The organism is Glutamicibacter sp. NPDC087583 (assembly GCF_044743685.1).
Taxonomy (GTDB): Bacteria; Actinomycetota; Actinomycetes; order Actinomycetales; family Micrococcaceae; genus Glutamicibacter.
Genome location: NZ_JBIUWY010000004.1, coordinates 115,344 through 341,138, shown reverse-complemented (window position 1 = coordinate 341,138; position 225,795 = coordinate 115,344). Strand labels below are relative to the sequence as shown.

Sequence of the window (225,795 nt, the reverse complement as noted above, 5' to 3'; positions counted from 1 at the left end):
GCGTTGATCCGGGCAAAATCGGGGACGGGCACGTTATCCCCTCGCAAAGTCAGCATCGTGTAGTACTTGTCGTCGCTGATCAGCACGGATTCTTTCGAGGAAATCAATAATCGGGCTCCGGCCGATTCCAGCAGCTCTCGGATACTCTCTGCCGAAAGCACCGGGAGTTCTTCGCTGACGGTCGGGATAACCAGTTCAGCTGAGTGCTGGAGAACAATCTCTTGAAGCCGAGTGGGGTACTGCTGGTGACCGGCTGCTGGCACCTGGTGGAAGGCGTCGAGCAGCGGATCAGTTATTGGCACCATGTCAGCGCCGATGACGCTATGTCCTCGCGCGTGCAGCTGGCGCGCAAGCGAGCTTCCTGCTGGACCTCCGACCCCGGTGACTAGGATCTTCATTAGAAATCTCCCACTGTGGTTGATACGAGGCGCATTACTTCAAATCCTTCGGCCCGCTGCTGCTTGACCTGGTTGCCACGGAAAGTAGCCATGGACTCGATCCGCGCACGGGTCATATAGGGCTTGTTCCGCTGATCGGCATGTAGCTTGATGGCTTCGACCTTGACGTCGGTGTAGTTCTCGACGTCAACGAAGAAGCTTGGAGAGAAATCATTGCCCACCGAGGGGCTCTCGAAGCAGAGTATGGAGGGCAGTCGCCTCCCGGCGCGCATTACTGCACGGTGCACCGCCTCATGGTCTTGGTGGATATCAGTAGCAGAATGAGTCAGCACGACATCCGGTCCGAAAGCAGCGATTTCCTCCTCGATCGCTGCAACCATCAGGTTGGAATTCTCCGACAGCCGCGTATCGCAAAAGGACCGCACCGTATGGGACTGGGCACCCAGGTAACCGGCTCCGCGTCGGGCTTCTTGAATCCTGCGAGGAGCATGTCCGCCACTTTCACCCTGCGACATGACCACGATACGAACATCATGGCCGGCATCCACCAATTTCGCGATGGTCGCACCGCAAGCCAGCTCGACATCATCAGGATGTGCTCCGACTGCCAGGAAGCGTCTCGGACGGGTGTTGTTCTGAGGCCTTCGTTGCAGCGTCAACATGGACAGGCAGAAAATCAACAATGAGATGGCCATCATTATGGCCACGACTGCCCCGATGTCCGACTGCCCTTGGAAGAGAAGATGCCAGCAGGCCGCGGCTACGAACACCAAGTTGCCAGCAATCCAAGCAACAAGGATGGTCTTGTAGTGCGTAAAGTCACGCACCAGCCATCGTCGTCCCCGCTGGCTCAATGCACTGAAGATCGCGGTTATAGAGGCCACAATGCCGAAGATTGCGAGTGACATACTCATGACGTTCTCTTTCTATGGAGCGTTCAGAAGCGGATCCTTTGCGTTCTTGGCTCTGGTCCTCCTGATAGCGAAGAAAGCCGCATCCCCATGCTGCGCCCGGATTGCTGGGAGATTCCTAAAGCGCATGCTTTCATGCCATCAACGAGTGTCCATTCGATGGATCCATAGAGTTAGAGGGCGCCTGGGTTCACTTCGTGACGGCACTTTCGCAGGAAATCCGAAACTGCGTGTCGGCGAGCAAGCAATACCGATGGCAGTGAGAGCTACAACTGTTAGCTCACTAATGGTTTCAACCGAGGTCCTAGATTCTGGTGACTCATCGCTGCAGGTTCACAGTGCGGAGGGAACCAGACCGGCGAAGTTCAGATGAGAACACCGGGCGGAGAGGCCATCAGCAACGCACCAAATAATCCGGCCGGTTGAGTCAAGCTCAGGACGGTCTGAAACAGCTGCCCGTTTTTTGCACATCGTCCAGATACGCAAAACGCCCGACCGGAAAATTAATTCCAGTCGGGCGTATGCGCGAACTATCTGCAAGAGCCTAGACGATCGGTCCTACGACGATCGCAAGAGCCTGCTCCGCGAACAGTTCACAGCCTCATTCGAATCCTAGGCTTTAGCCATGTCGGCGGTTGCTGCGCCGAGAAATCAGCACACCAGCAGCTGCCAAAAGGAGTCCAGCGATCAACACGTACATCGCAGTGAAACCTGTGTCCGCAAGCTTGTCATCCTTTTCAGATGGCGGCGGAGCTTCGGCTGAGCCTTCAGCCGGAGCTGCCTTCTGAACGAGATCTTCCTCGGCTTCATCGGATTCAGTAAGTTCCGTAGGATCCACAGTCGGCTCAGTCGGGTCAACTGGCTCAGTCGGGTCAACAGTCGGTTCCGAAGGCTACCTCATCTGCTGTCCTCTAAACCGCGGTTCAAGGCCCCGGTCCGGCGCAGGTCCCCGAGCGCCGAAAGCACTTCAATCCGCGGTGCTGGGAGTTGACGGGTACCGCTTGCTGGACTCGGAGCCTCATCACGCTCGGCCGGACGCTGATCAGCTGGAGAACCGTTGGCATGCCGGCGCCAATGGGCATAGGTCTTGAGCCCGAAGGCAAGGAGCACAGCCATGAGGATTGCGCCGAAGACCAGCGACACCTGGACCACTTCGCCCAACGCCAGATCGTCGACTTCTTTGCTCATAATCGAAGCAGCAGTAATCGCGTTCATACCCATTTCCTGTATTCAGAGTGACGGCTGCTCTATCCCCATAGTGCTGACAGTCTATGAGCTGGGCAGCCCAATCCTTTAACGCCACATCCAATCGATACCTGTTTGTTATGCGCCAGGGAAATAGCCTGCGTACCACCGGTGAATACGCTGCGAATCTGCGGTAGCCAAAGCACGCCGGGGCTATCATTGCCCACGGCGCGGCAGAGCCCCCGTCCTGCGGACAGGGGCTCTGCGAGGTACCGGTTCCTAGCTCTCGCGGCGGATCAGCTGACCCGTTGGATTCTGGAAGTCCACGTCGGTCCCGGCAATGATGGACCGGCGGACTACGCCGTTCAGGGTCTTGCCCTGGTACGGGGAAATCGGGTTCTTGTGGTGCAGCTTCTGGACATCCACCTCGAAGGTGTCCTCCGGAGCGAAGACCGCGAAGTCCGCGTCCTTGCCTACCTCGATGCTGCCCTTGGCGCCCAGTCCGGCAAGCTTCGCGGGATTCAGGCCCATCCACTGCACGACCTGTTCCAGCTTCAGTCCGCGCTTCTTCGCCTCGCTCCAGATCAGCGGCAGCCCCAGCTGCAGCGACGCCACCCCGCCCCAAGCCACGCCGAAGTCGCCGTTCTCCACATCCTTGAGGTCAATGGTGGATGGGGAATGGTCCGAAACGACGCAGTCGATGATGCCTTCCTCCAGGCCCTTCCACAGCAGCTCGCGGTTGTCATTCTCGCGGATCGGAGGGCAGCATTTGAAGGCTGTGGCGCCGTCGGGGATTTCCTCGGCCAGCAAGGTCAGGTAGTGCGGGCAGGTTTCCACGGTGAGCAGCACGCCCTCGGCCTTCGCTTCGCGGATCATCTGGAGCGCATCCGAGCTGGACAGGTGCAGCACGTGGGCGCGCACTCCGGTGGTGCGGGCACGCTCGATCACCTGCGCGATGGCGGTGTTCTCGGCATCGCGCGGGCGCGAGTCCAGGAAGCCGGCGTACTTGCCGCCCACCGGCTGCGGGGAGTTGCCGATGATATCGGAGTCCTCGGCGTGCACGATCATCAGCGAGTCGAAGGAGGCCAGTTCGGCCATGTCCTCTTCCATCTCGCCTACACTCAGGGACGGGAACTCGTCGACTCCAGAATGCAGCAGGAAGCATTTGAAGCCGAAGACTCCAGCTTCGTGCAGCTCGCGCAGATCCTTCTTGTTGCCCGGGATGGCACCGCCCCAGAATCCGACGTTGACATAGGCGTTCTTGGAAGCGGCCGCGCGCTTGATTTCCAGCGCTTCGAGGTTCACCGTGGGCGGGATGGAGTTCAGCGGCATGTCCACGATGGTGGTCACCCCGCCGGCAGCGGCGGCCTTGGTCGCCGACTCGAACCCTTCCCATTCGGTGCGTCCTGGCTCGTTCACGTGCACATGGGTATCAACGAGTCCGGGCAGCAGGACCTCGTCGGAGGCCACCTCGATGACGCGCTCTGCGGCCAGTCCGGCACCCAATTCCTGCACGGCGACGATCTTTCCGTCGCGCACGCCGATCTCGCGCGGGCCAATGCCCTGCGCGGTCAGCACTTGCTGGCCGCGCAGCACCAGGTCATAGGTGGTTCCGGTGGCGGTGGGGGACGATGTGCGGCCAACAGCTTCGTTGATGCTCATGAGGTGTTCCTACTCGTTAATTGCTAGGTGTTCTTGGGGCTCGGCAGCTCTATGCCAAGTCTAGGTTGCTGTGGCGCGGGGCACACCCGTATTGGTGAACCGGTGCCCCGCGCCAAACTTTGCGGGTTGCAGGTCAGCGACGACTGCCCTTTCACGCACCCACGGTGGCCGAGGCAGCCATCGGCACCAACGCGGTTGGTGCATCGGCGGCGTCCAAAGCCAGGTCTTCGAATTCATTGACTGCATCCAGCTGCGCGCCCATGGCGATGTTGGTGACCTTTTCCAGGATCACTTCCACCACAACCGGCACCTGGTGCTCTTCGGCCAGCGCATTGGCCTGCGCGAATCCGGCAGCCAGCTGGCTCGGATCCTCGACGCGCACGGCCTTGCAGCCCAGGCCCTCGGCGACCTTCACATGGTCCACGCCGTAGCCGTTGGTTTCCGGGGAGTTGATGTTATCGAAGCCCAGGGACACGTGGTAATCCATCTCGAAGGCGCGCTGCGATTGGCGGATCAGTCCGAGGTAGGAGTTGTTGACCACCACGTGCACGTACGGCAGCTTGAACTGGGCGCCGACGGCCAGCTCCTCGATCATGAACTGGAAATCGTAGTCTCCGGAGAGGGCCACGACCTTTTCCCCCGGCTTGCCGCGCACGACGCCCAGGGCGGCCGGTCCGGTCCAGCCCAGCGGGCCGGCCTGTCCGGCGTTGATCCAGTTGCGCGGCTTGTAGACATGCAGCATCTGCGCGCCGGCGATCTGGCTGAGCCCGATGGTGGACACGTAGGTAGTGTCCTGGCCGAAGGCGGCGTTCATTTCCTGGTAGACGCGCTGCGGCTTGATCGGCACGTTCTCGAAGTTGGTCTTGCGGTGCCCGGTGGACTTGCGGGCGGTGGCCTCGTTGGCCCAGGCCGAGTAGTCCGGCAGGGTGCCGGCGGCCTTACGCTCGCGCACGACTTCCAGGATGGCCTCGATGGCGGCGCCGGCATCCGAGGTGATTCCCAGGTCCGGGGAGAACACCCGGCCGATCTGCGTGCCTTCGATATCCACGTGGATGAATTTGCGTCCGGCGCGGTAGGTGGCCAGATCCCCGGTGTGGCGGTTGGCCCAGCGGTTGCCCAGGCCCAGCACCATATCCGATTCCAGGAAGGTCTGGTTGCCGTACTTGGTGTGCGTCTGGATGCCGACCATGCCCGACTGCAGGCGGTGGTCATCCGGGATGGCGCCCCAGCCCATCAGGGTCGGGGAGACCGGGATGTCCAGTTCCTCGGCGAGTTCGACCAGCTGCGCGCTGGCGTTGGCGTTGATCACGCCGCCGCCGGCGATGATGATCGGCTTGCTTCCGGAGAGCAGCAGGTCCACGATCTTCTCGGCCTGGCCGCGCGTGGCCTTCGGCTTCTGGACCGGCAACGGCTCGTAGGCATCGATGTCGAAGTCGATTTCGGCCATCTGCACGTTGATCGGCAGGTCGATCAGGGCCGGGCCCGGGCGGCCCGAGCGCATGATCTGGAAGGCCTTGGCGAAGGTGCCCGGAACCAGTCCCGGCTCCAGCACGGTCGAGGCGTACTTGGTCACCGGCTTGGCGATGGACTCGATGTCCACGGCCTGGAAGTCCTCCTTGTGCAGCACATTGGTCGGGGCCTGCCCGGTGATGCACAGCATCGGGATGGAGTCGGCGATCGCGGCGTACAGGCCGGTGATCATGTCGGTGCCGGCAGGGCCGGAGGTGCCCAGGCACAGGCCGATCTTGCCGGTGGCCCGCGAGTAGCCGTCGGCGGCGTGGCTGGCACCCTCGACGTGGCGGTGCAGGGTGTGGCGGATGCCGCCGTGGGCCTTCATGGCCGAGTACAGCGGGTTGATCGCGGCTCCTGGCAGGCCGAACGCCTCGGTGGCGCCCTCCTTGGCCAGGATCTGGACGACGGCGTCGATTGCGCGCATCTTAGGCATGGGAATACGTCCTTTGGAACGAGAAGAAGAAAAGAAGGATACCTACGGCGGGAAGCCAAGGTGCATGAGTCACCACAACGCCGCTTCCTTGAGCACCAGCTAGCGGCGATGAACTGGAACAAAGCCCATTGCGCAGCGGATACGGTGCGTCGGGCCCCTGCCGTGTACCAGGGGCCCGGCGGCACCGGAGCGTAGCCGGTATTGCGCGGCCGCTAGCTGAAGAAGCGGGTTACCTAGTTGTCCCCGCCGTAGGAAGATTTAGCGGCGCTAGGCCGGGACCGGGGCCTCGATTTTGCCGGCCAGGCGCTGCACCCCGCGGAAGAGGCCCGAATGATCCAGCGCCCCGTCGCCGGAAGCCACGGTGGAGGTGACCAGCTGGGCGACCAGTGCGCCCAGTGGCAGCACGACACCGGCTTCGCGGGCTGCGGAGGTCACGATGCCCATGTCCTTGTTGTGCAGGGCCAAGCGGAAGCCCGGGGCGAATTCGCGGTCCAGGATCTTCTGGGCCTTCTGGTCAAGCACCTTGGAGCCGGCCAGGCCGCCGCCGAGGACCTTGATGGCCGCGTCGGTGTCCACGCCATAGGCTTCGAGGAAGAGTACCGCTTCGGACAGGGCCTGGATATTGGCCGCGACGATCAGCTGGTTGGCCGCCTTGACGGTCTGCCCGGAGCCCGAAGGACCCACCAGCACGATGGTCTTGCCCACGGCTTCGAGCACCGGCTTGGCCGCCTCGAAGTCAGCTGGCTCGCCGCCGGCCATAATGGACAGCACGCCCTCGATGGCGCCGGCCTCGCCGCCGGAGACCGGGGCATCGAGCGGGCGCAGTCCGGCGTCGCGGGCCGCGGCCGCAAGCTCGACGGCCACGTCGGGACGGATCGAGGAGTTGTCGATCCACAGCGCTCCGGCCTTCGCGTTGGCGAGGACGCCCTCTGCGCCGAGGGTGACGGCCTGGACATCCGGGGAATCCGGGACCATGGTGATGACCACGTCCGCATTGGCCACGGCTTGCGCGATGGAAGCGGCCTTGGTTCCGCCAGCGGCGGCCAGCTCATTGCCGGCCTTGTCGCTGCGGTTGTAGCCGGTGACGTGATAGCCGGCGTTGACCAGGTTCTTGGCCATCGGCAGGCCCATGATGCCCAGTCCGATGAAGGCGATGTTCTGCGACATGTGATTCTCCAAAAATTCTTGTGCGAAAAGGTGTTCTCTAGACTGCGGCGCTGCTGCTGGCGCTCTGGAGCCAGTCGAAGGCGGTGGCCGCTTCCTGCTTGTACTCCAGGGCGACGTTGCCGGTGTAGCCCAACTCGCGCGAGCGCTTGATCCAGTCCTGCAGCGGCAGGTCCCCGGTGCCCGGAGCTCCGCGGCCCGGCGCATCGGCGATCTGGATATGGCCGAAGTCCTTGGCATGCGCTTCAATGACGGCGGCGACGTCATCGCCGTTGACTGACAGGTGGTAGAAGTCGGCCAGCAGCGCGATGTTCCCTTCGCCCTGGGCCTTGACAGCCTCGACGACCGCAAGCGCCTGGGCCGCAGTTTTCAGCGGGTAGGCTTCCGTGCCGGAGACCGGCTCGATCAGCACAGTGCCGCCGACCTTGGCCACGCCCTGGGCCGCGGCCACCAGGTTCTCCAAGGCCAGCGCATCCTGGGCCGCCGGGTCGGCGCCCTCGATGCGGTTGCCATACAGGGCGTTGAAGGCCTTGCAGCTGGTAGCTTCGGCGATCGCTACTACCGCGTCGATGTTGTCCTTGAATTCGGACTCGCGCCCCAGCCATGAAACCAGTCCGCGGTCGCCTGCCGGCATATCTCCGGCGAAGAAGTTCAGCCCGTCCAGCTGGACGCCGGCGTTGGCCAGCGAGGCGAGAAATTCGTCGACCTGCTTGCCGGAGGGGGCGGCTTCGCCAAATGGCCACCAGAATTCGACGCTGTCGAAACCCGCCTGCTTGGCGGCATCCGCGCGCTGCAGCAGCGGCAACTCGGTGAGGAGGATCGAGCAGTTCAGAGTGTAGGACACTGGATTTCCCTTCAAGAACACCTTCCAAAGATTCCGCTTTATGGAAGTTAGCTTTTGCTTTATGAAAACTCTAGGACGAGACGCCAATCACTGTCAAGAAGGTTTTGGGACGAAGTGCCGATGCGTGCAGAGCCGCGCAGAAGAGCGCTGCAGTGGCATCAGGACAGGAATGGCGCCCGGTGCGCTCCTGATAAAAGCTGGCTCATCAGTGGATTCCGGGAACGGAATAAAAGGCTCCGGAATCCGGACAAAATACCATCTGGTGAAATTATCATTTTCTATTGCGGGAATGTGATCCAGTGCATACAGTGGTGGTTACTCACCTGGCACATATCTCGGAGTGACTTCCTAGCTCAGGAGCAGCCATGCTTTTTCCACCGTGCATCACGCACAGCGCACAGCGGCTTGCCGTTGCGCCGCGCCCGGCCATGCCGCTTCTCGGCTCGCCGGCCGAGTTCTACGTTAATTTCGGACAGCCGATCTACCCGTAAGCGGGCCCGCCTACCTGTCCTGCGTCCCCGCAGGCAGGCACGGGCCGTTCCCCTGAACGCTCCGCTTCCCCAGATCTGTCATCTTCCCCTGCCGCAGTGCGCCCGAATGCGCCTGCCCGGATGCATGACCCTTTGACAAGGATGTCCATCATGTCGCAAAAGACCCCTGAAATGGTGCCCGAGGCCGCACCGCAGGAAAACCGGCCCGCTATCGACCGGGCCAATCCCTTCGAGTTGAGCGCGTCGCTCTACAACCAGGACCTGGCACCAACCACCCGCTCCGGACGCACCTGGAGCTCTTACAGCATCTTCACCCTGTGGGCCAACGACGTGCACTCGCTGGGCAACTACACCTTCGCCATCGGGCTCTTCGCGCTGGGCATGAGTGGCTGGCAGATCCTCGGCGCGCTGGGCATCGGAGCGGTCCTGCTCTTCGCGCTGCTGAACTTCTCGGGGTTCATGGGCGAGAAAACCGGTGTCCCTTTCCCGGTGATGAGCCGCATCGCCTTCGGCATCAACGGCGCCCAGATTCCCGCGCTGCTGCGCGGGGCCGTGGCCATTGCCTGGTTCGGCATCCAGACCTACCTCGCCGCCCAGGTCCTCGCCGTCATGGTGATTGCCGTGGCCCCGGGGTCCGCAGCCCTGGAGCAGACCAGCTTCCTGGGACTGAACGCCCTGGGCTGGATCTGCTTCGTCGCCCTCTGGGCGGTGCAGCTGGTCATCGTCAGCTACGGCATGGAGATGATCCGCAAGTACGAGGCGTTCGCCGGCCCGGTCATCCTGGCCACCTTCCTGGGCCTGGCCATCTGGATGCTCTTCGAATCGGGTTTCAACGTCTCGATGAGCACCGGCGAATCGAAGACCGGCATCGAGATGTGGACCGCGATGTTCGGCGCGGCCGCGCTGTGGGTCTCGATCTACGGCACCTTCGTCCTGAACTTCTGCGACTTCACCCGTGGCGCATCCTCCAAGAAGGCGATCGTCAAGGGCAACTTCTTCGGCATCCCGCTGAACATGATGTTCTTCGGCGCCATCGTGGTGGTCCTGACCGGTACGCAGTTCTCCATCAACGGCCAGGTCATCACCTCGCCGTCGGATATTGTCGGCGCGATCCCGAACACCTTGCTGCTGCTGCTGGCCTCCGCCGCCCTGCTGGTGCTGACCATCGCGGTGAACCTGATGGCCAATTTCGTGGCACCGACCTACGCATTGACCAACCTGCTCCCGAAGAAGCTGAACTTCCGCACCGCCGCACTGATCTCCGGGGTCATCGGCCTGGTCATCCTGCCCTGGAACTTGTACAACTCCCCCGAGATCATCAACTACTTCCTCGGCGGCCTGGGCGCGCTGCTCGGCCCGCTGTTCGGCATCATCATGGCCGACTACTGGCTGATCCGCAAAGCCCGGATCAACGTCATGGACCTGTACCGCTCGGATGCCGAAGGCACCTACTACTTCACCCGCGGCGTGAACTACCGGGCTGTCGGCGCACTGGTGATCAGCTCGGTGATCGCACTGGTGCTGGCCTTCGTCCCTGCCCTGCACATTGTCGGTCCGTTTGCCTGGTTCCTGGGTTCGAGCGCCGGTGCCCTGGCCTACCTGGCCTTGGCCAAGCGCCAGCACGATCTGGCAGACATCGATGGCGAGCCGATCGCCGTGGCACCAACCCACTAGGAAAACTCATGCGCATTCTGATCCTGAACGTCAACACCACGCAATCCATGACCCGCGCCATCGGGGATTCCGCCCGGCAGGTCGCCTCGCCCGGTACCGAGATCATCGAGCTGACCCCGGATTTCGGGGCTGACTCCTGCGAAGGAAATTTCGAGAGCTACCTGGCGGCCATCGCCGTGATGGACAAGGTGGTCCGCTACACCGAGCCATTCGACGCGGTCATCCAAGCAGGCTACGGCGAGCACGGCCGCGAGGGCCTGCAGGAACTGCTGGATGTCCCGGTCGTGGACATTACCGAAGCCGCCGCCTCCACGGCGCAATTCCTCGGCCACAAGTATTCGGTGGTCACCACGCTGGACCGCACGGTGCCGCTGATCGAGGACCGGCTGAAACTGGCCGGCCTGACCGACCGGCTCGCCTCGGTGCGCGCCAGCGGGCTGGGCGTGCTGGAACTGGAATCCGATCCGCAGCGCGCGGTAGCGGCCATCGTCGAGCAATCCCGCCAGGCAGTGGAGCACGACAAGGCCGAAGTGATCTGCCTGGGCTGCGGCGGCATGGCCGAGCTGGAGGAACAGGTGCGGCTGGCCACCGGCGTGCCAATTGTTGATGGCGTGCGCGCAGCGGTGACCATCGCGGAGTCGCTGGTCCGCATGGGGCTGAGCACCTCCAAGGTGCGCACCTACGCTCCCCCGCGGCCCAAGACCGTGAACGGCTTTCCCATGACCCCGGCGGCCGTCGTTCCGGCGGGTCTCTGAATGCCAAGCCAAATGGCAGGCTCAGCCCAGCGCGCTCACAGTCAGCCGTCCTAGAGTTATAAGTACCTCATGAAGGTGCGAGTGATGACAAAAGGAAACCCCGGTGCTTCGGCACCGGGGTTTTCTTCTTGCCCTGCTCTCCATCGAGGACCGGATTGGCCTAGGAGAATTCAGGCACCTTCGGCAATGCCATGTTCTTCGAGAAGAACTCGGCCAGTTCCGCGCGGGCAGTCAACGGCAAGACCTGGGCGACATACGTGTCCGGGCGGACGACAACCAGGGCTCCGGGCCGGTCGATCTTGCGCTCCGTGAAGATATCCTGATGCGGGATCGCGGCATAGACCTTCTCCCAGTCGGTGATCTGGACCTGGCCCACCTTCGGCATTGCCCGCACCCGGTGCGATAGCGCCCAGCACGAGGGCCGGATCCACGGCAGACCAGCCGATATCGTGCAGCAGCATGGCCAGCAGCACGATATTGGCACCGGCTTCCGGGTGATGGCCCAGCAGCTGATGGGCCATGGACACCGAATACAGGGTGTGCGCATAATTGCTCCGGAACGCGAGAAGCTCCTTGGCGTCCTCCCACCGCTTGCCCGCGGGCAGAAGGCTCCGCATCCACTCAGTGGAAGCCGCAGAACTTTCATCCGCAGACGCAGAACAGCCCTGCCCCCGTTGCGGAGGCAGGGCTGCGGCTGCGCATTCCTAGACGATCGCTTCCACGATCGGCATGTTCCCGTTGTAGAAGTTCACGGTGGAGCGGCGTGCTGCATTATTGGCCACCACATGGGTGATCACTTCGGCGACGTTCTCGCGCGAGGTCTGCGATGCCTCGCCTTCAACGTCTGCTCCGTTCACCTTGCCTGCCTTGTCAGCCAGCACCACGCGCTGGCTGGCCGGTTCCAGGGTCAGCGCCCCCGGGCCCAGGATCGTGTAGTCCAGCTCCGTGCCGCGCAAGTACGCGTCGGCGTCGTGCTTGGCCTTGGCATAGGTGTAGAACGAGTTGGCCGGATCCAGGCTGTCCACATCCACCAGGGCGCGGCTGTAGGAGACCATCACGAAGCGGTCCACGCCGGCCTGCTTGGCGGCCTGCATGGAACGCACCGCGGCATCATAGTCCACGGCGCGGGTGCGATGCTCGTTGCCGCCACCGGCACCTGCGGAGAAGACGATGGCGCTTGCACCGGAAAAGGCCTGGGCCAACTGATCCACGCCAGCGCTTTCGATGTCGATGACTACTGGGGTGGCGCCCGTGGCGCTGATGTCGGCTGCATGCTCCGGGTTGCGGATCAGCGAGTTGACCGCGTAGCCGCGCCCAACCAGCTTGGGCGCTGCCAGCAGGGCAACCTTCCCATGTCCGCCAATGAGAACTACTCGATTTTCTTCAGCCATGAACTGCTCCTTCTGATCGATGCTCGTATTCGGCACAACAAGGCCTGCCACGAGCCTATTCCCGGCGAGCTTTGGCGACGACTTTCTGAGTGCCAGCTTGATAGCGGTCATTTCGGCTGGCAATGGGCGTACGCTCGGGTTCATAGAATTCGCACTCGACCCAGGATGAAGCTCATGAAGCAGAGAACCTTGAACTTGGAACTGAGCAATGACCAATTCGCGGACCTGGCCAATGCGCTGGAGGACCACCGGGACTATTTCAAGAAACGCGCCGATGAAGCAACACTCGGCTTCGGGCTCGACACCGGCTACTGGCAGTCCCGTGCTGCCGAAGTCGAAGAGCTGCTCCAACTAGTCCTCAGCTCCGCCAAGCACGATCAGCATTAGCCCCGCCCCTTCCCCACCCAAGGAGCCAGCATTTTGCCCGCTGGAATTTTCACCATTGGACATTCGGCACGATCCATCGAGGATTTCCTCGCACTGCTAACGCAGTACGGAGTCACGAATGTTGTGGATGTCCGCAAACTGGCCGGCTCCCGCAAATTCCCGCAGTTCAATGCGGATGCCTTGGAAGCCTCCTTGAGCACGGCAGGAATCAGCCTGCACCACGCGGAAGCGCTGACCGGCAGGCGTCCTGTGAGCCGAAGCGTCGATTTCGCAGTCAACGCATGGTGGACGAACCGCAGCTTCCATAATTACGCCGACCATGCCCTCGGGGACGATTTCCTGCAGGCGCTCCAGCGGTTGCAGGCGCGGGCCGCCGGCCAGAAGACGGCGATCATGTGCGCCGAAGCTGTATGGTGGCGTTGCCATCGCAGGATCATTGCTGATCATCTGCTGGCCCGCGGTGCCGAGGTATTCCACATCATCGATGGGCATCCGGCCAAACCTGCCGAGCTGAGCCCGGGCGCGGTGATCGACCAGCAGTCGCGGATCACCTACCCGGCAGCCTGATACCGGCGCGCAAAACGGGCATCAATGGCAGCATCTGCGCCAGGGCTCGGCTCATGCAATGAGCTGGAGGTGCAATTCATTACGCTGCCTGACGCAGCTTCCTCCATGCCTTCGGACACTAATTAAACAAGGCCGATGATCGTTATTTCTCCCTGAAATAGCCCAGTCAGCTGGGGCAAGCCTCATCAAGAGCCGCATTTACGGACGGTTCCAGCCTTGAATTCGCGCATTTGGGTGACCTAGCTAACATAAGAGCCGTTTGGCTTAATTCGCTCAGATAAGGCTAAGCTAATTATCAGATCACTCAATAGCGCAACCAACGCCGGTTGCTGTCCGAAGAAGGAATACATGTCCTCCATGAAGCTTCGCGCTGCCGTACTGCTGAGCATCGCCGCACTGTCACTGACCGCTTGCGGTTCCGCTACCGATACGGCAGCTGAGGCCAAGGCTGGCGACACCAAGACCGTCACCATCACCGACAATGAAGGTGAGAAGAAGATCGAGGTTCCCGCGAAGTCTGTCGTTGCCACGGATAACCGCACCTTCGAGACCCTGGATTCCTGGGGCATCAAGCTCACCGCAGGCGCTGTCTCGCTGATGCCGGATACCATCTCCTACACCAAGGACGAGAACATCCTGGACTTGGGCAGCCACAAGGAACCGAACCTGGAATCAGTTGTCACCGTCGACCCTGACCTGATCATCAACGGCCAGCGCTACACCCAGCACGCCGCGAAGTTCAAGGAACTGGCTCCGGAAGCCGCCATCATTTCGCTGGACCCACGCGAAGGCGAGCCATTTGACGCTGAGCTGGAACGCCAGGTCACCACCCTGGGCGAGATCTTCGGCAAGCAGGCCGAGGCCAAAAAGCTCGTTGAGGACTTCGAAGCCGCCGAGAAGCGCGTCACCGATGCCTACGACAAGGACCAGACCGTCATGGGCCTGATCGCCTCGGGCGGCGAGCTGGGCTACTCGGCTCCTACCACCGGCCGCACCGTCGGCCCGATGTTCGACTTCCTGGGCCTGACCCCGGCGCTGAAGCTCGACGAATCCTCCACCGACCACGAGGGCGACGACGTTTCGGTCGAAGCCATCGCCAAGTCCAACCCGGACTGGATCATCGTCATGGACCGCGACGCAGCGGTTGAAGCCGACGGTGCGGACTACCAGCCGGCAAAGGACCTGCTGGAGAAGTCCGAGGCGCTGCAGAATGTCACCGCCTCGAAGGAATCCCAGGTTGTCGTCATGCCTGCTGACACCTACACCAACGAGAGCATCCAGACCTACACCGAGTTCCTGAATACTTTCGCTGACGCGCTGGAAGCTGCCAAGTAGCATTCCGGACACCCCAGCCAGCTAGTGGCGAAGCCGTATTCCGGCTTCGCCACTAGAGCTGTTTTCCCACCACTTATTTCCACGGCGGCATAATGACAAGCACGACCTCCCCGGCCCGGACCAAGAGCAAGGTCCTTTCCGGAAAACTCGCATTGGGCATCCTCGCAGTGCTGGTGCTGCTGGCGTTCTCCCTGTTCACCGGCGTCTACGACATCTTCGGCAAGGACGACGGCGCGATGATGTTCGCCGTCACCCGCATTCCGCGCACCATTGCACTGGTACTGGCCGGAGCGGCCATGGCCATGAGCGGATTGGTGATGCAGCTGCTGACCCAGAACCGCTTCGTGGAGCCGACCACCACCGGCACCACCGAATGGGCGGGCCTGGGCCTACTGACCATGCTGGTACTCTTCCCCAGCGCGTCGCTGCTGGCCAAGATGAGCGTCGCGATTGTCTTCGCCTTCATCGGCACCATGATCTTCTTCCTGTTCTTGCAGCGCATTTCGCTCAAGGCCTCGCTGACCGTGCCGATCGTGGGCATCATGCTCGGTTCCGTGGTCGGCGCCTTCTCCACCTTCTTCGCGCTGTCCACCGACAAGCTGCAGTCCATGGGCATCTGGCTGGCTGGTTCCTTCACCTCTGTGATCCGCGGGCAGTACGAGGTGCTGTGGATCGTGGCCATCGTCGCCATTGCCATCTACATCGTGGCCGACCGCTTCACCGTAGCAGGGCTCGGCGAGGAAATCGCCACCAACGTCGGGCTGAATTACCGCCAGGTGATGCTGCTGGGCACCGCGCTGATCGCGGTCGCTACCGGCGTGGTCACCGTGGTCATCGGCAACCTGCCATTCCTCGGCCTGATCGTGCCGAATATCGTCTCGATGGTCCGCGGTGACGACCTGCGCAGCAACCTGCCCTGGGTCTGCCTGCTGGGCATCGCGATCACCACGGTGTGCGACCTGATCGGCCGCACCATCATCATGCCGTTCGAGGTCCCGGTCTCCCTGATCCTGGGCGTACTCGGCGCGGCCGTCTTCATCTTCCTGCTTCTGAGGCAGCGTAAAGTTGGCTAATCTCATGACTCATCCCGCTTTGGGCATCCACCACTCCGCCCGTTCTGCCGGGCCGCTGCCCACCAAGAAGGTCCGCAAGCGATACTGGATCACCCTGTCCATCATGATCGGGCTGGCCCTGTTCTTCGGGATCGGCCTGCTCGCCTGGGATAACCCCATGCCATTTGGCTCCGACGGATTCTGGATCATCGCCAAGCTGCGCGCCAGCAACATCCTGACCATGGTGATCGTGGCCGCCTGCCAGTCCATCGCCACGGTGGCTTTCCAAACGGTGACCAACAACCGCATCATCACCCCGTCGATCATGGGCTTCGAAGCCTTGTACCGGGTGGTGCAGACCGGTGCGATCTTCGTGCTGGGCGTTGCCGGGGTGACCTTCTTCACCGGAGTCAGCCAGTTCGTCCTGCAGGTGGCGATCATGGTGGGCCTCTCGGTGGCGCTGTACGGCTGGCTGCTTTCGGGCAAGCTGGGCAACATCCAGATCATGCTGCTGGTGGGCATCATCATCGGCACCGGGCTGGGCTCGATCTCGACCTTCATGCAGCGCCTGCTGACCCCGAGCGAATTCGATGTCCTCACCGCACGCCTGTTCGGCTCGATGGCCAACGCCGACATGAGCTACATGCCGGTGGCCATCCCGCTGGTGGCCATTGCCGGCGGCTACCTGGTGCTGTCCTCGAAGAAGATGAACATCCTGGCCTTGGGCAAGGAAACCACCATCAACCTGGGGATCAACCACCGCCGCGAGGTCATGAAGACCTTGTTCTTCGTATCGATTCTCATGGCGGTCACCACCGCACTGGTGGGCCCGCTGACCTTCCTCGGCTTCCTGGTGGCCACCTTGGCCTACCAGCTGGCGGACACCTACGACCACCGCTACATCTACCCGATGTCCTTCCTCATCGGCTTCGTGGTCCTGGCCGGCGCCTACTTCGTCATGAAGAACATCTTCTACGCAGAAGGCGTGGTCGGCATCATCATCGAAGCCGTCGGCGGCATTACATTCCTGATCTTCATCCTGCGAAAGGGCCGGCTGTGATTACCCTCAATTCCGTCAGCAAGAAGTACAGCTCCACGGTCTCCATCGGCCCGGTCAGCTTGGAAATCCCCACCGGCGGCATCACCGCCCTGGTAGGCCCGAACGGCGCCGGCAAGTCCACCATGCTCACCATGGTCGGGCGCCTGCTGGGCATCGACCAGGGTTCCATCGAGGTCTCCGGCTACGACGTATCCAAGACCAACTCGAAGGATCTGGCCAAGATCGTCTCGATCCTGCGCCAGGAAAACCACTTCGTGACCCGCCTGACCGTGCGCCAGCTGGTGGGCTTCGGCCGCTACCCGCACTCCAAGGGCCGGTTGACCCAGGCCGATGAAGAGATCATCTCGCGCTCCATCGACTTCCTGGACCTGGGCGAATTGGAAAGCCGCTACCTCGATGAGCTCTCCGGAGGCCAGCGCCAGCGCGCCTACGTGGCCATGGTCCTGGCCCAGGACACCGACACGGTGCTGCTCGATGAGCCGCTGAACAACCTAGACATGAAGCACTCGGTAGTGATGATGCAGCACCTGCAGCGCGCTGCCCGCGAGCTGAACCGCACCATCGTGATCGTGCTGCACGACATCAACTTCGCCGGCCACTACGCCGACTACATCTGCGCAATGAAGCAGGGCAAGGTCGTCGAGTTCGGCACCCCTGATGAAATCATGTGCGATGAGGTGTTGACCAAGGTCTTCGAAACCCCGGTAAAGGTCATCCCGGGCCCCAATGGCCCGCTGGCGGTTTACTACTAGGCAACGCCATGAACACCAAAAGTTGAGCCCCGTGAACGACAACTAGTTCATGGGGCTCAACTGCATCCATTCACCCGCACTGCGGGCCCTGCTTTTGCTATTGCTTGGACTTCCCCAGCGCATTGATCGCGTCAACCATCGTCACGCCCGGATGCTGACGGCGGTATTCCTTCACATCCCGGGGTGAGAGCCCCTGTGCATCGACGGTGATTTCCTGGGGCTTCGGACTGCCAGTCCAACCCCAAAGCATCAAGGTCCAGCTGCCTACGAGCAACCCCCAGGTAGGTTCCTCCGACAGCGCCATGAGCAGAATAGCGGCGGTTGCCAGCGCCAAAAGAACACTGGTGCGCGTTGATTTGCCCATGGGACCGCCTAGCTCGCTGGGGTGGTGCTGTTCCCTTCCAGCCTTTCAAAGAACACACCGGTGATCAAGGATCCATCCCTCATCCTTTAGCAGGAGGCCTGGGCCGTCCATTCCTCAGCCAACAGCGCGTAGCCCACGGAATCCATCCATTCACCGCTGCGATGCAGGCTGTCCTTGCGGCCATGGAATTCCTTGCGCATCCCCAAACGCTCCATCAGTCTCCATGATGGCTCATTGGCGGCAAAGCATTCGGCAGTAACCCTGCGCAGGCCAAGAGGGCCGAAGCACAGGCCCATGGCAGCGGCAACGGCTTCAGTGGCGTAGCCCTTGCCACCGAAGGAGGGATCGAAGCTCCAGCCGAGGTTGCCCTCAACGCCCTTGGCGCGCTGCTCAATTTCGCTTTGCCCCCAGCCATCCACGATATCCAGCATGACCGTGCCAATCAGCTGGGTCCCCTGCCCGGTGTCCAGTTCCACAGCCAGGTTCCTCAGCGGATAGTCCTTCGCGAAGAACAGCGAACGGAATTCTTCCACGGTTGCTGGGCCAGCGGTAATCCACTGGGTGACATCGGCAAGCTGCCGGTAGCGCCAGAGGTCTTCCACATCAGCCGAATTCACGCGACGCAGGGACAGGCGTTCAGTGCGTACCGGCCAGCTGATCTTTTTCAGCGCATCTTCCATTCCCCAAGCCTAGCCCTACGGTTTCCAGGCGGTCCTGGCCGCCACGTTCGCTCGACTGGGATCTGCCTGGTCTTGTCGATGATGGCCTTCGTAGCGGAGGGCGCCTTGCATGCCAAGCTGGATGATTCGCGCTGCACCTGGCCCCGCGCTGTCCTGGGCACTGCAGGTTCTCACCGGCATCATGCAGGCGTTGCGGCAGAAGGAAACGGGCGGGATCCATAAGGATCCCGCCCGTTCCCATTAGCCAGCGCCATCAGGCTGCAGGCAGTTCAGCGCATGCCCCTAGTCGCGTTTGCTGCTGACAAAACCCCAAATGACCAGGACCAGCAGCGAGCCGCCGATGGCCAGCAGCCAGGTGGACAATGACCAGAACTCGCTCACTCCGACACCGAAAACTGCCGAGCCAATCCAGCCTCCCAGCACCGCCCCGACCACGCCGAGCAGCAGCGTGGCAAGCCAGCCGCCTCCCTGCTTTCCGGGCTTGATTGCCTTCGCGATCGCACCGGCAACGAGGCCAAGGATGATCCAACCGATTATTCCCATGCATTCCTACTTCCCCAAGAGATGCGGCACGATGCCCGTGCCGTTAATGGCTATTTTTTGTTTTCCTGGGCCGGCTCAGATGAGCACGGCCTTATTCGAATCCTGCTTTTCCGGCTTCTGGAAGCTGAACGAGATGTGCTTGCGGGAGAAAGGCACCCCCAGCACCATTTCAAGGTCAGGTACCACGCGGCCATTGACCAGCTCGATCCCTCGATTCGCCGGAGCGTCGGCGCGCAGGGTGAATCGCGCATAAAGCACGGGTTCAGCTGCATTGCCGCCAATTCGAACGTTCGCATCCACGATTTCCGGTTGCGTTCGAGCGGCCGTTTCCGCGGCTTTGGCTATTACCGAAGTCTCGATCTCGCTGACTCCTTCGCTGCTCGATTCGTATCTGAATTCATGCGCCGATGGGCGGCGCGGAATGGCAGTGATCAGCACCGCCAGCGAGAGCACGATGCCGGCAATTCCGAGCGCGAGTCCCAGTGGCAGCAGGTACTGCTGATCGATCGGCAGGCTGCTGGCAATCCGGGCTTGGCCGAGGCCAGCGCCTTGGCCAAGCCCCCACCAGACTGCTGCGAGGCCCGAGGCACCGGCCGCCAGCAGGACCAAACCGAAGATCGCCAGAATAAGTCGTTGGCGCACCACATGCGTTCTGAACATTTCTAGTTTCCCCCTCGGCGTTGCACTGAGACCTTGACCTTGGGAGCGCGTTGCAATGGCAACCCGTCGATCACGCGCTGCGCCCGCGCCTGCGCGTTTTCCCGCACGCGCTGAACCGAGTGCGCTGGAGTCTGCACGGTAACCTGGACCAGGGCCGGGCTGGTTTTCACGCTCGCGCGGGTCACCGAATCGGTTCGCTCGACCTCATGCCCCACCAAGGTTGATATTCCACGGCATGAGATTGCCTGTTCCGACCCCGCTGAAGGATCATCGGTAGTCAGCAGGATGCTCTGCCGGGGCCCTGGAATGAGCGCGCTGAGCAACAGCAGCAGACCGAGCACCGCAAGAACCACCATGGCGATCACTGCCAGGTTGTCATTGAAGCGCAAGTTGCTGACCGCGTTAATGCCCTGCTGGGCAAAACCGGGCCATTGTCCGCTGGTCAAACGCAGCAGGCAGGATAGCGCCAGGAGAATGCTCGTGGCCAACACGACGATGAAGCTGATCATCAAGGCCATGGTGCGGGCACTGCGAACGTGCCAGAACCTGCTCATCGCAGCCTCCTGTTGCTAGTTCCTTCATCCGGCGTTGACATCCAGCTCACCCGTATATCGGTTTGCACCTGCTCAACGCCCAGATACTTGCGCAGATCAGCCGCAACCATGTTCCGCACGTCTTCGCAGGCTTGCTGGACATTGCTCGGATAGCTCAATCCAAGGTCCAAATCGACCACCACTGCACTTCCAAGCACCTCGGCCTTGGCCTTGGGCCGGCTGTCAAAATCCTTGTACTTGCCCAGCCCCAGGATCCCACCCGCGGCAGAGCCGACAACTGGCACCTTATAGGCTGCTTGGGCAGCGATTTTTGAATAGACGGCCGTGTTCACCGTGGTGCTTCCACGGCTAGAGGACAGCTCTGCCATCTGCTTCACCGCCGACGTTTGCTGAACACTTGACTGAGGTCAACCCTGTCCTGCAAAAGCCATCCGACTCCAGCGCCGATGATGGCGAAGAATGCCACCACCACGAACTGGGTGAATGATCCGAAGGCAATCAGCAATCCGGCTAGGCAGCCGATGGCCAAACCCCACTTGACGTGTAACATGTTCTGCTCCTTAGATGAGGACAGTTATTTCAGGCCATCGCGGGGCTCGGCGTCATCGTCATCGTCTTCTGGCAGGTGCACGTCGGTGACTTCGATGTTTACCTCGATAACTTCCAAGCCGGTGGCGCGTTCAACCTGGGCGATGATGTTCGAACGGATCTCGTTGGAGACCTCAACGATCGAGAACCCGTAGGAAACTACGATCGACACGTCGATGGCGGTCTGCTGCTCGCCCTTTTCGACGCTCACGCCTCCAGCCGCGTTGGCTTGGGCACCGGGGATGCGTTCGGCCAGCGAGTTGAAGGTCCGGCGGGCGGCGTTGCCCATGGCGTAGACGCCGGAAACTTCGCGGGTGGCGATGCTGGCGATCTTCTGGACAACACGGTCTTCGATGGTCGTCTTGCCCAGTTCGGTGTGCAGCGGACCGCGCAGCTCTTCGTGGACCGGCGTGTCATTTGCGGCCTTTGCCTTGGCCTGGCGTTCCAGCTCTTCGCCGGTTGGCTTGATGATTGGCCCTTGTGAATCGCGTTGCACCATGATGGTCTCCTCATTCATTGAACGGATATTTTTGTGCCTTACACTCATACAGACGAGAGCTACAGATTAATCCTCACACATTATGAGTGTGATATATATCACTTAAGGAGGGGTGTTTGGAACCGACCCGGTTGACCGTGCTTGTTGGTCGTTCAATGGAGGGGGACCCCGAGGCCTTCGGCGAACTCGTCACCGCGCTGACACCCGGCCTGCGCCAATACTGCAAGACTTTTTTCAGCAGCTGGCACGATGCGGAGGATGCCACCCAGGATGCCTGGATCCGCGCGTGGCAGTCATTGGGCTCGCTGCGCGAACGTGCCGCGTTCAAGACTTGGCTCTACCGCATGGCACGAAATATTTGTCTTGATCGCATCCGCCAGCGTGCCAATGACCAGCAAACCGTGGATGATGAAGTGCTAGAGCAAACCCCAGTCCCTGACCGTGAATTGCCAGAAAACGTCGCCGTGCAACGCGGCGAGATTGCCGATGCCTGGCAGATCATCAACGGATTGCCTTCGGCGCTTCGCCAGGCGTTCGTACTGGTCGCGCTCCAAGGCATGAGCTATAAGGAAGCGGCCCTGGTGACCAACGTTTCAGAATCAACTGTGCGAGGGCGACTCGCACGGGCACGCAATGCAATCAGCGAGGCGGTGTCATGAAAACCCTTCCCTGCGGACGTACTACCGAAGACGTTTTGCTGAACCTGGATGAACCTGCAGATCTGCACGAATTGCAGTGCCGGTGGTGCCACGCCGAACGGCAGCGGCTCAAGGACCAGAACGGATTCATCACCCAACTGCTGCACAGCTCGACCCCGGAGCACCAGCCTGAAGCATTCTCGCAGCGAATATTGGGCAAAATAGCCGAGCACTCGCCGTTCCAGCGGATGTGGGATGTGCAAGATGCGGGCACGGGACTGGCCAAACGCGTATCGTCCCTGGAATTAATCAAGGCGATTCGAGCGGCATTTTCCGAGTCGCCGACAGCGCAATTGAACTACACGGAGATCAAGGCGACTGACACGCAGATTCCCCACCTTAACTGGAGGGTGCAATGCCATGTCAGCATGGCTGGGGATAGTTCGGTCCAGGTTATCGAGCAGCAAGTCCTTGACTATGTTCGCTGTGCCATCAGCCCGTTGATCAGCTGGAGGGAACTGGTAGTTAATCTGGTCATTGAAGACCTGCACGGAGAAGCCATCGAGTCCATCACGCTTCGGGGCGAAAACTAGCTACGGCTTCCTTGCTCCCCTGTTCCATCGCTCCGCGGGCTTTTTCCACGCAGCACTGGCGAGCAAGCAAGCACCACAAGTCCCGCAATGGGGAACACCATCAGGGCCATGCTCAACCCGAAGTTCTCGGCAAGGAAACCAACTAGCGGTGGCGAGAACAAGAAGCCCAATCGCATGAGCCAGGAGACGATGCTCAGCCCAGTTCCCGGAGGCAGGCCGGGCAGCTTGTCGGCCTGGTCCATCACCGCCGGGACCAGGGTTGCCGAGCCGAATCCAGCCGCGGCAAATCCCAGCAGCGTGCCCGGAACCGTGGGGAAGAACAACGCCAGACCCATACCGATTGCTATTAGCGCTCCCCCGAACTGGGCCATGCCGCGCTGGCCAAAGCGGTTGACCATGCCATCGCCGAGAATTCGGCCAATGAACTGGGCCCCGACCAGAGCGATGAACCCGCTGGCCGCCAGCGCCGCTGGCGCCCCCAGCTGGCCAAGATACAGCGTGGACCATGAATTCCCGGCGTCTTCAACCATTACTCCGGCTACGGAGATCAAGACCAGGGCGCTCATCATCAGCAGCAGCCGTCCGCGGGATCCTGCGGGGGCCGCGGCCCGGGCAGTTCCGGGTGCAGGTGGTGCAACAGGTTCTATGACCGCCAGTTCGGCGGATCGAGGCAGGCAGAATTTCAGGGCAGTCAGTGCCACCGCGGCGAAGAGCACCATCGATATGCCCAAATGCACTGGCAATGCCAAGTTCATCTGGATCGCTCCGGCGGCCATCAAACCGCCGATCACCGCTCCGACAGACCACAATGCGTGGAAGGAATTCAGTATCGAACGCCCATAGCGCCGTTGCACCACCAGCCCGTGCGCGTTCTGCCCGACATCCGTAATCGAATCCATGGCGCCGCCCAGGGCAAAAGCCAGCACGACCAAGACCACGCCCGGCGCGCTGCCGGCGGCCAGCAAGGCAGCACCGGTAACTATCGTGCCCACGACGGCAACCTGCGCGGAACCAAAACGGCGCACCAGCGCACCTGCAGCCAACCCTGCAAGGATTGCCCCAACAGGCCATGCGGTGACCAGCAAGCCGTAGCCGGCGGTGTCCAATTCCAGTTCCCGCTTCAGCTCGGGAAGGCGCGGCGCCATATTGGCAAAGAGTGCTCCGTTTGTGAGGAACAGGGCCGCGACTGCAGCGCGGGCGCGGGAGTTGACGCTGGATTCGCTGGCTGCCATGGGGCCTTTCACTGCACGTGCATGCGGATTCTTCACGGGGAATGCTTCACTAGCATCCAGCGTCGAGAGTACCAGTGCACCTGCTGGCAAATCCCGAAACCGTGCCGAAAGGCCCGGGAATGGGTGTTTTGCGTCTGACCAGCTGCATCAGGATAGCGGCGAGCTGGCCATCCGCCGGTATTCGCGTTTCGGCTGCAACCTTGGAAGCCCAGCTGGTCCAGTAGCTGGATCGCCCCGTTCGCCAGATGCCCTGCCGCCGTGGAGCCTGCGCTCAGCGTGGCCATAGGCATTGTCAATATCGTAGAAACAACCTCAGCGAGGGTGCGAGTGATGATCGCAGAAGTTCCCGCCGGTTCCACCGGCGGGAACTTCTGGTTAATTCGCAACCGGAAAATCGGAGCTAGCCATCGAGCCAGCGCACTTCTCCGCTGTCCAGGTCGTAGACAGCTGCCACCACCCGGGTCCGCTTTTCTTGCACTGCCTCGCGAATGATGGCAGATCGCTCCAGTAGCTGCTCGGTGACGGCACGGGCATTGGCCTGCACCACTTGGTCCACCTCTTCGCTGCCCGAACCTTCAACTTTTGCCTTGCGTGCTACAGGAGCAATCTGTTCAGCGAAGTCGACCATCTCGCCGGGCAATTGCGGATTCTTGGCATCTTCTTCCATTGCCTTCAAGGTGCCCGCCACCGCACCACAGGCCGTATGGCCGAGGATCACCAGCAACGGGACCGAATAGGGACTGGAAACAGCGAATTCCATGCTGCCAACCAAGGTGTCATCGAGCACTCCGCCGGCGGTCCGGGTGACGAACAGGTCTCCGATCCCCTGGTCGAACAGGAGCTCGGGGGTCACGCGGGAATCCACGCAGCCGTGGATCAGGGCGAAGGGGTTCTGGTGCTCGGCCTGCTCGCTGCGCCGTTCGGTTGCTTGATTGGGGCGTTCTGGCATGCCGTCGGCGTAGCGCTGGTTCCCGGCGCGCAGTACCTGCAGCACTTCATCGGGGGTCTGCGGGGGTCCGGCGAGGTTTGCCCTGTCCGCGTCCGTGGCCTGCGGTGATGCGCAGGCTGCCAGTCCGGCCAGGGCAATGAGCCCGGAGGCACCGGCGAGCAGGCCGCGGCGCGACGGTCCGGCTGGGGTTGGGTTTTGGCGGTTGAGGAAACGTGGTTCAGGTTGCGGCATCATGCCTTCCAGTGGCGTCTGATCAGCTGCCCAGCAGAATTAACTAGAGCTTGACAGTAAATAACATCAAGCAGTCTAGTGTTTTGCATTTGATTCATAAATAGCAAACGTCATATTTCGGCCCCTTTTAACATGAGCGTTGCATGAGGTGCGGATGGCAGCGCCACTCGGTGTCCCCGTCCGCGGAAGACGGTGATTGACACCACACTTTTTCTTCGGTTGGATAGAAGCAGTCAATCGATTGATTGACTCTTGAGTCACAGGGTGGTGTCCATGGAACTGGGAAAGGTCCAGCAAGCAGCCGTAGCCTGCTTTGCCCAGCGCGGTTTCGCCGCCACCGGCATCCGCGAACTAGGCAGTGCCGTAGGACTGAACTCGGCGACCCTCTACCATTACGTCGGCGGCAAGGAAGACCTGCTGGTGGGCATCATGAACGACTGCCTGGCCGCCATGATCTCCGGTGCCGAGCAGGCGCTGGCCGGCAGCAAGGACCCGGTACGCCAGCTCGCGTTGCTCGTGGCCTTCCACGTGGGGTTCACCGCCACCAATCCCAGCACCGCACGTGTCACCGAATACGAGATGCGCGCGCTATCGGCCAAGGCCCGCGAGCAGATGCAGGAACTGCGCGACGCCTACGAGCAGCTCTTCGCCGACGCGCTTCAGGCCGGCGAGCGCCAGGGCAGCTTCAGCACCGTGGACCTGGGCATCGCCCGGTTGGCACTGATGGAAATGGGGACCGGTGTCTCGCACTGGTACCGCAAGGACGGCCGGCTCACACTGGCCCAAGTGCAGTTGAACTTCATTTCCCTGGCCATGCGCATCCTGGCCGTGCCCGACGAATTCCCGTTGCCTGCGCAGCAGCTGCCCGTACCCCGGGTGATCGCCAGCGAACCGACCAGCAAGGACTGACTTCGTGAAGACCCTCTCCTCCCACTTGAACCCCGAGCAGTTCGAGCGCAACGCCGCCGACCAGGCACCACTGCTGGCCGAACTGCACGAACGGCTCGAACGCGCTGCGCGCGGCGGCTCCGAGAAGTCCCGGCAGCGCCATGTGGATCGCGGCAAGCTGCTGCCCCGCGAACGCGTAGACGCGCTGCTGGACGACGGCTCGCCCTTCTTGGAAATCGCACCGCTGGCCGCCGAGGACATGTATGACGGCGCCAGCCCCGGCGCCGGAATGATCGCCGGCATCGGCCTGGTGCACGGCCGCCACGTGCTGGTCATCGCCAACGACGCCACCGTCAAGGGTGGCACCTACTTCCCGATGACGGTCAAGAAGCACCTGCGCGCCCAGGAAATCGCGCTGGAGAACAGCCTGCCCTGCATCTACCTGGTGGATTCGGGCGGGGCGTTCCTGCCCATGCAGGACGAGGTCTTCCCGGACCGCGAGCACTTCGGGCGCATCTTCTACAACCAGGCGCAGCTCTCCGCGAAGAAGATCCCGCAGCTGGCTGCGGTGCTCGGTTCCTGCACCGCCGGCGGCGCCTACGTTCCGGCAATGAGCGACGAGACGGTCATCGTGCGCAACCAGGGCACCATCTTCCTGGGCGGCCCGCCGCTGGTGAAGGCCGCCATCGGGGAGATCGTCACCGCCGAGGAGCTGGGCGGCGGCGACCTGCACGCCAAGACCTCGGGCGTGGTGGACCACCTGGCCGAGAACGACGAGCACGCGCTGATGATCATCCGCGATATCGTCTCCACCCTGCCGGCCAACCCGGCCCCCGCCTGGAGTATCGAAAGCCAGGTCGTCGAGCCGCTCTACCCGGGCAGTGAACTGGCCGGGGTGGTGCCGGTGGATGTCAACGCGCCCTACGACGTGCACGAGATCATTGCCCGCATCGTCGATGCCAGCGAGTTCCACGAATTCAAGGCCGACTACGGCACCACCCTGGTCACCGGCTTCGCGCAGATCCACGGGCACCGGGTAGGCATCATCGCCAACAACGGCGTGCTGTTCTCCGAGTCCGCGATGAAGGGCGCGCACTTCATCGAGCTGTGCGACCAGCGCGGCATCCCGCTGCTCTTCTTGCAGAACCTCGCCGGATTCATGGTGGGCCGCGACTACGAAGCGGACGGCATCGCCAAGCACGGGGCCAAGATGGTCACCGCCGTGGCCACCGCCCGGGTGCCCAAGCTGACGGTGGTCATCGGCGGCTCCTTCGGCGCCGGCAACTACTCGATGTGCGGCCGGGCCTACTCCCCGCGCTTCTTGTGGATGTGGCCGGCCGCGCGCATCTCGGTGATGGGCGGGGCCCAGGCCGCCTCGGTGCTCTCCACGGTCAAGCGCGACGGAATCGAGTCGGGCGGCGGCAACTGGAGCGCCGAGGAGGAGGAATCGTTCAAGGCCCCGATCCGCGAGCAGTACGAAACCCAGGGAAACCCCTACTATTCCACCGCCAGATTATGGGACGACGGGGTCATCGACCCGGCAGATACCCGCCGGGTGCTCGGCCTGGCCCTGGATGTCTGCGCCCGCCAGCCGCTGCCGGAGACCAGCTTCGGCCTCTTCCGGATGTAGTACGAGGAAAACACCATGACTACCAAGCTCTTTGACACTGTCCTGATCGCCAACCGCGGAGAGATCGCGGTGCGCATCATCCGCACCCTGCGGGCGCTGGGCATCGAATCGGTCGCCGTCTACTCCGATGCCGATGCCGGGGCGCTGCATGTGTCCGAAGCCGATCGCGCGGTGCGCATCGGCGCGGCTGCGGCCAATGAAAGCTACCTGGATATCGACGCGGTGATCGCCGCTTGCCGGCACACCGGTGCCCAGGCGGTGCACCCGGGCTACGGGTTCCTCTCCGAGAACGTGGACTTCGCCCGTGCGCTGGAGGCTGCCGGCATCACCTTCATCGGCCCGCCGGTGAACTCCATCAATCTCATGGGCGACAAGATCCGTTCCAAGAACCATGTCCTCTCCCACCAGGTGCCGGTGGTTCCCGGCATCGCCGAACCCGGCCTCGGCGATCAGCAGCTGCTCGCCGCTGCCGCGGACGTCGGCTTCCCGCTGCTGATCAAGCCTTCGGCCGGCGGCGGCGGCAAGGGCATGTTCGCCGTGGATTCCGCCGCAGAACTGCCCGAAGCGCTGGCCAGCGCCCGGCGCACCGCACGCAATGCTTTCGGCGATGACACCCTGTTCCTCGAGCGGCTGGTGCGCAATCCGCGGCATATCGAGGTGCAGATCCTGGCCGATGCGCATGGGAACACCGTGCACCTGGGCGAACGCGAATGCTCCTTGCAGCGCCGCCACCAGAAGGTCATCGAGGAAGCCCCGGCTCCGCTGTTCGAGAATCTGGAGCACGGCGCGGCGATCCGCGAGCGCATTGGCGCCGCCGCGGTGGCCGCTGCGCAATCGGTGGGCTACGTCGGCGCCGGAACTGTCGAGTTCCTGGTGAGCGACCAGAACCCCGACGAATTCTTCTTCATGGAAATGAATACCCGCTTGCAGGTGGAGCACCCGGTCACCGAGGAAGTCGTGCGGGTGAACGGCGCAAAGCTGGATCTGGTCCAGTGGCAGGTGCGCATCGCGGCCGGACAGCCACTGGACTTCACCCAGGACCAGGTGGCATTGGAAGGCCATGCCATCGAGGCCCGGCTCTACGCCGAAGACCCGTCCTCCGGCTTCCTGCCCTCGGTGGGCACCGTGCTGCACGTGCGCGAGCCGGAGAATGTCCGGGTGGATTCCTCTCTGCGCGACGGCCTGGAGATCAGCGCCCACTACGATCCGATGCTTTCCAAGCTCATCGCCTGGGGCCCGGATCGCACCGAGGCGCTGGCCCGCTTGGATAAGGCACTGGCCGGCACCGTGGTGCTGGGCGTGCTGACCAACAGCGAATACCTGCGGCTGCTGCTGGCCGACGAGGATGTGGCCGCCGGAGCCCTGGACACCAACCTGATCGAGCGGAAGATGGACCAGTTCGGCTTCCGCCAGGTCGGGTCCCGCGAACTGGCACTGGCAGCGCATCTGGAGGATCGGCGCATTCCAGCCGCGAATACCCCGTGGGGCCTGCGCGACGGATGGCGGGCCCAGCATCGCCGGGCCAGCATCGGGCACTTCGACGTCGAGGCCGCCGAGGGCAGGACCGCGTTGCTCAGGGACCCCGATTCGAGCCGGGTGCGCGTGGGCGCCGAAGAATTCACCGTGCGGCAGGAACCGGATGGAACACTGTCCGTCAACGGGCAGCGCACAGCACTACAGCATGCCTTCGCCGCAGATGGCACGCTGTGGCTGTGCGAGGAAGGCTGGACCGCGGCGGTGCGCAAGCTGCCCCGCGAAGAAGTCCTCGAACGCCAGCTGGCCACCATCGCCAAGCAATCCGGGACCTTCTCCCCGCATGTCCTCTCGCCCATGCCCGGCACCGTGATCAACGTGCAGGCGGCCGATGGCGATGCGGTCGCCGAAGGCCAGCTGCTGCTGAGCATCGAAGCGATGAAGATGGAGCACCAGCTCTTCTCCCCCGCGGACGGCATCGTGCGCATGACCGGGTTGAAGACCGGGGATCTGGTCAAGGCCAAGCAGGTCGTGGCCACCGTGGAAGCAGCGCAGCCAACCGAAGCACAGCATCAGGAGCAGGACGCATGAGCGAGCAAACCCACAAACGTGTCGAGCAGCGCGGCCTCTACTTCGATGAGCTGCAGCTGGGGGCCACCTACGTGCACAAGCCCGGGCGCACCCTGACCGAAGCGGATAACGTCGCGTTCACGACGATGACCATGAACAACCAGGGCCTGCACCTGGACGCGGCATGGGCTTCCACCCAGCCTTTCGGCAAGCCGCTGGTCAACTCCCTGCTCACCCTGAGCACCATGATTGGCCAGTCGGTAGGCCAGCTGACCGAGGGCACCATCGTGGGGCAGCTGGGCATCAATGACGTGCGCTTCCCGCACCCGATGTTCCACGGCGATACCCTCTACACCGAAACCGAGATCACCGCACTGCGCGAATCGAAGTCCCGCCCCGGGCAGGGCCTGGCGTCCATGACGCACACCGGCCGCAACCAGCACGGCGACATCGTGGCCACCGCAAACCGCACCTGCCTGATGTGGACCAGGCAAGCACACCAGGATTCGATGCAGGCCAAGGGAGGAAAAGCTGATGACTGAGTTCCTGATGGGCCCTTCCCTGCTGTTCTGCCCGGCCGACCGGCCCGAGCGCTACGCCAAGGCGGCACAGCGTGCCGATGCGGTCATCATCGATCTGGAAGACGCTGTGGCTGCCGGGAACAAGGACGCGGCCCGCCGCGCCTTGCTGGATACGCCGCTGGATCCCGCGCGGGTCATCGTGCGCGTGAACCCGGTCGATAGCGAGCACTTCGCCAAGGACCTGGCAGCGCTGGGGCAAACGGCCTACCGCACCGTGATGCTGCCCAAGTGCGAATCGGCGGCGCAGCCGGCCGCGCTGGCAGGCTACGACGTGCTGGCACTGTGCGAAACCGCCAAGGGCATCACCAATGCCTCGGACATTGCCGGGGCGCAGAATGTCGTCGCGCTGATGTGGGGCGCGGAAGACCTGATCGCCTCGCTCGGCGGCACATCTTCGCGGGGCGAGGATGGCAGCTACCGCGAGGTGGCACGGTTCGCGCGGTCGCAGGTGCTGCTGCATGCGGTGGCCCAAGGCAAGGCCGCAATTGATTCCGTGTACCTCGATATTCCAGATCTCGAAGGCCTGGGCGAGGAGTCCCGCGATGCCAAGGCCTCGGGATTCGCCGCGAAAGCCTCGATCCACCCGAACCAGATGCCGGTCATTCGCGAGGCGTTCGCACCGACCGAAGCAGAACGGGAACGTGCCCGGCGGATCCTCGACGCCGCGGAGGCGAATCCCGGAGTTTTCGCTTTCGAAGGGCAGATGGTCGATGAGCCGCTGCTGCGCCAGGCCCGGGCCACCTTGGGCAGATAAGCTGTTTCCTGCCATGGGCTACAGTGTGTAGCAATGACCGCCGACAGCTGGCCAACGGAGGTTCAAATGCCTGTCGTGAAGAAACCCGGAGCCGATACCCTGGTGTATTTCTGGTTTGCGGTGGGGTTGGCCGTGCTCGGCATGGTCATCCAGCAAATCGGCGCCGTCATGATGCTCAACGGCTCGCTGGAGCTGAACGTCCTTGAAGTGACCACGCTTCACCTGGTCGCCTGGGGCTGCTATGCCGGATCGGCCATCTTCACCATCGTGGTCATGCACAAGGCCCTGGCCATGCTGATTTATCTCGTGCACCATCGTCGTCCGCTGCCGCCACGCAGGATGCCGGTGATCCGCGATGCCCCGGTGACGGCCCAAACCGCCGAGGCAGCCGCAACAGGCCAAGCCTCCGCTGCCCCATCGTCCATGGCCGATCCGCTGGACCAGGACGAACCGCCTTCCGGGGCCAAGCTAAAAACCTTTCCGCGGCAGGCGCTGGGTGCGCCGGCCCCGCAGGACCGGCACCCTCGCAGCCGGCGCCAGAACCCCAGCAACGGCAACGACCCCGCATAGCGAATAAGCAGAGCCGATCAGGCGCAAAAACTGAGTCTGCCGCGCTTCGCCATGGACAGCTAATCCCGGCGAGGCAAGGCGCTCCACCTGTTTCGGACATCAATATTTGTTCTTCGCACGTCACGAACTCCAACGCCTGTTAGCGCCGGTGCAATGCTTAAAGCAACACCCAGAAGGAGCATGCGATTGAACTCCCCGAAGCCATTGCGGATCCATCGAGCCTGGCTGGTCGCCATCGTGACCACGCTGGCGCTAGTCGCCACGGCGGCGTTCCGCTCGACCACCGGCGCGTTCTTTGAACCACTTGAATCCGAATTCGGCTGGCTCCGCTCCCAGTTATCGACCGCGGTGACCATCAACCTGGTGGTCTACGGCCTGGCAGCTCCTTTCGCCGCGACTTTGCTGGAACGGTATTCCATGCGCAAGGTGGCTGCCATCGCTCTGGCATTGGTGGCCTCCGGAGCCGGATTGTCCGTGTTCATCAGCCAGATCTGGCAGTTGTGGGCGCTCTGGGGTGTGCTGGTTGGACTGGGCACCGGGGCGATGGCGTTGGTTTTCGGTTCTGTGGTTGCCAACCGCTGGTTCTGCGAACGGCGCGGCCTGGTGATGGGCATCTTCTCTGGCGCGAATGCCGCCGGCCAGCTGGTGTTCCTGCCAAGCATTGTGCTGATCATCGAGCAGTACTCATGGAGGGCCGCGGCTCTGGTTGTTGCGGTCTTCGCGGTGCTGATCATCCCGTTGCTGCGCTGGCCCTTCGCCAATTCCCCTGCCGAAGCCGGTGTACTGCCTTACGGCGGGGCCGGAGCTGCAGCCGCGCCGGCATCCGGAACGCAGCAGGGTTCGATGGCTGCCGCGACTCTCAAGGCCCTGTTCGCGGCCTCACGCTACTCGGCATTCTGGGTCTTGGCGATGACCTTCTGGATCTGCGGATGGTCTACCAACGGGCTGGTGCAGACGCACTTCATCCCTGCGGCGCACGACCATGGCATGCCGGCAACGACCGCTTCCGGGTTGCTGGCGCTGGTTGGCATTTTCGATATCCTCGGCACGGTGTTCTCCGGGTGGCTGACCGACCGTGTACGCCCGTGGCTGCTGCTTGCGGTGTACTACGCGTTGCGCGGACTGTCCCTGATGTTCCTGCACTCGCTGATGGGTCCAACCGTCGAGCCGCTGATGTGGATCTTCATTGTCTTCTACGGTTTGGACTGGGTGGCCACCGTGCCTCCTACCGTGGTGCTCTGCCGCCAGTACTTCGGTCCGGTTAGAGCCACCGTGGTCTTCGGCTGGGTCTTCGCCTTCCACATGATCGGCGCAGGCGCCGGCTCGCTGACCGCAGGGCTGTCGCGGGAAACCACCGGCAGCTACCTGGCCGCGTGGATTACCGCTGCGGTGCTGTGCCTTGCGGCAGCCGTCAGCCTGCTGTTCTTGCCGCGCATGCGCAAAGCCTACGAGCATCCTCAGCTCGAGAAAGTTGGGGTGTAGCCCGAATCAGCACCAGCAGCTCTCACGGCTTAACGGAAAACCTCGCAGAACAGATCATTGCTGATCGCTCTGCGAGGTTTTGCTTTTCGTGCTTAGACGAGCGCTACGTCCTTGGAAGGAACGTGGAGCTCCTTGTTGCCGTAGTGCACCGAGAAGAACCAGCCGATACCGGTCACGATATGGATCAGGGACAGGCCCACAGCGGTAGCGGCATCTGCTGCGTTCATGATCGGGAAAACGATCGAGACTACCGCGATGAGCAAGCCAGCCCACTGCGCGATCTTGCAAATGCCCTTGTTTGCCCGTCCGATCAGGAAGACCACCAGGCCGAAGAACAGAATCGGGATCAACGTGAACTGCAACAGGTGGTCAAAGGCGACAACATCAGTTGAATTAGGACCAATCCGGCGGGATGCCCCAGCGGCGCCAGACAGGAAGAAAATGATGACATTCAGGTAGCTGGTACCCAGCGCACCGATAATCACCTGAATGAAATTGAATGGGCTATTGGGTTGTCCCTGAGACGTCATGGCACTCCTAGAATTGTTGATAGTTCACAACTATTCTATTCCCGAGTGCCTGTGCCACGGCTCTCAGGAGCCCGTGAGAACCGCGACACTTAGCAGGGCTATAGGTTTTCCAGGGCCGCGATCTCGTTGAACTTCCTATTCGAGTAGTTCACCGCGATATACCAAGACGCTGCAACAACCAGGTGCATAATCGCCAGGGTCAGCGCGGTCCCCCAGTCCTCGGCGAAGAACCACTGCACCACCGCTGAGGTCAAGACGGCGGCAACGCCGACCCACTGGGCGATGCGGCAGAAGCCCGGCTTGGCCCAGCCGATCAAGAAGGTCAGGAAGCCGAGAATGAGAACGGGCAGGGCAGTGAATCGCACGATGTGGATGAAATCCAGGTTCCGGAATAAGCCGCCGGAGTACTCCATGGATGCGCCGATAACCCTGGCAACAAAATAGGCCAAGGCGCTAAGCGCCATGGCTCCGAAAGCCGCAATAACCACCTGGGCGAAATTGAACGGCATCTTGAATCTAGCGTCAGCCTGCATCGCGAATCATCCCCTTTTACAGCGAATTCGAGCTGGACCGGTATTTTCACTGTACGCGCATTCCCGCCCGTTGGACCCCGAACTCCGGAACATTCAAGATCGGGCCCCGCATTAGCCGATGGCGGTTTCCGCTGGCCTCCCGCGCCATGGCCCGGACCGCGACAGGGTGACGCCCCTCGGCAACACAAGCCGTTGCAGCCGCGGGCACCCTTCGTCGCTTCACTTGGCCATTTTCCGGTCCACAACCGGGAAACCGGAGTAGACTGGAATTGGATCTAACTTCCGTAGAAATGCCGTCATCGGAAGCACTTCCTACCGGCGTAGAGCTTTTGTGCCCTCCTCATTGCCGAGGACGGCGTTCAGATTAACGCAGCAGTGTTGAACCGGGATCTTTATCGAGGCGGCTCGAATTAACTGCCCGCTTCCTTGCGCTTCTCCCATTTGCCCGATAAGGGTTGCCCGCCAGGAACGAATCACAGTTTTGCTCCAGCAGCCCACAGACCGGTTCGGTCCGGTAGTGGCGAATCATGCAACCAGCACAGCCGGACAATACCTTTGAAGCCGACAGTGCAAAACGGCAGTACGCGCACAACTGCCGCGGTCCCCGCGATGCCCAACTCAAGAAATGGTACGGCGTTTCCCGTGGAACCGGCCTTGAACTGCAGCACCGAGGGCAGAGCACGGCAATAAAAACGACTATGCAGCAACGGAGGGAATGTCATGGACAAGCCGAACAGCTGTCCGAGGTGCTACAGAAATACCTTGGTTGAAACAGAAACCCGTCGATTCGTCGATGATCAAAACCAGCTCAAGAGATGGGACAACGAAGGCGGCCACGAAGCTGGCCAGCGCCAGGACATGCTGGTAACGATGCGTGAAGTGCTCTGGACCTGCACCTCATGCGGATGGCGCAAGGTTGCCTACAGTTCGCAAGAACCACTACAGGGACCAGAGCGCCGCGTGGACATCTTGCCTGCTACGGGCCAAGCAACCCTACGGCAAGCCTAGCTGAGCTGGCGCCAGGCGCTGCTGCCCACGGCAGAGCACCCTGGTCGCCGGCATGGAACGGACATGGAAAGGAAAAGCCATGATGGACTTCTCCCTCACTCTTGGCAAGAAGCACCAGCCGCTGAAGATAGGCCCGGTGCTCATGAACTCTCTGCCGGGAACTTTGCTCAGCGACAAGGCGCCCGGCGCGTACCGGGTTGCCACCGTTTTCAACCGCCAGCCCGCAGCCGAGGAAACAGAGTTCTTGACCAGCGATTTCATGCGCGGCCAACTCGATGCCGCCGGCTACCCTAATGCCGTTCTGAGCGCAGCTAACCGAAGATTGGAAATTTCCAACACCTCCCTGGAACAACTGCGTGACGGATTGGCAGCATTAATTGCCCGGGAGCTGGCTCTCGCCGGAAAGAAGTTCGAGGCTGATAGGGACGAAAGAAATTCCCAGTTCCACAAGGATATCGATGCGGAGTCACAGCGTTATGCAGCGGTGCAAAAGCTCGCGGAATCGGTAGCATTCAGCTCCGCGGAGATTCTCGAGCTCCATGGGCCCTGACCCTTCGGTAAATCCGGGTCCCAGCACCGGTACAGCTAGAGCGCCTGGACTGGCTGCACCGGCCCGGGCATTCGCAATAGGGCCGGAACAGCACTCGCGCCGCGCCTGCAACTCCTCTGGCCGCTACTGCCGCAGCCTCGATAAACCTGCGCCTGGCGAGCACCCGGAACTAGGCGCCGAGCACAAGGATGATCGCGCAAGCGCCTAGAGCCAGCAGCACCGCTGTTGTCAGCAGCACGGCGAGAACATCCGCGCTGACGCGTTCAGCCTTCACGCCTTGCGCCATTTTCCGGTACCGGGCACGCTGCGAGAGCAGAATCCCGAATGCCATCGAGGAAGATATCGCAATCAGCAGGATCACGGCCAGGCCATAGTGCGGAAGCCAGCGCAGGAAGACCGCGGAAACCACGAGAAATGAAACCATTGTCCGGTTCCACGCGAAGACGGTGCGCTCTGGCTGCAACCCCGGGTCGCTGATCTCGATGGGCTCTTTCATCACGAGCTGAGGGACCAGAAAATCATGGCGATCGCTGCCAGCGAGGCCACCACGGCACCGAATGCCAGCAGCGGGACAATGGCGGGAATCGGCAACGGCCTGCCGGTGCGCATGCTGCGTTCCACGCGGACCCAGCGCACGGCTGCACCGGCAGCAATCAGGATGCCGACGCCGATCACCAGCACCGCCAGCCAGGTGCGAACTGGCGACGGGAAGGCCTCTGCGGCGAAGGCCTCCAGCGCTGTGCCGCCCGCGAGGAAGGCTAGCGAAGTTCGAATCCAGGCCAAGAAGGTGCGCTCGTTGGCCAGCGTGAAGCGCGGGTCAGGCTCACTGCCCCGTGGCAATATCCAGCGTGAAAGCCGGCTGCGATCTTGCTCGGACATGACCCTCCTTGGTTTGCGTCGATGCTATGAGCATACCCAACCTATTATCGGCTAAACCTATTTAGTTGGTTGATAAAAACAGTTTTACGAATGTGATCCAGCGCATAAGAATTGAATGCAGCACTTGAACCAAAGAAAGGGCGCATTCCATGGCCTCCACCAATCTCAATCCCCACGTCGTTACGCTGGGCACCGCCGGCGGACCCCGCTGGTGGACCGGCGAGAACGCCGGCAAGCGGGCGGGAATTTCCACCGCTGTAGTCGTAGGCGAAAGCGTCTACCTGGTGGATGCCGGAACCGGCGTGGGCAACCAGCTGATGAAAGCCGGGTTCACCCCTGCGAACCTTCGCGGCATCTTCCTCACGCACTTGCACTCCGATCACACCATCGACCTGGCTTCGCTGGCCATCTTCGGAATGTTCACCCTGCCGGCCGGCAAGGCTCCGATTTCCATCATCGGCCCCGGCGACCGCGGCGCCCTGCCACCTGCCTCCCCGCGCGCAGTGACCGCCCCGCAGCCGGTCTTCGCGCAGAACCCGACCCCGGGCACTGCCTCGATGTTCGAGCATCTGATGCAGGCCTACGCCACGGACCTGAATGACCGCGTGATCGACGCCCTGCGCCCCTCCCCGCTGGACCACTTCATCGCCTCGGACATCGAGATTCCGGCCGGCACCGGGTACCACCCCAACGAGAACCCGACACCGAAGGGCTTCGCGCCGTTCGAGATCTACCGCGACGAGCTGGTCACGGTGACCGCAACACTGGTCAAGCACCCGCCGATCGCTCCGGCCTTCGCCTTCCGCTTCGATACCGCAGAAGGCTCGGTGACCATTTCCGGAGACACCGCGCCCTGCCAGAACCTGGTGGCCCTGGCCCGGGATACCGACCTGCTGCTTCATGAGGCCATCGACTTCGACTGGGTGCAACGCGCCTACGGTTCGGTTGGCACCTTGGAAGCCCAGGCTTCGATGGACCACCACCGCGCCTCGCACACCTCGCCGGAGCAGGCGATCGAGATCGCGCACCAGGCCGGGGCGAGCACCCTGGCCCTGCACCATCTGGTCCCCGGAACTACGCCTTTGCAGGTCTGGGAAGCCCACGCCGCGAAATTCTCCGGCAACTACCTAGTGCCCAACGATCTGGACACGATATCCTTTTCCCGCGTCAACAGTGAAATGGCGGCAGTACGATGAGCAGCACCCTGAATAATGGCAACGGCGTGGAGGCACAAGCGTTGGTTCCCTCGCTGAAATCCCCGCAGATGCGCCGGATCCTGGCTTCCAGCTTCATCGGCAGCGCAATCGAATTCTACGATTTCATCCTCTACGCCACGGCGGCCTCGCTGGTCTTCAACAAGGTCTTCTTCGTGGGCCTGACCCCGGGCGTAGCCATCTTCGCTTCCTTTGCCACCTTGGCCGTGGGCTATCTGGCCCGCCCGCTGGGCGGCATCGTGTTCGGCCACTTCGGTGACAAGATCGGCCGCAAGGGGGTGCTGATCACCTCGATGGCGATGATGGGCGGTGCCTCGACACTGATCGGCCTGCTTCCTCCCACCGCGCAGATCGGCATGCTGGCCCCGATCGCGCTGATCATCTTGCGCATCGTCCAGGGCCTGGCCGTGGGCGGCGAATGGGGCGGGGCCATGCTGATGGCACTGGAGCACGCGCCGAAGGAGCGCCGCGGCTTCGCGGCGAGCTTCGCGAACATGGGCGGCCCGGCCGGCGCCGTGATGGCCACGTTGGCAGTCTCGGCCGTCTCGCTCATGCCCAATGAGCAGTTCCTGGCCTGGGGCTGGCGCATTCCGTTCCTGATCAGCATCGCGCTGGTGGGCATCGGGCTGGTCATCCGGCTGAAGGTCACCGAGTCCCCGCTGTTCCTCGCGTTGGAAAACAAGGCAGAAGAGCGCAAGACCCCCTTCATGGAGGTCATCACCAAGTACCCGAAGTCCGTCATCCGCGGAACCCTGGTGGGCATGAGCTCCTACACGGTGCAGGGCCTGATGACCGTCTGGGCCATCTCCTACGTGGTCGAGGAAGTCGGCATGGACCGCACTGCGGTGCTGAACATCAAGGCCATTGGCGCCGCGTTGACCGTGGTGGGCATCTGGGTTTCATCGCGCTATTCAGACAAGCTGGGCCGCCGCCCGGTCATGATGGTCGGCATCCTCGCCGGCGCCGTGGCCGCCCTGCCGATCATGTGGATGCTGGAACTGGGCCAGCTGTGGCTCTTCGCCATCGCGCTGTTCGTGGCCAACGGCATCATCCAGGCCTTCATCTTCGGGCCGTTCGGCGCGTTCACCGCGGAGCTGTTCCCAACCCGCATCCGCTACACCGGCGCTTCGCTGGTCTACCAGCTCTCCTCCACCGTGGGCGCGGGTTTCACCCCGATGATCGTTGCAGGCCTGGTGCTGCTGGGCGGCGGATCGCTGTGGATCGCCGGAGCCGTTTGGGCCGCCGCGTTCATCGTCGCCGCCCTGGCCATGCGCGGCATCAAGGAAGGCCGCGACGCCGACCTCGAGGCCGAGGAAATGAGCCACTAGCCTCCCGACTGGCGAAAGCGCGGGGCCGGTTGGAACCTGCGGGTTCTAACCGGCCTTGCGCTCTTTCTCGGCTCCGGCTTCCTCGCAGAAATCCAAGAACGCGCGCAGCCGCAAGCTAGGGCGGTCCGAAGCGGTGTAGGCCACGCAGATATCGCTCACGCCAACCTCGCCCTCGATCTCCAATACCGACAGCGGCAAGCCGTCGTAGCTCAGGTTGACCGGCGGGCGCTGCACCAGAACGGTATAGCCCAAACCCCGAGCCACCATCCCGCGCACCGCCTCGAAGCTCTGCGAACTCCACCGCACCTTGGGGTCCAAGCCCGACATGCGAAGATTCACCAGCTGGTTATCGCGCACCGTGGGGATGTCCAGGGAGACGAAGTCGTCGTCGGCCAGTTCGCTCAAGGCGACGGAGGTGCGATCGGCCAGCCGGTGATTTCCTCCCACCAGCACATAGGGCCGGCCCGACATCACCGTACGCGAAGAGACCTGCGGCAGCAGGTGGCGGGTATGGGTGAGCACCGCATCCAGGTGGCCCTTGAGCATGCGCTCCTGCAGGTCGGCCCCGTCCCCCTCCACGAGGGTGACCTGCAAGTCCGGGTGCACATTGGTGAAGCGTTCGCAGATCACCGGGATCCAGAAAGCGGCCAGCGAGGAATAGCAGCCGATCACCAAAGGGCCGGAGAGCTTGGTCTGGCGTTCGACAATCTGGTCCTGCACTTCTTCGGCATGGCGCACCAGGGCCCGCGAGTCCAGCAGGAAGTCGGTGCCGACAGCCGTGAGCACCACGCCGCGGGCACGTCTGCGCACCAGCAGCTGCGAGCCGACGGCGCGTTCCAGCTCGTCCATGGACTGGGACATGGCTGCCTGGGAAATATGGCACTGCTCCGCTGCGGCGGAGATGGAGCCGAGTTCAGCGACGGCGACGAAGTACTGCAGCTGGCGCAGGGTGTAGTTGATCACCCGCCCAGTCTAGCCAGCGGGCAGCGGACCACTGCCAACTAGAAAATGTTATGAGGCGAATAATCTATTATTCCTTGACTACTTCATTGCCTCCGCGGATGATGGCATCAGCTTGCCGATGAAATAACCCGTCTACAGGAGACAGATGAAGCCAGTGATGAAGACCGGAATGCATGCAGTGGCGCTTGGAACTGCTGGCGGCCCGCTATTGAGGCCGGATCCAGGAACCGGTCACCGTCGCGGAATTTCTACCGCGATCGTTGTGGACGGCCACGCTTACTTGGTGGATTGCGGCCATGGCGTCGGTTTGGGCCTGGCTGAGATCGGGATTCACCCCACTGCCCTGCGCGGAATTTTCATTACCCATCAGCATTCAGACCACGTCATTGACCTGAATTCTGTCATGGTCCTGGGCGGCCTTGGGTTCCGCGGCACCGAGGGTCGGCAGGTTCCTGTTTTCGGACCGGGTGATCTAGGAGTGCTGCCCTCGATGCAGACAGCGGCCGAAGAGCCGGAAGCCATATTTCCGCAGTCGCCCACACCCGGGACCAACGCCATGGTCAACTTGCTGCTGCGCGCCCATGCGACAGATCTCAACGATCGCCGACGGGATTCGGCGGCACCTGATATTTCGGATATTTTCCATGGCGTAGATATCGAGATTCCCGCCAGCACAGGCTTCCACCCCAACCACAACAACCATCCGGACATGGAGCCTTTTGAAATATACGCTGATCGGCATGTAAAAATTAGCGCTATCCTGGTCCAGCACCAACCTATCGCTCCGGCATTCGCATTCCGCTTTGATTCGAGATATGGATCGGTCGTGGTTTCCGGCGATACAGCGCCAAGCGCAAATCTTGCGCGCCTGTCCCAAGGCTGCGACTTGCTGTTCCATGAAGCTATTGATCTGGAGGCCATCGCTCGTAGCTACCCGCATGCTTCATCCTCCGAACTGGAAGCGAGCATGGGACATCATCGGCGCGCGCACACCACCGCAGAAGACGCAGGTCGAATCGCCCAGCGGGCTGGAGCACGGAACTTGGCGCTGCATCATTTGGTTCCCGCTGGATCTGGAATGGAAGTTTGGCAGCGGGCTTCGAAACAGTTCTCTGGCGGCCTCTTCGTGCCCCGCGACTTGGATATCTTCCATATCGCAAGTGGCACGGTTACCCAGGTGCGCTAGGGCCAAGGCCGGCAGCTATCCGTCAGGCGACTGGAACGATGGTCGATCAATTGCCCCGGGCCGACGGCCTTGAGCCCAGCACCGGCAAAGGATGCTGGGCTCGCAAGACCAAGGAATCTACTTTGATGCACCAATCGCCCACACGCGCGGAAGCTCGGTGCCATTGACCGCCAGGTCGCCAATCAACCTCGCCTTGAACACCCAGGGGTTGTGGTTGCCGGCGGTACGGGCATTGCGCCAGTGCCGGTCCAGGTTCTTGGTAACGCTCGTGGCGCTGGCGGCCAGCGCATCGAAAGCGTGGGTGATTGCGTTGAGGACCAATGGCGTGAGCACCACCTGCGCCTGGGCGCTGGCCTGCTCTGCCGCATCGTTGGCTGCTTCGTCCTCTTCCCCGGTCACCTCGCCGGTGTGCAGCGCCTGCGCAGTTTCATAGGCTCCCTGCAATGCCGTCGACACTCGTTCCACCGTTGCCGCGGCAGCGAAGGCCGCCGCGGAGACCTCGCCGATCACCTGCAGCAGCTGCGGGTCTTCGGCCGCCAGATTGGCCGCGGCATGGCTGAAGGTCCGCTTGCGCGCCTTCAGCTCGGCGGCGAAGTCGCGCTCGGCTGCTTTGGCGGAGCCGGCCAGAACAGCGAGCAGCACCTGCTGGTAGAAAGCTGTCTGGTACTTGAAACGCGTATCGAAGTCGATGAGGTCTTCTTCGGCGACAATCGCATCGGTGAAGGTGGAGGTGCCGGTACCCGTGGTGCGCTGGCCGAAGCCATCCCAGTCATCGGCCAGCTCGACGCCGGGCTGGTGGCGGTTGACTGCGGCGATCACGCGCTTTCCGGTGTCGGTGCGCTCTGCGTAGGTATCCAGCCAGTCGGCGAAGATCGAGCCGGTGGAGTAGTACTTGGTGCCGTTGATCTTGAATCCTCCCTCGCCGTCCGGGGTGACCTTGGTGATCACGTCCCCGACCTTGACGGTGCCGACCTCGGTCCAGGAGTTGCCCACCAGTTCTCCCGCCACGAAGCGGGCCAGCCACTTGTCGCGCCCCGGACCGGGGGCCGCAACCAGACGGTCCTCGACGAAGGCGAAGTGCGCGCGCAGCGCTTGGGCAATATTGGAATCCGCCGCCGCGAGATCCACGAAGAGCTCGAAGAGTTCGGGCAGCGTAGCACCGGCACCCCCGTGCGATTCCGGGACCCGAACCGCACCAAAGCCGGCAGCGGCCAGGTCCGCGACCTGCTGGTAGGGCAATTCGCCGGTGCGGTCGCGTTCGGCTGCGCCCTGCGCAATGCGCGCGAAGAGCGGTGCGAAGCGGTTTTTGAGGCCTGCGAGTCGATTGCCAGTTGCAAGTACAGTCATCGTTCAGTCCAATCCGGGAGAAGTTTTCTTAGGTGTACAGCGAGAGCGGCTGGGACTCTCCGCGCAGGAAGTAGGCGCCGACCTCGATCTTCTTGTAGTCCACTGGGTCGTGCAGCGAATGGGTGCGCACATTGCGCCAGTACAGGTCCAGGCCCACCGAGTTCGCAGTCGAAGATGAACCGGTCACCTCGAAGATCCGGTTCGCCACCTCCACTCCCACCTCAGTGGAGACCACCTTGGCTTCAGCAATTTCCACGGCCAACGCCGCTCGTTCGGGCTGGGTGACTTCCCCGGCCTTCGAGAGCAGGGCATCGAATTTCCGGCCCAGCTTCTCGGTCAGCGCCGCCACTGCTGCGGTGCGGGCTTTGAGCTCTCCGACGGTGCGCTGGAAGATCGGGTCCTGCGAGTAGGTCTCTGCCTGCGAGAACAGCCAGGCGTTCTTGCGGCCCAGCAAGATCTGCTTGCCGCGCTCCAGTGCTCCCTGGGCGATGCCCAGGTAGAAGTTGGCGAAGGCCAACTGGATACCGGGGGTAAGCAGGGTGGAGACCGGTTCATCGGTGACGAATCCCAGCAAGTCCCCTGCTTCGAGCCGCACGTTGTGGAACTTCAAGGAATTCGACGCGCTCAGCCGCTGTCCCAGGTAGTCCCAGTCGTCAACGATTTCCAAGCCATCGATATCGCGTGGCAGAACCAACGCGAGAATCTGCCCGTCGTATTCTCCGCCCTGGACCAGCGCGTTGATGACGATGACCTCGCCAACACCGGAACCCGTGGAGAATCGCTTGGCTCCATTCAGTCGGTAGCCGTCCCCTTCGGCGCTCAGCGTCAAATCCGGATCAACTGGATTCACCGAATCGCCCCAGAGCCAGCCACCTTCCACGGTGCGCTGCCACCATGCCCCTTGCGCTTCTGCTGGGGCGTAGAACGCAATGCCGGACTGGTTGATGTAGTGGTAAGCCAGCAACTGCGAGATGGAGCCATCAGCTGCGGCCAGTATGCGGACCGCTTCGAAAGCCGTTTCCCAATGGGCTCCGGCTCCGCCGAATTCTGCAGGCACCAAGAGATTGAGCAACCCGGCTTCGCGCAGCAGCTGCACTTCGGCGAAAGGCTGGGCGTTCTTTCGGTCGCGTTCGAGCGCGTCAGCCGCCAGCTTGTCAGCTACTTGCTGGGCGACGTCGCGCCAATGAGCCAGTTCAGCTTCATCAGCAGTGCCGGTGTAGGGCACGCGCGGCAATTGGGTATCCAGTACAGTCATCTTCGTTCTCCTCTTGGGCTATGGATTCCGAAGGATGCAGAAAATCTGCGGATCCATCGAACCTGGCGTTAGCACTACCTGCGGAGTGCAGGCTTGCTGCGGCATCTCGGAGCCAGGTCTCTCAGCCGCTCTGGATGGGTTGTGCTCCGAGTCAAGCATTACTGGCAGGTCCTCGGGAAGGGCGCTGTCATGCGGAGGAACAGCAGGACAAAATACGTCATCTTCGCGCCTTCGCCCTGCCGGAAAACGGGCGGATAAGACGTCATATGACCTTCGCATGACGCAATTGGCATGCCGGAACTGGATCTCAAGAGCGTTCCCGCAGGCATCGATTGGGAACACAGCGTGGATCAGGGCACTTCCATGCGACCGCATAGAATGGCCATTCAAGATCAATCGGCAGAAGAGGCGGCAAGTGGATCCAGCAGGCGTGATTGCCTTCATGTTCGGGTTGCTGAGCATAACGCTGGTCGCAGCGTTCCTCGCCCCGATGGCACGGGACCGGAAGCTCGCTCGCAATGCGGCGATCGGCATCAAGACGCGCCACACCTTGGCCAGCGATGGGGCCTGGCTCGCCGGGCATCAGCAGGCTGCGCCCCTGCTTGCCGCGGCTTCCTGGGCCGGTTGGGCGGCATTGGCCAGCGCAGCAGTTCTCTGCCTGCTGGGCCAATTCGGTTTCGCCTTCGCCGCGACCGGAACCGGCTACCTGGCCGCCATCGCGTTGCTGGTGATCTCGACTGCCACAGCGAATAAGGCCGCGCGGAGCTTCCCGGCGGCAGGCCTGGGCTAATCCAGCACTGCTTAAAGCAACGGATCGCGCCATCTGCCGATGGCGCGATCCGTTGCTTTCTTGGAAGGCGTGCTGCTAAAGCAGTACGGCTCCCAGGACCAGTACAGTCAGGAACCCCGCGGTGCCCTGGATGGCGGTAGCCACGCTCAGGGTCTTGTAGGCGGTGATCACCGGAATGCGGCTGAGCTGCGAGACGACCCAGAAGTAGGAGTCGTTGGCGTGCGAGACAACCATCGCACCGGCGCCTACTGCCAATACGGATAGCACCATGCCCAGCTCCGAACCCAAGCCCAGGGAGCCGAGCATCGGAGCGACCAGCGCGGAAGTGGTCACCATTGAGACGGTGGACGAGCCCTGGGCGGACTTCAGTGCAGCGGCGATCAGGAATGGCACAGCCAGGCCCAAGCCCAGTCCGCTGAGTGAATCCGAAAGAATCGTGGTCAGATCCGACGCGGCCAGGACCGCGCCGAAGCCGGCGCCGGCACCGGTGATCAGCAAGATCGGAGCAGCGGTGCGTACAGCTTCGTTCATCTGCTCATTGAAGACCGCCAGCTTGCTGCCACCGCTCAAAAGAAAAGTCGATGAGATCAAGCCGAAGATCAGCGCAATAACCGGCGTCCCCAGGAAGGAAAGGATTTCCAAGGCAGCGCCTTCGCCAATCGGGTGCGAGGGCAGCTTCGCAATGGATGCGGCACAGATCAGCACCAGCGGAACCAGGATCGGCATGAAGGCCAGCGCCGGGCTGGGCAATTTTCCGAAGCTTGCACGCAGCTGCTCATAGTCGAGTTCGGAGATGTCATTGTGGTCGTCGCTTGGCAACGGGGTCCATTGGGACTTGTTGAAGCGGCTGGCGTAGGCCAAGCCGGCAAGTGCCGAGATGGCCGCAACGGGCAATCCGACAGCGATGATCAAGCCCAGGTTATCGGCAACGCCGATGCTTTCGGCTGCGGCCAGCGGGCCCGGAGTTGGAGGCACCATGGTGTGGGTCGCGTACAGGCCGGTCATCAGGGCGATGGAAGTTGCCAGCCCAGAGACCCCGGTACGCAGGGTGATGGCTTTGCGCAGCGAGTTGAGCACCACGTATCCCGAGTCGCAGAAGACCGGAATGGAAACGATGTAGCCGATAATCGATAGCGTCAGGTTGGGGAACCGGGTACCGAGGACCTTGATCAGCGCATCTGCCATGGAGATCGCGGCGCCGGATTTCTCCAGGATGACACCGATCATTGTTCCGAACAGGATCACCAGTCCGATATTTCCCATGGTGCTGCCAAAGGCCGTGGTGACCGTCGAAGCCACGTCGGCCAGCGGAATCCGGTAGGCGAAGGCCGCCAGGATAGCGGCGCCAACGAGGGCGAGAAATGGGCTGATCTTCAGGCGTGCTGTGACCATCACGATGGCCACAACAAGGATCAGCAGAACAAGCAGTTCGTACACGGCGGGTTGGCTCCTTTGCCAATATCGGTAGTTCTCTGCGTCCAGCCCGCAATGGCTCAACGGGTGGACCAGCCCTGTCGGCAAAGCCGCTCAAGGCTTTGCCCGTTGGGCTAGATGCCACCGTGCCACCCCGGTTTCGGGCGCAAAGATCGATCATCCTGCCAATACTAGGAAAAGTGACCCCGAATACCTATGGGCACACGACCATATTTGCCTGGGTTCGAAAGAGCCAATGTGTGCAAACATCCCACCCTTCCCAGCCCCGGCGCCAGCTCCCCTCGTTTCCAGGGCCTAGAAAACATGCAGCTGGCCCAAGGCCACTCTCGCGTAGATGGCATGCTGGAGTTTCAGGGATTCGCTGGACCGCCGAATATCGACGCCGCTGACCTGGCTTATCCGCTCAAGTCTTTGCACCAAGGTATTGCGGTGAATATGCAGATCCGTGGCCGCTTGGCTCATCGAAGCAGCTGTCGCAACGACCAGCAGGGTTCTGGCTTGTTCCTCATTGAGCTGCATCGCTGGAGCAGCTGCATGTTCCAGGCTGCGGGCTGGGGTGCGGGCGATAGCCACAGCAATTTCCCGGCTCCACATGCGGCGCCGTGTGTGGGATGGCACGAGTGCCGGATAGCCCACCAATACGCGCAGCACTTCGGTTTCGGCCATGAGATCCTCGGCCTTTTCGACAGGCGCGGAGACCAGGAAACGTTCCTGGTCCATGCGCTCGGGAGCGAAAGCTGGCTCGCTGGCAGCGCAAAGCCTCCAGTACGCGCCGGAAAGGCTAACCCATGACGTGCGGTGATGATCCTTCGCCGGCTCTTCGAGCGACGGATCCCCCACGCTTCGGGGCAGCCAAGCTTCAATGCATTTCGGCCCGCGCAAACCATGCGCTGCGAGCGAGCGGTCGATCACTTCAGGCGCAACGCGACCGGCGATCAACGCAGAAATAATGTCGCGGGCTTCGGTCTCGCGCCGCGCGCTGCGAGAGTGCTCGCGTTCCTGGGCAAAGAGCAATTGAACGGTCAGTGCAATCAGGCCGGCCAGCGGTTCCACCTCGTGGGGAGCTCCGGTCACGCCCACAACGCCGCAGAGCTGGTCGTTCAGCACCAGTGGCACATTGACCCCGGGCTGGGTTCCGGCCGAGCCGTCGGCCTGGCTGACACGGATGATGCCGTTGCGTCGGATCGCCTCTGCGCTGCCGTCGTGGTGGGTACCGATACGCGCAGCATCCGTAGAAGCAATGATGACTCCGTGAGCATTCATGATGTTCACATTGCGGTTGATGGTCGGCGCAATCGTGTCGACGACTTTCTGCGCCAACGCGCTAGCCAGCCGGGGTTGCTCCTTTTCGCTCATGAGCTCATCCTAACGGCCCGGGACTGCGCAAAGCAGTCCCGGAATAGAACATTGCCGCTAGTCGAGCTTGACGGTGACCGACTTCAGCGAGGTGTAGGCCTCGATGCCTTCACGGCCATTTTCGGCGCCCCACCCCGACTGCTTGAATCCGCCGAACGGCATGTTCGCATCCATGCCGGCACCGGTATTCACCCTGACGTTGCCGGCCTGGATTTTCTTGGCGAAGGTCAACGCGCGGGAAATGTCCTGGGTGAAGATCACCGAATTGAGGCCGTAGTCGGTGTCGTTGGCCCGGCGCAGCACCTCAGCCAGCGAATCCTCGTCGCCGAAGGTGCTGACCGAGAGCACCGGCCCGAAGATCTCATCCTTGGCGATGGACATGTCCGGACTGACATTTTTCAGCACGGTCGGCTGCACGAAGAATCCTTCTCCGCCTTCGGCCAAGCCACCGGCAACGAGTTCCGCGCCATCAGCGATGCCCGCCTCGATGTACCCCAGCACGCGCTCGCGCTGCACCTGGGAGATCAGCGGGCCCAGCTGGGTTCCGTCTGCCAGGCCAGCGCCCAGCTTGAGGCTCTTCGCGAATCCGGCGATGCCTTCGATGACCTGGTCTGCGATGTCTTCGTGGACATACAGTCGCGACCCTGCCGCGCAGACCTGGCCGGAGTTGCCGAAGATGCTCATGGCCGCGGCCGGAATGGCCTTGTCCAGATCCGCGTCGGGATAGATCACCACCGGGGATTTGCCGCCCAGCTCAAGGCTCAGCCGCTTGAGATTGCCCGCTGCCGACGCCAGCAGCTTCTTGCCTACCGCGGTGGATCCGGTGAAGGAGAGCTTGTCGACATCCGGATGGTCGGCGAGCGCTTGGCCGGCCACCGGCCCCAAACCCTGGACAACGTTCAGCACACCGGCCGGGATGCCTGCTTCAAGCGCAATCTGCGCCATGCGCACGGCGGTCAGCGGGGTCAGCTCCGCGGGCTTGAGCACGACGGTGCAACCGGACGCCAGCGCCGGAGCCACCTTGGACAGCGCAATGGTGAAGGGGACATTCCATGGCACGATCAGTGCGGCCACGCCCAAGGCTTGGCGCTGGGTATAGGCGTGCCAGGTTCCTGGCAGGGAAATCTCGCGGGTTTCGCCGTTGAGCTTGGTGGCCCAGCCGGCGAAGTAGCGCAAGGTTTCGATGCCCGCGGGCAGCTCGCCAAAGCGGGCGACGTTGAAGGGCTTCCCGCAGTTCAGGGACTCCAGGGTAGCCAATTCATCGAGGTTCGCTTCCAATGCGTCAGCGAAGCGGTGCAGCGCCCGCTGGCGTGCTGCCGGGGTCATTTCTGCCCAGGGCCCGGACTCGAACGCTGCACGGGCGGCAGCTACTGCGCGGTCGACGTCCGCTGCGGTGGCAGCCGTCGTCTCGGTCAGCAGCTGGCCAGTGGAGGGATCGGTTACCGGCAGCTTTTCCCCCGAGCCAGCGACCTCCTGGCCATTGATCACCAGCGGAAGGGGCGTGGCCGCCAAAGCGGCGCGAAGCTGCTGAGCCAGCGGAACGGCGGAAAGATCTGTTGCTGTCATGGAATGTATCTCCTGGTCTGCCCGGCCCGCTTCGTCGTTGGCATCATTTTGAATGTGAGTCTTGCCACACAATCATACTAAAGATATATTGTGATTCAAGGAATACATTTTGATGCTCAATGTACTTCTTCTTCCGGGAGCCGACCCCGGTCGACAACTCGCAGCCTTCGCCTAGGCACCAAGCTTTCAAGGAGATCCCCATGGTCACGAAACGACGTTTTGCACGGAAGGCCTTCTCCGGCCTCGCAGTCTCTGCCCTCGCAATCGGCACCCTGGCCGCGTGCGGATCCAGTGAGGAGGCCAGCGCCGACGGCCCGGTGAAGCTGCGCGTCGCCATTGCTCCGATCCAGTTCGAAACCGCACGCATCGCTGAAGAGAAGGGCTACTTCGAGGACCAGGGCCTGGACGTTGAATTGGTCAATGGCGCCGACCCCGCCGCCCTGCTGGCCCAGGTGGTCTCCGGTGACGTGAACGTTGCCATCGGCTCGTGGATCAACGTCGCCACCTCTTTCTCCCAAGGTGTTCCGATCCAGGTCATTGGCGGCAACGGCATGGTCGACCCGGAAGCCGACAACTCCGGTGTCATGGTGGCCAAGGATTCCGGGGTCAAGGAACTGGCAGACCTGAAGGGCAAGACCATTGGCGTAGTTGGCGTGAAGTCCGGTGGCGACATCCCCGTGCTCCAGGCATTGGAAGCGGCCGGCGTGAAGGAAAAGGAAGTCACGGAAGTTGCTGTTCCCTACGCGGGCATGGAAGCAGCCTTGGAACAAGGCACCGTGGATGCAGTAGTGCCTGCCGACTCCTTCTACCACCAGATGCTGGAGAAGGGCTACCAGACCATCTCCAACCCGGTACAGGAATTCCAGTCCAGCATGCCGGTAACCGTTTGGACCGTGCAGAAGCAGTGGCTGGAGCAGAATGGCGAGACCGCCAAGAAGTTCGACGCAGCTATGCAGGATGCCGTGAAGTTCTACTCGGACCCGGCCAATCTGGAGGAAGTCCGCAAGGTCCACGCCGAAGCCAACCAGATCGATGTAGCCGATGCGCCCAAGACCTTCGTCCCGGCGGACGTCACCTTCAACGTGGCTGAAGCCCAATCCGGCATCGATGCCATGGTCCACTTCGGCCTGGTCGAGAACAAGGTCATCGTCGAAGATGTGCTCTGGGACGAAGCCCCTACCCGGGCTTCGGCAGACGCCAAGTAGCCCACGTCCTATTCGCCCCACCGGTGGCGCCATCCCCTGCGCTGGCGCCACCAGCACCCCTAGCTTGCAACTGCTTACTCAAGGATTCCCATGAAAGAGTCAACGATTTCACCGGGTCTGCTCTGGACCCTGCGCATCGTGGCCATCGCCGCCCTGCTGGGCATCTGGCAACTGGTGATCGCCTCAGGAACCATGCCCTCCATGCTCCCCGGCGTGGAAAAGATCTTCTCTGCCATCTCCGAAGCCCTGGGCCAAGCGGCCTTCTGGGGCGGGCTAGGCAAGACCCTGCTCGCAGCCCTCACCGGCTGGCTCATTGCTTCGGTCGCGGGTGTCGTCCTGGGCCTGGTCATTGGATCAGTTCGCTTCCTCGACAACTCCACCTCGATTCTGATCGATTTCGGCCGTTCGTTCCCGGTACTGGCCCTGATGCCGGTAGTGATCATGCTGCTCGGCTCGAACACCATGATGGAAATCGTCGTCGTCGCGCTGTCCTGCCTGTGGCCAGTGCTGATCCAGACCATCTACGGTGCACGCCGCCAGGAAGCCGCGGTTGCCGACACCGTCGCCGTCTTCCGCATCCCGCCGATGCTGCGCTTCACCAAGGTCCTGCTGCCTTCTGCCCTGCCGCTGATCGCGACCGGTGTGCGCATTTCCTCGGCCATCGCCATCCTGGTGGCGGTGGGCGTTGAAGTGATCTCCCAGGCACCAGGCATTGGACGCCAGATCACGCTGATGCAGCAGGCGCAGCGTTGGGATCTGGCCTTCGCCTACCTGTTCTTCGCCGGCCTGACCGGATGGGCCATCGCCCTGCTCTTGCAACAGGCCGAAAACCGTTTGCTGAAGTGGAAGAGGCAGAACGATGACTAACGCAACTTTGAACGCCCCCGCAGTGCCATCACGCGCTTCGAAAGCCAAGGCTCCGAGTTCCTCGGCGGCCGCCGGACGCAAGATACTGGTTTCTTCATGGCTCATCGTTGCCGTGGTTGCGGCTTGGTGGTTCGGCTCGGCAAACTCCACGAACTTCTTCATCCCCTCGCTGGAGTCCATCCTCGAAGCCTTGGTCCGCGACCTGGGCAACGGCGTGATTATTTCCGGCGCCTGGTACTCGCTGTCCAATCTCTTTGTCGGCTTGGCCCTGGCTGCCTTCTTCGGCATCTGCGGCGGACTGCTGCTGGGCGAAGTCCCGTTGCTGCTGAAGATCGTTGACCCGATCATCCACTTCTTCCGCGCTGTCCCGCAGGCAGCACTGGTTCCGATGATCATCGGCGTCTTCGGCATGGGGCAGGGCCCGAAGATGGGCACCATCGCCTTCGCCTGCATGTGGCCGATCCTGCTGAACACCATCGACGGCATCTTGGGCATCGAGCCAACGGTGCGCAAGTTCTCCAAGGTCTACCGCATTCCCCGGGGCCTGCACTTCCGCCGCGTGATCCTGCCCGGTGCCACCCCGCAGATCGTGGCCGGTATCCGCGTCGCATTGCCGATCGGCATCACCGTGATGGTGGTTTCGGAAATGTTCGCCTCCATTGAAGGCCTGGGCTTCTACATCCTGAATTCCTCGGCCACCTTCAAGGTTCCGGAGACATGGGCCGGCGCACTGCTGGTCGGTGTCATCGGCTACATCATCTCGATCCTCTTCGTGCTCGTCGAAAAACGGATCCTGCGCTGGTACCACGCCTCCGGCGCCCAGTAGCCTCCGTTTCCGTCCGACCTTCCATCTTCTGACCAAGGAGAATCCCATGACCACCCAAGCACCCGTTGAAACGACCATGGAAACCAAACCATTGCTCATGAAGGTTCGCGGCATGTCCATGAGCTATGGCGCCGGCCCGGCCGAAAACAAGATCCTGGAGAATTTGGATCTGGACGTGGAGTATGGCCAGTTCATCTCGATAGTCGGCCCGTCGGGCGTCGGCAAGACCACCTTGCTGCGATGCCTTTCCGGCTTGCTGAAGCCAAAAGCCGGAACCATCGAGGTTTCCGGCACGAAGATCAACGGCCCGCACCCCGATCTCGCCGTGGTCTTCCAGGACTACTCGCGTTCGCTGATGCCGTGGATGACCACCCGCGAAAACGTGGCCTTCCCGCTGCAGGGCAAGGGCATCGGCAAGGCCGAGCGCAACAAGCTGGCCGATGAGCATCTGGCTGCCGTGGGCCTTGAAGGCCAAGGCGGCAAGTTCCCCTGGGAAATGTCAGGAGGCATGCAGCAACGCGTGGCCATTGCCCGCGCCTTGGCCTACAACGCGAAGGTGCTGCTCATGGATGAGCCCTTCGCCTCGGTTGATGCGCAGACCCGCTTCGACCTCGAAGACCTCGTGCTGGACTTGCAGCACAAGCTGGGTGTGACGATCCTGCTGGTCACCCACGACATCGACGAGGCGCTGTACCTGGCCGACAAGGTGGTCGTGATCGCGGAGAAGCCGGCCACCGTAGTCGACGAGATCGTCACCGGTTTCGGCGAGACCCGCGACCAGCTGGCCACCAAGGCTGACCCGCGCTTCACCGAGGCCCGCGCACGGATCCTCGTGCGCCTGCGCCAGGACTGATCCCCATGGCACTCAGCGCACGGGCAGCACTGGCAAGGCACGGCGATGGCAGCTTCAGCATTGAGGACATCCACGTTGATGCTCCGCTGGGCGCGGAATTGCTGATCGAAGTCAAAGCAGTTGGACTGTGCCAGTCCGATGCCCACCTGGCGGGCATGGATCTGGGCCTTCCTGCCCCGCTGCTGCTGGGCCATGAAGTTGCCGGGGTGGTGCTCAGCACCGGCAACCAAGCCTGCGGTTTCACTGCGGGAGACCACGTGCTGGCCAGCTTGATCCAATACTGCGCGCAGTGCGCCCTGTGCCTTTCGGGCCAGGAATACCGTTGCGCCAACCGCCCCAGCACGCTGCGCACGGCCGGCCAAGCACCGCGCGCCAGCTGCAAGGATCAGCCGGTGATGCAGATGTTCGGCACCGGCGGATTTTCCCAGTACACCTTGGTGCATGCCAACCAGGCAGTAAGGATTCCCGAGGAGTTGCCCTTCGCCCAAGCCGCGGTGATGGCCTGCTCCACGCTGACCGGTGCCGGGGCAGTGTTCAACTCCGCCCAGGTGGCCCAGGGGCAATCCGTCGCAGTCATTGGCGCTGGAGGCATCGGGTTGAACGCGATCAATGCCGCCCAGATCGCCGGCGCTTCGAAGATCATCGCAGTGGATCTGAGCGATGAGAAGCTGGAACTGGCCCGCGAATTCGGGGCAACGCACACGATCAATGGCGGCAGTGGAGACGCTGTCGCCAAGGTCCAGGAAATCACCGGCGGCGGGGTGGATCATTCCTTCGAGATGATCGGCCTGCAGGCCACCAGCTTGCAGGCGGTGCGCATGACCCGTGTAGGCGGGGATGCCTATCTGGTCGGGTTGCATAAGCCCGGCGCGCAACTGCCGCTGGATGCCATGTCCGACATCATTGGGCCGCAGCGCAGCCTGCACGGGATCTATATGGGCTCTTCCAGCCCGCAACGTGATGTCCCCAAATACACCGAGCACTATCTTGCCGGGCGCCTCAAGCTCGACGCGCTCGTTGCCCGGGAACTTCATATCTCGCAGATCAACGAGGGCTTCGCAGCGATGAAGGCCGGGCAGGGCGTTGCCCGTTCGGTCATCACAGATTTCAGCTGATTGCCTGCCACTTCATATCCCCTTCAAGCACGACGAGGCCATCTTGAGAACTCCATCTTCCGCGCGCCGGGCCCTGCCCCTGTCCGCGGTCCTGCTCGTTTCCACCATGGCCTTGGCCTCTTGCGGCAACGCTGGGCAAGGCGCCGAAACACCGGGCGGCTTGATCCCGCTGAAGGTCTCGGTGGCCGGCATCCAGTTCGAGCCGGCTTACCTCGCCGAATCCCAAGGCTTCTTCGAAGACCATGGCTTGGAGGTTGAAATCATCAATGGCGCAGACCCCGCCGCCCAGATTGCTTCTGCTATCTCCGGCGAGGTGGACATCGCCACCGGTTCCTGGGTCAACGTCGCCACCTCCGTGTCAAAGGGCCTGCCGATCGAAGCGCTGGCTTCGAATGGCGTGGTCGACCCGAACGTCGATAACTCCGGAGTGCTCGTCGCCAAGGACTCTGGGATTGCGAGGCTTGCCGATCTCAAGGGCAAGACCATCGGTGTCATCGGCGTGAAGACCGGCAGCGATCTGCCGGTCTTCCAAGCCCTGGAAGACGCAGGGGTGGGCGCCGAGGAGTTCAGCGAAGTGGGCATGCCCTACGCCGGGATGCAGGCCGCGGTGGAGACCGGGACCGTTGACGCGGTCGTCCCCAGCGACGTCTTCTACCACCAGATGATTGCGGCCGGCTTCCCCTCCTTGGGCAACCCGGTCCGCGAGTACCAGGGGAATCAGCCGGGCACTTTGTGGCTAAGCACTTCCCAGTGGGCCGGTGCGAATCCAGATACTGCCAAGGCCTTCGTATCGGCCATGAAAGAGGCAGTGGAGTTCTACTCCGATGCAGCAAACCTCGAGGAAGTGCAGAAGATACACGCCGAGGTCAACCAGATTCCGGTGGAAAAAGCTCCAACGCGGTTCGCCTTGGCAGGCACCGCGTTCGATGCAGAGGCTTTCCAGTCAGGCCTGGATGCAATGGCACGCTTCGAGCTCATTGACAAGCCCGTAACAGTGGATGAAGTGCTCTGGGAGCACGCGTCTCGCAAATAACCAGCACCGGCAAATCCTTGGACAGGGACTGGCGCGATGCTAGGCTCACGGGAGCACGTTCTGCCCACGGAAGGTTCACCATGAGTTCGGCAATCAGTTACCTCACCGGAGGATTTCTGGTGTCTCTGCTTGTCACCCTGAACATGACCTGGAACCAGCACCTGCCCGGCATCACCGGGTCCGTGGCGGTTGCGCTCAGCTTCATCGGGTTGCTGGGCTGCGTCTTGTACGCCACGCGCATACAGCGCCGCGCGCAGACCGGAGAGTAGCAGCACCCCCCAGAACATGAAACAAGGCCAGCAGATCAGTGAACTGCTGGCCTTGCTTCGTTCAGCGACCGGCGTCGATAAATCTAGAAGGTAATCACGCTTCGGGCCACCGCACCGCCACGCAGCTGCTCGTATCCCTTGTCGATTTCATCCAAGCTGATATGCGCTGACACCAGTTCGTCGAGCTTGAAACGGCCCTGCAGATACAACTCGGCGTACATGGGGATATCCACCTGGATATTGCTCGACCCCATGGCCACGCCACGGATGCCCTTCTGGCGTCCCATCAGGTCTCCAAATGGGGTGATGCTGATCTGCGCGCCGGGCTTGTGAACGCCAATCAGGTACGCGGTGCCGCCAATTTCCAGCATGGCCACCGCCTGCTCGCTGGTGGCTTGCAGGCCGATGACCTCGAAGGCATGCGTCACTCCCCCGCCAGCAATCCGCTTGACGGTTTCCACCGCATCGCCCTCCCCGCCGTTGATGACGTCGGTGGCACCGAAGACCTTGGCCAGCTCCAGCTTGGCCGGCTGCAGGTCGATAGCGATGATGCGGGTCGCGCCAGCCAGTTTCGCGCCCTGGATGACGTTCAGCCCGACACCACCGGCGCCGATCACGGCAACGGTATCGCCTGGACGGATGCGCGCGGTATTAATAGCCGCGCCAGCACCCGTGACCACTCCACAGCCAAGCAGCGCCGCGCGGTCGAACGGGATAGCGTCCGGAACCCTTACGACGGTGTTCTCATGCACCAGCACCTGTTCCGCGAAGCCGCCAACACCGATGAACTGGGTGAGCCGCTGCCCACCCAGGGACAATCGCGGATTCTGCTGCGCGGTGCGGTCGGTGTGCGAGGGCACGCGGCACTGGTAGGGTTTGCCGGTGCGGCATCCCTTGCAGACCCCGCAGCTGTGCACTGGAGAAGTCACCACGCGGTCCCCCACCGAGAGCGAGGTGACGGCCGAACCGACGCCCACGACCAGACCCGAGACTTCGTGGCCGAGCACCGCTGGCATGGGGAAGCCGATGTCCGACGTCGCCACGTGCAAATCCGAGTGGCACAGGCCGCTGGCCTTCACGTCAATGAGGACTTCATGGGCTTCAGGGTTGTCAATGCTGATGTCCAGGACATCAAAAGAGCCGGCAACTTCAGAAACGACTGCTGCTTTCATGCTTCCTCCAGAAAATAGTCGCGCAAAGGGGGTGACGCAGAACACTAATGAAAATATACTATTAGAAATAATGCATTTTTAGAATAAGAATCTAACGAAGGATCTGCAATGCGCGCAGCGGTCATCAACTCCATCGGCGAAGGTTTCAGCATCGAGGAACTCGAAGTCGACGAGCCGCGGGGGCAAGAAGTTCTGGTGAAGGTCGAAGCCGCAGGCCTGTGCCACTCGGACCACATAGTTGCCACCGTAGACCGCGGGCGCCCCTTGCCGATGGTGGTCGGCCACGAAATGGCTGGCACCGTCGTCGCGCTAGGCCCCGAAGCCACCGACTTCGAAGTGGGAGACCATGTCATCGCCACGGAAATCAGCTTCTGCGGGAGCTGCGAAGAATGCGTCAACGGAGCGACATACCGCTGCTTGAATCCCCAGCATGCGCTGCGCGGACCGGATACCCCGGCACGCTTGACGCGCAACGGCGAGCGCGTAGAAGGCTTCGGCGTGGCCGGTTTCGCCGAGTACACGGTCCTGCACCAGAACAAGCTGGTCAGGGTGCCCAAGGAAATCCCATTCGCGCAGGCTGCTGTGCTTGGCTGCGCGACAGCCACCGGCGTGGGCGCGGTGCTCAACGCCGCCAAGGTTTCTCCCGGGGAAACCGTCGCGGTCATCGGCTTGGGCGGCATCGGCCTGAATGTCATCCAGGGAGCCAAGCTGGCCGGCGCCAAGACCATCATCGGCATTGACCTGCAGCCAGAGAAGCTGGAACTGGCCAAGAAATTCGGAGCCACCCATGTCATCAACGGCGGCACCGAAGACGTGGTCAGCGCCATCCGCGCCATCACCGGCCGCGGAGTCCACCATTCCTTCGAAGCCATCGGCATTGCCCCCACGCAGCGCCAGGCCCTGGAAGTCGCCAAAACCGGCGGACACGTGTATTTCATCGGCATTCCCCAGGGCAAGCCGCTGGAAATGAATATCATGCTGGACCTGCTGATCCCGCAGCGCAATCTCCACGGCATCTACATGGGCTCCTCCACGGTCCGCAATGACATTCCCTACTACGCCGAGCTCTATCTGCAGGGCCGGTTGAATCTCGATGACCTGGTGGCGCAGGAGATCCAGCTCGACGAGATCAACGAAGCCTATGCAAAGCAGGAAACCGGGTCCATCGCCCGCAGCGTGATCCGCTTCTGATCCGCATGAGCAACAAGCTGCAGGCCGCGAACCAGTTTCCTGGTTCGCGGCCTGCAGCCCAGCTAGTGGCGGCCAGCCTCTATTTGCCTTCCTTGGCGGCCCGCTCCTTCTCGATGGCTTGGACCTGGGCAACCATGTCCGGAGCAAAGGCATAGAGCTTGCCCTCTGACTGATGGACCCAGAAGCGCCCGCACAGATCAGTCGTCTCGCTTTGGCCATCGGCTGGCCACCAGTCGGCATCCAAGGTGCGGGTAGCTGAGATCTCGTCAGGCTCGAGGTTCTTGGTGCGCGGGTCAGAAGCGTAGGCCTTGGCCAGTTCGGCTTCGGTCGGATTCCCAACGGTTTCCAGCGCCTTGCACTGTTCGCTGTCCAGCTTGCCGTCGTAGTTCAGCATGAAGATGCGTTCAGCGCCGGTATTGCGCTGGACCAGCTGAACGTCGGTGCCGCCGGACGGAACCCAGTCGGGCAGCACGCCATCGGCCACGGCCTTCTCTGAAGTTTTGGCAGTTCGAGTGGTGGATTCATCGTACTTGTCGACGAAGAGATCAGAACCGCTGCAGCCGGTGAGCAGGAGAGCGAAGGGAAGGGCGAGCGCGCCAGTGGCGAGGTACTTTTTCTTGAGCATGATTCCATCGTAGAAATTTCCGCGGCCCGGGGAATCAGCGATGCGAGGTAACTATCCCGTGCCCGGCTCATACCCTCGGCTGATAGTTTCCACTTCTGGGATCAACCCTGAAACTCCATCTCACCCAGTAAAAGCACTCGCTAATATCCGCACATCGCCACTGCTTATTGGTAGATTGCCTACGAACCAAACGCTACTTAGGAGCCATCACCGTTGACGACTATTGACCCTGCGGCACTTGAATCGGAACTGCGCATCGCAGAAGAACGGCGCCTTTCGGCCATGCTCGCCCGTGACTTCGAAACCTTGGGGAACCTGCTTGAGCCGGATTTGCAGTACACCCACTCCACCGGTCGTGTCGATGACCGCGACTCATTGCTGGAACTGCTCGGTTCCGGAGCCGTCGAATATTTGGCGCTCAGCCACGACTTCGAGTCCGTTACCCAGGAGGGCAACGTGGTGGTCGTCGAAGGCAGCATGAAAATGCATCTGATTTCCGGAGGCGTCGAAAAGCATCTGGCAACTGCCAACCGCACGGTGTGGGCCAAGACCGGCGGCCAGTGGAAGCTGCGCCTCTTTGTCGGGGCCACAGCCCAATAGGCCCGCACTTCGACGCTTTATAAAGCCACGGCGGCAGGCTGGATCTTCCAACCTGCCGCCTTTCCACAGTGGCTATCGCCTCAATGCCTAAACCTGGCCGCCATGGCGGGCCACTGCTTCACGAGCCAGCGCCTTGCCGAACTCGGTGTGCGCGGCAAGCGCTGCCTGGGCCGCTGGCGCGTCACCGGCAGCCAGCGCTTCAGTCAATTCGGCAACGTGGCGGTGGTCCAGCTGGCGCGACCACTGCTCTGCGGTCAGCGCTTGGCGCCAGACGGTGCCAATTCCCAAACGGCGGAAGGAATCCACCAGCTGGCTGGAGCCGGCAACGCCAACCAGAGCATCGTGGTAGGCGACATTCAGGGCCAAGAACTCTTCCAGGTCGGATTCCGAAGTCTCACGCAGGTCAGCCAGCTTCGCGGTGATCTCGCGCAGGCTGGAAATGGTCTCTTCGGAAATCTTGCCCAGGTGCGAGGCGATCACCCCGGACTCGATGGTGGCGCGCGAGTCGTAGGCCGAATCGGTCAATTCTGCGGTAATCGGCTTTGGCTGGTATTTTCCGGTTTCGGTGCGGAAGACCAGGTGCTCGCTTTCCAGCTTCACCAGCGCGTTGGCTACATGATCAGCGTCGGCCCGGGAAGCCGCGGCGATGGCATCCACGTCGAGGTCTTCGCCCAGTGGACTGGTGCGCAGCAGCACCCAGGTGCGGGTGGCCTGGTAGGCAGCCAACTCCTTGGTGGGCTCGAGGCGGCCCATGGTTCCGCGGTAGTAGGCCAGCGGTTCGCGGTCATGGGCTTCAGCGTGGCTGACCAGTCCCAGGAAGACGGTGTGGGTACCGCCGGTCGGGGTTTCGGCCACATGGCATACGATCGTGGCCAATGCGCCGTCAATCAGCGGGATGCCCTCCGCGGAGAGGGTATGCGGCACGGTGGCGAACTTGTCCTCGCCCTTGCGGCCGAAGTGGAAGGCCAGCGCGCCCTGGTCCTCGGCCAGGATGTTGATGCCGAAGACGCCTGCTTCAACTACCCGGTCATGGGTGGAGCTGGAGCGGTTCAGGCAAGCGAGCATCATTGGCGGTTCCATCGACAGGGAGGACACTGCCGAAGCGGTGGTGCCGTAGAGCTGGCCGTCCACGGCCGTGGTGATCACCGTGACGCCGGAGGCGAAGTGGCCGACGACGTTGCGGAAGGTGTTCATGTCTACTGGGGTGACCGATTCAAGGTTGGTGATGCTCATGGGAGTTGCTCCTGGTAATTCGGGGTGAAGTTTCTAGCGGGGTCCAGCGCCGCCATCAGATCAGTCAGATCCGGTGCGCTGGCGAGGTGTTCGAGCTGGTGCTGCAACGCGTCCTTGCGTGCTGCCAGTTCTGGATGCGAGAACTCGAGATTCTTCGAGAACTTCTCAACTACCTGGTCATGCTCCAGGGGTGTGCGCAAGATGTTTCCGTCCGGGTGCTCCACGCGCACGTGGCGCACCTCGCCGCTGCGCAGCCGTGCAGTGATCTCCGCCGTCAGCCGCTGGCTGTTGGGCAGGGTGCCGGCTAGCTCGATGCGCCCGAGCATCTGCGCCAGCTCCGGGTCCGCCAGCGCGCTGGCGGTCAGGTGCTCGGGGCGAACCGTTCCGCGGATCAAGGCGATCGCCGCGGTGGCGTGCACCGAGAACAGGGCTGCCACGGTGCGGGTGTCCCCCGCCTCGAAGCGCGCCCCGACGAATCCGTTCAGGGTCCGCTCGCTCAGGTGGACGGTGAGGCATACGATGTCCTTGTAGCCCACCGTGCCGTCGGCCACCAGTTCCGCGCAGGCCTGCAGCGAAGGCTGCGCGGCCCGGCAACTGGCAAAGGGCTTGATCGTGCAGTCCCCATGGAAGCTCACGCCAAGATCCGCCACCGCCAGTTCCGGCTGCGCGTCGATGCCGAACAGCTGGAAGTAGCCGTGCTTGCCGGTCAGCGGATCATCCGCCGCCTTCATGCCGGCTTTGGCCAGCTGCGCGGCGGAAATTCCGGAGCGGGCTGCGAAGGCCATGGGCAGCTTGAAGCCGTTGGCCCCATCGAAGATCGCCGCCACATTGCCCGAAGCCTGGTTGACCGCAATGCCGATGGCATGGCGTGCCTGCGCCTTGTCCAGGCCCAGCATCCGGCTGGCGATTCCAGCGGCGGCCAGGGCATTCAAGGTGCCGGTATTATCCTGCCCCGAGTACACGTCGAAGCCGCCGGCGATGGCCAGGCGGGCTGCCAGGTCATCGCCCAGCGCCAGCGCGGCCAGTGCTTCTTCTCCGGTGGCGCCGGTGGCTTCGGCCAGGGCCAGCACGACGGCCACGGTGGTTCCGGAGATGTGGGCGGCGACCTGCTTGCCGGCCGGGCCTTCGGCTTCCACCGGCTCGAAGTCGAAGGAGCGGATCAGGGCCGCGTTGACGAAGGCCGCGGAGGTGGCCGGAAGCTTGATTCCGGTACCCAGCACGGTTGCTTCATCGCCGTGGCCCCAGGCCTGCGCCGCTTCGATGAGTCCGGCAATGTCGTCGGCGCGGTGCCCTGCCAGCCCAACGCCCACCGAATCCAGCAGGCGCTGGTTCACGCGCTGGATCGTGGCCGTCGGCAGCTGGCCGTACTGGGTTTCCAGCAGGTGCTCGAGCAGCGCGTCGAGCACATCGGGCGTCGGGTTAGCCATGATTTTCCTGCTTCCCTAGGCGCGCGTTGCCGCGGCGTCCAGGTCCAGTGCGGCCTGCTCGGCGATCACCGGGCTGATGCCCACCTCGGCGAACATCGCCTCGAAGGCACCGGTCTCGCCCTTCATCTGTGCCTTGCGGTGATCCAGCCCGCGGGCACGGCTGACCGACCCCAGGTAGAAGCGCTCGTACAGTTCGATGCGGCTGCCCAGGGCGGATCCGGCGAAGTCCCAAGCGGTGCGGAAGATCTTGGCGCGTTCCTCCGGCGCGATGCCGTTGGCTCCCGGCAGGTACTTCTTGAGCAGTGGGCCCAGGCGCGGGTCCTCGAAGGAGGCCGCGGTCGGGGTGGCCAGCAGGTTGTGGCTGCCCATGGACTTGATGATGTCGTTCACGCGGGCCATCCAGATGGGCATCATGGTGCGCAGCGCGGAGATGTCGTCGTGGCAGAAGAACGCCCCGCCGCCCCATTCGGACGCGTTGACCTCGGCCGAGTGGATCACGGCGCGGGCGATGCGCAGGTAGGAATAGATCTCGCCGAGCATCGATGCGGTGTCCGGCTTGTTGTCGGTGGCGGTGACCTTGGCCATCTGCACGCACAGGTCGTAGGCGAACTCCAGCTTCACCGAGGCGCGGATGGCGGTCTGCTGCTGGGTGTTGCCGGTGGCGGTGCCGGCGTTCAGGGAATTGTAGACATCGAGCTGGCCGTCGATGAACACGCGATCCCAAGGGACCAGCACGTCGTCGAAGATGATGACCGCATCCTGCTCGTCGAAGCGCGAGGAGAACGGCTTGTCCACTACCGGCTGGTCCACGCCGTAGTGGTCGCGGCAGACCGAGACCACGCCGCTGGTGGCGACCGGGATCGCGAAGGACAGCGCGTATTCCTCGTAGCCCTTCTGGATGGGCACCGCCGGGTAGACATAGAGCTCGTCGGCGATCGGGCCCAGGGTGGCGAGCATCTTCGCGCCGCGCACGATCAGGCCTTCAGCGGTGCGGTCCACCACGCGCAAGGTCAGCTCTTCATTGATGCCCTGCAGTTCGCCGACCGACTTGTCGATGGCCGCGTGCACGATGGTGTGGGTCAGCGCCAGGTCGTTTTCCTGCACATGGCGCCAGTAGTTCTCCAGGCGCTCGTAGTAGACCGGGTCGCCGGATTTGGCGAAGATGTCCGGGCGCGAGGCGTGGCCGGCGAGCACCACGTTGACGTAGTCGGGGGTGCGTCCGAGCATGCCATTGGAGTAGCGGGCCAGGCGGTCGAACGCGCGGTGGCGGCGGGCGATGTCTTCTGCGTTCTTGGGACGCAGCAGGGAGACGTTGTGCTGTTCGCCGGTCTGTTCGTCGTTCATCAGGCAGTCATCGGCGTACTTGTGCTGGTAGTCGAAGTAGGCGGCCATGCCGTTGATCGAGCCGGCAAATGCCGGGTGCTCGGTGACGTCAATGCGCTGATCGCCCAGCCAGACCTCGCGGGAATCCTTGAGCCCTGCCAGGTACTGCTCTCCAGTGCGTGCACTCATCTTCGCTGCTCCTTATCGGGCGTCCCGCTGAGCGGGTTCAAAAATATATTCTGTGCATCAGTTTATATAACTTATGTGACCCAGATCAAGCTCTGAGTCGAAGAATTTTTTCAAACCCGCAGGATCACGCGGTTTTCAAGGGCTAAAGAAAATATTATCTGTCTTAAAATGCGTAAAAAGTGGACAAGGTTAGTGAAATGGGCCACTATGGCTTAAGTCACATCAGCGATCAGGAAGGGTTCTCGTCGTGTCCGACTCGCAACAGAACCAGCCAGTGCCGGCAATGGAGCCAAGCGACTCCCTCAACACCAAGGATTTGCGCCGCATTCTCGGATCCAGCTTCTTGGGCAGCGTCATCGAGTACTACGACTTCATCTTGTACGCCACTGCGGCGTCGCTGATTTTCGACAAGGTCTTCTTCGGCAACCTGAGCCCGGGCTTGGCACTCTTCGCCTCCTTCGGCACCTTGGCCGTCGGGTACATTGCCCGCCCGCTGGGCGGCATCGTCTTCGGCCACTTCGGCGACCGCCTTGGCCGCAAGAAGATGCTGGTGCTTTCCATGATGATGATGGGCGTAGCCACCGTTGCCATTGGCCTATTGCCGACTACCGCAACCATTGGCGCAGCTGCCCCGGTCATCCTGGTCTTGCTCCGCGTGGTCCAGGGAGTCGCAGTTGGCGGCGAATGGGGCGGCGCCACCCTGATGGCCTTGGAACATGCACCCGCTTCCAAGCGCGGTTTCGCAGCTTCCTTCGCTAACGCCGGCGCACCGGCCGGTGGCTTGCTGGCCACCTTCCTGGTTTCCTTCATCTCCTTCTCCACCGGTGATGCGTTCCTGGAATGGGGCTGGCGCATTCCGTTCATCTTCTCGGCAGTCCTGATCATCATCGGCATGGTGATCCGCCTGAAGGTCGCAGAAACTCCGGTCTTCCAGGAGCTGGATGCCAAGGCCGCCGAGCGCAAGCAGGAGCGCAAGACTCCTATCTCGCTGGTGCTGAAGAACCATTCGCGCACCGTCATCATCACCCTGATCGCTTCCCTTGGCTTCTACACCTGCCAGGGCGTGCTGACTTCGTGGGGCGTTTCCGAAGCCGCGGCCCAGGGCGTGGACCGCTCCTTTGTGCTGAACACCAAGGGCTACGCGGCCATGGTCACCATCGTGGTCTGCCTGCTGGCCGCCAAGCTCTCGGACAAGTACGGCCGGAAGATGATCCTGACCATCGGCGGCACCGCCGGCATCCTCTGGGCCTTCCCGGCAGTCTTCCTGATGAGCAACGGCACCGGCTGGGGCTTCGCAGTTGCAGTCATCGTCGGCAACGGCGTCATCCAGGGCATCCTGGCCGGACCGATCGGCGCCTACATCTCCGAGCTGTTCCCAGCTGATGTCCGCTACACCGGCGCTTCGCTGGCCTACCAGGGCTCCTCGACCCTTGGGGCCGGCTTCACCCCGATGATCTGCACCGCGCTGGCCGTCAGCTTCGGCATCACCGCCGTAGGCATCTTCTGGGTGGCAATCCTTATCGTCGGGCTGGTCGCCATCCGCATCAGCCCGGAAGGCGCCGCCCTGCCTCCCAAGGCAGCCGCGTCAGCGCCGTCCAACGCAAAGCTGAACGCCTGAACCCCGGCACTGGTCCGCGTATCAGTTGATACGCGGACCAGCTTTTAACACCTAACATCAATTTTTCTGAACCCTATGGCGCAAAAGTTCTCCATTTACGACTTTAGAGACTCTTGAAACCATGGACTCAGTGCTTCCCGTCACATCCGCAGGAAAGGATGAGTTTCAATGACTCCCAAGAACCCCCAGCACATGGTGCTCACGACCTTCATGCTCCCCGCTGGTTACCACAAGGACTCGTGGCGCATGGACGGCTCGCGCTCCGAGGAGCTGGCCAACCTGGAATTCGTCTACGACCTGACCAAGATGGCTGAAGACGCCAAGCTGGACGCCATCTTCTTCGGCGACATCGTCCATGCCAACACCGTGATGCGCGGCGATATCAAGATGAACGGCTTCTACGAGCCGATCTCGGTACTTTCCGCACTGGCAGCACGCACCAAGAACATTGGCCTGATCGGAACCGTTTCCACTTCCTTCTCGGAGCCTTACAACCTGGCCCGCCAGATGGCCGGCCTGGACCACATGTCAGGTGGCCGCGCCGGGTGGAACATCGTGACCAGCTCCGATGGTTTCCAGAACTTCGGCATGGACTGCGCGCCGGATCCGGCCACCCGCTACCGCCGCGCTACCGAGTTCGTCGAGGTAGCCAACCAGTTGTGGGATTCGTGGGAAGACGACGCCGTCACCAACGACAAGGAGTCGGCATGGTACGTGGACACCGACAAGATCCACCCGATCAACCATGAGGGCGAATTCTTCAAGGTGCAGGGCCCGATCAACATGCCGCGCAGCCCGCAAGGCCGCCCGGTGCTGGTGCAGGCCGGCTCCTCGGGACCAGGCATGGAACTGGGCTCCTCGGTGGCCGATGGCATCTACACCGCGCAGCCGCTGAAGGAACCATCGGTGGAGTTTTACGCCAAGTTCAAGGCGATGGCGGCTGCCAAGGGCCGCAACCCCAACGACATCAAGATCATCCCGGGCATCCTGCCGATCCTCGGCGACACCCAGGCCGAAGCAGATGAGCTGGCCGAGGAACTGGCCAACCACATCCACCTGGAAAACGGCCGCGTGCAGGTGGGTGCCGATCTGAAGATGGATCTGTCCTCGCTGGACTTCAACGAGAAGATTCCCGCCGAGTGGTTCTCCGATGACCCGGCCCTGGGTTCGCGCTACCAGATCTACCGCCGCAAGTCGGTGGACCAGGGCATGACCCTGCGCGAGCTGATCGTTGACCTGGCCCGCTCCACCGGACACCAGTGGATGGCCGGCACCGCCTCGGCAGTGGCAGACCGCATGATCGACTGGTTCGATTCCAAGGCCTGCGACGGCTTCAACCTGAACGCCCCGTTCAACCCAGGCGGCTTCAAGCTCATCTGCGACAAGCTGATCCCTGAATTGCAGAATCGCGGCTACTTCCGCACCGAATACGAGGGCACCACCCTGCGGGATAACTTCGGATTGTCCTACCCGTCCTCGATCCGCACGCGCGTCTAGCCGCTAGCTGCGCCGGCCCGCATTCTCGAAGAGTTCCGCGGCGACTTCCACCCAGGCTTGGGCACGGGAGTTCAGCCGCGAACTGCGGGGCCAAGCCACCGAAACCGGAACCACTGCGATATTTTCGTCATCGAGTTTCAGCGGCTTGAGCACCACGTTCAGCTCTTCGTAGGGTGCTTCCAGGGCCGGCTGCTGGAACAGCACAGCCACCCCGCGGCCGGTACTGACCAGCGAGCGCACGGTCGCATAGGAACGCGAGCGGTGCCGGATCATCGGTTCCAGCCCGCTGCCCTGGTACAGGCCGAGGATGCGCTGGGTGATCGGCTCGGATTCGAAGAGGACCAACGGCTCCTTCGCGATTTCACGCAATGACACCGAGGGGCTGGCGGCCAGCGGATGCCCGGAAGGCAGCAGTATCTGGGCCTCGGCCATCGCCACGGTGGCCGAACGCAAGGCTGGTGAGATCTCCGATCCGTAGAGGAAGGCGACATCGATGGAACCATCGAGCAGCGCATGCTGCATTTCCTGGTGGAACCCCTCCAGGAAATCGACCTCCACCTTCGGGCATTGCTGGGCAAAGGCACTGAGCATAGGCGGAATGATGATCGGGCCCAGGGGCATGAAGCAGCCAACGGTTAACGGGCCGGCAAGCTCTTCGCGGGTTCCCTGGCCCATGGTTTCCAGATCATGGGCCCGCTCCAGCAGTTCCCGGGCCTGGAGCAGCACGGTCTTGCCGGTCGCGGTCAACGTCAGCCCCTTGGCCCGGCGCTTGATCGCCAGCTCGGCACCGACGATGCGTTCGAGTTCCGCGATGGACATGGAAATTGCCGAAGGCGCCAGATGCAGCCGGCGGGCAGCTTCGGCCATGGTTCCAGCCTCGGCCGCGACAACGAAGTGCCAAAGCTGGCGCAAGGTCAGTTGCGGGTGGGACACAAGATTCATGTCATCAAGCATATTGATGACGGCACGAAACAAAGCAAGTTTTTTAGATTAAGACAGTGGGGCCGCGGCGTTCGCCGATGGCCAGTGGAAGGGTGAATCATGGATCGTCGTGAAGAATTTCTTGAGGCAGCCAAGGAAATCGTTGGCGCAGAAAACGTTGTTTCCTTGGGAGATTCCGAGGGCTACTTGGATCCCTACCCGCTGAACCCGGGCCGTACCCCTTGGCCCGGCATCCGCCCGGCCAGCACCGAGGAAGTGCAGGCCATCGTCAAGCTGGCCACCGAGCACGAGGTACCGTTGTGGACCTTCTCCTGCGGCAAGAACCTGGGCTATGGCGGCCCCGAACCACGCGATACCGGGATGGTGGCGCTGGATTTGAGCCGCATGAACCGCATCATCGCGGTCGATGACCGGCTGTGCTACGCCGTGGTGGAGCCCGGCGTCACCTTCTTCGATCTCTTCGAATACATCAAGGAACGCGGCCTGAAGGTCTGGATGTCGGTTCCGGCCTTGGGCTGGGGCTCGGTCATGGGCAATATGCTCGACCGCGGCTACGGCATGACCCCGCTGGGCGACCACGTGAAGTCCTTGTGCGGCATGGAAGTGGTCATGCCCGACGGCGATCTGGTCCGCACCGGCATGGGCGCGATGGACGGCACCGAGCTGGGCCCGATCTTCCAGGGCGGCTTCGGCCCGACCTTGGACGGACTGTTCACCCAGTCCAACTACGGCGTGGTTACCCAGGTCGGACTGTGGCTGATGCCGGCACCGCACACCTACGTCAATGGCGATATTTTCGTCGACGACGAGGCGCACCTGCCGCAACTGATCGACATCCTCACCACCTTGCGCCGCGAGGAAATCATCCAGAACAATGCCCTCTGCGGCAATGTGGTGCGCGCGGCAACCATGCGCGGATCGCGCGCCGACTTCTGGGATGGCGAAGGTTCCATTCCCGACTGGCGCCTGGAAGAAATGCGCCAGGAATTCGGCATTGGCCAGTGGAACTGCAAGTTCGCCTTCTACGGCGACCGCGAACTGTGCGAACGCCGCCTGCAAATCGTCAAGGACAGGATCAGCGTGATCCCCGGTGCCCGCGTTGACGCCCGGTTCTACTCGGGAGAAGAAGGCTTGGCCTTGCAGCATGAGGACATCGCCGCCCAGGACCGCACCCAGATGGCCGGCGTCCCGACCTTGAAGCCGCTGTCCACCGTGGGCTGGGCCGCTGAAAACGGCGGACACATCGACGCGGCGCCGATCATCCCGGCCCGCGGCGAACTCGTGGCCGAGTTCTACCAGGAAGCCAAGAAGCTCTACGCGAAGCACGGCTTCGACCTGTACATCGGGTACCACCTGTACCCCCGGCATATGGTTCACGTGACCATGATCTTCTTCGAGCGCGGCAACCAGGAGATGCTCGCCCGTGCGCGCGCCCTGTACTCCGAGCTGCTCGATGCGGCCCGCGCCCGCGGCTACGCACCGTACCGCAGCCACGTGGACTACATGGACCGCATTGCCGACGGCTTCGACTTCAACGACAACGCAGCACGCCGCCTGCAGGAGAAGATCAAGGATGCACTGGATCCGGCGGGGATCCTGGCCCCTGGCAAACAGGGCGTCTGGCCTGCGCGCTTCCGCGATCAGCGCTCCAGCGTCTAGCCCCAAGCCCGTTCCTTGAGCCACGCATGATCCCCTCACCGCAATAGGCAGTGGGGGGGATTTTCATATGGCTCTTCCCCGGAATTAGCATCGGCAGAGAATTGGGCATACGCCCCCGCCAGCTCGGAAGATGCTAGGAAAGTACAGCACATTACATTTTTTACATGCGTTGATTTAATGAACCATTGATATAAAGTGGAGAAGATCGGGCACAACGCGCAATCGTGATCACACTGGTATTGAGCATATGCAAACCGACGAATCCCGCATGAGCGCCAGAGGAGCAGTTAAGTGAAAGACTTCTTCCAGTCCCTGTCCAAGCGTGCATTTGCGATCCTCATCGCTATCGTGGTTCTGATTCTGATCGCAGTGCCAACAGCTCTGATGTCAGGACTTCTGAGCAGTATCTTTGATTCACCGGCAGAAGGCATCCGAGTATTTTTCATCATGGTCGGCGCTGGCGCAGTTCTCCTTGTATGCGAGCTATTCATCGAAGATGCACGCGAACGCCGCCAACTGAAAAAGCGGGCTCTGGCATCGGGCAAAAAGAAATAATCTCCTGCTGGCACTAGTTTCGTTCCCGCCAGCATCCGCATCCACGCCGCTGCTAGAGACCGCGCGCAAAACCACCGTCAACGCGAACGTTCTGTCCGGTCATGTAGCTTGACTCGTCGCTGGCCAAGAAGCGCACGGCCTTGGCAATCTCGGTGGCGCTGGCAGCACGGCGCAATGGAATCTTCTGGACCCATGCTTCAGGGACCGCGCTCGGGTCTTCCTTGGTGAAGCCGGGAAGCACGTTATTCATGCGTATGCCCTTGGGCCCGTATTCATCGGTGTACACCGGCGAGGGCCAGGCACTCCAGGCTATCAATTCCTTGCGCAATCAGTTCCTTGAACGAAAGCATTCACGCTACTGAACTCCCATTCTGGCTTCTTAAGCTGGGTCACTGCGAAAAGCGGCGACCCAGCTCTTGCCTTGATAGCGCCGCAAAACAGGCTTGCCGGCCATCCGCGTTGCCAAAACACTGCCGGGATAGAGCCCGGATGCGTGCAGCATCATGATGGAAACTGCGCTTGCGCCGGCTCCGGAACCAGTCGGAAATGTTCCCGCTGCAGCAATCCGGGTCAGGGTCTGGGCGTGGGAATGCCCACGAAGGTTCTGGCTACTTGAGCAGCTTCACGTGCGGCAAGCAGGCTAGCCCGACCTCGCCACCGTTTTTCACCGCACTGAGCGTGGTTTCGTAGTGCGCGCGCAATAGCTGGCCAGCCAGTTCCGCATTGCGGTCCAGGGCGGCGTTGAGGATATCGCGATGCTCCTTGTCCAGGTCCCGCTTGGCGTCACGGGTGGCCGGGCCGGCCCAGCGTCCATAGAGCTGGATCAGGTCAGACAGGGTGCGAGTCACCTCGGTCAGCAGCGGAACACCACAGGCCTCAACGAGCTTGTCATGGAAGTTCTGATGCGCGTGATTCCATGCCGGGGTGTGGTTATCCGGGTCTTCGTCCGAACGGCGCGGCGTGCGCTCCAGGGTGTGGTGCGCTGCCATCAGCTCGCTCTCCCACTCCAATGGCGCACGTTCGAAGCCCAGCGAAATTGCCAGCTGCTCGTTGACGCAGCGCATCTCCACGATGTCGCTCAAGTCGGCCAACGACAGTTCCGGGACAAAGAAGCCCTTGTTGGGGCGAAGGGTGACGAGCTTGTCCCCCACCAGCCGGGTCAACGCTTCGCGAATGACCGTACTGGAGGTTTCGTAATGCTCAGAAAGATGCGTGAGCTGCAGCCGGGCACCTGGTTCCCAGCGCCCATCCAGGATATCGGTGCGCAGGGTGTCGCGGATGTGCTTTGACATCGTCTCTGAATCGGTGCGTTTCGCCATGACATAAATCATACCAAAGTCGGCAAAGAATACATTTTTAGTTGACTTATGCATAACCAAGAGGTGACACTGGTTACATCACGCGCCTGCCAGACCCTGTCGCGCACGGCCCGAAAAGACTTGCTAGGAGTAACCAATGAGCGAATCACTGATCGAGACCGCCGCCACCAAACAGGTAGATGACCTGTACTGGCGCGCAAACTACTCTGCTATCACCGAAAGCGACGAGCAGCTGCGCAAGATCGTTGCAAGCACCGACCTGCCGCCACTGATGGTGGCCCTGGCCGCGGCAACCGGCGATTACTCGATCCTTCGTGATGAGCTGCGTCCACCGCAGCCGCCGGTTGACACCGTGGGCCAGCCGCACGGTGGCATGGACGCCGCAGCTCAGGAAGCGGCCCGCGAATTGGCCTTCCAAGCACTGCGCCGGATCCGCGATGAAAAAATCACCTCGGTGGAGACCCTGGACGACGAGCAGGCCACCACGATCCTGGACTGGATCACCAACCAGGCCACCACCGATTACCACCAGATGCTCAAGCACGACATGGCATTGGTTCCCGAAGTGAGCGGCGCACCGGCCTTCACCAAGGAACAGGTTGCTCCCACCCGCGACTTCACCGTGGCAGTCATCGGCTCGGGCGTGGCCGGCATGGCCGCCGCTTACCGGCTGAAGCAGGCCGGCCTGGACTACACCGTCTTCGAGAAGGGCCACGAAGTCGGCGGTACCTGGTGGAAGAACACCTACCCGGGCGTGCGCCTCGATACCCCCAACTACGCCTATTCATTTTCCTTCGCGCAGCGCGATGACTGGCCCCAGCAGTTCTCCGAAGGCCCCGAGATCCACAAATACACCCGCGACGTCGCGGAACGCGGCGGCATCACGCAGAACATCCAGATGGGCACCGAGGTGCTTTCGGCTACCTGGGATGAAGAAGACGGACGCTGGGTGCTGTCCATGATCGTGGACGGCGGCGAAGTCCAGGAACGCCGCTTCAATGCCGTCCTGACCGCCGTCGGCCAGCTGGACCGCCCGAAGTTCCCCGATACCCCGGGCCACGACACGTTCGCCGGCATCCACGTGCACTCGGCCGAATGGAAGCCGGGCATCGATTTGAAGGGCAAGAAGGTTGCCGTCATCGGCACCGGCGCCAGCGCCTACCAGATCGTCCCAGCCATCGTGGACGAGGTCGAAGAGCTCAAGATCTTCCAGCGCTCCTCCCCTTGGATGCTGCCTACCCCGTTCTACTACGAGGACATGCCCGAATCGGTGACCTGGCTGGTCGAGCACCTGCCGCAGTACGGCCAGTGGCTGCGCTTCTGGCAGCACTGGCTGGGCGTCGAGGGCCGCCAGCACACCACCGCCGCGGATCCTAACTGGACCAAGGAAGGTTCAGTGTCCGCGGTCAACGAGCGCGTGCGCCAGCAGCTGACCGAGATGCTCAAGGAGCAGTACGCCGATCGCCCGGACCTGCTGGCCAAGGTCATCCCGGACTACATCGTGGGCGGCAAGCGCATGCTGCGCGATAACGGCGTGTGGGCCAAGAGCCTGAAGAAGCCGCAGACCACCCTGGTCACCTCGGGCATGAGCGAAATGACCGAGACCGGGATCATCGATGGCGACGGCACCCTGCACGAGCTGGACGTCATCATCTACGCCACCGGCTTCCAGGCTTCCGAATTCCTCGAGCCGCTGCGCATCACCGGCCGCGAGGGCAAGGACATCCACGAATACTGGGGCGGCAACGCCACCGCCTATGCCGGGGCCACAGTGCCCGGCTTCCCGAACCTGTTCATCGTTTCCGGACCGAATACCGGGCATGTGGTCAACGGCTCGCTGTTCTCGATGATCGAGTACGGCCTGACCTACATCCTGGACGCACTGAACATCGTGCTCGACAAGGACATCAAGGCACTGGACCTGAAGCAGGAGGTGCTCGATGCGTTCGTGGCGGATCTCGATGCCGCCAACGCGCAGAAGGCCTGGGGCCACCCCGAGGTGCACACCTGGTACAAGAACAAGTTCGGCCGCGTCTCGCAGATCTGGCCTTACCCGATCGTCGAGTACTGGAACATCACCCGCGCGGTCGACCGGTCGCAGTACACGGAAATCCGCTAGGCATGGGGGTTTACAGCTACGCGCAGCGCAGCGCCGGGCGCTTCGGCAAGCTCAGTGAAGCCACCGGACTCACCGCAGCGCAGCCGGCAATTTTCCCTCAGGCCCCAGGTTCCCTGGATTGGTTGCTAGGTCCTGCACTCCAGGAACTGCCCCAGTCCGAGGATGCTTTCCAGGTTGCAGTCTTTGCTCCGCAGGATGCCAAGGACCTTCCGGTGATGGTTTTCCTTCCCGGCGGCGGCTTCGTTTCCGGCGCCGGCACCGTGCGCTGGTACGACGCGCAGGACTTTGCGGAGAAGCAGAACTGCGTGGTGGCCGTGGTCAACTACCGCATCGGATTGCTGGCCCACAACCAGCAGGTGGGCGGCGGGAATACGCCGCCCGAAGAACTGCTCTTGGCGCTCGAATGGGTACAGCGCAATATTGCTGAACTCGGTGGCAACCCGCAAGAAGTCACCCTGGCAGGCCAGTCCGCGGGTGCCTTCTGGGCCTTCGTATTGGCCCAGCTTGAGGCAGCCCGTGGACTGTTCAACAGGCTCTACGTTGGTTCGCTGTCCTTCCAGCCGCCGATGGGTGAAACCCAGGCACAGGAACGCAATGCGGTGATGGCCCAAGCGCTTAATGGCACCGCCTTGGCCGAGGCCAGCTCCGAGCAGCTCTTGGCTGCCGGCACAGCACTGGCCCAGGCTTGGGCCGGGCGCGGCTTGGGCCTCTACCCGAGTGCCGATGAGTCCGTTCCGGCGGATCTTTTTGATACCGCGCGGGCAGTCGAACGCCTGCATGTGAAGCAGCTATTGCTCTCCTACACCGCCGATGAGGCAAGTGCCTTCATTGGCATGGCCCCCGAGCAGGCATTCACCCTCGATAGTGTGCGCGGGTTTATTGCAGGGAACTTCAATGAACCGCAAGAAGTCTTCGACGCACTGATTGCCGCAGAACCGCAAGCAACGGCCAAGTCACTCATGGTTAGGGCGATGAGCCTGCACCAGATTCAACTCTTTGCCGTGGAATTGGCCGATGCGGCAGCCGCTGCCGGCATCCAGGTGCAGCTCCTGGGCTTCGAAGTTCGCTCCCCGTTGCCTCACGCTGGTTCGGCCCACTGCTTAGAGCTGCCGTTCCTCTTTGGCAACCGTGAGCGCTGGCAGGATGCCCCGATGCTCGATGGCGTGGCCGATGAGCTCTTCGAGCAAACGGCGAAGGTTCTGGGTGATGCCCTAGGGTCATTTATCTGCCTGGGAACCGCAGCTACCAGCGTTAATAGCGCTCTTGCGGTGCACCAGACGGGTGCTCAATCGCTGACAGCACTGGATGAAACAGGCCTGATCAAGCGAGAAATTCAGCGTCCGTTCAGCACCAGGCGACCGGTTTTGGCCTAGTCTTTGCGCGCCTATTCTTGCGGACCAGCAGGTCTGCTCGGGCAGGCGCGCGAGTCTTTTTCCGAAAACACTAGACAATCTAACTTAATGCAAATAATCTAATTATTTAGATCACAATATTTTTATCGGCTACAGAAGGGATCCACCATGGCTTGGGGATTAATCAGGGAAATGGGCCACGTGTCCATCCAGACCAATGACATCGAAGGATCCATCTTCGACGCCACGCAGCTGCTCGGCCTGCGCGTCACCGAACGCACCGGCAACGAGGCCTACCTCGCAGCGAACTCAGTGCACCACGAGCTGACCTACGTCGAGTCCGAAGTCAACGGCATCCACTCCCTGGGCCTGATCGCGCAGAACGGCGACGCGCTGCGCGAGATCCGCAAGCGCGTAGCCAACGAGAACTTCAGAATCGTCTCCGAAACCCCGGTCTCCGCCGGCGTTCAGGACGGCTTCTCGTTCATCGGCCCCGAAGGCTGGATCTTCGAGGTCTACACCGGCATGCAGCACAACGACCGCGGCCTGCTTTCCTTCGGCCCGGACCGCTACGGCCACATCAACTTCCACCCGCGCGACGTGCGCGGCATGATGGAATTTTTGCGCCGGATCTTCGACTTCCGCCTCTCGGATGTCATCGGGGATGACTTCGCCTACTTCATGCGCTGCAACCCGGATCACCACGGCATCGCGCTGATCAAGGGCCAGGGCACCTTCCACCACCACGCCTGGCAGGTCCAGTCGATCGGCGACCTCGCCAAGCTCGGCGACCGCCTGGGCGCGGCCGGCCGCGAACTGATCTGGGGCCCGGTCCGCCACGGCGCCGGCCACAATATCGCCGCCTACTACGTGGAAACCTCCGGCGCGGTCGTGGAGCTCTACACCGATTTGGAGCAGATCTACGACGATGAGCGCGATCCCATTGTCTGGGGCGAAGACGAGAACTGGTGGAACATGTGGTCCAACCGCCGCACCGAGGACTTCCGCACCTTCGGCATTCCCACTGTCACCGAACTGAAAACTTTCATCTAGAACACCCGAAAGGCACCACCATGCAGTACGTATCCTTCAAGGCAGCTGACGGCACCGAAACCTGGGGCGTGTCCATCGACGGCACCGTCTACGATCTGGGCCCCACCGGCAAGAACCTGGCCGCCAATACCCGCGACGCGATCGAAAAGGGCATCTTCGGCACCCAGCTGGACCTGTCCGGCGCGCCAACCATTGCCGAGGCCGAGATCGACTTCCTGCCCTCGGTGACCAACCCGGGCAAGATCATCTGCATCGGCGTGAACTACCTGGCCCACCAGGAAGAGTCGGGCAAGACCGGGCAGACCGCACCGACCGTCTTCACCCGCTTCGCCGACTCGCAGATGGGCCACCTGGCTCCTGCGGTCAAGCCGACTTCCACCACCAAGTTCGACTACGAGGGCGAAATGGCCCTGGTCATCTCCAAGGAAGCCTTCCACGTGGAGAAGGAAGACGCCTGGGACCACATCGCCGGCTACGCCTGCTACAACGACTTCTCGGTGCGCGACTGGCAGAAGGCCGCCAGCCAGTGGATCCCGGGCAAGAACTTCCCGGGCACCGGCGGCTTCGGACCGTACCTGGTTCCTGCAGCCGATCTGGGCGACATCACCACCGCCGTACTGGAAACCCGCGTAAACGGCGAAGTGCGCCAGAACGCCCCGGTATCCAACCTGGTCTTCGACATCCCGACCCTGATCAACTACGTCACCGGCTTCACCCAGCTGAACCCGGGCGACGTGATCGTCACCGGCACCCCGGGCGGAGTGGGCCTGTTCTACGGTCCAGAGGGCCTGATCAACCACGGCGACGTCGTCGAGGTCGAGATCACCGGCCTGGGCATCCTGCGCAACACCGTGGCCGACGAGGCTACGCTGCTGGCTGGCGCACAGGCCACCGCCGGCGCCACCGCCTGACGCGCAGCCGCGCACTGTTAATACACGAAGCACAAAGGAAGTAGCGGGCAGTGGCACAGTCTCATGAAATCGACGTCCTGGTCATCGGCTCGGGTCCCACCGGCCTGACCGCCGCCAACCTGCTGGCAGATACCGGCCTGCAGGTTGCATTGATCGAAAAGAACCCGGGCAGTGGCGATGAGCCACGTGCCATCAGCGCCACCGATGAAACCCTGCGCGTCATGGCGCACCTGGGAATCATGGATGAGCTGGGACCGCAGATGCTCATGGACACCGGTGCCCGCTACTTCGGCCTGGGCGGCAAGGTCATTGCCGACGTTCGCCCCGGCAAACCCCGCCTAGGTCAGCCCGGCAAGAGCCAGTTCGACCAGCCAATCATGGAAGGCCTGCTCTACGAGGCCGCCACACTGCGCCAGAACCTGGGCCTGCACTACGCCACCGCGGCCACCAGGATCGAACAGCATGCCGACCACGTGATCGTGCACGCCACCCGCACCGGCGAAGCCACCACCGGATTCAACGGCTCCAAGGCAGCAGACACCGGGCAGAACCCCTACGCAGTAGCAGAAGGCGAAGAAACCGCCCTCGAGTTCAAAGCCAAATGGGTACTTGCCTGCGACGGCGGTCGCTCCTTCACCCGACGCGAACTGGGCATCGGCCTGCAGGGTTCCACCCAAACCGAACGCTGGATCGTGGTGGATCTGCTGGATGTGCCGGGCAACCCCGAACCTTTCGCGTCCTTCCACTGCAACGGGCAGCGCCCGGCCGTAGTGGTCCCCGGGGTCGGTGGCCGCCGCCGCTATGAATTCATGCTCTTCGATCACGAAGATGGCGACGCGATGATCACCCCCGAATCCATCACCGCCCTGGTCGCACCATTCCAGGACACCAACGTGGTCTCCGTACGCCGCGCCGCGGTCTACACCGCACACCAGCGCATCGCCGACACCTACCGCAAGGGACGCATCCTGTTGGCCGGCGACGCCGCGCACCTGATGCCGCCCTTCGCAGGGCAGGGGCTGAACGCCGGCATCCGCGACGCCGTGGGTGCTGCTTGGCGCCTGGCCGCGGTCATCAAGGGTGAAGCAAGCGAAGTGCTCATCGATGACTACGAAACCGAGCGTCGCCCGCATGCCGAGGAAATGGTCAAGCTTTCCAAGCGCATCGGCTGGGTAGTGATGAACACCAACCCCGTGATCACCCGCGTGCGCGATGCCGTGGTCACCAGCACCCGCATCATCCCACCGCTGAACCGCTGGCTAACCGGCATGCGCTTCCTCAAGCAGCCTCACTACACCACCGGCACCGTCGCCGCACCGGTTTCCGGGGTTCCGCACCTGGCCCAGAACTTTGCCGGTCGCATGCTTCCGCAGCCAAACCTTGAGGTCAATGGCGCCACTGTGATGCTCGACGAGCTGCTGTCGGCCGGCTGGAACACCATTGAGGTGGCTGCCGGATCCCAGCTGGTCTTCACCAATCAGGACGGCGATAGCGTGAGGGCCAAGGACATCAACCGGGTCTTCGATACCGCCACCGGTACCGTACTGCTGGTGCGTCCAGACTACTATGTAGCAGGCATTGCACCAGCACGCGAGGTCGACCAGCTTCTGGAGGCGCTCAGCGCCAAGGCCACCGTGCTGCGCACCTTCGGTGCCGCCAAGCAAGGAACTCGTGGCTAAGCCAGCAGAAGCTGCCCTATCCGGCATCCGCGAAGCCATCCTCGATGGCGCATGGATGCCCGGCGAGCGCCTGGCTCCCCCGCATCTGGCCCAGCGTTTTTCCACCAGCACCACCGTTATCCGCGAATCCCTCACCCGGCTTTCCGGTGAGGGTTTGGTGGCGGCGATCCCCAACCGCGGATTTTTCGTACCGGAGCTGAACCTGCAGCAGTTGCAGGATCAGACCGAGCTGCGCTGTGTCACCGAGGAATTGGCGGTCAATCTGGCCATCACCCGCGGGGATCTGGAGTGGGAGTCCGCGCTGATTGCCACGCATTACAGGCTGTCCAAGGCACCGCGCCGGCAACAAGATAACCCGGAGCAGTTCACCCCTGAATGGGGTAAGGCGCACCGCGATTTCCATCAGCTGCTGCTGGCTCCATGCGCCTGCCCGCCGATCCTTGAGCTGTCGGCCAACCTGGCCAATTCCACCTTGCTCTACCGGCGTTGGGCGGCCGCTTCGCAGGGTGCCACGCACCGAAATGTTGAGGCCGAGCATGAGGCCATACTGCAGGCGGCACTTGATCGGGATGCACCTGCCTTGGCTGCGCGCTTGCGAACCCACTATGAGGCTTCGGCCAAGATTATTCTGAATGCCGGCCTGCTCAAGCTTGATATTTTCTAGCGTCTAGCGCAGGAAGGTTCGGGCCACGCTGAAAGCTGTGCGCTCGGCTAGTTCCATGGTGTCTGCTGAAAGTTCTGCCAGCGTGGCCGGGCCTGGCGCAATCGAGTACGCGGCCAGGATTCCCGAGGCCTCCAACTGCTCATCGGACAGCTGCACCGAACCGGCCACCACGATCACCTCGGCCTGTTCACCGGCAGCCTGCAACACCCCGGAGACTACCTTGCCGTCCAAGGATTGCGCATCCAGCCGGCCTTCACCGGTGATCACCAGGTCAGCGTCGGCCAGAATTTCATGGGCACCAAGTACCTTGGCCACCAAATCCCAGCCCGGCACCAGCTCCACCTCGAAGTAGGACCCTAGGCTCACCGCAATCCCGCCGGCAGCCCCCATGCCCGGCTGCTCACGCAGTGCCCGGCCGGTATCGGCTTCCAAGACATCGGCCAGTTGCGCCAACCCCTGATCCAGAACCTGGACATCATTTTCACTGGCGCCCTTTTGCGGCCCGAAGATCGCAGCCGCACCCTTGGCGCCCAGTAGCGGGTTGGTGACATCGCAGGCAATTTGCCAGTTAACCTGCCCGGCCCGGGCATCCAGCTGCGAAACGTCGATCCGCGACAACCGGTTCAGCGCCCCGCCCCCTGCGGGAAGCTGCTCCCCGTTGGCGTCCAAGAATTTTGCGCCCAGCGCGCTGAGCAAACCCGTTCCGCCATCGGTGGTTGCTGAACCGCCTAGGCACAGGATGATCCGGGTGACCCCTAGATCCAGCGCGTGAGATACCAGTGTGCCCAACCCATAGGTAGTGGCATCCAGTGGTTGCCGTGGCACGTCGCTCACCTGAGGCAACCCGGCTGCTTCGGCCGCTTCCACCACCGCGATTTTCCCGTCGGCCGAAAGCCCCAGCCGGGAGGTGACCGGGCGCCCCAAGGCGTCGGTGGTCTCCAGTGCGATCGCCTCGGTCCCCCAGGTGTCGATCAGCGCTTCAAGGGTTCCCTCGCCGCCGTCGGCGAAGGGCACCGCGGTAATCTCGACTGCCCGCGACCGGCTAGCCGCACCCTTGCTGAAGCCTCGTGCCAAGGCCGCAGCTACCCCGCTGGCGCGGGCACTTCCCTTGAAGGAGTCGGGCACAATGGCCACCTTGCAGGGCATCGAATGCTGGGTTGAAGTCATACCCATCAGCCTAGGCACTCTTGAGACCTGCACCTATGGTCTTTTGACTGTAGTTCGAGCGAAGTTCGGGGCCTGCTTATGTGCATTTGTCTGGCTCGCAGAAGCTTTTCACGTGCATCGCTAATAGCTAGCTCTGCCAAAGGAATGGCACAGAAAGCGGCATTAGAGTTTAAAACACCTCTTGAAGGTGCGAGTGATGATCGTAAGGATTCCCGTCGGATATTGCCCGGCGGGAATCTTTCTTTAACCAAGTTCGTGATTAGTCCCGCTGGGAGTCGCGGTACTCCTCGATGGAAGCGTTGAAGCGCTGCAGGTAGCCGGCGAACTGCTCAACGTCCTCAGCCTCCCACTCATTCAGGATTCGATCCAGGGCATGGAGGGTTACCTCGCGGGCATGCTCCAGCTTCGCCAACCCCAGGTCGGTCAGCGTGATCTTACGCGCAATATGGCCATCGGGATCTGCGATGCGTTCTAGGTAGCCATCGTCGATTCCATGGGTTACCTGGCGTTGCAGGGTGGAGTTGTCCAGCCTCAGCCCGTGGCTTAGTTCCGCGATACTCAGCGGACCCTGGGCCTGAATGCGACTCATCAGCAGGTACACGCTGCGATCGACACCACCGAACTGGCGCTGCTGCGCGATGGTGTAGCGGCTGAGCATGAGCTGCTCGTATTCGATCTGTTCCAGATGGCGCTTCATTCCGAACTTCTCCAATGTGTAAAATACATACAGTATGTAGCTTACACATTTATCCCGGAAGGCTCTTGTGCCCAACCCCACCCCCACCGGACATCCAAAATCCGGACTCGCCGTCGGCATCCTCGCCACGGCAGGCATCGCCTCATCGCTCACCCAGACGATGGTTGCCCCACTGATCCCCCAGCTGCCTGAAATCTTCAGCACCTCACCGGATAACACCGCATGGATCATCACCGCGACCCTGCTGGCAGCTGCCGTAGTGATGCCGATTTCCGGTCGTCTCGGTGATATGTTCGGCAAACGCCGAATGATCCTGATCCTGGCCATCCCGCTGATCCTCGGCGGAATCATCTGTGCCCTGGCACCGAATGTCACCGTCATGATCATCGGCCGGGCCTTGCAAGGCTTTGGTTCAGGCATGATCCCTCTGGGTATCGCAATGTTGCGCGACCTCGTGGATAAGGCGCATCTGCCGGCAGCCATCGCCACGGTTTCAGCCACCCTGGGTGTGGGCGGTGCGATCGGTCTGCCGCTCTCCGCAGCGCTGATCGAGTTCTCTTCCTGGCGCGTGCTGTTCTTCTTCGGTTCGGCGATTACCGTTGTGGTGGCCGCACTGATCTTGAAGTTCATTCCGGCAATTCCAACCATCGGCGCGAAAACCCGCTTCGATTGGCTTGGTGCCATCGGCCTGGCCATCGGCTTGATCGCCCTGATGCTAGGCGTTTCCAAGGGCTCCACCTGGGGCTGGGCTTCCCCGCTGGTACTGTGCCTGCTGATCGGCGCGGTCATCGTCTTCCTGCTGTGGGGAGTATGGGAGCTACGCACCAGTGCACCGCTGGTTGACCTGCGCACCGCCGCAATACCCCGGGTGCTGTTGACCAATATCGCCTCGATCTTCGTGGGCTTCGGCATGTATTCCAGCTCGCTGGTGATGCCGCAGATCCTGCAGATGCCTACCGAGGCAGGCTACGGACTGGGGCAGGGCGTACTGGCCGCCGGCCTCTGGATGGCTCCAGCCGGCCTGATGATGCTCTTCCTCTCCCCTGTGGGCGGACGGCTGACCAGCGCCAAGGGCCCAAAGTTCACCCTGGTGCTGGGTATTTTCATCATGTCCGCTGGCTACGCGGTAGGCCAGATTGGCATGGGCAGCCTCTGGGGCCTGCTGATCACCAGCCTGGTCATCAACTCTGGCGTCGCCCTGGCCTACGGCGCAATGCCAGCCATCATCATAGGCGCAGTGCCACGCAGCGAAACCGGTGCCGCCAACGGCTTCAACACCCTGATGCGTTCGCTGGGTACCACCTCGGGTGCGGCAGTGATTGGCCTGGTTTTGGCCCAGATGACCACCGACTTCCACGGCACGGTGCTGCCCTCCGAGGCCGGGTTCCACATGACCCTGTGGCTCGGTGCCGGGATCTCGTTGCTGGCGGGGTTGATCGCCCTGTGCATCCCGGCACTGGCCAAGCCCGCCCCAGAGAAGATCTAGTTCATCTCCAGGGATCCATGGCCTACGCGCAGTGCATGCTTACCGCATCCACAGAATGCCAACTTAGAGTAGTAAGTACCTCATGAAGGTGCGAGTGATGACGTAGAAACTGGCACTGTCGGTCTTGCGACAGTGCCAGTTTCTGTATCCAGAACCTTTTTGCTCGTGTCCAGCAGTCCGCCGGCCCTGCGGCCCGCCCTCATGGAGTTGAAGCAATTCCCCAAACCTGCAGTTGGCGCTCAGCGCCGGCATAGCTTTGCACCCTACAGTGGTAAATACCTCATGAAGGTGCGAGTGATGATCGAGTAACCCCGGCAAAGCAATTCGCCGGGGTTACGATTTTAACCGGCCGGCGGATAGTCGGGTAGTTGGGTGCCCACTTTAAGTGAGTTGCCCTACAGAGCTACTCGCCCTTTATTGAACAGATTGGATCAACGACCCGCCCTCTGGCCTCAATAGCGCCTTGCCCTTGTTCCACCTCGGAGGCACTACTTACCATGACGATACCCCACGTTCGGCAAACACTTGTTCCGGTCGATCGCAGCTCGCTCACCTGCAACTTTTGGCTCCGCTCACACACGCTTTCATGGATGGACATATCGAAAAGGGTATACATTTTGGCATTGAAAGTCGTTCGTGAATCTAACCCCGATTCGCCCCCCGGGGCTATCATGTCCTGAATTTCTCAATACTTTTATCCGCGGTCCTCGGCAACAGCCTGGTCCGTCCACAAGTCTTACGATCTAGGTGCCATCTGCGACCTGATTTAGTGACCCCGATGTGAATCGGTCGGCTGAGGGGCTAAGTCGAGCCTGTCCTATATGCATTAACGTCGGGCTTAAAAACATCCGGAGTGACTGAATTGTGACTATTAATTTCGCTTGACTCCTATATCGCAGCTCCGGCTGACGGTTATGGGCTCCTTGTAAGCAGAACCTTATGTCTAACCATCGAGAAATACGAAGGCGCGGCCCAAGACCTCTGCAGAATCCAACTACATTGAAGCGGCATCACCTGCCGAAGCAGTAGCCAAAATGAACATGATGGATGAACTGCGTCAAGCGGGATTCAACGTGGGGACCATGGCAAAGGTTAACTATGGGCCTTGCAAGATCGTGGCCGAAGGTTTTCACACCAGAAAATCCGGGAAGTACGAGACGGGTGGCTTCAAATCCACTACCTATTGCACCAAGAAAGTCACTGCGATCCACCATTCTTCCCAGGCACGTTTTAAGCGGCTTGCGTGGTGGGTCAAGGGTGGTCGCGCGATTGGCCAGCCAGCCCAAAAGATAAAAGCTGGTAAACATAATGGCACCTACTACCCGACTGTCTTCCAGCAGACAAATCACGCGCTGACATGTAAATCTGCAAAAACGACCACTTGGTCAGGTCGCACCCTCGGAACAATTGTCTACAATGGCAAGACTTACTATGCTGATGCTTATGCTCCTGTGCAGAAGGGGGTTCGATGCCGCCTCTAAGCAATATCCTGACAAAAATCAAGAATCGTCTTAGATCGAAATATTCAGAGGAACTGATGGTTTTCGTTGCCTACGGTAAACAACCCAGCCCGTTTCCAGATCTAGAACACATAGAGCCAATAATTGCGATCGTGGCCAGTGAGCGTGAATGCTATGAGATTCAGGAAAAGTACCCAGAAACTCAAGTCAGCTGGGAAGCTCGGAAGGTCCAGAATACTGAAGGCACGGAACTGTCAGGGGGCGGCATTCTGTATCTCACGCATACTACTTTATTGCCGTACGACGAGGATGGCGATGGGAATCCAATCTTCGGAATCATGGAGTCCCCACAGCCTACAGGCCTATATTGCAGTCGGGACACCGCTGAGCAAGAAGCACCGGGTCAATATCTGCACAGAGTCAGCCTCGGTGAAATAAACCTTCGCGGTGTCGGCGAGCTTTTGTGATAAGCATCCAGTTCCTTACGCCAGTATGTGAAGTTGCCAAACGTGAAAAGGGGGCAAACCAGGCGTGGCTTCTCAGCGTGATGATGGCCGCACCAAAGGAGACAGGTTGACCCGTACCGAACATCGCTGAAATTTTCAGCATTGCTCATGCAACCGACTGTCAGACCAGCAGACGAGCCATCGAGCCTACAATTCAATATTGTGATTCAGACACTGCATTTGGCCTCCGGTCATGTGGCATGCCGATGGAGGCCATACGATCTGGTTCAGCAGTTAAATAAGTCGGCTGTGCCTACCGTGCGCTTCAATTTCTCCGACTCAGACCCACAGCAGGGTTGTGACGGCAGTTTTGATATTCACCCCTCACCGGCACCAAAGTAACGATTCGCAGGACCGCGCAGCACTGATGAAATCCGTGCGAACAAAGTACCGACCTTCCTCCATGTGGATTCGAGCATGCACCGCTCGTCACCACGAAACTTCGACAGCGGAATGGAAATCTCGTCGATAGGAACATTCAGTAGTCGTAACCACAACCCACCGTGGATTGATTGGCTCCGCAGCGTAATTTGGCAGGAAACGGTGCTTTCTCAGTAAAGACCTCGTGGAGAGTACCAGGCCTGGGCTCTGACTGTTGAGCAATCTGTTCATTCTCCCAACCGGCGAGCGCGTACCTCCCGAATGACGGTCAGCGCCTGCGTCCGATCTGCAGCCCTGAGCCCAATCGGGCATAGGTGCGATAACGTAGACGGGTTCCCAATTTCCCTTCCCTGGGACATCTGACGAAACGGAGCCCCGGTGAGTACCGCGACCGCTGAACTGACGCCCCTGCAACGACAGTCGGTGCTACGCACCCTGAAGTCCCCGCGATTGCTCAAGACAGAGCTGCTCGCCGGCCTGGTAGTCTCCCTGGCACTGATCCCCGAGGTCATCGCCTTCACCGTGATCGCCGGAGTCGACCCGCGCGTGGGCATCTTCGCGTCCTTCACGATGTCGGTGGTCATCGCGATCACTGGCGGGCGCCCGGCGATGATTTCGGCAGCTGCCGGCGCGGTGGCTCTGGTGGTCGCCCCGCTGGTTCGTACCCACGGGGTGGAATACCTCTTCGCCACGGTGGTCCTGGCCGGCATCATCCAGGTATCGCTGGCGCTGCTGGGCGTGGCCAAGCTGCTGCGCTTCATCCCGCGCCAGGTGATGATCGGCTTCGTCAACGGCCTGGCCATCTCGATTTTCTGGGCGCAGATGCCCGAGCTGCGCAATGTCCCGTGGATGGTCTACCCGCTGGTGATCCTGGGCGTGGCCATCGTGTGCTTCTTCCCGAAGATCACCAAGGCGGTTCCGGCTCCGCTGATCGCCATCGTGGTGCTCACCGCGATCACCATCTTTGCCAAGGTCGCCGTTCCGACCGTGGGCGACAAGGGCGAACTGCCTGATTCGCTGCCGCTCTTCCACCTACCCGGGGTGCCGCTGGACCTGGAGACCCTGCAGATCATCGCGCCCTACGCGATCGCGGTGGCCTTCGTGGGGCTGCTCGAATCGCTGCTGACCGCCAAGCTGGTCGATGACATCACCGATACCCCGTCAAGCAAGACCCGCGAGTCCTGGGCACAGGGCACCGCGAATATCGTCACCGGCTTCTTCGGCGGCATCTGCGGCTGCGCGATGATCGGCCAGACCATGGTGGGCGTGAAGGTCTCCGGCGGGCGCACCCGCATCTCCACCGCCTTCGCCGGCATCTTCATGCTGCTGCTCGCGGTGCTGCTCGGCGACATTGTCGCGCAGATTCCGATGGCGGCCCTGGTGGCGGTGATGATCGTGGTTTCGGCGACCACCTTCGACTGGCATTCCATCCGACCGAGCACGCTGAAGATGATGCCCAAGAGCGAAACCTTCGTCATGGCCATCACCGTGGCGCTCACCGTGATCACCAGCAACCTGGCCATCGGCGTAGGGGCGGGCATCCTCTCGGCGATGGTGCTTTTCGCCAATCGGGTGGCGCATATGGTCACCGTGGATCGCAGCGCAACCCCGGATGCCGCCGTGTACAAGGTCAACGGCGAACTGTTCTTCGCCTCCTCGAACGACCTGTACACCCAGTTCGACTACGCGCAGGACCCCGAGAAGGTCATCATCGACATGTCCGATTCGCACCTGTGGGACGCCTCGACCATCGCCGCCCTGGACTCGATCCGCACCAAGTACCGGAACTACGGGAAAACCGTGGAAATCCGCGGCCTGAACGAGGCCAGCCAGAAGATGCAGGACCGCCTGGGCGGGAAGCTGAACTAGGGCACGGAGCTCAGCTTCCCTCCGCGCTCTTCCCGCGTTCGGCCGTCCGCAGGCGCTTGGAGGAGTACATGTCCCGGTCGGCACGGAGAATCATCGTGCTCAAGTTGTCATCCGTGCGGGCTTCTGCCGTTCCGAAGCTCCACGCCAGCGGCGATGTAAGCTCGATGCGCTCCATCAGCACCTGAGCCTGGCCACGGGTCGTATTAGGGAAAACCAGCACGAATTCATCGCCGCCCAAGCGGCTGACCAGGTCCCCGGCCCGCGTGGCACTGCGCAGATGCCGCACCAGTTGCTTCAAGGCAAGATCCCCGGCTTCGTGGCCGCCTTGGTCGTTGATCTCCTTGAATCCGTCCAGGTCCAGCAGCGCCACAGCCAGGGGCCTGCGGTATTTCCGGGAGGAGAGCAAGGCGGCATCGCCGCGCACGGCCAGCCCGACGCGGTTCAAGGCCCCGGTCAATGCGTCGATCTGGGTTTGCTGGCGGAACCGGCGCTTGACGTAGAGGCCGACGAACATCCCGGCGACGGTGAAGAAGACCAAGCTCAGCACGTTCAACAGCCCGCTTTGGTGCTCGGTGCCCACAGCAGGGCCGAAGAACACCGAGTAGGGAATCGTGAAAGCCATGATCGGGTAGATGGTCCACCGGGTGACGGCCGGGGGAAAGAGCCACGACATGTACAGTGCGATGAGCGGAAATTCCTGGAGCCTGAAGACGATCTGCTCATGGTTGAGCGAAAAACCCACGAAGACCACGAAGGCCGACAGTTCGGCCAGGGCCCCGAGATAGGCGATCCACAACGGAAAACGATCCAGCATCCACCACACGGCGATCACCAGCCCCAGCGCCCCGGCAACCCTGGCTACCGCCAGCTTCTGGAAGAGCGGAGAGCTGAAATCATTGCCCAGGTTGACCACATAGAAAAGCAGCAGGAAAACTGCCACCATCCCTGTGACAGCCACTTCCAATCGCTTGATGCGGCGGAGCCTGGCTGGCAGGAACCGGCTCCACCAAATTCCGTCGTCGTTTGACCGCCGATCCATTGTCCTCGGCATGCCATCACCTGCTTTCTCTTAAATTCATCTTAACCGCGTGATCCCGGCCAGTGGCGCGGTAAGATCTCATTCGTAGCAACAGCCTAATCAGCAATCAAGTTGCCAGCCCATACCGCCAGGTTAGGTAGTCCATGAAGTTCGTATTCCAGCCACTGATCAACCTGCGTTCCACAACGCTGCTGGGTTTCGAGGCACTGGCGCGCTTCGACGACGGGCGCAGCCCTGACGAGCATTTCTCCGCGGCCCGGGCCGAAGGCAACCTGGTTGAACTGGAGCTTCGCGCCCTGGAGCGCATCGTCGAATCCAGCCAAGGCCTGCCCGACGGGCTGCTGCTCACCATGAATGCTTCGGGTCCAGCGATCAGGGCGTTCGCGCACTCAAAGCCGGCACTGGATCCTCGGCTGCTGTGGGGCCTGGAACTGCATGAGCAGTCCGCGCCGGAAGTTTGCGATGCCGCCCGCATCCATGCAGATGAGCTCGGCTGCCTGCTGCTGGTTGACGATGCCGGCATCGGCTATGCAACGCGGGGGCGCATCCTCCGGCTGAAGCCGCACATTGTGAAGCTGGACCGTTCGCTTTTCATCCACTACCTGGCATCGACGCAGGCTCGCGAACACGTTGGCATCCTGCTGGCCGCTGCCCGCGAGATCGGTGCCAGAACTCTGGTCGAGGGGATCGAAACCGGTGAACATCTGGATCTGGCCCGGAAGCTGGACTTCGACTATGCGCAGGGCTTCTATTTCAGCCCGGGCATAGAGCTTGCGGGCTTGCCAGCTGCGATGCATGAGCTACACGGACGCCTCGGGATCGATATTCCGGGTTTCTGAGCGCCGTTCCCGTCCCCGCGAGCTGCGGATCCGGATCACCGGCAGCAGCTTGGCCAGTCCCAGAACCAGATAGAGCACGGTGTTGATCGCGACGAACGAAGCGAGCACCGCGAACCAATCACTGAGCAGAACGCTCTCGGGAAGAATGATTCCATGTGGAATCTGGACGAGGTGATTCATCATGAGGTGCTTTCCTTACGTGCGGCGCCCGCGTGGTCGACGTGCTTCCAATCCGCGCTCCGGGCAAACGCGATATCCCCTACGCCCTTGAGGAACGCAAGGTCCAGGAAGGCGTCATAGACCAATTCCGGAATCACCAGCGCGGCGATGATCCTGGCTTTCCAGCCGCCGTGCCAGACCGTGACCACGCGCTCGACAGCGAAGAGCGCTCCAAGCAGCATCCAGAAGGGGAACCACACCCAGTTGTCCATGGAGACCAGCATGATGATCATCAGCGCGAAATAGCTGAACAGCGCGATCACGCCGTAGCCGATGCCGATCTGCTGGGCCCAGTACCGCGTGGTCTGCGGGGTGACTCCGTACGCGCCCAGGTTCTCCAAGGCGCCGCGCTGCCAGCGCAGCCGCTGCGCCCACAGCATCTTCCAGTTGGGCATCAGATCGGTGACCACCGTGCAGTCCTGCGGCGATGTGGTCAGCGCGCCAAGGGTTTTCAGCGCAATGGTCAGTTCGTTGTCTTCGGTCAGAGCCGCCGTGTCGTAGACCTCGCCGCAGGTGCCCGGCAGCATGCTTCCTCGTGCCGCAGCCACTTCGCGCAGGGCCGTCGCGCGGAATACCGAGGCCGTTCCGGTCAGCACGAAGACCCGGCCGTCGCGACGGCCGATTTCGCGTTGGTAGCGGGTGTACTCATTGCGCTGGAACTGGCCGATCAGCCCATGGCCCTCTTCTCCGTGGAACAGCCCGCCCACGGACATCAGCGCGCGGTCCCAGGTGAAGCGGTCCCGGGCGGTTGCCAGGAAGTCCGCGCCGATCTGGCTGTCGGCATCCATCACCATGACGCAGTCGTTATCGCCCATCCCGGGCAGGATGGAGTGCAGCGCCTGGTTCAGCGCGCCGCCCTTCTTGTGCTTGTTCTCCACCGATTCGAACACCTCGACCCCGTGCTCGCGGGCAACTTGCACGGTCCGGTCGGTGCAGTTGTCGGCAACCACGATGATGCTCGAGGGGGCAAAGCTCTGCTCTTCCAGTGCTTTCAGGGTGTACGGCAGGGAGGCTTCTTCATTGTGCGCCGGGATCAGCACGGTCACGGTCACCGGCCCGGCGTAGATGCCCCGCGTCCGGGCCATCACCGCTTTGGGCGCCAGCGGCCGGCTCGATTTCTGGATCGGCGTCCGGCGATAGCGCCAGGTGACAAAGCGTTCGCCCAGGACCACCAGCAGCACCAGGAAGACTGCTGCGGCGACGGCGAAAGCGAGGATGGACAGATCCGGCAGCTCGGTGCTGTAGAAAGTAGTCCAGAGTTTTCCGATATGGACCTCGATCGGGTTCCACATCAGCGCAGGCTTCCCGCTCATGCTCAACGCCCAGGCCAAGAGCGAGGCCGCGAGAACGACGATCAAAATGACAGCGATGCCCACTAAGCGGCTGAAATGTTTCTGCAAGTACGCGCCCCATTCACGTTCGGATTCCTTGGCAACCCCTGGCCTGGACCTGATCTGGATCAGCGAATCATGCCGGGCTTGCCCAAGGCAAGCTACTTGGAAAACTAGCAGTCGGAAAAATCATCGACGCAGTATTTATGTCCAAGGTCACCTCCACCCAAAGCAACGCTGTGCCTTGCGCCCCTGCCTGGTGGCATTTGGCTACAGTTCGAGCACTTTCGCCGCATCCTCGCGCAGCTGGTTCTTGCGGATCTTCCCGGTGACGGTGGTCGGGAAATCCTGCAGGATCTGCACGTAGGCGGGGATCTTGTAATGCGCCAGATGCCCGGTGCAGTATTCGCCGATGGCCGCGACGTCCAGGGGTTCACGGCCGTCCCTCATGCGGATGCAGGCGCAGATCGCCTCGCCGTACTTCTCATCGGGCACCCCGATCACCTGCACGTCCTCGATATCCGGATGCTTGTAGAGGAATTCCTCGATTTCCGCCGGGTAGATGTTCTCCCCGCCGCGGATCACCATGTCCTTGATGCGGCCCACGATGGTGCAGTACCCGTCCTCGCGCATCACCGCCAAGTCGCCGGTGTGCATCCAACCCTCGTCGTCGATGGCCGCCCGGGTCTTGTCTTCGTCGTTCCAGTAGCCGAGCATCACCGAGTAGCCGCGGGTGCAGTATTCGCCGGTTTCCCCGCGCTGCAGGGTTTCGCCGCTCACCGGGTCCACCACCTTGATTTCCACATGCGGGTGCACCCGGCCGATGGTGGAGGTGCGGCGCTCGATATCGTCGTCGCTGCGGGTCTGGCAGGAGACCGGCGAGGTCTCGGTCATGCCGTAGGCAATGGACACCCCGTCCATGCCCATCTCGTCGATGCAGCGGCGCATCACCTCGACCGGGCAGATGGATCCGGCCATGATGCCGGTGCGCAGCGACGAGAGGTCGAAGACCTTGAAATTGGGCAGGTTCTGCATGGCGATGAACATCGTGGGCACCCCGTACAGGCCCGTGCACTTCTCCTCCGCCACTACCCGCAGCGTGGTGTCGGCGTCGAAGCCCGGGGCCGGGATGACGATGGTCGCGCCCCGGGAGGTGCAGCCCAGGTTGCCCATCACCATGCCGAAGCAGTGGTAGAACGGCACCGGGATGCACAGCCGGTCATGCTCGTCCAGGTCGATCATGCCGGTGACCTGGTAGCCGTTATTCAGGATGTTGCGGTGGCTGAGCACCGCGCCCTTGGGGTAGCCGGTGGTGCCCGAGGTGTACTGGATGTTGATCGGATCCCCGGGCTTGGTGGCCGCCAGATGCCGGGCCAGCTCCTCGTCGCTGACCTGCTCGCCCTCGGCCAGCAATTGCGCGAAGTCCCCGGTGTCCACGTAGACCACGCGTTCGAGGCTCGGGGTGTCGGCGCGGGTCGCCTCCACCATCGAACGGTAGTTGCTGGTCTTGAATTCGGAGACCGCCAGCAGCAGGCGCACCCCGGAGTGGTTGACCGCGTAGGCGTATTCGTGGGTGCGGTAGGCAGGATTGACGTTGACCAGGATGACGCCGATCTTCGCGGTGGCGTACTGCGCGAATACCCATTCCGCGCAGTTAGGTGCCCAGATGCCCACCCGGTCTCCCGCCTCCAGGCCGGCGGCCAGCAGGCCCTTGGCCAGGGAGTTGATCTGCGCATCCAGTTCACTCCATGACCAACGCCGTCCGCTGGCCGCTTCGACCAGTGCTTCTGCCGGGCCGAAGCGGGCAGCGGTGCGTTCGAAGCTGGCTCCGATCGTCTCTTCGATCAGCTGCGGTCCGCTCTCGCCCTGGGCATAAGCCTTCATCTGCGTACCCCTTCATGGATCGCCTCGTCGGAATTGGTGCGGACACGAAACATGTGCCCAGCGTCACATTCACACCCTAACCGCGAGCTGTCCCGCTGCCAAGCGCCAGGAAGGAGCCGTGCTGGTGGCCAAGTGGCCGCATGGGGCCCGTGGCGGTCCATGGCAGTCCAGTGCCTCCCGGCGTGATTCCGGTCTGGAAATCAATCGTCGAATACAGTGCGACCCAAGAATTCATACTTGTAGACTCTCAATCGACCCAGAATAAGTATTTCACCCTCTTGGATCGCCGCGTTAGAGTTGCCAGCAAGCGTCTTCTGCGCATTCGACGCGCGGTCCGACGATCGGAGCACCATGGACACGAGACTACTTCGCTACTTTGTCGCCGTCGCCGAAGAACGCCATTTCGGCCGCGCAGCGGCGCGCCTGCATATCGCGCAGCCCCCGCTCTCCCAGCAGATCAAGCAGCTCGAAGAGACCCTGGATACCCAGCTGCTGATCCGCACCACGCGCAAGGTGGAACTGACCAACGCCGGTGAGCTGCTGCTGCGCCGCGGGCGCATCCTGCTTGCAGAGCTCGACCAGCTCTCCCGCGATGTGCGCACCGTGGGCCAAGGCGCGCTGGGCGTGCTGCGACTGGGTTCCACCGGCAGCGCCACCTCGCGCATCATGCCCAAGCTCATCGAAGCCAGCTCCCAGCAGATGCCGGGCCTGCAGCTGAACGTGCAGGGCGAAATGCTCACCCCGCAGATGGTCGAGGGACTGGTCGAGGGACGCCTGGACCTGGCTATCCTGCGCCCGCCGGTGCGCGGCACCGAGGTGGACTACATGCTGCTGGACCGCGACCACCTGGCCGTGGCGCTGCCGCTGGGCCACCCGCTCGCCGCCCACGATGAGCTGGACCTGGAACAGCTGGCTGGCGAGAAGTTCATCTGCTACCCGCCATCCTCCGCGGTGAACAACATCATCATGGACTCCTGCCGCCGCGTGGGCTTCGCCCCGCAGATCGCGCAGGTGGCCAGCGAAACTTCCACCCTGCTCACCTTCGTCGCTGCGGGCCTGGGCATCGGGTTGCTGCCCACCACGCACTACCTGCCGCACAGCACCCGGATCACCTTCCGGCCGCTGCGCAACGCACCGGCCGTCGACCTGGCGATCGCCTGGAAGGCCGGCAACGAGTCTGCGCTGGTGCGCAACTTCCTGGAACTTTGCACATTGCTCAACCCCCTAGAAAGGCTGGACCCCGATGCGAATCCAGCGGATTGAAACAATCCCCTACGCCATCCCCTACAACCACCCGCTGCGCTTTGCCAGCGGCGAGGTGCACACCGCCGAGCACGTGCTCATCCGCGTGCACACCGACGAAGGCGTGATCGGCACCGCCGACGCCCCGCCGCGCCCGTACACCTACGGCGAGACGCAGAAGTCCATCGTCGCGATCGTGCAGGATGTCTTCGCCCCGCAGCTGATCGGCCTGGAGATCATGGACCGCGCCAAGATCCGCCAGGTGCTGGATAGGACCATCCACAACCAGGTGGCCAAGGGCGCGATCGACATCGCCGTCTGGGACGCCATCGGCCAGGCGCTGGGCACGCCGGTGCACAAGCTGCTTGGCGGCTTCACCGACTCGATGCGCGTGAGCCACATGCTCGGCTTCAAGCCCGCCCAGGCGCTGCTCGACGAGGCCCTGCGCTTCGGCGAGCAGTACGGCATCACCACCTTCAAGCTCAAGGTCGGCCGCCGCCCGCTCGCCCTGGACATCGAGGCCTGCCGCGTGCTGCGCGAAGGGCTGGGCGAGGACGTGGAGCTCTACCTGGACGCCAACCGCGGCTGGAGCGCGAACGAGTCCATGGAGGTGCTGCGCCAGACCGAGGGCCTTGGCCTGACCATGCTCGAAGAGCCGTGCGATGCCAAGGAAGCGATGAGCCGACGCCGCCTGGTCGAACGCTCCCCGATCCCCATCGTCGCCGACGAGTCCGCGCCCACCGCGGGCGATGCCTCGCGCGAACTGCTCTCCGGCGGCGCGAACGCAATCTGCATCAAGACCGCCCGCTCGGGCTTCACCGAAGCCACCGAAATCCTGGGCCTGTGCACCGGACTGGGCGTGGATGTCACCATGGGCAACCAGATCGACACCCAGGTCGGCTCGCTGGCCACGGTGACCTTCGGCGCGGCCTTCGAAGCCACCAGCCGCCGCGCCGGCGAACTGTCCAATTTCCTGGACATGGCCGATGACCTGCTCGCCGAGCCGCTGCAGATCGTCAACGGCCGCATTCCGGTGCGCACCGTGCCCGGCGTGGGCGCCGCCATCGACGAATCCAAGCTGGCGCGCTACCGCCAGGACCACGTGCCTTCCACCTCGAACTAAAGGAGATCCCCATGTTGTTCCTCGCCCGTATGGACGTTGTTTTCCCGGACCACCTGACCAATGAGCAAGTCGCTGACTTCCAGGCCCGGGAAAAGGAGTACTCCGCAAGCCTGCAGCGCAGCGGCAAGATGCAGGGCATCTGGCGCGTGGTCGGCGAGTACGCGAACCACTCGCTGTACAACGTCGAATCCAACGACGAACTGCACGAAATCCTCAGCGGCTTCCCGATGTACCCGTACATGAAGATCAAGGTCACCGCGCTGGCCAAGCATCCGAATTCGCTGGCCTAGGACTTTTCCGGGCCGACGGATTCCCTCCGTGTCCCAGCCCACAAGCATTGATATTCAAAACGTTCCAATGGCCGCCAAATGAGTATTTCACTTGGCATAGACGCTGCACTACATTGAATATCAATCACCCGGGATGATGGGGGTCACAGTATGGATCCGCATCCGCCACACCACATAATTTAGGGGAGTCACCATGACCACTGAAACTCCAGCAGACGCAACTGCAGCCAAGTCCGGCAACGCCGCCACCGACAGCTTCCGCAACTCCGGCAAGCTCGGCAGCATCGCGACCTCCACCGAGCGCGTGAACATGCTTGCTTCCAAGCTCGTCAAGGCCGCCAACGACATCATCCTCGAAGAGCGCGTGAGCTACGACGAGTTCAATGCCCTGAAGGCATGGTTGATCAAGGTTGGCGACGACGGCGAATGGCCATTGTTCCTGGACGTGTGGCTGGAGCACTCGGTGGAAGAGGTCGCCACCGACCACCGCGAAGGCAACAAGGGCTCGATCGAAGGCCCTTACTACGTGCCCGAAGCGCCTTCGCAGAACACCCCTGCCACCATCTCGATGCGCGAGGACGAGAAGGGCACCAACCTGCTCTTCCAGGGCCAGGTCCGCTCCACCGACGGCTCGGCGCTGAAGAACGCCAAGATCGAGCTGTGGCACGCAGACGAAGAGGGCTTCTACTCGCAGTTCGCCCCTGGCATCCCCGAGTGGAACCTGCGCGGCACCTTCATTGCTGACGAGGAAGGCAACTTCCAGATCAACACCATGCAGCCAGCCCCGTACCAGATCCCGACCGACGGCGCCTGCGGCCAGCTGATCGCCGCCGCCGGCTGGCACGCGTGGCGCCCAGCGCACCTGCACCTGAAGGTCTCCGCCGAGGGCCACGAGTTGCTCACCGCCCAGCTGTACTTCCCGGGCGATGCGCACAACGACGACGACATCGCCACCGCGGTGAAGCCGGAACTGATGCTCGACGTGCACCCAGCAGCATCGGGCAACGGCAAGCAGGTCACCTACGACTTCGTGCTCGACCCTGTGAAGTAAGCCCCAGCGCGCCTCAACACGGCGGGGGTCCCGGCAGCATTGGCCGGACCCCCGCCGTTGCCGTACCCGGAACCTCGACGAACGGGCGAACACCCGCCAATCCAATGGGAGCGCAGCATGAATGCTTCAACACTGGATGATCCAGCCGGGAAGTTCCAACCCCAATCCATCGCGCACCGAGCTGCCGATACCAGCGAACCCCAGAACCACTGGGCCTGGACCGGATGGATGCCAGAAGAGGAGCACGGCATCTCGATGCTTGCCGCCTAGGCTTTTGCCCTCAGTACTACCGACGCGAAGCGGAAGGTCCCGACAGCAATGACGCTGCCGGGACCTTCGGCGCACCTGAGGACGGACTCCAGGCAATGCGGCTGCCTGCAGCGGGCGCACTGTTCATCTTGCGGCCAGCTAGCTTGCTCGGGATCAGCCCGCGGCCTTCTTCACCAGGTCCCGGATCCTGTCTTCCGTTGCAGAATCCAGCGAGGTGATAGTCCATGCAACTGGATGCATGTGGGAGCCTTCCTCGTAGGCTGGATTCACGACTTCTCCAAAACCGAAAGCTACGAAGTCCTTGTCAGGCTTGATGTAGCAGACGTCTTTGCCATCCCGGACGTAGAACGGAAGTCCCCAGCGGACGATCGGCTCCAGCGATGGTGCGCTCTGCATGATTATGGCGTGAAGCCGTTCGGCAATCTCGCGATAGGGTGCTGGAGCTGTGCTGAGCTTGGCCAGAACTGCGGCGTCGCCTTTTTTGGTGAAGATCATCCCTAGTCTCCTTCTAACGGCTGGCGCTGCATTGCGGCGCTGGGTGATGTCGCTCGCGCGATCGCTTTTGGCGCCCGATCGGCCCATAATCCACCTTACCGACTAAGGGCATCTGATTCACGGATTCTTGCACTGGAATACAGGCAGCTGGCCTCAGGACAGCTTGATCGTGCAAGGAAGTAGCATGGACGCCCAACTCATACGCGTATTGGTTATCCCACCGAGTTGACTAGTGCACTGTTAGGCTACTGACATGCGTAAACTTCTAGCCATCTCCGGGTTCGCCATGATCGTGGCTTACGCGGCTTACGGCTCACTGCTCATGAACAATTGGGCCGTGACCGCAGCAAGTGGACTCTCCCTCGATGAAACCATTTCCGAGATGGCCTCAATGGACCAGAATTACGACTCGCTTGGAGGGTGGGTCTTCGCAGCCACTGGAACCGCCCTCGCCATTTCTTGGCTCGTTCCGGTAGTTTCCGCCGGACGCAAGCTGCCCGCCTGGGCGGCTATCGGAGCTTGGAGCCTGATCATTGCCTTAGGCGCACCGGCTTATTTCTTCGCTTCCTTCGCCAATATGAACTCGGTGGGCGACACCTTTGCCGATTGGAACGCCGATGCCGCCGCGGATCTAGCCGCACCCCTGTACATGGCCAGCGTCCTCGCCTTTGCCATACTCGCAGCCATGGCAGCCCTTGGCATCCGAACTGCCTTCACCCGCCCGCCGCGCCCCCTGCATCCAACTAGCAACTAGCACGGCACCCATTACTGCCTTCCCTGATCTAGCCATTTTCGCGCCGGAATCACGCTTAATCGCATTCGTATAAACTTTCTAGAACTTATCCACAATTGGTTTCGAACCAGAAGATACTGTCGATAATCTGCGCGAACGTTAACTATGACTATTCCCGCATATCTAGACGATCACGACGATGAACATCGCCTTCCACTGCGCCCGCCGGGCACCCGCATGGAGTCGCACAGAGCGTCAGCACTCGACGCCCATCGCGAGCACCAGTTGTTCTTCGGACCCATCAAGCAGGTTGCTGACGAACTATTCAATGCGGGCCCCGTGGATGGGCCCGGAGACGCATTGGAACGCCTGAAGAAACTCCAACGCCTGATGAGCAGCGCTGAAGCCGCTATCTGCGTTTTGCTGGCAGACGGAGTCGAGCAGGTCAGCGCGTCCTTCAATGACCTGATTGCCACCGAGCATGCCCACACCCCAGACGAAGAAGCCGAAGCCAGCAAGAGTGCCGAATACTATGGCATAGACCGTGGCAGCGAGCAGGTCATCAACTCCAATTTCGTAGCTGAGTCAGCTGTCGCATTGCGCGAATCCGTCCGTAAAGCCAGCAAGCGGATGTTCCATGCCAAGGGCTTGCGCCACGCCTGCAAAGCCACCCTTGCCGCGCTCGCTGCAGGTGAGATTACCGTTAAGGCCGCCCACGATATCGTCAAATACTCGCAAGACCTTTCCCCGGAGCAGGTCGGCCGCATGGAGGAAAATTTGCTGCCTTTGGCAAGAACAGCCTGCGACGAGACTGTCTACCAGCGGGCCCGTCGCTTTCACGACCGGATGAATCCCAATTCGGCAGAGAACCGGCAGAAGAACGCATTCGCAGCCCGTAATCTCAAGGTGTGGAATGAGGAGAATGGCATGGCTACCTTGCAGCTGCATCACCGCGCTGATGTCATCCATTCGATTCGCAACTCGATAAAGCAGGCAGCCGCCCAGATCACTGATTCCAAGGATCTGCGCACGCAAACGCAGGTTGAAGCCGATGTGCTTGCGGACGTGTATCTGCATGGCTGGCCCGGAATGGAAGGCATGCCGCTGAAGCCACGGGTTGCCATCACGATCCCAGCCATTGAAATGCTCGTGAATCCCGCTCGCGCCCTCGCTGATTTGGAAGGTTACGGGCCGATCCCAATCAGCGTAGCGTTGGAAATCGCCGCGGATGCTCCGTCGTTCCAGCGCGTTCTGACCGACCCGTGGACGGGAGCCGCAATTGATGTGGAGCCCAAGAAATATCGACCTTCCCAGGGGTTGCGCGATTTGCTGCGTTACCGCGACCAGCATTGCGGTTTCCCTGGTTGCCGCCGTCTGCCCGATCGTTCGGAAATTGATCACATCGAAGCGTATGGACAGGGCGGCCACACTACCCGTCAGAACACTCATCTCTTGTGCAAGCAGCATCAGATGTACAAGCACGCGCTTGGCTGGAAGGTCTTCGCTTGCCCGGATGGCTCCAAGACGTGGGTATCTCCGCACGGGCTGCGGTCAATCACGGTTCCCGAGAGCGTGGACAACGTGGAGAAATTTGATCATGTCAACGATCGTTGTCCTCAACGTCCCCAGGAGGCTGCGGCCTGCGAGGTGCAATTGACCCCCGAAGTGCGGCGAGTACTGGGGCTCGGCCAAGATGAGGGCCTGCCCGGAACCGGAACCAGCTAGAGCCAGTACCTGATTTGGATTTCGAGTGACAAATTTTTTCAGTCACTAGCACCACCACACCACCCATACTTCGCAGGAGCAACGGCTTTGAGTCTGGTTGCAATGCTGGCCGCGGCCTGAATCAAGAATCCCGGCCGCGTTCGATTCAAGCGATTCGTACTGAATGAAAAAAATCTACAGTCACAGCGCGCAGGTCAACTCGAACTCCGCATGGTTTTGCTGCCCTCGGGAATGAAAATTTTTCTCAGTCGGAAGGCACTATCCCTCAAGGTCGAAACGCGCCAGCGCAGCAAGCTCAGTACGGTTTGAGACCGCCAGCTTCGTGTAGATCTTGGTCAGGTGGTACTGCACTGTCTTGGTGCCTATATACAGCTCTTCAGCGACACGTCGATTGCTTGCACCTTCGCAAACCAGCTTGGCCACGGCTTGTTCCTGCGCCGTCAGCGTCGACCAGTCAGCACTCTCCCTGCGCAGCATCCCGGTTCCGCTTGCCTGGAGCTCACGAGTGCAGCGGTCGATGTACACGGATGCATCGAAGTGCGTGAAAATCGCCAGCGCGCGGGTCAACGGCGCAACGCATTCGGCTCGCTTGCCGGCTCGGCGCAGGCATTGCCCGTAGTAGAAATCAATTTTTGCCCGATGGTAGACCGACCCGATGCCTTCCAAACGGCGGATGGCATCTTCAAAGGCCAAACGGGCTGCGTCGATATCACCGCGGGCTGCCAGCAAGGTGCCTTGCACGCTCAGGAATCGAGCGGCTCCGCTCTGGTGGCCTGAAGCGAGAGCACTCTCCAGCAACGGCTGTACGAATTTCTCTGCTTCATCCAGGCGTTCGCAACGGATTAGCGCCATGGCGTATGTATCCTGCCAGGTCCAGAAACCTGCTTGGTCGATGCCCTGCGTACGGTCCAGCCGAAGCAATGGTTCCAGCGTCCGCACAACCTCTTCATGGTTTGCCTGCGCCCGGGCAATCTCGGCCCGCGCCATCCGGTAAGGCATCTCCATAATGGCATAGCTGCCGGTGCGTGCCCACGACTTGCGAAGGTGCAGATCCGCCTGCTCCCAATTGCCGCGCAATGCGTGAATCTGCACCGCCGTCAGCTGGATCAGCGGACGCAGGATCTGGATTTCAGAACGCTCCTGCAGGGACTGCGCGGATCGAACCGTCTCCAGCGCTTGGTCCCAGTCGCCCATGAGGAATTCAGCGCGCGCCGACCAGGCTTTGGCCCACAGCGAGATGCGCAGGGAACCATCGCTGAAGTCCGTGGAGCTGGCTGCGGAGAGCTCGTGCCGGGCTAGCTCCACGCGATCGGTCGCGAGGTATACCCAGCCCAGTGACATTTCTGCGCGCTGGCGCTGTGCTCCTGCCGGAAGGGTGGCCAGCAGGTCCATCAAGACCTGCTCCCCCTCATCAGGCCGGCCCATCATCGCCAGGCCGAGCCCTTGGATGGCTGCATTCTCAATGGCCAGCGGGCTGCCCACCTGGGCAAGGCGCAGCGATTGCTCAGCCCAGTCAATGATCTTCTGCCCCTTCAAACGGCACAGCGAATCGAGGACTTGGCGTTGGGCGATCGCGGCCATCACATCGTTGTCCTGAGGCTGGACCGCGTTCTGCCAGGCACTGGACAGCCAGCGCTGCGCGGTGTTGGCGCGGCCTTGCAGGATCGAGATGTATCCGGAAAGCACGTCCCGTTCCGGACTGCTTTCCAAGCTCGAAAGCTGATGCGCGAAGGTTTGCGCCCGCGGCAGCTCGCCGGCGGCGACAATCGCATCCACTGCGTTGAGCAGCAGGGAGTCGCGGCGCATCGGTTCCGGGGACAAGTGCATGGCCCTGAAGTACGCGGTAGCGGCCGAAGACCACTCGCCCCGCTTGCCTTGGGACCGCGCGTAGTCTTGCAGTTCCATCGACAAGCTGCCATCGGGCAGGATGCTCGCATCGGCCCGATGGCCCAGCTTGGCCCCCTGGTCCTCGACGATGTCCGCGGCACAAGCATGCAACCGGATGCGGGTGCTCAGCGGGATCTGATGGTAGACAGCCATTTGGGTCAATGCGTTCTCGAACCCGAGCCGCACCTTCCCGCTATGGCCGTGGGTTTGCGCCAGCGAGGAGTCGAGAATCTGCTGGATCGGCAGCAGCGGATCATCCTCGCCCACCAGCTTGGCGATATTGTCGATCCGGGCCTGCGCGCCGAGCACCGCAGCCGCTTCCAGCAGCGCCCGCGCCCGCGGTTCCAACCCCTCCAATAGCTCGATGACGTGCAACGACAGGGCGCGAGGGGCAGGCGGCCAGCGGTCGAACTGCTCCCAACTGTGCTCCGGATTCTCCTGGGCCAGCTCGATGACCACCTGCAGGTTGCCCTCGGTGTAGTCCACCAGCTGCTCGACGGCCATGGGCGGCAGGTCGATCCCCGTCCTGGCGCAGATGATCTCGCGCGCATGCGTTGGATCGGGCACTTGAAGCTGCAGGATCTGCAATTGGCTGTCGGCCAGGAATTCACGGGTTTCCGGTGAAAGCCTGGCCAGGTTCTGGTCGCGCATCACCAGCACGATGAGTACCGGTTCATTGCACAAGCGCCGCCAGGCGTAGTGCAGCGCCTGGAAGCTGAGGTCATCGACCCATTGCGCATTTTCCAGCACCAGCACACGGAGTTGCGGCGCCTCCCTGCGCAGGTATTCCAGCAAGGCCTCGCCCAGCGCCCCGGCCGAGCCTGCGTGGCTGCGTTGCAGCAACGGGCCCAAGGCGGCTCCGGGCTGCGCGGTTTCCCAGCGCGAGGCGGTCACCAGCTGCACCGATTGGCTGGCCAACCGGGTTAGCAGCGCCTTGATGATGGTGCTCTTGCCGCTGCCGCGCGGACCCTTCAGCACGGCCAGGGTACTGCCAGTTTGCTGGACTTCGCGGGAAAGGCCGATGAGCGCATCCTGGCCCTGCTGGGCACTGAGCATGGCGTTCACCAGCCTTCCTGCGTCGCCGCGTTGCGTTTCGATGTGCTGCTACTTCCCTGCTCCCGCGGCAGCCAGCTCTTCTTGCGCGCTGCGCTGCGCGGCCGAACGGGTCATCGGGACGCAGGTGGTGACCAGCGTTCCAACGATAGCAACTGCGGCGAAGACATAGAATGCGGTTCCCGGGGAAACTCCCGCCGAAAGCAGCACTCCGCCCAGCAGCGGGCCGAAGATCCCGCCCAGCCTGCCGAATCCGGCGCACCAGGCCACCCCGGCCCCGCGGGCGGCACTGTGGTAGTAGTTCGACACAAAGCCGTAGATCAGCACCTGCGTGCCGATGGTTCCCACACCTGCCACTGCCACCAGGGACAGCAGCAAGCCCAGCGGGAGCTTGAGGGTCAGCAGCACCATCGCCAGCGCGGACAGGAAGAAGGTCAGCGCCACGACCTGCTTGGGGCCGACGCGGTCGGCGGCCACCGAAGCCAGCAGCCCGCCGAAGACCGCGGCGAGGTTCAGCACCAGCAGGAAGAGCAGCGAATGGGACTTGCCGTAGCCTGCCTGCTGCATGATTTCCGGCATCCAGGTGTTCAGCCCATAGGTCAGCAGCAGCCCGGCGAAGCTCATCATGCCCAGCAGTGCGGTAGGCAGCGCGTAGCGCCTGGTGGCCAGTGCGGCGAAGCCGACACGTTCGGCCTTCAGCTGCCCGGCATCGGCGTCGCTGGGAAGTTCCAGCAGCATTCCGGTGCGCGCAGCCACCTCGCGGGCTTCAGCCACGCGGCCGCGGGAGAGCAGCCACTGCGGGGATTCGGGCAGCTTGAACCAGGCCATCGGCAGCAGGAACAGCAGCGGCAGCGCGCCGATGAGGAACAGCCCGCGCCAGCCGATCACGTCGCTGAGCACCATGGCCAGCAGCGAGGCGAGCACGCCTCCGGCCGGCACGCCCGAGTAGACGATCGCGTTGTAGTAGTTGCGGCGGTTCTTCGGGGCGAACTCGGCCACCACCGCGCCAGCGGTGGCCACGATCGCGCCCACGCCCATGCCGGTGAGGAAGCGCAGGATGCCGAACCACAGGGTGTCGGAGGCCAGCGCAGTCAGGCCCATGCCGACGGAGAACCAGATGATGCCGGTGATCATCGCCTTGCGCCGGCCGATGTAGTCGCCGATCGCGCCGGTGGACAGCGCACCGACCATCACGCCGAGCAGCGCGTAGCTGCCCAGCAATCCGGCGGCGGCTTCATCGAGCTGGCCGAGCTGGCTGGGGTCCGCCAGCAGCGTGGAGACGATGGTTCCGAAAACCACCAGGTCGTAGCCGTCGAAGATCAGGGCGATGGCGGCGATCACCACCACCCAGCGCACGGCGCCATTGGCGGCATTGCTGGATGTCATTGGGCTGGTATTCACGTGTTTTTCCGTTCGTTTGCGGTGACCGGGGAACCTCGTTGTTCCCCGGAAAATACGTGCCCGGCGCTGGAAGCACGGCCGGGTTGGTGCTGGATGGAACAAACGGCCCGTGATCACGAGCCGTTTGTTCCATGGTGGTGCGTTTGCAGTGCCGGGACTGCCGCTAGCCGAGGTCTCCTCCGGCCACCGCGAGGGTGGAACCGGTGATGTAGGAGGCCTCATCCGAGGCCAGGAACACGATGGGCGCCGACTGCTCGTCCAAGGTGCCGTAGCGCTTGAGCAAGGTGGAGTCCACTGTCTGGTCCACGATGGCCTGGTACCAGGCCTTTTCCTGCTCACCGGTGGGCGCCGGTCCGCGCTTGACTACCCGCTCAGGGGCTTCGGTCCCGCCCGGCGCAGTGGCGACCACGCGGATGCCCAGCTCGGCACCCTCCATGGCCAGCGCCGAAGTAATGGCCTTGACCCCGCCCTTGGCCGCCGCGTACGGGACGCGGTTCATGCCGCGGGTGGCGACCGAGGAGACGTTCACGATGGTTCCGGATCGGGCCTGGACCATTTCCTCGAAGACCACACGGCACATCCACAAGGTCGGGAACAGCGATCGCCGGATTTCCTTTTCGATCTCCTCCGGCGCGTAGTGCTCGTAGGGCTTGGCCCAAATGGTTCCGCCCACGTTGTTGACCAGCACGTCGATGCGTCCGAACTGGTCCTTCGCGGCGGTGACCGCAGCCAGCGCGCCCTCGTAGGTTTCCAGGTCGGCGGTCACGCTCAGCGCGGTGGCGCCGTCGGCGCGCAGGGCCCCGGCCACCTCGTGGATCAGCGCCGCGCGGTCCACGAGCACCATTTCCCCGCCCTCGGCGGCGATGCGCCGGGCCACGGACCAGCCGATGCCCTGGGCGGCGCCGGTGACCATGACGACCTTGCCGGCGAAGCGGCCCGGATGGAAGGACTCGGGCAGCCCGGCGCTCACTGGGCCGCTGCCTTGGAAGCGGCGGCCATGGTGGCCTTGGCGTGCTGGTTGTGCGCGGTGATCGCCGCGCGGGCAGCGGCGATGTCCTGCTTCTCGAAAGCGGCGACGATGTCCAGGTGGTCGGCGTCCACGGCCCCGTCGATCCAGTGCTCCTGGCGCAGCACGGCGGCCATCAGCGCCGGCACGTCCAGGCGGCGGTAGGCCTGCAGCAGGTGCTCGTTGCCCACGGCCTTGAACAGGAATTCGTGGAAGGCGTCATTGGTGACGGTGAATTCCTCGGCGTTGATGAACTTCTCGCCGTCCAGGGTTTTGCCAGCCAGTTCGGCCAGGACCTTGAATTCGCCCAGCTGGCCCTCGGCCAGCTTGCCCATGGTCAGCTCGACGACGGCCAGTTCCAAGGCCATGCGCGCATCGAACTGGGCCTCGAAGCTGGCGTGCTCCTCGCCGATTTCGTAGCCCTGGTCGGCGGCGGCTTGCGCGGCGGGCGCCTCGGCAGCCGGAGCGGCAGGCTCGGCAGGCTCGGTGTCCGCACCGACGGCCAGCGCGAACTTCTCGTAGTAGAAATTCTGCGGCTTGAGGCCTTCGGCTTCCAGGTGGCGGCGCACGCCCTCCACCATCGGAGGCGGGCCGCAAAGGTAGATATCCACGTCGCCCTCGGCCAGGTGCTGCGGCTCGAAGTGGTTGGTGACGTAGCCCTTCTTCTGTGAAGCGCTGTCCGGGTCACCCACCACGGTGTCGAAGCTGAAGCCCGCGATGCGCTGGGTGTAGTCCTGCAGCACATCGAGTTCGACCAGGTCGATGTCGGTGTTCACGCCGTAGATCAGGTGCACCGGGTGCGGGTTGTCCATGCCGGCCAGCTTCTCCAGGATGGCCAGCAGCGGGGCCAGACCGGTACCGCCGGCGAGCAGCAGCGATTGGCGCTTGGGTTCGCGCAGGAAGAAGCTGCCCATCGGGCCGGTGAAGGTGATGCGGTCGCCCACCTGCGCGGTATCGCGCATGTAGGTGGACATCAGACCGCCATCGGTGATGCGGATCAGGAAGGAGACGATGTCCACTTCCGGGCCCGAGCTGAAGGAGTAGGAACGGGTCTGCCCGCCGGAGCCGGGCACCTCGATGTTCACGTACTGGCCGGGCAGGAAGGAGAGGTCTTCGCGCTTGTCCACCTCGAGGCTGAAGGCGTAGGTGGTTTCGGAGATGCGTCGGATCTCGCTCAGCGTGGATTCGAAGGTGGTGGCCGAGGTCTTGGCGACATCCGAGGTGGTCGGGATCTGCAGCACGAGGTCGGATTCGGGGACCATCTGGCATGGCAGGCAGTAGCCGGCCTCTGCCTCGTCGTCGGTCAAGGCTTCTTCGATGTAGTCGCCGCCGTCGTACTTGCCCGACTCGCAGAAGGCCTTGCAGGTGCCGCAGGCGCCGTCGCGGCAGTCCAGCGGAATGTTGATGCGGGCTTTGTAGGAGGCGTCGGCGACGGTTTCGTTCGCGCCAACCTTGATGAAGCGGGTGATCCCGTCTTCAAAGGCGAGGGCTACCTGATGGGACATGGCATGCTCATTTCAAGAAATCTGGGGATGGGTGAGTCGGCGGGACCTGCACAGGCCCCGCCGCCCAAGGTGGTGTCGCTTAAATGTGGTAGATGTCCACCACGTGGTGGATGTAGTCGTTCTTCAGAACGACCTTCTTCGCGGTGATCACCGGCGCAGTGCCGGAGTAGTCGATCGTGTAGAACGAGGTGCCGAAGTAGGTGTCCACGTTCTGGTAGCGGTAGTACAAGGTGAACCAGTTGAAGCGGATGTCCACCTTGTCGCCGTCCACGGACACGATCTCCACGTTGGTGATGTTGTGCCCGGTGCGCGGCTCTGGCAGCGAGGTGGCCGAGGAGCGGTCGGTCTTGATGCGGAAGACGCGGTCTTCCAGGCCGCCGCGGTTAGCGTAGTAGATCAGCGAGATCTCGCGCTGCGGATCTTCGGTCAGCTGCTCGTCATCGGCCCAGGCCGGCATCCAGAAGGTGGCTTCCGGGTGGTAGCAGTCCAGCCAACGGTCGAAGTCGCGGTCATCGAGGAAGCGGGCTTCCTGGTAGAGGAACTGCGCGATATCCGCGGTGGTGACTGCGCCGTTGGAAGTCGGCGCCTCGGTCAGTGCGATGGTGCTCATCTGTCTTGTCCCTTCGGCCTTAGTTCTGTGCTTCGCGTTCGTTATCCACGGCTTGGCGCATGGTCTGCAGCCAGTAGCCGTGCTGGATCGGGTACAAGCCCTCGTCCTCGGTGCGCGCCCCGGAGGAGATGGGCTTCAGGCCCACCTTGTCCGCGTTCTCATCCGGTCCGGTGATCTGGTGGGCCTGGCCGCGCGAGAGGTCATTCCACTGCGCCGAGGTGGCCAGGTAGGTCTTCTGGCAGGAGCGGAATTCTTCCAGGTCATCCGGGGTGGCCATGCCCGAGGCGTTGAAGAAGTCCTCGTACTGGCGGATGCGGGCCGCGCGCGCGGTGTCCGACTCGCCCACCGGGGCGAAGCAATAGATGGTCACCTCGGTCTTGTCCACTGCCACCGGCCGGAAGACGCGGATCTGCGAGCCGAACTGGTCCATCAGGTACACGTTCGGGTACAGGCACAGGTTGCGCGAAATGCCGATCATCCAGTCGGCCTTGGCTTCGCCGAACTTGGCAACCAGCTCGTCGCGCTTCTCGGCCAGCGGGCGGTTGGCCGGGTCCAGCCATTCGGTCCACAGCAGCAGGTGGCCGTGCTCGAAGGAGTAGTAGCCGCCCTTCTGCTTGTCCCAGCCGCCGGCGTCCATGGTCTTGGTGTCGTTGGAGGATTCGCCGTTGGCGCGGCGGGCCTGGGTGGCGGCGTAGTTCCAGTGGGTGGCCGAGACGTGGTAGCCGTCGGCGCCGTTCTCCGCCTGCAGCTTCCAGTTGCCGTCATAGGTGTAGGTCGAGGCGCCGCGCAGCACTTCCAGGCCTTCTTCGGACTGGTCAACCATCATGTCGATGATCTTCGTGGCCTCGCCCAGGTGCTCTTCCAGCGGCAGGACATCGCCGTTCAGCGAGCCGAAGAGGAAACCGCGGTAGTTCTCGAAACGGGCGACCTTGGTCAAATCGTGGGAGCCGTCCTTGTTGAACTGCTCCGGGTAGCCAGCTCCCCGCGAATCCTTGACCTTGAGCAGCTTGCCGGAGTTGTTGAAGGTCCAGCCGTGGAACGGGCAGGTGAAGGTGGTGCGGTTATCGGTCTTGCGCCGGCAGAGCATAGCTCCGCGGTGGCTGCAGGCGTTGATCAGCGCATTGAGTTCGCCCTGCTTGTTGCGCGAGATGATGATGGGCTGGCGGCCGATGTTGGTGGTGTAGTAGTCGCCGATGTTGGGGATCTGGGACTCGTGGGCCAGGTACACCCAGTTGCCTTCCCAGATGTGCTTCATTTCCATCTCGAAAATCTCTTCGTCGGTGAAGATATTTCGGTTGGCGCGGAACTCTCCGGTTTCCGGGCTGTCAACCAGCGCGTTATCCAGCAGGCTGGATACCTCGTTCAGGGTCTCGGTCATGGCGTGGTGTGCTCCGTCCATTCAATGCTCGTTTAAAGGGGAAACCGCTGCAGCCGGTTTGCATGGATTCAACCTTGGCAGAAAGTGCGGGCGGTCACACTAGGGTTATGCCTAGGCTTGGGCTAGGCATCTGACTACTATGTTTTCGATCGTCTGAATTCACACCTGTTGCCTATCAATGCATCGGCGTATTCTTTTGCTACGACCACCAGCCACTTTTTCGAAGCAGGCTTGCCCATGCGCGATGAAGGACCCCCTGATCTCCCGCCGGCCCACGGCCAGAACCCCGAAGTTCCGCCGCAGGGCCAGCGCTCTTTCATGCACATACTGGTCAACACCGCCGTCGCGAACCTCACCACCAGCTACCTGTGGTTCGCGCTGACCTTCTGGGTGTACCTGGAGACCGAGAACGTCATGGCCACCGGCATCATCGGCGGCGCATTCATGCTGCTGATCTCCGTGTTCTCCATGGTTTTCGGGACGATCGTGGACAACCACCGCAAGAAATCGGTCTTCGTCTTCTCCGCGATGATCACCGCTGTGGCCTTTTCCCTGGCTGGGCTGATCTACCTCTGGCTGCCCACGAAGGACATCCTGGATATCGGCGGATGGCAGTTCTGGATCTTCTGCCTGGTCATCCTGTTCGGCGCGATCGTGGAGCAGATGCGAGGCATCGCGCTGTCCACGACGGTCACCTTGCTGATCCCGGTCGAGCGCCATGCCAACGCCAACGGGCTGGTAGGCACGGTGCAGGGCATCGCCTTCATCATCACCAGCGTGTTCTCCGGGCTGTCCATCGGACTGCTGGGGATGGGATGGACGCTGGCCATTGCCATCGTGATGGTCGTGGTCACGATGCTGCACCTTTTGGGCATCTCCATCCCGGAGGAGGAACCGGAAAAGGAGGAAGGGCGGACCAAGACCAGCGACCTGCGCCTGGGCTTCACTACAGTGATGGCCATCCCTGGCCTATTCGCGCTGATCATCTTCTCGATGTTCAACAACTTCATCGGCGGCACCTACATGGCGCTGATGGATCCCTACGGGCTGACCATCATGCCGGTCGAAGCCTGGGGCATCACCTTCGGGCTGGCATCCACCGGCTTCATCATCGGCGGCTTGGCCATCGCCAAGTTCGGCCTGGGGGCCAACCCGATCCGCACCATGCTCCTGCTGGTTGCCGTCATGGGATTCCTCGGCGCGATCTTCACCATCCGCGAATGGACGTGGCTCTATGTGCTGGGCATCTGGCTCTACATGATGCTGATCCCGGCGGTGGAAGCCTCGGAGCAAACGGTGATCCAGAAGGTGGTCACCTTCCGCCGCCAGGGCCGGGTGTTCGGCTTCGCCCAGATGATGGAAGCCGCCGCGGCGCCGATTACCGCTTTCCTGATCGCGCCGATTGCCCAGTACCTGGTCATCCCCTTCATGCGCTCGCCAGCGGGCGACGACCGCTTCGGCTGGCTGGTGGGGCAAGGCCAGGCGCGCGGCATCGCCTTGATATTCCTGGCCGGCGGGCTGATCATGATTGTGGTGGCGCTGCTGGCCATGGGCACCAGCCAGTACCGCAAGCTGTCGACAATTTTCCAGGCCGAATCACCTGGAGCACCCGAGGAGGCATCACTTGCCAACAAGTCAGAAGACCCTTCCAACTGAGGCCAGCGTGGAGGAATTCATTGAGGCGGCAACCCCGGCCAAGCGCCGGGTTGACGGCCACGAACTGGACCGCATCTTCCGCGAAGCCACCGGCGAGCAGCCGGTGATGTGGGGACCGAGCATGGTGGGCTACGGAAGCTACACCTACATCTCCCCTGCCAATGCGCGCACCACGGGCATCTGGCCCAAGACCGGTTTCTCGCCGCGCAAGGCCCAGCTCTCGCTCTACGGGCTGAAGGACCTTCCCGAGGGCGCCCAGCTCTTGCCGCAGCTGGGCAAATACACCGAGGGAGCCGGTTGCGTGTACGTGAAAAAGCTGGAGGACATCGACCTGGAGGTGCTGCGGAAACTGATCTCCATCGCTGCCTCGCGGCAGGACGACCAGGCTCGATAGCCTCCAGGGGCTTCGCTCCGCCGCCTAGTTCGCCACGGCGGCCAGCCGGGCCTTCCTGAAACGCCTGAAAATTGCCCGCCCGCCTGCAACTGCACCCAGCACAATTGCCACCGCACCCGAGAATAGCGAGACGGCCATGGGAAGCTGCGGGCTGGCGGAATCCGGGAAAGCGTCAAAGAGCAGTAGCGTCCAGAAAAGGCCGGGAATCACCCCGGCGGCCAGGGCGCTGAAGCTGAACACCAGAGCGTGCAGCCAGCGCTCGGTTGCGCTTCCCAGCCATGCCATCACGCCGGCAACTGCCAGCCATGGAAGCAGCGGGAACGCCAAGGGCACCCACAGGTCGGGTTCGGACCACCATGGGGCATCCGCGATCAGCGGATCCACGATCAGCAGCAGCACCGCAAAGAGGATCCCGCTGGCTGCAGCCAGCCAGCTCATTGGCCAACTGATTTTCTTGCCCATTAGCGATTGCCTGCTTGCTACTAGCGAATATCTTCCTAGGTTGGATGATACCCGCAGACTGGTGCCTCTGCGGGTATCATCCCCTGCCTTATTCGGCTTCTTCGAAGAAGGCCTCGACCTCTGAGATGCCGGCGGAGATGACCGGAACCAGGCGCTCGTCGATGCTGTAGCGCTCGCCGTCCTTGGAAATCAGACCGTAGCCGACCAAGGAATCCATGGCGATGCGGGCTTCTGGAAGCACGGCATCGTAGATCTTCGGACCGCAGTTGCGGCGCAGGCCCTCCAAGTCCCCTTCGCGGCCGGTGGATGCGGTGACCAGCAGGTTACGCAGCACCAGGTAATGGGCTTCATCCCGCAAGGTGACATCGAAGGTCGGGTTCAGGTGCGCCTGGACGCAGCCGACAGCCATCTCGAAGAGCAGCTGCGCGCTGCCCGCTTCCTCGCCGGCAACCAGCAATTCGTAGGCGTCCGGATCCGTGCGCAACACCGATCCTTCCGACTCCACGACGGACATCCGGCCGGCGCTCCAGATGTAGTTGAAGGCTAGTGGCGCCGGGCCTTCCGGGTCGAAGGTTTCGGCATCCAGGCCAACGGCAGTCAATACCTTGGCGCGCGGCGCTTCGGCTGCTGCACTGAAGTCCTCCATGTCCACGCCTTCGGCCACCGCCTGGGCATAGGCCTTGACCTGGCTGAACAACCTGGTTTCGCGCAGCAATCCGCATAGCTCCGCGTCGCCCTCGGCAAAACCATTGAGCGTATCTTCCAGCATCTCGCGCAGGGCTTCGAGGTTCTCCGCAGGGCCCTGCCAGAGCATGCGCTGCTCGATGAAGCTGAAGTATTCCAGCCATGTGGTGAAGATCGGCTCCGGAGCCAAGGATTCCGGCAGGTTGCCCAGGTGCTCGGCCAGAGTCTCGCCGAAGACATCGATGTCCAGGTCGAACAGGTTCGAGCTGCGGGCGTTCTCGGCGTACTGGCCGGCGATCTGTCCGATGACGTCCAGCTGCATGCCCGCTGCCTGCGCCGCCTGTTCAGGCGAAAAGGCAGGAACCTGCTGCGCTACCCAAGTTGTGTAGTCCTGGCGAAGCGCATTGATCTGCTGTTCAGCCTGGATCAGGAACACGCTGCGGCCGCGCGCTGCCGCCTTGGCAGGATTTCCTGCGCCCGAGTTCTTCTTGCCTTGACGCTTTTTGCTGGCCATGAGCCGTCCTTTGGTTCCGAAATTGGTCTCTGGTTAAAGCCTACGGTGCCCGCCCGAAGCCGGGCGAATAGCGCGATGCGGCTCACCTGCGTGGAAGCATGCCCGGATGACCCCGCCGGATCGTGGACCTTTGGTGTTCAAGGTGCTCACTTGCTGTTTTCTTGTCCACTTTCATTGACCAATGGCGCTGAATCCGACAAGATGAACAGCAAAGACAGACGTAGCCTGCGACACAATGCTTTCAGCTCTGCAGAAAATCTGCGCCGTGGCCTATTAATGAACTTGGATTTCCTAGTAGTTTCGGCGGGGGCCGCTTCAGTGGTCCGCGAAGCCCCGGATCATTGGTGATTTCCGGCCATCGGCTGTCCTGGCAGATGCTACTGCGATAAGAGGGAGAAAATAATGAAGATCGCGGTTTTGATCAAAGAAGTCCCAGATACCGGAGAGGACCGCCTGCTGGATCTGGAGACCGGCCTGGCCGACCGTGCCGCTTCAGAAGTGGTGCTCGATGAAATCGGCGAGCGGACCCTGGAAGTTGCGCTGAAGCATGCTGATGCGAACCCTGGAACTGAAATCACCGTGCTGACCATGGGCCCGGATTCAGCTCAGGCCACCCTGCGCAGGGGCTTGGCCATGGGCGCTGCCAGCGCCGTGCATATCAGCGACGAGGAGCTTCTCGGCGCCGATCTGGTCCTCACCGCGCAGGTCCTGGCGGCGGCTTTGCGCCGAGGCAGCTACGATCTGGTCCTCACCGGCAACATGTCCACCGACGGCTCCGCGGGCATGCTCCCAGTCATGCTGGCCGACCTGCTTGATCTTCCGGCGGCGACTTCGTTGTCCTCGGTAGAAATTGCCGACGGCGCGATCAGCGGATTGCGCGAGCTGGATGGCGCTGCCGCCCAGATCAGCGCTCCATTGCCAGCGGTCGCTTCGATCACCGAGGCATTGCCGGATGCCCGCTTCCCGAATTTCAAGGGCATCATGGCCGCGAAGAAGAAACCGGTCGAGTCCCTGTCCCTGGCCGATTTGGGCGTCGAGTCCCTGCCTGCGGATACTGCGCGTTCCATCATGGTTTCGGTGGCCCAGCGCCCGCCCCGCACCGCTGGAACTGTCATTGCCGATGACGGCGATGCCGGTAACGCAGTGGCCGAATTCCTCGTCAAGAACAACCTGGTGTGAGCGGAAAGAAAACCATGACTTCCTTTGCTTCTGATTCAATTCTTGTTTTCCTCGAGACCACGGCCACTGGAACGCTGGCCAAGAACCACGAGGAACTGCTCGGCGCCGCCTCTGCCGTGGGCACCCCGGTAGCGCTTGTCGCCGCTCCGGCCGGATCCCTTGATACCCTGGCGGCGCAAGCCAGCGAGTCTGGCGCCGCGCAGGTACTCACCGCCGCCGTCGATTCTCCGGTGCTGACCGCGCCGATGGCTGACGCGCTGCAGCAGGCCTTCGCGCAAATCCAGCCACAAGCCGTACTGCTGGGGCATACCCTGGCTTCGCGCGAAGTGGCCGCACGCTTCGCGGTGCGCCACCGCTTGGCGCTGAGCGTCGATGCGCTCGGTGTTTCGCGTGATGACCAGGGAATCATCGCAGCCCACTCGATCTACGGCGGCGCGTATTCGACCCACAGCGCCCCGACCTTCGGCGCGCCGGTGATCACCGTGCGCGTGGGCAGCATCGAAGAGCGTGCCCAGGCCCAACCGGCGAGCGCGATCCCGCTGGAGGTAGCCGCCAGCGGCAAGCCGGAGGTCGAGGTCAAGGAACTGAGAACGGCCGAAACGGCATCCACCCGTCCCGAGCTGCGTTCCGCGGCACGCGTGGTCTCCGGTGGCCGCGGGTTGGGCAGCGCGGAGCAGTTCGACCTGGTGCACCAGCTGGCCGATGCCTTGGGTGCTGCCGTGGGCGCGTCGCGTGCGGCGGTGGATGCCGGATACGTCGAGCATGCCGCCCAGGTGGGCCAGACCGGCGTGGCAGTTTCTCCCCAGCTGTACGTGGCACTGGGCATTTCCGGAGCCATCCAGCACAAGGCGGGCATGCAGACCGCCAAGACCATCATCGCCATCAACAAGGATGCCGATGCACCGATCTTCGAGATCGCCGACTTCGGCGTGGTGGGGGATGTCTTCAAGGTCGTGCCCCAACTGATTTCCGCCTTGGAAGCACGCAAGGCCTGATCGCCATGAACGCACCAAACCAATCCATCCGCCAGGGGCTGCCGCGCGTGGCCGGCGGCGATCCCTGGCCGCCAGCCGAGCTGTTCGCTCCCGCTGCAGGCGCCGCGGTCCCGGCAGGGCCTAGCGCGGTCGAGGATGCTGCAGAACCAGTTCTCGACCAGCCCGTTGGCCCGTCGGTGCCTGCGGAACCAACGCCTGGCCAAGCATCTGCTAGTTCCGCAGCCAGCGCACCGGCCGCGGAACCTGTTGCAGATCAGGGCGCGGTTGCCGGGCTTCTTCGCCAGGGCCTGCCACGGGTTGCCGGCGGCGGGCCGTGGCCGCCTGCGGGAACGCCGGTCGCCGCGAACGCTCCAGCCGCATCGCAGAACGCTTCCGCTGCACCAGCACCTGAGCCGGTTGCCGAGCTAGTTGGCGAACCGGTTGCCGAACCGGTAGCTGAATCAGCGCCGGCGGCCCCCGAACCAGTTGCCACCGCGGGTACCGCCTCGGCCACAGCGGTTTCCAGTGCCGGGGCACCAGCAGTTCGCCGTGGCCTGCCGCGCACCGCCGGTGCAGAACCGTGGCCGCCAAGTTCATTCGTGGCAGCTCCCGTTGTTGCCGCAGCTCCAGCGGCTCCAGCGCCTGCGCTCCCGCCGGCACCGGTTGCGGAAGCTGCCCAGGCCCAGGCCGCACCGGCCATCCCGCCGAGGGCAGAGGCAGCACCCGCGGATCCGGTGGGCCAGGCATCCGGCGCCGCGCTGGTCTCGGAGCCTGCGGCCGCCGAGGTGCAGGCTGCTTCTGCCCGTACCCGCATGGGTGCGCAGGAACCTGCCGCGCCAGCAGCCGCGGCAAGTAACGCGCTGACCCCCGGGCGCGCGAGCAAGCCGGCACCCCAGGCAGCGGCGAAGAGCAAGAAAGAAGCGGCCAAGCATGGCCCGCTGACGACCAAGCAGTGGGTGCTGGCTGGAATCCTTGGCGCATTCTGCGCCTTGGGCATCGCCACTGCCGTGGTGCTCGTTGCCCGCGGCATTGCCGGCATCGATGCCGTGGAGTCATTCATGGAACGCTACCCGGGTGAGTACCACCTGCCGGACTCGGCACCTCTCGGGTTCCCTGGCTGGCTGGCATGGAACCACTTCTTCAACTTCTTCCTGATGGTCCTGATCATCCGTTCTGGCATGCTGGTCAGGCACCAGAAGAAGCCGCCTGCCTATTGGTCCTCGAAGCGCAGCCCGAAGGTGAGCATCAACCTCTGGCTGCATCAGGGTCTTGACCTGCTGTGGATCATCAATGGCCTGGTGTTCCTCGTGCTGCTGTTCGCCACAGGCCACTGGATGCGCATCGTCCCGACGTCGTGGGAGGTCTTCCCCAACGCGATTTCGGCGGCCTTGCAGTACCTGACGCTGGATTGGCCCACCGAAAACGGCTGGGTGAATTACAACTCGCTGCAGCAGCTGGCCTACTTCACCACCGTGTTCATCGCGGCCCCGGTCGCGGCGATCACCGGCTTCCGGCTCAGCGCCTTCTGGCCGAAGAACATGCCAGCACTGACCGCGAAGTACCCGATCGAGGTTGCCCGCGCGCTGCACTTCCCAACCATGCTGTACTTCGCTGTGTTCATCCTCGTGCACGTGATCCTGGTGTTCTCCACCGGGGCGCTGCGCAACCTGAACCACATGTACGCGGCCCAGGGTTCCACGGATCCAGCCGCGTACGCGGATAACTGGACCGGACTGCTCTTCTTCGCGCTCTCGCTGCTCGTAATCGCCGGCGCCTGGCTGGCCTGCCGGCCAATGATCCTCGCATCCATTGCCCGGCTCTTCGGCAAGGTCAGTGCAAGGTAGGAGCAGCGATTCTTGCCTCTGGCGCAAAACTGATCGCGCATGGGGTCGATCGTCAGTAGGGTCGATAACAACGGCCTTACTGACGAATGGGGAACAACGAAAATGAGCCACCACCACGAACACCACACCAAAGAACATGATGATGTCGCCTTCTGGGAGAACCACTACGGCCAGTCCGAGCGGGTCTGGTCAGGCAAGGTCAACCAGGTCATCGAGAACCTTGTCGCCCCGCTGGCCCCCGGCACGTCGCTGGATATCGGCTGCGGGGAGGGAGGCGATGCGCTGTGGCTGGCCACCCATGGCTGGAAGGCTACCGGGGTCGACATCTCGCCCACCGCGGTGAAGCGCGCGCAGGAAGAAGCGGCCAAGCACGGTCTGGACGCGGGGCAGACCCGCTTCATCGCCTCGGATCTGGCTGCGTGGAATACCGGGGAAACCTTCGACCTGGTGACCTTGAGCTTCTTCCAGGCACCCTTTGAATTCCCTCGCGCCAGCTTCCTGCGCACGGCAGCGACCCTGGTCGCACCCGGCGGCCACCTGCTGGCCCTGTCCCATGCATCGATGCCGTCCTTCGCCAGCAAGCCCGATCACCAGATGCCCGTGTTCCCCAGCCCCGAAGAGGAACTGGAAGCTTTGGCTCTGGATCCGGCGCAGTGGGAGGTGCTGTGCGCCGAGGTCCGCGAACGCACCATCATCGGTCCCGATGGCAATTCGGCGACCCTGGAGGATGCCGTGGTATTCGTGCAGCGCAAGGTGTAAAAAGTTCGACCCTCCAGCCCCATCGGGCTGGAGGGTCAACGACGGCCTAGATATCCCACACGGATCTAGGCCAGCTTCAGGGCCTGCGACGGGGCGTAGGCGCCTAGCGGCACCGAGTCGCGCACGACGTCGCGCAGGTTCAATGCATCACGGCCCGCAGGCATAGCCGCTTGCAACTGCACGAGCACGTTGCCCAGGGCGGTGCATTCCACGGGTCCGGAAATGACCGGCACGCGCGCATGGTCTGCAGTGCGCTGGCACAGCAGCTGGCCTTGCGAGCCGCCTCCGACAATATGGATGTTCTCCAGCTCGAATCCACCCAACCGCGCGGCTTCTGCAGCTTGGCGGGCGAAACTCTGAGCCAGCGACTCGACGACCACCCTGATCACTTCGGCAGGTGAGCACGGGCGCTGTCCGCCGGCGGCTTCCACCGCATCGCAGATGCGCTGGGCCATCTGGCCAGGAGCCAGGAACCGCTCGCTTTGAGGATCGATCAGCACCTGCGGAACAGGCAATTCCGCGGCCTCGGCAAGGAGCTGCTCCAAGCTGGTTTCTTCCCTTCCGGCGGCTTCCGCGTCGTCGTTCCATTGGCGGATCGACTCGCTGAGCAGAAAGGTTCCGGCGACGTTCTTCAGGAACCGGACACTGGAATCCAGCCCCAGCTCGTTGGTGAATCCCGCTTGATGCGCTTGCTCGGTGAGTACCGGGCGGTCCAGCTCCACACCAACCAATCCCCACGTTCCGCAAGAGATATAGGCGGATTTCCCGCTGGAGAGCGGGGTCGCAACCACTGCGCTGGCCGTGTCATGGGAAGCGACCGCCACTACCTGGACTTCGTGGCTGGCACCGAATTCCGCAGCCAGCTCGGGCAGCAGTGCGCCCACCGGCTGGCCAGGGTGCACTAGCTGCGCGACCTTTCCCGAAAGCCCCAGTTCAGCAACCAGATCCTCGTCCCATGTACCGGTGCTGTGGTTCAGCAACCCGGTAGTGGAAGCGTTCGTCCACTCGCTGCGCCGATGCCCTGTGAGCATCCAGTTGAAATAGTCGGGAACCAGCAGCAGCGCCTCGGCGTCCGCCAACCGGTTTTCCAACTTCTCGGCTTGCAGCTGGTACACGGTGTTGAACGGAAGGAATTGCAGCCCATTGCGTGCAAACAACTCGCGCCGGCTGAATTTCTGTTCCAGCGCAGCAACCGCGCGCTCATTGCGCGGATCCCGGTAATGCCGCACTTCTCCCAGGCGCTTGCCGTCCTTGAGCAACGCATAGTCCACCGCCCAGGAGTCCACCCCGATGCTGGCGATATCCCCGCGCTGCGCGAAAGCCAGCGAGAGGCCGTGGCGAATTTGCGCCCAGAGCTCATCGATATCCCAGGCCAGCGCATCTTCCCGCGCCCCTGGTTCCAGGCTCGACAGCGGAACCGGTCCGTTGGCGAAACGGTGGACGGCAGTGAGCTGGAGCTTTCCGTCCACCATCTGGCCGATCATGACACGTCCGCTGGTGGCGCCGAGGTCGATAGCTGCGACCGGCGCGCTCTCTGCTTGCTTGCTCATCGCAGGAAGGCTGCCGCCACTCCGGAATCCACCGGAATGTGCAATCCGGTGGTCCGGGTCAGTTCCGGCCCGGTCAGCACGAACACGGCATCGGCAATGTTCTCCGGGATGACCTCGCGCTTCAGGATCGTGCGATTTGCGTAGAACTGCCCCAGATCCTCCTCTGCCACGCCATAGGTCGCCGCACGCTGGGCACCCCAGCCCGAGGCGAAGATCCCGGAGCCGCGCACTACGCCATCGGGGTTGATGCCGTTCACGCGCACGCCATGCTCGCCCAATTCCACGGCCAGCAAGCGCACCTGATGCGCCTGGTCGGCCTTCGTGGCCGAGTAGGCAATATTGTTCGGACCTGCGAAGACCGAGTTCTTGGAGGAAATATAGATGATATCGCCGCCGAGCTTCTGCTCGATCAGCACCTTGGCCGCGGCCTTGGAAACCAGGAACGATCCCTTGGCCATCACATCATGCTGCAGGTCCCAGTCGGCCTCGGTGGTTTCCAGCAAGGGCTTCGAAAGCGAGAGGCCCGCGTTGTTCACCACCAGGTCCAATCCGCCAAATGCCAGCACCGCCTCATCGATGGCACGTTGCACGGCGTGCGCATCGGCCACGTTGGCGGCGACGCCAACGGCCACATCTGCGGTGCCCAGCTCCGCCGCGGCGGCCTGCGCCTTGTCCAGATCCAGGTCTGCGATGACCACGCAGGCTCCCTCGGTTGCCAGCCGCTGCGCCACGGCCTTGCCGATGCCCGACGCGGCACCGGTGACCAGGGCGATGCGCCCGGCATGGGACTTGGGCTTGGGCATGCGCTGCAGCTTGGCTTCCTCCAGCGCCCAGTATTCAATGCGGAACTTCTCGGCATCGGAAATCGGCGTATAGCTGGAGACCGCTTCGGCGCCGCGCATGACGTTGATGGCATTCAGGTAGAACTCGCCAGCGACCCGTGCGGTCTGCTTATTCGCCCCATAGGAGAACATGCCGACGCCCGGGACCAGCACGATCAGCGGGTCGGCCCCGCGCATCGCCGGAGAGTCCAGGTCCTTGTGGGCCTCGTAGTAGGCCTGGTAGTCAGCACGGTACTGCGCATGCAGTTCTTCCAGGCGAGCGATCTGCTCCGATACGCCTGCGGTAGCGGGAAGATCCAGCACCATCGGCTTGATCTTGGTGCGCAGGAAGTGGTCCGGGCAGCTGGTGCCCAGGGCCGCCAGCTGCGCCAGCTTCTGGCGCGAGAGGAAATCCAGGACTCGCTGGTCATCGCTGAAGTGCCCCACCATGGGCTTGTCGGTGCTGGCCAGGCCGCGGATGCTCGGGGCCAATGCGGCGGCGCGGGTCCGGCGCTCCTCCTCGTCCAGCGGCTCGAATCCGGGAACCACAGGACCGAAGGGCTCCGGTGCGCCGTGCTCGTCAAGGTAGGCAGCGGCGGTGTCGATGATCCACAGCGAGTTGGACTCGGATTCCTGGGAGGTATCTCCCCAGGCGGTGATGCCATGGCCGCCGAGGATGCAGCCCACGGCTTGCGGATTGGCGTCCTTGATCGCGGCAATATCCAGTCCCAGCTGGAATCCGGGGCGGCGCCAGTCAACCCAAGCCACCTTGTCGCCGAAGATCCTTGCGGTCAGCTCCCGGCCGTCCTTGGCAGTGGCAATGGCAATGCCGGAGTCCGGGTGCAAGTGGTCGACGTGGTTTGCGTTGACCAGCCCATGCATTGCGGTATCAATGGATGGCGCGGCGCCTCCCTTGCCGTGCAGGCAGTAATCGAAGGCCGCGACCATCTCGTCTTCGCGCTCCACGCCCGGGTAGGCGTCCACCAGCGAGCGCATGCGGTCCAGGCGCAGGGTCGACAGCCCCTTTTCGGTCAACGTGCCGAGGTCCCCGCCCGATCCCTTGACCCAGAGCAGCTCAATTTGCTCACCGGTGACCGGGTCTTTCGCGGTGCCCTTGGCCGAGGTGTTTCCACCGGCGTAGTTGGTGTTCTTCTTGTCTGCACCCAACCGGTTGGATCGTTGAATCAGTTCCTGTGCGGTGGTGCGTGTCGCGATGGTGTTGCTCATGGTGTTCTTGTCTTCCGACTCGTTAATGTGCATGGGGGCAGTGGTTCTCAGGCGTCGACTTTGGTGGCCCTGGTTTCATATCCATAGCGCTCCAGTTCGATCTCTTCCAGCGACTTGCCTCGCGTTTCCGGCGCCCAAATGGTGCCGATCAGCAACGCGACGACCAGCAGGCCGATGATCAGGAGGCCAAGCTTTTCCAAGCCCAGGTTGGTGAGCAGTACCGGGAACACCAACGAGAGCAGGCCGACAAGCACCCGGGCAAGCATGAACAGCACGCCCTGTGCACTGGCGCGGTAGCGCGTGGCGAAGAGCTCCGCGGTCCATAGCCCGTAGAAAGCCTGCGCGCCGATACCCGCCGAGATGCCCCAGGCCACTGCGTAGAACAGCAGGGAGAAGGCACCTGGAGGAGCGAAGATCAGCACGGTCCAGGCCGCAACACCCAGCAGGGCGCCACCGAAGTAGAGCCAACGCCGCGAGACCTGGTCTCCGTATTTCATGAATCCGAAATAGGTTGCGGCGGCGGTCAGCACCCAGACCAGCACCTGGAGCAGGTTCTGCTGGGTAGCGGATTCAACGCCAGCGGCAGCATAGACGCGAGGCTGGAAAATGCCAGCCTGCCCTGCCACGGTATTCCATAGCCCATAGACGCCGAGCAGGAAGAAGAGCGCGCTCCAGTTGCGGCGGTCGGCCAGCAGCCCGCGCATGCCGGAGAAGAACGAGGCTTTCACGCCAGCAGCCGTTTCCGCGGCACGTTGCTCCTTCCACCTCCTGGACTCGGGCAATCCGCGGCGGACCCACCAAGTGACAGCGGCGATCAGGAAAAGATGGAAGAAGATTGCCCGGGAGCCGTTCACGCCCCAAGGCTCAACCAGGATCGCCAGCGCGAAACCGATGGCTGGGCCAATCGACCACGCCAGCTGAGCGGTGCCCACGTGCGCAGCACGCGATTCCTGCGGAGCCTCCTCGGCAATGTAGGTCCAGGAGGCTGGAACGCCTGCGCCCACGGCAATGCCCATGAGGACCACGCCGATGATCAGCAGGCTCGTACCGGAGGAGAAGGTGATCATCAGGGCGCCGACCATGAACACGATCAGGTCGTAGGTATAGATGAACTTGCGGCCCAGACGGTCGCAGAGCGGTCCGCCGATCAGTGCACCCAGGGCCGCGCCGAACGCGTTGGCCGACACGGCAGCGATGACACCGACCAGCGCGTCGTCGAATCCGAACGCGCCCTGCCACAGGCTGAGGCTGGTGGCCAGCGCAATGATGGCTCCGGCTTCTATGTAATTGCTCATGGCTACGGCAATGGTGGCTTTCCACCCGGAGATGCCGCGCTTCTTTGCTGCGGTGTTCATGATCAGGCTCCCCATCCTGCTTGCACGCCACCAGCGCGCGATGCTTCGATTCGGCTCTGGTAATCGGAGGTGCGGAAGGCCTGCATCGGATCGGCTGGCAGGCCGCGCGTTGCGCGCCATGCTTCCAGGTCGGCCCGCACGTCGGTGTAGAAGGCATCCATGAAGATCTCGTTGGCGGCCAGGACATCACCGGAAATCTGTGCTTCAGTCAGCGCTACGCGGTCGATCAGCAACGCCCGGGCCGTCATTTCCTGCACGTTCTGGACGCTTCTGATCTGGCCCAGGATCTTGTTCTCCACGTTGTGGCACTGATCGAGCATGAAGGCCACAGGCGTGTCCTGGTCCAGTCCGCCACCGCGGATCACCTCGGCCATGATGCGGAACAGCTGATACGGGTCTGCCGAGCCAACGATCAAGTCGTCATCCGCGTAGAAGCGGGAATTGAAGTCGAAGGATCCGAGCTTGCCAAGCCGCAGCAGCTGCATCACGATGAACTCGATATTGGTGCCTGGCGCATGGTGCCCGGTGTCCAGGCAAACCATGGCCCGATCCCCCAAGGCCGCAACCTGGGCATAGGACGTTCCCCAGTCGGGCACGTCGGTGTGGTAGAAGGACGGTTCGAAGAACTTGTACTCCAGCACCAGGCGCTGGTCTCCGGAAAGCCGCGCATATATTTCGGCCAGCGAATCGCCTAGCCGGTCCTGGCGCCCGCGCATATCCGCTTGGCCTGGATAGTTCGAGCCCTCTGCCAGCCAGATTTTCAGGTCCTGGCTTCCGGTGGCATCCATTACGTCGATGCATTCGAGGTGGTGGTCGATTGCCTTGCGGCGGATCTTCGGATCCTCATGGGTCAAGGCGCCGAACTTGTAATCGTCATCCTGGAAGGTATTCGAATTGATGGTTCCGAGGCTGACGCCCAGGCCTTCTGCATGCTCGCGCAGCACGGTGAAGTCCTCGACCTTGTCCCACGGAATGTGCAGGGCCACCGAGGGAGCCAGTCCGGTCAATCGGTTGACTTCAGCCGCATCGGCGATTTTTTCGAAGGGATCGCGCGGGGTCCCGGGGGTCGAATAGACCTTGAAGCGGGTGCCCGAATTTCCATAGGCCCAGGAAGGGACTTCGATGGCAAGGCGGTCAAGGATTTGCAGGTGCTCAGGGCTCAGCTTCGAGCTCATGGAACTCTCCATTTCTAGTAATTCTGCGGGCTACTACTGCTGGGATGCGGCAAGTGCGGCCAGCTGGTTTTCGAGATTGAAGACCTCGCGCAGACGCGGCGCTTGCTGATCTGGCCGGCCGCCCAGGCTGAGGAAGAATCGGCTCATTTCCGCTTCCCACGCTGCGGTGCGCGGGTCGGAGTCCAAGGCGGCCTGGGCAGCGCTGTCGTCATCGGTTTCGTAATAGCCGATCAGCAACCCGTCCTCGCGCAGAAAGAGTGAGTAGTTGCGACGCCCGGCTTCTTCGATGGCTTGGAGCATCTGCGGCCACACTTCCCGGTGGCGCGACACATACTCGTCGATCAGGTCGGGATTGACCTGCAATTGAAAGCAAACTCGCATCGTACTACTCTTCCGGAGCGCTGGAACTGGGTGGGCAAAACTGTGCGATCCGATTCGCTTTGCACAAAAATGAATCGTTTCAATCGCTTCGAAATTCGAGTGTAGAGCAGGTCACACTTGAATTGCAAGCGGTCGGTCGATCGAATGCCGCATTCTTTTGAATCCTTTCAAAAAGCTGTTGGGATTCCAGTTCCCATCCGTGCGCCAGTTATACTCGCAGAAGAACAACTCACCGAAGAACAGGAAAGCTCTGTGGCCGTCAGCGTCAAGGAAGTTGCCGCCGAGGCGGGCGTTTCCGTAGGCACCGTCTCCAACGTGCTCAACCGGCCCCAGGTTGTTTCCGAACACACCGTTTCCAAGGTCACCGCAGCCATCGAGAAGCTCGGCTTTGTCCGCAACGATGCGGCCAGGCAACTGCGTGCCGGCCGCAGCCGGAGCTTCGGGCTCGTCGTCCTCGATGCACGCAACCCGTTCTTCATGGACGTCACCCAGGGCGCCCAGCATCGTGCCTTGGACAACGGCTACACCGTGCTGATGGGAGCCAGCGACAATTCCCTGAGCACCGAACAGCAACTGCTGGATCTCTTCGAAGAGCAACGCGTCGCCGGAGTACTCATCTCCCCCTTGCACAGCGACTTGAGCCGGCTCTGGCGGATCCGCGAAGCGGGCACGCCAGTGGTGCTGGTGGACCGCGGAAGTGGCGACCGCAGCTTTTCATCGGTCTCCGTGGACGATGTGGAAGGCGGAAGAATTGCCGTACGGCACCTGCTGGACATTGGCAGAAAGCGGATCACCTTCGTCGGCGGACCGCAGAGCATCGAACAGGTCCAGCACCGATTAACGGGAGCCCAATCGGTATTGGCCCAAGCCCCGGATGCCGTGCTGGAGCACATGCCTACCAAGAACCTGACTGTGCTGGAAGGACGGGCAGCCGGAGAGCGTATTCTTGCCATGGATCCTGCACAGCGCCCCGACGGGATCTTTGCGGCCAACGACCTGCTCGCGTTGGGCATACTGCAGGCCCTGGTGATGTCCGGCGAACTCAGTGTTCCCGAGGATATTGCTCTGGTGGGATACGACAATATCGACTTCGCCGAGTCGGCCGTCATCCCGATTACCACCGTGCGCCAGCCAGCAGAAGAAATCGGGCGAACCGCTGTCGACGTCTTGCTGCGCGAAGCAGAAGCGGGCGATCAAGCGGTCCGCGAGCAATTCGTTTTCACTCCCAAGCTCGTTATCCGTGCATCGACTGTGGCCCCGAGCCAAGCGCGCTGACGTTTACCTTAGGGGTTCCTGAAAAGCGGGTTCTGCAGCTTCTGATGCCCAGCGGTTCTTGCTAGGTTGGCATTCCAAGCAACGAGAGGGATGGATTTATGAGCGAGAACAACCCTGAAGCCCGACTGCACAAGGCAGAGGCCGAAGAGCCCGATACCATTTCCGACCCTGCTTTGAATGATGAAGTTGGCCAGGACTGGACCGATGAAGGCGGAGCGACGCCGCATGGAGCCGCGCTAGACGACGACTAGGCCAGAGGGCCAACCAGCCGAAAACCAAAAATGCCCGTGGGTTGCCAAGTTTGAAAGTTTGGCAACCCACGGGCATTTTCACTGGCTTGAATCAGCCGCCTAGAACTCGAACTCCAGGTGGGCATTGACTTCGTCCTTGTTGAAATACGCCGGATCGATCTCGTATTCCTCTTCGTAACCGAAGTTCGAAAGCCAGTCTTGCACTTCCTCGTACTCCGGGTCCGTCGGATCATCGAGAATATCCAGCTTGGCTTCCCAGCCACCGATCCCGCCGCTGTCCTCCATCGGAGCCATGCGCCGGCCGCCGGTGCATCGCGGCAGCTGGCCGCCATCGGCATCCAGGATCTTCTCGACGTCGATGCGCACTTCCCAGTTGTCCCCGAAGTCGTACAGGTAATCCAGGCGGTCTTTTTCCTTCTGCAGCAACGAGGAAACCAGGGTTTCCGCTTCGTTCTTCTGGTAGTCCATGTCGTCAATCTCTGGACCATATGAAGTGCCGCCGAAGCCACCCTCGTAGAAGCTGTGCAGGTGCCCGTCGTACCAGTCGAAGCTCGCTTGGATGATGTCGTGCAGGTCGCCAAGGTTCAGGTCCATGGGCACCAGCACGCGACGCCAGATCGGCGGCTTGGCGTCCTTGAGGGTCAGCTTCAGCTGCAGCACCTTGCCGGTATACGGTGTTTCGCGCTTCAGGCGTTTCGGCTCGTCATCGTCCGGCCCGAACATCGCGTCGAGATCAGTGTCGTCGAATTCATCCTCATCGAGCAGGTCCTGTTCAACGTCGGTAATCGCCAGGCGGACGATAGTGGGCACCGAGTACGCTTCGCCATCTTCGATAAGGCCAAGTACGCGCAGTTCATGCATGCGCACATGCGCGGTTTCCCATACCTTTGGCGACCATTGATCATCTCGCGGGTCAGCCACGCGATGCGGGTTGCCTTCGATCCCCTCGACGATCCAGAACGCTGCCAGCCCCCAGGCTTCAAGGCTGGCGTCATCGCCGCCTTCCGGCTTTTCCAGCAACGAGTCCAGGCAGGCCTGGATGAAGTAGAAGTTCGGCTCGAAGGAGTCGGCGTCTTCATGCTGCATGATGTCTTCGTACGTCACGCCGCGCTCCGGCTTGCCCTGTTCGGGCAGCTTGATGGCGCTGACCGATTCCAGTGCCGAGAGCACGACCGCAACCATCAGGCCCCTGCGCGATTCGTGGACTTCCGGAGGCAGCTGGTCGGCGAGCGCTATTGCGGCCGTTTCCAAGAATTCAGACGCCGGCAAGCTGGCCCACAGATTCTTGCCCTCGGTGAGGGTCCAAGCCAAGAAGGCACGGCCCAGCTTGCTGATCCGCATGGCGGCGATTTCAGCCAGGGCCGCTTGAGAGGCCTCGTCAGATGCCATGATCTCGTCAATTTCATCGTTTTCATCGATGCCGTCATCACCGGCGAATGGATCCTGGGCTTCCAGCGACTTCCGGAACCACTCCAGGCTTTCGGCCTCGCGCTCCCACAGACCGGCATCGCGCAAGAACTCGACGTAATCCGCCCAGGCCATATAGATCATGGTTCCCAGCCCATTATCGGCGGCATCGGGATTCTCGGCCTCTTCGAATTCAATCATCGAGCTGAGCACTGCCAGCAGTTTGGGCGGATCAAAATCGGTAACCTTGTCCAGGCCGACGACTTCGGCGTAGATGCCCAGGGTTTCGCGCACTGCGGCAAGGACCATCAGGGCCAGTTCTGGGTCATCGCGGTTCTCGGAGAACCAGCGTACGAACTGCGGCGTGAGCGCGTCCAGGCCGCGCCCCACCTTCACCCGGTCCAGGGAGACGACGCCCTCTTGCAGGCGTGCCGGATGCCCCTGCTTGGGCTTCTGCTTCTTCTTTTTCTTCGCCATCGGACTGCTTTCCTGGTCGTTTGCTTCTCCCCCTAGGCTACGTGGCTGCTGGTTCCTGAAGAAGCATGCCTGGCACGTGTTCTGCTGGACAGCTTCCTGCCGTCGCAGCCAGGCACCGCCAGGGCCCGCACGGCGCGGATATGAATCGAGTCGCTTTCGATATCTATGGCGTAACCCGTACTGCTGGAGCGCCCGCGTTGGTAGGGTGACTTCATGATCAATACTGCTCGTTTGCACTCGGACCTGTCACGACTCAACCGCGAAACCGCGATGATGTCGGCCACGATCGAAACCCTGTCCACCGAAGAAATGGCCGCCGCCTCGCTGTGCGAAGGCTGGAGCCGGGCGCAGGTCATTGCGCACTTGGCCTCCAACGGCCGGAGCCTGGTCAAGCTCATCGACTGGGCCACCAGCGGAGAACCGCAGGAGCTCTACGCCTCGCGCGAGGCCCGCGACGCGGAGATCGACGAGCTGGCGGCCCTGCCGCGCGAGGAACTGGTCAAGAAGTTCCAGGACGCCGCCGCATACTTCGCCGAGCAGTGCGAACGGCTCAGCGGCGAACTGGCCGTGGAAGAGGTGGACCTTCACGGCAAGATCATTCCGGCGACCTCCATCGTGGCCCTGCGCATCTCAGAGGTGGTCATCCACCACCATGATCTGGATACCGCGTGGACCATCGAGGAAGCCGATCCGGATTCCCAGGAGAACGCCGTCGAGGCCGCCGTGCGGACTATGCGCGTGAAGAACGCTCCGGGCATGACGCTGGTGACCGAAGAGGGCGACGAATGGGTCATCGGCGATGGCGCGCTGAAGGTGCGCTCGGACCGCGAAGGCTTGATCGAATGGCTGGCCCGCGGCCAGGCCCGGCATATCGAGGCCGATGGCCCGATTCCGGTTTTGCCTTCCTGGTAACCATCTTCTGGCAGGCGTGTCAGCACGCGGCAACGGTTGGCCCTGCAAGGAGAATGGATTCGGCCCGCTTGTCGAAGTGAAAAGGAGCCGGCATTGATCCCTGTCATCGTGCTCACCGGATATCTGGGTGCAGGCAAGACCAGCCTGCTCAACCGCTTGCTGACCCGCCCGGGTACCCGCGTCGGGGTCATCATCAACGACATCGGCAAGGTCAACGTGGATACCGGGCTGATCACCGGCCAGATCGATGCGGCCGAATCCATTGCCGGCGGCTGCGTTTGCTGCCTGTCCGATAGCAGCGGCCTGGACGAGCTGCTGGAGAAGCTGGGCCAGCCGAAGCTGCGCCTGGATGCCATCATCGTGGAGGCCAGCGGCGCGGCCGACCCGCTGAACGTGGATCGGCTGCTGCGTTTCGGCAAGGCCCACGGGGTACGCTTCGGCGGCATCATCGACGTGATCGACGCGGTGGAGCATGAGCACACCGTGGATACCGCGGCGATGGCCCCGGCCCGCTTCAGCGCCACCAGCATGGCGGTGGTCAACAAGCTGGACCGCATTGCCCCGGAACACCGCGACGCGGTCCTGGCCAGGATCAGCGGACGGATCCGCGAAATCAACCCGCACGTTGCCATCATCCCGGCGTCGCACGCCGCCATAGACCCCGAGCTGGTCTTCGACATCGCCCTGAACGAAGACCCGATCGACGAGTTGCCGTTGGCGGCTGCCTCCCGCCCGCACCACGACCACGAGCATGCTTCGCACGCCAACGCGGTGACGGTGCGCTGCCCCGAGGCCGCGGATCCGGGTGCCATCTTGGACCTGCTGGAGCACCCGCCTGCTGCGGCCTACCGGCTCAAGGGGCATGTGAAGCTGCGCACCGATCGCGGCGCGCAGCGCTTCCTGGTCAACATGGTCGGGCGGCAGATCCATTTCGCGAAAGCAGCGGCCCACAGCGATCCGGCCAATGACGCGCTGGTCGCCGTGGGAATGAACTTGGACGAGGAAGCGGTTGGCGCGGCATTAGCGGCCGCCTTGGAACCAGCACGACTTGATCCTTCGCCGGGAAATCTCACCCGTTTGGAACGGCGGTTGATTTTGAGCAGCGATGCAGCAGATGCTCCGGCCAAGGTTGACGCTGAAGAGTTCTAGCTGCTGCGGCACTGATGCCTGCGAGTTGGCAACGAGGGCATCCGCTGCCCCGTCTCGACCTGCAACATCGAGCCGCGTTCGCATCCAGTTCGCGCCCGGTGCATAGGGGCACGTCCCAAACAGGCCAAGCCTTCGGAAATAACTCAAGTGCTGCCCGCGACTCCAGTGATGAGTCCCAATTCCAACCCGTCCAACGTTGGACGATTCCGTGCTCCCCGCGATTGCCGGGATGACGCCCGGTATTGCCGATGGTTTCGATGAGCGGTTCCAAGTGATCCTTGGATCTTCACGAAACAGCCCCGGGTCGCCAAAACCGAAGGCCGCATCCCGCGCGACCCTGCCGTCAGCCCACCATGTCCGAGCAAAAGAAACATCACTGGAACATGAAATGGACACGGTGCGCCGATGGCCGGCGGGTCAGCGCGGGGTGCGGCCCCGGCAGTCTCTGGAAATGAACGCTTACAACGCGATCTGGCGGTTCTGGTCCTTGTAGAGCAGGTACCGGAAGTTCTCCGGGCCGCCGGCGTAGCAAGCCTGCGGGCAGAAGGCGCGCAGTGACATGTAGTCCCCGGCTTCGACCTCGACCCAGTCGCCATTCATCCGGTACACGCCCTTGCCTTCAAGCACGTACAGGCCATGCTCCATGACGTGGGTTTCGGCGAACGGGATGGATGCGCCCGGTTCGAAGGTCACGATATTCACGCCGAAGTCGAAGGCCACGTCGTTGGGATCGAGCATGCGGGTGGTGCGCCACTTGCCATCGGTGCCCGGCATCGGGCCAGGTTCGATGTCGCGCTCATTGCCCACCACGGGAGCCGGTGCGGCGACGCCTTCAAGCACTTCGTAGCGCTTGCGCAGCCAGTGGAAGCTGGTGGTCTCGGTGCCGTCATTGCGGGCGGACCACGTAGCGCCGGCTGGCAGGTAGGCGAAGCCGCCGTCCACCAGCACATGTTCGGTGCCCTCGATGAGAAGGGTCAGCTGCCCGGTGAGCACGAAGATGAATCCCTGCACCTGGGCCTGCGGCTCCGGCTTGGTGGCGCCGCCGCCCGGGGCAACTTCCACGATGGCTTGGGAGAAGGTGGTGGCCCCGCCGGCGACCGGGCGGTTGAGCACCCAGGCACGGGTGTTGGTCCACTCGGGGAAGACGCTGGTGACGATGTCGCGCAGCACGCCCTTGGGGATCACGGTATAGGCCTCGGTGACGATGGCCCGGTCGGTGAGCAGATCGCTCTGCGGCGGGTGGCCGCCGAAGTCCGAGTAGTACGACGAGGAGTTCTGGATGGCTGGAACAGTCATGGTGTTGTCCTTAGGCGTGGGAGCGGTTCAAGGCGATCGCCTCGAGTTCGGGCAGGGTGATCTGGGCTAGTTCGGTGACCTCGTCGGCGCTGACCGCACCGCAGGCCACCCCGCGGTGGATGTAGCGGGCCAGGGCCCGTGCGGTGGCCGGCTCGTCCATGATGGCCGAGTTGATCTGGTGGACGTAGTTGCGCAACCGGGTTCCGGCTGCCTGCAGGCCTTCGCGGAAGAAGGCGAAGGTGGCCAGGTAACGGGTGACCAGCTGATTCTCGTGCATGTCCCAGCCCTGGTAGATGCCGCGGGACAGGTGGCGGGAGACCAGGCGGGCGTGCAGTTCCCAGGCGGCCGCAATGTTCTCCGGGTCGCCGGCCGGGATGATGTTGGTGGAGCCGTCGGACAGTTCCACCCCGGTGCCGGCTACGGCCACCTGCATGACGTCCTTGGCGAAGTCCGCTACCGGGTGCTCCATGGACTGGTATCCGGCGGCCACGCCCAGCGACGCGGAGTAGTCGTAGGTTCCGTAGTGCAGCGAGGATACCCGGCCCTTGCCCGAGGCGATCAGCTGGGCCACCGGATGGGTTCCGTTGGCGGCCAGGATGACCTGCGGGGTTTCCACCTGCACTTCGAAGCGGATGCGTCCGGCTTCCAGCCCGTGGGCTTCTTCCAGCTTCTCGGCCAGGTAGACCATGGACTCGACCTGGGCCACGGTGGTCACCTTGGGCAGGGTCAGGCGCAGGCCCTCGGGCAGCGGACCGTTGGCCAGAAGCCGGGTGATGAACAGGTCCAGGGTGCGGATCCCGCGGGCCCGGGTGGGTGCTTCGAAGCATTTGAAGCGGATGCCGATGCAGGCCGGGGCTTTGCCGGCGGCCACCGCGGCGGATACCGAGTCGGCCGCGGCAAGCACTGCGGCGTCCTCCTCCGCATCCGTGCGGTTGCCGTAGCCGTCCTCGAAATCGAGGCGCAGATCTTCGATGGGTTCGCTTGCCAGCTTCGCGCCAACCAGTTCCGCCAAGCGCTCTGGTTCGGCCAGCTTGAGCTTGGCCGCCAAGGCGGATAGGCCAATCAGTCCTCCGGCAGTGGCTACTGCATTGTGGCCCCAACGTTCTGGGAGGTCCACGGTGTACTTGTCCCCGGGGACGTACACGGTATGGATCGGCTGGCGGGCTCCGGTATCCCCCGGGTAGGAGGTTTCCAGCAGCCGGTCGGTGGCTGCCAGCTTTGCTTCTACGCTGGCAAGCGTGGACTCATCGAAGGTGTTGCTCATGGCTTGGTCACGTATTCCTTTTCCAAGAGTTCGTAGGCTGGGGTGGTGAGGAAGTCCGCGAAATCCTCGTCCTTGCCGCTGGTCAGTTTCGCGATCAGTTCCGCTGCCGGCTGGTAGTAGGCGTTGAAGTGCTCTTCATTGTCGACCTCCGCGCGCAGGCGTTCAACCTCTTCGGCGAGAATGCCAGCAACCAGTTCGGCGGTGATGGTGTTGCCGGTGTCGGCGGCGACCACCTGGTTGCGGATCTGCTGCCAGATCTGCGAGCGCGAGATCTCCGCGGTGGCGGCGTCTTCCATCAGGTTGTGGATGGCGACCGCGCCGTTGCCCGAGAGCCACACGGCCACGTAGTTCACGGCCACGTAGAGGTTGGCGCGCACGCCGGCCTCGGTGACATCGCCAGGAGCGCTGGCCACGTCCAGCAGCTGGGCCGCGGTGACCTCGACCTCCGGGCGCTGGCGGTCGATCTGGTTCGGCTTCTCGCCGAGCTTCGCGTCGAAAATCTCCTTGCACAGCTCAACCAGGTCAGGGTGGGCGACCCAGGAGCCGTCGAATCCGTCGTTGGCCTCGCGGGACTTGTCCTCGCGGACCTTGTCGAAGGCGGCGGCGGTAACTTCTGGTTCGCGGCGGTTCGGGATGAACGCCGCCATGCCGCCCATGGCGAAAGCCCCGCGCTTGTGGCAGGTCTTGACCAGCAGCTCGGTGTAGGCGCGCATCATCGGCGCGGTCATCGATACGGCCGAGCGGTCGGGCATGATGAACGCTTCGCCGGCTTCGCGGAAGGTCTTGATGATGGAGAACAGGTAGTCCCAGCGGCCCGCGTTCAGGCCAGAGGCGTGCTCGCGCAGCTCGTAGAGGAATTCCTCCATCTGGAAGGCGGCCGGGATGGTCTCGATGAGCATGGTGGCGCGCACGGTTCCGTGGGCGATGCCCAGCTCGGCCTGGGCGAAGGTGAAGACCTCGTTCCACAGGCGCGATTCCAGGTAGTGCTCCATCTTCGGCAGGTAGTAGAACGGGCCCTGTCCCGATTCGGCGAGCACCTTGGCATTGTGGAAGAAGTGCAGGCCGAAGTCGACCAGTGCACCGACCGCCGGATTGCCGTCGATGAGCACATTGTTCTCCGGCAGGTGCCAGCCGCGGGGGCGGACCACCACGACCGCGCGCGGGGCGTCGGTGCGCAGCGCGTAGGACTTGCCGGTTTTCGCATCGGTGAAGGCCAAGGTGCCCCGGGCGGCGGCCGAGAGATTGGAGATCGCATCGATGACATTGAACCAGCTCGGAGTGGAAGCATCTTCCAGGTCGGCCAGCCAGACCTTGGCGCCGGAGTTCAGCGCGTTGATGGCCATCTTGGCCGGGGAGGCCGGGCCGGTGATCTCCACGCGGCGGTCGCGCAGCGCCTCTGGGGCTTCGGCGACCTTCCAGTCGCCGGTGCGCACGGATTCGGTCTGCGGATCGAAGTCGATGGACTTGGCATCGGAGAACTGCTGGCGGCGCACGCCGCGTGCGGCCAGCAGCTGATCGCGGGTGCCAGCGAACTTCTGGTGCAGCTTCTCGATGAAGGCCAGCGCTTCGCCCGAGAGGATCTGCTGGGCATCGGCGGCGTCGGGGATGCTGGTGATTTCAATACTCATGGGTTGTTCCTTAACTTCTTGTGCTCTGTTCCAATGAAGGGTGCGTTGACATGCACCCTAAGGTCTTGCTGCGCAGCGCCTACTTGGCGGCGGCTGCGTCCTGCACTGCCATGGCCACATCGGAGGCGACCTGTGGGTCGAATACCGACGGGATGATGAATCCGGGGTTCAGCTCTGATTCGCTGACCCGCGCGGCAATGGCGTCCGCGGCGGCCAGGAGCATGGCGTCGGTGATCTCGGTGACGCCTGCATCCAGCAGCCCGCGGAAGAAACCTGGGAATGCCAGGACGTTGTTGATCTGGTTGGGGAAGTCGCTGCGCCCGGTGGCGACCACCGCCGCGTGGCGACCGGCCAGTTCCGGGTCCACCTCGGGATCCGGGTTGGCCATGGCGAAGACGATGGCGCGCTCGTTCATGGCGGCGATATCGGCTTCGTCCAGCACGTTCGGGGCCGAGACGCCGATGAAGACGTCCGCGCCGGCGATGGCTTCCTTCAGGGTGCCGGTGAAGTTCTGCGGATTGGTGTTTTCCGCCAGCCAGGTGCGGTGCGCATCGGCGTAGGCTTCGTTGCGGGTGATCGCGCCATTGCGTCCGCAGGCGATGATGTTCTGCGCGCCGCGGGCCATGAGCAGCTGGATGATCGCGTTGCCGGCCGCGCCGACCCCGGAGACCACGATGCGCAGGTCCTCGATCTTCTTGTCCACGACCTTCACCGCGTTGAGCAGCGCGGCCAGGGTGACAATTGCGGTGCCGTGCTGGTCGTCGTGGAAGACCGGGATGTCCAGTTCTTCGCGCAGCCGGGCCTCGATTTCGAAGCAGCGCGGGGCGGCGATGTCTTCGAGGTTCACCCCGCCGTAGACCGGTGCCAGCGCCTTGACGATCATGATGATCTCCTCGGTGTCCTGGGTGTCCAGGCAGACCGGCCAGGCATCGACATCGGCGAACTGCTTGAACAGCGCCGCCTTGCCTTCCATGACCGGCAGGGCTGCGGCCGGGCCGATATTGCCCAGCCCCAGCACGGCCGAGCCGTCGGTGACCACGGCGATGGTGTTGCGCTTGACCGTCAGGTTGCGCGCATCGGCAGGGTTCTCGGCGATGGCCATGCAGACGCGGGCGACACCCGGGGTGTAGGCGCGGGAGAGGTCATCGCGGTTGCGCAGGGCGACCTTGGGGGTCACCGAGAGCTTGCCGCCAAGGTGCATCAGGAAGGTGCGGTCCGAGACGTTGCGCACGCTTACGCCATCGAGGTTATCCAGCGCCGCGCGCACGGTCTCGCCGTGGGCCACGTCGGTGGTGTTGCAGGAAACGTCCACCACCATGTGGGTGTGGTTGGACTCGGTGACATCCAGGGCGGTGATGTGCGCGCCGGCCGAACCGACCGCGCCGGCCAGCTCGCTGGTAGCGGTAATCGACGCAGGTGTCTGGACGCGAAGCGTGAGTGAATATCCCGGGCTTGGTGCTGCCATCTGATCCTCCTGTAAAAGTTTCCGTATAGTGGATACTATTATCCTCAAAATGAAAATGCAAGAGTGTTTTGTGGCGCCCGGCACGATTTTTTGCCGAGTTAATATCGGATCGTGGAAGAAAAGCCTGATTCTGCGCTATTCTTGGGACTAGGATTTCGCATCGTAGAAGTAATGCGTAGCCCTCTTCCGAAACCAGTGCCTTTATTAGGAGCAAAGATGACGCAGACTTCCAGCAAGTCCACCACCGGCGGCGTCCAGTCCGTCGAACGTGCTTTCGAGCTCCTGGAAGTCATCGCCCGTGCCGGCGGAGAAGCCGCGCTCAGCGAGCTTGCCGCCGATACTCCCCTGCCATTGCCGACCATCCACCGCCTGCTGCGCACCCTGGTCGGAGTGGGCTACGTGCGCCAGCTGCCCAACCGCCGCTATTCACTGGGCCCGCGGCTGATCCGGCTGGGCGAGGTAGCCAACCGCCAGCTGGGCGCCTTGGCCTCCCCTGCGCTGAAGGATCTGGTCGCGAAGCTGGGCGAATCGGCGAATATCGCGGTGCTCGACGGAGACATGGTCACCTACATCGCCCAGGTGCAGTCAGCCCACTCGATGCGCATGATCACCGAAGTCGGACGCCGCGCCATGCTGCACAATTCCGGGGTCGGCAAGGCCGTGCTCTCGGTGCTGGATGACGAGCGCGTGCAGCGTTTGGTCTCGCAGGCGGGCATGCCCCCGAAGACCGCGAACACCATCACCACCCTGGGCAAGCTGTTCACCGATGTCGAGGCCACCCGCGAACGCGGCTACGCCATCGACGAGGAAGAGCAGGAACTAGGGGTTCGCTGCATCGCCGTGCCAGTACCGGGCGCGCCAACGCCGATGGCCATCTCGGTTTCCGGGCCGGTGACCCGCGTTGACGAGGCCTTCATCGTCAGCGCGGTGCCGGTATTGCAGGAGGCGGCCCGCGAGCTGGGACGCCAGCTGGTGGCCGCGGCGGACTAGCCGCGCTTGGCGATTCCGGCACGCAAGCAAAGATGCCCGCCTGGGCAGTCGATGGCATCGACCGCCCAGGCGGGCATCTCAGTTCGCGCTGGTGCCGGAACACCTATGGAGCCGGCGAACAGGCGTGCTACTGCGCGAACTGGGTTTCGTGCAGCTCGCTATAGCGTCCGCCGAAGGCCAGCAGCTCGCTGTGGGTTCCGCGCTCGACGATGCGCCCGCCCTCCACGACCAGGATCTGGTCCGCCGAGCGGATGGTCGACAGGCGGTGGGCAATGATCAGCGCCGTGCGGTCTGCCAGCGCCTCGCCCAGCGCCGCCTGCACCGCCGCTTCATTCGACGAGTCCAGGGCCGCCGTCGCCTCATCCAGGATGACTACCTGGGGTGCTGCCAGCAGCAGACGGGCAATGGTCATGCGCTGGCGTTCGCCACCGGAAAGCCGGTAGCCCCGCTCGCCCACCACGGTATCCAGGCCATCGGGCAAGGAAGCGATCACCGGCTTCAGCCGGGCACGCTCCAGCGCCTCCCAGATCTGCTTTTCGGTCGCTTCGGGCCGGGCCAGCGTCAGGTTGGAGCGGATGCTCTCGTGGAAGAGGTGCCCGTCCTGGGTCACCATGGACACCGTCGAACGCAGCGAATCGAGCTCAAGCTGGCGGATATCCTCGCCGGCCAGTTCAACACTGCCCGAATCCACGTCGTACAGGCGCGCCAGCAGCGAGGCGATGGTGGACTTGCCCGCACCCGAGGAGCCGACCAGCGCGTAGGTTTGGCCCGCGGGGATCTCGAAGTCGATATCGTGCAGGACCTCTTCGCCGCCGCGGGTGTCCAGGATGGCGACTTCTTCCAGCGAAGCCAGCGAGACCTTGTCGGCGCTCGGGTAGGAGAAGCTCACGTGGTTGAATCTCACCGGCACCGCCCCGGCCTCGAGGCGGCGGGCGTTCGGGGCATCGGCAATCAGCGGCTCCAAGTCCAGCACCTCGAAGACCCGGTCGAAGCTGACCAGCGCGCTGGTGATTTCCACGCGCGCGTTGGCCAGTGCGGTCAGCGGCGTGTAGAGGCGGGTGAGCAGCATGCCCAGGACCACCACGTCGCCGGCGGCCAGATCGCCACGTACCGCGTACATGCCGCCCAGACCGTAGACCAGGGCGAGTGCCAGGGCCGCAACCAGGGTCAGTGCGGCGACGAAGTAGAACTGGCGCATGGCCATCTTGACGCCGATATCCCGCACCTTGCCGGCACGCAGCGCGAACTGCTCGGACTCGTCCTTGGGACGGCCGAAAAGCTTGATCAAGGTGGCGCCGGGGGCGGAGAAGCGCTCGGTCATCTGGTTGCCCATGGTCGCGTTCAGGTCCGCGGATTCACGGCGCAGCAGGGCCACGGACCTGCCGAAATGGCGGGCGGGCAAGAGGAAAATCGGCAGCAGCACCAGAGCGATCAGCGTGACCTGCCACGAGGTGGTGAACATGACCGCAGCGGTGAGCACCAGCGCCACGGTATTGGAGACCAGCCCGGAAAGGGTTCCGGCGAAGGCGGATTGCGCGCCGATGACATCGTTGTTCAAGCGGCTGACCAGCGCACCGGTCCTGGTGCGCGAGAAGAATGCCACCGGCATCTTCTGCACATGGTCGAAGACTGCGGTGCGCAGGTCATAGATGATGCCCTCGCCCAAGCGCGAGGAGAACCAGCGGACCACTACGGACACCACCGCATCCAGGATCGCGATCCCCGCCATGACCAGAGCCAAGTTGATGATCGTCCGCACCCCGGATTGCGCGACGACTTCGTCGACCACCCGTCCAGCGAGCACCGGGGTGATCACGGCCAGGACTGCGGCGAAGATGGAGAAGACGACGAAGACCAGCAGCCGGGACTTGTAGCTGGCTGCGAACTTCAGCACTCGCTTAGGCGTGGTTGGAGCGTAGGCCTTGCCCTTGTCTCCTGACAGCTTCCATAGCGAATGCCAGGCGGCGCTTTCCATGCTCATAAGTGAGTGCTCTCAATCCTGCTGGAAGTAATCGGTGGGTTCCACCTTTGTCCATGATCCCAGTAAGCCATCCGCGACTTCCAGGTAGGGTCAGCTTACGGCGGCCAGCCCGGGCGACACAGCCCGATTGCCCGACGCGCAATAACCGGGATCCCTGCATCAAGAACAGCGGTACCCCCGGGTTCATTCCTCGCCGGCCCCGCGCGGCACAGCACGAGCCCCCGATGGCGCGTGACACGCCCAACGCTGCCGCCATCGGCACAGCGGTACTCGGAGCCAGATAAATGCCTATCAAACACGGATTAATTCCATAATCCAGAAGGAATCCATTCCGCATAACGAAATTATCTTTTTTCATTGCGGAATATTGTGACGTGCCTTACAGTTGACACCATCCAAGCCACGGGCACATACCTCGGAGCGAGTCCATCCTCAGGAGCAGCCATGAAAATCAAATCCGCAGACGACTTCCGGGTCGCTGAGCCAACCCCCAAGAAACCTTTCTACACTTCCCTGTTCTTCCAGCTTGGCGTCGCAATCGTCGCCGGCGTCTTGATCGGCCACTTCCTGCCGAAGGTCGGATCCGAGTTGCGCCCGCTGGGCGACGGATTCATCATGCTGATCAAGATGATCATCGCCCCGCTGATCTTCCTGGTGATTGTCACCGGCATTGCGGCGGTGGGCGATGTCAAGGCAGTGGGACGCGTTGGCGTCAAGGCATTGGTCTACTTCACCTGCGCCACACTCTTCGCCCTGGTCTTCGGCCTGATCATTGCCAACCTCTTCCAGCCAGGCGCCGGGTTGAACATCGACCCGTCATCCCTCGACGCCGGGGCCATCGAAGAGAAATCCGGAGAGGCCAAGGGGGCCGCCGACTTCATCCTGGGAATCATCCCGGTCAGCGTCATCGGCGCCTTCGCGGATAATAACTTGCTGCAGGTGTTGTTCTTCTCGGTCTTCTTCGGCGCAGCCATCGTGGTGGTCGGCCAGGAACGCTGCGCACCACTGCTCGCGGTGTTCGAGAACGTCCTGGAGCTGATCTTCAAGGTCATGAGCTGGGTCATGCGGGTCGCACCCCTGGGTGCCTTCGGCGCCATGGGCTTCATCATCGGCCAATACGGCATCGAGACACTGGGCACCTATGCGAAATTAATTCTCGCCTGCTACGCCGCGGCCCTGCTGTTCATCGGCATCCTCTTCCTGATCGCCTGGGGATTTGCCCGGGTTCCGCTGTGGCAATTCATCAAGTACACCCGCGAGGAATTCCTGCTGGCCCTGGGCACCGCATCAACCGAGTCGGTGATGCCTCGCATCATGACCAAGCTGACCAACGCCGGATGCTCCCGCGCCACCACCGGCTTGGTGGTCCCGACCGGATATTCCTTCAACCTCGACGGTGCGGCCATCTACTTGTCCATCTCGCTGCTGTTCCTGGCCCAGGCGTTCGGCCACAATCTCAGCTTTGGCCAGCAGCTTGCCGCCCTGGGCATCCTGCTGCTGACTTCCAAGGGCATGGCCGGCGTCCCTGGATCCTCGTTCTTGGCCCTATCGGCGACGGCAGCCGCCCTGGGCATCTTCCCGGTGGCCGGCGTGGCCCTGTTGCTGGGCGCGGACCGCATCATGGATTCGATGCGCGTTGCCGTGAACCTGCTGGGCAACTGCGTGGCCACCTTCGTGGTCGCCAAATGGGAAGGGCAGTTCGACCGCGAGGCAATGAAGCGCGCCTTCGCCGGGGAAATCACCAATGAGGACTCGGCCCGCATGCTCGGACGCGATGAGGAATGGGAAGCCATGGAGGCCGAACGCGTAGCCAACGGCGGCCAGCCTTCACCGAAGTTCGGCGGTGGCCCCACCCCGGAGGCCCTGCTCAAGTTCGATATGAGCCCGGCAACCGAAGCCGAAGCAGCTGCGGCCACGCAAAAAAGCTACCCCGATGAGGAACGCGCAGAAGCGCGCAGCTGAGTCAGGCGGTTGCCGCACGGAAAACTGCGGGGACCTTGAGAGCTAATCGGCCGGGGTGCACTGGAGCTTTCCAGTGCACCCCGGCCGATGGCCGTTCCACCTGCTGGCAGGGAAACTCGTCTCCAGGCAGGCCTTGCTAGATGGCGCTCCAGCCGGTATCTGAAGCCAGGACCACGCCGTTGATGTTGGTGCTGTCCTCGCTGAGCAGGAAGGTGATCGAGGCGGCGAGCTGGCTTGCGGTAGCCATGCCCGGAATGATGCCCATCAGCGGAGGGATTACCTGCTGGGCAAATTCGGAGGCCATTGGAGCCTCGATATTGGTCTGCACCGCACCCGGAGCCACTGCGTTGAAACGCAGCCCCTTCTTGCCGTACATGACAGCCGAGTTCTTGGTCATGCCGATGACCGCGTGCTTCGAGGCCGTGTATGCGACGCCGGCGGCCGAGCCGCGCAGGCCAGCTTCCGAAGCCACATTGACCACGTTGCCCTGGCCGGCCTCGAGCATCAGCGGGACCACCGAACGGGTCAGCTTCAGAACGGAATTGACGTTCACATTCATGACCCGTTCCCAGGTCGAGTCCTCGATCTCGTGGATCGGCTCGAACTTGTCCATAATGCCGGCGACGTTGGCCAGCGCATCGATCCGCCCCTCGCCAGCTGCCACTACCTGGTCCACTACCGCTTGGTCGGTGATGTCGCCGGCCACAACGGCAACGTCCAGATCCGGGTTCTCGGCAACAAGCTCATCGAGCCGTTCGCGGCTGATGTCCGCGGCGATCACCTTGCCGCCTTCCTTGGCCACGCGCAGCGCGGTGGCCTTGCCGATGCCCGAACCGGCGCCAGTGACCACCACTGTCTTGCCGGCAAAACGTTCTGCGGTGACCTTTTCCTGCCATGCGTTTTCCATGCCCATAACCGTTCCTTCTGGTTGCCGATGAATTGGTAGTTTCATGTTATGACACACTGTGTCTTAACTCAATGGGCCATAATTGGGATATGCCTGACACCCGAGATTCCGTTGCCACGCACCTGCCTGGGCGCCCGCAGTCCATTGATCCCGACTCCGTGGCCCGCACCGCCCTGGCGCTCTTCGCCAAGCATGGCTATGGCGAAGTCTCGATGGCGCAAATTGCCGAAGAAGCGGGAATCGGACGCAAGAGCCTCTACCGCTATTTCGCTTCCAAGGCGGATTTGGTGTGGGGCGGCCTGCTGGAAGCTTCGGCCATTTCAGACGGCGCCTTCGCCTCGGCGAAGCAGGAGGGCCACGACCTGGTGGGTGCCATGCACGCTGCTGCGGTGGCAGCTTTCGATTCGCTGCCGGATCCGGAGGTCACGCGAGGACGCCTGCGGCTTATCGCTGACCAGCCCGAGCTCCTGGCCCAGGCCTCGATGCGGATGGGCAAGGACAACGAGCGGGTGCTGCGGCATTTCTCGGAAGGCGGGGTCAGCGCGCAGACGGCACCCTATCTGGCGCTGGCCTTCGGCACGGTGACTTTTGCAGCATGGATCAGCTGGGCGCAATCTGCTGACCCCAGCCCGGAACCGTACTTGGCCGAGGCGATCAAGGTGCTTCGCTTGCCGTAGCCTGTAGCGGTTGCTAGCGCTTCTCCGCCCAGTTGTCATCGATCATGGCCGCGAAGTCGAAGGCTTCATCGAGGATCTCGCGAAGTGTACTGCCCGCCGTCCCAACCCAACGGGTCAGTGCATGGTCGTAAAGGGCCAGACCCAGCAACGCGGCGGTTTCAGCCAGCCGCTGGTTCGCGCAGAACGGCGACAGCGCCTGGGCCAGCGCTACCTGCTGCTCTCGCCGGGATTCCTGCCAGCTGGACCGGAGCGCAGGGGTGCTCCTGACCAGCTCAATGCGGCCCTGCATCGCCACCGGATCCTGCTCAGCGAATACTACTGCCGATTCAAAGCTGCGGCGCAAAAGCTCCAACAAGCTCTCGCCCGGATGCGAAGACATGGAGCTGGCCATGTCGGAGAAGTGCGCGGTCATGGAACGCAACGCAGTAACTACCGCGTCCTCTTTTGACGAGAAGTACCGGAAGAACGTGGCACGGGATATTCCGATTGCCTGGGCTGCCTGCTGGGCGGTGACGTTCTCCATGCCGCGTTCGGCGAACACGGCATAAACCTGTTCCGCCAACTCGACTTTCATCTTTTCGCGCACTCGATCGCGAACCACGCTTCCCATGGCAAGAATTTTACTCTGAGATTCAAGGGCAGAAGTGAGACACAGTCTCTTTATGCTGGTCATTGCCACTTTAGCTACGGTGTGTCGTTTCGGCCGCAGTTCACGGAACTCAATAAATCACGGAACATGATGACCGCTGAATCCTGCTTCGCTAGGCTCAAGAAGAGAGAAACTGACTGCTCGAAGGACCACCATGGCACAGCAGATCGCAAACAGCATCGACCTCGGCCAGGGGTTGGAAGCCACCTCGCAGGGTTTTGGTTGCATGTCCCTGAGCGGGCCCTACGGATCGGCCGACGATGCCGAATCCCTGCGCACCTTGAACCATGTTCTTGATCGCGGCGTCACGTTCCTGGATACCGCCAACATCTACGGCGAAGGGCACAACGAAACCCTGCTCTCGCAGGTGCTCAAAACCCGTCGCGGCGAAGTCACCCTGGCAACCAAGGCGGGCATCGTGCGTCCGAAGAATCCGGGAGACCCACGCGCTAATGGCGACCCGGACTTCATCAAGAAATGCATGGATGCGAGCCTGCAGCGGCTGGGCGTAGACCACGTTGACCTGTACTACTACCACCGGGTGGATTCCCGGGTGCCAATCGAGGAGACTGTCGGAGCCTACAAGGAGCTAGTCGAAGCAGGGAAGGCCCGGCACATCGGCTTGTCCGAAGTGACTTCCGAGGAGCTGCGCCGAGCCCACAAGGTGCATCCAATTTCCGCGATCCAGATGGAGTACTCGATTTTCAGCCGGGACATCGAAAGATGGCTCTTGCCAGCCGCCAGTGAACTCGGCGTGGGCCTGGTGACCTACGCGTCGCTGGGTCGCGGGTACTTCACCGGGGAAGTTGATTCCCTGCAGCAGCTTGAAGCCAACGACATCCGCCATAACTTCCCGCGCTTCGAAGCGGCCCGCATGCAGCACAACCATCCATTGCGGCAAGTCATCGCGGAGGTGGCCCAGCGCGAAGGTGTTTCAACCGCCCAGGCGTCACTGGCGTGGGTTTATGAAAAAGCACGCGCATTCAACGTGGCCGTCTCCCCGATTCCGGGGACCCGCTTCAGCGCGCACTTCGAGGATAATCTGGGGGCGCTGGATGTCCGCTTATCCCTGGAATCAATGTCGCAGCTGGATGCCTTGGCTGCCCAGGTGGACGGTGAGCGCCAAAAGGACGTGATGTCGGTGTCCAAGGGCCGTGAAGAGGTGCAGATGGCCCGGATGTAGCTTCGCTGATCGCTACTGCGTAGAGTCGTGAAGGTAGCGCATAGCCAGCAGCTGGCAGCAGGAAAGGACTATCCCATGAGAATCGCTTTGGCGCAGGTTCTGAGCACCGCTGATCCGCAGCGCAATCTGGTAACAGTGCGCGATCATGCGCGCCGGGCAAAGGAAGCAGGCGCCTCGCTGGTGGTCTTCCCCGAGGCCATGCAGGTTTCCTTCGGCCACGATCTCGCCAAGTACGCGCAACCCCTGGATGGGCCCTGGGCTACACTGATCCGCCAGCAGGCGCGGGATATAGGCATCACCATTGCCGTGGGCATGTTCACCCCCGGTGAAGGCGGCCGGGTACGCAACACCTTGCTGGTCGCCGGTGAAGGCGTAGATACCCACTATGACAAGATCCACCTCTACGATGCCTTCGGCTATGCCGAGTCGGATTCGGTGACGCCCGGAACTTCTCCGGTGCAGTTCGAGCATGAGGGAACGACGATCGGTTTGGCCACCTGCTACGACTTGCGGTTCCCGCGCTTGTTCACCCGCCATGCGAAGGCTGGTGCAGCGGTCAATATCGTCAGCGCTTCGTGGGGCCAGGGCGAGGGCAAGGCCGAGCAGTGGACCACCCTTGCGCAGGCCCGCGCCTTGGACGCGACGACGTTCGTGGTGGCAGTGGACCAGGCTGATCCTGAAAGCATTGGACGCAAGATCACCGGTACCGCGCCTTTGGGCGTCGGGCATTCGGTGGTGGTTGATCCGCTAGGACGCATTATTGCCCGGGCCGGTGCAGAACCCGAGCTGCTGGTAGTCGATCTGGATCTCAGCCAGGTCCAGGCCGCTCGCAAGCAGCTACCGGTGCTGGCCAACGCGGTCGACCTGTAGCCAGGCGGTTGGCTCAGCAATTGAGGCTTACCAGCCAGCCCATCGCTGGCGCCGGCGGCGAGGATGGGATCCCGGATATTACTGCGCGCTTCCAGCAGGACCCTTGAGGGGATGTGCTCGCCCAATCCGAGTTTCCGCCCGTGCGCTTTTCGATGCCATGGCCCACCGCTAAGTGCGAGAAGCCCGCGAGGCTACCGCCCGCCCGCTGCGCGATAGCAGGGATATTCCGCTGGATCTAGTCGCGAATTCAGCGAAAGCGAGGCAGAAGCGTAGCGGTGTTGCGGTCGCCAGATGAATCGCCAGCACTACTCGCGGCCCGCCTGCCGGCCTGCCAACCGTGGCCCGGACGCTGCCCTTGGCGGTCACGAGGATGCACACTGATTAACCGAGGATGCCCTGGGGCCGCATACCGCTAACCCCAGATGCTGCTGATCGGTGAATAGTCGTTGGAATACTGCTCTTCCCCCGCCTTGCGCCTTCCACTAGTCTGATTAGGATCCACCATGAATTTTGCCTGCCATCGGAGCCTTCAGTGCCACTAGCCTTACCCGAATCCACGCTGCCCCATCCCTCCTCGGCTCCTGCGCTGAATTGGGGCATCCTCGGGCCGGGGTGGATCGCCTCGCAGTTTGCCGCATCGCTGAACGACTTGACCGCCAGCCGGCTCGCAGCAGTCGGCTCGCGCACCTTGGCCCGCTCCGAGCAGTTCGCACGCACCTACGGAGACGCCGGAACCCGGGCCTTCGGCTCCTATGCCGAGGTGCTCGGGGACCCTGGGGTGGATGTCGTCTACATCGCCGTCCCGCACAGCGGCCACGCGGAACTTGCGCTCGAGGCGATCGCCGCGGGCAAGCATGTCCTGGTGGAGAAGCCAATGAGCCTGGACGCCGGGCAAACTTCCCGGATCATCGAGGCGGCCAAGGCTGCCGGAGTTTTCGCCATGGAAGCCATGTGGTCACGATTCCTGCCCATCGGCAATGTGGTTTCACAGGTCGTCAAGTCCGGAATCCTGGGGCAGATCATCACCGTCCAGGCTGATTTCGGCGCCAAGTTCGAGGTCGACTACGACTCGCGCATCTACGACCCGGCGCTCGGCGGCGGGGCCCTGCTGGATGTCGGCGTCTACCCTATTGCCTTCAGCGCCATGGTCTCCCCTGCCAAGCAGCTCCTGCACGCTTCGGGACGCATGGCCAAAACCGGGGTTGACGCTACCTTCACCGCGGTCCTTTCCAATGTAGACGGTTCCACGGCAATGGTCTTCAGCAGCATCGAAACCGATTCGCCGCAGGGCGCATGGATTGCCGGCACGCAGGGCACCTTGGAACTCCAGCGCCCGATGTGCTGCGGTTCCGGGCTGGTGCTGCGCAGTGCCGACGGCAAGATCGCCGACAGCCGCGAGTTCACGGAAACCTCGCCTACTGCCGGTTTGGGCTGGGAAGCGGCCCACGTGGCCCAGTGCATTGCCCTGGGCCTGGCCGAATCCCCGGTCATGCCGCTGGCTGAATCGCTGGCGATTGCGCAGACCATGGATCAGATCGCGGCCACGCTGCGCACCAGCTAGTTTCCCAGGCCGCTGCGCTTCAGCTTGGCGCAATCAGCCGCGCTGGGCCGAAGCCTTCCAGGCGCTGTGGACCATCTGCTGCAGGCTATGGCGCATCTGCCAATCAAGGTCGCGGGCGGCCAGCTTCCCGTCGGCGACAATGCGCGCCGGGTCGCCCGGGCGGCGCGCTTCTTCCACCGCGGTGAAACCGATGCCGGTGGCCTTCGCTACCGCATCCATGATCTGGCGCACCGAGACGCCATCGCCGGAGCCCAAATTGTAGACCGGCTCCAATACCTCGCCGGCTTCCAGTTTCCTGGCCGCCTCCACGTGCGCCAGCGCCAGGTCGGCGACGTGCACGTAGTCGCGCACGCAGGTGCCGTCCTCGGTGTCGTAGTCGGTGCCGAAGATCTTCGGCGTCTTTCCGGCATTCAGCGCCTGGAACACCAGCGGGAACAGGTTGTGCGGGCTGGCATCGTAGAGTTCTTCGCTGCCCGAGCCGACCACGTTGAAGTAGCGCAGCGAGGTGTGCTTCAGCCCGGTAGCCACCGCCTGGTCGCGGATCAGCCATTCCCCCACGAGCTTGCTCTGTCCGTACGGGGATTCGGGGAAGGTGCCGGTGGATTCGGTCACCACATCTTCGTCCGGGGTGCCGTAGACGGCTGCCGAGGAGGAGAAGACCATGTTGTGCACGCGGGAGGACGCCATGGCTTCGAGCAGGTGCGCGGTGCCGGTGACATTCTGCTCGAAGGCCAGCAGCGGGTGCTTCACCGATTCGCCGGCATACTTGTAGCCGGCCAAGTGGATGACCCCGGTGACCTCGTGGCGCTTCATGATTTCCACGAGCTTTTCGGTCTGCAGGATGTTCAGCTGGTAGAACGGCACCTGTTCGGGAACGAAGCCGTGCACCCCGCTGGACATCGAGTCCACGACGACCGGCTCAAGGCCTGCCGCGGACAGCGAACGCACCACGTGGGATCCGATATATCCGGCTCCGCCGGTCACTAGCCAACTCATGCCCGGCCTGCTCCTTCGTCTGCAATTACGGTGAAAATGGCCGGCTCGACATAGCCGGCCTGGTCAAAGGCTTCGCGGACGGCCTGGCTGACCGGTTCGATCTGCTCGCGCTTGACCAAGGCAATGGCGCTGCCGCCAAAACCGCCACCGGTCATCCGGGCTCCGATCGCCCCGGCCGCCATGGCCGCTTCCACGGCGGCGTCCAGTTCCTCGCTGGAAATCTCGTAGTCGTCGCGCATGGATTCGTGCGACTGGCAAAGCAGCTTGCCCACCGCGGGCAGGTCGCCTTCGCGCAGCGCGAGGACAGTATCCAGGACGCGGCGGTTCTCGGTCACGATGTGCTTGGCGCGGCGCTTGGCTACCGGGTCCCCAATGGCCTCCAGCTCTTCGATGCTGTGCACCTCGCGCAGCGATGCTACCTCCAGCACCGCGGCGGCCTGCTCGCAGCTGGTGCGACGGGCGGCGTAGCCGCCATCCACGTGCGAATGCTCTACGCGGGTGTCCATGACCAGGACCACCGCGTCATGCTGCGCCAGCGGCAGCGGCACGGATTGGGATTCCATGGATCGGCAATCCAGGAACAGCGCATGCTGGGCATGGGACATCAGCGAGGCGCTCTGGTCCATGATCCCGGTCGGAGCACCCACGAATTCGTTCTCGGCACGCTGGGTCAGCTGGGCCATCTGCACCTTGGACAGGCCCAGGCCGTAGAGATCGTCCAGCGCCACGATGGTCGCCACTTCCAGGGCATGCGAAGAGGACAAGCCCGAGCCCACCGGGACATCGGAGTCCACCATCAGCTCCAGCCCGCCAATGTGCACGCCATCGAGCTGGCTCAGCGCCCACAGCACGGCGGCCGGGTAGGCGGCCCAGCCGGGCACCGCGCGGGGCACCAGCTCATCGAGGGTAATGGAGGTGACCGGCGGTTCGTCGCCCGCCCCGTAGGTGGAGGCGAAATCCAGCACCTGGCTGCCCGGCTCCAGCTGCGACTTGCGGCGCACGGCCACCAGCGCGTTCTTGTCGATGGCGAAGGGCAGCACATAGCCCATGTTGTAGTCGGTGTGCTCGCCGATCAGGTTCACCCGTCCCGGGGCCCGCCAGATGCCTTCCGGGTGGTGGCCGTAGGCCTTGGTGAACTTCTCGCGCAGGGCGTTGACGCGCACCGCGGTTTCCTTCGTTCCGCTGCGGCTCATGGCATGACCTCGCGCAGCCGTGCAGCAGTCTGCTCGGCCGGGACGTCGTTGATGAAAGCGCCCATGGCAGCTTCCGATCCGGCCAGGAACTTCAATTTGTCAGCGGCCCGGCGCGGGCTGGTCAGCTGCAGGTGCAGCCGTGAGGCCTTGCGGGCCACGGGCTCCAGCGGAGCCTGGTGCCAGGCGGCGATGTACAGGGTGGGCGTCGGGTACAGCGCGTCGAATCCGCGCAGCAGGTCCCGGTACATCACGGCCAACTCGGCTTTTTCGTCCGCATTGAGCGCGGCGAAGTCCGGCACGTGGCGGTGCGGCACCAGGTGCGCTTCCAGCGGCCAGCGGGCCGCGTAGGGCACGAACACGGAGAAGTGCTGGCCCTGGGCGACCATGCGCGTGCCCTCCTTGCGCTCGAAGTCCAGGATGTCGCCCATCAGGGTGCGCCCGGTCTTCTCCAGGTGCGCGATGCCCTGGCCGGCCATCTTGGCGGCGGTTGGCGCGAGGTACGGGTAGGCGTAGATCTGCCCATGCGGGTGGTGCAGGGTCACGCCGATATCCTGGCCGCGGTTCTCGAACACGAACACCTGCGCAATGCCCTCCATGGCGGACAGGGCGGCGGTGCGCTGCGCCCAGGCCTCGATGACGGTGCGCGCCCGGGCATCATCCAGCGATGCGAAGGAACCGGTGTGCTCGGGGGTGAACACCACGACCTCGCAGCGCCCGTAGGCCGGGGCCGGCTGCTGCACCGGTGCGGCCGCTGGAATCCGGCCCAGTGCCGGGCCCAGGGACGGGAAGCGGTTCTCGAAAACCACCACGTTGAAGTCCTCGGCAGGGATTTCGCTCTGCCGCCCGTGGACGCTGGGGCACAGCGGGCATTCTTCCTTGGGCGGGAGGTAGGTGCGCGACTGGCGGTGGGCCGCTACGGCCACCCAGTCCCCGGTCAGCCGGTCGTAGCGCAGTTCGCCAGGCTCCCCGCGCGGATCCAGCGGCCGGGTGTCGGCCACCGGTTCGGGCACGGCGGCATTGGCGTCGGCGAAGAAAATCGCCTCGCGGCCATCGGCCAGGTGATGGACCCGGTGGGTCGGTTCATGTGCTGCGGAGCCCTGCGGCATTGCAATCTCTCCAGTTGACTCGTGGTGGTTCCAAAGGTGGGTGGCGCCTGGGATGCTAGCGCGGCTGGACCGGGCCGATCAGCCAGCTGGCTTCGTGGCTGGCGCCCGGTGCCAGGGCGATGACGTCCTGGCCGGAGTTGTAGCCGCCCGGCGGGCAGGTCATCGGCTCGATGGCCAGGCCGGTGCGGTCCAGGGCCGGATCATCGCGGTCGGCGGTGTGTATCTGGACCCACGGGCAGGCTTCGTCCCAGGTGATGTGCGATCCGACGCCCCCGGCGTCGGTGATCTCCGCGCGGAAAGAACCGTCCGCGCGGGCAGCCAGGCCAGTGTAGGCATGGTCGATGAAGAGATCCCCGATGGGCTTCGGGGTGCGGAAATCCAGCTCGGTGCCGGCGGCCTGAACCGTGTCGCGCGGCAGCAGGCGCGGGCCTTCGGTCAGCTGCACCTTGCCAGCTGGCAGGGTGAAGGTCCATTCATCCGCCTTCTTGCCCGGGGCGACCAGGTAGGCGTGCGAACCCCAGCCGAAGGGCGCGGTGCCCGTCCCGAGGTTGGTGGCGGCAGCGACGGTGCGCAGCCCGCCGGCCTCCAGCCGGTAGCCGATCACCAGCTGCACCTCGTACGGATAGCCGGCGCTCGGGGCGATGACGGTGCGCAGCTGGGCGAACTCGGCACGGTGCTCGATGATCTCGAAGCCGGTATCGATCACCAGGCCGTGCAGGGCATGGCCGCGCTCCGGCTCGGTGATCGGCAGCTGCAGCTCTTGGCCTTCCCAGCTGTAGGCCCCGTCGATCACCCGGTTGGGCCACGGGGCCAGGATGGCGCCCGCGAAAACCGGGCGCGGCCCGTGCGGGTCGAAAGCGCGCACCAGCGGGCGGGAGCCGTACTGGAGGGAAACCAGGGTGGCGCCCACCGTGGCCACTTGCGCGGTGAAGCCATGGGCTTGCAGCGTCAGCACCGTTCCATTGGCGGTGTCCTTCAGGGGCAGTGCGAGGCGGTCCATGTCTTCTTCCTTCTTGCTGGGCCATCAAAAACGTCGGGCACGCATGGGCCCTCCCGCAATCGCGTGCGGGAGGGCCCATGGCACCAGCGGCAGGCTAGTTGCCAGCGCCCGCGCGGCGCTTGTTGTAGATGTCGAAGGCGACTGCCAGAAGCAGCACAACGCCCTTGACGATCTGCTGGGTGGAGGCGCCCACGCCCATCAGCTGCATGCCGTTGGAGAGCACCGCCATCACCAGGCCGCCGACGATCGCGCCGGTCACCCGGCCCACGCCGCCGGTGGTCGAAGCGCCGCCGATGAAGCAGGCCGCAATGGCGTCCAGCTCGAACATGTTGCCGGCACCCGGCTGGGCGCCGTTGGAACGCGAGGAGAAGACCACGCCGGCCACGCCCGAAAGCAGGCCCATGTTGATGAAGATCCACATGTTGATCTTCTTCACGTTCACGCCCGAAAGCTTCGCGGCGGACAGGTTGCCGCCGATGGCGTAGACGTGGCGGCCGAAAACGGTCTTGGTGGTCAGCACGTGGTAGCCCAGGATCAGGGCAGCCAGGATGATCAGCACGATCGGCATGCCGCGGCTGGTGGCGATCTGCCAGAAGAACCAGAGGATGATGATGCCCGAGATGATGTTCTTGGCCAGGAACATGGCCATGGATTCAACGCTCTGGCCGTACTTGGCGCGTCCAGCGCGGTTGCGCCACTGCGAAACGAACAGTCCGGCCACGGCGATCACGCCGATGATCACGGTGAACAGGTCGAATCCGTTGCCGCCCAGCAGCCCGTTGAGGAAGCCGCCGGCGATCTGGCCGTATTCGCCGGGGAACGGCGAGAGCGACACGTTGCTCAGCACTTCGTAGGTCAGGCCGCGGAAGAGCAGCATGCCGGCCAGGGTCACGATGAACGCGGGAATGCCCACGTACGCCACCCAGAAGCCCTGCCACAGGCCGCACAGGGCGCCCACGGCGATGCCGGCGAGCATGCCGACCCACCAGGGCAGATCCCCCTTGATGACGATGACCGCGGAGACCGCACCGGTCAGCGCCACGAGGGAGCCGACCGACAGGTCGATGTGCCCGGCGACGATCACCAGGATCATGCCCAGGGCGAGGATCAGCACGTAGGAGTACTGCAAGATGATGTTGGTGATGTTGATCGGGCTGAGCAGCAGCCCGTTGGTCAGGATGGTGAACAGCACCACGATGAGCACGAAGGCAATGTAAATGCCCGAGGTGCGCAGGTTCTTGGTGAAGATATCCTTCAGCTCGCTTGTGATGGTCATCGGGTGCTTTCCTTCTCGATGGTCATGAGTTCCATGAGGCGTTCCTGGGTGGCTTCGCTGCTGGGCAGCTGGCCGGTCATTCGGCCGTAGGCCAGAGTGTAGATGCGGTCGCAGATGCCCAAGAGCTCTGGCAGTTCGGAGGAGATCACCAGCACGGCCTTGCCGGCAGCCGCCAGCTCGTTGATGATGGTGTAGATCTCGTATTTGGCGCCGACGTCGATGCCGCGGGTGGGCTCGTCGAGGATCAGCAGCTCGGGTGCGGTGTGCAGCCATTTGCCCAGCACGACCTTCTGCTGGTTGCCGCCCGAGAGGTTCCCGACCTTCGCCATCACGTTCGGGGTCTTGATGCGCATGGACTTGCGGTAGTGCTCGGCAATCTGGATCTCCTTGTTGCCGTCCACGAAGCCCTTGGAGGAGATCTTGTCCAGACCGGCCGCGGTGGTGTTCACGCGGATGTCCTCGATCAGGTTCAGCCCGAACTTCTTGCGGTCCTCGGAAACGTAGGCGATGCCGGCCTTGATGGCCTTGCCCACGGTGGAGGTGTCCACCGGCTTGCCGTCCATCTTGACCGTGCCGGTGATGTTCCGGCCATAGCTGTGGCCGAAGATGCTCATCGCCAATTCGGTGCGCCCGGCGCCCATCAGTCCTGCAATGCCGACGATTTCGCCGGCGCGGACCTCCAGGTTGGCGCCTTCCACCACGGTGCGGTCCTGCTGGACCGGGTGCTGGACCGACCAGTCCTGGACCTCGAAGACCACGTCGCCGATCTGCGGTACGCGTTCCGGGTAGCGGGAGGACAGTTCGCGGCCCACCATGCCGCGGATGATGCGGTTCTGGTTGGACTCGGGATCGGCCATGTCCAGCGCCTCGATGGACTGGCCATCGCGGATGATGGTGGTGGTGTTGGCAATGTCCTCGATCTCGCCGAGCTTGTGCGAAATGATGATCGAGGTGATGCCCTGTTCACGCAGTCCGCGCAGCAGGTTCAGCAGGTGCTCGGAGTCGTCGTCATTCAGCGCGGCGGTCGGTTCGTCCAGGATCAGCAGCTTGACGTTCTTGCTCAGCGCCTTGGCGATTTCCACCAGCTGCTGCTTGCCCACGCCCAGCTGGCCTACCGGGGTGACCGGCAGTTCGTCCAGGCCCACGCGGGCCAGCAGGTCCGCGGCGCGGTGGTTGGTCTCGTTCCAGTCGATGAAGCCGCCGCGCGCGGTTTCGTTGCCGAGGAAGATGTTCTCGGCCACCGACAGGTACGGCACCAGCGCCAGCTCCTGGTGGATGATCACGATGCCCTGGGCTTCGGAGTCCTTGATGTTCGAGGCCTTGAGCTCTTCGCCTTCGAAAATGATCTGGCCCTCGTAGCTGCCGTGCGGGTAGACCCCGGAGAGCACCTTCATGAGGGTGGATTTTCCGGCGCCGTTCTCTCCGCAGATAGCGTGGATCTCGCCCTTGCTAACCGAAAGGTTGACGCCGTCCAGCGCCTTGACTCCGGGAAAAGTCTTGGTGATGTCCTGCATGTGCAGGATCGTGGTGTCCATAGTGCAGACGTCCTTGGTGTGTGCTGTGAGCGGTGCATCCGGTGGGCGGGAGGGCGGCTTGCCCTCCCGCCCACCGGATTGCGGCCTGGGAGACTACTTGGTCTGGCCGGCCTTGACTTCCTCGGCCGTGTAGTACTCGGAGTCGACCAGCAGGGAGGTGATGTTGTCCTTGACGACGATGTCCGAATCCAGCAGGTAGGAAGGAACAACCTTCTTGCCATTGTCGTAGGTTTCGGTGTCATTGGCTTCCGGCTCGCCGCCGCCTGCGTAGGACTTCACTGCCTCGACAGCCTGGGTAGCCAGCTTGCGGGTGTCCTTGAAGATGGTTGCGTACTGCACGCCATCGTCGATCAGCTTCACCGAAGCGATTTCTGCATCCTGGCCCGAGATGATCGGCAGGCCGGCCTCGATGGTCTTGCCGTAGCCGGCGTTGGACAGTGCGGTGATGATGCCGCGGGAGATGCCGTCGAATGGCGAGAGGATGCCGTCGATCTTGGTCTTGCCGCCCTGGTAGTGGGCGGTGATCAGGTCTTCCATGCGCGACTGGGCTTCTTCCTGGCTCCAGCGCAGGGTAGCTGCCTGCTCGATCTTGGTCTGCCCGGACTTGACCGTCAGGGTGCCGTCATCCAGGTAGGGCTTGAGGGTATCCATGGCGCCCTTCCAGAAGAAGTGCGCGTTGTTGTCGTCGATCGAACCGGCGAAGAGCTCGACGTTGAACTTGCCCTCCTTGCTGGTGCGCTTGCCTTCCTCATCGGCCAGGCCCATGCCGGTCAGCAGCGAGGTTGCCTGCTGGACGCCGACGTTGTAGTTGTCGAAGGTGACGTAGAAGTCGACGTTCTCGGTGCCGTTGATCAAGCGGTCGTAGGAGATGATCGGGATGTCCTGGTCCGCTGCGGCCTGCAGCTGGGTGGACAGCGCGGTGCCGTCGATGGAGGCGACTACCAGGATGTCGCTGCCCTTGGTGATCATCTGGTCGATCTGCTGCTGCTGGGTGGGGATGTCGTCATTCGCGAACTGCAGGTCGACTTCGAAGCCAGCGGCTTCCAGCTGGGACTTGACGGCTTCGCCGTCGGCAATCCAGCGCTCGGAAGTCTCGGTTGGCATTGCCACGCCCACCTGGATGTCCTCAGGTGCAGTCGACTCGCCTTCACCGGCTCCTGCTCCGCCGCCAGCGCCACCGCCGCTGCACGCTGCCAATGCGCCGACCAGTGCCAGCGATCCCATGGTCGCCGCGGCCTTGCGGGTCCAATTATTCCATGCCATCTTTTCCTCCTTGAAAGGTTGCCATATCTGCGAGTGAGACTGGACTCACACTATGTTAGCGCTAACACAGTGATTTCAGCCACCCTCGATGTAAATAAATTAAGATTCCTTACTCACTGGTAATGCACGCCCCGCCACGGGGCGCGCATTACCTGGGCAAGGGTTGTTCGAACCGCTAGAAACCCTGCGCCAAGCGGTAGTAGCTCTGGTTCACGCGAATCTGCTGCGCGAAGTTCCGGCGGGTGGTTTCCTCATCGATAACCAGCAGCTCGGTGCCTGCGATTTCGGCGAAGATCTCGAAAGCCTCGATCCCCGCGGCCGTGGACATCACCGTGTGGTGCGCACCGCCGGCAGCCAGCCAGGACTCGGCGGAAATATTGAAGTCCGGCCGCGGGCTCCACACCGCGCGCGCCACCGGCAGGTTCGGCAGATCCGCCGGCGGGGTGACCACATCCACCACATTGGCAGTCAGGCGGAAGCGCTCGCGCATATCGGCCATGGACACGACCACCGCACCTTCGGCAACGTCCGCGTTGAAGACCATGCGCACCGGATCCTCGCGGCCGCCGATGCCCAGCGGGTGGATTTCAACCCGCGGCTTGGAGGTGGTCAGCGACGGGCAGACCTCGAGCATGTGGGCGCCGAGGATCAGCTCCTTGCCGGGAGTCAGGTCGTAGGTGTAGTCCTCCATCAGCGAGGCGCCGCCCGGCAGGCCCTCGCCCATGACCTTGGCGGCACGCACCAGTACCGCGGTCTTCCAGTCGCCTTCGGCGCCGAAGCCGTAGCCCTTGCCCATCAGGCGCTGCACAGCCAGGCCCGGCAGCTGCTTGAGCCCGCCCAGGTCCTCGAAGTTGGTCGTGAACGCCATGGCGCCGGCCTTGGACAGGAAGGCTTCCAGAGCAATTTCCTGGGATGCGGCATAGCGCAGCGACTCGTGGCGGGCACCGCCGGCGCGCAGTTCGGGCACGACGTCGTATTCGCGCTCGTACTCGGCGACCAGCGCATCGATGTCGGCCTCGGCCACGGCCTGGACCGCTTCGACCAGGTCGTTGACGGCCCAGGTGTTCACCGAGACGCCGAAGCGGATCTCCGCCTCGGTCTTGTCCCCCTCGGTCACCGCGACGTTGCGCATGTTGTCGCCGAAGCGGACCAGGTTCAGGTTTTGCACGGCGTTGAAGCCGGCAGCGCCGCGGATCCAGGTGCCCACGCGGCGGGATACGGCCGGGTTGGAGACATGGCCGACCACGGTGGTGCGGGCCGCGCCCAGGCGGGTGGCCAGGTAGGCGTACTCGCGGTCGCCGTGGGCGGCCTGGTTCAGGTTCATGAAGTCGAAGTCGATCGAATCCCAGGGCAGTTCGACATTGGCCTGGGTGTGGAGGTGCAGCAGCGGCTTCTGCAGGGCCTTCAGGCCGTTGATCCACATCTTGGCCGGGCTGAAGGTGTGCATCCAGGTGATGACGCCCAGCACTTTGTCATCCGAGTTTGCTTCCAGCATTGCGCGGCGGATCGATTCGGAGTCCTTCAGGACCGGCTTCCACACGATCCTTGCCGGAACGTCGGCGGACGCATCCAGGGCCTGCGCGACCTCGGTGGACTGCTGCGCCACCTGGCGCAGCGTCTCTTCGCCGTACAGGTCCTGGCTGCCGGTGAAGAACCAGATTTCTTGGGTGTTATATGCCTTGGCCATGATGTCCTTACTGTCCGTAGACGTTCTGGTAGCGCTCGTAGAGCGAGTCGATATGCTTCTGGTCGATCGCGACCGGGTTGCCTAGCTGGCGCGAGATGTGCACGGTTCGCGCCACTTCCTCGCACATCACCGCGGCTTTGACTGCGGCCTTGGCGTCCTTTCCGATAGTGAAAGGACCGTGGTTGCGCATCAGCACGGCCGGGCTGCGGGACTCGCTCAGCGTGGACACGATGCCGCGGCCAATCGAATCATCGCCAATGATGGCGAAGGGGCCTACCGGGATCGGGCCGCCGAATTCGTCGGCCATCATGGTCAGCACGCAGGGAATTTCCTCGCCGCGCGCCGCCCATGCGGTGGCGTAGGTGGAGTGGGTATGCACCACGCCGCCCACCTGCGGCATGTGCTCGTAGGTGTAGGCATGGGCCGCGGTGTCCGAGGACGGGGCGCGGGTGCCATCGAGCAGCTTGCCGTCCAAGGTGCAGACCACCATGGACTGCGCGGTCAGCTCGTCGTAGGCGACGCCCGATGGCTTAATCACGAACAGGTCCGCGGAGCCGTCGGCGATTTCCGGGTGGCGCACGCGCTGCGACACGTTGCCAGCAGTCCAGACCACCAGCTCATAGCGCGGCAATTCGGCGTGCAGGTCGGCAACAATCTGGCGGACCGTGGCCACCTCGTCCTGCATTGACTGCGGGTAATCCGCCAGGATTCGTGGTTGATTCATCGGTTTCTCTTTTCGTCCGAAACTGTGTGCGATGCCTAGATGGCGGTAATGGCGGTGCGCTGAATGGCCAGGCCGGCTTCATAGGTTTCCAGGTAGGCCTCGAAGCCGGCACGGTCATCGGCCTGCGGCTCCGCGAGGCTCAAAGCGGCACCGGCGAAGACTTCGGAATCCAGGAATTCAGGCAGGGACTGCTGCAGGCCATCGAGGACTCGGCGCCGGTACGCTGCCAGGACGGCGATGCCCCATGCACCTCCGTGTCCGGCGCTGTCCCCGACAAGGACGGGAGTGTTGATCGCAGCGGCCAGCAGCCGTTGGGCCACCCCGGCGGTGCGGAAGATGCCGCCATGGGCAAACATCTGCTTGACCTCGACGCCTTCGGCGGCCAGCACGCGCAGTCCGAGGCTCAGCGTGGCGAACATGGCGTACACCTGAACACGCACGAAGTTGGGCAGGTTCAGCGTGGAGTCCGGGGTGCGCAGGATGGCCGGACGGCCTTCGGCAAGACCCGCTACCGGTTCGCCGGAAAGATTGTTGTAGGCCAAGAGCCCCGCACCATCGGCAGCACCCTGAAGGGCCGAACGCAGCAGGGTTTCGAAGACCGCGTTGTCGTCGGCGTCGCTGCCCAGCGCCCGGGCGAACTGCCCGAAGACCTGGGCCCAGGCGGCAAATTCGCTGGCGCCGTTATTGCAGTGGACCATGGCTACCGGATGCCCATCGGGCGTGGTGACCACGTCGATTTCGTGGTGCACTTCCTTGAGCGGCGCGTCGAGGACCACCATCGCGAAAATGGAGGTTCCGGCGGAGATGTTGCCGGTGCGCTGGGCTACCGAATTGGTGGCCACCATGCCGGTTCCGGCATCACCTTCCGGTGGGCACAGCGGGCTGCCAGGCTGGAGCTGTCCGGTGGGATCCAGGAGCAAGGCCCCGGCTTCGCTTAGCGTGCCGGCATCTGCACCGGCAGGCACTGCCGCGGGCAGCATTGAGGAAAGCCCTGCGGTCGCGCCATGCTGGGCAGCCACCGCGTCAAAGGCGGAAAGCATCCGTGCATCGTAGCTGCCGGTGGCTGAATCGATGGGGAACATTCCCGCGGCATCGCCCACGCCAAGCACAAAATTTCCGGTGAGAAGCTCATGCACGAATCCGGCCAGCGTGTTCAGGCGGGAAACTTTCGACACGTGCTCTTCGCCGTTGAGCAGCGCTTGGAAGTAGTGCGCTACGGACCAGCGCTGCGGGATATTGAAGTCCAGTTCCTCGCTGAGCATCGCGGCCGCCTCAGCCGTGGAGGTGTTGCGCCAGGTGCGGAAGGGAACCAGCAGTTCCCGGTCGGCGTCGAAGGCGAGGTAGCCATGCATCATCGCGGAGATTCCAACGGCTCCTAGCTGCGTTGGGCGTACTCCGTGGCGCTCTTGGGCATCTGCCAGCACCTGGGCCATAGAGTCCTGCAGGCCGGCGACGATGGCTTCGCGGGAGTAGGTCCAATTCCTGTTTTCGTACTGGTTCTCCCAGGCGTGGCTGCCGCTGGCAAGCTGCTGGTGGCCGGGGCCGATCAGGCTGGCTTTGATATTCGTTGAACCGAACTCGATGCCCAGCACGGCTTCGCCGTTGCTGATGATCTCGCGGGCGGTTGGCCCGTTGAGCTGTGTTGCCATGAAATCTCCGTTCGCACAGCTCGGTGAGCAGCGCCATAGCCATCGTTTCCTGCTCCACTCGCGAAAAATGCGCTGGCAGAACAAAACCTCGATCCAATGTTAGCGCTAACAATTTGTGATCCGCAATACCGGATCCCGGACTCGGGGAATGTAGCGCTTGGCTAGCGGGCGTTGGGCGGTGCGGTACTCGCCCGGATTACCAGCGTTGGCGCAATCACTTTCGGGACCCTGTCAGCCGTGGCGCCTTCCAGCAATTCCATCAGCGCAGCATGGCCGACATCGCGGAAAGGCTGGCGAACCGTGGTCAGCGAAGGGATCAGGAAATTGGAGATTTGCAGGTCGTCGAAACCGATAACCGAAACGTCATTGGGCACTTCCAGCCCGGCTTCCCAGAAAGCACGCAGAACACCGGTGGCAAGGTAATCATTCGCTGCGAATACTGCCGTAACTTCGCCGGCGCGTATCGGGTCAACCAGACGCTGGCCTGCCTCATAGCCGCTCTGGGCCTGCCAGGATTCAGCTGGCACCTCAACAATCGGGGCCTTGGCTTCCAGCATTTTTTCCCGCCAGCCGATTTGCCGTTCGGTGGCGTCGAACCAGCCGGTCGGCCCGGACACGTGGACGATCTTGCGGTGCCCCAGGGCCAGAAGATGACCAGTGGCCAAGCGCGCGCCTTCACGCTGGTCGATGTACACGTAATGCGCCGGATCCGCGTCGGGAACCTCGGTGCGAGCGGCCACGACCACCACTGGAATCGTCAGGGCAGCATCATCCAGGGCATCGATCACCTTTTCGAAGGGCGCAACCATCACCACGCCATCAACGCCCTGGTCCACCAGGTGGCTGAGGGCTTCGCTCGCGCTGTGCGCGTCATAGCGATCCAGTGCGGTAACGGTCACGAAATATCCCTGCGCACGGGCAGCGGCCTCGATGGCCAGCACGGTGGATTGCGGTCCGAAGAATTCGCTGCCGATGGTCAGAATGCCGATAGTGCTCGAGTGCGATGTGGCCAGTGCCCGCGCGGCTCGGTTGCGGCGATAACCCAGCTGCCGGATGGCATCCAGCACCTGGTCGCGGGTTCCCGCCCTGACGTTTGGATGGTCGTTGAGCACGCGGGAAACCGTCTGATGGGACACCCCGGCCAAGGCCGCCACATCCGCCATCGACGGGGGCCGGTTTCCTGGGCGCCCTTCACCGGGCTGAGCAATGTTCACAACGGTCATTATTGCAAACACCTTCGAAACAGCCACTGTCGCGGGCGAATATCCAGTCAATCAGCGAGCCGGATTACTGCATTCCCTTGAAGGTATATAACGCACTTTCGCCTTGAACCATTGAAAAACCGGTGATGAACAGACGTATCCTGCACTCGCAGACCAGCCTAGCGGCGGCTCGGAAAAAATTCATGGAGAATATGCCCGAGCGTATTACTTTCCGGGGAGCAGTGGGCATATGATCTTGGAAGCACCTTTGTACTGACAACTGTACATTTCGTTTCCACGCATGCATTCCACACGCCAAGGAGGACCAATGGCAAAACTGTCCATGAATGTCACAACAAGTTTCTACGGGAATGTTGCCACCGACATTGCAACGGCACGGTCGGCCGGATTCGGCGGCATCGAGTTGCAAAGCCCGAAACTCTACCGCTATCTTGATGCCGGCTTTTCTGTGCACACGCTTCCAGAAATGCTCACGGGCCTTGAAGTGACAGGAATCGGCGCAGTCCTTGACCTTGAACGCCAAGGCACCGCACGTGATGACATGCTCCGGGAAGTCAGGCGGATGGCCGAAATCGCCACAGTGGTCGGCGCACCGATCCTGCAAATGTGCACCGGGCCAGTGGACTGGAATGTGGTCAAGGATTTCAAGTCCGGAAAACTCGCAGCATCTGATGATCGCTACCGCGGGACACTCGGCCTCTCGGAACCGGAAGCCATGGCCATTGCCGCCGATAATGTATCTGCTGCCGCCGGGATCGCCGCAGAGCACGGGCTGGAGATCTACTTGGAACCGCTGGCTTGGTCCAATATCAATCGGTGTCGGCAAGCCCTGGAAATTATTGAGCGCTGCGGCCGCGAGAACGTTGGCATCGCCTTGGACACCTGGCATTTCTGGACCGTCGGGGACACCTTGGAAGAAGTGGCCGCGTTGCCCAAGGAACTGATCAAGGCGGCCCATATTTCCGACGGGTTGGATCTGGATCGGCGCCATGAGGTTCCGGCCCAGGACGTGCACCGCAATGTCGTCATCGGCGGTGGCGCCATCCCATTGCAGCAGTGGGTGGACGCGATCAAGTCCACCGGCTATGACGGCTGGTGGGTTTCCGAGATGTTCTCTGACCGCGCCAATGAGCACGACTTCCACAAGGTTGCCAGCACCATGCGCAATCTTCTGGACATCATGATCTCCTGACTTCAACCAACTTCACGAGGTGCCTTCAATGCAAAGATTCGCCCTGATCGGCGCCGGCTTCATCGGCTCGGTGCATGCACACAACTTGGCCGCACACCCGGAGATCGACTTTAAACTGGTCTACGACATTGACCCTCAGCGAGCTGCTGCTCTGGCCTCGCGACATGGCGCCAAGGCAGCAGCAACGCTCGACCAGATTTTCGGCAACGACGGCCTGGACGCAGTGTTCATCGCGTCATCAACGGATTCCCACGCCCAGAACCTCCGCCTTGCAGCCGATGCGCGCCTGGCGGCTCTCGTCGAAAAGCCAATCGACCTCGACTTGGAAACGGCAAAGGCGACGGTAGCCTACGTTGAACGTTCAGGAATCAAGGCCATGGTCAATTTCAACCGGCGCTTCGATCGCGCTCACGCAGAGCTCAAGGAGCTCGTGCACTCCGGGCGAATCGGCGATCTGGCTTTGCTCCAGTTGACTTCGCGTGGCCCGGCATTGCCACCACTGGCTTACCTGAAAAATTCTGGCGGCCAGTTCCGCGATCAGGCCGTGCACTTCTATGATTTGGCACGCTGGATATCAGGCCAGGATCCCCTGCAGGTGCACGCCTTCGGCTCGGCCCTGGCCGTCCCGGAGATTGCGGAATTTGGCGATGTGGACACTTCGATCAGTTCGCTGCAGTTCCCTAGTGGAGCGATGGCCCAAATAGATTGTGTGCGCCATACGAATTACGGCTATGACGAACGCATCGAAGCGCTGGGGTCTGAAGCCATGGCCGCATCTGAACGGCAACCCTCGGGGCACGTCAGCCTGTTCCAAGGGCAGCACGCGCAATCCCACGGGCTGCACGGCAACTGGTTCGACAGGGTCCAGCCAACCTATGCCGCCAGCTTGGGAGCCTTCGTTCAGGCACTGGACGAAGACCGGGAAGTACCTGTCACGTTGCGTGAGGGGCTCAAATCCCAGGCCATCGCCCAGGCCGCGGTGCGTTCCATCGCTACTGGCCATAGTGAAATGATTGACTACTCGCTCTAAGCACTGGGACAGCTAAGGCCTGGGCTTCTTCACCATCGCGAAGAAGCCCAGGCCTTAGCTGCGGTTGGGTCAGGCTGTTGCTTGAGAGTTCGCGCCCGCCTCTGCCTCTGCCAGCTCTTCATCATGTCCACCAAGCTGTTCAAGCTCATGAGCCAGTTCAGCGAGTTCAGCGCCACCGGCCATCTGGGCGGTCAGCTCTTCGACGGTGATTTCCGACTTCGAGTAGTACCCGATGGAGCGGCCGCGTTTCAGCAACAGGAACGAGTCCCCTACCGGATACGCGTGATGCGGGTTGTGCGTAATGAAGATGACACCCAACCCGCGGTCGCGCGCCTGGAGGATGTAGCGCAGCACCACGCCGGACTGCTTGACGCCCAAGGCGGCGGTAGGCTCATCGAGGATCAGGACCTTGGCTCCGAAATATACCGCGCGAGCGATGGCTACGCACTGGCGTTCACCGCCGGACAGCTGGCCGATCGGCTGCTCGACGTCACGCAGATCAATGCCCATGTCGGAGAGCTCCTGCTTGGTGATGTCCTTCATTTTCTGCACATCAAGCTTCTTGAACAGCCCAACCCCGGTGGTCAGTTCCGAGCCGAGGAAGAAGTTGCGCCAGATCGGCATCAAAGGAACGACCGCCAGGTCCTGGTACACCGCGGCGATGCCGGCATCCAGTGCGACGCGGGGACTCTTGAGCTTGATGGCCGAGCCATGCAAACTGAACTCTCCTTCATCGTGCTGGTGCAAGCCGGCGATGATCTTGATCAGCGTGGACTTGCCGGCGCCGTTATCCCCGAGAACGCAGGTGACCTTGCCCGGATCCACCACCATGTCGACACCGCGCAGGGCGATGATGCTTCCGTAGTGCTTGCCAACTCCCTTGAGGGTCAGCAGGTTGTCGCTGATCTTGGGCTCGAGCTTCTCGAGCAGGTCTTCGGTCTTCTTATTCTTGCGAGTCTTCATGATTTTTGTCCTTGGCTTCCTACTTGCTGGATTCCGCACGCTTTTTCACCACGATGTTGACCACCGTAGCCAAGAGCAGCATCAGGCCAAGGAAGAACTTGAACCAGTCCGGATTCCATTCCGCGTACACGATGCCCTTGTTCGCCATGCCGAAAATGAACGCCCCGATAGCGCCGCCAATGGCTGAACCGTAACCGCCGGTGAGCAGGCAGCCGCCGATGACCGCGGCAATGATGTAGAGGAATTCATTGCCGATGCCTTCGCCGGACTGCACCGAGTCAAAGGCGAAGAGGTTGTGCATGCCCAGCACCCAGCCGCAGAATCCAACGGCCATGAAGAGTCCGATCTTGGTGCGGACCACTGGAACGCCGACGGCGCGAGCGGCCTTCTCATCCCCGCCTACGGCGAAGATCCAGTTCCCGATCTTGGTTCGGAGCAAGATCCAGGAAGCGATGATCACCATGGCGATCCAGATGAACACGGTGATCTTGACGTCGATCCCGGCGATATTGACTGAAGAGGCAAAGACCGCCTTTGCGCTCTGGAATCCTTCGATATCCGCAATAGATGGAGAGGACACCGAGCCGCCAATGGCTCGCGTCAGGCCCAGATTCAGGCCGGTGAGCATCAAGAAACTGGCCAGCGTCACGATGAAGGATGGCAGCTTGGTCTTGATCAGGATGATTCCGTTGATGAAACCGATCAGCAGCGAGACGACCAGGGCCAAGGCAATGCCGACCCAGACGTTGAGACCGAAGTACCAGGAGATCATCGATGCACTGAGCGCCGAAGAAATGACGGCCACACCGGTGGATAGATCAAACTCGCCACCGATCATCAGCAGTGACACGCCAACGGCCATGATGCCGATGGTCGAAGCCCCATAGAGGACGGTGGCCAAGGATGCGGGGGCCAGGAAGACCGGAGCGACGACGGCGAAGAATACGAAGAGGGCGATGGCGCCCACGAGAGCACCGATCTCCGGACGGCCCAGAAGGATAGACAATGCGCTTTTCTTGCCGACGCGCTCGTCCAGAGCCGGAGATTTTCTCTTTTGAGAGGGTGAAGCTGTTATAGATGACATGGGATTTCCTCCGTGTCCAGGCTGCGCGCCGGATCGCCGCTACCGGCAGATCAGGCGCGCGCCGAGGGGATGTGGCTAGCGGACGCCTTCTTGGGCGAAACTGGTAATTTGCTCAGCGACGGCTTTGTCTACAACAGCCGGGCCGGTCAACGTCGCCTGTCCACCGCCGATGGTGAAGCCGCCACGGTTGTTCTGCCACAGCGCATCAACTGCCATGTAGCCCTGCAACCAAGGCTGCTGGTCAACGGTGAACATCACATTGCCCTTGGTGATTTCTTCAACCAACTGCGAGTTCATGTCGAAGGAAGCTACCTCGACCTCGGACTTCGCCGTGGCTTTAGCCTTGAGCAGTGTCATCGTGATGGGTGCGCCCAGGCCGATGATCGCGTCGGCTTGCTTATCGGCTTGGAGCTTTGCGGTTGCCGTTGATTCAACCTGGGTCATGTCAGTGCCCTGCACGTAGAGTATTTCGGTGTCTGGGACGATTTTCTTCACGCCGGCGCAACGTGCTTCAAGCCCAACGTGCCCCTGTTCCTGGATGACGCATATCGGCTTCTTGATTCCCGCCTCCTTCAGCTTTTCGCCAGCGGCCTGGCCTGCAAGCTGCTCATTGGAACCGAAGTGGGCAAATGCTCCGAGATCCTTGAATCGGGCTTCACCGGCATTCAAGCTGACAATGGGGATCCCGGCATCGGCAGCCTTGCCTAGCGCTCCAGCCATGGCGTCGGGCTTGGCCAGGGTCACGGCGATGCCGTCGACGCCCTGGTCAATAGCCTGCTCGATCAGCTGGGACTGGCGTCCACCATCAGGATCACTCAGATACTGGAGTTCTACGTTGTCCTTGGCCGAAGCTTCTTCAGCGCCCTTTCTAAGAATGTCCCAGAAGGTATCTCCTGGAGCCGCGTGGGTGATGACCGCGATTTTGATGCGGTCAGTAGCCGCCACCGCACCGCCACCGGCATTGCTTTCCGGTTCCGGTGCACGCCCGCCAGTGGACGAGCAAGCCGCCAGCCCCAATGCTGGAATGATGGCGAGCGTGATTGCGAGTTTGCGCCAAATTGGCTTTCCCATATTCGTTTCCCCTTCAGGAATCCCCGGCGCACCCCGATTGTCCCCTGGGGCGGGCCGCCTTAACAAGATGTTCCGTGACTTGAATCACAAGATGCCTAAAGTGTGCGTGACGAAAAGCGATCCGTCAAGACTTTGTTAAGACATAAGGATGTGAAGACGAGTAATTTGCCGACCTCGACAAGCACGGCGAAACGCCGCTTTCACAGGGTTCAACGGTGCAGCTGCGACGAGGAGCGCACGATAAGCCGCGGTGGAATCATCAACTGACGTGCAAATTTTCCTTCCGGATTCCGCATCAATTGGAGCAGCAGCCGCACGCTGCTGCGACCGAGATCTTCCGAATCCGAGCCGATGCTGGTCAGCGAAATTCTTCCCAGCGACGATAGGGAAATATTGTCGTAGCCAGTCACCGCCGCAGACACGCCAGCCTCATCCAGAGCCTGCAGCGCCCCAATGGCGGAAAGATCATTGAAACAAGCCAGCGATTCAGGCCGTGCTCCCGAGGCCAGCAACCGCGCTACGGCTTCATGCCCGGCCTGAATCGTTGGCCCGGCTTCCACCACCTGTACATGCTGGCGCAAGCCATGGCGCAGCATCGCCCGATGATAGGCAGCTTCGCGCGTCGCAGAAACCGGACCAGCGCCACCGGCTATATGGGTAATCCGCGCATTTCCGCAATCGACCAAGTGGTCAACCACCATGCCGAAGCCCTGCTCATCATTAACCGAAACCGCGCCAGTGCCTGATTGGGCCTGGCGCCCGCCGCCAACAAATACAGCGGGAGTCTCACCCAAGGCGGCTTCGAAGCTGACTGCGTCATCGGCTGATCCGACGACGAGGATTCCGCTGACCCGCAAATCGCGCAAGGTCTGCAGTTCCGCGGGCCCAACGCCCTGCCCGTCGTGGATCGCGGCCGCACTGAACAGCACGTCAAGCCCTGCTGCTTGCAACTGTTCGCGCACCACTTCCGCGACGCTCAGAACCCAGGGATTATGCAGTTCCCCCAGGACGACGCCAATGGCATGCCGGTTCTCGGCCGAAAGCGAGCGCGCTGCCAGGTTGGGCTGATAGCCCAACTCGCGGATGGAGTCCTCGACCAGCGAACGCCGCATCGAACTGACCTTGCTAGGATCCGAGAGCACCAGGGAGACCAAGGATTTTGAGACCCCGGCATGCTTGGCGACGTCCCGGATCGTGGGGCGGCGGCGCGACGAGTCAGGCATGGCGGTCAGTATTGCACACTCGCAGCGCGCACCGGCTCATCCAGCGCCTGCCACGTGCCGCTTGCGGCAGATGCTTCGGCCGCTTCGACCACTGCGGCTGCCGCCACCGCATCGGCGATGGTGGAGTTCGTTTTCTCGCCACCGGCGACAGCCAGCAGGAACTTCTTGGCCTCGATGGTCTTGAGGTCGTCAAAGCCCATCGCGTTCCCTGGGCCTGGCTGGAACCGGGAGTATTCGCCATGCTTTGGCGAGCCGATCACCGTCGTGAATCCCTGTTCTTCGTTGTCTCGACCGAGCACGACTTCCAGTTCATTCATGCGTTCAAAATCCCACTTGACCGAACCTTCCGTGCCGTAGATTTCCAGCCGGTAACCGCACTGCGGTCCCACAGCCACCCGGGATGCCTCGATAGTTCCGATCGCGCGGTCCGCCACGCCTTCTGGGCTGAAACGCACCAACGCTGCGGCGTAATCCTCATTCTCGACTTCACCTTGGTCACCGCCTTCGATCAGGTCGAAGTGCGTGCCCTGGCCCATGGATAGTTTCGGCCGGGACGGAATCATGACATTGGTGGATGCGGAAATACCCTGGATGGGGCCGACAACATGGCTGCATAGATCAGCTGCATGGCTGAACAGGTCAGCAAGCACCCCGCTGCCGGCCAGCTCCCGGTTGAAGCGCCACGATAAAGCGGCCCGGGGGTCTGCCGCATATCCGGCAAGGAAGCTGGCGCGGACATTCGTGATGGATCCCAGCCGGCCTTCTTGCACCAGCTGGCGGGCGCGTGCGATAGCTGGCGCATGCCGGTAGTTGAACCCGACCGAGGTGACCACGCCATTGCGGATGGCGGCTTGCTCGATAGCCTGCGTTTCGGCAAGGCTTCGACCGGCGGGCTTTTCGATCCAGAAGTGCTTGCCGGCCTCTGCTGCGGCGATCGCCATGTCGGCGTGCAGGAAGTTCGGAGCGCAAATCGAGACGACATCCACCTCGGGATCGGCTAGTACCTGGTGGTAGTCCAGTGTTCCGCGCTCGAAGCCCAGTGTTGAGATCGCGAAGTCGACTCGCGACTGTTCGGTGTCCGCGGCTATGACCAGTCTTGGCTTGATGCCCAGCTCTGGATAAGCATAGGGCACCGAACTGTAGGCGCGAGCGTGCAGCTTGCCCATCCATCCCACCGAGATCAGCCCCACGCCGATGCTGCGCTGTTCATTCATGATGTTCTCCTGTCTGCGGCGTTTAACGCCGTGATTCTCTGTGGCCGCCGCGGCTCGCCTCAAGTCTTGGACCGTTCCAAAAAACCATATGTGCCACTGGAATCCTCGGGCAATGGAATCTGCCGAATTTCTTATCAGGACAATTGGACAATCAAACCTGTTGTCCAATTCCCCTTGTCGGACCTCATGTCTGACTCGAACCCCGCGGTTGGCAACGCCGCTGGGGATCACCAACTAGCGTGGAGAATGCTTTGGAATGAATGGATTTCCAGCCAAAGGATGCCCAAATCATGAACTTTCATATATAGTTTGTCCTGTCAAAGCGACATATCATGACAAAGTCGCCGGCAAGGAGCAACTGTGAGCACACCACTGAGCATCAAGATCGACCGATCTTCGCCCATTCCCCTCTACCACCAGGTAGCGCAAGGCATCGAAGGCGCGATCCGCGACGGTTCGCTGGCCTCGGGCACTCGACTGGAAAATGAAATCGAGCTGGCCCAGCGGCTGCGGCTTTCACGGCCCACCATTCGCAAGGCCATGGATGACCTAGTCCAGTCCGGCCTGCTGGTGCGCAAGCGTGGTGTGGGAACGCAGGTTGTTTCCAGCCAGATCCGCCGGCATCTTGAGCTGTCCAGCCTGAATGACGACCTTGAGCGCGCCGGGAAGAAGCCTTCTACCACCCTGCTCAGCTTCGAGCACATTCCCGCTCCGCCGGAGATCCAGGATCTTCTTTCGTTGCCCAAGGACGTCTCTGTCTACCACTTCACCCGGCTGCGTTCTGCCGGAGGCAGCCCGCTGGCCCTCATGGAGAACTGGGTTCGCGACGACATTGTCGAGCTGGACGAAAAGTCCTTGCAGGCCCATGGCCTCTACGAGCTCCTGCGCGAAGCAGGGGTGAACTTCCGCCTGGCCCAGCAGCGCATCGGGGCCACGACCGCAGATGAAGCCCAGGCCAAGACCTTGGACGCAGCGGCCGGTTCGGCCCTGGTGACCATGCAGCGCACCGCGGTGGATGACACTGGGCGCAACGTGGAAACCGGCTCCCATGTTTATCGAGCAGACGCCTACAGTTTTGAAATGACCTTGGTGCAACGCTAGGCACCTGTCCCCCGCCGTCGAAAGGATCGACTGATGACCGATTGGATTTACCCTGCAGGTTCGGCCGCTAACGGAGAATGGAGCATCTCGCTCGGTGCCCATGACTCAGCCGTTTCCATAGACGGCTGGGCACACACCGGACTCAAGGTAGCTGAGCTGGCCCCTGGCCAAACACTTGAACTGGAGGCCTGCGGCGAAGAACGGATCGTGGTCCCGCTCAGCGGCGAATCATTCACTGTCGCCATGGCAGGAACCGAACATGTTCTCAAGGGTCGCGAATCAGTCTTTGCTGGACCTGCTGATGTCCTCTACACCGGCATCAACACGGCGTTGTCCATCAGCTCCGCCAAAGGGGGCCGGGTCGCCGTCGCACTGGCCCCGGCCAAGCAGTCCTACCCGACCCGGCTGATCAGGGCAGAAGAGACCCCTGTGGAGCTGCGCGGCGCAGGAAACTGCTCCCGCCAGGTCCACAACTTCGGCACCCCGGCCGCCCTGGAAGCGGACCGATTCATCGTCTGCGAAGTCATCACTCCGGCGGGCAACTGGTCTTCCTACCCTCCGCATAAGCATGATCAGGAGAAGGAAGGCGAAACCAGCCTCGAGGAAATCTACTACTTCGAGACGCAGCTAGCCCAGGGCATGCCCGCCGAGGCGGCAAGCGATCCCATCGGCTACGCGCGCGTTTATGCTTCGGATGAACGCCCCATTGATGTAAATGCCGAGGTCCGCACCGGGGACGTTGTCCTGGTCCCCTACGGCTGGCATGGTCCGGCCATGGCCGGGCCGGGATACGACCTCTACTACCTGAACGTCATGGCCGGCCCGGGGCGGGTGCGCGATTGGCTGATCAACGATGATCCCCACCACGGCTGGATCCGCCAGACTTGGGATTCGCAGAGCATGGATTCGCGCTTGCCTTTCGGCGCTGGCGCGTAGCTTCTCGGAACGCACGCCAAGTGGCGGCAGCAGGTTTTCCTGCTGCCGCCACTGGGCTTTAGACTCTCATTCCGATGCTCGGTGCATGATGCTAGCGCGCCACGGGCTTGGACAGCGGTGAAAACGCCTGGGCAAAGGCCGCGATGGCTCCTTCGGAATCTGCGCTGGCGTAGGCCTCCATGCCGATCGGGCCAGAATAACCCAGCTCGGCCAGCACACGGGCGACGGCCAGATAGTTGATCTCCCCGGTGCCCGGCTCGCACCGTCCGGGTACGTCTGCGACCTGGATTTCCCCAATGTGCGGAAGCGCCGAGCGCACCAGTTCGATGAGGTTCCCCTCGCCAATTTGGGCGTGGTACAGGTCCAGCATCATCTTCACGTTCGGGTGCCCGACGGCCTTGACCAGGGACATCGTGTCCTTGGCGCGTCCCAGCGGGATTCCAGGGTGATCCAGGATCGTGTTCAGGTTCTCCAGCATGAAGGTGACCTGGTGCTCTTCGCCGATGCGGCCCAGTGCTTCCAGCGTTCGCGCTGCGGTGAGCCACATCTCTCCGGTAGCCCGGAATTGCGGGCTGGCCGCCTGCCCGTCAACGAGCTGGGCCGGATGCACAACTAGCCGGTGGATGCCCAGCTGCTGGGCTGCCGGGATCAATTCCTTGGCGGTGCGAACAACTTCGCCCGCGCTGTCCGGATCGCAGAGGCTGCCTGCGCTGTAGCCTGTCATGGAGCCGAAACGGGCGCCGGTGGCCGCCAATGCCGGCAGGTCCTTGCCCCGGATATCCCAGAGTTCTATTTCAAAGCCGGCCTCGTCCAGGCGCTTCACCCGGTCGATCAGCGGAAGGTCCAGGAAGACCATTTCGGCACAGACCGCCAGTTGCCCGTTCATGGGTTCACCGCAAGGCGGGTGGCGGATTCCAACTTGACCGGCAGCCCGGATTCTGCGGATTCCAAGGCCGCCAGTGCGATGCGCAGGGCTGCGCGGGCGTCGGCGCCGGTGGGGACCGCCAGGGCCGCATCAGCCGTATCCTCGCGCAAGCCCCGGATCTTGCGGGCGAAGACCGAGAGCTGCTCGCGGTAGGCCTGGGCGAATAGCTCGATGTTCAACCGTTCGGTTGGCGCATGCGCTCCCTGGCTGTCGAAGCTGGCCGCGGCCAGCTGCACCGGATTGCCTGCCTGCACCATGCCCTTTGAACCGAAGACTTCTCCGCGCACGTCATAGCCGTAGCTGGCCGAGAAGTTCGCCTCGGCCACGGCGATTGCCCCATTGGAGTAGCGCAGGCTCACCACGGCGGTATCCAGCAAACCGGAGCCCCGGTGCTCAGGGGCCACCAGCGCATCGGACATGACGTGGACTTCCACTGCTTCGGCTCCCGGGTTCAACCAGTTCAGGGTGTCAAAATCGTGGATCAGGGTTTCAGTGAAAATGACGTGGGAACGGATCTTTGCCGCGTTGGGCAGCCCGCCGGCCACTTCTGGATCCCGGGTCAGCGAGCGCAGCAGTTGCGGGGTGCCAATAACTCCGGAATGCACCTGTTCCGCCACAACGGCGAAGTCCCGGGAGAAGCGCCGGTTGAAACCGATCTGCAGCAGCACCCCGGAAGCCTCCACGGCGTCAAGCGCGGCGTCCAAGTCCGACAACGCGTGCGCTGCCGGCTTTTCGCAGAAGATGTGCTTTCCGGCTGCGGCGGCTTGGGCGATCAAGCCGGCATGGAAGCTCGAAGGCGCCCCGATAACCACGGCGTCCACGCTGTCGTCGGCCAGCACGTCGGCGATGTCTTCGGTGTAGTTCGGGCAACCAAGCTCAGCGGCCAGTTCAGCGGCCCGGCCCGGCGCCGGGTCCGCTATGACATGCAATTGCGCATCCGGCAGATGCTGCGCCACAGTGCGGGCGTGGAATGCTCCGATCCACCCGGTACCGATAACGGCCAGGCGCAGCGGCTTTATCGAAGTTTCTGGCAGGGTCTGGTAAGCCATGAGGTCTCTCCTAGAACGTTCTAGATTTAGTGTTCAGGAAAATCATGGCACACTGGATAGCAACTGTCTATAACGTTCTAGAAGAAAGTTCCGCCCATGCCGACACCCCCTGCAAAACGCCCCACACTGGCCGACGTCGCCCGCGCCTCAGGGGTCTCGGTAGCGCTGGCCTCGATTGTCATGCGCGGTGCCGAGGGTGCCAGCGAGGAGTCCCGGTCCCGAGTCAAGCAGGCGGCCGCGGAGTTGGGTTACCGCCCGGATTCGCGCGCGCGGTCTCTGCGCAGCAGCCGCAGCCGGACCATCGGGCTGGCCCTGGCGCTGGGAGAACCGTTGCATGCGGAGTTGGCCGATGCCCTGTACGCGCAGGCAGACCAGAACGGCTTCGAGATCATCCTGGGCGCTACCGGCAAGCACCGCGATGAACGCCGAGTGCTCAATACGCTGATCGATGCGGGAGTCGAAGCGGTGATCGGCCTGTTCTCGGAACTTCCGCCGGCTCAACTGGTCCACGCCTCCAAGCAGCTTCCCATAATCAGCCTGCTGCGCACGATTGACGGCATCCCCTCCGTCATTACCAACGAGGCTGCCGGCGTTGAACAAGCCGTCAGCCATGTGGCCCAGCTCGGCCACACCCGGCTGCTGCATCTGGATGGCGGATCTGCCATCGCGGCGCAACAGCGGCGCGATGCCTTTGCCGAATCCGCCGCCCGCGCCAACGCGCACGGCCAAGTGCTCCCAGCTGGCCCCGATGACGCCACCGCTTTCACGGTCCTGCGCGAATACCTGGCAGCAACTGCCCCAGCCGAACGCGCCACAGCGGTACTGGCCTTCAATGACCGTGCGGCACTCGGCGCCCGCCAAGCAATCGACCTTGCCGGCCTGCATGTTCCCGAACAGATCTGCCTAGTCGGCTATGACGACAGTGAATTCGCCAGGCTGGCGCACGCCGATCTGACCAGCGTTCGGCAAGACGTCGCAGCACTGGCCCAAGCCGCCATGCACGCGGCCCTGAACGCCCCGGGCGCTTCCAGCACCCATGCCCCGCAGCTGGTGGTGCGAGGCAGCACGGCAAGGCCCCGGGCATAGCAGCGAGCCCAGCCCCTTGCCACGTGGCGGGGGCTGGGCTTGCCAGCTCAGCGATGCGCCGCGATTCAGGCGTTGACCGCAGGCTTGACGTGGTAGATCGCTCCGGTGGAAACATCCTCTTCCAGCGCTTCCAGCGAGCGTCCACGGGTTTCAGGCACCTGCGTGGCTACGAAGAACAGTGCCAGCACACCGATGCCAGCGAAGATGAAGAAGGACCCGGTAATCCCGATCCCGGAGACCAGCGATGGGAAGAACAGTGCCAGCACGCCGTTGGTCGTCCAGCCAAAGAACACCGAGATGCCAATGCCCAGTCCGCGCATATGCAGCGGGAAGATTTCAGCCAGCCATACCCAGACGGCCACGTTCAGGAATGTCTGCATGGACATCACGAAGGCAACCACCAGGATCAGGATCACCACTGGCCGGATCGGGCTGCCAACTGGCAGCAGCATGCCCGCGATAGCCACCAGCAGGTGGCAGGTGGTGGTCAGCGACAGGCCAATCAGGAACGTCTTGCGGCGGTCCATGCGGTCCATGTTGCGCAGGGCGATAATTCCGCCAATGACAGCAACCACGCCAAAGGCGATATTCGCCAGTACTGCCTGCTGCTCTGACATCCCGGATTCTTCCAGCACGCGCGTGCCGTAGTACATGATCGAGTTGATGCCCGTGAGCTGCTGAGTCATGGAAACGCCGATGCCGATGGCGATGATGCGCATCAGCCATTTGTTCTTCAGCACCGCTTTGATGCCCACCGGCTTGTTAGCCAGCTTTTCCTCGTCGGCGACAATCTCGATCTCGTGGACTTCGGCCAGTGCGCGCTCAGGCGAACGCACGGTCTTGAGCACCCGCAACGCCTCGGCATAGCGGCGCTTTTCCACGAGCCAGCGAGGGGATTCAGGCATGCGCAGCATGCCGAAGAACAACGCCAATGCCGGCAAGGCGCAAATCGCGAACATGATACGCCAGATGCCATCCACGGTCCCGCCCAGAACGGTTCCAATGATCGCGTTCATGACGAAGGCGGCCAGCTGGCCCGAGACGATGGCCAACTCATTGCGGCCGGTGATCGAGCCGCGAATTTCATACGGTGCCAGTTCAGCCAGGTATACCGGTACGACCGTAGATGCGCCGCCGACGGCCAATCCGAGCATGATGCGTCCGGCAATCAGCACGCTGTAGCCAAAGGGCGAGAACGTTCCCAGTTCCGGTCCAGCAGGCGAAAAGACAACCAGCAGGCTTCCCGCGAAGAAGAGGACTGCCAGCATGATGATGGTTTTCCGCCGGCCCCACACGTCAGCGATCTGCCCACCGACCAGTGCGCCAATTGCGGCGGCGAAGACCAGCGAGCTGATCACCACGCCAATCTGCAGGAGATTCAGGCCCAGCTCGGCGGCCATCGGGCCTTCAGCACCGTTGGCAACACCTGTGTCATAGCCGAAAAGCAGACCGCCGAAACAGGCAACGATGGAGATTAAACCGAGACGTTTTGCATGGGGGCCCGGACTAAGGGGCGGCAGACTCGACTCTGCAGAAGCACTCTGCGCACTGGACATGGGGACTCCTTTGGATTGCCCGGGTGGAAGCATGGCTGGCCTGCGGCCATCCATCGGATCAACTGCGATCCGGCTTCCTCCACTCGGTGCGGCGGGGGCCATTGAGCATTATTCCGGCCCCGTCGATAATTGAAAGTGATGGGCTTCACAGCCCTTATGTAAGGACAATACGTCATCAGTGTTTTCTGGGCAAGCATTCTTGGACATTTTGTCCTGGCGGATACTGCTTTTTGGACTGCCGCAGCCTCCCGGTCCGCCACTTCCCGGGACCATGCCCACAGATCATCACGGCATTTTGCGGCTCTTGCTGGATCCGCCTTCTGCGCAGGATGGCCCCCGGGCAGGACGACGAAAGCCGAACCCTTGCGGATTCGGCTTTCGTCATGTTGCAATTCGGCTCGGGAAGCCGGTTTGGCTAGGCGCGCACGGCACGGGCAGCGTCAACGCGGCTGCGCATCTGCTCCAACTGGTACTTGGCGACTGCTACGGCGTTCTCGTTCTCGGCAAAAACGCAGGAGACCATCACGCTGTCCTGGCGGTCGGCAAATCCGTTGGCCACGAGGCCGGAGAAGAATTCGTCCCAGTTCACGTCGCCATCGCCAAGCTTCAGATGCTGGTGCACGCGCACCGCATTGCCCGGCGGGTTGGTGATGTAGCGCAACCCGTGCGAGGCATGATGGTTCATGGTGTCCGCCACGTGCACCACGCGCAGCCGCTCTCCCACTGCCTGCATGATATCCAGCGGCTTGTCCTTCATGTGGAAGGAATGCGAAGCAACGTAGACGAAGGACAGATTCGGCGAGTTCACCCCGCGGATCACCCGCCAAGCGGCCAGGCCTTCTTCGACAAAATCATCCGGATGCGGGTCAATGGCCACATTGATGCCCTCGCGCTCAATGATTGGCACGAGCTCTTCCATGGAGCGGTAGAACGCCGCCTCGGACTCCTCGGCGCGTTCCGGCCGCCCGGAGAATTCAGTGTTCATCTGGTTCACGCCGAGATCCACGGCAATCTGGATGGCGCGCTTCCAGTAGCGCACCGCGGCCTGGCGCAAATTCTCATCGGGCGAGGCCCAGCGCAGTACCGGCAGCACCGAAGCGATCTCCACCCCGGAAGCCCGGCAACGGGCCGCGAGCTGCGCGACCAGGTCATCGTCGGCCTTGGGGTGGGTGAAGAACGGAATCATGTCCGCATGCGGTGTCAGCTGGATGCTGTCATAGCCCAGCTCCACTGCCAGTTCCGGGAACTGGAGCAGCGAATGGGTGTAATGGAACGGGGTCGGGTCCAGTGCGTATTTCATGATGCCCTTAGCTGTAGAGATCCGGCTTGCTGTTCAGCTTGACTGCCACCTTTTCGCCGGTGCGCTGGGCTTCGACTCCCGCCTCGCAGCAGGCCGCGGTGGCGTAGCCGTCCCAGGCGCTGGGCCCGCCCAATTCGCCTCGCAGCGCGGCGTCCACCCATGACTGGATTTCGGTATCGTAGGCGGCGCCGAAACGCTCCTCGAAGCCCGGGGTGACCTTGCCGCCCCACTGCCCGGCGGTACGCACATACGGTCCAGCGTCATTGCCGATGGACACGATGCCCTCCTCGAAGGAAGCCTGGGTCGCCACCTCGTAGCCGAACTTCGCGTTGACGTAGATCTCCACGTCGGCGAGCACTCCGGTCGAGGTTTCCAGCAGCACGTGCTGGGGGTCGTGCTGGCCGTTGGGAGCATTGCGGGTGGCCTTGCCCAAGCGCACCTGCACCGAGGTGATCTCGTCACCGGTGAAGTAGCGGATGGCGTCGAATTCGTGGACCACCGAGTCGTTGATCAGCATCTCATTGGTGAAGCCCTCCGGGGTGGAGGGATTGCGGTGCTGGTGGTGCAGCACCAGCAATTCACCCAGGCTCTCGTCCTCGATCAGCTGGCGCAGCTGCCGGTACTCGGCGTCGAAGCGCCGCATGAAGCCCACTTGGATGCGCTTGCGGCCCAGCTTGGCCTCGGCCTCGACGATCTCCCAGGAGGAAGCGGCATCGGGGGTCAGCGGCTTTTCGCACAGCACCGGAATATCTGCCTCGAGCACCGCCAGCAGTGCATCGTGGTGCAGGAAGCCGGGGGTCGCCAGCAGTACCGCGTTGACCTCGCCGTCGGCGAGCGCCGCGGACAGGTCGGCGTAGCCCTTGGCACCCGGGATCCCGTCGATGGCCGCAGCGACCCGGTCGGTGTCGATATCGACAACGGCCGCGACTTCGGCTCCGGAAATACGGTGGTGGATCCGCTGTATGTGGTCGGCGCCCATGCGCCCGGCTCCAACGACGGCGACGCGCAGGTTATCTGGCACGATATGTCCTTTCAAGAATTCTTGGCTAGGTGGGGATTGCTTAGACGCGGCTGCGCGAGCCGCAGCTGAGCAGGTAGTCGCGGGTGCGGGTGGCGATGGGCAGCGGCACCGAGAAGTCGGCCACCGGGTACATGTCCTGTTCGACAATTCCGAAAATCGGACGGCCCAGCTTCTCCACTTCCTTCAAGACCTCGTTGAGGTCAGGCAACCCGGAAGGCGGTTCGCACATCACCCCGGCCAAGTTGGCCGCGGCCCAGGTCATGTCCTGTGCGCGGACCGTGGCCAGGATGTCCGGGTTGATCTGCTTCAGGTGCAGGTACCCGATGCGCTCCGGGAAGCGGCGGATCAAGTCCACGCTGGAAGCTCCACCGTATTCGGCATGTCCGGTGTCCAGGCACAGGGTGGTGAATTGCGGGTCGGTGAGCTCAAGGAACTTCTCGATGTCGCCCTGGCCGCAGACGTGGGAGTCGGCGTGGGAATGGAACTGCTGCTTGAGGCCGAATTCCTCCTGCAGGATCCTTCCCAGCCGGTCATGGCCCTTGGCCAGCGAATCCCAGGCCGAACCGTCCAGGGTGCCCGATTCGATGGCCTGGCCGGTGACGTCGTCGCGCCACATGGCAGGGATCACCACAATATGCTCGCCTCCCATGGCGGCGGTCAGCTCGGCCACCTTGCGGGCTGGCTCCCAGGCTTCTTCCCAGGCGCTGGCGCTGCCGTCGATGCCGCGGTGGAAGGCGGTGAAGACGGTGCCGGCGCAGACCTTCAGGTCGCGGGCGGCCAGCTCGTCGGCCAGCTGCGCGGGGTCGGTGGGCAGGTACCCGTAGGGACCCAGTTCAATGGTCTTGTAGCCGGCTTCAGCCACTTCGTCGAGGAAGCGCTGCCAGGGTGTCTGCTGGGGATCATCGGGAAACCAGACTCCCCAGGAGTCGGGGGCAGTCCCAATGGTGATGTTCTGTGCCATGGTGCGTACCTTATCTTCTGTTCAAGGTGCCTAGTTGGAGGGGAAGTTGAAGGTGGCGGCCGTGCCCTGGGCCGGCTCCGGCCAGCGCTGCGTGATGGCCTTGCCCCGGGTGTAGAAGCGCACGCCGTCCGGGCCGTAGATGTGGTGCTCGCCGAACAGCGAGTCCTTCCAGCCTCCGAAGGAGTGCCAGGCAACCGGCACCGGCAGCGGCACGTTGACCCCGACCATGCCTACCTGGATGCGGCGGGTGTAGGTGCGGGCGTGGGCGCCGGAGGAGGTGAAGATGGCCGTGCCGTTGCCGTAGGGGTTCGCGTTGACCACTTCGATGGCTTCTTCCAGGCTGTCTACGCGCAGCACCACCAGTACCGGGCCGAAGATCTCCTCGGTGTAGGCGCTCATCTCGCGGCTGACCTTGTCGATGATGGTCGGGCCGACAAAGAACCCGTTCTCGTGGTCCTTGACCACCAGGTCGCGTCCGTCGATGACCAGCGCGGCGCCAGCTTCCTGCGCCTCGCCAACGATCTTCTGCAGGCGGGACTTCGAGGCCGGGGTGATCACCGGTCCCATATCCGCCGTCTCATCGAAGCCGTTCGAGACGTTGACGTTGCGGGCATGCTCGGCGAGCTTGTCCACCAGGCCATCGGCGGCATCGCCCACGGCGACGGCCACGGAGATGGCCATGCAGCGCTGGCCCGCGGAGCCGAAAGCGGCGGCGTTGATGTGGTCGGCGGCCAAGTCCATATCGGCATCGGGCATGATCACCGCGTGGTTCTTCGCTCCGCCCAGGGCCTGCACGCGTTTGCCGTGCTTGGTGGCGGTTTCGTGCACGTACTTGGCGATCGGAGTGGAACCGACAAAGGAGATGCCATCCACATCCGGGTGGGTGAGCAGCCCGTCCACGGTTTCCTTGCCGCCGTGCAGCACCTGGAAAACGCCGTCGGGCAGGCCGGCTTCCTTGAACAGCTCGGCGATCAGCAAGGCGGCCGAAGGGTCGCGCTCGGAAGGCTTGAGGATGAAGGCGTTGCCGGTGGCAATGGCCACCGGTGCCATCCACAGCGGCACCATCACCGGGAAGTTGAACGGGGTGATGCCGGCGACCACGCCCAGCGGCTGGCGGAAGGAGAACACGTCGATGCCGGTGGAGACCTGGTCGGAGTATTCGCCCTTCAGCGACTGGGAGATGCCGCAGGCATACTCCACCACTTCGATGCCGCGGCTGATCTCGCCGGCGGCGTCGGAGAGGACCTTGCCGTGCTCGGAGGTGACGATGCGGGCCAGCTCGCCGGTGTGCTCGGTGAGCAGCTGCTGGAAGCGGAAGAGGATCTTGCTGCGCTTGGCGATCGATACTTCGCCCCAGGTTTCGGAGGCGGCCTTGGCCACGGCCACAGCCTGCTGCAGGTCCTCGCCGCTGGCCAGGTGCAGCTGGCCGGTGATTTCTCCGGTTGCCGGGTTGTAGACCGGCTGGGTGGCGGTGCCGGTGCCGGCGCTGGGCTTGCCGTTGATGTAGTGCAGGATTTCGGTGACTTCGGTAGCGGTAGCAGTCATGGGTTCACGTCTTTCGGTATTCGAGTTGGTCTGGTGCGGTGCGCCTAGCCCAGCAGGGGCTTCTGGCGGGATTTGTGCTCGGCGTAGGTCTTGCGGGCCTGGGTGGTGGAGTCCAGCTCGGCGACCTCGCTGACCGGCACATCCCACCAGGACTCGCTGGAGGGAGCATCGGCGTAGAGGTCGGATTCGATGTGGATCAGGATCGGTCCCGAACCCTCGGGCGCGGCCTTGGCCTGGGCGATGGCCGCCGAGAGCTCATCGATGGCTTGGGGCCCGGGCTCGATCCGGATGACCTTCACGCCCAGCGACTCGGCGTTGGCAGCCAGGTCCACTGGCAAGGTCGCACCATCATCGAAGCTGTGGCGCTGGGCATCGAGCGTGCGGTACTTGGTGCCGAAACGCTGGGAGCCCAGTGATTCGGACAGGGCTCCGATGGAGGCGTAGCCATGGTTCTGTATCAGCACGGTGATCAGCTTCAGGCCTTCGGCCACGGCGGTGACCAGCTCGGTGTGCATCATCAGGTAGGAGCCGTCACCCACCATCACCACGACGTCGCGGGACTCTTCGGAACCTCGCGCGGTTTCAGCAAGGGCGGCGCGCTTGATGCCCAGCCCGCCGGCGATCTCGTATCCCATGCAGGAGAAGCCGTATTCCACGTGGTAGCCGAACGGGTCGGAGACCCGCCACATCTTGTGCAGGTCCCCGGGCAGCGAGCCGGCGGCGCAGACCACCACATCGCGCGGATCCATGGCCTGGTTCACCGCTCCGATGATGGCGTTCTGGCTGACCAGCGGGCTCAGCCGCTCGGCGAAGGCCGCATCAACGGTCGCGTCCCAGCGCTGCTTCTCGGTGGCGGCCTGGACTTCCAGGGCTCCCTCGACCCGGTATCCGGTCAGCGCCTCGCGCAGTGCGATCAGCGCTTTGCGGGCATCGGCGACCACCGGCAGCACGGTGCCGTGCTTGTAGGCGTCCAGCGCGGCGACGTTGATGTTCACGAACTTCACCTCCGGGTTCTGGAATGCGGTGCGGCTGGCGGTGGTGAAGTCCTCATAGCGGGTGCCGATGCCGATGACCAGGTCCGCTTGCTCGGCCAGCGCATTGGCCGCGGTGGTGCCGGTGGAGCCGATGGCGCCCAGGGAGTACTTGGAATCCCACGGCAGCACGCCCACCCCGGCCTGGGTATTGCCCACGGGAATGCCGGTGGCTTCGCAGAAGGCGGCCAGCTCCTCGGTGGCGTAGGCGTACAGCACGCCGCCGCCTGCGACGATCAATGGGCGCTTGGCTTCGCGGATCATGACCGCGGCCGCCGCGATGTCCTCGGATTCCGGTGCCGGGCGGCGGATCTTCCAATCGCGCTCGGCAAAGAGCTCTTCCGGGAAGTCGAAGGCCTCGGCCTGCACGTCCTGCGGCAAGGAGATGGTCACCGCTCCGGTTTCGGCGGGGTCGGTGAGCACCCGCAACCCGTGGTGCAAGGCACTGGCCAGCTGCTCGGGTCGCGTGACCCGGTCGAAGTACTTGGACAGCGGGCGGAAGGCGTCGTTGACGGTGATGTCGTAGCCGTGCGGCATTTCCAGCTGCTGGAGCACCGGGTCCGCGGCGCGGGTGGCGAAGGTGTCCGAAGGCAGCAGCAGCACCGGCAGGCGGTTGGCGGTGGCCAGCGCCGCACCGGTGAGCAAGTTGGAGGACCCGGGGCCGATGGAGGTGGAGACCGCGTAGGTGGCGCGCCGGCGGGTGTGCCGCGCGTAGGCGACGGCCTGGTGCGACTGGGCCTGCTCATTGCGGCCCTGGTAGTACGGCATGAGGCTCGGGTCCTTGGCCTGCCACTGCTTCAGCGCCTGGCCCACCCCGGCAACATTCCCGTGGCCGAAAATCCCGAACATGCCCGGAATCAGCCGTTCGCGGTAGTGCGTGCCGCCGATGGAATCCACCGTGTACTGGCGGCCCAGGAATTCCACGACCGCCTGGGCAACGGTCATTGTGCGTGTAGTCATCGAGCTTCGTCCTTCTCAGCTGCGTACGGTTGCGGTGGTGTCCAGTAGCGATGCGGCGGTTGCCACGGCGGCGGCCACATCCCCGTCCTCGGGATACAGCAGGGTCCGGCCTACGGTCAGCCCCTGCACCGAAGGCAGGGCCAGCGCCGCCTGCCACGAGGCGAAGACCTCGTCGGGACTGCCCGATGGATCCCCGCCGAGCAGGACCGTGGGCAGGGTGGTCGCGGCCATGACCCGTTCCATCTCCTGGACCACGGGAATCTTCAGCCAGGTGTAGGCGCTGGTTTCGCCCAGTCCCGAGGCGATGCCCATGGACTTGATCACTGCCTCCGGGCGCAGGTCGTTGACTACCTTGCCCTCGGCCCGCTTGGAGATGAACGGCTCGACCATGGCCACCAGCTGGTGCCGGGCCAGATCCGACACGGCGTCGGCGGTAGCGGCCAGGGTTTTCACGGTGTCCGGATCCTCGTAGCTGATCCGGGTGAGCATCTTGCCGCCGTCGGCGCCCAGGGCAGCCAGGGCGGCCGCGCTGTGCCCGGTAAAGCGGTCGTCGATCTCGTTGACCAAGCCGGTGAGCCCGCCGCGGTTCATCGATCCGAAGACCAGCTTGCCTTCCAGCGCGCCCAGCAGCAGCAGGTCATCGAGGATATCGGGTGAGGCCAGCACCCCGTCGCAGGCGGGGTTCTGCAAGGCGATCTGCAGCCGGTCCAGCAGCTGGCGGCGATCGGCCATGGCCGTGGCGCGCTTGCCCACGGACAGGGCGCCGCGGGCCGGGTGGTCGGCGGCGATGATGAAGTTCTGCCGTCCCAGCACCGGGCCGGCGTGCTTCCGGCGCAGCGAAGCGGCGCGCTGCACCGAGGCCGGGTCTTCCAGCCGCTGGCGGGTGATGGATTCGTAGCGGCGCGGGTCTTCCCGGTCCACTGGCAGCTCTGATGCCTGTTTCATTTCTAGACCAGGTCTTTCTGGGAGTCGGGGACGGTGCGGCCGCGCTCGGCCAGCAGGGCATTGACTTCTTCCGGGTCCGGCATGGCGTCGGAGCAGGCAACCTTCGAGGCCACAATGGCTCCGGCGGCATTGGCGTAGTCAAGCACCTGTTCCAGCGGCCAGCCGGAGAGCAGTCCGTGGCAGAAGGCGCCGCCGAAGGAATCTCCGGCACCCAGTCCGTTAGCGGTCTGCACCGGGACCGGCGCGGAAACCACGCGCTCGGTGCGGGTTTTGGCCATGACCCCTTCGGGGCCGAGCTTGACCACGGCAATCTGCACTCCGGCCTCCAGCAGGCGGTCGGCCTGCTCATCCGGGGTGCCTTCGCCGACGGCTACCGAGCATTCGGTGTCGTTGCCGATGGCCACGGTGGCCGATGGCAGGGCACGCGCTACCTGTTCGCGGGCCTGTTCCACGGAGTCCCAGAACATCGGGCGGTAGTCCAAATCCAGAATGGTGAACTGACCCTGGGCCAGGGAATCTGCTGGGCGGGCGGCATAGGCCGCCAATTGCGCGGTGCGCGAAGGTTCGCGGCTCAAGCCGGTGACGGTGCTCCAGAAGATCCTGGAGTCCTTGACGGCTTGGAGGTCGATGTCGCTGCTGTCGATGTTCCAGTCCGGCGCCATCGGGAAGCGTCCGTAGAAGTACAGCGGGAAGTCGTCCGGCGGCATGATGGCGCAGAAGGTGACTGGCGTCTGCAACGTGGCGTCGCGGGCTACCTGGGTGCGGTCCACGCCGAAGCGGTCCAATTCGCGTTCCAGGAATGTGCCGAAGTCGTCGTCGCCGATTTTGGTGATCACACCGGCTGCTCGGCCGTGCCGGGCGGCCGCCACGGCGACGTTGGTGGCGGAGCCGCCGAGGTACTTGCTGAATGTGTTCACATCCGCGAGGGAAACGCCGATGTCATTCGGATACACGTCGACGCTGATGCGTCCGAGGGTGAGTACGTCGTAAGTCACGCAGATCGACGTCCTTTCGAGTCAGAAGTTCAGGGATCGGCCAACTGCCGAAGATGTGAACGGTGCCACAAGAAATACTTTGCACCATGAATTCGGCACTGTCAAAGGTTTGTACTGACATATTTACAACATGAGTAACATGGTGTGGACAAATCCGCGGAATTCCGGGGTATTCCATCTGTTTCGGACGTTGAAAATAAAAAAATTTCCACATGCCATGTCTTGGCTTCATGGCGTGGCCCGCGAAGTTCGACGAGCAGAATCCACCCCCTAACGGCCGTGCACTCGAGCAAAACGCTAGGCTCTTAACGAGAACAACCGACACCCCCAGGAGGAACTGTGGCCGCAGCACGCCGTCGAGCGACCATCTACGACGTTGCCCAGGCCGCAGGTGTTTCCAAGTCGCTGGTGTCCCTGGTGCTGCGCGGCTCCCCCAGCGTCTCGGAAGCACGTCGCGCGGCAGTACTGGCCGCCATCAAGGAACTGGATTACCGCCCCAGCCAGGCCGCCACGGCACTTGCCGGCGGCACGAGCCAGACAGTCGGCATAGTCATCGACGACTACACCAACGTCTGGTTCGTGGAACTTCTTCGCGGGCTCCAAGAAGGACTGGCAAGCGCAGGATTGCGCATCGCAGTTTCCGACCGGGCACTCAACACCCACGTCGAGTCGGACCCGCTCGATGGATTCCTCAGCACCCGGGTAGAGGCTTTGGTACTGGCCACCGAACCGACTCCTGCCATGCGCTTTTCAGCGCAGGTTCCGGTCATTGTGGCCGGCAATCGCGCCACCCAGGTTCGCGGCGCGGACATTTCTTCCAGTGACGACAGGCTCGGGGCACGCCAAGCCATCGAGTACCTGGTTTCGCTGGGCCACCGGAATATTGGCCACATCGCCGGTGGCGGCGGAGCCTCGATGCTGCGCCTGGCCGGGTACCAGGAGGCAATGAAGGCCGCGGGACTCGAAGAGCGCATAGTTTCGGTCAGCGAATTGACCACCGAAGACACCGGCTACCAGTGCGCACGGCAGCTTTTGGGCGAAGCCCCGGAAACAACGGCCATCTTGGCCGGCAACGACTCAATGGCCATGGGAGCCATGGCAGCCGCCCGGGAAGCCGGCCTGTCGACACCTGGGGATTTGTCAATCATCGGCTACGACAACTCGCCGCTCTCCGGCACCCACCTGCTGCGCCTGACAACCGTGGATAGCCGCAACCACGAGCTTGGATTGCACGTGGCCCAGCAGGTGCTCTCCCGGCTCGCCAATCCCGAACGCGAAGCCCAGCGCGTGCTGATGGAGCCGCTGCTCATCGAGCGCGGCACCTGCGCGGCACCACGCCGGCCCTGATTCCTTCCAGTTCCAAACCTTCTCCTGCAGACCCCTTGACCGCGATCTGAAATAGGTTCTAGACTCTTTTGGAGCGCTCCAAAATATTCCATGAACAGCTTTCACCCAGGAGAATTCCATGACAAAAACCATCGGCATTGCCGTCATTGGCGCCGGCATGGCCGGGCTGTCCCACATCGCTGGGTACCGCACAGCACCCACCCTCTACAGCTCCGACTTGCCACCGCTTCGCTACGTTGCCGTGGCTGACGTGAACACCGAGCTCGCAGCCAAGGTCGCCAAGCGCTACGGCTACGAAAAGGCGCTCGGTTCCTGGCAAGAGGTGGCCGCAGATCCAGATATCGACGTGGTCTCGGTAGTTATTGCCAACCGTTTCCACCGTGAAGCAGTCGAGGGCCTGCTGGCTGCCGGCAAGCACGTTTTGTGCGAAAAGCCGCTGGCTGACACCCTTCAAGAAGCTGAAGCGATGGCCACCGCGGCCCGCAACGCCGACTCCGTGGCCCGCGTTGGCTTCACCTTCCGCCGCACCCCGGGCATCGCCACGATCCAGAACCTGATCGCCGATGGCACCCTGGGCAAGGTGCTGCATTTCTCCGGACGCTACTGGACCGACTACGGCCACAACCCGCAGGCCCCGATGAGCTGGCGCTTCAAGGGCCAGCCAGGCTCGGGCGCACTGGCCGATGTGGGAAGCCACCTGGCCTACGTTGCCGAATTCCTGGCCGGCGAGATTCTTTCGGTCAGCGGCGGCCAGCTGAGCACCAGCATCACCGAACGCTTCCTGCCAGCCGGCGCCGTCACCGGCCACGATCTCGTGGAACTGAGCGACACGTCCGAGCCGGTAGAAAACGACGACTACGCGGCGTTCAACGTACAGTTCGCCGGGGCCGCAGGCAGCCTGGAAGTTTCCCGCGTGGCAGCCGGCCACCCCAATACGCTGACCTTCGAGGTCTTTTGCGAGAAGGGCGCCGCACGCTTCAGCCAGCTGCGTCCAGCGGAAATCGAAATCATGCTCACCGAGGGCCCTTCGGCAACCAACGGCTACCGCACGGTAAATCTCGGCTCGGAACACGCCTACCTCAGTGGCGGACTGCCCATGGATGCGCCAGGTGTCGGCTTCGGCCAGAATGATGCCTTCGGCTACCAGGCGCGCGCCTTCCTCGACGAGGTCTGCGGCCTGGGCACTGCACTTCCCATCAACGCAACATTCGACGAGGGCGTGCACAATATGCAGGTCCTCCAGGCGGTCGTGCAGTCCGCTGCCAATGACGGAAAGAAGGTTTCACTGTGAAACTCGGAGTCTACAACGCAATCCTCCACAACCGCCCGCTGGCCGAAGCCCTGGAGGTCATTGCCGCCCAGGGGCTGACCGGCATCGAATTGAATACCGGCGGCTTCTTGCCCCCAGTGCACGTGCCGAACATCGATGAGATCCTGGAATCGGACATCGCTCGCGATGCTTTCCTCGCCCAATTCGAAGGCACCGGCGTGGAAATCTATGGGCTGAACTGCAACGGCAACCCGTTGCACCCCAATCGCGAAATCGGCCAGAAGCACGCCGAGGACATTCGCCGCTCCATCAAGCTGGCCGCGCGCCTAGGCCAGACCCGCGTGGTCACCATGTCCGGACTGCCCGCTGGAGACCCCAATGCTTCGACCCCGAATTGGGTAGTCAATGCCTGGAATTCGGCAGCCCTGGACCAGCTGGACTATCAATTCGGGATTGCCGCGGAATTCTGGAAAGAAATCGATGAGCTGGCTGTCGAACACGGAGTCAAGGTCGCTCTGGAGCTGCACCCGCAGAACCTGGTCTTCAACCCTGCAAGCTTTCGAGAGCTGTTGAAGCGGGCCGGTACCAGCAACATCGGAGTTGAACTGGATGCTTCGCACCTCTTCTGGCAGCAGATGGATCCGGTGGCCGTTGTCCGCGACCTGGGCCCATGGGTCTTCCACGCAGCAGCCAAGGATGTGCGCGTCAATCCGAATGCGGCCATCCAGGGCGTATTGGATAACAGCTTCCGCAAACTGGGCGAAGACGAACCGCGCACCAACCTCGGCGGGGATGAATGGGCGAACGAGTGGCCGAAGAATTCAGCCTGGGACTTCGTGGCTTTGGGCAAGGGACATGGCACCGCATTCTGGACCGAGTTCTTGCGCGCATTGCACGAGGTGGATCCGGAAATGATGGTGAACATCGAACACGAGGACACCGAGCTAGGTGCCGTTGAGGGCCTGGAAGTCGCCGCCAAGGTACTCATTGAGGCCGACGCGGCCCTGCAAGCTTCATTGGCCGCAACCTCCTAGGATCCTCCCGCTGGCGTGCAGAAGCCCGGAATTCACCGTGTGAATTCCGGGCTTCTGGCGCATGCCGTTTTCGAAGTACTCGATGCACCTAGACGGTGCGGACAACTGCTTCGTAGTCGAAGCGTGCTTTTGGCGAGCCGATCTCGCTCTCGGCTGGCTGGCCGATATTCACGACCAGGAAGCTCTTCTGCTCGCCTTCCGGGAAGAACGATGCGTCGATGGCGGAGAAGTCCGCGCCGGTCATTGGACCTACCGCGAAGCCCAAGCTGCGCGCGGCGAGCATGAAGTAGCCTGCCTGCAGGTGTGCGTTGTTGTTGCCGGTGGATGCGGTGAAGTCCGCATCAGCATCGTACATGGCCTTGGGCGCGTTGTAGCCGGGCAGGAAGTTGTCCCACTGTTCGTGCCATGCCGTGTCATAGCTGAGGATCGCTACCAGCGGAGCTGCTGCGGTCTTGGCTTTGTTGCCGTTGGAGAGCGCGTCGACCAGGGTGGCGCGGGCTTCGTCCGACCGCACGTAGGTGACGCGCAGCGGCTGGGAATTGAACGCGGTTGGACCGAACTTGGCCAGTTCGTAGATTTCCTGGGCCTGCTCCTCGGTAACCTCTCCGGTGAACGCGTTAGCGGTGCGTGCCTCGCCAAAAATGGCGTTGAGCGTTGCTGTGTCGGCCTGGATTTCCTGGGATGCAACTGTCATTGATTGCCTTTCAGATCTGTCCGAGGCCACTGGTTCGGGCCATTGCCGGATACGGTTTTCCTCTATCAATGCCCAACGAGGATCGGCTGCACCTCATTCCGGCAAACCACGTGTTCTCTGCCACACGCAGACCGGGGCCCACTGGAGCTCGGCTGTGTTGCCAGCAATGCCCGCCGCACGCAGGCCTAGGGTCCGGCAGGGATTCGCGAGTTTGCAGAATCGTCCCAGCGGCGATGAAGCCTGGCGCACCCGATTGCGCACAGTGCGATGATTGCGCCGAAGCAGGTCACTGCCATCGATTCGCCGCTGATCTGCCCTACCCAGCCCAGCCCCAGCGCCCCAAGTGCGGTCAGGGCGTAGCCCAGTACCCAGAAGGCGGAGCTGGCGCTGCCTCGATGCCGCAGCTCGATGCGCCGCAGTACGATGCCCAGTCCCACCGGGAACAGCGCACCATGGCTCAGTCCAGCAACCACCAGGCCAACCAGGTACACCGTGACCGCCAGGCCCCCGCCCAACCTCGGGGCAATAGCTATCAGCACCGCGCCCACCGCCAGCCCGGCATAGCCCAGCTGCACTTTTTCGCTGACCAGCTTCCCGCCCGCTTTCTGGCCCACGGCAGTGGCGGCGAAAATCAGCGAACCGATGAGCCCCAGCAGGCGCAGGTCGGTAATCCCAAAGGCGCGGACCACCAGGATGGACGTCATGGCTGTACAGCCGCCCATGACCGCAAAGCCCAGGGTCATCAGTCCGCCCACGCAGAAGTCCCGTCGTGCCAAACGCGGCACCAGCGGAAGGCTGAGTTTCCATCCGCCCCGGCGGTGCGCAACACTGTCGGGGATCATGGCCAGCAGCACGATGCACAGGCCCGAAAGCACCGCGTGCACGCTGAAAGCGATCATGGGGGTAGCCGGGAAGAAGAAAGTCAGAAATGCCGCCAAGGCCGGACCGCTGCCTAGTCCCGCCATATTCGCCAGGCTGGAAATGGCGGCACCGCGTCCGGAGCTGGAGACCAGATCCGCCAAATAGGCTGTGGCCGTTCCGGTGACCAGCCCGGCGCACACCCCGGACAGGGTCCGGGCAATGAACAGCATGGGCGCGTCGGTGGCCACGGCATAAAGCACCCCGCTGGCGGCCGAGGCGAGCAGCCCGAGAATCATGACGGGTTTGCGGCCAATGGCGTCAGAGAGGGAACCGAAGATGCACAGCACCGTGAGCACCACCAGGGCGTAGATCGCAAAAAGCTGGGTCGAGTCGGCGGTGCTCAGGCCGTATTCATCCTGGAGCATTGGATACAGCGCGGTCGGCATGGTGGTACCGCACATGGCGACCGCGTAGGTTCCCAAAACGACTGCTAGCGGCCCGCCACGGGTCTGCGGCGGCTTCTCTGGCAGGACCATGCCGGAACCTCGCTCTCGTGTTGAATAACAACCTGAGCCTAGATAAGACCTAATGTCCTGTCAATGTTTATTGCTGTTGATTGAACCTCGCCAAATCAGCAGCCCCGATCAGGCCTGCCACCGGACCCAATTCGGCTTGGCTGATCTTCGCAAAGGGACGGTAGCCCCTGCCGGAGAGGGTGCGGCGGTAAGTCTCCTCCGCGGTGGCCACCAGTTGCTTCGACGCCGCGCCCAAGCCGCCGCCGATAACGATGGTCCCCGGATCCAGAACCGAGACCAGATTCGAAATGCCCAACCCGAGCCATTCGCCCATATCCGCAATGAGGTCGGCGCACGCCGGGTCGCCCTCTGCGGCAAGTCGAGTTACCTCCGCCCCGGTAACGGCGTCCGGATCATCGCCCACGGCCTCGCGCAGGCGGAAGGCCACCGGTGATTTGCTGCGCACAAGTTCGGCTCCTTCCCGGCCCAGGGCATTGCCAGAGGCGTACTGCTCCCAGCAACCGCGGTTTCCGCAGGCGCACCGATGGCCGCCGGGAACGATCACCTGGTGCCCGAATTCGCCAGCAATCCCGGACTTGCCACGGTGGATTTGCCCTCCGAGGATGACCGCCCCGCCGATCCCCGTTCCGAGGGTCAGGCACACCATGTCGCTTTCGCCCCGGCCCGCGCCAAAACGATGCTCGGCCCAGCCGGCCGCATCAGCGTCGTTGACCAGAGTCACTTCATGTCCTACCAGCTGCATCAGACGGTCGCGCACCGGTTCATTGCGCCAAGACAGGTGGGGGCTGAACAGCACGTTCTGCCCCTTGCGGTCCATCCATCCCGCGGCTCCAATGCCCACCGGAAGACCTTCGTTGCCCTTCGAGAGCTCGCGGATCATCTCAGCCAGGGCACGTTCGGTCCCCGCCACGTCATGGTCAGGTGTCTCGCGGCGGATTTGCCCGAAGGCGTTCCCCTCTTGATCCACAAGGGCTGCAAGGATTTTGGTGCCACCGATGTCAACGCCGATGGAAAGATTTGCTGAACTCACAGTCATCTAGCTTAGACCCTCGCAAAACGCCGATGCTCCCGCTGCCGCACAGGAGCCCCTGACTGGTCCGGTGCCTGCACGGAACTTCCAACGCAGTCCAGCACTTGGGCCAGCCCTGCGCAAGGTGCCCGGAAAACTCGTCCGGCGGTGCTCCCTGGCTGTTCGCGCTGTGAAGTGCAACTGCTCGAGCTCGCGCAAAATGCCCGCAAACCGGAGTTTGCGAGCATTTCGCGCTAGCTGCTACTTCTCGTCATCGAGCTCGTCGTAGACGTCGGGTTCGGACGGGGCCGATTCCTCAGTGCCCTGATGTCTCGGCAGGCCTGGGTACAGGCATCTGGATGGCTCCGGTCTGGATCTGCTCGAATTCATCGGGTGTGACCACCGGAATTTCGTAGCCTTCCTTGTCGATGAGCTTGCCGCCCACGTAGTGGTCGCCATCGAGCAATCCGCAGATCTCCTCGGTCTTGACCATGCGCGGCGGAGCCGCCGAGAAGACCGATGCATCCTTTGTATTCCCGAACTTGAGTTCGTTGAACAGCAGGTTCAGCAGCACGGCCATCACGGCCGCCGAGGAAATCCCGGAGTGGAAGATCGTCTCGAACCACGTGGGGAATCCAGCGTAGAAGTCCGGCTTCACAATCGGGATGCAGCCAAAGGCAATCGATGCCGCGACGATCACCAGGTTCATGCCGTCGTACTTCACCTTGGACAGGGTCCGGATCCCGGAAGCGGCGACGGTGCCGAAGAGCACGATGCCTGCGCCGCCGAGCACCGGAGTCGGGATGGCAGCGACCACTCGTCCGAGGATCGGCAGCAAGCCGAGCACGACGAGGATGCCGCCACCGGCCGCGACAACGAAGCGGCTGGTGATGCCCGTGATGGCCACCAGGCCGACATTCTGCGCAAAGGCCGACTGGGTGAAGGTATTGAAAATCGGCGCCACTGCGGAAGAGGCCATGTCGGCACGCAGGCCGTCGGCAATGCGCTTGGAATCCACCTTCGATCCGGCGATCTCGCCCACAGCGAGGATGTCTGCGGTGGTTTCGGTGAGGATCACCAGCACCACGATGGTCATCGAGATGATGCCGCCGATTTCGAAGACCGGCATGCCGAAGGCCAGTGGCTGCGGGAAGGCGAAGATCGCGCCGTGCCCGACCTGCGAGAAATCGGCCATGCCCAGCAGCGCTGCGGCGACGGTGCCCAGCACGATGGCCAGCAGGATCGACATGCGGGAAATCGCTGCATTGCCGACCTTGGACAGCAGCAGGACCACCAGCAGTGTTCCGGCGGCCAGGCCGATGTTGGCCAGCGACCCGTAGTCATCGGCCTTCGCGTCCCCGCCCATGGCCCAGTTGGCCGCGACCGGGGTCAGCGAGATGCCGATCATCGTAATGACCACGCCGGTGACCACCGGCGGGAAGTACCTGACAATGCGGGCGAAGAACGGCGCTATGAGGAAGCCGATCAGCGCTGCGACGAGCACGGCCCCGAAGACCGCCTGGATTCCGCCTCCCCCGTTGACGATGGCCACCATGGTAGCCACGGATGCGAAGGACGTGCCCTGGACCAGCGGCAGCTGCGCCCCGAAGAACGGGATGCCCACGGTTTGCAGGATGGTGGCCAGCCCGCCGACAAACAGGCAGCAGGCGACCAGCAGGCCCACCTCGTCCGGGGCCAAGCCGGCAGCGTTTCCGATGATCAGCGGCGGGGCGATAATGCCGCCGTACATCGTCAGGACATGCTGCAGGCCATAGGCAAAGGACTTCCCCAGAGGGAGCTTCGCGTCCTCGGGACGATTGCCTTTGATAGATTCATCTTGTGTAGCGCTCAAGGCTGACCTCCTACGTCAGTCGCTGCCAAAGGTGTGCCGGCGTGCCAGCGCCGGCCCACCTTCAACGCCGTTCAGTTAGATAAATGCCGGAATATTGGCCCAGATGGGGTGATTCGCCTCGGTGCCTTCGCGGGTGATCGTCGCTTCGATCAGGCCGTATGGGCGATCCGCGGCGAAGAAGACCTCATTGGGGTTGTCTTGGCCGAAGACTTCCAGGTCAACCAGGAAGTGGTGCTTGTTCGGCAGGGACATCTTGATTTCGGCGATTTCCGGATGCGCTTCGAGCACTGCCTGCCCCATCTGGAACATGGTCTGCTGCAACGCGTACGAGTGGGTGTCGGCGAAGCGGGTCAGCAGCAGGTGGCGCACAGAGGTGTAGACCGCGTCGAAGTCGATGCCCTGGGCGATGGCCTGGCCGGTGTAGCGCCAGCGCGCAGTCACGTCGGTGGCCAGGATGCGGTCGGTGGTTTCCTTCAGGGTCGTGTACTTGTCCACCGGGAAACCGTGGAACTCGCTGCCCGTGGACTTCAGGACGGTGAGGTTCTCCAGGCCGGCAACGATGGACTTCTTGCCTTCGGCGTCGATTTCCAGCACGGCGGTGCGCACTTCGGACTTGTTCTGCGAGAAGGCGTGGTCATGGTCGTTGATGCGGTCCCAGAAGAACTGCTGGGCTGCCCAGCGGCCGCCGGTGATCCACTCGAATTCGCCAGTGAAGTGGTTTCCCAGCTGCACCAGGAACTCCTCGATAGCGCCCACGCCGTTGCGGGCCAGGCCATAGACGGTGTTCTTCTGGGTGTCAGTGGCGACGACGCGGCCGTTGTCGCCGTCCTGGTGCGCGGCGGTGAAGTCGCCGTGCAGCTGGCTGGTGACGTTCAGGTCCTGGATCTGGTGGCGGACGGTGTCGCGGGTGATCTTGACCAGGCGGACTTCGGCCTTGCCGTACTGGTTGGAGCCCAGCACGATCTTGGTATCTGCTGGGGCGGTGATTTCGGTAGTCATTGTTCTAACTCCCTCGGTACGTGGAATATGCAAACGGGCTGATAAGAAGAGGTACGTGGTAGTGCTCGTCGACGTCGTTGACGAAGAAATCGATGCTTACCGCGGGGAAGAAGCTTTCCGTTCCCTGCTTCCCGAAGTAGCCGCCGGTTTCAAAGGAAATCCGGTAGCGGCCGGCTTCAACCTGTATCGGTCCGAGGTTCTTGATGCGGCCATCGGCATCCGTGGAACCCGAGCCGATTTCTTGCCAGCCGGATGCCGTCTTGGCTTCCAGCGTGGCCTTGACACCGGAGGCAGGCCTCCCGGTCCCGGTGTCGAGTATGTGGGTGGTGATGTGGCTGCGTTCGCCATTTCCATCTGCCATGTTCATCTCCTGGCTGTCGGAGGGATTGGTATCGATAAATGCGCAGGGGTTCGCCCCGGGCATGGGCTTAGTTGTCCACCGAGTTCTCCAGCCGCAGCAGCGCAATCTGGCGCAGCTGCTCGGCTACTTCAAGCAGTTCAGCCTGTTCTGCGTTGGCCAGCCGGCGTTCGCATTCGGCAAGGATTTCTTCGGTGCTGCGGCCGGCGGCGCGGATGAGGAATACCCTGTTGAAGCGCTGCTCATAGGCCCGGTTGGCTGCTGCCAGGCGGCCGGCGACATCGTCATCAAGGTCCAGGCCTGCCTGTTCGCCGCGGGAGAGGTCCGCTTCCTTGCTGCTTCCCTGCGCCTGTTCGCCGATGCGCGGATGGTGGGCCAGGGCGGCGGCAATTTCCTCGCGGCTGAAGGGAGCGACGTCCTGCAGCGCAAAGCTGGAAAGCGCATCGAAGCTGCTGAAAGGACGGGCAAAAACAAGGGCATCGATCCAGCGGTCGACATCGACGCAGGGGCGCAGGAAATCAGCGGCCTCGGCTGCGGGCAATTGGTTGAATACGTCTAAACGCATCGGGTGATCAGCTCTTTTCAAACGGTCGTTCTTTCCACGGACCTTGGCTGAACACCCTTACCACCGAAGGAGACTTCGGCTTCGACTCGATGCTGGTTTCGTGGAACCTTGTGTCACCACTGTAATCCACCTCACAGCGTCGCAGTCAAGCGAAAGCTGGAAAAACTTTAACAAGTGTGACTTTTTGCCGGTTTCCATATCGTGGATAGATAATTTTGCGCCCAGCTATTGCAAACGCTCCGACCTAGCCCACATAATGGTTTCACAACACAGAAGATAATTTCCATATTGTGGAAATGCGAAATCGTGAAGGAGGGTCGCAATGACCGCTATCAACCCAAGCAAGATCAACTGCACACCGGAGGGCCAGCGCCTCATTGCCACCACCGACGCCTTGCGCACCGGACTGTTCCAGCCCATCGAGAACCTGGATCCGGATATTGCCCGCCAGCCGCGGATCACCCGCGAGGCTCCCTCGCTGTGGAGCCGCCTGTTCGGCCAGCACCCGGGACGCTAAGCGTCCCCTGAAGACCACGCAGAGGCCAACCCCTGAGGCGTCGGGACCTGGCCTCTGCGTTTTTCTAGTTCCAGCTGCAGCGCCTCGCGCCAGCCCGGCTAGTCCTCGCCGAATCCCATGAAGTCGGCCGCAGCGGTGCTTGGCGCCGCCAGCATGCCGACCATGGAATCGACCAGGAAGTAGCCCAGCGATTCCCAGTTGCCCTGCTGCTTGCCTTCATTGACCGTGCGCTCGTACTGCGCGCACAGCCCCAGGAACATCGGACCGAGAATCAGCGCACGCGACCTGACCACGACCTCCGGAATGCCCTCGAATTCCTTGCGAGCACGTCCTGGGCCCGCCACGCTCAGCACCTCGTCGCGCAGGCTGTCGCCCACAATCGCCGGCAGTCCTGGATGCAGCCGTGCCTGGTAGAGGAATTGCGCCCGCCAGGAGGGCCGCGGCAGCGCGTCAAAGGAATAGATCCAGGGAAGGGTCCGCACGGTGACCACCTCGCGCAGGCTCGCCTCCGGTCCGCCAGCAAGGGATGGCAGGCGGTTGCGGCAGCTGCGCATGTCGTCCAGCGCCCGCTGGAGCATGGCCTGCAACAGGTCCTCGCGGCTCCCGAAATGGTATTTGATCGCCGAATGGTTGGCAGTACCGGCATGCTCGGTAATTTTCCGATTCGATACGGCGTCTATGCCGTGGCTCGCGAAGAGCTCTTCTGCCGCATCGAGCAAGACCTCCCGCGCCTTATCGCCGTGTCGGCTCACCATTCCCGCCTTTCCTCGCATCATCTCGTCCCGGCGTCCAGGAAGTGAACCTCGGCACAGTTGCTGACAATTTTACGCCATGTGGCGTAAATTAGTTGTTAGTATTCAACTAAAGACCTTGGCGGGTTGCCTCGCACCCCGCTGCAGACCGAGAATCCAAGGAGCATGCGCAGTTGAGCAACGACGCCGCAGTCACTGAAAACCCGCCGCCCTCCCGCAGGGCCAAGCACGAGAAGCAGCCTCTTTCCGAGCAGGAAGCGGCCGCCAAACGCGCCAAGGCCGAAAAGATCGGCAGGACTGTCGCAGTGTTCATCATGCCATTGATGATCGTGGGCATGATGATCTGGGGCTACCTGGGGGCCATGCACCACCAGTCGGCCGCGAACATGCCGGTGGCCATTTCGGCCACCAGCAGCGCAGCGGCCAGTGACTTTGCCCGGGCGCTGGAGGACAGCAATGCTGAGGCCGTGGACCTGCGCTTCGTGGACTCGGCCCGCGAAGCCCGCGAGCTGGTCTACGACCGCGAAGTCACCGCTGCGGTGGACCTCGATGGCGATACGGCCACGCTGTACACCGCCAGCGGCGCCGGCATGTCAGCCACCTCGGCCATCACGGCCGTGCTCACGCCGGTCATCATGGAGCAGTCGCTGGAACTGGCTTCCCAGGATCTGGTGCCGCTTCCGGAGAACGACTCCATGGGCATGGGCGCCATGCTGCTGGCCACCGCGATGATCACTGCCGGCTACATGCCCTGGTCGATGGCCTTCTCGAACTCCCCGGAACTGCTCAAGCGCCGCCGCGCGCTGCCGCTGCTGGGCGGATGGTCGATCCTGCTCTCCGGGCTGGGCATCCTCGTCGGCGGCCCGATCCTGGGCGTCATTCCTGCCGCGAGCATCCTGCCCGCGTGGTCGACCCTGGCCTTGGGCGTCTTCGCCGTGGGCGCCGGGCAGCTGCTGCTGACCCGCATATTCGGCGCCATGGCCGTCATCCCCGGAATGTTCCTGTTCATGGTGCTGGGCCAGCCGGCCTCCAATATGGGCATGTCGGTCTACACCCTGCCGAAGATCTTCCCGTTCCTGCACCAGTTCCTGCCGATGCCGGCCCTGGGCGAAGCCATGCGCTCGGTGCTGTACTTCAACGGCGACGGAGCGGCCCGGCATATCCTGATTCTCGCCGGCGGTGCCGTCGCGGCGCTGCTGCTGGTCGCCCTGCTCGATGCCCTGCGCATCGCCAAGGGCAAGAGCGATATCCCCACCCAGATCAATGTCGCTTCCCTGCATGGCGGCCCGCGCCCCAAGAACAAGGCGTGGCGCTACATCACCTTGGCCGCGCTGCCCTTCGGCATGATCGCCATCATGCTCAGCTCGATGCTCGGCGCCATGCAGACCCCGGTGCCACGCGACATGCCGGTAGCCGTCGTGGGCTCCTCCGTGGAGCAGGCCCAGCAGACCGTGGATTCGCTGAACGAATCCATGGAGGGCATGTTCGAGTTAACCGCCATGGACAATGCCGCTGACGCCCGGTACCTGGTCGAGTCCCAGGAGCTGACAGGGGCCTTCGTGCTGCCTTCGGAGCAGAGCCCGGAAGCTGCCGTCTATACCGCCCAGGCTTCCGGCAACGCCGCATCGCAGCTGGTGGTCCAGGTGTTCACGCAGATCGGCCAAGCGCAGCAGATGGACGTGGACCACCAGGAGCTGGCCCCGCTTCCGGAGCACGACAATATGGGCACCGTGGCCATGTACCTGGGCATGGGCTGGGTGATGGCAGGCTTCATGGTCATCATGGTCGGCGCCACCGCGGCACCGCACATGGCCCCGCTGCAGAAACTGGTCCCGCTGGTGGCCGTGTACTCGGCCTTCATGTCCGCCGTGCTCTGCCTGATCGCCGGCCCGTTCACCGGGGCAGTGGAGGGCCACTTCGGGCAGCTGTTCAGCGTCGGCATGTTCGCGATTTTCGCGGTGGCCATGCTCACCACGGTATTCAACCGCCTGCTGGGCATGGTCTGCCTGGTCCCGACCATGCTGATCGTGATGTTCCTGGGCGTCCCCGCCTCCAATGGCGGGCTGTCCATCTACATGGAACCGCGCATCTTCACCATCCTGCACGACATCCTGCCGATGCCGGCTGCCGTTGAAGCCATCCGCGCGATCGTCTACTTCGACGGGGTCGGGCTCGGCTCCCACCTGGTGGTCCTGGCTATTTGGGCCTTGGCCTGCCTGGCCGTGACCATGGTCATCGACCAGCTCAAGCCGGTGCAGACCTCCAGCCACCCGGTTTCCGCTGAGGAGCTCGCCGCGCTGCAAGGCCGGGCGCTTGAAGCCAAGGCGAGCGAAGCCGCGGCATCCGCCGACGCCATCGACGCTGAAGCCGGGGACTTGGCAGACGCCGAAGCCGCGGCCGGCGAAAGCGGCACTGGAGACCGGGAGAAGGACGCGGTCAGCGTCTAATCAGTCCTTCTCCCCTGCAGATGCGGGCCGGTTCATGGATGTGAACTGGCCCGCATTTTGCTGTCCCCTAGCGATCGATCTTGGCTACGGTGAGCAGCACGCTGGAATCCTGCGTGGCGCTGATTTTCAGCCTCCCCTCGGGAAGCACAATGAGATCCTGGCTACGCCCCTCCCACTGGTTGCCCAGGGATGAAACGGTGACCCTGCCCTGGAGGACCAGCAGTGTCGCTTCGCCGGGATTCACATGTTCTTGCAGCTCGGTGCCGGCCGTGAGCCCAATGACGGTTTGGCGCAGGGTGTGCTCATGTCCGCCGAAAACCGTGCTGGCAGCTCGGCCATTGGTTGCATCCGCGGCTTCCCTCAGCTGGGTTCGGGCGATGGCGGCCAGCGAAAACTTCTTCATCAAATCCCTGCATCTCATCTCTCGGGCTGGATACTCCGGGCTGATTAGCCTGTGCTGCTACAAGACTGTCCCCGCACCGGGGCAAAGGTCAAGGAAAGCGCGGGGACTACTTCAGTACCAATTGAGCCAGCACCGGCAAGGCAATGACCGACAGGACGCAGGTGATCACGATGGCCACCGCAGTCGGCTCGCCATCCCCGGTGTCGTTCTGGGCCATGATGTAGGCGGTTGCGCTGACCGGCATGGCCGCCATGAGCACCGCGGCATTGAACCAGATGCGATCCAGATCCGGGGCGAAAACAAGCAGCATGGCCACCGTCAGCAATGGCATCGCCACGAGTTTGCCCAGCACCATGGCCGCGATGGAGGTTCTCGCCCAGCTGCCGCCAGCCGCAGAGCCATCCGGAGCAACCGGTGCATGCTTCCTGGCACGCGAACGGTCAATGGTCCGCTTCAGCGACATGCCGATGACGAAGAGCGCCCCCGGGGCGGCCGCGGCGGATATCAGGTCAACGGTGTCGTCCACCGGCCGTGGTACGGGCACACCGAGGATTGCTACCGTGCCGCCAAGGACCATGGCCCAGGTGACCGGGCTGTAAACCAGGGCATTGCGGATGGTCCGGGCGATGCGCACGGCGCTTGCCGGATGCTGGCCTCCTTTGCCGTTGGGCAAGAGAATTTGGGCGAGGATGGGGAATCCGACCATGAAGATGATGTTGTGGACCAGTTGCCCCATGCCCGCGGCGAACCCGGCTTCTGTGCCCATGACGCCGAGGATAATCGGGATTCCCAAGTACGACACGTTGCCGAAGCTGGTGGTCAGCATGCCGGCGAGCGCCCGCGCCCGGTTTGCGCGTAGCAGATAGCGGAAAGCCAGCCAGCTGAGCAGGGCGAAAAGCAGCGCGGAGACGATACTGATCCACAGGAATGCGAGCGGCACGCCTTCGCTGATATCCGCCCGGGCTACCACCTTGTAGAGCAGCGCCGGCAAGGCGACATAGAAGACGAACACATTCAGTGCCGGTTCCACGCTGGCCGGGAATTTGGGTGCATGGCTGGCGCCGTAGCCGATGAGCATGACGAAGAACAGCGGCAGCACGCCATAGAGCACGTCGAGGAACACAAGCCTCCTTAGGGAATGTTCGGCCGGGGTCGCGGGGACCGAGCACTTCAAGGTTAGTTGCTTGCCAGGCTGATCCGGGAAATGCGCCGGGGGCGCTTCGCAACATGCAGGCGAAAACTGGGGTTTGGCGGCGCAAATTCCTAGGATGAGACCACGCGCCTCGTCCGATCACTGTTGAGCTTTCCGCAAGGAGAATTGATGTCCCACGCATCTGGAGTCCCGCAGGCCCCGCGCACGATTGCCATCACCGGCGCAGGATCAGGCATTGGCCGCGCCACCGCACGCCTGCTGCTGGCGCAGGGATGGAATGTGGTGCTCGCCGGGCGCACCGCGGCTAACCTGCATGAGACGGCGCAAGGCCACGGTTCCGCCTTGGTGGTTCCCACGGATGTTAGTGATCCGCAGGCTGTGGAACACCTGTTTGCCGAAGCGGCGCAACGTTTCGGCACGGTCAATGCGCTGTTCAATAATGCCGGGATTTTCGGTCCCTCGGCAGCCATCGATGAGCTGAGTCCGGCCCAGTGGGATGAGGTTTGCCGGATCAACCTCACCGGGGCCATCAACGCGGCCCGCACGGCCTTTGCCCATTTCAAGGCCAACGACGGCGGACGCATCATCAACAATGGATCGATTTCAGCGCAGGTTCCGCGGGTGAACTCCGTTGCCTATACCGTCACCAAGCACGGCATCGCCGGCTTGACCAAATGCCTTGAACTTGATGGACGGGAGCACCGGATCAGGGCCACGCAGCTCGATATCGGCAACACCGCCAGTGACCTGCTCGATGATTTCGGTGCCACCCAGGGTGCCTTGCAACCGGGCGGCCAGCGGCTCGTCGAGCCGACATTCCCGCTGGCCCAAGCCGCTGAGGCCGTTGCGTACATCGCCGGGGTTCCGCTCGGTACCTCCATCAACCAATTCACCATCACTGCTGGCGGAATGCCCTACATCGGGCGAGGCTAGGGCGCAGGCAACCGGAGGAAGGAATTGGCGTGCAAGTCGATGCTCCGGTTGCGTGCGGCAATGCCCCGCGCCATCAGATCATCATGGGATTCTGGTTGCGCTACACGGCATGAACCTGCCAGAACTGCGCCAGTATCCGCAGCGAAACGCCTTTCAGCCACGTGCTGCGCTTTGACTCCGCCGGCAAGAGCGCGAAACTGGCAGGCGTTCGCAGCTGCTGTGCTGGTTCTTCCCCTGCCGTACTAAAGGCCTAGAAGAATTCCGCCAGCAGCGCTTCGAGCTTCGCAAAAGCGGAATTCCATGCCTTGGTGCTGGATTCGATAACCTCATAAGGCAATGGGGTTTGGGTCAGCGTCAGCATCGTCTGCCCGGCGAATTCCTTGAATTCGATACGGGTTTCGATCACGAGGTCCAAGGTCATTTCGTGCGGGCCGTCGGCACTGACCAGGCATTCGTACTCGTCGAAAGACGTCAGGACCGCCTTGAGCGGCACCTTGGCATCCGGGTTATCAGCCTGCACCATATTCAGCTCATGCCGGCCGCCGACCTTGGCTTCGAATACGACGGAATCTTCCTCGACAAGCCAGCCATCGGGACCCCACCACTGGGCGATGATTTCCGGCTCGACGAAGGCAGCCCAAACGGCGTTCTTCGGTGCGGAAAATTGCCGGGCGACTACGAGTTCAGTCATCGATTCCATAAGGTCAATATTATCGCGGCCCGCCATCAGGTGCACCCGCAGGGGCAACTACCCCTGCGGACGGCGAGGCTCCATGCGGCTCGCGGTGTACAGCGTTTGCTCATCCGGCGAGGTTCCGGCAGCTTCATGGGCGCGCATGACCTTCATTGCGCGGTCCCATTTGATGCGTTCGCGAGGGCTGGCGAGGACACGGCGCTCGGCCGGACCGAAGATGGACAATCCCAAGTACTTCAGACGCCAGAATATGCGGTAGCCGACGCTTAGTCCGGTGGTATCGGAAATGATCGGCAGGGGTGATTCATCCATGATCGTCGTCCTCTTCGGTCATTGGGTTTGCGAGCACTGGCACTTCAATCATACGTCATTAGTTGGTGCACCAACTAAATGGGGTTCTAGCTTTTCGGAGCGTTCGAACCTGCAGCAATAATGCGGTCCAGGATGCCGCGCAGCTCCAGCACATCCTTGTCGGTCAGGGCAAGCCGGGCCATCATTTCGCGCGGCACCTCCACCGCTTCAGCACGCAGCGCGGCACCCTTCTCGGTGGGCTGAATGATGACGGCCCGCTCATCGTCCGGGTTCTTCGTCTTTGCCACCAAACCGGCAGTTTCGAGGCGCTTGACCAACGGGGAAAGCGTTCCCGGATCCAGGTGCAGATGCCCGCTGAGGGCACGGGCGCTGATCGGCCCCAAGTCCCAAAGGGCCAGCATCACCAGGTACTGGGGATGCGTCAGCCCCAGCGGATCCAGCACGGGCTTGTATGCCGAGATCACCGAGCGCGAGGCTACGGCCAGGCCGAAGCACACCTGCTTTTCCAGCTTGAGAAGATCTTCGTCGCGAAGAATAGCACTGTCCACGTTGTCGCAAGCTCCTTGAAAGATGCCTAATACCACTGCATTGATCGTACCGCGGTCGAGAATACCGTGCCCGGGCCGAAAGCTGCCCCGGGTCGCAGCGCCAATTCCAGTTGCGTTCGAATCGGTGGCGCAAGTAGTCAAAGCGGGCCACAGTGAATAGCCTTGGCATATGAGCAATCTTGAGCACCGGCCTGAGGAGATCGGCTGCAGTGCAGTGCGTTCCCAGGCAGAGGTTGAAATCCTGGAACCACGCGAAGTGCCCTTGGGCGGTCCGCGGGCAATGACGGTCTTCCGGACACTGCCGCAAAAGCAGCGCAGCCTGATCGGCGCTTGGTGCTTCCTGGACCATTACGGTCCTGACGATGTCGCAGTCACCGGCGGGATGAACGTGCCCCGTCACCCGCACACCGGACTGCAGACTGTCTCTTGGCTCTTCACCGGAGAGATCAACCATATGGATTCGGCCGGGTTCAAGGCGACCGTGCGACCCGGCGAGGTCAATCTGATGACCGCCGGGCACGGAATCAGCCATTCGGAGATCCTCACCGAAGACACCACCATCCTTCACGGCGCCCAGCTATGGACCGCGCTGCCGGATCATGCACGGGATATGGAACATACTTTTGAGAACTACCGCCCGGAAGCGCTCACCGCTCCCGGCTGGTCGCTGTCGGTCTTCCTTGGCACCTACGGGGTGTCGGGCAAGTCGTCCACCTCCCCGGTGAAGACGCACACCGAGCTCGGTGGCGCCGAACTGCGCCTTGAACCGAACACCGAGATCGAAGTGGTTGTCCCCGGGCACCATGAGCACGGGATCCTCCTGGACTCCGGCAATCTTGAAGTCAACGGCCATGAACTCGCTCCACGCGATCTCGGGTTCGTGCGTGCGGGATGCACGACCCTGCGCCTGAAGTCCGGGGACCAGCCGGTTCTGGCGCTGCTCATCGGCGGAGAGCCGCTGAAGGAAGACATCCTGATGTGGTGGAACTTCGTAGGCCGCACCCATGAGGAAGTCCTCGCGTTCCGCGCGCAATGGCAGGCCGAGATCGGGGCCGAGCCCGGGGATGCCTCCGAGGATCGCTTCGGGCCTTTCCCGCCTAATACTCCGGCAGCCTTGCCGGCTCCAGCACTTCCCACCGTTCGCCTGCGCCCGCGCGTGAACCCCGCCTAACCAATAAGGAACTCCCAATGAGCGACATCAAACCAGTATTCCTGCCCGAGCGCCAGCGCTTCGCCCTCGACGATGACGGCAAGATCATCGGAGCGGCGCACTACCGCGATTTTGATGGGGCCCAAGGCGTCGAGCGGATCTTCTTCCACACCACCGTGGATGAGGAATACGGCGGACAGGGCCTAGCCAGCGTCATGGTGAAATTCGCGCTGGAGAACACCATCGCCAGCGGTGCCAGGATCGTTCCGGTCTGCCCGTACGTGAAGGCCTACGTTGCCAAGCACACCGAGTATGCGCAGCATATCGTGGAACCGGACAAGGACCACCTGGGCATCCTGCCGCGCGGCTAAACCGGAGATCTCAGGGGTTCATCTTGAGGCCGCGTGCGGCCAGCTCGTCGCGGAGGATGCGGATGGCTTTCGGGCCGACGCCGTGCAGCGCGAGCAGCGCCGCGGTGCCGGCTTGCCCCGCCTGCTCGAGACTGGTGATGCCGGCCTGCTCGAAAGCCCTGGCGGCGGGGTTGCTCGTCTTGGGAAGCTCTGTGTCCATGATCCCAGCGTAGTCAGGCTGCTGGCTGCGCAACAGGTTTGGTGCGCGGCGAGATCGCGATCAGGACCAGAATCAGCAAGAGGCTGAAGCTGAAGACCGAGATGAACTCCATCCCGGTGGCGGCCATCGCGAAGATGACGCCACCGATGGCGGTGGTTCCGGCGTTGCCCAGGGAGTCGGCCACGGTCATTGCCGATGAGTTGAATCCCTGTTCATCCTTGGCAGACAGGGCCAGCATGTTCACGTTTTGCCGCGGGAAGATCATCCCCATGCCGAAGCCGCCCACGGCCCATCCGCAGACCAGCACGAGGACCGGCGGATGGAAGATCGCGGTGGCCAATGCGCTTGAAATCGCTACGCTGCCGGCGATCGCACCCACGGTGATGCAGGTGGAGGATTCCACCTTATCCCCCAGCTTTCCCTGCAGCCATGAACCCACCGACCAGCACAATGCCGAGGCCGTCAGGATCAGGCCCGCCCGGTCGGGACCCAGCTGGTAATCCTCGCGCAGCAGGTACGGCAGATAGACTTCCACGCCGAAGAAGGCCCCGGCCACGAAGATGCGGGTCATGATGGTGGACGGCAGCCCCTTGGCCAAGCTGAACGTGCCCTTGGGCAGCAACGGGCGAATTGCTGCAAGGGCTACCGCCAATGCCAAGACCAGTCCCAGAAGGGACCAGCTGCCCTGCGCATTGCCGAGCAAGTTCATGCAGATGACAGCCAGTCCAGCCAGGCCGGCCAGCATCAGCCGCTTCTTGGAAATCGGCCCCAGGTCCGGATTGCGCTGGGAGCTCAGCGACTTCAACGCCGGCACGATCCCGCAGAACGCGAGAACAACCAGCACCGCCACGCCGGAGAACACCCAGCGCCAACCGAGGTGCACGGCCATCAAGCCGGCCAGCCAGGGGCCGATCAGCGCCGGGACCACCCAGGCGGTAGCGAACAGGGCGAAGATCTTGGAATGCAGATGCGCAGGATACGCGCGGGCAATGAGCACGTAGATGGCGACGGTGATCGCGCCACCGCCAATTCCCTGCAAGATGCGCCCGGCAATCAGGACCTGCATGTTCTCGGCTGAACCGCAGATCAGCAGCCCAATGCAGAAAACGGCCACGGCGATGGACAGCGGGTGCTTGGGCCCCCACCGGTCGGTGACTTCTCCGGCGGCAACCATCCCCAGCATCCCGCTGGCGATTGGCGCGGCAAAGGCCAGGGCGAAGTAGCGTTCGCCCTCCAGCAGCTCGCTGACCAGTGGCATTACCGTGGTCACGGCCATGGATTCGAAAGCGACCAGGAAGACGAGCACGAACATGCCAAGGGTGGTGGCAAGATACTGCGGAGCATAGATCGTGGACTCGGCGCGCTCGGCTGATTGGCTGCTGCGGTTCAGGGGCATGCATCCATGATCTCAGGTTTCCCCTAGCCGCCGATCACGTGCAGGCTGAAGGCCGCCAGGAAGCCCGAGGTCACCAGCAACCCGGTGTAGTCGTGCTCCACCTTGTAGGCTTCCGGGATCATGGTGTCGGCGATCATCGTCAAGATGCCTCCGGCAGCGACCGCGGTGGCGAAGGCCAGCACTTCACCGGGCATGGATTCCAGCAGCAGCGCTCCGAGGAAGGCAGCGATGCCGCAGGAAATGGCTATCGATCCCCAGAGCAAAACGATCGAGGACCCCTTGCGCCCGGACGCTTTCATCTGTGCGGTACTCGCCAGTCCCTCGGGGACATTGGAGATGAATATGGCGATGAGCATCGCCGGATTAATGCTCGCGGTGGCGACCACGGAAAGTCCAAGGGCCACGGACTCGGGAATGCCGTCGATGAGTGCACCGACCGCGAGCGCGGTTCCCGATGACTCCTGCTCTCCTGCGCGCTGCGCCTGCCGCTTTGAGGTTCTCCAGGCCAGCAGCCGGTTCGCGCCGAAATACAAGGCAGCGCCCACGATCACGCCGCCCAGCGTCGCAACGAGGCCGCCGGTTTCATAGGCTTCGAGCACCAGCTCGAAGGCCAGTGCGCTGACCAGGACCCCGGCACCGAAGGCCATGATGGCGCTGACCCAGATCTTGGGGATCTTCAGCCACCAGGCCGCGCCGGATCCCAGCAACAGGGCCGAGCCGGCCACAGTGCCCCACAGCAAAGCCTGCATCGAAGCGAACATGGCACCCACTATAGCCAGCAATTCGCTGGCTTAGTAGGTGCCATATGAGTTCTGACTGGGACTAACCCTCGGTGGACATGTTGTTGAAGCGCGAGTAGTGGCCCTGGAAGGCCACGGTGATGGTCTTGGTCGGACCGGCACGGTGCTTTGCGATAATCACGTCAGCTTCGCCCGGACGGTTTTCCTTGTCGTAGACGTCATCACGGTGCAGCAAAATCACCATGTCGGCGTCCTGCTCAATCGAGCCCGATTCGCGCAGGTCCGAAACCATTGGCTTCTTGTCGGTACGCTGCTCGGAACCACGGTTCAGCTGCGACAGCGCAATCAACGGAACGTCGAGTTCCTTGGCGAGCAGCTTGAGGTTACGCGAGAACTCGGAAACTTCCTGCTGGCGCGATTCCACACGCTTGCCCGAGCTCATCAGCTGCAGGTAGTCCAGGATGATCATGCGCAGCTCATTGCGCTGCTTGAGGCGACGGCACTTGGCACGGATTTCCATCATGGACATGTTCGGCGAATCATCAATGAACAACGGGGCTTCGTTCAGCCGGCCCATGGTCGTGGCGATCTTGGTCCACTGTGCGTCTTCCACCGAGCCCTTGCGCAGATCCTGGAGCTGGATGGATGCTTCGGCCGAGAGCAGGCGCATCGCAATTTCATTGCGGCCCATTTCCAAGGAGAAGAACACGGTGGCCATATTGTGCTTGATGGCAGCAGAACGGGCGAAGTCCAGCGCGAAGGTTGACTTGCCCACCGCAGGACGGGCGGCGATGATGATCATCTGGCCGCCCTTCAGGCCCTGGGTCAGCTCGTCGAATTCATAGAATCCGGTGGGCACACCGGTAATGCCATCGCCCGCGTTGGCCGCGTTCTCGATTTCATCAACGGTGTCTTCGATGATGTCCGAAAGTCGCACGTAGTCTTCACTGCTGCGGTTCTCGGCCACCTTGTAGACCTCTGCCTGGGCTTCGTTGACGATTGCGTCAACTTCACCATCTGGCGAGTAGCCCATCTGGACAATACGCGTTCCAGCGTCAACCAATCGGCGCAGCACGGCGCGTTCGCGCACAATTTCTGCGTAGTACCCGGCGTTGGCTGCAGTTGGAACCTGCTGGATGAGATTGTGAAGGTAGGCGGCGCCACCAATGCGCGAGATTTCGCCGCGCTTGGTCAGCAAGTCGGCTACGGTGACCGCATCGGCTGGTTCGCCACGACCGTAGAGGTCGACAATCGCCTCGTAAATCGATTCGTGGGAGGGACGGTAGAAGTCGGTGCCGCGAATGGATTCAACGACGTCAGCAATGGCGTCCTTGGAGAGCATCATGCCACCGAGGACCGACATCTCGGCCTCGATATCCTGTGGCGGCTTGCGCCCTGCGTCGGAATCTCGTCCTTCGTAAACCGGCTCAGCACTCATTGCAGACACTTCCATCCCCTATTGACCCGCTGGGAAAAATTATCCTTGCCTCATGGCAACGCTTCATCGTGTCAGTCGATACGGACATTTGGATGTCAGGCGCCTGTGGATATTTCTCTCCCGAACCCAACACTAGGGCTGTTATTAACAGGCGTAAACCTCATTATCCACAGAATATGTGGATAACACTCCTCTACCTGTGGACTTCCCTGTTCACAGTCTGGGGAGAACTCTGTGGATTACCCCACTCTACGTATCATTAATATCTGTTGACTTGGTTGTTTGTATTCGCACACCTGTGGACAGAAACTTAATTCATTGAAGCTCACGCCAACCGACCCAAGGTTATCAACACCCTTAATCGCCCAGTTCCCGGGGTTTTTCAGCCTTTGTACACATTTGCCCACGTCTTGTCCACAGTTTTGTGGATAACCTTGTGGATACTGGTGAATTTACAAAACCCTAAGTCACCGTGGATTAAATTCGCCAGCAAGGCCGGATCTTCCAGTAGTCCACAATCGGCTAGGGTTTCTGCGTTCGGGGGCGGTGGATAACTTAATGTGTGCAACGACTCGGCGGGCGAACCTGGATCAGCGACTGGGCTGCCGGCGCACTCTCGCCACTTCGCGTCCGCGACGCGCGCCAGTGAAGACGCCATAAAGCGCCGGTTTCATTTGTGATGCGCAGCCTTTGCATGGCTCGGAAGCCCCATGCGAGGGTTGCCGGCAATTCTCTGCCGCTCTGGTCCAGCGTGCAGCGAGGATCCATGAGCTATCTGCGTGGTTCTGTTCGACGGCCCAGACGGGTGGCGGATATGGCGAGTTCAAGGTTTCTCGCGACAGATACTTTGATGACGAGGTTATCGCCAAATGCCTGGGGCAGCTGGCCCAAGAAGGCAGGCCATGAGATTGCCAGCCATCTTGCCACGTCTTCTGGGTGGCGTGAGAGAACGGGCATTGCCGGTGTCGAGGGCTGCGGGGAACGGCTCAACCCGCCTAACCGGAATTCAAAAAGCTCCGGCCAGATCGATGTTTTGATCTGGCCGGAGCTTTGGAAGATGCGAAGCGCTTATACGAGCTCAGGAATCGGCAGCGAATGGAACCGCGAATCATGGAAGATCTGTGGCGAGTGCTCGGAGGTGCGGTGCCCGTGGACTTCCATCAGGACTACCCAGTGATCCCCCGCTTCGACCTCGTTGTAGATCGAAGTCTCCAACCACAACGTTGAGTCGTTGACGAAGAGCGCGCCCTGATCCGAGGAATAGGTATCGATTCCGCGGAACCGGTCGCCATTTTTCGAGGCAATCTGAGCGCAGACACCATCATTGCGTTCGCTCAGCACCGAGACGCCAATGCGGCCAGCTTCGCGCAGCTTTGGCCAAGTGTTCGAGGACTTCTGCACGGCGAACATCACCAGTGCAGGTTCGAGGGAAACTCCCACGGTAAACGATGAAGCGACAAGTCCCGTCTTCACGCCATCCAGTTCTGCACAGAGGGCGGCTACCCCTGATGGATGCTGAGCGAAAACCTTGCGCAGGGTCAACGGGTCAAGTTCAAGATTCAATGACATGGCTCGATTCCTTTGGGTCTTGCCCACCGCGCAGTAGCCTGCAAGCATTGGCTTCTCGTTACTCGAAGCCGCTTGGGCTGAAGTTCCGCGCCGTGTGCGGTACTTGTTCCAGCACATTTTGCGTGGAACCGAATCCTCACCTGGAGCACCCCACTACCGTTGAGAGGGTTGCCGATCAGCAAGCCAGGGCTTATAGCTGATGCTCTTGATTCTGTTTAAAACGATATGGCTCATGACGAACAGCCGTCAAACATTTCACTTCGCAAATCGCAATATTCGACGCAATATTCGATCCAGGGCCCCACCAGAAGTCCTTGGGCAGCCTTTTATTCGCTATGCGCCGCGCTTCTTGAACCCCTCGGCCCCCATGATCGCAGCAGGCTTCCGCCGCCCTTGATTCGGCAGAACACTAACGCCTCCCCTGGGCTCGGGGCCCTGGCGCGAATCCCCTACCGCCCACCGTAATGAAACTTGGTTTCCCGGCATGACGCTGAGGTTCATGCCACTATTGGTCATGGAGTGCATTGAGTCACACTCCTGCTTATTGTTCTCCGTAACCATCGATGACGATTGAGGAATAGCCACACCATGGTAGAGATTCAGGCCAACCATTCAGAATTGACCCCACTGCGTTTCTTGGAACGCACAGTCGAGGCCTATCCGAAGAAGACCGCCGTCATCCATGGAACTCGCATCTTCTCCTATGAAGAATTCGAAGCACGGGTGCACCGCTTTGCCCAGGCGCTGAAGGCTCGCATTGAGCCGGGCGACCGCGTGGCCGTGCTGGCACCGAATACTCCCGAAATGCTCATGGCGCATTACGCCGTACCGCTGTCAGGCGCAGTCCTCGTTGCCCTGAACACCCGACTCTCGGCCCACGAGCTGCAATACATCATTGATCATTCTGCTGCCAAGCTGATGCTTGCCGACACAGAGCTGTTGGAGAACACGAAGACCCTGCGCCGCGAGAACCCAACGCTGGAGGCGCTCATCGAGATCACCGATGACCAGTACGCCGGAGAACGTCCGGACGTGCCCGTGGACGCCACCTTGGACGAGCTAATCGCACAAGCCTCGGATGAAAGACTTCCCTACGCCATCGCCGATGAGCGGGCTCCGATCACTCTCAATTACACGTCGGGCACCACCGGCAAGCCGAAGGGCGTGCTCTACTCGCACCGCGGCAGCTACCTGAACTCGTTGGGCGAAGCGCACCACCAGGGCTTCACGGCCAAGACCCGCTACTTGTGGACCCTGCCGATGTTCCACTGCAACGGCTGGTGCACTCCATGGGCCGTCACCGCAGCGGGAGGAACCCACCTGTGCCTGCGCGGCGTGCGCGAAGATTCCGTTTGGGATGCCATCGAGAATCTTGGAACCACCCACTTGTGCGGCGCTCCGACCGTCTGCTCCATCATCGCCGACTCCACCCGCGCCCACCAGCTCGATGCGCCACTGCGCATCACCACCGCAGGAGCTCCCCCGTCCCCGGCAATCATCTCCAAGCTGCAGAAGCTGGGCATCGAGGTAGTCCATGTATATGGCCTCACCGAGGTATACGGACCGTACACGGTGTGCGAGTACCAGGATGAGTGGGATGCCCTCGATGGCCCGGACCGGGCCGCGAAGCTCGCCCGCCAAGGCGTTGGCATGATTACCGCCGAGTCCGCACGCATTGTTGACGAGAACATGAACGATGTCCCGGCGGATGGACAGACCATGGGCGAAATCGTGCTGCGCGGCAATAACGTCATGATCGGCTACTACCGCGATGAAGCGGCCACTACCCAAGCTTTCCATGGCGGCTGGTTCCACACCGGCGATCTGGGTGTCATGCACCCGGATGGCTACATCCAGGTGCGCGACCGGGCCAAGGACATCATCATTTCCGGCGGCGAGAACATCTCCACCATCGAGGTGGAGCAGGCGCTGGCCTCGCACCCTGAGGTGCTGGACCTGGCCGTCATCGGCATAGCGGACGAGAAATGGGGCGAGCGTCCGGTGGCATATGTCATCCGCGCCAGCGGATCCTCCCTGGACGCGCAAACGCTGATTGAATTCGCCCGCGAAAAGCTGGCCGGTTTCAAGGTGCCGCGCACCATCGTCTTCCCGCAGGATCTGCCGCGCACCTCCACTGGTAAGGTGCAGAAGAATGTCCTGCGCGCCCAGGCGCTAGAAGCCAGCACACCGAACTAGCCCGAGGATCACCAATTGGATAACCCAGCACCACGGATTCCCAACAAGTCCAGCCGTTTCAGCGAAAGCATCGGACTGGAATTCGATGAAATCACAGCCACTGAAGTACGCGGCCACGCGCAGTTGGACGAGAACCACCACACCCCCTGGGGCGTAGTCCATGGCGGCGTGTACACCTCGATCATCGAGAGCGCAGGATCGGTGGGCGCCAGCTACGCGGTGGCCGAACGCGGGCAATTCGCAGTCGGCGTGCACAACGCCACCGACTTCCTGCGCCCTTCCACCGGAGCACGGGTCCAGGTGATCGCCACCGCGCTACTCCAAGGGCGCACCCAGCAGCTCTGGGAGGTCATCATCACCGATGAATCCACCGGCAAGCAGCTATCCCGCGGCCAGTTGCGCACCCAGAATGTGGATTTGCCTGAGAATCCGGCCTAGCTGGTTTTCACACCGCGAGCACGGGCGTACGGTAGATGGCATCTAACGCTCAAGCTCCAGGAGATTCGCCATGAGTGCGACCTATACCTTCGATGTGTTCAGCAGCCTCGATGGCTTCGGCAGCGCCGCCGGCGATTGGGGCGGCTACTGGGGAAAACAGGGGCCAGAGCTGTTAGCTCACCGCCTCGCGCTCTACACTCCGGCTTGCCGCATGGTTTTCGGAGCCAACACCTTCCGTCTCTTCAGCCGCTTCTGGGCAGAAATCGAGGCGAATCCCGAGGTTGAAGACGCGTGGGGTGTGGCCCTGCACGACAAGCCCGCCACCGTCATCTCCACCACCCTGGAAGAGCCGCTGTCCTGGCCAAACCCCACGCTGGAGCGAGCTGATGCACTGGAAGTCGTCGCACAGCTCAAGGAAGCTTCAGATGTGCCGCTGCGCTCCCACGGCTGCTTGGCGATGAACCATTCCCTGCTGGCGGCAGGTCTTGTGGACTTCATCCAGGTGACCATCTTCCCGGTACTGACCGGGCATAGCGGTTCTGCCCCGGTACTTGGCGGGGTCGATGACTACGATCTGGAACTTGTCGAGTCCAAGCTGCTGGACGGACGGATCCAGGAACTGACTTATCGCCCGACGCGCCATCAACCAGCGCATGGATAGCAGCTCGATGAAGCGCATTCTGGGTACCTGCCTAGTGCTCGGCGCAGTGTTCCTCGCCGGATGCTCCGCGCCAACCCCGCCTTCAGCTCCAGCTACCGAATCGCAAACTGTTCCAACTCCCCTGGCCACCGGCTTGGACGCCCCATGGTCCATGGTTTACGCCCAAGACAGCCTGCTGGTCAGCGAACGTAATTCTGGGCGGATCGTGGAGATTCCAGGATCCGGACCAGGCCGCGAAGTGGCTCGGATCGACGATCTCGTAGCGACGGGAGAAGGCGGATTGCTGGGCCTGGCCTTCCTCGCACCGGACCGGCTCTATGCGTATTCCACCGCGGAATTCGGCAACCGCATCCAGCGGTTCACGTTGCAAGGCAGCGCCGGGAATCTTTCACTGTCGGCCCCGCGCACCTTGATTGACGGGTTGCCCTCGGCCAGCATCCACAACGGCGGGCGGTTGGCCATCGGTCAGGACGGGATGCTCTATGCCACCGTGGGCGATGCGGGCAATCCCCAGCAAGCCCAGGACCTGCAGCAGCTGGGCGGAAAGATCCTGCGCATGGCACCTGACGGCAGCGTCCCGGACGACAACCCGTTCGAGAATTCCCTCGTCTACAGCTACGGGCACCGCAATGTGCAGGGCTTGGCGTGGGGTGCTGATGGCACCATGTTCGCCAGCGAGTTCGGGCAGAACACCTTCGACGAGCTGAACATCATCGAAGCCGGGGGAAACTACGGCTGGCCCGAAGCCGAGGGAAAAAGCGGCGGAAATCCGTCGTACACCGATCCGATTGCGCAGTGGTCCCCGTCCGAGGCCAGCCCCAGCGGCATCGCGATCCTCGATGGCACCCTCTATCTGGCGAATCTGCGCGGAGAAGTGCTGCGCGCGGTGGAACTGGACGAGCCGGCCACCGAGCATGAACTGCTCGATGGCCGGCTCGGCCGGCTACGCGACGTGCTAGTGGATCCTTACGGCGCACTGATGGTGCTGACCAACAATACCGACGGGCGCGGCCAGCCAGGGGCGGGCGATGACCGCATCCTGCGCATCGCGCCCCGTCTGGCCGGCGACTAGCTGGCCGGGCGCATGTCTCCGGTCTCCTGGAAGCGCTGGTGCCAGGACAGGGCCTCGCCCAGCAGATGCGGGGTGTGCTTGCCGTAGCTTTCCTTGCACGCACGGTCGAAGTAGTCCTGCAGCATCGGGCGGTACTCCGGGTGGGCGCAGTTATCGATGACCAGCTGCGCACGCTGCTTTGGCGAGTGGCCGCGCAGGTCGGCCAGGCCCTGTTCGGTAATCAGGATCATGGTGTCGTGCTCGGTGTGGTCCACATGCGAAGCAAAAGGAACGATGCCCGAGATCTTGCCGCCCTTGGCGGTCGATGGGGACATGAATACCGACAGGTAGCCGTTGCGGGCGAAGTCGCCCGAGCCGCCGATGCCGTTCATCACGTGCGATCCCAGCACGTTGGTGGAATTCACGTTGCCGTAGATGTCGGCTTCGATCATGCCGTTCAGCGCAATGCAGCCCAGCCGGCGGATGATCTCCGGATGGTTCGAGATTTCCTGGGCGCGCAGCAGGATGCGCTCGCGGTAGTGGTCGACGTTGCGGTTGAATTCCTCGATGCCCTCCGAAGACAGCGAGAAGCTGGTGGCAGAGGCGAACTCGATGGTCCCGTCCTTGATCAGCTCCAGCATTCCGTCCTGGATGACCTCGGTATAGGCGGTCAGGCCCTTGTAGCCGCCACGGGCTAGGCCAGCGAGCACTGCGTTGGCGATATTGCCCACGCCCGACTGCAGCGGGAGCAGCTTCTCGGACAGGCGTCCGGCACGGATCTCGGAATCCAGGAAGGTCAGCAGGTGATCGGCGATCTTCTCGCTGGTCTCGTCCACCGGGGCGAAGGGGCTCAGGCGGTCTGGCGCGTCGGTTTCCACGACGGCGACGATCTTGTTGACGTCGACGTCCATGTACTGCTGGCCGATGCGGTCACGCACGGTTCTCAGGTCGATTGGCTTGCGGTGCGGAGGCAGTGCGGTGCCGTAGTAGACATCGTGCATGCCTTCCATGGCCGCGGATTGCTGGGCGTTGACCTCGATGATGATCTTGTCGGCCATCTCCAGCCAGGTCTTGTTGTTGCCCACCGAGCTGGAAGGGATCAAATCGCCCTCGGCGGTGACGCCGACAACCTCGACGATGGCCAGATCGATCTTGCCGTAGAAGCCGAACCAGGCGTGCTGGGCAACGTGGGACAGGTGGATGTCCATGTATTCCATGTTGCCGTCATTGATGCGGCGGCGCAGCTCAGGGTCGGACATGTATGGCAGGCGCAGGTTCATGCCCTCGGCCTTGGCCAGCACGCCATCAAGCTCAGGGGCGGTGGAAGCGCCGGTAAGCACGTTGATCTTGAAGTCCTTGCCTGCAGCGTGCTGGCGCTCCATCTGCGCAGCCAGTGCCCCGGGCACGGCCTTCGGGTATCCTGCACCGGTAAAGCCGCTCATGGCTACGGTCATGCCCGGCTTGATGAACTCTGCAGCCTGCTCGGCGCTCATCAAGCGATCAGCAAAGGCCCGGTGGTGAATACGTTCGTGCAAAATAACCCCTTCAGAACTTCCTTGTGACACAGGTCTATAACCCGCATCTCACCGGAATACTTTAGCTGGTCGGCGCAGTGAGTCAGACCTCGCTGGGCGCGTCTGAGCGATGGGTGGCATATTTATCGACGAGGTGCGCGCTATTTGCGTTGACCGGTCGGAAAGGAATGGCGGCTTGGCAGTGATTGCCGGGGGCTTGAATCGCTAGCCAAGTTCGGCGTGCATGTCCTCGCGGATCGCCTTTACTTGCAGGCGGGCACCCATGGCTTCGGCGTAGCGGCGCAAAGTGGCCAGCTGGACGCGGTCCAGGTCGCCGGTCTCCATGCGGGCAATGCGGTCTACGCTCAGCTTCAGCACGGTGGCAAGTTCTACCTGGCTCAGCTCCGCTTCTTCGCGCAGCGCACGCAACGACAGGCGCCGGGAGTCGCTTTGGACACGGCGCTGATGCTCTGCCACAGCTTCGCGTTGCGCCTCGGTCAATACTTCAGGATCCGCATACGCAAAACCCATTTGTTCCACCGTTTCTCTCGATCGTGCTGGCTTTGGACGTACTCATCTTCGACGCTACGATCCTGCGAAGCCAACGCCAACGATTAAGACGCGCCTTGCGCGAGACGATCTGGTGAATTATGCGCAAACCCGCGGTGGCTCCACAGTACGAGCGACCCGAAGCGCCATAGGCGGTACGAATCCTGGAACAGGAAGGCATCGGCCAGCGGCCGGCGGGAAATGGCGCCATGGGGGCCAAGGATTTACCAAAATGCTCCCAAAAGTGGATTGCGCATCGGCAATCGCGAGCCTACCTTTAAATCGACTCCCGCTTAGGAGCCCTCTGCGATGAATGTTGGAGGTATTTGCAATGAAGAAATGGACTCGGTGGCAAGACTGGGTCGGCGTCGCGGCAGGTATTGCGGCCGCAGTTTCAACCACGTGGCTCGATGGAACCAGCACTTCGATGATGCTGATGGTGGCCTTCGGCCTGCTCATGGTGATCACCGGCGTCTGGAGCGTCATGATGCCACGCCTGGTTTCAATGGAATGGGCACTGACCATCGCCAGCGCCTTGCTATTCGCCTCGCCATGGATGGGATCGTATACGGATTCCGCTGGTATCGCCTGGATGTCGTGGATCTGCGGTGGCGTCGGCGTCGTTGCCGGCCTGCTCGCGCTTGCCCCTGCCATTCAGATGCGCCATGAAACTGGCGGATCCCGGATGGCGCACTGAGAAACTGTAATCCCGATCGGTGGCTGCGATGCCAATGCATCGTGGCCATCAGCCGTTAATCCCGGCGTCCAGCGGACGCACCTCAAGCAACGGCTGAACCCAAGGCGCTAGCAGACTGGACGGCGGGTTAACGCCAAGAGGTGGCGTGCTCTCCTTGCGGAGTGCACGCCACCTCTTGGACAGAAGCTGAGTCTAGAAGACTTACTTCTTGGCAGCAGCTACAACCTGCAGGCGCAGGTTTGCAAGAACGTCAGCGTGAACGCGAACGGTTGCGGTGTAGTTGCCAGTCGACTTGATCTGGTCGTTGACCTCGATGTTGCGCTTGTCGATCTTACCCAGACCGGCAGCCTCTACGGCAGCAGCAATTTCGGTGGTCTTAACGGTGCCGAACAGGCGACCGTTCGAGCCAGCCTTCATGGTGATCTTCACCGGCTGGGACTTCAGCTTAGCTGCAAGTGCCTGAGCATCCTCAAGGTTTGCAACGGCGCGAGCAGCACGTGCAGCCTTGATCGACTCCACCTGCTTCTCACCGCCCTGGGTCCAGACGATTGCGAAGCCGCGTGGCAGCAGGTAGTTACGGGCGTAGCCGTTCTTTACCTCGACAATATCGCCAGCAGCACCGAGACCGGATACTTCGTGAGTCAGAATGATCTTTGCCATTTTGCTATCCCTCTTCCTTAGCCGCGGCCAGCGCCGGAGTAAGGCAACAGGGCTACTTCACGTGCGTTCTTGATTGCCTGTGCGATCTTGCGCTGTTCCTGAACGGAAACGCCAGTTACACGACGAGCGCGGATCTTACCGCGGTCGGAGATGAACTTGCGCAGCAGTGCGGTGTCCTTGTAGTCGATGACAGTGATGTCAGCGGCCTTCAATGGGTTGGACTTTGGTTTGGGCTTACGGATTTCAGCCTTAGCCATCGTGGAGCTCCTTAGCTTTGGAGCCCGCAGAGTGATCTGCGGGATGGTGAATAAATATTGTTTAGAAAGGCGGTTCGTCTGCGCCCGGGTTGCCCCAGCCGCCACCGTTGTTTCCGCCGGTGCTCCATGGGTCTGCGGCTGGAGCATTCCATCCGCCACCCTGCTGAGGCTGCTGCTGACGCGGCGCCTGAGCTGGTGCACTTTGCTGCGGTGCGTTGGAGAAACCTCCACCACCGTTGCCGAAGCCACCGTTGCCACCGCCGGAGCGCTGGGTACGGGTGACCTTGGCGGACGCGAAACGGAGCGATGGGCCGATTTCATCGACTTCAAGCTCCATGACGGTGCGACGTTCGCCTTCCTTGGTGTCGTAAGAACGTGAACGCAACCGGCCCTGGGCGATGACACGCATGCCCTTGGTCAGCGTTTCAGCAACGTTCTCTGCAGCTTCGCGCCACACCGATGCGCGCAAGAACAGGGCTTCCCCGTCCTTCCACTCATTGGACTGGCGGTCAAAGGTGCGAGGAGTCGAAGCGATCGTAAAGTTCGCTACGGCTGAACCGGACGGCGTAAAACGCAGCTCCGGATCGGCAGTCAGGTTTCCGATAACGGTAATAACAGTCTCGCCTGCCATTGACTCTCCTTAAAAAGATTGAACGTTAATTCCTACGACGGAAGGTTGCGCGTAATTAAACGCGTGCCTCTTCCGGACGGGTGACCTTGTGGCGCAGGATCAGTTCGTTGATCTTGAGCTGGCGCTCAAGCTCAGCGGAAGCTGCTGGCTCTGCGGTGTAGTTCACCACTACGTAAGTGGCTTCTGCCTTCTTCTTGATCTCGTAGGACATCTTGCGACGACCCCAGACATCAACCTTTTCGATAGTGCCACCGTTGGAGCGGACAACCTCGAGGTACTTCTCGATGGTTGGCTCTACGGTGCGGTCATCGACCTCTGGATCAATGAGGACCATAAGTTCATAAGCACGCATGTGAACCCACCTCCTTTGGGCTAAACGGTCGCGGTATTTCCGCAACAGGAGGTTCTTGCGTTATCTGTGCACCAGACGCCCAACTTTCGGGCATGCAGTGGCACAGACCTTCCAATCCTACCCGAGAGACCCGAACTTGCATAAGCCTTGGTGTCCTAAATCATGCTGGGCTACTCGGAATCCAAGGCAACCTCGATCCTTTCGCCAAAGATCGGGGCCAAGGTGCGCATGTAGGTATCGCTGATGTGGTGCTTGTCCCGGTAGACCAAGACATTCCCCACCACTGCCGGGCAGGTTCCATCCATGCAGAAGTAATCGCTGAAGTCGAGCACTTCGACGCGCGGCTCCAGTTCGGCGGCCTGCTTGGTGGCATCGCCCACTTCATAGGCTCCCTTTTCCGGGAAGGCGCACTTATCCGGGTTCTGCACGTTTTCTTCCACGCAGTCGCGCGCATAGGAATCCTGCGGCGGCCGCGGGGTGTCCACAATGGCGTAGACCGGCAGGCCCGCGTCTTCAAGGGTGGACCACGTCGAAGCCAGCCCCTGTGCCGCGTCAGTGGTAAAGGTGGCTCCTCCCCAACTCGAGGTGATCACCGCGTTGATGTCATCGCGCGCAGCCAGAGCTTCCATGGTCTGGTCGATGGCTTCTTCGCAGTTGATGCTGCCATCCCGATCCGCCTTGCGCTGGGCCTCGGAGAACGGGCAGGAATTCTTCAGATAGGTCACCACTTTCCAGCCCTTGCTTTGGGCGTATCGGCTGACGGCCTCGAACCAGTGGGCTGCATGGGAATCACCCACCAGGGCCACGGTGTAGCTGGCGTCCTCGCTGCCGAATTCGCATTCCTTGATCTGCGTGGATTTCGGTTCCTGGACGCAATCTCCCAGTTCGGGCTGGTCCTCGGCGGCCGTCGCAGGAAGCGGGACGACCTGGCGATGGCCGGAAAGGTACGCAGGTGCGCCCTGGCCCACGGAGGCCGCGCCAAAACCAGCTGGCGGGTTTTGCATCATCGCGCCCAGCTCACGCTGCTCCTGGCCCACAAGATGCTGCTGCATGGCACCTGGCAATAGCGCGATGGACGCGGCCAGCCCGACCATCGCCGCCCCTGCAATCAAGGAGCGGGCAGGAGAACCGGCTATGGGGCGGAAGTGGCGCATGGGAGTTTCGACCCACTTCAAGCTGGCCCAAGCCAAGAGCAGGGACCCGGCCAGCAAGGCCAGCGACTGCAATGGGTCCGGGTTGCCCCCGGCCAGTTCGATGAAGAATACGATCAGCGGCCAGTGCCACAGATATAGCGAATACGAGGCGAGGCCGACCCATTGAACGGGAGCCCAGTTCACCAGCGGGTGCAGGGAACCAGGTCCTCGCGTACTGCCTGCGGCAATCACCACGGCGCAGCCAAGAACCGGGAGGGCCGCCGCAATCCCCGGGAAGACTGTTGTGGCGTTGTAGCTGAATGCCGCGAAGCAGATCGCCGCCAAAGCCACGAGTACGGCAAGATTTCTGAACTGCCAGCTGGTTGCCCACGGTGGAAGCTTCAAGGCGCCGTTGGCGTGCGCCTGGACTGCCAAGGCCAGCAGTCCGCCGACGGCCAGTTCCCAAATGCGGGTGGTGGTGATGAAGTATCCGGCGCTATTGCCTGAGTAACCGGCATAGGCCGAGTATCCCAGCGACAAAAGTGCGGTGGCTGAGAAAATGATCCAGAGCATGCGGCGCCGCGGGGCAAATCCATCGCCACTGCTAGCGTCCGCATTCGGTTTGGCCAACAGGCACACGGCCAAAACCAGCAACGGCCAGAAAAGGTAGAACTGCTCCTCCACGCCCAGGGACCAGAAGTGCTGCAACGGCCCGGGTGCTTGATCCGAAGCGAGGTAGTCGACGGAGTCGGCGGCGAGAACCCAGTTCTGCACCGAGAAGGCAGAGGCGATGGCCTGGGTGCCCAAGGCACCCCACTGGGTTTTGGGAAAGATCAGCAGGCTTGCCACGACAACTACCAGGATCACCAGCATGGCAGCCGGGAGGATTCTTCGCGCTCGGCCGGCAAAGAAGGCTGCGAGGCTGACCCGGCCGGTGCGTTCGGCTTCACGCAGCAGGTGCGAGGTAATCAGGAAGCCCGAGATGACGAAGAAGATGTCAACCCCGATATAACCGCCTGGAACTGCGGATGGCTCAAGATGATAGGCGACGACCAGCAGAACCGCCAAGGCGCGGAGCGCTTGGATCTCCGGGCGGAAATTCTTGACCTGCAGGGAATTCGAACTCATAGTCATTGATCAGACCAGCAGGGGGTAAACAGCAGGTTATCAATGGGCAACAGTCGGTCTAACGACCCGTGGGAACCTCATGGGCGGTGCCTGGGTTTGCGCTTCGCAGCATGGACCTAGCCCAGCAGTTTCCGATTTGCCGTGGACAGCGGGTATTTGGCGTCGAGTTTGGCATCCAGGCTCAGACGGAAAGCAGCCTCAAGCAGCAGCTGCCCGACGCCCCAGTACACCGGGATCAGCAACCAGATGTACCACCCAAAGTTGCCGGTGGTAGCCAAGATGACCGTGCCGAAAGTGACCAGGATGCCCAGCCCGCGGAACACGGCCAGGATCCCCTTGGTTGCCGAATCCCGACGATCTTGATCTGCTTGGGCCCGCGCTTCAAGCCCATCCACGGCCTCGGAGAACTTCGGAGTCTGGACGCTTTTGAACAGGTCTCCAACCGGCACCTCCAAGGCCTTGGCGACCAGTGAGATAGTCTCCAAGCTCGCATCATTTCCGGCTTCGAGCCGTTGGACCGTTCTGACAGTGATGCCGCTTTCGGCGGCTAGACGTTCTTGCGTCCAGCCCTTGGCACGGCGAAGCTCTGCAATCCGTGATTCATTCATGCCACTTACGCTAGCCAATGGCGCCCCGAAAGCACCACGACATCGACGTGACAGTTACCCGACTGCAACACGACAGCGGCCAAGAACCAAGGCTGGCCTGCGACGAAGAAGTATTCCTGGCGGCGACTACCTCAGCTCCGTTAAGAATTGCGCTGTTGCTTTTCACGGATCAAATCCAGTGCCAGCACCGAGCCGATCACTGCCTGGCGTTGCTGTGCGTTGAGGTTTTCCGCCAAGCGCAGGGCATAGGTCGACTTGCCGAGCAATGCGTTGCCCATCCCGGACCATTCTCGGGTCACGGTTCCCAGAACCCCGCCGGGACCGGTGATCTGGAAGTCGAAGTCCCAGATGCTGCCCAGTAATTCGAGCTCTTCGCCCAGCATCGAGATGGAGACCCTTGTTTTGAAGAAGGTGATCCTCTTGACCAGGCTGGCCAGCGGGGCAGCGTTGCCATCAAGGATTTCAAAACGATCGCGGCCCATGGTCATCGTGTCCTTGACGATGACAACCGGATTGCCTGGTCCATCGAAGACCGTGAGTTCGCGAGCCCCAACGAACATGCGGCCCAGCGCGCTTCCGCCGGTATCCACGTGGGCAATCTGCATCCCGGAAGAATCAAGAATCGCGAAGTCGTTCTTCGAGATGTTCTTCGTCTGCTGGAAGATCAACGTGTTCTGGTTGAGGATCGTCATGGTGCCGATTATGCCATCGATTAGGCACATCGGGCGAAGATCCCCCGGGGAGGCGAAAAGCCAGCCCGCAGGCCGGCTTTTCAGGTTGGACTTGCTAGGCTCCGAAGAACTCGCGAGAGACCTTGGACAGATACCAAGGGTCGTCAACGCCGCACATCTCGCGGGCCGAGTGCATGGACAGCAGCGCGACTCCCACATCCAGGGTGCGAATGCCCAGTCGGGTCGCGGTCAATGGTCCAATGGTGGATCCGCACGGTACGCGGTTATTGGACACGAACTCCTGGTAGGGAACTCCCGCCGACTCGCACCAGTTGGCGAATGCGGCAGCACCCACCGCATCGGTGGCATAACGCTGGTTCGCATTGATCTTCAGCAGCGGGCCGGCATTCAGCTGCGGACGGTTGGCTGGGTCGTGGCGCTCTGGGTAGTTCGGGTGAACCGCGTGGCCAGCATCGGCAGACAGGCATACAGAATTCGACAGGGCGCGAGCGGTGTCTTCAACTGAAGCATCCATGGATGCCTGGATGCGGTTGATCAGCTCTTCCAGGAATGGGCCGCAAGCGCCCGAGCGCGAGGAGGAACCCAGTTCTTCGTGGTCGAAGGCAGCAAGCATGGCAATGCGGTTGCCTGCTGGCTTGCGGGAATGGCCCGTCAGCGCAATCAGGCCTGCGTGCACCGAGGTGAGGTTATCCAGCCGGGCGCTGGCGAAGAAGTTCTTGCCCTCGCCAAAGACCTCGCCGCGCTGCGCGGGCGCGGTCAGGATGTCGTAGCCGGCTACCTGGGCCGGGTCGACACCTGCAGACTTCGCCAGGATCGCCAGGATGTCGGCATCCGCCAGATCGCCGGCGCCAAAGATTGGATTGGTGTGGGTCTGCTTGTCCAGGGTCAGGCCCTCATTGACCTGGCGGTCCAGATGGATCGCTAGTTGCGGGATGCGCAGGATTGGTTCGGTCTTCGCCAGGTGCTCGGAACCGTCCTTGAGTACCAATCGGCCGGCGAGCACCAGTTCGCGGTCCAGCCAGGAGTTCAGCAGCGGTCCGCCGTAGACTTCGACCCCTGCCTGCCACCAGCCGTTGGAACCGGTGGTTGGCTTCGGCTTGAGCTTGAAGCCCGGCGAGTCGGTGTGGGCGCCGAGGATATGGAATCCGCTGGTCGCAGTGGCAGCTTCTGGCTGCACCCAAGCGATGATCGCACCGTCGCGGACCACGTAGTAGGAACCCGGGACCAGGTTCCAAGCCTGCTTTTCGTCCAGACCGGTGAATCCAACAGCGTCCAAGCGCTGCGCGGCCGAGGCCGCGGCGTGGTAGCTCGATGGCGAGGTTGCGACGTATTCGGCCAGATCTGCAATGTGGGCCATTGCTGCGGCTTGTGCCATGGCTGGTTACTCACTTCTTTCTGTCAAGAGATGTTTGTCAGACGGTTCTTCAGGTTTTGGTTCCCGCCTGAAAAGTCGAGTTGCCTCCCAGCTTAGTAGCCTGAACCACATTTGCTGATGTCCTGCTGAGCCTGCCTCCGCCCTGGCAACCTGGCAGACACCCCTATCCGGGTCTTGACTTGGCACCTCGCTCTCGACGAAGCTGAAAGCAGTCCCGGAGACAAGGAAAGCGAGTTCATCATGGCTACGGCTGATCGAACACCAGAGCAAGAGAACATTCCAGCAGAATCACGCGAGGTCGAAGTGGAGACCACCGTACCGATGGATTCCAAGGTCCAACGGGCCAAACCTGCCGGTGCAGATAAGCTCCCAGCGACCAAGTTGGGTCGTATCTGGACCGCTACGATCTTCGGCTTGCTCGTGCTGATCCTGCTGATCATCTTCATTGCCCAGAACCAGGAGCAGGTGACCCTGAACTACTTCGCGTATCAGGGACAGGTCAACCTCGGGCTGGCATTGTTCTTTGCCGCTATTGGTGGCGCCCTAGTGGTCGCGATCGCCGGGGTGGCCCGCGTGATACAGCTGCGCTCTACGGCGAAGAAGCAGCGCAAGGCCAATAAGCGCTAGAAAGCTCCATGGCCGCCGGGCGGAACCCCATGGGGTTTCACCCGGCGGCCATTTTGCTGCCTCATCGATGCCTAGTAGTCCAGGCCTTGGGATGGAATGACCAGCCCGGTCTCGTAGGCGTACACCACCGCTTGAACACGGTCGCGCAGATGCAATTTGGTCAGAATGCGCCGCACGTGGGTTTTCACCGTTGCTTCGGAAAGGAAGAAACGGTGTGCAATCTCGGCGTTGGATAGTCCCTCGGAAAGCGCACGCAGCACTTCCTGCTCACGCGGGGTGAGATCATCGAGCAGCGGGTCATGCGGAGTTTCGGCCGGCTGGTTCCGGTTCCCGGCGCCAGCGTTGCGCACATAGGTTTCCAGCAGGCGGGCAGTCACCCGGGGTGCCACCACAGCGTCGCCGGAAGCTACCAGGCGCACCGCTTGGACCAGTTCTTCCGGGGCCACGTCCTTGAGCAGGAACGCACTGGCTCCTGCCTGCAGCCCTGAGAAGGCGTACTCGTCCAGGTCAAAGGTCGTCAGGATAATGATCTTGGTTTCCGGATGGTCCTTGGCGATGCGTTCGGTCGCTTCCAAGCCGTCCATCTTGGGCATGCGCACATCCATCAGGACCACATCGGGTTTCAGTGCGGCCGTCTGGGCAAGGGCATCGAGTCCATCGACAGCTTCGCCGGCGATGACGATGTCGTCTTCACCTTCGAGGATGAGGCGGAATCCCATGCGTAAGAGGGGCTGGTCATCGACCAGCAGTACCTTGATTTTGTCTTCCACGCTTATTCCTTCACTGCCTTCTGGTTTTCGTTCTGCAAGCTGCATTCGGGTAGCTTGAGGACCGCTTTCACAATCCATCCGCCACTGGCTACCGGTCCGGCATCAACCGTTCCGCCAAAGAGCGCGGCTCGTTCGCGCATGCCGCGCAGACCGCGTCCGCTGCCGATACTCGGAACTCTCGTTGCATCTCCGTTGTCCATGATTTCCATGCGCAGTTCTTCGCGGCGCCGTTCCAGGCGAACCTGCACATCACTTACGTTACGGGCATAGCGCAAGGAATTAGTCAGGGACTCTTGAATGATACGGAAGACGGTCAGCTGGAAGGTGGTGTCCTCCGGCAGCGGATCGCCCGTATGGGTAAATGAGACCGGCAGACCTGCGGTACGGAATCCTTCGAGCAATTGCTCCACGTTCCCGCCGGTAGGCTGCGGGGCCAGCTCTCCGGATTCTTCTTGGCGAAGCACGCCCAGCATGCGGCGCATATCCGCCAGGGCGGCGCGACCGGTTCCAGAGAGCTCATTGAGCACTTCGTCGGCACGGACCTGATCGCGCTTGGCCACCACTCGTGCCCCCTCTGACAGGGCAATCATCACCGAAAGCGAATGGGCGACAACGTCGTGCATTTCGCGGGCGATGCGGTTGCGCTCTTGCACCTGGGCCAGTCCGGAGACCTGCGAGGCCCAGTGGTTCAGTTCAGCTTCGTGGATGCGCGCGTTGCGCACATTCATGCCCACCGCGGCTGCGGCAATGTAGAAACCGATGACGAAGCTGCCCGAGACGGCGATGATGACGCGCGTGAAGATGGTTTCGTCGATTCCATCTTGCGGGTCGAATTCCATTCCGGCCATGTCGGGGAAGCCCATCAGCACCATCAGGACCGTCTGGAAGCTGCCGGCCAGGATGGCCAGCGGGATGGTGCGTTTGGCCGAATAGCTGGTGGCGACCGTGTACAGGGCGATAATCATGCCTACCCCGCCCAGTCCACCTTGCGGACCAGCAATCACCAGGGCCAGGCATTCGAAAATGAACACCAGGATGATCACCGTCATCGGTGCCCGGCGCCGGTACAACAAGGCAGCGCTGACGGCGAGGGTGACGACCAGCAGGCCGGTGGCGTTGGCTTCTGGCATCGCTGCCATGACCAGGACACCGGGCAGTGTGAGCAGCAGATAGATGACTACCGCACCGATGACCACCAAACGCGGGTGGGTACGCAAATAACGGCGTATCCGGCCCATGCGCTTGGCGGCCAGTTCATCGAAGGAAACCACAGTTTCCTGCAGCGTCGGTTGGCTCATGTTTCCAGTCTAGTTTTCTCGATCAATCCCTGCGCTACTTGATGTCCCGCTTGGTCAGCAGGATTGCACCCAACACCAGTGGAAGCACGATCCAACCCGCCACGCCCAGCAGTTGCTGCCAGGTCTCCAAGTCGGTGACAACACTTGCGGGCGTCGCCAACCCCATGCCCAGCTGGTCAGGGGTAAACTTCGCGATATCCTGCGCCCAGTCGGTCAAGGTGGTCAGGATGGAAAGGATGATCGGCAGCACGAAGAACAGGGCAGCGAGGCTGGTGATGCCGCCGGCCGAGTTGCGCAGCAGCATCCCCAACGCCAAACCGATCAACGCCGCCATGGTCACCGCCAGCGTCCCGTACCAGAGCACCCGTTGGAAGGCATCGCTGCTGAATTCCAGATTCATCTGGTAGTTCTCGGCAATCGGCTTGCTGATCGCGAAGGCCAAGAGCGAGCTGAAGATCTGGACGACGGCAGTGAGCAGGATGATCAAGATGCCCTTGGCGGCCAGGACTCGCAGTCGCCGCGGGCTGGCCAGGAACGTGCTTACCGCTGAGCCGGTGGTGAATTCACCGCTGAAGAGCAGGACACCAAGCACGCCGAGGATCAGCTGGCTGAAGACCAGGCCCGAGCCGATGAGCTCAGCGGCGAATCCAGGGGCCGATAGGCCTTCCATGCCCGGCATCTGATCCGTGTCGCCCATGCTGGCACTGAGCGAACCAATGCCCCACGTGGCCACGGCTGCAATGCCCACATAGAACACGATGGCCAAGAGAACCAGGATGCGGGTGGAGTTCAGGGAGAAGAAACGGATGGACTCACTGCGCAGCACGCCGAAGAGGGTGACCTTGCCATGCGGTGCGGTTGCTAGATGGTTAGACATGTCCTTACTTCCCGCCGCCAGTCTCGGCAACTGTGTTCGAGTGGTATTCGACGGCATCGCGGGTCAATTCCATGTAGGCGTCTTCCAAGGTGCGTTGCAGCGGACGCAATTCGCTGAGCACCACCCCGTATTCCAAGGCACGGCGGCCAATGGTTTCTGAATCGGGGCCGGTAACTTCCAGGCCATGCTCATCAATCCGGCGTAGCTGAATACCTTCGCCGTTCAACGCATTCATCAAGATCTCAATGTCGGCTGAACGCACAATGGTCTGGTCAAGACCGTTGTCGATGAATTCAGTGATCGGCGCATCGGCCATGATGCGGCCACGGCCAATCACGATCAGGTGATCCGCCGTCTGGGCCATTTCACTCATCAGGTGGGAGGAGATGAAAACGGTTTTGCCATCGGCCGCCTGCTGGCGGGCCAGATTGCGGACCCAAGCCACGCCTTCGGGATCCAGGCCGTTGACCGGCTCATCGAGGATCAGCACCTGCGGATCTCCAAGCAGGGCCGTGGCAATGCCCAGCCGCTGCCCCATGCCCAGCGAAAAGCCGCCGACCTTCTTGCGCTGCACGCTAGACAAGCCAGTCAGATCGAGCACTTCGTGCACTCGGGACTTCGGGATCCCCGCGGTAGCCGCCATGGCACGCAAATGCGCCAGCGGAGTCAGGGATTTGTGCACCGACTTAGCTTCCAGCAGGGTGCCGACTTCGGTCAGCGGGTGACGTGATTTCTTGAAATCGTGCCCGTTGACCAGCACTTCACCGCTGGTAGGTTTGGCCAATCCCACGATCATGCGCATGGTGGTGGACTTGCCGGCACCATTGGGGCCGAGGAACCCAGTCACCATGCCTTCTTGGACCGTGAACGACGCATTATCGACCACGGTTTTTCCACCGTATTTCTTCGTCAACTGCTCTGCCTGGATCATATTTCCAGCCTAAGGAATTCGAGCCCAGCTCTCACCGCCCCCAGTGCTGATTTATGGCTCAACCAAAAGGGTGATGGCAGGGAAGCGAAAACTGGGACCATGCACCAGATGGTGCATGGTCCCAGGGTGCCAAGGAAGTTAGAAGGTCGTCGTGAGCACGAACATCATCCCTGCGACGGCTAATGCGAAGGGCAGGGCCAGCAAAACCATCAGCTTCTTTTGATCCCGCACGATCGCAACGCATTCCCTGAGGAAGGCACTCGGACGGTAGTAGGCCGCCGTTTTCCCGCCGAAGGCACGGGCATCCAAGCCGAGCTTGCGTGACGCCATCGCTGCACGCAGCGCATGATAGTCGCTGGTGACCAACCACAGCTGGCCATCCGGACGCTGGGCACGGACCAAGGCGTCGGAGAACTCCAGGTTCTCAAGGGTGTCCCTGGCCCGGTCTTCAACCAGAATCTGTTCATCGGCAATGCCCTGCTCACGCAGGTAGCGGGCCATGCTTACGCCCTCTGGTTCTTCCTCATCATGGCCCTGTCCCCCGGTCGGAACCATGAAGGGGCGAGCAGATGCCTGCAGTTGATGCAGGTCTATGCCCTTGTCCAAGCGGCCACGCAGCAACGGGGTGACCTTGCCGTTGATTGTGCGGGCACCAAGGACCACCACGGCGGCGGCTTCGCCCTTGGATGGGTATCTGGCGTGCACCCATGCGTACAGCAGCAGCATGGCGAACAAGCTCGCCGTGAAGACGGAGGCCATGAACAGGACGAAAGCCAGCGAATAGGTCCACCAGGATTCGATGCGAATCAGCAGCACCGCAATGACTGGCAGGACAAAGACGGATAGCCCGGCTGCCAACGACAGCAGATTCGCAGGTTTGGCTCCTTCGCGCCGGCACATCAGGATCCCGTTGTAGATCAGCGCGGCACCGAAGACAATGACCATCAGCGGGGTCAGCACCAGCACTATGGAGAAGAGGAACCCAAACCCGGGGATCACACTGGTCAATAGGTCGACGACCGCCGAAATGGTGAAGAACACCAGCGGCAAGAGAAGTGCAGCCAGACCCAAGCGGCGTGGGTCCTTGCGGTATTGCCGGATAAACAACCACCAGAGTGCTGCCAGGAAAACCCAGCCAACGAGCTGCGCGAGCACAGATTCCATTGCCTCTCAGTTCACCGATTTCCAGTTTGCGATTCCGTATTCCCGCTTGAGCATCGATTGCGCTCCGAGGAATCCGCCCATGCCGTGCACCGACGGCCCCGGAGGCGCAGCCGAGGATACCAAGTACAGTCCTTTGGACTGCAGGTACCACGGGTCGGTCGAGATCCGAGGCCGCTTGATGCTGCCCAGCAGGTCCATGGTTCCCCCGGAAAGATCGCCACCGACCAGTGCCGAGTTCTGCACTTCCAAGTCCTGGGCGGTGACAACATGGGATTCAATGATTGTCTCGCTGAAACCAGGGGCTGCCTGTTCAATCATTTCCTTCAGTTCCCGGCTCATGTCTACCGGAGAATCCAGTGGCACGTGGCAGTAGGCCCAGATGACGT

The 225,795-nt window shown here is 62.5% G+C and carries 218 protein-coding genes and 2 riboswitches (2 of these 220 running past the window's edge); of the genes, 91 read left to right on the top strand and 127 right to left on the bottom strand.

The annotated features are described in order from the left end of the window. From ACIOU9_RS13110 to gcl, 6 genes are all read right to left on the bottom strand, one after another. Positions 1-398 carry the start of an ATP-grasp domain-containing protein gene (locus ACIOU9_RS13110; RefSeq protein WP_133833935.1) on the bottom strand. It extends 523 nt beyond the left edge of the window, so the window shows 398 of its 921 coding nt (coding positions 1-398); the start codon lies at positions 396-398; its stop codon lies off the left edge, out of view. Continuing rightward, positions 398-1,312: a PIG-L deacetylase family protein gene (locus ACIOU9_RS13105; protein ID WP_402697168.1), complete on the bottom strand. Its 915-nt coding sequence runs from the start codon at positions 1,310-1,312 to the stop codon at positions 398-400. Before ACIOU9_RS13105 ends, ACIOU9_RS13110 begins: the two co-directional genes overlap by 1 nt. Before the next feature lie 616 nt (positions 1,313-1,928). Next, positions 1,929-2,147 (bottom strand): LPXTG cell wall anchor domain-containing protein, encoded by a 219-nt coding sequence (locus ACIOU9_RS13100; RefSeq protein ID WP_133833933.1) that lies wholly within the window; start codon positions 2,145-2,147, stop codon positions 1,929-1,931. Between the two features lie 59 nt (positions 2,148-2,206). Next, positions 2,207-2,524: a hypothetical protein gene (locus ACIOU9_RS13095; RefSeq protein WP_133833932.1), complete on the bottom strand. Its 318-nt coding sequence runs from the start codon at positions 2,522-2,524 to the stop codon at positions 2,207-2,209. Between the two features lie 249 nt (positions 2,525-2,773). After that, positions 2,774-4,156 (bottom strand): allantoinase AllB, encoded by a 1,383-nt coding sequence (gene allB, locus ACIOU9_RS13090; protein WP_133833931.1) that lies wholly within the window; start codon positions 4,154-4,156, stop codon positions 2,774-2,776. 151 nt (positions 4,157-4,307) lie between these two features. Beyond that, positions 4,308-6,101, bottom strand: a complete 1,794-nt coding sequence (gene gcl / locus ACIOU9_RS13085; RefSeq protein WP_133833930.1) for a glyoxylate carboligase — start codon at positions 6,099-6,101, stop codon at positions 4,308-4,310. A 60-nt stretch (positions 6,102-6,161) separates the two neighbouring features. Between gcl and ACIOU9_RS13080 the strand changes: the two genes are divergently transcribed. Then, on the top strand, positions 6,162-6,296 hold the full coding sequence (locus tag ACIOU9_RS13080) for a hypothetical protein (RefSeq protein ID WP_402697166.1): 135 nt from the start codon (positions 6,162-6,164) through the stop codon (positions 6,294-6,296). A 72-nt stretch (positions 6,297-6,368) separates the two neighbouring features. Here the strand turns inward: ACIOU9_RS13080 and ACIOU9_RS13075 are convergent, their stop codons facing one another. Both ACIOU9_RS13075 and ACIOU9_RS13070 read right to left on the bottom strand, forming a co-directional pair. Beyond that, positions 6,369-7,280, bottom strand: coding sequence for a 2-hydroxy-3-oxopropionate reductase (locus ACIOU9_RS13075; RefSeq protein ID WP_332731243.1), 912 nt, complete (start codon positions 7,278-7,280; stop codon positions 6,369-6,371). A gap of 25 nt (positions 7,281-7,305) precedes the next feature. Next, positions 7,306-8,109, bottom strand: a complete 804-nt coding sequence (locus ACIOU9_RS13070) for a hydroxypyruvate isomerase family protein (protein WP_133833928.1) — start codon at positions 8,107-8,109, stop codon at positions 7,306-7,308. A 641-nt stretch (positions 8,110-8,750) separates the two neighbouring features. Here ACIOU9_RS13070 and ACIOU9_RS13065 point away from each other — a divergent pair. Together ACIOU9_RS13065 and ACIOU9_RS13060 are read left to right on the top strand one after the other, a co-directional pair. Next, positions 8,751-10,274, top strand: a complete 1,524-nt coding sequence (locus ACIOU9_RS13065; protein WP_286172183.1) for an NCS1 family nucleobase:cation symporter-1 — start codon at positions 8,751-8,753, stop codon at positions 10,272-10,274. A gap of 8 nt (positions 10,275-10,282) precedes the next feature. Further along, the gene (locus ACIOU9_RS13060) at positions 10,283-11,029 is read left to right on the top strand and encodes an aspartate/glutamate racemase family protein (RefSeq protein WP_133833927.1); all 747 of its coding nucleotides are present in this window, start codon (positions 10,283-10,285) and stop codon (positions 11,027-11,029) included. A gap of 160 nt (positions 11,030-11,189) precedes the next feature. Here ACIOU9_RS13060 and ACIOU9_RS13055 read toward each other — a convergent pair whose 3' ends face one another. Beyond that, on the bottom strand, positions 11,190-11,414 hold the full coding sequence (locus ACIOU9_RS13055) for a hypothetical protein (protein ID WP_208294249.1): 225 nt from the start codon (positions 11,412-11,414) through the stop codon (positions 11,190-11,192). 319 nt (positions 11,415-11,733) lie between these two features. Then, a complete protein-coding gene (locus tag ACIOU9_RS13050) occupies positions 11,734-12,420 on the bottom strand; it encodes an SDR family oxidoreductase (protein WP_105656618.1) in 687 nt (228 codons plus the stop codon). Positions 12,421-12,594: 174 nt separating this feature from the next. Between ACIOU9_RS13050 and ACIOU9_RS13045 the strand changes: the two genes are divergently transcribed. From ACIOU9_RS13045 to ACIOU9_RS13020, 6 genes are all read left to right on the top strand, one after another. Continuing rightward, complete coding sequence (locus ACIOU9_RS13045) at positions 12,595-12,807, top strand: hypothetical protein (protein WP_105656406.1); 213 nt, start codon at positions 12,595-12,597, stop codon at positions 12,805-12,807. Positions 12,808-12,840: 33 nt separating this feature from the next. Beyond that, positions 12,841-13,374 carry a DUF488 family protein gene (locus tag ACIOU9_RS13040; protein WP_133833926.1) on the top strand — a complete coding sequence of 178 codons (534 nt, stop codon included), beginning with the start codon at positions 12,841-12,843 and terminating at the stop codon, positions 13,372-13,374. Between the two features lie 348 nt (positions 13,375-13,722). Next, positions 13,723-14,709 carry a siderophore ABC transporter substrate-binding protein gene (locus ACIOU9_RS13035; RefSeq protein ID WP_133833925.1) on the top strand — a complete coding sequence of 329 codons (987 nt, stop codon included), beginning with the start codon at positions 13,723-13,725 and terminating at the stop codon, positions 14,707-14,709. Between the two features lie 92 nt (positions 14,710-14,801). Next, positions 14,802-15,782 carry an ABC transporter permease gene (locus tag ACIOU9_RS13030; protein WP_402471681.1) on the top strand — a complete coding sequence of 327 codons (981 nt, stop codon included), beginning with the start codon at positions 14,802-14,804 and terminating at the stop codon, positions 15,780-15,782. Positions 15,783-15,786: 4 nt separating this feature from the next. Further along, positions 15,787-16,821 carry an iron chelate uptake ABC transporter family permease subunit gene (locus ACIOU9_RS13025; protein WP_105656410.1) on the top strand — a complete coding sequence of 345 codons (1,035 nt, stop codon included), beginning with the start codon at positions 15,787-15,789 and terminating at the stop codon, positions 16,819-16,821. Further along, positions 16,818-17,573 carry an ABC transporter ATP-binding protein gene (locus ACIOU9_RS13020; protein ID WP_105656411.1) on the top strand — a complete coding sequence of 252 codons (756 nt, stop codon included), beginning with the start codon at positions 16,818-16,820 and terminating at the stop codon, positions 17,571-17,573. The genes ACIOU9_RS13025 and ACIOU9_RS13020 overlap by 4 nt, the downstream gene beginning before the upstream one ends. Before the next feature lie 97 nt (positions 17,574-17,670). Here ACIOU9_RS13020 and ACIOU9_RS13015 read toward each other — a convergent pair whose 3' ends face one another. Together ACIOU9_RS13015 and ACIOU9_RS13010 are read right to left on the bottom strand one after the other, a co-directional pair. Next, the gene (locus tag ACIOU9_RS13015) at positions 17,671-17,937 is read right to left on the bottom strand and encodes a hypothetical protein (RefSeq protein ID WP_105656412.1); all 267 of its coding nucleotides are present in this window, start codon (positions 17,935-17,937) and stop codon (positions 17,671-17,673) included. An 86-nt stretch (positions 17,938-18,023) separates the two neighbouring features. Next, positions 18,024-18,617, bottom strand: coding sequence for a GNAT family N-acetyltransferase (locus ACIOU9_RS13010; protein ID WP_133833922.1), 594 nt, complete (start codon positions 18,615-18,617; stop codon positions 18,024-18,026). A gap of 109 nt (positions 18,618-18,726) precedes the next feature. Between ACIOU9_RS13010 and ACIOU9_RS13005 the strand changes: the two genes are divergently transcribed. Next, on the top strand, positions 18,727-18,861 hold the full coding sequence (locus ACIOU9_RS13005) for a hypothetical protein (RefSeq protein ID WP_286134664.1): 135 nt from the start codon (positions 18,727-18,729) through the stop codon (positions 18,859-18,861). A 38-nt stretch (positions 18,862-18,899) separates the two neighbouring features. Here the strand turns inward: ACIOU9_RS13005 and ACIOU9_RS13000 are convergent, their stop codons facing one another. The 6 genes from ACIOU9_RS13000 to ACIOU9_RS12975 all read right to left on the bottom strand — a co-directional run bounded on the left by ACIOU9_RS13000 (position 18,900) and on the right by ACIOU9_RS12975 (position 21,479). Further along, entirely contained in the window at positions 18,900-19,160 is a 261-nt protein-coding gene (locus ACIOU9_RS13000) for a GlsB/YeaQ/YmgE family stress response membrane protein (protein WP_105656414.1), read from the bottom strand. Between the two features lie 75 nt (positions 19,161-19,235). Next, on the bottom strand, positions 19,236-19,820 hold the full coding sequence (locus ACIOU9_RS12995; RefSeq protein ID WP_105656415.1) for a hypothetical protein: 585 nt from the start codon (positions 19,818-19,820) through the stop codon (positions 19,236-19,238). Positions 19,821-19,822: 2 nt separating this feature from the next. Beyond that, complete coding sequence (locus ACIOU9_RS12990; RefSeq protein WP_133833921.1) at positions 19,823-20,374, bottom strand: DUF6286 domain-containing protein; 552 nt, start codon at positions 20,372-20,374, stop codon at positions 19,823-19,825. Next, complete coding sequence (locus ACIOU9_RS12985; protein WP_146112224.1) at positions 20,371-20,742, bottom strand: Asp23/Gls24 family envelope stress response protein; 372 nt, start codon at positions 20,740-20,742, stop codon at positions 20,371-20,373. The genes ACIOU9_RS12990 and ACIOU9_RS12985 overlap by 4 nt, the downstream gene beginning before the upstream one ends. Before the next feature lie 5 nt (positions 20,743-20,747). Continuing rightward, positions 20,748-20,924 carry a hypothetical protein gene (locus ACIOU9_RS12980; protein WP_166650766.1) on the bottom strand — a complete coding sequence of 59 codons (177 nt, stop codon included), beginning with the start codon at positions 20,922-20,924 and terminating at the stop codon, positions 20,748-20,750. 24 nt (positions 20,925-20,948) lie between these two features. Next, complete coding sequence (locus ACIOU9_RS12975; protein WP_286134072.1) at positions 20,949-21,479, bottom strand: Asp23/Gls24 family envelope stress response protein; 531 nt, start codon at positions 21,477-21,479, stop codon at positions 20,949-20,951. 98 nt (positions 21,480-21,577) lie between these two features. Between ACIOU9_RS12975 and ACIOU9_RS12970 the strand changes: the two genes are divergently transcribed. Together ACIOU9_RS12970 and ACIOU9_RS12965 are read left to right on the top strand one after the other, a co-directional pair. Next, positions 21,578-22,120, top strand: a complete 543-nt coding sequence (locus ACIOU9_RS12970) for an RNA polymerase sigma factor (protein ID WP_133833920.1) — start codon at positions 21,578-21,580, stop codon at positions 22,118-22,120. Further along, the gene (locus ACIOU9_RS12965) at positions 22,117-22,692 is read left to right on the top strand and encodes a hypothetical protein (RefSeq protein WP_133833919.1); all 576 of its coding nucleotides are present in this window, start codon (positions 22,117-22,119) and stop codon (positions 22,690-22,692) included. Before ACIOU9_RS12970 ends, ACIOU9_RS12965 begins: the two co-directional genes overlap by 4 nt. Here ACIOU9_RS12965 and ACIOU9_RS12960 read toward each other — a convergent pair. Both ACIOU9_RS12960 and ACIOU9_RS12955 read right to left on the bottom strand, forming a co-directional pair. Continuing rightward, on the bottom strand, positions 22,689-23,960 hold the full coding sequence (locus ACIOU9_RS12960) for an MFS transporter (RefSeq protein ID WP_133833918.1): 1,272 nt from the start codon (positions 23,958-23,960) through the stop codon (positions 22,689-22,691). The two genes, ACIOU9_RS12965 and ACIOU9_RS12960, sit on opposite strands and share 4 nt — an antisense overlap. Before the next feature lie 364 nt (positions 23,961-24,324). Further along, the gene (locus ACIOU9_RS12955; protein WP_105662309.1) at positions 24,325-25,107 is read right to left on the bottom strand and encodes a carbonic anhydrase; all 783 of its coding nucleotides are present in this window, start codon (positions 25,105-25,107) and stop codon (positions 24,325-24,327) included. 270 nt (positions 25,108-25,377) lie between these two features. On the opposite strand from ACIOU9_RS12955, the gene ACIOU9_RS12950 reads away from it, so the two are divergent. The 7 genes from ACIOU9_RS12950 to ACIOU9_RS12920 all read left to right on the top strand — a co-directional run bounded on the left by ACIOU9_RS12950 (position 25,378) and on the right by ACIOU9_RS12920 (position 33,052). Next, positions 25,378-26,013, top strand: coding sequence for a TetR/AcrR family transcriptional regulator (locus ACIOU9_RS12950; RefSeq protein WP_105656422.1), 636 nt, complete (start codon positions 25,378-25,380; stop codon positions 26,011-26,013). 4 nt (positions 26,014-26,017) lie between these two features. Beyond that, a complete protein-coding gene (locus tag ACIOU9_RS12945) occupies positions 26,018-27,622 on the top strand; it encodes a carboxyl transferase domain-containing protein (RefSeq protein ID WP_133833917.1) in 1,605 nt (534 codons plus the stop codon). 15 nt (positions 27,623-27,637) lie between these two features. Further along, positions 27,638-29,686: a biotin carboxylase N-terminal domain-containing protein gene (locus ACIOU9_RS12940; RefSeq protein ID WP_133833916.1), complete on the top strand. Its 2,049-nt coding sequence runs from the start codon at positions 27,638-27,640 to the stop codon at positions 29,684-29,686. Next, entirely contained in the window at positions 29,683-30,207 is a 525-nt protein-coding gene (locus ACIOU9_RS12935) for a MaoC family dehydratase (protein WP_133833915.1), read from the top strand. The genes ACIOU9_RS12940 and ACIOU9_RS12935 overlap by 4 nt, the downstream gene beginning before the upstream one ends. Continuing rightward, positions 30,200-31,000 (top strand): HpcH/HpaI aldolase/citrate lyase family protein, encoded by an 801-nt coding sequence (locus ACIOU9_RS12930; RefSeq protein WP_402697160.1) that lies wholly within the window; start codon positions 30,200-30,202, stop codon positions 30,998-31,000. Before ACIOU9_RS12935 ends, ACIOU9_RS12930 begins: the two co-directional genes overlap by 8 nt. A 66-nt stretch (positions 31,001-31,066) precedes the next feature. Further along, positions 31,067-31,570: a hypothetical protein gene (locus ACIOU9_RS12925; RefSeq protein WP_402697158.1), complete on the top strand. Its 504-nt coding sequence runs from the start codon at positions 31,067-31,069 to the stop codon at positions 31,568-31,570. A 180-nt stretch (positions 31,571-31,750) separates the two neighbouring features. Next, the gene (locus tag ACIOU9_RS12920; protein WP_402697157.1) at positions 31,751-33,052 is read left to right on the top strand and encodes an MFS transporter; all 1,302 of its coding nucleotides are present in this window, start codon (positions 31,751-31,753) and stop codon (positions 33,050-33,052) included. 92 nt (positions 33,053-33,144) lie between these two features. Here the strand turns inward: ACIOU9_RS12920 and ACIOU9_RS12915 are convergent, their stop codons facing one another. Both ACIOU9_RS12915 and ACIOU9_RS12910 read right to left on the bottom strand, forming a co-directional pair. After that, positions 33,145-33,582, bottom strand: a complete 438-nt coding sequence (locus tag ACIOU9_RS12915) for a DUF6069 family protein (RefSeq protein ID WP_105656428.1) — start codon at positions 33,580-33,582, stop codon at positions 33,145-33,147. 98 nt (positions 33,583-33,680) lie between these two features. Continuing rightward, positions 33,681-34,091, bottom strand: coding sequence for a DUF6069 family protein (locus ACIOU9_RS12910; RefSeq protein ID WP_402697155.1), 411 nt, complete (start codon positions 34,089-34,091; stop codon positions 33,681-33,683). A gap of 786 nt (positions 34,092-34,877) precedes the next feature. Here ACIOU9_RS12910 and ACIOU9_RS12905 point away from each other — a divergent pair. Both ACIOU9_RS12905 and ACIOU9_RS12900 read left to right on the top strand, forming a co-directional pair. Further along, positions 34,878-35,123 carry a hypothetical protein gene (locus tag ACIOU9_RS12905; RefSeq protein ID WP_105656430.1) on the top strand — a complete coding sequence of 82 codons (246 nt, stop codon included), beginning with the start codon at positions 34,878-34,880 and terminating at the stop codon, positions 35,121-35,123. Between the two features lie 79 nt (positions 35,124-35,202). Beyond that, positions 35,203-35,673: a hypothetical protein gene (locus tag ACIOU9_RS12900; RefSeq protein ID WP_402697153.1), complete on the top strand. Its 471-nt coding sequence runs from the start codon at positions 35,203-35,205 to the stop codon at positions 35,671-35,673. A 169-nt stretch (positions 35,674-35,842) separates the two neighbouring features. Here ACIOU9_RS12900 and ACIOU9_RS12895 read toward each other — a convergent pair whose 3' ends face one another. Further along, positions 35,843-36,169 (bottom strand): DUF202 domain-containing protein, encoded by a 327-nt coding sequence (locus ACIOU9_RS12895; RefSeq protein WP_105656432.1) that lies wholly within the window; start codon positions 36,167-36,169, stop codon positions 35,843-35,845. After that, positions 36,169-36,552 (bottom strand): YidH family protein, encoded by a 384-nt coding sequence (locus tag ACIOU9_RS12890; RefSeq protein ID WP_105656433.1) that lies wholly within the window; start codon positions 36,550-36,552, stop codon positions 36,169-36,171. The genes ACIOU9_RS12895 and ACIOU9_RS12890 overlap by 1 nt, the downstream gene beginning before the upstream one ends. A gap of 149 nt (positions 36,553-36,701) precedes the next feature. Between ACIOU9_RS12890 and ACIOU9_RS12885 the strand changes: the two genes are divergently transcribed. After that, positions 36,702-37,748, top strand: a complete 1,047-nt coding sequence (locus ACIOU9_RS12885; RefSeq protein ID WP_402697150.1) for an MBL fold metallo-hydrolase — start codon at positions 36,702-36,704, stop codon at positions 37,746-37,748. Next, positions 37,745-39,094, top strand: coding sequence for an MFS transporter (locus ACIOU9_RS12880; RefSeq protein WP_105662301.1), 1,350 nt, complete (start codon positions 37,745-37,747; stop codon positions 39,092-39,094). Before ACIOU9_RS12885 ends, ACIOU9_RS12880 begins: the two co-directional genes overlap by 4 nt. Positions 39,095-39,139: 45 nt before the next feature. Here ACIOU9_RS12880 and ACIOU9_RS12875 read toward each other — a convergent pair whose 3' ends face one another. Continuing rightward, positions 39,140-40,057, bottom strand: a complete 918-nt coding sequence (locus ACIOU9_RS12875) for a LysR substrate-binding domain-containing protein (protein WP_402697147.1) — start codon at positions 40,055-40,057, stop codon at positions 39,140-39,142. 145 nt (positions 40,058-40,202) lie between these two features. Here ACIOU9_RS12875 and ACIOU9_RS12870 point away from each other — a divergent pair, with 145 nt between their 5' ends. Next, positions 40,203-41,243, top strand: coding sequence for an MBL fold metallo-hydrolase (locus tag ACIOU9_RS12870; protein WP_402697145.1), 1,041 nt, complete (start codon positions 40,203-40,205; stop codon positions 41,241-41,243). A 117-nt stretch (positions 41,244-41,360) separates the two neighbouring features. On the opposite strand, the gene ACIOU9_RS12865 is transcribed toward ACIOU9_RS12870, so the two are convergent. Both ACIOU9_RS12865 and ACIOU9_RS12860 read right to left on the bottom strand, forming a co-directional pair. Further along, entirely contained in the window at positions 41,361-42,590 is a 1,230-nt protein-coding gene (locus ACIOU9_RS12865) for an acyl-CoA dehydrogenase family protein (RefSeq protein WP_402697143.1), read from the bottom strand. Between the two features lie 28 nt (positions 42,591-42,618). After that, the gene (locus tag ACIOU9_RS12860) at positions 42,619-43,845 is read right to left on the bottom strand and encodes an acyl-CoA dehydrogenase family protein (RefSeq protein WP_388024852.1); all 1,227 of its coding nucleotides are present in this window, start codon (positions 43,843-43,845) and stop codon (positions 42,619-42,621) included. A 50-nt stretch (positions 43,846-43,895) separates the two neighbouring features. Continuing rightward, positions 43,896-43,986, bottom strand: a riboswitch (SAM riboswitch). A 274-nt stretch (positions 43,987-44,260) separates the two neighbouring features. Between ACIOU9_RS12860 and ACIOU9_RS12855 the strand changes: the two genes are divergently transcribed. Further along, positions 44,261-44,635 carry an SdpI family protein gene (locus ACIOU9_RS12855; protein ID WP_332498985.1) on the top strand — a complete coding sequence of 125 codons (375 nt, stop codon included), beginning with the start codon at positions 44,261-44,263 and terminating at the stop codon, positions 44,633-44,635. Positions 44,636-44,710: 75 nt separating this feature from the next. On the opposite strand, the gene ACIOU9_RS12850 is transcribed toward ACIOU9_RS12855, so the two are convergent. From ACIOU9_RS12850 to ACIOU9_RS12840, 3 genes are all read right to left on the bottom strand, one after another. Then, the gene (locus tag ACIOU9_RS12850; protein WP_332595031.1) at positions 44,711-46,072 is read right to left on the bottom strand and encodes a GntP family permease; all 1,362 of its coding nucleotides are present in this window, start codon (positions 46,070-46,072) and stop codon (positions 44,711-44,713) included. Between the two features lie 291 nt (positions 46,073-46,363). Next, positions 46,364-47,425, bottom strand: a complete 1,062-nt coding sequence (locus tag ACIOU9_RS12845; protein WP_402697140.1) for a CdaR family transcriptional regulator — start codon at positions 47,423-47,425, stop codon at positions 46,364-46,366. Positions 47,426-47,482: 57 nt separating this feature from the next. Next, entirely contained in the window at positions 47,483-48,991 is a 1,509-nt protein-coding gene (locus ACIOU9_RS12840; protein WP_402697138.1) for an aldehyde dehydrogenase family protein, read from the bottom strand. Positions 48,992-49,191: 200 nt separating this feature from the next. Between ACIOU9_RS12840 and ACIOU9_RS12835 the strand changes: the two genes are divergently transcribed. The 7 genes from ACIOU9_RS12835 to ACIOU9_RS12805 all read left to right on the top strand — a co-directional run bounded on the left by ACIOU9_RS12835 (position 49,192) and on the right by ACIOU9_RS12805 (position 55,159). Further along, positions 49,192-50,196 carry an ABC transporter substrate-binding protein gene (locus ACIOU9_RS12835; protein ID WP_181148780.1) on the top strand — a complete coding sequence of 335 codons (1,005 nt, stop codon included), beginning with the start codon at positions 49,192-49,194 and terminating at the stop codon, positions 50,194-50,196. A 90-nt stretch (positions 50,197-50,286) separates the two neighbouring features. Further along, positions 50,287-51,063, top strand: coding sequence for an ABC transporter permease (locus ACIOU9_RS12830; protein WP_402697136.1), 777 nt, complete (start codon positions 50,287-50,289; stop codon positions 51,061-51,063). Continuing rightward, entirely contained in the window at positions 51,056-51,889 is an 834-nt protein-coding gene (locus ACIOU9_RS12825) for an ABC transporter permease (RefSeq protein WP_105656450.1), read from the top strand. The genes ACIOU9_RS12830 and ACIOU9_RS12825 overlap by 8 nt, the downstream gene beginning before the upstream one ends. Positions 51,890-51,935: 46 nt before the next feature. Next, positions 51,936-52,742 carry an ABC transporter ATP-binding protein gene (locus ACIOU9_RS12820; RefSeq protein WP_105656451.1) on the top strand — a complete coding sequence of 269 codons (807 nt, stop codon included), beginning with the start codon at positions 51,936-51,938 and terminating at the stop codon, positions 52,740-52,742. Positions 52,743-52,747: 5 nt separating this feature from the next. Further along, the gene (locus ACIOU9_RS12815) at positions 52,748-53,857 is read left to right on the top strand and encodes a zinc-binding dehydrogenase (RefSeq protein WP_105656452.1); all 1,110 of its coding nucleotides are present in this window, start codon (positions 52,748-52,750) and stop codon (positions 53,855-53,857) included. A 43-nt stretch (positions 53,858-53,900) separates the two neighbouring features. Continuing rightward, on the top strand, positions 53,901-54,890 hold the full coding sequence (locus ACIOU9_RS12810; protein WP_402697133.1) for an ABC transporter substrate-binding protein: 990 nt from the start codon (positions 53,901-53,903) through the stop codon (positions 54,888-54,890). Between the two features lie 119 nt (positions 54,891-55,009). Continuing rightward, complete coding sequence (locus tag ACIOU9_RS12805; RefSeq protein ID WP_166650762.1) at positions 55,010-55,159, top strand: hypothetical protein; 150 nt, start codon at positions 55,010-55,012, stop codon at positions 55,157-55,159. Between the two features lie 83 nt (positions 55,160-55,242). Here the strand turns inward: ACIOU9_RS12805 and ACIOU9_RS12800 are convergent, their stop codons facing one another. Next, positions 55,243-56,331 carry an alcohol dehydrogenase catalytic domain-containing protein gene (locus tag ACIOU9_RS12800; RefSeq protein ID WP_105656455.1) on the bottom strand — a complete coding sequence of 363 codons (1,089 nt, stop codon included), beginning with the start codon at positions 56,329-56,331 and terminating at the stop codon, positions 55,243-55,245. Between the two features lie 108 nt (positions 56,332-56,439). Between ACIOU9_RS12800 and ACIOU9_RS12795 the strand changes: the two genes are divergently transcribed. Then, entirely contained in the window at positions 56,440-57,522 is a 1,083-nt protein-coding gene (locus ACIOU9_RS12795; RefSeq protein ID WP_105662291.1) for a zinc-binding dehydrogenase, read from the top strand. 79 nt (positions 57,523-57,601) lie between these two features. Here the strand turns inward: ACIOU9_RS12795 and ACIOU9_RS12790 are convergent, their stop codons facing one another. Beyond that, the gene (locus tag ACIOU9_RS12790) at positions 57,602-58,147 is read right to left on the bottom strand and encodes a hypothetical protein (RefSeq protein ID WP_105656457.1); all 546 of its coding nucleotides are present in this window, start codon (positions 58,145-58,147) and stop codon (positions 57,602-57,604) included. A 213-nt stretch (positions 58,148-58,360) separates the two neighbouring features. On the opposite strand from ACIOU9_RS12790, the gene ACIOU9_RS12785 reads away from it, so the two are divergent. Continuing rightward, positions 58,361-58,747 carry a nuclear transport factor 2 family protein gene (locus tag ACIOU9_RS12785; RefSeq protein WP_402697130.1) on the top strand — a complete coding sequence of 129 codons (387 nt, stop codon included), beginning with the start codon at positions 58,361-58,363 and terminating at the stop codon, positions 58,745-58,747. Positions 58,748-58,834: 87 nt separating this feature from the next. Here the strand turns inward: ACIOU9_RS12785 and ACIOU9_RS12780 are convergent, their stop codons facing one another. From ACIOU9_RS12780 to ACIOU9_RS12770, 3 genes are read right to left on the bottom strand one after another with little or no spacing between them, the layout of a single operon-like run. Then, complete coding sequence (locus ACIOU9_RS12780; RefSeq protein WP_105656459.1) at positions 58,835-59,980, bottom strand: flavin reductase; 1,146 nt, start codon at positions 59,978-59,980, stop codon at positions 58,835-58,837. Continuing rightward, positions 59,977-61,407 (bottom strand): MmgE/PrpD family protein, encoded by a 1,431-nt coding sequence (locus ACIOU9_RS12775; protein ID WP_402697128.1) that lies wholly within the window; start codon positions 61,405-61,407, stop codon positions 59,977-59,979. The genes ACIOU9_RS12780 and ACIOU9_RS12775 overlap by 4 nt, the downstream gene beginning before the upstream one ends. A 15-nt stretch (positions 61,408-61,422) precedes the next feature. Further along, entirely contained in the window at positions 61,423-62,919 is a 1,497-nt protein-coding gene (locus ACIOU9_RS12770) for a 4-hydroxyphenylacetate 3-hydroxylase family protein (protein WP_133833894.1), read from the bottom strand. A 247-nt stretch (positions 62,920-63,166) separates the two neighbouring features. Here ACIOU9_RS12770 and ACIOU9_RS12765 point away from each other — a divergent pair, with 247 nt between their 5' ends. Both ACIOU9_RS12765 and ACIOU9_RS12760 read left to right on the top strand, forming a co-directional pair. After that, positions 63,167-64,537 carry an MFS transporter gene (locus tag ACIOU9_RS12765; RefSeq protein ID WP_286134662.1) on the top strand — a complete coding sequence of 457 codons (1,371 nt, stop codon included), beginning with the start codon at positions 63,167-63,169 and terminating at the stop codon, positions 64,535-64,537. Between the two features lie 168 nt (positions 64,538-64,705). Beyond that, a complete protein-coding gene (locus ACIOU9_RS12760; RefSeq protein ID WP_105662287.1) occupies positions 64,706-66,034 on the top strand; it encodes an NtaA/DmoA family FMN-dependent monooxygenase in 1,329 nt (442 codons plus the stop codon). Positions 66,035-66,037: 3 nt separating this feature from the next. On the opposite strand, the gene ACIOU9_RS12755 is transcribed toward ACIOU9_RS12760, so the two are convergent. Further along, entirely contained in the window at positions 66,038-66,976 is a 939-nt protein-coding gene (locus tag ACIOU9_RS12755) for a LysR substrate-binding domain-containing protein (RefSeq protein WP_181149069.1), read from the bottom strand. A gap of 99 nt (positions 66,977-67,075) precedes the next feature. On the opposite strand from ACIOU9_RS12755, the gene ACIOU9_RS12750 reads away from it, so the two are divergent. Together ACIOU9_RS12750 and ACIOU9_RS12745 are read left to right on the top strand one after the other, a co-directional pair. Continuing rightward, positions 67,076-68,635: an FAD-binding oxidoreductase gene (locus ACIOU9_RS12750; RefSeq protein ID WP_105662285.1), complete on the top strand. Its 1,560-nt coding sequence runs from the start codon at positions 67,076-67,078 to the stop codon at positions 68,633-68,635. Positions 68,636-68,926: 291 nt separating this feature from the next. Then, positions 68,927-69,190, top strand: coding sequence for a hypothetical protein (locus tag ACIOU9_RS12745; RefSeq protein WP_105662284.1), 264 nt, complete (start codon positions 68,927-68,929; stop codon positions 69,188-69,190). Between the two features lie 52 nt (positions 69,191-69,242). On the opposite strand, the gene ACIOU9_RS12740 is transcribed toward ACIOU9_RS12745, so the two are convergent. Further along, positions 69,243-69,518 (bottom strand): SDR family oxidoreductase, encoded by a 276-nt coding sequence (locus ACIOU9_RS12740; protein WP_208294246.1) that lies wholly within the window; start codon positions 69,516-69,518, stop codon positions 69,243-69,245. Positions 69,519-69,798: 280 nt separating this feature from the next. Further along, on the bottom strand, positions 69,799-70,509 hold the full coding sequence (locus ACIOU9_RS12735) for a GntR family transcriptional regulator (RefSeq protein WP_166650759.1): 711 nt from the start codon (positions 70,507-70,509) through the stop codon (positions 69,799-69,801). 136 nt (positions 70,510-70,645) lie between these two features. Here ACIOU9_RS12735 and ACIOU9_RS12730 point away from each other — a divergent pair, with 136 nt between their 5' ends. The 6 genes from ACIOU9_RS12730 (at position 70,646) to ACIOU9_RS12705 (ending at position 78,287) form a co-directional block, all read left to right on the top strand. Then, positions 70,646-72,628, top strand: coding sequence for a flavin-containing monooxygenase (locus tag ACIOU9_RS12730; RefSeq protein ID WP_402697124.1), 1,983 nt, complete (start codon positions 70,646-70,648; stop codon positions 72,626-72,628). A gap of 2 nt (positions 72,629-72,630) precedes the next feature. Then, on the top strand, positions 72,631-74,001 hold the full coding sequence (locus ACIOU9_RS12725; protein ID WP_133833889.1) for a carboxylesterase family protein: 1,371 nt from the start codon (positions 72,631-72,633) through the stop codon (positions 73,999-74,001). A 147-nt stretch (positions 74,002-74,148) separates the two neighbouring features. Beyond that, positions 74,149-75,033 carry a VOC family protein gene (locus ACIOU9_RS12720; protein ID WP_105656469.1) on the top strand — a complete coding sequence of 295 codons (885 nt, stop codon included), beginning with the start codon at positions 74,149-74,151 and terminating at the stop codon, positions 75,031-75,033. 20 nt (positions 75,034-75,053) lie between these two features. After that, a complete protein-coding gene (locus ACIOU9_RS12715; RefSeq protein WP_105656470.1) occupies positions 75,054-75,944 on the top strand; it encodes a fumarylacetoacetate hydrolase family protein in 891 nt (296 codons plus the stop codon). A 50-nt stretch (positions 75,945-75,994) separates the two neighbouring features. Continuing rightward, complete coding sequence (locus ACIOU9_RS12710; protein WP_133833887.1) at positions 75,995-77,623, top strand: FAD-dependent monooxygenase; 1,629 nt, start codon at positions 75,995-75,997, stop codon at positions 77,621-77,623. Next, complete coding sequence (locus tag ACIOU9_RS12705; protein ID WP_133833886.1) at positions 77,616-78,287, top strand: GntR family transcriptional regulator; 672 nt, start codon at positions 77,616-77,618, stop codon at positions 78,285-78,287. Before ACIOU9_RS12710 ends, ACIOU9_RS12705 begins: the two co-directional genes overlap by 8 nt. A 3-nt stretch (positions 78,288-78,290) precedes the next feature. On the opposite strand, the gene ACIOU9_RS12700 is transcribed toward ACIOU9_RS12705, so the two are convergent. Further along, positions 78,291-79,454 (bottom strand): glycerate kinase, encoded by a 1,164-nt coding sequence (locus tag ACIOU9_RS12700; protein ID WP_166650758.1) that lies wholly within the window; start codon positions 79,452-79,454, stop codon positions 78,291-78,293. Positions 79,455-79,713: 259 nt separating this feature from the next. Then, a complete protein-coding gene (locus tag ACIOU9_RS12695; protein WP_105656474.1) occupies positions 79,714-80,151 on the bottom strand; it encodes a MarR family winged helix-turn-helix transcriptional regulator in 438 nt (145 codons plus the stop codon). 67 nt (positions 80,152-80,218) lie between these two features. Between ACIOU9_RS12695 and ACIOU9_RS12690 the strand changes: the two genes are divergently transcribed. The 4 genes from ACIOU9_RS12690 (at position 80,219) to ACIOU9_RS12675 (ending at position 85,853) form a co-directional block, all read left to right on the top strand. Further along, on the top strand, positions 80,219-81,637 hold the full coding sequence (locus ACIOU9_RS12690; RefSeq protein WP_402697120.1) for an MFS transporter: 1,419 nt from the start codon (positions 80,219-80,221) through the stop codon (positions 81,635-81,637). A gap of 1,034 nt (positions 81,638-82,671) precedes the next feature. Beyond that, positions 82,672-83,118, top strand: a complete 447-nt coding sequence (locus ACIOU9_RS12685; protein ID WP_332486452.1) for a hypothetical protein — start codon at positions 82,672-82,674, stop codon at positions 83,116-83,118. Next, positions 83,106-83,564: a hypothetical protein gene (locus ACIOU9_RS12680; RefSeq protein WP_332486450.1), complete on the top strand. Its 459-nt coding sequence runs from the start codon at positions 83,106-83,108 to the stop codon at positions 83,562-83,564. The genes ACIOU9_RS12685 and ACIOU9_RS12680 overlap by 13 nt, the downstream gene beginning before the upstream one ends. A gap of 798 nt (positions 83,565-84,362) precedes the next feature. Beyond that, positions 84,363-85,853: a SulP family inorganic anion transporter gene (locus tag ACIOU9_RS12675; protein WP_332486448.1), complete on the top strand. Its 1,491-nt coding sequence runs from the start codon at positions 84,363-84,365 to the stop codon at positions 85,851-85,853. A gap of 10 nt (positions 85,854-85,863) precedes the next feature. Here the strand turns inward: ACIOU9_RS12675 and ACIOU9_RS12670 are convergent, their stop codons facing one another. Further along, entirely contained in the window at positions 85,864-86,811 is a 948-nt protein-coding gene (locus ACIOU9_RS12670) for a GGDEF domain-containing protein (RefSeq protein ID WP_166650757.1), read from the bottom strand. A gap of 224 nt (positions 86,812-87,035) precedes the next feature. Between ACIOU9_RS12670 and ACIOU9_RS12665 the strand changes: the two genes are divergently transcribed. Beyond that, positions 87,036-87,731, top strand: coding sequence for an EAL domain-containing protein (locus tag ACIOU9_RS12665; RefSeq protein ID WP_332503955.1), 696 nt, complete (start codon positions 87,036-87,038; stop codon positions 87,729-87,731). Here the strand turns inward: ACIOU9_RS12665 and ACIOU9_RS12660 are convergent. From ACIOU9_RS12660 to ACIOU9_RS12650, 3 genes are all read right to left on the bottom strand, one after another. Continuing rightward, on the bottom strand, positions 87,693-87,914 hold the full coding sequence (locus ACIOU9_RS12660) for a hypothetical protein (protein WP_286134077.1): 222 nt from the start codon (positions 87,912-87,914) through the stop codon (positions 87,693-87,695). The genes ACIOU9_RS12665 and ACIOU9_RS12660 overlap by 39 nt on opposite strands. Continuing rightward, a complete protein-coding gene (locus tag ACIOU9_RS12655) occupies positions 87,911-89,350 on the bottom strand; it encodes a glycosyltransferase (RefSeq protein WP_402697116.1) in 1,440 nt (479 codons plus the stop codon). Before ACIOU9_RS12655 ends, ACIOU9_RS12660 begins: the two co-directional genes overlap by 4 nt. Positions 89,351-89,551: 201 nt before the next feature. Further along, positions 89,552-91,165, bottom strand: a complete 1,614-nt coding sequence (locus tag ACIOU9_RS12650) for an AMP-binding protein (RefSeq protein ID WP_402697114.1) — start codon at positions 91,163-91,165, stop codon at positions 89,552-89,554. Positions 91,166-91,516: 351 nt separating this feature from the next. On the opposite strand from ACIOU9_RS12650, the gene ACIOU9_RS12645 reads away from it, so the two are divergent. The 5 genes from ACIOU9_RS12645 (at position 91,517) to ACIOU9_RS12625 (ending at position 95,141) form a co-directional block, all read left to right on the top strand. Further along, positions 91,517-92,428 (top strand): LysR substrate-binding domain-containing protein, encoded by a 912-nt coding sequence (locus ACIOU9_RS12645; RefSeq protein WP_105662373.1) that lies wholly within the window; start codon positions 91,517-91,519, stop codon positions 92,426-92,428. Then, on the top strand, positions 92,409-93,530 hold the full coding sequence (locus ACIOU9_RS12640) for an enolase C-terminal domain-like protein (protein ID WP_402697113.1): 1,122 nt from the start codon (positions 92,409-92,411) through the stop codon (positions 93,528-93,530). Before ACIOU9_RS12645 ends, ACIOU9_RS12640 begins: the two co-directional genes overlap by 20 nt. Before the next feature lie 11 nt (positions 93,531-93,541). Further along, complete coding sequence (gene catC / locus ACIOU9_RS12635; protein WP_105656482.1) at positions 93,542-93,820, top strand: muconolactone Delta-isomerase; 279 nt, start codon at positions 93,542-93,544, stop codon at positions 93,818-93,820. A gap of 193 nt (positions 93,821-94,013) precedes the next feature. Then, complete coding sequence (catA, locus tag ACIOU9_RS12630) at positions 94,014-94,871, top strand: catechol 1,2-dioxygenase (RefSeq protein ID WP_105656483.1); 858 nt, start codon at positions 94,014-94,016, stop codon at positions 94,869-94,871. A 117-nt stretch (positions 94,872-94,988) separates the two neighbouring features. Continuing rightward, positions 94,989-95,141 carry a hypothetical protein gene (locus ACIOU9_RS12625; RefSeq protein WP_402697111.1) on the top strand — a complete coding sequence of 51 codons (153 nt, stop codon included), beginning with the start codon at positions 94,989-94,991 and terminating at the stop codon, positions 95,139-95,141. A 153-nt stretch (positions 95,142-95,294) separates the two neighbouring features. Here ACIOU9_RS12625 and ACIOU9_RS12620 read toward each other — a convergent pair whose 3' ends face one another. Continuing rightward, positions 95,295-95,636: a DUF1801 domain-containing protein gene (locus ACIOU9_RS12620; protein ID WP_286134659.1), complete on the bottom strand. Its 342-nt coding sequence runs from the start codon at positions 95,634-95,636 to the stop codon at positions 95,295-95,297. Positions 95,637-95,889: 253 nt separating this feature from the next. Here ACIOU9_RS12620 and ACIOU9_RS12615 point away from each other — a divergent pair, with 253 nt between their 5' ends. Then, positions 95,890-96,390 carry a hypothetical protein gene (locus tag ACIOU9_RS12615; protein WP_105662271.1) on the top strand — a complete coding sequence of 167 codons (501 nt, stop codon included), beginning with the start codon at positions 95,890-95,892 and terminating at the stop codon, positions 96,388-96,390. Between the two features lie 144 nt (positions 96,391-96,534). Next, positions 96,535-98,094: a DUF222 domain-containing protein gene (locus ACIOU9_RS12610; RefSeq protein ID WP_402697109.1), complete on the top strand. Its 1,560-nt coding sequence runs from the start codon at positions 96,535-96,537 to the stop codon at positions 98,092-98,094. Between the two features lie 258 nt (positions 98,095-98,352). Here the strand turns inward: ACIOU9_RS12610 and ACIOU9_RS12605 are convergent, their stop codons facing one another. The 6 genes from ACIOU9_RS12605 to benA all read right to left on the bottom strand — a co-directional run bounded on the left by ACIOU9_RS12605 (position 98,353) and on the right by benA (position 106,934). Further along, a complete protein-coding gene (locus tag ACIOU9_RS12605) occupies positions 98,353-101,037 on the bottom strand; it encodes a LuxR C-terminal-related transcriptional regulator (RefSeq protein WP_402697176.1) in 2,685 nt (894 codons plus the stop codon). Between the two features lie 48 nt (positions 101,038-101,085). Continuing rightward, positions 101,086-102,420, bottom strand: a complete 1,335-nt coding sequence (locus tag ACIOU9_RS12600) for an MFS transporter (protein WP_402697108.1) — start codon at positions 102,418-102,420, stop codon at positions 101,086-101,088. Between the two features lie 178 nt (positions 102,421-102,598). Beyond that, positions 102,599-103,405 carry a 1,6-dihydroxycyclohexa-2,4-diene-1-carboxylate dehydrogenase gene (locus ACIOU9_RS12595; protein ID WP_402697107.1) on the bottom strand — a complete coding sequence of 269 codons (807 nt, stop codon included), beginning with the start codon at positions 103,403-103,405 and terminating at the stop codon, positions 102,599-102,601. Next, complete coding sequence (gene benC / locus ACIOU9_RS12590) at positions 103,402-104,946, bottom strand: benzoate 1,2-dioxygenase electron transfer component BenC (RefSeq protein ID WP_402697105.1); 1,545 nt, start codon at positions 104,944-104,946, stop codon at positions 103,402-103,404. Before benC ends, ACIOU9_RS12595 begins: the two co-directional genes overlap by 4 nt. A 79-nt stretch (positions 104,947-105,025) precedes the next feature. Further along, a complete protein-coding gene (benB, locus tag ACIOU9_RS12585; protein WP_402697104.1) occupies positions 105,026-105,556 on the bottom strand; it encodes a benzoate 1,2-dioxygenase small subunit in 531 nt (176 codons plus the stop codon). Positions 105,557-105,575: 19 nt separating this feature from the next. Beyond that, the gene (benA, locus tag ACIOU9_RS12580; RefSeq protein WP_402697102.1) at positions 105,576-106,934 is read right to left on the bottom strand and encodes a benzoate 1,2-dioxygenase large subunit; all 1,359 of its coding nucleotides are present in this window, start codon (positions 106,932-106,934) and stop codon (positions 105,576-105,578) included. Positions 106,935-107,171: 237 nt separating this feature from the next. Here benA and ACIOU9_RS12575 point away from each other — a divergent pair, with 237 nt between their 5' ends. Both ACIOU9_RS12575 and ACIOU9_RS12570 read left to right on the top strand, forming a co-directional pair. Next, a complete protein-coding gene (locus ACIOU9_RS12575) occupies positions 107,172-108,590 on the top strand; it encodes an MFS transporter (protein ID WP_105656491.1) in 1,419 nt (472 codons plus the stop codon). After that, on the top strand, positions 108,559-108,984 hold the full coding sequence (locus ACIOU9_RS12570) for a DUF1801 domain-containing protein (protein ID WP_105656492.1): 426 nt from the start codon (positions 108,559-108,561) through the stop codon (positions 108,982-108,984). Before ACIOU9_RS12575 ends, ACIOU9_RS12570 begins: the two co-directional genes overlap by 32 nt. 24 nt (positions 108,985-109,008) lie before the next feature. On the opposite strand, the gene ACIOU9_RS12565 is transcribed toward ACIOU9_RS12570, so the two are convergent. Beyond that, the gene (locus tag ACIOU9_RS12565) at positions 109,009-109,446 is read right to left on the bottom strand and encodes a hypothetical protein (protein WP_105662264.1); all 438 of its coding nucleotides are present in this window, start codon (positions 109,444-109,446) and stop codon (positions 109,009-109,011) included. A gap of 88 nt (positions 109,447-109,534) precedes the next feature. Further along, positions 109,535-110,644: a hypothetical protein gene (locus ACIOU9_RS12560; RefSeq protein ID WP_388024798.1), complete on the bottom strand. Its 1,110-nt coding sequence runs from the start codon at positions 110,642-110,644 to the stop codon at positions 109,535-109,537. 402 nt (positions 110,645-111,046) lie between these two features. Here ACIOU9_RS12560 and ACIOU9_RS12555 point away from each other — a divergent pair, with 402 nt between their 5' ends. From ACIOU9_RS12555 to ACIOU9_RS12540, 4 genes are all read left to right on the top strand, one after another. Further along, complete coding sequence (locus tag ACIOU9_RS12555) at positions 111,047-111,823, top strand: electron transfer flavoprotein subunit beta/FixA family protein (protein ID WP_133833871.1); 777 nt, start codon at positions 111,047-111,049, stop codon at positions 111,821-111,823. 14 nt (positions 111,824-111,837) lie between these two features. Then, a complete protein-coding gene (locus ACIOU9_RS12550; RefSeq protein WP_105662262.1) occupies positions 111,838-112,818 on the top strand; it encodes an electron transfer flavoprotein subunit alpha/FixB family protein in 981 nt (326 codons plus the stop codon). Between the two features lie 5 nt (positions 112,819-112,823). Continuing rightward, positions 112,824-114,641, top strand: coding sequence for a cytochrome b/b6 domain-containing protein (locus ACIOU9_RS12545; protein ID WP_402697100.1), 1,818 nt, complete (start codon positions 112,824-112,826; stop codon positions 114,639-114,641). Positions 114,642-114,743: 102 nt separating this feature from the next. Further along, positions 114,744-115,400 carry a class I SAM-dependent methyltransferase gene (locus ACIOU9_RS12540; protein ID WP_402697099.1) on the top strand — a complete coding sequence of 219 codons (657 nt, stop codon included), beginning with the start codon at positions 114,744-114,746 and terminating at the stop codon, positions 115,398-115,400. Between the two features lie 65 nt (positions 115,401-115,465). Here the strand turns inward: ACIOU9_RS12540 and ACIOU9_RS12535 are convergent, their stop codons facing one another. From ACIOU9_RS12535 to ACIOU9_RS12515, 5 genes are read right to left on the bottom strand one after another with little or no spacing between them, the layout of a single operon-like run. Continuing rightward, positions 115,466-116,950 (bottom strand): rhamnulokinase family protein, encoded by a 1,485-nt coding sequence (locus ACIOU9_RS12535; protein WP_402697097.1) that lies wholly within the window; start codon positions 116,948-116,950, stop codon positions 115,466-115,468. Then, on the bottom strand, positions 116,947-118,998 hold the full coding sequence (locus tag ACIOU9_RS12530) for a bifunctional aldolase/short-chain dehydrogenase (protein ID WP_402697174.1): 2,052 nt from the start codon (positions 118,996-118,998) through the stop codon (positions 116,947-116,949). The genes ACIOU9_RS12535 and ACIOU9_RS12530 overlap by 4 nt, the downstream gene beginning before the upstream one ends. 47 nt (positions 118,999-119,045) lie before the next feature. Continuing rightward, on the bottom strand, positions 119,046-120,353 hold the full coding sequence (locus ACIOU9_RS12525) for an MFS transporter (RefSeq protein WP_208294243.1): 1,308 nt from the start codon (positions 120,351-120,353) through the stop codon (positions 119,046-119,048). A 2-nt stretch (positions 120,354-120,355) separates the two neighbouring features. Further along, positions 120,356-121,528 carry an L-rhamnose isomerase gene (gene rhaI, locus ACIOU9_RS12520; protein ID WP_105656500.1) on the bottom strand — a complete coding sequence of 391 codons (1,173 nt, stop codon included), beginning with the start codon at positions 121,526-121,528 and terminating at the stop codon, positions 120,356-120,358. 33 nt (positions 121,529-121,561) lie between these two features. After that, the gene (locus ACIOU9_RS12515; RefSeq protein WP_105656501.1) at positions 121,562-121,909 is read right to left on the bottom strand and encodes an L-rhamnose mutarotase; all 348 of its coding nucleotides are present in this window, start codon (positions 121,907-121,909) and stop codon (positions 121,562-121,564) included. Positions 121,910-122,161: 252 nt separating this feature from the next. Between ACIOU9_RS12515 and ACIOU9_RS12510 the strand changes: the two genes are divergently transcribed. Together ACIOU9_RS12510 and ACIOU9_RS12505 are read left to right on the top strand one after the other, a co-directional pair. Continuing rightward, positions 122,162-123,184, top strand: a complete 1,023-nt coding sequence (locus ACIOU9_RS12510) for a LacI family DNA-binding transcriptional regulator (protein WP_208294242.1) — start codon at positions 122,162-122,164, stop codon at positions 123,182-123,184. A 98-nt stretch (positions 123,185-123,282) separates the two neighbouring features. Beyond that, positions 123,283-123,435 carry a hypothetical protein gene (locus ACIOU9_RS12505; protein WP_166650735.1) on the top strand — a complete coding sequence of 51 codons (153 nt, stop codon included), beginning with the start codon at positions 123,283-123,285 and terminating at the stop codon, positions 123,433-123,435. Positions 123,436-123,534: 99 nt separating this feature from the next. Here the strand turns inward: ACIOU9_RS12505 and ACIOU9_RS12500 are convergent, their stop codons facing one another. Together ACIOU9_RS12500 and ACIOU9_RS12495 are read right to left on the bottom strand one after the other, a co-directional pair. Continuing rightward, complete coding sequence (locus ACIOU9_RS12500; RefSeq protein WP_105656503.1) at positions 123,535-125,319, bottom strand: plasmid pRiA4b ORF-3 family protein; 1,785 nt, start codon at positions 125,317-125,319, stop codon at positions 123,535-123,537. Between the two features lie 32 nt (positions 125,320-125,351). After that, positions 125,352-125,534, bottom strand: a complete 183-nt coding sequence (locus tag ACIOU9_RS12495) for a hypothetical protein (RefSeq protein WP_388024788.1) — start codon at positions 125,532-125,534, stop codon at positions 125,352-125,354. On the opposite strand from ACIOU9_RS12495, the gene ACIOU9_RS12490 reads away from it, so the two are divergent. Next, positions 125,533-126,231 carry a maleylpyruvate isomerase family mycothiol-dependent enzyme gene (locus tag ACIOU9_RS12490; RefSeq protein ID WP_105656504.1) on the top strand — a complete coding sequence of 233 codons (699 nt, stop codon included), beginning with the start codon at positions 125,533-125,535 and terminating at the stop codon, positions 126,229-126,231. The genes ACIOU9_RS12495 and ACIOU9_RS12490 overlap by 2 nt on opposite strands. A gap of 93 nt (positions 126,232-126,324) precedes the next feature. Next, positions 126,325-127,380 carry a GTP-binding protein gene (locus ACIOU9_RS12485; RefSeq protein ID WP_133833868.1) on the top strand — a complete coding sequence of 352 codons (1,056 nt, stop codon included), beginning with the start codon at positions 126,325-126,327 and terminating at the stop codon, positions 127,378-127,380. Between the two features lie 459 nt (positions 127,381-127,839). Here ACIOU9_RS12485 and ACIOU9_RS12480 read toward each other — a convergent pair whose 3' ends face one another. The 4 genes from ACIOU9_RS12480 to ACIOU9_RS12465 form a co-directional block, all read right to left on the bottom strand. After that, positions 127,840-128,676 (bottom strand): bifunctional allantoicase/(S)-ureidoglycine aminohydrolase, encoded by an 837-nt coding sequence (locus tag ACIOU9_RS12480; protein ID WP_105656506.1) that lies wholly within the window; start codon positions 128,674-128,676, stop codon positions 127,840-127,842. Between the two features lie 10 nt (positions 128,677-128,686). Then, the gene (locus ACIOU9_RS12475) at positions 128,687-129,940 is read right to left on the bottom strand and encodes a DUF6986 family protein (RefSeq protein ID WP_105656507.1); all 1,254 of its coding nucleotides are present in this window, start codon (positions 129,938-129,940) and stop codon (positions 128,687-128,689) included. Further along, a complete protein-coding gene (gene aceB / locus ACIOU9_RS12470; protein ID WP_402697093.1) occupies positions 129,937-131,568 on the bottom strand; it encodes a malate synthase A in 1,632 nt (543 codons plus the stop codon). Before aceB ends, ACIOU9_RS12475 begins: the two co-directional genes overlap by 4 nt. Before the next feature lie 79 nt (positions 131,569-131,647). Beyond that, on the bottom strand, positions 131,648-133,033 hold the full coding sequence (locus tag ACIOU9_RS12465) for an NAD-dependent malic enzyme (RefSeq protein WP_332486400.1): 1,386 nt from the start codon (positions 133,031-133,033) through the stop codon (positions 131,648-131,650). Positions 133,034-133,249: 216 nt separating this feature from the next. Between ACIOU9_RS12465 and ACIOU9_RS12460 the strand changes: the two genes are divergently transcribed. Further along, positions 133,250-134,023: an IclR family transcriptional regulator gene (locus ACIOU9_RS12460; protein WP_402697091.1), complete on the top strand. Its 774-nt coding sequence runs from the start codon at positions 133,250-133,252 to the stop codon at positions 134,021-134,023. A gap of 127 nt (positions 134,024-134,150) precedes the next feature. Here the strand turns inward: ACIOU9_RS12460 and ACIOU9_RS12455 are convergent, their stop codons facing one another. After that, positions 134,151-136,004: an ABC transporter ATP-binding protein gene (locus ACIOU9_RS12455; RefSeq protein WP_133833865.1), complete on the bottom strand. Its 1,854-nt coding sequence runs from the start codon at positions 136,002-136,004 to the stop codon at positions 134,151-134,153. 444 nt (positions 136,005-136,448) lie between these two features. On the opposite strand from ACIOU9_RS12455, the gene ACIOU9_RS12450 reads away from it, so the two are divergent. Then, the gene (locus ACIOU9_RS12450) at positions 136,449-137,966 is read left to right on the top strand and encodes a cation:dicarboxylate symporter family transporter (protein WP_105656512.1); all 1,518 of its coding nucleotides are present in this window, start codon (positions 136,449-136,451) and stop codon (positions 137,964-137,966) included. Positions 137,967-138,102: 136 nt separating this feature from the next. Here the strand turns inward: ACIOU9_RS12450 and ACIOU9_RS12445 are convergent, their stop codons facing one another. Next, positions 138,103-138,879 (bottom strand): SDR family NAD(P)-dependent oxidoreductase, encoded by a 777-nt coding sequence (locus ACIOU9_RS12445; protein ID WP_105656513.1) that lies wholly within the window; start codon positions 138,877-138,879, stop codon positions 138,103-138,105. A gap of 83 nt (positions 138,880-138,962) precedes the next feature. Between ACIOU9_RS12445 and ACIOU9_RS12440 the strand changes: the two genes are divergently transcribed. Beyond that, positions 138,963-139,550: a TetR family transcriptional regulator gene (locus ACIOU9_RS12440; RefSeq protein ID WP_105656514.1), complete on the top strand. Its 588-nt coding sequence runs from the start codon at positions 138,963-138,965 to the stop codon at positions 139,548-139,550. 13 nt (positions 139,551-139,563) lie between these two features. On the opposite strand, the gene ACIOU9_RS12435 is transcribed toward ACIOU9_RS12440, so the two are convergent. Next, complete coding sequence (locus ACIOU9_RS12435; RefSeq protein WP_402697089.1) at positions 139,564-140,160, bottom strand: TetR family transcriptional regulator; 597 nt, start codon at positions 140,158-140,160, stop codon at positions 139,564-139,566. 193 nt (positions 140,161-140,353) lie between these two features. On the opposite strand from ACIOU9_RS12435, the gene ACIOU9_RS12430 reads away from it, so the two are divergent. From ACIOU9_RS12430 to ACIOU9_RS12420, 3 genes are all read left to right on the top strand, one after another. Next, positions 140,354-141,382, top strand: a complete 1,029-nt coding sequence (locus ACIOU9_RS12430; protein WP_332486390.1) for an aldo/keto reductase — start codon at positions 140,354-140,356, stop codon at positions 141,380-141,382. Between the two features lie 75 nt (positions 141,383-141,457). Beyond that, positions 141,458-142,252 carry a carbon-nitrogen hydrolase family protein gene (locus ACIOU9_RS12425; RefSeq protein ID WP_105656517.1) on the top strand — a complete coding sequence of 265 codons (795 nt, stop codon included), beginning with the start codon at positions 141,458-141,460 and terminating at the stop codon, positions 142,250-142,252. A gap of 532 nt (positions 142,253-142,784) precedes the next feature. Next, complete coding sequence (locus ACIOU9_RS12420; RefSeq protein WP_402697086.1) at positions 142,785-143,813, top strand: Gfo/Idh/MocA family protein; 1,029 nt, start codon at positions 142,785-142,787, stop codon at positions 143,811-143,813. Between the two features lie 33 nt (positions 143,814-143,846). Here the strand turns inward: ACIOU9_RS12420 and galE are convergent, their stop codons facing one another. The 11 genes from galE to ACIOU9_RS12365 all read right to left on the bottom strand — a co-directional run bounded on the left by galE (position 143,847) and on the right by ACIOU9_RS12365 (position 157,465). Continuing rightward, the gene (gene galE, locus ACIOU9_RS12415) at positions 143,847-144,809 is read right to left on the bottom strand and encodes a UDP-glucose 4-epimerase GalE (protein WP_105656519.1); all 963 of its coding nucleotides are present in this window, start codon (positions 144,807-144,809) and stop codon (positions 143,847-143,849) included. Beyond that, entirely contained in the window at positions 144,806-146,002 is a 1,197-nt protein-coding gene (gene galK, locus ACIOU9_RS12410) for a galactokinase (protein WP_332728162.1), read from the bottom strand. Before galK ends, galE begins: the two co-directional genes overlap by 4 nt. Further along, positions 145,999-147,108, bottom strand: coding sequence for a galactose-1-phosphate uridylyltransferase (gene galT, locus ACIOU9_RS12405; RefSeq protein ID WP_402697084.1), 1,110 nt, complete (start codon positions 147,106-147,108; stop codon positions 145,999-146,001). Before galT ends, galK begins: the two co-directional genes overlap by 4 nt. Before the next feature lie 55 nt (positions 147,109-147,163). Beyond that, the gene (locus ACIOU9_RS12400) at positions 147,164-148,108 is read right to left on the bottom strand and encodes an aldose 1-epimerase family protein (protein ID WP_402697083.1); all 945 of its coding nucleotides are present in this window, start codon (positions 148,106-148,108) and stop codon (positions 147,164-147,166) included. Positions 148,109-148,202: 94 nt separating this feature from the next. Continuing rightward, positions 148,203-149,384 carry a multiple monosaccharide ABC transporter permease gene (gene mmsB, locus ACIOU9_RS12395; RefSeq protein ID WP_105656523.1) on the bottom strand — a complete coding sequence of 394 codons (1,182 nt, stop codon included), beginning with the start codon at positions 149,382-149,384 and terminating at the stop codon, positions 148,203-148,205. Then, entirely contained in the window at positions 149,381-150,919 is a 1,539-nt protein-coding gene (gene mmsA / locus ACIOU9_RS12390) for a multiple monosaccharide ABC transporter ATP-binding protein (RefSeq protein ID WP_105656524.1), read from the bottom strand. Before mmsA ends, mmsB begins: the two co-directional genes overlap by 4 nt. Positions 150,920-151,012: 93 nt before the next feature. Next, positions 151,013-152,182, bottom strand: coding sequence for a multiple monosaccharide ABC transporter substrate-binding protein (gene chvE / locus ACIOU9_RS12385; RefSeq protein ID WP_332502731.1), 1,170 nt, complete (start codon positions 152,180-152,182; stop codon positions 151,013-151,015). 175 nt (positions 152,183-152,357) lie between these two features. Further along, the gene (araA, locus tag ACIOU9_RS12380; RefSeq protein ID WP_402697081.1) at positions 152,358-153,869 is read right to left on the bottom strand and encodes an L-arabinose isomerase; all 1,512 of its coding nucleotides are present in this window, start codon (positions 153,867-153,869) and stop codon (positions 152,358-152,360) included. A 7-nt stretch (positions 153,870-153,876) separates the two neighbouring features. Further along, entirely contained in the window at positions 153,877-154,593 is a 717-nt protein-coding gene (locus ACIOU9_RS12375; RefSeq protein WP_105662251.1) for an L-ribulose-5-phosphate 4-epimerase, read from the bottom strand. Between the two features lie 35 nt (positions 154,594-154,628). After that, positions 154,629-156,242 (bottom strand): xylulokinase, encoded by a 1,614-nt coding sequence (locus ACIOU9_RS12370; RefSeq protein ID WP_402697079.1) that lies wholly within the window; start codon positions 156,240-156,242, stop codon positions 154,629-154,631. 161 nt (positions 156,243-156,403) lie between these two features. Further along, the gene (locus ACIOU9_RS12365; RefSeq protein WP_105656529.1) at positions 156,404-157,465 is read right to left on the bottom strand and encodes a substrate-binding domain-containing protein; all 1,062 of its coding nucleotides are present in this window, start codon (positions 157,463-157,465) and stop codon (positions 156,404-156,406) included. A 307-nt stretch (positions 157,466-157,772) separates the two neighbouring features. On the opposite strand from ACIOU9_RS12365, the gene ACIOU9_RS12360 reads away from it, so the two are divergent. Both ACIOU9_RS12360 and ACIOU9_RS12355 read left to right on the top strand, forming a co-directional pair. After that, positions 157,773-158,657: a sugar phosphate isomerase/epimerase family protein gene (locus ACIOU9_RS12360; protein WP_388024756.1), complete on the top strand. Its 885-nt coding sequence runs from the start codon at positions 157,773-157,775 to the stop codon at positions 158,655-158,657. A 28-nt stretch (positions 158,658-158,685) separates the two neighbouring features. Continuing rightward, positions 158,686-159,687 carry a Gfo/Idh/MocA family oxidoreductase gene (locus tag ACIOU9_RS12355; RefSeq protein ID WP_105662248.1) on the top strand — a complete coding sequence of 334 codons (1,002 nt, stop codon included), beginning with the start codon at positions 158,686-158,688 and terminating at the stop codon, positions 159,685-159,687. Positions 159,688-159,756: 69 nt separating this feature from the next. On the opposite strand, the gene ACIOU9_RS12350 is transcribed toward ACIOU9_RS12355, so the two are convergent. From ACIOU9_RS12350 to ACIOU9_RS12330, 5 genes are all read right to left on the bottom strand, one after another. Next, positions 159,757-160,650 (bottom strand): ATP-binding cassette domain-containing protein, encoded by an 894-nt coding sequence (locus tag ACIOU9_RS12350; RefSeq protein WP_105662247.1) that lies wholly within the window; start codon positions 160,648-160,650, stop codon positions 159,757-159,759. A 19-nt stretch (positions 160,651-160,669) separates the two neighbouring features. Beyond that, a complete protein-coding gene (locus ACIOU9_RS12345; protein WP_105656533.1) occupies positions 160,670-161,734 on the bottom strand; it encodes an ABC transporter permease in 1,065 nt (354 codons plus the stop codon). Positions 161,735-161,809: 75 nt separating this feature from the next. Continuing rightward, positions 161,810-162,805, bottom strand: coding sequence for a substrate-binding domain-containing protein (locus tag ACIOU9_RS12340; RefSeq protein ID WP_105662246.1), 996 nt, complete (start codon positions 162,803-162,805; stop codon positions 161,810-161,812). Between the two features lie 209 nt (positions 162,806-163,014). Continuing rightward, entirely contained in the window at positions 163,015-164,028 is a 1,014-nt protein-coding gene (locus ACIOU9_RS12335; RefSeq protein WP_332498182.1) for a LacI family DNA-binding transcriptional regulator, read from the bottom strand. 5 nt (positions 164,029-164,033) lie between these two features. Beyond that, positions 164,034-165,242, bottom strand: coding sequence for a Gfo/Idh/MocA family oxidoreductase (locus ACIOU9_RS12330; protein WP_332486356.1), 1,209 nt, complete (start codon positions 165,240-165,242; stop codon positions 164,034-164,036). A 360-nt stretch (positions 165,243-165,602) separates the two neighbouring features. On the opposite strand from ACIOU9_RS12330, the gene ACIOU9_RS12325 reads away from it, so the two are divergent. After that, positions 165,603-166,343, top strand: coding sequence for a GntR family transcriptional regulator (locus tag ACIOU9_RS12325; RefSeq protein WP_332486354.1), 741 nt, complete (start codon positions 165,603-165,605; stop codon positions 166,341-166,343). A 33-nt stretch (positions 166,344-166,376) separates the two neighbouring features. After that, the gene (gene iolB / locus ACIOU9_RS12320; protein ID WP_402697075.1) at positions 166,377-167,279 is read left to right on the top strand and encodes a 5-deoxy-glucuronate isomerase; all 903 of its coding nucleotides are present in this window, start codon (positions 166,377-166,379) and stop codon (positions 167,277-167,279) included. A gap of 91 nt (positions 167,280-167,370) precedes the next feature. On the opposite strand, the gene ACIOU9_RS12315 is transcribed toward iolB, so the two are convergent. Beyond that, positions 167,371-168,165, bottom strand: a complete 795-nt coding sequence (locus ACIOU9_RS12315; RefSeq protein ID WP_105656539.1) for a TIM barrel protein — start codon at positions 168,163-168,165, stop codon at positions 167,371-167,373. Continuing rightward, a complete protein-coding gene (locus ACIOU9_RS12310) occupies positions 168,162-169,253 on the bottom strand; it encodes a Gfo/Idh/MocA family oxidoreductase (RefSeq protein WP_402697072.1) in 1,092 nt (363 codons plus the stop codon). The genes ACIOU9_RS12315 and ACIOU9_RS12310 overlap by 4 nt, the downstream gene beginning before the upstream one ends. A gap of 96 nt (positions 169,254-169,349) precedes the next feature. Here ACIOU9_RS12310 and ACIOU9_RS12305 point away from each other — a divergent pair, with 96 nt between their 5' ends. Continuing rightward, the gene (locus ACIOU9_RS12305) at positions 169,350-170,339 is read left to right on the top strand and encodes a LacI family DNA-binding transcriptional regulator (RefSeq protein WP_402697070.1); all 990 of its coding nucleotides are present in this window, start codon (positions 169,350-169,352) and stop codon (positions 170,337-170,339) included. Between the two features lie 65 nt (positions 170,340-170,404). Here ACIOU9_RS12305 and ACIOU9_RS12300 read toward each other — a convergent pair whose 3' ends face one another. From ACIOU9_RS12300 to iolC, 8 genes are all read right to left on the bottom strand, one after another. Beyond that, the gene (locus ACIOU9_RS12300) at positions 170,405-171,895 is read right to left on the bottom strand and encodes a sugar porter family MFS transporter (protein ID WP_133833848.1); all 1,491 of its coding nucleotides are present in this window, start codon (positions 171,893-171,895) and stop codon (positions 170,405-170,407) included. Between the two features lie 415 nt (positions 171,896-172,310). After that, entirely contained in the window at positions 172,311-173,195 is an 885-nt protein-coding gene (locus ACIOU9_RS12295; RefSeq protein WP_402697068.1) for a sugar phosphate isomerase/epimerase family protein, read from the bottom strand. A gap of 7 nt (positions 173,196-173,202) precedes the next feature. Next, positions 173,203-174,216 (bottom strand): Gfo/Idh/MocA family protein, encoded by a 1,014-nt coding sequence (locus tag ACIOU9_RS12290; RefSeq protein ID WP_133833847.1) that lies wholly within the window; start codon positions 174,214-174,216, stop codon positions 173,203-173,205. A 40-nt stretch (positions 174,217-174,256) separates the two neighbouring features. After that, positions 174,257-175,177: a sugar phosphate isomerase/epimerase gene (locus ACIOU9_RS12285; protein WP_105662240.1), complete on the bottom strand. Its 921-nt coding sequence runs from the start codon at positions 175,175-175,177 to the stop codon at positions 174,257-174,259. Positions 175,178-175,207: 30 nt separating this feature from the next. Further along, the gene (locus tag ACIOU9_RS12280) at positions 175,208-176,722 is read right to left on the bottom strand and encodes a CoA-acylating methylmalonate-semialdehyde dehydrogenase (RefSeq protein WP_105656546.1); all 1,515 of its coding nucleotides are present in this window, start codon (positions 176,720-176,722) and stop codon (positions 175,208-175,210) included. A 44-nt stretch (positions 176,723-176,766) separates the two neighbouring features. Further along, positions 176,767-178,698, bottom strand: a complete 1,932-nt coding sequence (gene iolD / locus ACIOU9_RS12275) for a 3D-(3,5/4)-trihydroxycyclohexane-1,2-dione acylhydrolase (decyclizing) (protein ID WP_402697173.1) — start codon at positions 178,696-178,698, stop codon at positions 176,767-176,769. Between the two features lie 30 nt (positions 178,699-178,728). Next, positions 178,729-179,658 (bottom strand): deoxyribose-phosphate aldolase, encoded by a 930-nt coding sequence (locus ACIOU9_RS12270; RefSeq protein WP_105656548.1) that lies wholly within the window; start codon positions 179,656-179,658, stop codon positions 178,729-178,731. A 2-nt stretch (positions 179,659-179,660) separates the two neighbouring features. After that, positions 179,661-180,653 (bottom strand): 5-dehydro-2-deoxygluconokinase, encoded by a 993-nt coding sequence (gene iolC, locus ACIOU9_RS12265; RefSeq protein ID WP_105656549.1) that lies wholly within the window; start codon positions 180,651-180,653, stop codon positions 179,661-179,663. 339 nt (positions 180,654-180,992) lie between these two features. On the opposite strand from iolC, the gene ACIOU9_RS12260 reads away from it, so the two are divergent. The 3 genes from ACIOU9_RS12260 (at position 180,993) to ACIOU9_RS12250 (ending at position 184,304) form a co-directional block, all read left to right on the top strand. After that, the gene (locus ACIOU9_RS12260; protein ID WP_402697066.1) at positions 180,993-182,000 is read left to right on the top strand and encodes a LacI family DNA-binding transcriptional regulator; all 1,008 of its coding nucleotides are present in this window, start codon (positions 180,993-180,995) and stop codon (positions 181,998-182,000) included. A gap of 118 nt (positions 182,001-182,118) precedes the next feature. Continuing rightward, the gene (locus ACIOU9_RS12255) at positions 182,119-183,291 is read left to right on the top strand and encodes a Gfo/Idh/MocA family protein (protein WP_105656551.1); all 1,173 of its coding nucleotides are present in this window, start codon (positions 182,119-182,121) and stop codon (positions 183,289-183,291) included. Next, positions 183,288-184,304, top strand: coding sequence for a sugar phosphate isomerase/epimerase family protein (locus ACIOU9_RS12250; RefSeq protein WP_402697064.1), 1,017 nt, complete (start codon positions 183,288-183,290; stop codon positions 184,302-184,304). The genes ACIOU9_RS12255 and ACIOU9_RS12250 overlap by 4 nt, the downstream gene beginning before the upstream one ends. A gap of 88 nt (positions 184,305-184,392) precedes the next feature. Here the strand turns inward: ACIOU9_RS12250 and ACIOU9_RS12245 are convergent, their stop codons facing one another. The 7 genes from ACIOU9_RS12245 to uraD all read right to left on the bottom strand — a co-directional run bounded on the left by ACIOU9_RS12245 (position 184,393) and on the right by uraD (position 191,178). After that, the gene (locus tag ACIOU9_RS12245) at positions 184,393-184,998 is read right to left on the bottom strand and encodes a malonic semialdehyde reductase (RefSeq protein WP_402471971.1); all 606 of its coding nucleotides are present in this window, start codon (positions 184,996-184,998) and stop codon (positions 184,393-184,395) included. A gap of 185 nt (positions 184,999-185,183) precedes the next feature. Continuing rightward, positions 185,184-186,395: an MFS transporter gene (locus ACIOU9_RS12240; RefSeq protein ID WP_332726995.1), complete on the bottom strand. Its 1,212-nt coding sequence runs from the start codon at positions 186,393-186,395 to the stop codon at positions 185,184-185,186. A 67-nt stretch (positions 186,396-186,462) separates the two neighbouring features. Continuing rightward, on the bottom strand, positions 186,463-187,425 hold the full coding sequence (locus ACIOU9_RS12235; protein WP_286134082.1) for an ROK family protein: 963 nt from the start codon (positions 187,423-187,425) through the stop codon (positions 186,463-186,465). Positions 187,426-187,720: 295 nt separating this feature from the next. Next, on the bottom strand, positions 187,721-189,256 hold the full coding sequence (locus tag ACIOU9_RS12230) for a nucleobase:cation symporter-2 family protein (protein ID WP_105656556.1): 1,536 nt from the start codon (positions 189,254-189,256) through the stop codon (positions 187,721-187,723). A gap of 75 nt (positions 189,257-189,331) precedes the next feature. Then, positions 189,332-190,255 carry a factor-independent urate hydroxylase gene (pucL, locus tag ACIOU9_RS12225; protein ID WP_402697061.1) on the bottom strand — a complete coding sequence of 308 codons (924 nt, stop codon included), beginning with the start codon at positions 190,253-190,255 and terminating at the stop codon, positions 189,332-189,334. A 4-nt stretch (positions 190,256-190,259) separates the two neighbouring features. Further along, on the bottom strand, positions 190,260-190,616 hold the full coding sequence (gene uraH / locus ACIOU9_RS12220) for a hydroxyisourate hydrolase (protein WP_105656558.1): 357 nt from the start codon (positions 190,614-190,616) through the stop codon (positions 190,260-190,262). A 67-nt stretch (positions 190,617-190,683) separates the two neighbouring features. Continuing rightward, positions 190,684-191,178: a 2-oxo-4-hydroxy-4-carboxy-5-ureidoimidazoline decarboxylase gene (gene uraD / locus ACIOU9_RS12215; protein WP_402697059.1), complete on the bottom strand. Its 495-nt coding sequence runs from the start codon at positions 191,176-191,178 to the stop codon at positions 190,684-190,686. Positions 191,179-191,500: 322 nt separating this feature from the next. Between uraD and ACIOU9_RS12210 the strand changes: the two genes are divergently transcribed. Beyond that, positions 191,501-191,695 (top strand): hypothetical protein, encoded by a 195-nt coding sequence (locus ACIOU9_RS12210; RefSeq protein WP_105656560.1) that lies wholly within the window; start codon positions 191,501-191,503, stop codon positions 191,693-191,695. A 98-nt stretch (positions 191,696-191,793) separates the two neighbouring features. Here the strand turns inward: ACIOU9_RS12210 and ACIOU9_RS12205 are convergent, their stop codons facing one another. After that, a complete protein-coding gene (locus tag ACIOU9_RS12205) occupies positions 191,794-192,447 on the bottom strand; it encodes a helix-turn-helix domain-containing protein (protein ID WP_332498188.1) in 654 nt (217 codons plus the stop codon). A gap of 173 nt (positions 192,448-192,620) precedes the next feature. On the opposite strand from ACIOU9_RS12205, the gene ACIOU9_RS12200 reads away from it, so the two are divergent. Beyond that, on the top strand, positions 192,621-194,894 hold the full coding sequence (locus ACIOU9_RS12200; protein WP_402697056.1) for an ABC transporter permease: 2,274 nt from the start codon (positions 192,621-192,623) through the stop codon (positions 194,892-194,894). Between the two features lie 67 nt (positions 194,895-194,961). On the opposite strand, the gene ACIOU9_RS12195 is transcribed toward ACIOU9_RS12200, so the two are convergent. Next, entirely contained in the window at positions 194,962-195,297 is a 336-nt protein-coding gene (locus tag ACIOU9_RS12195; RefSeq protein ID WP_400289755.1) for a LuxR family transcriptional regulator, read from the bottom strand. A 106-nt stretch (positions 195,298-195,403) separates the two neighbouring features. Beyond that, on the bottom strand, positions 195,404-196,420 hold the full coding sequence (locus ACIOU9_RS12190) for an AEC family transporter (protein WP_402697054.1): 1,017 nt from the start codon (positions 196,418-196,420) through the stop codon (positions 195,404-195,406). A 198-nt stretch (positions 196,421-196,618) separates the two neighbouring features. Between ACIOU9_RS12190 and ACIOU9_RS12185 the strand changes: the two genes are divergently transcribed. Then, positions 196,619-197,383, top strand: coding sequence for an SDR family oxidoreductase (locus ACIOU9_RS12185; protein WP_133833833.1), 765 nt, complete (start codon positions 196,619-196,621; stop codon positions 197,381-197,383). A 250-nt stretch (positions 197,384-197,633) separates the two neighbouring features. On the opposite strand, the gene ACIOU9_RS12180 is transcribed toward ACIOU9_RS12185, so the two are convergent. The 3 genes from ACIOU9_RS12180 to ACIOU9_RS12170 form a co-directional block, all read right to left on the bottom strand. Then, positions 197,634-198,074 carry an SRPBCC domain-containing protein gene (locus ACIOU9_RS12180; RefSeq protein WP_166650752.1) on the bottom strand — a complete coding sequence of 147 codons (441 nt, stop codon included), beginning with the start codon at positions 198,072-198,074 and terminating at the stop codon, positions 197,634-197,636. A gap of 57 nt (positions 198,075-198,131) precedes the next feature. Beyond that, positions 198,132-198,389, bottom strand: coding sequence for a hypothetical protein (locus ACIOU9_RS12175; RefSeq protein WP_286134083.1), 258 nt, complete (start codon positions 198,387-198,389; stop codon positions 198,132-198,134). A gap of 86 nt (positions 198,390-198,475) precedes the next feature. Further along, on the bottom strand, positions 198,476-198,937 hold the full coding sequence (locus tag ACIOU9_RS12170) for a MarR family winged helix-turn-helix transcriptional regulator (RefSeq protein WP_105656568.1): 462 nt from the start codon (positions 198,935-198,937) through the stop codon (positions 198,476-198,478). 169 nt (positions 198,938-199,106) lie between these two features. Here ACIOU9_RS12170 and ACIOU9_RS12165 point away from each other — a divergent pair, with 169 nt between their 5' ends. Both ACIOU9_RS12165 and ACIOU9_RS12160 read left to right on the top strand, forming a co-directional pair. Next, entirely contained in the window at positions 199,107-200,108 is a 1,002-nt protein-coding gene (locus ACIOU9_RS12165; protein WP_105656569.1) for a pirin family protein, read from the top strand. Positions 200,109-200,125: 17 nt separating this feature from the next. After that, positions 200,126-200,458, top strand: a complete 333-nt coding sequence (locus ACIOU9_RS12160) for a GNAT family N-acetyltransferase (protein ID WP_105662222.1) — start codon at positions 200,126-200,128, stop codon at positions 200,456-200,458. A gap of 10 nt (positions 200,459-200,468) precedes the next feature. Here the strand turns inward: ACIOU9_RS12160 and ACIOU9_RS12155 are convergent, their stop codons facing one another. From ACIOU9_RS12155 to ACIOU9_RS12135, 5 genes are all read right to left on the bottom strand, one after another. After that, the gene (locus ACIOU9_RS12155; protein ID WP_105656632.1) at positions 200,469-200,657 is read right to left on the bottom strand and encodes a hypothetical protein; all 189 of its coding nucleotides are present in this window, start codon (positions 200,655-200,657) and stop codon (positions 200,469-200,471) included. Positions 200,658-200,670: 13 nt separating this feature from the next. Next, the gene (locus tag ACIOU9_RS12150) at positions 200,671-202,053 is read right to left on the bottom strand and encodes an MFS transporter (protein WP_402697052.1); all 1,383 of its coding nucleotides are present in this window, start codon (positions 202,051-202,053) and stop codon (positions 200,671-200,673) included. 23 nt (positions 202,054-202,076) lie between these two features. After that, a complete protein-coding gene (locus tag ACIOU9_RS12145) occupies positions 202,077-202,814 on the bottom strand; it encodes a ZIP family metal transporter (protein ID WP_402697050.1) in 738 nt (245 codons plus the stop codon). Positions 202,815-202,875: 61 nt separating this feature from the next. Beyond that, on the bottom strand, positions 202,876-204,231 hold the full coding sequence (gene dnaB, locus ACIOU9_RS12140; protein WP_105656572.1) for a replicative DNA helicase: 1,356 nt from the start codon (positions 204,229-204,231) through the stop codon (positions 202,876-202,878). 1,068 nt (positions 204,232-205,299) lie between these two features. Beyond that, positions 205,300-205,800 carry a flavin reductase family protein gene (locus tag ACIOU9_RS12135; RefSeq protein WP_402697048.1) on the bottom strand — a complete coding sequence of 167 codons (501 nt, stop codon included), beginning with the start codon at positions 205,798-205,800 and terminating at the stop codon, positions 205,300-205,302. Between the two features lie 94 nt (positions 205,801-205,894). Continuing rightward, a riboswitch (SAM riboswitch) is annotated at positions 205,895-206,011 on the bottom strand. 377 nt (positions 206,012-206,388) lie between these two features. On the opposite strand from ACIOU9_RS12135, the gene ACIOU9_RS12130 reads away from it, so the two are divergent. The 4 genes from ACIOU9_RS12130 to ACIOU9_RS12115 all read left to right on the top strand — a co-directional run bounded on the left by ACIOU9_RS12130 (position 206,389) and on the right by ACIOU9_RS12115 (position 210,167). Continuing rightward, complete coding sequence (locus ACIOU9_RS12130) at positions 206,389-207,996, top strand: long-chain-fatty-acid--CoA ligase (RefSeq protein ID WP_402697046.1); 1,608 nt, start codon at positions 206,389-206,391, stop codon at positions 207,994-207,996. A gap of 15 nt (positions 207,997-208,011) precedes the next feature. Further along, the gene (locus ACIOU9_RS12125; RefSeq protein WP_402697044.1) at positions 208,012-208,434 is read left to right on the top strand and encodes a PaaI family thioesterase; all 423 of its coding nucleotides are present in this window, start codon (positions 208,012-208,014) and stop codon (positions 208,432-208,434) included. A 70-nt stretch (positions 208,435-208,504) separates the two neighbouring features. After that, a complete protein-coding gene (locus ACIOU9_RS12120) occupies positions 208,505-209,095 on the top strand; it encodes a dihydrofolate reductase family protein (protein WP_402697042.1) in 591 nt (196 codons plus the stop codon). 7 nt (positions 209,096-209,102) lie between these two features. Beyond that, positions 209,103-210,167: a PQQ-dependent sugar dehydrogenase gene (locus tag ACIOU9_RS12115; RefSeq protein WP_402697040.1), complete on the top strand. Its 1,065-nt coding sequence runs from the start codon at positions 209,103-209,105 to the stop codon at positions 210,165-210,167. On the opposite strand, the gene ACIOU9_RS12110 is transcribed toward ACIOU9_RS12115, so the two are convergent. Together ACIOU9_RS12110 and ACIOU9_RS12105 are read right to left on the bottom strand one after the other, a co-directional pair. Continuing rightward, a complete protein-coding gene (locus ACIOU9_RS12110) occupies positions 210,164-211,681 on the bottom strand; it encodes an acetyl-CoA hydrolase/transferase family protein (RefSeq protein ID WP_402697039.1) in 1,518 nt (505 codons plus the stop codon). The two genes, ACIOU9_RS12115 and ACIOU9_RS12110, sit on opposite strands and share 4 nt — an antisense overlap. Before the next feature lie 204 nt (positions 211,682-211,885). Then, positions 211,886-212,191 (bottom strand): helix-turn-helix domain-containing protein, encoded by a 306-nt coding sequence (locus ACIOU9_RS12105; protein WP_402697037.1) that lies wholly within the window; start codon positions 212,189-212,191, stop codon positions 211,886-211,888. A 349-nt stretch (positions 212,192-212,540) separates the two neighbouring features. Here ACIOU9_RS12105 and ACIOU9_RS12100 point away from each other — a divergent pair, with 349 nt between their 5' ends. Further along, positions 212,541-212,906, top strand: coding sequence for an SPW repeat protein (locus ACIOU9_RS12100; protein WP_402697035.1), 366 nt, complete (start codon positions 212,541-212,543; stop codon positions 212,904-212,906). Positions 212,907-213,107: 201 nt separating this feature from the next. Here ACIOU9_RS12100 and rplI read toward each other — a convergent pair whose 3' ends face one another. From rplI to ACIOU9_RS12060, 8 genes are all read right to left on the bottom strand, one after another. After that, positions 213,108-213,566 carry a 50S ribosomal protein L9 gene (rplI, locus tag ACIOU9_RS12095; RefSeq protein ID WP_105656588.1) on the bottom strand — a complete coding sequence of 153 codons (459 nt, stop codon included), beginning with the start codon at positions 213,564-213,566 and terminating at the stop codon, positions 213,108-213,110. A gap of 17 nt (positions 213,567-213,583) precedes the next feature. Beyond that, a complete protein-coding gene (gene rpsR, locus ACIOU9_RS12090; protein WP_013350683.1) occupies positions 213,584-213,823 on the bottom strand; it encodes a 30S ribosomal protein S18 in 240 nt (79 codons plus the stop codon). 61 nt (positions 213,824-213,884) lie between these two features. After that, on the bottom strand, positions 213,885-214,454 hold the full coding sequence (locus tag ACIOU9_RS12085; RefSeq protein WP_013350684.1) for a single-stranded DNA-binding protein: 570 nt from the start codon (positions 214,452-214,454) through the stop codon (positions 213,885-213,887). Positions 214,455-214,509: 55 nt separating this feature from the next. Beyond that, complete coding sequence (rpsF, locus tag ACIOU9_RS12080) at positions 214,510-214,806, bottom strand: 30S ribosomal protein S6 (protein ID WP_060703203.1); 297 nt, start codon at positions 214,804-214,806, stop codon at positions 214,510-214,512. Between the two features lie 170 nt (positions 214,807-214,976). After that, positions 214,977-217,073 (bottom strand): acyltransferase family protein, encoded by a 2,097-nt coding sequence (locus ACIOU9_RS12075; protein WP_402697034.1) that lies wholly within the window; start codon positions 217,071-217,073, stop codon positions 214,977-214,979. A gap of 110 nt (positions 217,074-217,183) precedes the next feature. Next, positions 217,184-217,675, bottom strand: coding sequence for a helix-turn-helix domain-containing protein (locus ACIOU9_RS12070; RefSeq protein ID WP_105656590.1), 492 nt, complete (start codon positions 217,673-217,675; stop codon positions 217,184-217,186). A gap of 140 nt (positions 217,676-217,815) precedes the next feature. After that, positions 217,816-218,367, bottom strand: coding sequence for an LURP-one-related/scramblase family protein (locus tag ACIOU9_RS12065; protein ID WP_166650745.1), 552 nt, complete (start codon positions 218,365-218,367; stop codon positions 217,816-217,818). A 94-nt stretch (positions 218,368-218,461) separates the two neighbouring features. Continuing rightward, positions 218,462-219,742: a M18 family aminopeptidase gene (locus ACIOU9_RS12060; RefSeq protein WP_105656592.1), complete on the bottom strand. Its 1,281-nt coding sequence runs from the start codon at positions 219,740-219,742 to the stop codon at positions 218,462-218,464. 240 nt (positions 219,743-219,982) lie between these two features. Here ACIOU9_RS12060 and ACIOU9_RS12055 point away from each other — a divergent pair, with 240 nt between their 5' ends. Continuing rightward, positions 219,983-220,369 carry a lipopolysaccharide assembly LapA domain-containing protein gene (locus ACIOU9_RS12055; RefSeq protein ID WP_133833776.1) on the top strand — a complete coding sequence of 129 codons (387 nt, stop codon included), beginning with the start codon at positions 219,983-219,985 and terminating at the stop codon, positions 220,367-220,369. 71 nt (positions 220,370-220,440) lie between these two features. On the opposite strand, the gene ACIOU9_RS12050 is transcribed toward ACIOU9_RS12055, so the two are convergent. The 6 genes from ACIOU9_RS12050 to ACIOU9_RS12025 all read right to left on the bottom strand — a co-directional run. Continuing rightward, a complete protein-coding gene (locus ACIOU9_RS12050; protein ID WP_105656594.1) occupies positions 220,441-221,184 on the bottom strand; it encodes a response regulator transcription factor in 744 nt (247 codons plus the stop codon). After that, positions 221,142-222,437: a sensor histidine kinase gene (locus ACIOU9_RS12045; protein WP_105656595.1), complete on the bottom strand. Its 1,296-nt coding sequence runs from the start codon at positions 222,435-222,437 to the stop codon at positions 221,142-221,144. The genes ACIOU9_RS12050 and ACIOU9_RS12045 overlap by 43 nt, the downstream gene beginning before the upstream one ends. Positions 222,438-222,471: 34 nt before the next feature. Further along, a complete protein-coding gene (locus tag ACIOU9_RS12040) occupies positions 222,472-223,314 on the bottom strand; it encodes an ABC transporter permease (RefSeq protein ID WP_402697032.1) in 843 nt (280 codons plus the stop codon). Positions 223,315-223,318: 4 nt separating this feature from the next. Beyond that, positions 223,319-224,245 (bottom strand): ABC transporter ATP-binding protein, encoded by a 927-nt coding sequence (locus ACIOU9_RS12035; protein ID WP_105656597.1) that lies wholly within the window; start codon positions 224,243-224,245, stop codon positions 223,319-223,321. 138 nt (positions 224,246-224,383) lie between these two features. Continuing rightward, a complete protein-coding gene (locus tag ACIOU9_RS12030; protein ID WP_402697030.1) occupies positions 224,384-225,409 on the bottom strand; it encodes a YdcF family protein in 1,026 nt (341 codons plus the stop codon). Between the two features lie 6 nt (positions 225,410-225,415). Continuing rightward, positions 225,416-225,795: the 3' end of an NAD(P)/FAD-dependent oxidoreductase gene (locus ACIOU9_RS12025; RefSeq protein WP_133833772.1), read on the bottom strand. 1,057 nt of this gene lie beyond the right edge of the window; 380 of the gene's 1,437 nt are visible here — the last part of the coding sequence; the start codon falls outside the window, past its right edge — the gene reads right to left on this strand; the stop codon is at positions 225,416-225,418.

Bases quoted from the DNA above. Each gene is read 5' to 3' on its own strand.
- ACIOU9_RS13105 (WP_402697168.1), bottom strand. From the start codon at position 1,312: ATGAGTATGTCACTCGCAATCTTCGGCATTGTGGCCTCTATAACCGCG.
- ACIOU9_RS13095 (WP_133833932.1), bottom strand. From the start codon at position 2,524: ATGAACGCGATTACTGCTGCTTCGATTATGAGCAAAGAAGTCGACGAT.
- allB (WP_133833931.1), bottom strand. From the start codon at position 4,156: ATGAGCATCAACGAAGCTGTTGGCCGCACATCGTCCCCCACCGCCACC.
- gcl (WP_133833930.1), bottom strand. From the start codon at position 6,101: ATGCCTAAGATGCGCGCAATCGACGCCGTCGTCCAGATCCTGGCCAAG.
- ACIOU9_RS13065 (WP_286172183.1), top strand. From the start codon at position 8,751: ATGTCGCAAAAGACCCCTGAAATGGTGCCCGAGGCCGCACCGCAGGAA.
- ACIOU9_RS13060 (WP_133833927.1), top strand. From the start codon at position 10,283: ATGCGCATTCTGATCCTGAACGTCAACACCACGCAATCCATGACCCGC.
- ACIOU9_RS13055 (WP_208294249.1), bottom strand. From the start codon at position 11,414: ATGCCGAAGGTGGGCCAGGTCCAGATCACCGACTGGGAGAAGGTCTAT.
- ACIOU9_RS13050 (WP_105656618.1), bottom strand. From the start codon at position 12,420: ATGGCTGAAGAAAATCGAGTAGTTCTCATTGGCGGACATGGGAAGGTT.
- ACIOU9_RS13045 (WP_105656406.1), top strand. From the start codon at position 12,595: ATGAAGCAGAGAACCTTGAACTTGGAACTGAGCAATGACCAATTCGCG.
- ACIOU9_RS13035 (WP_133833925.1), top strand. From the start codon at position 13,723: ATGTCCTCCATGAAGCTTCGCGCTGCCGTACTGCTGAGCATCGCCGCA.
- ACIOU9_RS13030 (WP_402471681.1), top strand. From the start codon at position 14,802: ATGACAAGCACGACCTCCCCGGCCCGGACCAAGAGCAAGGTCCTTTCC.
- ACIOU9_RS13025 (WP_105656410.1), top strand. From the start codon at position 15,787: ATGACTCATCCCGCTTTGGGCATCCACCACTCCGCCCGTTCTGCCGGG.
- ACIOU9_RS13015 (WP_105656412.1), bottom strand. From the start codon at position 17,937: ATGGGCAAATCAACGCGCACCAGTGTTCTTTTGGCGCTGGCAACCGCC.
- ACIOU9_RS13010 (WP_133833922.1), bottom strand. From the start codon at position 18,617: ATGGAAGATGCGCTGAAAAAGATCAGCTGGCCGGTACGCACTGAACGC.
- ACIOU9_RS13005 (WP_286134664.1), top strand. From the start codon at position 18,727: ATGCCAAGCTGGATGATTCGCGCTGCACCTGGCCCCGCGCTGTCCTGG.
- ACIOU9_RS13000 (WP_105656414.1), bottom strand. From the start codon at position 19,160: ATGGGAATAATCGGTTGGATCATCCTTGGCCTCGTTGCCGGTGCGATC.
- ACIOU9_RS12995 (WP_105656415.1), bottom strand. From the start codon at position 19,820: ATGTTCAGAACGCATGTGGTGCGCCAACGACTTATTCTGGCGATCTTC.
- ACIOU9_RS12990 (WP_133833921.1), bottom strand. From the start codon at position 20,374: ATGAGCAGGTTCTGGCACGTTCGCAGTGCCCGCACCATGGCCTTGATG.
- ACIOU9_RS12985 (WP_146112224.1), bottom strand. From the start codon at position 20,742: ATGGCAGAGCTGTCCTCTAGCCGTGGAAGCACCACGGTGAACACGGCC.
- ACIOU9_RS12980 (WP_166650766.1), bottom strand. From the start codon at position 20,924: ATGTTACACGTCAAGTGGGGTTTGGCCATCGGCTGCCTAGCCGGATTG.
- ACIOU9_RS12975 (WP_286134072.1), bottom strand. From the start codon at position 21,479: ATGAATGAGGAGACCATCATGGTGCAACGCGATTCACAAGGGCCAATC.
- ACIOU9_RS12965 (WP_133833919.1), top strand. From the start codon at position 22,117: ATGAAAACCCTTCCCTGCGGACGTACTACCGAAGACGTTTTGCTGAAC.
- ACIOU9_RS12955 (WP_105662309.1), bottom strand. From the start codon at position 25,107: ATGATGCCGCAACCTGAACCACGTTTCCTCAACCGCCAAAACCCAACC.
- ACIOU9_RS12950 (WP_105656422.1), top strand. From the start codon at position 25,378: ATGGAACTGGGAAAGGTCCAGCAAGCAGCCGTAGCCTGCTTTGCCCAG.
- ACIOU9_RS12940 (WP_133833916.1), top strand. From the start codon at position 27,638: ATGACTACCAAGCTCTTTGACACTGTCCTGATCGCCAACCGCGGAGAG.
- ACIOU9_RS12935 (WP_133833915.1), top strand. From the start codon at position 29,683: ATGAGCGAGCAAACCCACAAACGTGTCGAGCAGCGCGGCCTCTACTTC.
- ACIOU9_RS12930 (WP_402697160.1), top strand. From the start codon at position 30,200: ATGACTGAGTTCCTGATGGGCCCTTCCCTGCTGTTCTGCCCGGCCGAC.
- ACIOU9_RS12925 (WP_402697158.1), top strand. From the start codon at position 31,067: ATGCCTGTCGTGAAGAAACCCGGAGCCGATACCCTGGTGTATTTCTGG.
- ACIOU9_RS12920 (WP_402697157.1), top strand. From the start codon at position 31,751: ATGCGATTGAACTCCCCGAAGCCATTGCGGATCCATCGAGCCTGGCTG.
- ACIOU9_RS12915 (WP_105656428.1), bottom strand. From the start codon at position 33,582: ATGACGTCTCAGGGACAACCCAATAGCCCATTCAATTTCATTCAGGTG.
- ACIOU9_RS12910 (WP_402697155.1), bottom strand. From the start codon at position 34,091: ATGCCGTTCAATTTCGCCCAGGTGGTTATTGCGGCTTTCGGAGCCATG.
- ACIOU9_RS12900 (WP_402697153.1), top strand. From the start codon at position 35,203: ATGATGGACTTCTCCCTCACTCTTGGCAAGAAGCACCAGCCGCTGAAG.
- ACIOU9_RS12895 (WP_105656432.1), bottom strand. From the start codon at position 36,169: ATGAAAGAGCCCATCGAGATCAGCGACCCGGGGTTGCAGCCAGAGCGC.
- ACIOU9_RS12890 (WP_105656433.1), bottom strand. From the start codon at position 36,552: ATGTCCGAGCAAGATCGCAGCCGGCTTTCACGCTGGATATTGCCACGG.
- ACIOU9_RS12885 (WP_402697150.1), top strand. From the start codon at position 36,702: ATGGCCTCCACCAATCTCAATCCCCACGTCGTTACGCTGGGCACCGCC.
- ACIOU9_RS12880 (WP_105662301.1), top strand. From the start codon at position 37,745: ATGAGCAGCACCCTGAATAATGGCAACGGCGTGGAGGCACAAGCGTTG.
- ACIOU9_RS12870 (WP_402697145.1), top strand. From the start codon at position 40,203: ATGAAGCCAGTGATGAAGACCGGAATGCATGCAGTGGCGCTTGGAACT.
- ACIOU9_RS12865 (WP_402697143.1), bottom strand. From the start codon at position 42,590: ATGACTGTACTTGCAACTGGCAATCGACTCGCAGGCCTCAAAAACCGC.
- ACIOU9_RS12860 (WP_388024852.1), bottom strand. From the start codon at position 43,845: ATGACTGTACTGGATACCCAATTGCCGCGCGTGCCCTACACCGGCACT.
- ACIOU9_RS12845 (WP_402697140.1), bottom strand. From the start codon at position 47,425: ATGAGCGAAAAGGAGCAACCCCGGCTGGCTAGCGCGTTGGCGCAGAAA.
- ACIOU9_RS12840 (WP_402697138.1), bottom strand. From the start codon at position 48,991: ATGACAGCAACAGATCTTTCCGCCGTTCCGCTGGCTCAGCAGCTTCGC.
- ACIOU9_RS12835 (WP_181148780.1), top strand. From the start codon at position 49,192: ATGGTCACGAAACGACGTTTTGCACGGAAGGCCTTCTCCGGCCTCGCA.
- ACIOU9_RS12830 (WP_402697136.1), top strand. From the start codon at position 50,287: ATGAAAGAGTCAACGATTTCACCGGGTCTGCTCTGGACCCTGCGCATC.
- ACIOU9_RS12825 (WP_105656450.1), top strand. From the start codon at position 51,056: ATGACTAACGCAACTTTGAACGCCCCCGCAGTGCCATCACGCGCTTCG.
- ACIOU9_RS12820 (WP_105656451.1), top strand. From the start codon at position 51,936: ATGACCACCCAAGCACCCGTTGAAACGACCATGGAAACCAAACCATTG.
- ACIOU9_RS12815 (WP_105656452.1), top strand. From the start codon at position 52,748: ATGGCACTCAGCGCACGGGCAGCACTGGCAAGGCACGGCGATGGCAGC.
- ACIOU9_RS12800 (WP_105656455.1), bottom strand. From the start codon at position 56,331: ATGAAAGCAGCAGTCGTTTCTGAAGTTGCCGGCTCTTTTGATGTCCTG.
- ACIOU9_RS12795 (WP_105662291.1), top strand. From the start codon at position 56,440: ATGCGCGCAGCGGTCATCAACTCCATCGGCGAAGGTTTCAGCATCGAG.
- ACIOU9_RS12790 (WP_105656457.1), bottom strand. From the start codon at position 58,147: ATGCTCAAGAAAAAGTACCTCGCCACTGGCGCGCTCGCCCTTCCCTTC.
- ACIOU9_RS12780 (WP_105656459.1), bottom strand. From the start codon at position 59,980: ATGAGCATCACCAACCTTGAATCGGTCACCCCAGTAGACATGAACACC.
- ACIOU9_RS12775 (WP_402697128.1), bottom strand. From the start codon at position 61,407: ATGGCTAACCCGACGCCCGATGTGCTCGACGCGCTGCTCGAGCACCTG.
- ACIOU9_RS12770 (WP_133833894.1), bottom strand. From the start codon at position 62,919: ATGAGTGCACGCACTGGAGAGCAGTACCTGGCAGGGCTCAAGGATTCC.
- ACIOU9_RS12760 (WP_105662287.1), top strand. From the start codon at position 64,706: ATGACTCCCAAGAACCCCCAGCACATGGTGCTCACGACCTTCATGCTC.
- ACIOU9_RS12755 (WP_181149069.1), bottom strand. From the start codon at position 66,976: ATGAATCTTGTGTCCCACCCGCAACTGACCTTGCGCCAGCTTTGGCAC.
- ACIOU9_RS12750 (WP_105662285.1), top strand. From the start codon at position 67,076: ATGGATCGTCGTGAAGAATTTCTTGAGGCAGCCAAGGAAATCGTTGGC.
- ACIOU9_RS12735 (WP_166650759.1), bottom strand. From the start codon at position 70,509: ATGGCGAAACGCACCGATTCAGAGACGATGTCAAAGCACATCCGCGAC.
- ACIOU9_RS12730 (WP_402697124.1), top strand. From the start codon at position 70,646: ATGAGCGAATCACTGATCGAGACCGCCGCCACCAAACAGGTAGATGAC.
- ACIOU9_RS12725 (WP_133833889.1), top strand. From the start codon at position 72,631: ATGGGGGTTTACAGCTACGCGCAGCGCAGCGCCGGGCGCTTCGGCAAG.
- ACIOU9_RS12720 (WP_105656469.1), top strand. From the start codon at position 74,149: ATGGCTTGGGGATTAATCAGGGAAATGGGCCACGTGTCCATCCAGACC.
- ACIOU9_RS12715 (WP_105656470.1), top strand. From the start codon at position 75,054: ATGCAGTACGTATCCTTCAAGGCAGCTGACGGCACCGAAACCTGGGGC.
- ACIOU9_RS12700 (WP_166650758.1), bottom strand. From the start codon at position 79,454: ATGACTTCAACCCAGCATTCGATGCCCTGCAAGGTGGCCATTGTGCCC.
- ACIOU9_RS12695 (WP_105656474.1), bottom strand. From the start codon at position 80,151: ATGAAGCGCCATCTGGAACAGATCGAATACGAGCAGCTCATGCTCAGC.
- ACIOU9_RS12685 (WP_332486452.1), top strand. From the start codon at position 82,672: ATGAACATGATGGATGAACTGCGTCAAGCGGGATTCAACGTGGGGACC.
- ACIOU9_RS12680 (WP_332486450.1), top strand. From the start codon at position 83,106: ATGCCGCCTCTAAGCAATATCCTGACAAAAATCAAGAATCGTCTTAGA.
- ACIOU9_RS12665 (WP_332503955.1), top strand. From the start codon at position 87,036: ATGAAGTTCGTATTCCAGCCACTGATCAACCTGCGTTCCACAACGCTG.
- ACIOU9_RS12660 (WP_286134077.1), bottom strand. From the start codon at position 87,914: ATGATGAATCACCTCGTCCAGATTCCACATGGAATCATTCTTCCCGAG.
- ACIOU9_RS12650 (WP_402697114.1), bottom strand. From the start codon at position 91,165: ATGAAGGCTTATGCCCAGGGCGAGAGCGGACCGCAGCTGATCGAAGAG.
- ACIOU9_RS12645 (WP_105662373.1), top strand. From the start codon at position 91,517: ATGGACACGAGACTACTTCGCTACTTTGTCGCCGTCGCCGAAGAACGC.
- ACIOU9_RS12640 (WP_402697113.1), top strand. From the start codon at position 92,409: ATGCGAATCCAGCGGATTGAAACAATCCCCTACGCCATCCCCTACAAC.
- catC (WP_105656482.1), top strand. From the start codon at position 93,542: ATGTTGTTCCTCGCCCGTATGGACGTTGTTTTCCCGGACCACCTGACC.
- catA (WP_105656483.1), top strand. From the start codon at position 94,014: ATGACCACTGAAACTCCAGCAGACGCAACTGCAGCCAAGTCCGGCAAC.
- ACIOU9_RS12625 (WP_402697111.1), top strand. From the start codon at position 94,989: ATGAATGCTTCAACACTGGATGATCCAGCCGGGAAGTTCCAACCCCAA.
- ACIOU9_RS12620 (WP_286134659.1), bottom strand. From the start codon at position 95,636: ATGATCTTCACCAAAAAAGGCGACGCCGCAGTTCTGGCCAAGCTCAGC.
- ACIOU9_RS12615 (WP_105662271.1), top strand. From the start codon at position 95,890: ATGCGTAAACTTCTAGCCATCTCCGGGTTCGCCATGATCGTGGCTTAC.
- ACIOU9_RS12610 (WP_402697109.1), top strand. From the start codon at position 96,535: ATGACTATTCCCGCATATCTAGACGATCACGACGATGAACATCGCCTT.
- ACIOU9_RS12605 (WP_402697176.1), bottom strand. From the start codon at position 101,037: ATGCTCAGTGCCCAGCAGGGCCAGGATGCGCTCATCGGCCTTTCCCGC.
- ACIOU9_RS12600 (WP_402697108.1), bottom strand. From the start codon at position 102,420: ATGACATCCAGCAATGCCGCCAATGGCGCCGTGCGCTGGGTGGTGGTG.
- benC (WP_402697105.1), bottom strand. From the start codon at position 104,946: ATGTCCCATCAGGTAGCCCTCGCCTTTGAAGACGGGATCACCCGCTTC.
- benB (WP_402697104.1), bottom strand. From the start codon at position 105,556: ATGAGCACCATCGCACTGACCGAGGCGCCGACTTCCAACGGCGCAGTC.
- benA (WP_402697102.1), bottom strand. From the start codon at position 106,934: ATGACCGAGACCCTGAACGAGGTATCCAGCCTGCTGGATAACGCGCTG.
- ACIOU9_RS12575 (WP_105656491.1), top strand. From the start codon at position 107,172: ATGCGCGATGAAGGACCCCCTGATCTCCCGCCGGCCCACGGCCAGAAC.
- ACIOU9_RS12565 (WP_105662264.1), bottom strand. From the start codon at position 109,446: ATGGGCAAGAAAATCAGTTGGCCAATGAGCTGGCTGGCTGCAGCCAGC.
- ACIOU9_RS12560 (WP_388024798.1), bottom strand. From the start codon at position 110,644: ATGGCCAGCAAAAAGCGTCAAGGCAAGAAGAACTCGGGCGCAGGAAAT.
- ACIOU9_RS12555 (WP_133833871.1), top strand. From the start codon at position 111,047: ATGAAGATCGCGGTTTTGATCAAAGAAGTCCCAGATACCGGAGAGGAC.
- ACIOU9_RS12550 (WP_105662262.1), top strand. From the start codon at position 111,838: ATGACTTCCTTTGCTTCTGATTCAATTCTTGTTTTCCTCGAGACCACG.
- ACIOU9_RS12545 (WP_402697100.1), top strand. From the start codon at position 112,824: ATGAACGCACCAAACCAATCCATCCGCCAGGGGCTGCCGCGCGTGGCC.
- ACIOU9_RS12540 (WP_402697099.1), top strand. From the start codon at position 114,744: ATGAGCCACCACCACGAACACCACACCAAAGAACATGATGATGTCGCC.
- ACIOU9_RS12535 (WP_402697097.1), bottom strand. From the start codon at position 116,950: ATGAGCAAGCAAGCAGAGAGCGCGCCGGTCGCAGCTATCGACCTCGGC.
- ACIOU9_RS12530 (WP_402697174.1), bottom strand. From the start codon at position 118,998: ATGAGCAACACCATCGCGACACGCACCACCGCACAGGAACTGATTCAA.
- ACIOU9_RS12525 (WP_208294243.1), bottom strand. From the start codon at position 120,353: ATGAACACCGCAGCAAAGAAGCGCGGCATCTCCGGGTGGAAAGCCACC.
- rhaI (WP_105656500.1), bottom strand. From the start codon at position 121,528: ATGAGCTCGAAGCTGAGCCCTGAGCACCTGCAAATCCTTGACCGCCTT.
- ACIOU9_RS12515 (WP_105656501.1), bottom strand. From the start codon at position 121,909: ATGCGAGTTTGCTTTCAATTGCAGGTCAATCCCGACCTGATCGACGAG.
- ACIOU9_RS12505 (WP_166650735.1), top strand. From the start codon at position 123,283: ATGAGCGAGAACAACCCTGAAGCCCGACTGCACAAGGCAGAGGCCGAA.
- ACIOU9_RS12500 (WP_105656503.1), bottom strand. From the start codon at position 125,319: ATGGCGAAGAAAAAGAAGAAGCAGAAGCCCAAGCAGGGGCATCCGGCA.
- ACIOU9_RS12490 (WP_105656504.1), top strand. From the start codon at position 125,533: ATGATCAATACTGCTCGTTTGCACTCGGACCTGTCACGACTCAACCGC.
- ACIOU9_RS12495 (WP_388024788.1), bottom strand. From the start codon at position 125,534: ATGAAGTCACCCTACCAACGCGGGCGCTCCAGCAGTACGGGTTACGCC.
- ACIOU9_RS12480 (WP_105656506.1), bottom strand. From the start codon at position 128,676: ATGACTGTTCCAGCCATCCAGAACTCCTCGTCGTACTACTCGGACTTC.
- ACIOU9_RS12475 (WP_105656507.1), bottom strand. From the start codon at position 129,940: ATGAGCAACACCTTCGATGAGTCCACGCTTGCCAGCGTAGAAGCAAAG.
- aceB (WP_402697093.1), bottom strand. From the start codon at position 131,568: ATGAGTATTGAAATCACCAGCATCCCCGACGCCGCCGATGCCCAGCAG.
- ACIOU9_RS12465 (WP_332486400.1), bottom strand. From the start codon at position 133,033: ATGGCAGCACCAAGCCCGGGATATTCACTCACGCTTCGCGTCCAGACA.
- ACIOU9_RS12460 (WP_402697091.1), top strand. From the start codon at position 133,250: ATGACGCAGACTTCCAGCAAGTCCACCACCGGCGGCGTCCAGTCCGTC.
- ACIOU9_RS12455 (WP_133833865.1), bottom strand. From the start codon at position 136,004: ATGAGCATGGAAAGCGCCGCCTGGCATTCGCTATGGAAGCTGTCAGGA.
- ACIOU9_RS12450 (WP_105656512.1), top strand. From the start codon at position 136,449: ATGAAAATCAAATCCGCAGACGACTTCCGGGTCGCTGAGCCAACCCCC.
- ACIOU9_RS12445 (WP_105656513.1), bottom strand. From the start codon at position 138,879: ATGGGCATGGAAAACGCATGGCAGGAAAAGGTCACCGCAGAACGTTTT.
- ACIOU9_RS12440 (WP_105656514.1), top strand. From the start codon at position 138,963: ATGCCTGACACCCGAGATTCCGTTGCCACGCACCTGCCTGGGCGCCCG.
- ACIOU9_RS12435 (WP_402697089.1), bottom strand. From the start codon at position 140,160: ATGGGAAGCGTGGTTCGCGATCGAGTGCGCGAAAAGATGAAAGTCGAG.
- ACIOU9_RS12430 (WP_332486390.1), top strand. From the start codon at position 140,354: ATGGCACAGCAGATCGCAAACAGCATCGACCTCGGCCAGGGGTTGGAA.
- ACIOU9_RS12425 (WP_105656517.1), top strand. From the start codon at position 141,458: ATGAGAATCGCTTTGGCGCAGGTTCTGAGCACCGCTGATCCGCAGCGC.
- galE (WP_105656519.1), bottom strand. From the start codon at position 144,809: ATGAGTTGGCTAGTGACCGGCGGAGCCGGATATATCGGATCCCACGTG.
- galK (WP_332728162.1), bottom strand. From the start codon at position 146,002: ATGAGCCGCAGCGGAACGAAGGAAACCGCGGTGCGCGTCAACGCCCTG.
- galT (WP_402697084.1), bottom strand. From the start codon at position 147,108: ATGCCGCAGGGCTCCGCAGCACATGAACCGACCCACCGGGTCCATCAC.
- ACIOU9_RS12400 (WP_402697083.1), bottom strand. From the start codon at position 148,108: ATGGACCGCCTCGCACTGCCCCTGAAGGACACCGCCAATGGAACGGTG.
- mmsB (WP_105656523.1), bottom strand. From the start codon at position 149,384: ATGACCATCACAAGCGAGCTGAAGGATATCTTCACCAAGAACCTGCGC.
- mmsA (WP_105656524.1), bottom strand. From the start codon at position 150,919: ATGGACACCACGATCCTGCACATGCAGGACATCACCAAGACTTTTCCC.
- chvE (WP_332502731.1), bottom strand. From the start codon at position 152,182: ATGGCATGGAATAATTGGACCCGCAAGGCCGCGGCGACCATGGGATCG.
- araA (WP_402697081.1), bottom strand. From the start codon at position 153,869: ATGGCCAAGGCATATAACACCCAAGAAATCTGGTTCTTCACCGGCAGC.
- ACIOU9_RS12375 (WP_105662251.1), bottom strand. From the start codon at position 154,593: ATGAATCAACCACGAATCCTGGCGGATTACCCGCAGTCAATGCAGGAC.
- ACIOU9_RS12370 (WP_402697079.1), bottom strand. From the start codon at position 156,242: ATGGCAACACAGCTCAACGGGCCAACCGCCCGCGAGATCATCAGCAAC.
- ACIOU9_RS12365 (WP_105656529.1), bottom strand. From the start codon at position 157,465: ATGACCGTTGTGAACATTGCTCAGCCCGGTGAAGGGCGCCCAGGAAAC.
- ACIOU9_RS12360 (WP_388024756.1), top strand. From the start codon at position 157,773: ATGGCAAAACTGTCCATGAATGTCACAACAAGTTTCTACGGGAATGTT.
- ACIOU9_RS12355 (WP_105662248.1), top strand. From the start codon at position 158,686: ATGCAAAGATTCGCCCTGATCGGCGCCGGCTTCATCGGCTCGGTGCAT.
- ACIOU9_RS12350 (WP_105662247.1), bottom strand. From the start codon at position 160,650: ATGAAGACTCGCAAGAATAAGAAGACCGAAGACCTGCTCGAGAAGCTC.
- ACIOU9_RS12345 (WP_105656533.1), bottom strand. From the start codon at position 161,734: ATGTCATCTATAACAGCTTCACCCTCTCAAAAGAGAAAATCTCCGGCT.
- ACIOU9_RS12340 (WP_105662246.1), bottom strand. From the start codon at position 162,805: ATGGGAAAGCCAATTTGGCGCAAACTCGCAATCACGCTCGCCATCATT.
- ACIOU9_RS12335 (WP_332498182.1), bottom strand. From the start codon at position 164,028: ATGCCTGACTCGTCGCGCCGCCGCCCCACGATCCGGGACGTCGCCAAG.
- ACIOU9_RS12330 (WP_332486356.1), bottom strand. From the start codon at position 165,242: ATGAATGAACAGCGCAGCATCGGCGTGGGGCTGATCTCGGTGGGATGG.
- iolB (WP_402697075.1), top strand. From the start codon at position 166,377: ATGACCGATTGGATTTACCCTGCAGGTTCGGCCGCTAACGGAGAATGG.
- ACIOU9_RS12315 (WP_105656539.1), bottom strand. From the start codon at position 168,165: ATGAACGGGCAACTGGCGGTCTGTGCCGAAATGGTCTTCCTGGACCTT.
- ACIOU9_RS12310 (WP_402697072.1), bottom strand. From the start codon at position 169,253: ATGGCTTACCAGACCCTGCCAGAAACTTCGATAAAGCCGCTGCGCCTG.
- ACIOU9_RS12305 (WP_402697070.1), top strand. From the start codon at position 169,350: ATGCCGACACCCCCTGCAAAACGCCCCACACTGGCCGACGTCGCCCGC.
- ACIOU9_RS12300 (WP_133833848.1), bottom strand. From the start codon at position 171,895: ATGTCCAGTGCGCAGAGTGCTTCTGCAGAGTCGAGTCTGCCGCCCCTT.
- ACIOU9_RS12295 (WP_402697068.1), bottom strand. From the start codon at position 173,195: ATGAAATACGCACTGGACCCGACCCCGTTCCATTACACCCATTCGCTG.
- ACIOU9_RS12285 (WP_105662240.1), bottom strand. From the start codon at position 175,177: ATGGCACAGAACATCACCATTGGGACTGCCCCCGACTCCTGGGGAGTC.
- ACIOU9_RS12280 (WP_105656546.1), bottom strand. From the start codon at position 176,722: ATGACTGCTACCGCTACCGAAGTCACCGAAATCCTGCACTACATCAAC.
- iolD (WP_402697173.1), bottom strand. From the start codon at position 178,698: ATGACCGTTGCCCAGGCGGTCGTGGAATTCCTGGGCCGCCAGTACACG.
- ACIOU9_RS12270 (WP_105656548.1), bottom strand. From the start codon at position 179,658: ATGAAACAGGCATCAGAGCTGCCAGTGGACCGGGAAGACCCGCGCCGC.
- ACIOU9_RS12255 (WP_105656551.1), top strand. From the start codon at position 182,119: ATGACAAAAACCATCGGCATTGCCGTCATTGGCGCCGGCATGGCCGGG.
- ACIOU9_RS12245 (WP_402471971.1), bottom strand. From the start codon at position 184,998: ATGACAGTTGCATCCCAGGAAATCCAGGCCGACACAGCAACGCTCAAC.
- ACIOU9_RS12240 (WP_332726995.1), bottom strand. From the start codon at position 186,395: ATGGTCCTGCCAGAGAAGCCGCCGCAGACCCGTGGCGGGCCGCTAGCA.
- pucL (WP_402697061.1), bottom strand. From the start codon at position 190,255: ATGACTACCGAAATCACCGCCCCAGCAGATACCAAGATCGTGCTGGGC.
- uraH (WP_105656558.1), bottom strand. From the start codon at position 190,616: ATGGCAGATGGAAATGGCGAACGCAGCCACATCACCACCCACATACTC.
- uraD (WP_402697059.1), bottom strand. From the start codon at position 191,178: ATGCGTTTAGACGTATTCAACCAATTGCCCGCAGCCGAGGCCGCTGAT.
- ACIOU9_RS12210 (WP_105656560.1), top strand. From the start codon at position 191,501: ATGACCGCTATCAACCCAAGCAAGATCAACTGCACACCGGAGGGCCAG.
- ACIOU9_RS12195 (WP_400289755.1), bottom strand. From the start codon at position 195,297: ATGAAGAAGTTTTCGCTGGCCGCCATCGCCCGAACCCAGCTGAGGGAA.
- ACIOU9_RS12185 (WP_133833833.1), top strand. From the start codon at position 196,619: ATGTCCCACGCATCTGGAGTCCCGCAGGCCCCGCGCACGATTGCCATC.
- ACIOU9_RS12180 (WP_166650752.1), bottom strand. From the start codon at position 198,074: ATGACTGAACTCGTAGTCGCCCGGCAATTTTCCGCACCGAAGAACGCC.
- ACIOU9_RS12175 (WP_286134083.1), bottom strand. From the start codon at position 198,389: ATGGATGAATCACCCCTGCCGATCATTTCCGATACCACCGGACTAAGC.
- ACIOU9_RS12165 (WP_105656569.1), top strand. From the start codon at position 199,107: ATGAGCAATCTTGAGCACCGGCCTGAGGAGATCGGCTGCAGTGCAGTG.
- ACIOU9_RS12160 (WP_105662222.1), top strand. From the start codon at position 200,126: ATGAGCGACATCAAACCAGTATTCCTGCCCGAGCGCCAGCGCTTCGCC.
- ACIOU9_RS12155 (WP_105656632.1), bottom strand. From the start codon at position 200,657: ATGGACACAGAGCTTCCCAAGACGAGCAACCCCGCCGCCAGGGCTTTC.
- ACIOU9_RS12150 (WP_402697052.1), bottom strand. From the start codon at position 202,053: ATGCCCCTGAACCGCAGCAGCCAATCAGCCGAGCGCGCCGAGTCCACG.
- ACIOU9_RS12145 (WP_402697050.1), bottom strand. From the start codon at position 202,814: ATGTTCGCTTCGATGCAGGCTTTGCTGTGGGGCACTGTGGCCGGCTCG.
- dnaB (WP_105656572.1), bottom strand. From the start codon at position 204,231: ATGAGTGCTGAGCCGGTTTACGAAGGACGAGATTCCGACGCAGGGCGC.
- ACIOU9_RS12135 (WP_402697048.1), bottom strand. From the start codon at position 205,800: ATGTCATTGAATCTTGAACTTGACCCGTTGACCCTGCGCAAGGTTTTC.
- ACIOU9_RS12130 (WP_402697046.1), top strand. From the start codon at position 206,389: ATGGTAGAGATTCAGGCCAACCATTCAGAATTGACCCCACTGCGTTTC.
- ACIOU9_RS12120 (WP_402697042.1), top strand. From the start codon at position 208,505: ATGAGTGCGACCTATACCTTCGATGTGTTCAGCAGCCTCGATGGCTTC.
- ACIOU9_RS12115 (WP_402697040.1), top strand. From the start codon at position 209,103: ATGAAGCGCATTCTGGGTACCTGCCTAGTGCTCGGCGCAGTGTTCCTC.
- ACIOU9_RS12105 (WP_402697037.1), bottom strand. From the start codon at position 212,191: ATGGGTTTTGCGTATGCGGATCCTGAAGTATTGACCGAGGCGCAACGC.
- ACIOU9_RS12100 (WP_402697035.1), top strand. From the start codon at position 212,541: ATGAAGAAATGGACTCGGTGGCAAGACTGGGTCGGCGTCGCGGCAGGT.
- rplI (WP_105656588.1), bottom strand. From the start codon at position 213,566: ATGGCAAAGATCATTCTGACTCACGAAGTATCCGGTCTCGGTGCTGCT.
- rpsR (WP_013350683.1), bottom strand. From the start codon at position 213,823: ATGGCTAAGGCTGAAATCCGTAAGCCCAAACCAAAGTCCAACCCATTG.
- ACIOU9_RS12085 (WP_013350684.1), bottom strand. From the start codon at position 214,454: ATGGCAGGCGAGACTGTTATTACCGTTATCGGAAACCTGACTGCCGAT.
- rpsF (WP_060703203.1), bottom strand. From the start codon at position 214,806: ATGCGTGCTTATGAACTTATGGTCCTCATTGATCCAGAGGTCGATGAC.
- ACIOU9_RS12075 (WP_402697034.1), bottom strand. From the start codon at position 217,073: ATGACTATGAGTTCGAATTCCCTGCAGGTCAAGAATTTCCGCCCGGAG.
- ACIOU9_RS12070 (WP_105656590.1), bottom strand. From the start codon at position 217,675: ATGAATGAATCACGGATTGCAGAGCTTCGCCGTGCCAAGGGCTGGACG.
- ACIOU9_RS12065 (WP_166650745.1), bottom strand. From the start codon at position 218,367: ATGACGATCCTCAACCAGAACACGTTGATCTTCCAGCAGACGAAGAAC.
- ACIOU9_RS12060 (WP_105656592.1), bottom strand. From the start codon at position 219,742: ATGGCACAAGCCGCAGCAATGGCCCACATTGCAGATCTGGCCGAATAC.
- ACIOU9_RS12055 (WP_133833776.1), top strand. From the start codon at position 219,983: ATGGCTACGGCTGATCGAACACCAGAGCAAGAGAACATTCCAGCAGAA.
- ACIOU9_RS12050 (WP_105656594.1), bottom strand. From the start codon at position 221,184: ATGCAGCTTGCAGAACGAAAACCAGAAGGCAGTGAAGGAATAAGCGTG.
- ACIOU9_RS12045 (WP_105656595.1), bottom strand. From the start codon at position 222,437: ATGAGCCAACCGACGCTGCAGGAAACTGTGGTTTCCTTCGATGAACTG.
- ACIOU9_RS12040 (WP_402697032.1), bottom strand. From the start codon at position 223,314: ATGTCTAACCATCTAGCAACCGCACCGCATGGCAAGGTCACCCTCTTC.
- ACIOU9_RS12035 (WP_105656597.1), bottom strand. From the start codon at position 224,245: ATGATCCAGGCAGAGCAGTTGACGAAGAAATACGGTGGAAAAACCGTG.
- ACIOU9_RS12030 (WP_402697030.1), bottom strand. From the start codon at position 225,409: ATGGAATCTGTGCTCGCGCAGCTCGTTGGCTGGGTTTTCCTGGCAGCA.